This is a genomic window from Bacillus sp. BS3(2021) (assembly GCF_021043345.1).
GTDB lineage: Bacteria > Bacillota > Bacilli > Bacillales > Bacillaceae > Bacillus > Bacillus paralicheniformis.
Genome location: NZ_JAJNDM010000001.1, coordinates 634387 through 865072, shown reverse-complemented (window position 1 = coordinate 865072; position 230686 = coordinate 634387). Strand labels below are relative to the sequence as shown.

Here is a 230686-nt window from a genome sequence, read left to right as displayed (position 1 = left end):
TACGCTTGATCCTTCCGTTTGAGCAGCATTTTTGCTGACTTTCACACGATCTTCTAGATTTCCGTTTTCTATTGCATAAATCGCCGTGGCAATTTTTGTAATGCTGGCCGGGTACATTTTTTTGCGGCTGTTTTTTTCATAGAGAACCTGCCCCGATTTCCCATCGATCAATATGGCGGAAACACTTTTAATTTCCGGTTTGTTTTTTTCTCCTGCTTGAGCCGAGCTATGAAAAAACAGCGTCAGACATAGTACAATAATGAACAGGAGGGATCGTTTAACATTCATCGTGTCACCCTGCCTTCTTTCTCTCTTGCGTTTTTTTATAAAAAATAGGTCTTTTAGCACTTTTTAAATTTTATCAATGATAAACTGCCGCTGACAAGCCTTTTTTTGTCAACAAGCCAAAATTTTGAATGGAGGAAACTCATTGAATAATAAAATCGCCATCGTAACAGGCGCGACGAGCGGATTTGGTTTATTGACCGCTTTAAAACTCGCCGGCACTCATTTCGTCATCGCAACGGCGCGCCATCCCGAAAAAGCGGAAGCTTTACGGAACCGCATAGCGGAGCTTTCGATCGATTCATCGATTGCCGTCACTGAACTAGATGTCACAAACGAACAATCGATTTCAACATTTACCGAAGAGCTGAAACCGTACGGACAGATAGACGTTCTCGTCAATAATGCAGGAACGGCATACGGCGGATTTGCTGAAGAGCTTTCTCTTGACGACTACAGAAAACAGTATGAGACAAATGTTTTCGGCCTGATGGCGGTAACGAAAGCGATCCTTCCTTATATGAAGAAACACAGCGGCGCCAAAATCATTAATCTGAGCAGTATCAGCGGACAGATCGCTTTCCCCGCTTTCTCGGCATATGCTTCATCAAAGCATGCGGTTGAAGGCTTTTCAGAAAGCCTCCGCCTCGAACTCCGCCCATTCGGAATCGATGTGGCCGTCGTCCAGCCGGGATCGTATCAGACGGCGATTTGGGAGACATCATTTGCCGCCCAGGTCACTGCACCTGAAGCCGAATCACGGTACAGTACATATTTTGAGCGAATCTCCGCCTACATTGCGGCGAACCGCCAACATTACGGAAACCCTGATGATGTGGCTGAACTGATTTGCCGCCTCGCTGTAAAAAAGCGGCTGAACAGGCTGCGCTATCCGATCGGCAGGGGCGTCCGCCTCATGATCCTCCTCCACAGCGCCCTGCCATGGAGGATTTGGGAACGCGCGGTCATTAAAAATTTGTTTAAATAAGGTTATTTAAAATAATTATAATTTAGTATTGATTTTAATCTTATATTTGTTATAATATAATTAACAAATGAAAACACGAGGAGGAAATATCACATGATCTCTCAACAATTAAAACAGCAAAATCCTGTACTTGAAAACTCAATGAATACGAATTTGTCCAACTGGTTCATTCTCTACACGAAGCTTCACCGTTTTCACTGGTATGTAAAAGGGCCGCAGTTCTTTACCCTTCATGAAAAATTCGAAGAGCTTTACAACCATGCCGCAGAAACGGCAGATGTGGTCGCGGAACGCTTGCTGGCCATCGGCGGACAGCCGCTTGCCACAATGAAAGAATACCTTGACCACGGCACAATCGAGGAAAACGGATCCGAAAAAACGGCCGAAGAAATGGTTTCCGCACTTGTCAGCGATTACCGTCAAATCCGCGATGAAATTCAGCATACCATAGAACTGGCGGAAGAAAAATCAGACCATTCTACCGCTGACCTTTATATCGCCCTGACAGAGGAAATTGATAAGCAAATTTGGATGCTTAGTTCATTTTTGGACAAGTAATATGAAAAAGCCATGGCAGACGCCATGGCTTCAGATTGTTGACAAAATCCCAAAACGGCTTTTAGTTTTGGGATTTTGTCATCCTTTCAGCGTGACCCTCAACCCTTGCAGTCTAGGAAAGCCGAGCATCGGAAGCTGACTTTCACAGGATGTGATGACGGCGGCGTTTAGGCAGGACGCCTGGGCGGTTAGCCGCCGATCCTTCCTCTATTCGTGAGCACCGACGCGCAGGCTTGACAACGAATGCGAGGGTTTGGCGACACGCTGAAAGCCATGGCAGACGCCATGGCTTTTATTTATGATTTGCTTTTCGCAAGCTTTGCTTTCATTGTTGTTTGCTTTCCGTTTCTCAGCACCTCAAATGTGACGGTATCTCCTGCTTTTGCTTCAGTATAAAGAATTTTTCTGAGATCTGAAGTGGTTTCGACGTTTTTGCCGTTCATTTTGGTAATGACGTCGCCGGCTTTCATGCCAGCATCAGCCGCAGGCGATTTCGGCGATACTTTATCGACGTACACGCCTTTATTGAGCTGGTCTCCGAAAAGGCCAAGCGTATTTTGCTGATACTGTTCCGGCACCTGCTGCATATCGATCATTTGCACACCCAGGAAAGGCCGCTCCACTTTTCCTTTTTGCAAAAGCTCGTCAACGATCGGCTGAACATCATTGCTCGGAATCGCGAAACCAAGTGATTCAACACCGCTTTGGCTGATCTTCAGGCTGTTGATGCCGATGACCTGCCCGCTGCTGTTAATCAGAGGGCCGCCGCTGTTTCCAGGGTTGATCGCCGCATCTGTCTGAAGGACGTTCATATCCCAATTCCCTTCAGATGTGGAGACTTCAATTGTCCGGTTGACACCGCTGATGATACCTTCTGTAACCGTTCTTGAAAATTGAAGGCCAAGAGGGTTCCCGATCGCGATTACTTTTTCACCGGCGCGAAGTTTTGCGGAATCTCCGAAACTTGCAACCTTATCAACGCCTTTGCTGCTGATCTCTAAAACAGCCAGATCAGTCAAAGCGTCACTGCCGATAATCTTGGCATCCGCTGTCTTACCGTTGTATAAGGAGATGGTTACCTTCGAAGCGCCTTCAACGACATGGTTGTTTGTAATAATGTAGGCCTTGCCGCCGTCTTTCTTAAAGACGACGCCTGATCCCGTGCCGCTTTCCTCCACGTCGTCCTCAGAGAAGCCGAAGCTCGTTTGAATATTTGAAACGCCGACGATTGCAGGCTCCAAATCTTCCACCATATCAGGCACGTTATCTGCGTTTGTGACAGGTTTTGTGTTGAAATTCTGCGACTGCTTTGGCTCTGTCTGTTCGGTTCCGGCGGTTTCGCTCGGATGATCGCCCGGAAGATACGGAGAGATTCCAAGCACTAAACCGCCCCCGATGATGCCGCCCAAAATCGGGCTCAGCCACGAAGCCTTACGCCGCTTTTCTTTTGCCGCTCTCGTTTCCTTGGCATCTTCCAGGGCTGCAGCGGTTTCTTTATTCGTAAGATCTGACTGATCATCTGTATCTTTCTTTAAAATCAGCTCGGGCTCCTTTGCCGGCTGTTCTGACTGCTGCTCCTCAGAACCTGCCGTTTGCGGCGTCTGCGCTTCTTCGCGAAGCTGCTCTTCATTTGCATGTTTTTGTTCGTCATCGCGTCTAAAATCCATAAGCGTACACTTCCTTTATTTTTCTTGTCTTCAACTATCGCAAATGGCATAAAAGCTTTAACATCCACAAAAAAAGAGACCCGGCCGTCGTTCACTCTGTTTTCATTCCCTTTCTTCCCTGATGAGTATGTTACGAAAACATTGTGGGATAAAAATGAAAAGAATATGTGAAATTATGAAAATTGACCAGACTTATGTTAAAACTAGTATAATGACGTAGAAAGGATGTGAACCGCCCTTGTCATACTCCATTTATCTAGTTGAAGATGAAGAGAATTTAAATGAATTGCTGACAAAATACTTAGAGAGTGAAGGCTGGCACGTCACTTCTTTTCTAAACGGTGAAAGTGCCAGGCAAAAAATAGGCCAGTCACCTCATTTATGGATTCTCGATATCATGTTACCAGATATCGACGGGTATACGCTAATAAAAGAAATAAAAAATCATGATCCGGAAGTCCCCGTCATTTTTATTTCTGCACGCGATGCCGATATTGACAGAGTGCTGGGGCTTGAGCTGGGCAGCAGTGACTATATATCTAAGCCGTTTCTCCCCAGGGAACTGATCATCCGCGTACAAAAGCTGCTCAAGCTGATATATAAAGAAGAACCGGGAGAAATGAAAAAAGGAACGCCGGTTTCCTGCTATGAAGTCTATGAAGACTTGAGAGAAGTCTATGAAAATGGCAGCATGATCAATTTGACGTCAAAGGAATTTGATCTTCTGCTTCTATTTATAAACAACAAAGGCCGCGCCTTTTCAAGGGAGGATATCCTCACCAGCGTCTGGGGAGACGATTACTTCGGAACCGACCGCGTCGTTGACGATCTTGTCAGAAGGCTGCGCAAGAAAATGCCCGAACTGAAAGTGGAAACCATCTACGGGTTCGGCTACAGGATGTTGAAATCATGAAGAACAGGTCGCTCGCCTTTCAAATTTGGAGTGTCATTTGCGGCATCCTGTTAACGGTCTCGATTTTGCTGACGTTTTTATTCTCGACAACACTGCAGAACTTTTTTACTGACGAAATTTATACGAACATTGAAAATGAGCAGCATGTTCTGACAGAATACGGATTTTCCGATTCACCGGAAAGAGGCTTCGGCGGAAGCAGCGGCTCACGAAGCACAAACCGCCACGTTCAGCACGTCCTGCTGCCTGAGAGAGGAACCGTCTACCAAAGCCCGCAGATTCTCCCTGATTCATTTATCGAGAAGGTTCAGAAGCTCGGCAAAAGACAGGACGAGTCCTCAAAAAGGTATTCGGAGAATGTCAACGGAGAGCACATTTTCTTTGTGCTCAAAAAAATCCAGACCCAGGACCAGACGTTTCTGCTATTGTCCTATGCGCTTGATTCATACAGGGACGATTTGTCCCATACGCTGTTTAAGCAGCTGCTGTTTATTTTGATTGTCGTCATTTTGCTGAGCTGGATTCCTTCCATCTGGCTGGCGAAATATTTATCAAGACCGCTCGTCACGCTTGAAAAACACGTCAAACAAATCTCTAAACAGGACTGGGATGATCCCGTGATTGTCGACAGGGAAGACGAAATCGGCAAGCTCGGACACACCATTGAGGACATGCGGCAAAAGCTCATCCAGAAAGATGAGACAGAACGCACCCTCCTGCAAAACATCTCCCACGATCTGAAAACGCCGGTCATGGTCATCCGCGGGTATACCCAATCGATCAAAGACGGCATCTACCCTAAAGGAGATTTGGAAAACACGATTGAAGTCATTGAAGGCGAAGCTGAAAAACTTGAAAAGAAAATCAAGGATCTTCTTTATCTGACAAAGCTTGATTATTTGCTGAGACAAGAAAGACAGTACGGAACTTTTGATATACAAGAGGTCATTAAAGAAGTTGTTGAACGCTTGAAATGGTCCAAAAAAGAATTGAACTGGAAGATTGATCTTGAAGAGGAAACAATGTTGACGGGCGATCAAGAACAATGGAGCAAGCTGTTGGAAAACGTTCTTGAAAACCAGATCCGCTATGCGGAGACATGCATTGAAATCAGCGTCAGGTCGACGAAAAAACATACGTTGATCACCATTAAAAATGACGGACCACACATTGAAGAAGAGATGCTTTCCAGCCTGTATGAGCCTTTTAATAAAGGGAAGAAAGGCGAATTCGGCATTGGACTCAGCATCGTTAAACGAATCTTGACGCTCCACCATGCTGACATGACCATTCGGAATGATCAAACCGGTGTGTGCTACTCAATATCCGTTCCGCGAAATTAGACTGTAGACGCTGCAGTCTTTTTTCATATAAACGAATAGCCGTTGAAATCCCGATAGCTGGGCTTCATCGTGCTTTTCGGCTTTTTCATCCATTTCTTTTCGCACAGGACATGCTTTGGATATTTGACTTTGTCCACCTTAATTCCCCTGCTGCGCAGACGCCTGATCATATCATCGATTTCTTTCATCAACCTTCACCCTTTCTCCACAAATTTTGACCACTCGGTCACCTTACTTTATAATATAAATAATATCAAACAAAAAAACAAGTTACAATCTAGTTAAAAATATAACGGAGCAGAAAAAGTGACCCGCCAGTCACCACGGTCCGCCGAAAGCCGCTTTCGGGTTCGATCTTTCAGGAAGGTGAAAGCAATGAAACAAAAAGAGAAAGTCATTATTGAAACAGCCATCAAACTTTTCGCAAAAAAAGGATACAGCTCTACTTCAGTTCAGGAGATTGCAAAAGAGTGCCAAATGTCAAAAGGCGCTTTCTACATTTATTTTAAATCAAAGGAAGCGCTCCTCCTTTCAGTCCTTCACTACTACTATGAAAGAATCTTTACCCGAATTCAGAAAATCAAAACGGAGCATGACCATCCGCGCGATGTGTACCGGATGCAGCTCGTCGTTTTTTTCGAAAACATTTTGGAGCACAAAGAGTTTATCACGATGCAGTTTAATGAGCGGTCAATGCCGATCAATGACGAAATTGAAGCGTTCGCGAAAAAAATGCGGAGAACCACGCTCAGGCTGCACATCGAAAACATCCAGAACATTTACGGCAAAGACATTGAACCGTACAGCGCCGAACTGTGCTTTATGATCAACGGAATGAGCGATGTCTATCTTGAGCTGATGATTTTGCTGCACCATTCGTTCGACCTGCAGTCTCTCGCCGACCACATGCTGAACCGCCTCGACGATTTGGCAAAGGGGATGATCAAGCGCAATGATCAGCCGCTGATTTCATTCGAAAAAGCAGACGAGTGGTTCGGTCCCTTTTACACATTTGATCCGCTGAAGGACGCCCTCCTCAATGAAATGCGGATCAAAGCGAACAAGCAGTACAACGGGGCTCCTCCTGCCGACCTTGCCGAAAGCCTGGATATTCTGGAAAAAGAGCTTAGAAAAGAAAAGCGCAAAAACGCCATCATCAAAGGCATGATATCCAACTTGAAGGAATATGATGCGATTCGAAAAGAAACGGACAAACTCGCTGAATTGATCAAAAAAGACATGCACCATCCGCACGGATGATTCGCAAAACAAAACCGGCTGCAATACATGCAGCCGGTTTGTTGATTATGCTTTCGGTTTCACCATTTCTTCAGGTTTTACAACTTCGTCGAACTGCTCCTCTGTTAAAAGGTTCAGTTTGAGCGCCGCTTCTTTCAGCGTCAGCCCTTCTTTATGGGCCAGCTTCGCGATTTTCGCCGCATTTTCGTATCCGATATGCGGGTTTAAAGCCGTAACCAGCATGAGAGAATTGGTCAGGTTCTTTTCAATTGTTTCCCGATTAGGCTCGATTCCCACGGCACACTTGTCATGGAATGAATTCATGCCGTCGGCAAGAAGCTGAACGGATTGCAGGAAGTTGTATATAATCACCGGTTTAAAGACGTTCAGCTCAAAGTTCCCCTGGCTCGCGGCAAAGCCGATCGTTGCGTCATTCCCCATGATTTGGGATGCGACCATTGTCAGCGCTTCGCTTTGCGTAGGGTTTACTTTTCCAGGCATGATCGAGCTTCCCGGCTCATTTTCCGGAATAATCAATTCGCCGATTCCGCAGCGCGGTCCGCTTGCAAGCCATCTGACATCATTGGCGATTTTCATGAGATCTGCTGCAAGCGCTTTAAGTGCGCCATGAACGTGTGTCAGTTCATCATGGCTTGTCAGCGCATGAAACTTATTAGGCGAGCTTTTGAATGTCTGTCCGGTCAAGGCGCTGATCTCTCCGGCAACAGTGCTTCCGAATTCAGGGTGAGCATTAATGCCTGTTCCCACGGCAGTTCCGCCGATGGCAAGATCGCGGATTTTGTCAGCCGATTCAAGGATCATCTCTTTAGAACGGTCCAGCATGTATACCCAGCCGCTGATTTCCTGTCCCAATGTCAGCGGTGTCGCGTCCTGCAAATGAGTGCGGCCGATTTTGACAATGTCTTTGAACGCTTCAGCTTTTTCATGCAGCGTGCCTCTCAAGCGGTCAATCGCCGGGATCAGTTTATCGTGAATCGCGAGGACAGCAGCCACGTGCATCGCTGTCGGGAATGTATCGTTAGAGCTTTGGCTGCGGTTGACATCATCATTCGGATGAATCTTCAGGCTTGAGCCTTTTTCCTGCAAATAAGCCGTTCCCCTGTTTGCCACGACTTCATTCATATTCATGTTGCTCTGTGTTCCGCTCCCGGTCTGCCAGACGACCAGCGGAAAATGGCTGTCATACTTTCCTTCTAAAATATCATCGCATACGGAAACAATCGCTTCCTTTTTTTCCGCTTCAAGATTGCCAAGCTTTTCATTGGCAATCGCGGCGCTTCTTTTTAGGATTGCAAACGCATACACAATTTCCTGCGGCATTTTCTCAGAACCGATTTTAAAGTTCTCCTTGCTTCTTTGGGTTTGAGCTCCCCAAAACTTATCGGCGGGAACCTTGACTTCACCCATCGTATCTTTTTCAATTCTGTAATCCACTTTCGAATCCCTTCCTTCTCTCAATCTGCAATAATCTATATTTCGATAAAAATCGATAAAACCCTTCCATTTAAATTTTATCTTTATTTTAATTTTAGCTCAATATAAACTCGGGAATCTTTTGCATATTTATATTTCGGGTTTGTCTTGCCGTATTCTTTCGATACATATGAAACCTCATAATGCTTAGAAAAAGATTGGATAATGCGTTCAATCTCTTCCGGTTTCCCCGTAAGCCTGATCTGCGCCAACTTTTCTCACTCCGTCTCTGTTCAATGAAAATTTCACCAAACACTACTGTAACACAGTATATTGTTTTTTTAACAGGAAAAGATAACCTATATCAAATTCCAGAAACACCAGGCAGGTGACGATCATGACTCAGTCGGAATTCAAGGAACACATCCATGAGAATCTCGCAATTCTTCTTCCCCATCTTGAGCACAACGATGATCTGATTCAAAACAAAAAAATGCTGAAAAACGGAATCATTTTTTACTTTTTGTACTTTAAAGATTTGAATGATGATAAGAAAATCCAAAAAGCGGCGAAATTGCTGGTCTCGGATGACAGCTCTTATTCACTGGAGGATGTCCGTCTCCGTTTAAATAAGCTGAATGCGGAACCCGTTACAAAAGAAAAAGACGCCATCAACGCGATATTCAAAGGAAAGTGCCTGCTCTTGATCAATGGCATGAATGTTATTTTTGCGCTGCCAACATCTGAGAAAAAGAAAAGAAGTCTTGGAGTCGTAGATACGGAAAACGTCGTCAGAGGCCCGAAAATCGGCTTTATCGAGGATGTCGATACAAATGTGGCCCTGGTCAGGCAGCGTGTCCCGGATCAAGAACTGACCGTGGAAAAAATACCGATCGGCAAGAACAAGTTTAAAGACGCGACCATTATCTATATCCAGGGCAAAGCGGACGATTCGGTCATTAAAGATCTAAAAAAACGCCTCAAGAAGGTTCGGCTGGATGACATTCAGGATACCGGGGTTCTTGAAGAATTAATCGAGGATAATAAGTACTCGCCGTTCCCGCAGATTCAGAACACCGAAAGGCCTGACAAGGTTTCTTCAGCGCTGTTTAATGGACGGATCGCCATCTTTGTCGATTACTCGCCATTTGCCCTGATCGTTCCCGCTTCTTTCGGAATGGTGATGCAGTCCCCGGACGATTTTTATGAAAGGTGGATCGCCGCGACCTTAATTAGATTTCTCCGGTTCAGCTCGATTTTCATCACCTTGTTCCTGTCGGCGTTTTATATTTCGCTTGTGTCTTTTCATCAAGGGATGCTGCCGACAGCACTCGCTGTTACGATTGCAAGCACGCGCGAAAATGTGCCGTTTCCGCCGCTCCTTGAAGCGATGATTATGGAAGTAACGATCGAACTCTTAAGGGAAGCAGGACTGCGGCTTCCCAATCCGCTCGGCCAGACAATCGGCCTCGTGGGAGGAGTCGTCATCGGCCAGGCGGCGGTCGAAGCCAATATCGTCAGCTCCGTGATGGTAATCATCGTCAGCATTATCGCCCTTGCGTCATTTACTGTGCCGCAGTACGGCATGGGCCTGTCGTTTCGCGTGCTGCGGTTTATTTCCATGATAGCTGCATCCGTGTTCGGACTTTACGGGATCATATTATGCATGCTCGTCATCTTCACTCATTTGGTCAGGCAAAGGAGCTTCGGCATCCCGTATTTTAACCCGAACCATTTTTTCAGCTTAAAACATACCGATGAAGCCATCATTCGTCTGCCAACAAAAGACCGGGAGGTGAACCCTGAAAATGGTTCCAAGAAATCAGCACGATCGGATTAGCACATATGAAGCCGCTTCGATCATTACGAGCACAATGCTCGGGGCAGGCCTGCTAACGCTGCCGAGGGCGCTGACGCAAAAGACGCTGTCGCCAGATGGATGGATCGTATTGATTGTAGAGGGGCTCGTCTTTTTTCTCATTATCTACATCAATGCCAAAATCGTTAAAAAGCACAACGTCCTGTCTTTTTTTGATTACACAAGAGAAGGCTGCGGCTTTATGATCGGGAATATTCTCAACCTTTTAATCGTTTTATACTTCATGGGCGTGGCCAGCTTTGAAGCAAGGGCAATGGCTGAAATGGCAAAGTTTTTCCTTCTTCAGTTCACACCAATGGGCGTGACAATTTTTGCTTTTATCGTTTGTGCAATTTATTTGGTCATCGGCGGTATCAGCGATATGTCCAAGCTATTTCCGTTCTTTCTGTCCATTACGATCGTCGTTCTTCTCATCGTTTACGGACTGAGCATGAATATGTTTCAGCTGAACCATTTGCGTCCGGTTCTCGGCCTTGGATTGGAGCCGGTCAGCAGAGCTTTGACGGTGGTTTCCATTTCATTTTTAGGGGTGGAGCTGATGATGTTTCTGCCGAAATACATTAAAAACAAAGAAAAGCTCTTTAAAGCATCCGCGATCGGATTTGGGATCCCGCTCTTCTTATATATTCTCACCTTCACGGTCGTTGTCGGGGCGCTGACAGCGACTGAGGTTATGACAATGACATGGCCGACGATCTCGTTATTTCAGTCTTTTGAGATAAGAGGGATTTTCATCGAAAGGTTCGAATCTTTTTTGCTCGTCATTTGGACGATCCAGTTTTTCACAACATTTGTCGTCTATACGTACTTTGCCGCCTCAGGACTTGAAAACGTATTCGGATGGCCTGTGAAAAAAAACGTCCTCTTTGTCGGCGCCATTGTTTATCTGGCATCTCTTGTTCCGCGGGACGCCAACCAGGTCAGCGCCTTCAGCGATTACCTCGGGTATATCTTTATCGTTGTCTTCTGTGCGCTACCGCTTCTGATCTTTTTGCTCGTGTCCGTCAAAAGGAGGTTTACGTCTTCGTGAAAAAAAAGGGAATGTTAGCAGTCTTGTCCCTGCTTCTCCTTTTAACAGGCTGCTGGGACAGCAGGCAGATTGAAAAACTCAGCATCGCCATCGGCCTTGCCCTCGATAAAGGTGAGGATGATAAAAAGGTGAAATTGACGTATCAGTTTCTCGTTCCTAAAAAGATCGGACAAGACGGCAGCGCTCAGGATCCGACCAAAGTGGTGTCCACTTCTGGAAATACGGTTCATCAAACCATCCGTTCCACCGCTTTGAAAAATTTCCCGGTATTCTCGCAGCATCTGCAAGTCCTGATTTTCTCGGAGGATCTTGTATCCGATATTTCTCTGGAAGCGTTGATCAATCAGTTTATCCGGGACAACAGCATCAGAAGGAGCAGTGAGGTCTATATGACGCCCGGGGCGGCCGGCAGCATTTTGAAGATTGATGATGCCGGAGATCCCGCGTCTGACGTGATCCACAACATCTCTGAAAACAGAGCATCAACGATCAAGCTGCTCGATCCTGTTACATTGGGCGACATTTCAATCAAATTGCAGTCCGATTTGTCTTTTATCATGCCGAAGGTTGTCGTCGAAAAGGGGCAGCTGCAGCTTGAAGGAGGCGCCGTGATCAAAAACAACAAATATCATGCAAACCTTTCGCCTCCTCAGATCGAAGCGCTGAATTTATTAACGGGCCATGTAAACGGAGGGGTGATCGACTCAAAGCATGATGGCCATTTATTCTCGTATGAAGTGTTTTCGATGACACACCGCGTTCGGGCGATGAGGCAGAACGGAAAGTACAAATTTGTCATCAATGCCAATATTAAAGGAAGGCTGTCAGAAGACTGGTATCTTGGGGAGGATTCTTTTAATGATCAATACATTAAAAATATTGAGAAATCGGTTCAAAGAGACATCGAAAAGCGGGTTGAACGCCTGATCCATGTCCTGCAGCACGAAATCAAAACGGACGTCACCGATCTTTCCGACAATGCCCGAATCACTTTTCCGAAGGAATGGGAAAGAGACAGATCCAATTGGGATAAACACTTCAGCGAAGCCGATATCGACTTTCACATTAAAGCGACAATTCAGGACTTTGGGACAAAAGGTGCGACAAAAAGCAGCTAGCGGCCCGTTTTTCTGATAAAATGTGTGTGAAAGGGTGATGAGCTTGAAGCGGATATTGCACATGACAGGCATTTTTTTGATTGCAGCGGCCGTCATTTTGTCCGGATTCATTATCAGCGATGTCGCTTATGATCCGTTTATGGAGGATTCGCAGTCGATGCTTTTCTTTACGATCGGCACATACCTCACCACTCCGTTTTTTTGCTTCATCGGCGGATTCATTTTGCTAGGCATCGGCAAATTGATCGACTTGCAGGAGAAGCACAATGCCATAGTAACCGAGCGGCTCAACATCATTTGCCAAAACGGCACAGCGGGCGAACATGCACGCGAGGAAAACGAGACCGCCCAACTTACCGCCCGCACGGTTGAAACAGATTCATTCACTCTTCCTGCAGATGAGGACCGAAAATATTGGAACGGCTGAAAAACGGCTTTCTTGAGAAAGCTGTTTTTTGTTTTGTCAGTCGACAAGTTTATTTCGGTGGGCGTAGACTGCGGCTTGTGTCCGGTCGTCGACTTCAAGCTTGGAAAGGATGTTTGTCACATGCGTTTTAACTGTTTTAATGGTGATAAATAATTCTTCGGCAATATCTTTGTTCGTTTTGCCTTCTGCTACAAGCTTGAGAATTTCCAATTCTCTCGCTGTCAGCGATTGATGAAGGGGCTGTTCGCCGGCTGAATGTCTCAGCTTGGACAACACTTTTCCTGCGACTTTGGCTTCAAGCTTTGGTTCTCCAACGCTCGCAGCCCTGATCGCATCGGCGATTTCACTCGCTTTCGACGTTTTCAGCAAATAGCTGAGCGCTCCGGCTTCGATGACCGGATAGACCTTGTCATCATCAACGAAGCTCGTCAGAACGATAATTTTCGGATCGGCAAGCTGCCGGCAAATTTCTTTCGTGGCCTCAATTCCGTCCATCCCTTCCATCACAAGATCCATCAAAATCACGTCGGGTTTGGTTTCAAGCGCCAATTCAACGCCGCGCTTCCCGTCTGATGCTTCTCCAATCACTTCAATATCAGGCTGGGATTCCAGGAAAGCGGCCAGCCCCATTCTCACCATTTCATGATCATCAATTAACAATACTCGAATCACCTTTTAAGCCTCTCCTTTTTGTTGTTCAAAAATCGGAACCTTTACATCAACCTGTGTTCCTTTTCCCGTAAATGAAATGATTTCGGCCACTCCTCCGACTTCACTGGCCCTTTCCTTGATCGAGTTCAGCCCGTATGAAGATGTTTTGACGGCGTCCATCATAAATCCTTCACCGTTGTCAATGACTTTCAACTGGAGCTGCTTGTTCCTGAGCAGCAGTCTGACGGTGACTTTTGTCGCTTTTGAATGCCGGAACACGTTTGAGAGCGCTTCTTGAACGATCCTGAACAGGTGGTCTTCCACACCTTTCGGAAGTTTGCCTGCATCCTCGATCTCCCAATCGATGTCGACCGACTGTTTCGCTTTAAATTCTTTCAAAAGATCTGCAAGCCCTTCTTTTAAACCTTTCCCTTCAAGGGTAACAGGTCGTAAATGCAAAAGCAGCGCCCTCATTTCATTCTGGGCGTCGGCCGCCATTTTTTCGACCATTTTCAGCCTTTGAGCGAGCTTTTCGTCAGCGGCAGCATCGATCCCCTCCAATACCGCCGAAGTCATCATGGAAATCGCAAACAGCTGCTGGCTCACCGCATCATGTAATTCGCGCGCAAGACGCTGCCGCTCTTCAGAGATCACCGATTTTTTCATTTGATCCTGCCATTCCGCTCTCTCGTTGGACAGCTTTTGCAAAGAGGCGACCTGTCTTTCGATCCGTTTGGCCATCTCATTGAGCTGGTCGGCGGCCAGTCCGATCTCATCGTCTCCAAGCGACGGAATCCGGTAGGCAAAGTTGCCGTTTTCGTACTTTAGAATGGATTCGATCAGCTTTTCAAGCCGTTTTTTCAGCTGATTGCCGAACATATAACCTGAGCCGAATCCGACAGCTGCGCTGATCAATGCGAGAAGCGCGATAAACGGAATTCCGAACCACCTGGAAACGATAAGCACCCTCGGATCCAGCTGGTAGTAAAACAGCATAAAGCCCAATACAGCAAGAAAAATCGTAAAGCTGACACCTAGGGATAAGCGGACGGCGCGCCATTGAATGTTTGCAAGCCTGTTCGTTCTCATATGAACCGCACATCCACATCGCCGATAAACAGCGAAATCGAAATTTTGACCCGTCGTGCCGACTGCTCGTAATTCTCTGTCTCGGTATAGATTTGATTGCCGATGCCGCTTTTTCGGCCGCCGATAACGTCAATGTCTCCAATGAACGCAGAGGAGCTGATGGACACTTCAAGGTCGGACGGGATGTAAATATCGACATCTCCGATCAACCCCGTGATGACGATGGTGTTTTCACCCTCTGAAATAATCGCTTTTGACAAATCGATTTTCACGTCACCGATAAACCCGGAGATATTCAAGTCATTTAAGTCAAAAGGTGTTTTCATCAATTTTACATCACCGAAAAAAAAGCTGCGCTGTCCCGGGCTGTTCTTCTCCTGAAGCGGCTTGGAATCCGTCTTTTCCTTCTCCCTGCCTTTCGGCTTATGGCGATCAAATACCGGCTGATTTGTCACCAGCCGGTACCCCGCATAAATTAAGAATGCGGCAAAGAAGAAGCCGAACAGGCTGAATGTAATGCTGAAGATGTCCTTCAGCAGCAGAAAGCCCGCAAAGATATACATGACAGACCCGAGCCAGCGGCGGGAATATTTATGGAGAAAATAACCGGCAAAAAGAAAAGCGAGCGGCCAGAATAACGCGTCTCCAAGCCCGCTGTTTTGCAAAAATATGCTGATTCCGAAGAGTACGATGATCAGTCCGATCAGCTGGTTTTTAGTAAGTCGCATGCTGACTCGAGCCCCCTTTCTTTTTGTTGATTACTCAATTGAGACATTCCCGCTCGTGATGGAGATGTCGATTTTATTTTTTCCATTTCCTTTTTTTCCAGTCAGTGTCCGCTTTTCATTGGCAACTTGATCAAATGAATAGGAATGACTGATGTTTCCGCTTGTCGACTCGGCTTTAAGACTGATGTCGGCATCATCGGGAAGTTTAAGCTTGGTGTTTCCGGATGTTTGTTTGATGCTCAGAGGATCATTGATCTCTGTAAAAGAAGCGCGCAAATTGCCTGAAGTCTGTTTGATGCTCAGTCTGCCGGTGACATTTTCAAGTTTTGTATGACCGGATGTGGAGCGGATGTCGCCTTCTGTGGTTTGAACGTTTTCCAGCCTGACCGACCCCGAGGTCCCTTTTACAGAAAGGTCTACCGCCTGAAGATCATCGGCCTTGAGGCTGCCGCTTCCCGACTTCAAGGCTACATTTCGCAAATGCAGACCGCCGCCGGACAGTTTGACATTTCCGCTTCCCGAAGAAATCGCCAGATCTTCTTTATATTCAGAAGGAATCTTGACAATCAGCTCTTTTTTACTCCAGAAAAACGGCCAAAAGCCCTTCGAATCAGCGGAAAGCCGGAGTGTACGCCCCTGTTCAGACGAATCAAGCCGGACGTTTTTTCCCGAAATCTCAGCTTTTATATCATCGCGGTTTTCAGCTTGAATGTTGACTGTTATGCTCTTTGCATCAATGTCAATTTTATCGATGTCTTTTCCCTGTGCATGATATGTGCGGGCTGACTCGTCATCGAAGCCGAAGAATGAAAAGCCTTCGCGCCCATTCAACATCATCCCGGCAAGGATAAGAATGCCGGCGATAATCAGCAGTTTTCCAACCGTTTTTTTCATTTGGATTACCCTTTCGGCTAGTAAGTGTATGCTCCTTATTATAAGGAAAATGATCTATGAAAGAAATCAAAAATTGCATAAGGGGCCTATGAGAGCCCCTATTCGTTTACGCATTTCCCGCAGGCGTCTGCTTTTCCAAGCCTGTCTTTTTAGCCCTCATTTTTTCCAGCTCTTCTTCTACCTCTTTTGCATATTCAAGGCGGCCGAATGGGCTGCTTGATGAAGCGGATAATTCAGCATAGCTGTTCGCCTTTGTTTCCATCTCTTCAATGCGGTTTTCCATTCTCATAAATTCCCGGTAGGCGCTTTCGCTGTCGATTTTATTAAATGATGCATTCATATGTTCTTTCGCTTTTACCGCGTTTGCCCTGGCGATCAGCGCATGCTTGCGGTCTTTGACATCGCGCAGTTTAATTTCGAGTGTCTCAAGCTGTTCCTTTAATTCGGCAAGCTGCTTTTTCGCGTGCTGGTGAGCGTCCTTATATTCGGCAGCTTTTTCTTCAAAATACTTCATTTCTGAGAGCGCCTTTTTAGCAAGTTCTTCTTCACCCGCATCAAAAGCGAGCTGAGCCTGGTTTCTTCGCTTGACAGAAAGCTTTTCGGCTTCTTCCACTTTTCCTTTAAAACTATGTTCAATTGTCTGCTGCTTGACAATGGTATGCTTCGCCTTAGCGATATCACTTTCCATGTCGCGTACGTATTGATTCAGCATCACCCGGGGGTTCTCAAGTTTATCCAATCCTTCATTTACTGATGCGACAAACATGTCTCTGATTCTTTTTAAAGCCATGATCTCGTCCTCCTAAAATATTATTTATTCTTTTTCAAAAAGTCTTCCCACTCTGCATCAAAGCCTGTGTCATATGAAGCTGCAGAAGGCTCCGTTTTCTCTGAATAAAGGATGTCATTCTGTTTGTCATCCTGCTTCATCATTTTCCATCCGAAATAAACCATCGCTGCAGCAACCGCGATGCCGATCAGAAACGGCAATGACCCTCCCAAAAACATGATGCCGAAGATCGCGGCCAGTACCGCGGCAAACTGGCGCCCTTCCTTCCATTTTTTCACGGAATAGAATAGAAGCAATGCTCCAATAGCACCTGTAACCAATCCGCCGAAATGGCCTCCGCCGAAAAACAGGGAGACGCCAAAAAGGATTAGAAAAAAGCCGATGATGGACTTTCCATTTATATTCATATTTGCTCCTCCTTTCTCGTTCATGTCTTTACTATAGTCAATTTCAGGCTTCGACAAAACGAGTCACAGATTGATTTTGCTGTACGACCCTAGTCGTACGGCACATCGGACCCGCTCGCATAAAAAGACCGCTCATCTCAGCCAGAGAGCGGTCTTTCTGCACATTGCCTTGCTATGATTCAACTTTAGGATTCCAGCCGTCCAATACGTTTTCAATTGTCCATTTCTCAGCCTCATGCTCGGCAAGCTGCCTTCGATCCTCATGTGATATTGCACCAGGACCCGTATTCTCGTATTCATACAATCTGGCATCGGCTGCCGAAAAGCCCGACATATCCGTCCATCCTTCAGGCTTGATGTGTGCGCCTAAATCGCAGCGGTGATATAGTACACTGGCGATGGCGTCGGGGTCTCCTCCCGGATGCCAAGGGCGCCCGAGGTATACCGTTCCATCTGCGGCATCGCTTGTCAGTCTGCAGTTCGTCATCAATAAACCGAGCGGCTTTGCGATATGCGTGCTCGCAGCTGTTACATAACCGTTGTTGGTAGCGGACCCGCGGTCAGCGCTATGGATCTGGCACTCTTCAAACACGGCTCTTGCTCCTCCGAAAATGAAATCGACATCGCCTTCTATATAGCATTGATAAAAATATTGTGTACCGTCATTGACAAACAGTGTATCTTGTCTGCCTATAAACCTGACATGTTTGAACGTCATCCTGTTTCCTTTCGCATAAACCGCCACCGCTTGTGTATCGGTCGTATCGACTTTCGTGCGGTCGAACGAGTTTTCAAACGTCAGATTTTCAGCTTCAACATGATCCGCATAAATAAACACGCTTGAACTTCCGGTCGTGCCGTATTTCCCTCCTCCTTCCTTTTCTTTTCCGGCATAGTTGTCATACGTAATCACAGTCTCGTAACGATCTTCGCCGATCAGCTTCACAAACGGCTTTGTAGCCGGAATATGAACGACTTCTTTGTAAACTCCTTTTTTAATGAATATCACTTTCAGTTCCCGACTGTACTCAGGCAAAGCATCGATCGCCTCTTGAACGGTTTGAAATTCGCCGTCTCCATCCTTCGAAACCGTCAGCCTTATAGCAGCTGCCTCCCGATTAACCACTTGAACACTCCCTCTCTTTGAAAACGCTTACTTAAAGGTTTACGACAAAAAGCCGTTTTCCCCTGCCGGAAAACGGCTTGATTTGATCAATCGGCCCATTTCTGTTCGATAACGATTGGCGGATTTCTCATTCATGAGTTTTTCTTTGTCCGGAATACATCAGCGCTTCGTTCATATTCGACATCCACTTCCCCGAGCCGGTGATTGACAATGCGCGCCGCCGCAAATAAATAATCGGACAGCCGGTTGACGTATGGCAGCGCAAGCGGCGGAATGTCTTCTTCTTTGGCCAAAGCGACAATCTTTCGTTCAGCTCTTCTGATGACCGTTCTCGCCGCATGCAAAAATGATGCCGCTTCTGTTCCGCCCGGAAGAATAAACTTGGTCAGCCGCGGCGCTTCCTCGACATAGGCATCAATTCGTTCTTCAAGCATGGTGATTGATTCAGTCTTGAGCTTGCCTTCTTCCTGAACATTGACATACGCCAAATCAGTGCCGCAGTCGAACAGCTCATGCTGGATGGCGGTCAACTCTGACAGAACATCTTGAAACAGCGCTTCTTCTGCTTTTAAATAAGACTGAGCCAGCCCGATGAAACTGTTTGCTTCATCCAATGTGCCGTACGCTTCCACTCTAAGATGATCTTTATCCGCCTTTCCGCCAATTAAACTCGTTTTTCCCTTATCGCCTGTTTTTGTGTATAGTTTCATTTCATTCTCCCTTCTTTATTACTTGTTTCTATAGTATACCCTGTTTCTATCGGCTGCAGGAATCGTTTCATTATGAAACAAAAAAACAAATAGCAATCATCAAGATAAAGTTTTGTTGAATAAAGAAACACTCAATTTTATAATAGACATGAAAACGGTTTTATTCAAAGACAGGTGGGATGAGGATGGAATTGAATCAGCAAACGGCGATTATTACCGGTGCAAGCCGCGGCATCGGCAAAGCTGTTGCAGAGACGCTTGCGGATAAAGGGGCAAATGTCGTCATCAACGGGACAAACGAAGAATTGCTCAAGTCCCTGTGCACACAATTGAATACTGAGAGAAAGCGCGCTTCTTATGTTGCAGGTGATGCCAGTTTGCCAGAAACAGCCTCGCTTCTCATAGCTGAAGCAAAACAGCAGTTTGGGCGGATCGATATTTTGGTCAACAATGCGGGCATTAATTTGCGGAAAACGACCATTGATACATCGCTTGAAGAGTGGAAAAGAGTGATAGATTTAAATTTAACCGGCACCTTTCTCATGTGTCAGGCTGTCATCCCGGAGATGATCACGCAGGGCGGCGGAAAAATTGTAAACATGAGCTCAACGACGAGCAAAACACCGCATCACAATGCCTCTCCTGCTTACGGTGCATCGAAAGCAGGCATCAACTATTTAACGATGCATTTGGCAAAGGAGCTCGCTGCACACCGCATTTATGTCAACGCCGTCTGCCCGGGACCGATTGAAACGGATATGAGCAAGCAGTGGAGCGAGGAGTATCGCGCAGCTGTCATTGAGCGGATTCCGCTGAAAATGATCGGCTCACCCGAGCATGTCGCAAACGTTGTCGCCTTCCTAGCCTCTGATCAATCTGATTTTATAACGGGCGAAACCATTAATATTAACGGCGGGACCTACATGAACTAAAAAGAAGAGCCTCCTTAACTGGAAGGCTCTTCTTTTATATATATGCCGCTCAAGCGGACCGGACGGACAGCACGATCGCCTGTCTCACTGCTTCTTCTAAACTCGCAGGATCAGCTTTGCCGGTTCACTCATTATCCAAAGGCTGTTCCATGGTCAACACTCGTACGGATCATCGGCAGGCCGACTGTAATGCTCACACCGGCCTTAAGGCCAAGCGGACCGTGTCCTGGATCGTCATACATCGCCACCACTATATCAAAGTCGCCTCTCACTGCTCTGAAGAAAAGCGTGCCAGCGGGCAGCGGACCGAATGCCTGCGGTCAACGCCAGGAACAATTTTCTCTTCTCCTTCTCCATGTCCAAACAAACCATTCTCACTGCCATGGGGGGTCATGCCGCATACGGAGATTTTCGGCTGCGGAATGCCTGCGCGAATGAGCGTGTCATACGCCAATTGAATTGTCGTGTACACCCGTTTCACATCACGAGGGAGTCCCTTCAAACGATTGGGACAGCCTCTCGAACTTAAATCATAAATGATATACCCTTCATTCCATCAAGTGCTGCGCGCTCAAACGGCTTTATTCTTGACCGGCAAAGGCCCATGTTTGCGGAACACGTACATATTTAATCGCCTGACGGTAGTACGTAAAGGCAATATGCAGATCACCGTCTTTCCCCTGCTTGATCGACGGATAGGAAAATTCGCGGTTGAGCTTGTCTTTTGAGTTGTTCGTCATCGCATAACCATCGCCGACTTCGATGTTTCTTTTGACAGGCCATGTGATGCCGCCGTCCTGTGAAAGGGCCAATGTCATCGGCGCCCTCGGAGCTCCCCAAAAGGCAGGCCGCGCTTCTGTGTCAACACCTGTTTTTGTATCATCCTCCTCCTCAATTTCATCGTATAAAGATGCTCTTCTTTCGGTCGTTTCATTCGCATTCATATGATTGTATACGAGAGCAAGCGTCCCATCTTGAAGGGCTGTAAATTGAATGGAGGAGTTGTTGTTCGGCAACTCCGTCGGCTCAGGCTCTGACCAGGTGCGGCCGTTATCAATAGAGCGGCTCGAATAAATCGAGTCTGCAAAACGGCTTCTAAACAGCGCAAGCAATGTGCCGTCGCGCAGTTTTTCAATATTCATATGAACACAGCCGGTACTGCCCGGCACCTTCACTTCCTCCCATGTCTTGCCTTTATCAGACGAAATTTTCACCGCGCTGATGTCACGGTTTCCAGTCCATTTCACGCCCGGCAAGGTGATGCAGTAAAAGACAGGCAGCAGCCAATCGCCGTTATCCAGAACAATGAGCGGCTGGCGGATAAAAGTCCCGGCTTCGGCAAACAACGTGTCAATCTTACTCCATGTCCGGCCTCTATCGTCTGAAGTCCGGTATCTGACAATCGCTGTATCCTGATTGCCGGAAAGCTGTGCCGTATACATAAGCCAAAGCCGGCCGTCAGGCTCTTGAAAAAGCACAGGATTTTGTTCGGAGCGGGAAGGATCATCTGACAGCTTTTCTGCCTGTGTCCACTCATCGCTTCCTCTTTCAAGCCTTGACATGTAAATCGATATATCAGGAATGCCTTCCTGCGTTCCCCCAAACCAGACGCACAACAGATCACCATTATCCAGCTCCAGCAGGTTGGCTGCATGGTTTTGCGGGCAGTCTGTCGGCAAAAACGCATCCTTTCTGGCCGGGTCAGTTTTATTTTCTCTGATGCGCCCATCTATCGGCAGGGAAGTTTCACTTTGTTTCATCACAATTCCTCCTCCACATTTGACTCTTTTTTCGCAGGCGAGCTGATCAGACGGTCTAATACGAGCACAATAAACGGGACAATGATGGCGATGTACATGTTATCGATGCCAAACGGATTGTCCAGTAAATACCATACCGTCGTCGTAATACCTGAAAGCGTCAGACCAATTGTTGCTCCGCGGTTTGAATTGAAATATGGCAAATAAAAGCCCATCGCCGCCACAACGGCAATTGATGTGCGAAGCGCCCTCGTAAAGAAAGAAAGCGTTAACAATTCAGGCGCCAGCGCAACGCCGAGCAGCGGAATAAAACCGATGATAATCGAAACATATCTCGTGATTTTCATGCGCTGTTCCGGTGTCGGGTTTGCTTTCGGCACATAAAAATCATCAATGATCAGCGTCGTTGTCGCCAGCGCAACCGTCGAAACGCCGACGAAAATAGACGCCACAAGGGATGTCGCCACAACCGCGCTCAGCACAGGATTCATGTGCTGCATAAACACCGGGAATGCGTAAATTGGATCAATATCCGGGTACAAATACCGTGCAGCAACGCCGATGACTCCAATGGCAATCGCAAGCGGCAGACAAAGCAGCGCTGCATACAGCGTCGACTTCTTTGCATCTTTCTCACTTTTCGATGATGTAATAGCCTGTATAATAAACTGAGTCGCGAAAATCGCCCCCATGTTGCCGATAAACCAGGCGCCGATTGTCCCCCATCCGATGCTGCCGTCCCAAGTGAAGAAATGCTCCGGCAACTGCTGCGTCATCGGCTCCCAGCCTTTTGTCAAATAGAGGGCAACCCCTAAAGTGATCAGAACCCCAGCATATTTAACAAGAGAATGCAAAATCGTCACCCAGGCAACGCCCTTCATTCCGCCAAACGTAAAATAAAAGGTGCTGACAATCGCTGTAATGATCGCACACGTCATCAGCGGCAAACCTAAAATAGACGAAATTGCCGCCGATCCGCTTAAATAGTTTCCAAGATTCACAAGTAAAAGGGCTACAATCATAATGATAGAAACGACTAGCTTGGTCGAACGGCCAAACTTTTCACTAATAATGCCGGAGATCGTATATTGGCCTGTTTTATAAAATTTCCCGGCTAAGAAGTAGGAAAAAATAAAAAATGCAATCGAGACCGTTACAATCGACCATGAAGCCGCTAAACCATGTGTATAAGCTGATTCAGCGGTCCCAATTGTCGATTTGGTGCCGATGAATTCACTCATCAGCAGAATGCCGACAACAATCGCCGGCAGCGTTTTGGCAGCATTGTTGAATTCCGAACTTGATTTACTGCGAAACCGCATCGTCAGCCACGTCGTAAAAAGAATGTAAACCACAATCACTGCCAAAATAAACGTTATGATCGAACCGCTTAAGACATCCACCCAAACTCCCCCTTTGTTTGTGAGCCATTTACAGGCTCATGGTGAAAACCATGTACAGATCCCGGTACCTACATATCCAGCAATTTCAAATAGACGGCTTCAATCTCCGCAATGGACATCGGCTTTGGATTGTTATCCATGAGCCGTTTGACGTCGGCTGCCGCCTCTGCAAGCGACGGAACATCCTCTTTTGATACCCCGAATGTCTTTAAATTTTGCGGAATGTTCAAATCAGCGGTCCACTCTTCAATTTTCCGTATGACCCGCTCTGCTTGACTTGCCTTCGAACCCTTTGGTTCAATTCCAATCACGCCAGCCACATCCGAAAGACGGTCAATCACATGATCCGCATTGAAGGCCGTTACATGCGGAAGCAGCATTGAATTGGCCACCCCGTGCGAAATTTTGTATTTTCCCCCGAGCGGGTAAGCCATCGCATGAACCGCCGCTGTTCCTGCGCTTGTCAAGGCCATTCCGCCATACATGGCGCCAATGAGCATTTTTTCTCTCGCTTCCAGATTATCTCCATGATGGTAGGCCTCCTGAATACTGGAGGAAATCAGTCTCATAGATTCAAGCGCAAACATGTCGCTGAATGGGTTTGCTTTGTTGGAAATATAGGATTCGAGTGCGTGTGTAAATGCATCCATTCCGGTTGCAGCTGTGATCGCTTTTGGAAGACCGGTCGTCAAAACCGGATCTAAAATCACAACCGACGGCAGCAGATAGGGACTGACCATACCAATCTTTAATTCTTTCTCCGGGAACGTCACAATCGCATTCGGCGTCACCTCTGACCCTGTTCCGGATGTTGTCGGAATCAGCACAAGCGGAACGCCGGGCTTTTCAACAAGATTCGTGCCAATCAAAGCAGAAATCGGTTTTTCATTTGTTTTCAGAACAGAGAGGATTTTAGCCGCATCTAGCACACTGCCTCCGCCAATTCCTAGAATCGCGTCATGGCCTCCTTCAGAAAAAAGCTGAAAAACCTCTTCGATATTTTGTTCCGTCGGCTCCGGCTGTATATCGGTGTTAATTTCACTTGAGATGCCTTTTTCGGCCAGCACCTCTTTCATTTGGTCTGCATAGCCGAGAGAAACGATCGACGGCTGAGTTAAAATAAACACCGAACGAATCTGATTCAAGCCGGTCTGATCTAAGTGATCGCCAAGCAAATTGAGTGAATGTGCACCAGCCTCAATTCGGGCGGCCGTTTGAAAATGATAAAGCGTCTTCATAACCTCACTGCTCCTTTGCCATTTTTACTTCAATTCCGTAGCCTTCGAGCATCTTTTTCACTTTTAGCAGCGGCTCTCCCGACAGCTCTGCAATCGGACTTTTAGGCGGCCCGACGGCAATGCCGGCAAGCTCTGCTGCTTTTTTTAGCGGTGCCGGCAGTGAACCGAGTGAAAACGTATCACGAATTGGTTGCAGCTGCTGTTGATAGCGCTCGCTCTCTTCAATGTTTCCTTGTTTAAAAGATTCATAGATTGAAACAACGGTTTGCGGAAGCACATTGGCTGTGGCAGCTACAGCACCTGTTCCACCCGCCTTCAATGTGTCTAAAATCAATGAATCAGTTCCTGCCAGGACGGAAAAGGACTGTTCTTTTGTACGCTCAAGATACGCCTTAATATTGGCGAAGCTGCCGCTGCTGTCCTTAATGCCGATAATGTTCGGCAATGCCGCAAGCCTTTCAACCGTTTCGGGCTCCAGTGATACGCCTGTTCTCGACGGAATGTTGTAGAGCAGGACAGGAAGCGTGACATTTTCAGAGACCGTGCGGAAGTGTTGATACAATTCCTCCTGCGAAGGTGCGACAAAGTATGGCGTAATAATCGAAAGAACATCCGCTCCGATATCCGCCATTTGATTGGATAAGGAAATGGTCGCCTCAGTACTGTTTTCTCCTGCCCCGATGAAAACAGGCACTCGTTTATTAACCGCTTTTACAACTGTTTCAGCAATTTGAAGCTTTTCCTCTTGCGAGAATAAATGAAATTCGCCATTTGTCCCTAAAGCAAAAATGCCATGGACGCCTGAATCAATAAGATCATTCACCAGCTTTTCGGCTGCGCCCGCATGAAAAGCCTGTTCTTTTGTAAGCGGTGTCAGTATGGCAGGGATAATCCCCTCTACTTTCAAGTGATCTCGCCTCCTCTGTTGCATTTTTAAACATTTAAATAGTAAAACGCTTTCACAAATTTTATTATAAAGGTGTTATGATTCATTTAACAACACATTTTTTCGAATTCGGGACAAAAGAATGAATCCTCACCTTCAGCTGATGCGTTTTAAAACAATAAAAAAACCTGTCCAAAGACAGGCCCAAATTTAACCTTTTAAAACTTTAACACAAGCCGCTGTTTTATTTTGAATTTCTGTAAAAAAGGCAGTTTGATACGCTGACCGGCCGGATTGAGTGGCCGCTACAAGCACATCGCTGCACGGAATATGGTGCTCGGCTGCGGCATTTGCTGCAGCACTTATCGCCGTTACAAATTGACCATCTTGCAAACAGCCGTCAACTAACACCCATATGATCAAACGCCCCGCCGTATCTTTCATACCGACGATGCAAAGATCACCCTTTTCCGACACAATATGACAGTCAGCCAATTTAGCATCATGTTGGATAAACAGCGTTTCCTGTTCATAGGCTGACAGGTCATGCGGCAATCCAGAGTTGTTTCCGCTTGCGAAGACAAGCTTTCGTCTCCATGCAAAGCCTGTTTCAGAGGACAGAAGACGCAGCGGGCGGTCTGCCGAAAATGCGATGCCATGCGGCAAATATTGTTCAATCCGCTCTTTTAAAAAGAGGGGCTCGGTTTTCTCCGGAATGGTTTTCGCCTTGATCGTAAACTGCGGATTTGCACGCTGAGGATGGTCCAGCGCTGTGATGCCCGTATCATACACTCTTCCGATACCCTCGGCAGAAAGGGCGGCTTCCGGGCGGTCAAGAACTTCCGCCTTTCCATCTTTCAACAACAGCAGGCGGTCACAGTATAAACTCGCAATATTCACATCATGAAACACCCCGACCACTGCAAGTTTGGATGCAGCCGTTTCTTGTTTCATTAAATCAAGCAGACTCTTTTGAAATGACAAATCGAGAAAACTCGTCGGTTCATCAAGCAGCAAATATTCGGGTTCCTGGGCAAGTGCCTGTGCTAAATACACCCGCTGCTGCTCTCCGCCGCTCAGCTCATGAATGGATTTTTGAGCGAAACGAAGCGTGTCTGTCTGCTTCATCACCCTCTTCACGATATCATGGTCTTCCGCTGTCAGCTGCCGAAAAAGGCCTGATTGATACGCGTAGCGGCCAAACTGTACCGTTTCCTCCACCGTAAAGGAAAAGGCCTGCTCCGTTTTTTGAGGAAGGACCGCCATTTTGCGAGCGAGCTCTTTCGTTTGGTACGCCCCGACTGAACGGCATTCAAGCAGCACCTCGCCGCTTCGAGGCGCGATTGTTCCCGACAACATTTTCAGCAAAGTAGTTTTTCCGCTGCCGTTCGGACCAAGAATTCCTAAAAATTCACCCGGCTTTACAGCAAAGCTGATGTCCTGTAAGACATCCGTTTTTCCGTAGCCGCCGGACACACGGATGACATCAATCATGAATTCGCCCTCCCCGGTAGCGCCGAATCAAAATAAACCCGAAAACAGGCGCTCCTATCAGTGCGGTAATAATACCGATCGGCAGCTCGGACGGCTCAATGATGGTTCTCGACAAAAGATCTGACAGCACAAGGAACGAAGCACCGTTCAGCATCGAGAGCGGCAGAAGATGACGGTGATCCGTAATAGAGAAAAGCCGGATAAAATGCGGAATGACGAGACCGACAAAGCCAATGGTTCCAGACACAGCAACCGCACTGCCAGTTAAAATAGCTCCCGCCAACAGAACGACATACTTACTTCGCTTCACATTCACACCGAGGAGCCTCGCTTTTTCCTCGCCATAAGTCATCACATTCAGTTCTCTCCCGCTGATCAAAAGCGCGGCAGCACCAACCGCAAAAAAGGGCAGAAACAGCGCGATATAACCCCAGCCTCTCATCGATACACTGCCGAGCAGCCAGTGGACGATCGGTTTTAAATCATCGCCGGTCAATGCGATCATGAGAGAAATAAGCGCACCCAAAAAAGAACTGAAGATGATTCCTGTCAAAATCAAAGCAGACAGGGTCAATGAAGGGTGTACGAGCCGCGCAAAGAACAAAACCAAAAAAATCACGACAACGGCCGCGGCAACGCTTAAAAACGGCAGTGTAAAACTTCCGATCACCGGCAGCTGAATCCCAAAAAACAGCGTGACCACTGCACCGACGGCCGCGCCTGACGAAATGCCGAGCGTATACGGATCTGCGAGCGGGTTTTTCAAGAGCCCCTGAAACCCGGCTCCCGCAGCAGCAAGCCCCGCGCCGACAAGAGCGGCCAGCACCACCCTCGGCAGTCTGATTTTCATGATGATGTTCGCCTCTGTCGGATCGGGATTTAACCCTTGAATACCAAACCATTCGTTCAAAAAAACCTTGATAATAGAAGGAATGGGAATCTCCAAAGATCCGATAGAGATTCCCATAAGAACAGATGCCGACAGAAACATCAGGCTGAAGGCATATGCCGCGAAGCGGTTATTTTTTAAAAACGTCAGGGTAAATATGTTCAGCAAGCTCTTCGACCCCTTTGATCAATCGCGGCCCCGGACGGGTCACGAGGTCAGGGTCCACGTCGTATACTTCGTTATTTTTGACCGCTTTTACACCGTTCCAGCCGCTTCGTTTTTTAATTTCGCTGACTGCGGATTTACCGTTTGTCGTCACGATCGCATCGGGATTCAGCTTGACGATCGCTTCTTCCGTTATTTTGGTCCAGCCTTTCTGCGCGGAAGCGGCATTTTCCGCATGGATCGCTTCAAGCATTTCATCCATAAAGGTGCCTTTTCCGGTCGTATAAATGTCCGGAGCCGGAGACACTTCGACAAATACTTTCTTTTGATCGTCTTTAGATATGCCGGCAGCTTTTTCTTTTATGTCAGCCAGGTCAGATTTCATGCCCTTGATCAGGCTTGCCGCTTGATCCTCTGCACCGGCAGCTTTTCCGATCATTTCGATGGACTGGTACGCCTCTTTAAAAGAGGCCGCATCATTCACGGTCACCACCGTAATTCCTGCATCCTCCAGCTGCTTTAGCCCTTCTTTGGCACTCTGCATGCTCGATGCGTGGGCCAAGACCAAGTCGGGATTTAACGAAATGATTTTTTCTGTGTTGAATTCCATGCCCCCGATTTTTTCAACGTTTTTCACTTCTTTTGGATATGTATCAAAATCCGTCACGCCGACGACTTTCTTCCCCAGGCCAAGGGCGTATGTAATTTCGGTATTGCTCGGCATCAGAGAGACGATTTTCTTCGGTTCTTTTTCAATTTTGACCTCTTGTCCTGAAGCATCTTTTATGGTGACCGGAAACGCTTCAGCCGCCTTCTCCTGTTTTTGCTGTTCTGCCGGTTTTTGCGCTTGACCGCAGCCGCTAAGAACGCCGGCGGCCAACAGCAGTGACAGCAATAAAAGCCCTAACTTCTTCATTCTGCTTCCTCCTCGGGATAAAATAAAAACATCTCTACTCAGTAAAGATGCAGTAAACCAGGAACGTACAAAAAAAGAGCACATCGCTTATACCGCATCTGTCTTCGCAGATAACGCGGTCATCATCCAGGCGGTTATTCCGGCTTGCGGTTGATCGCTCCCGGCCCGCCGAACTGCTCGCGGGGGGCTCTCTCGCCGGCTCCCCTATTAGCCGCTTCTGGGCAGCGCCTTTCTGACTCATTCGTGTCCTAATTTCGGAATTATTATACTATAATCGACACAGGTCTGTATATGAGATTCTGAAAAGGAGATTTTCAACTGAAAAACGTTGTTTTTGCTAAAGTATTTACGATATATTGCATATAGAGAAAGGGTGGTTTTATGCCGATACCGAAAAACTATACGCCGCAGGTCAGACTTTCAGCAAAGGAAAAAGCGTTTCATCAATTGCAGCGCTGGATTGTCGACGGAACCCTTGAACCCGGCGAAAAAGTCACGGACGTCGATCTGGCCGAAGCGCTCGGCGTCAGCCGCACACCGGTCAGAGAAGCGCTTCAGCTCCTCGAATCTCAAGGTTTTGTGGAAATGAAGCCGGGAAAAGAAACAAAGATCACGCTTATTCATCCCGATGATGCGCTGGCCGTCTATCCCCCGCTCGCACATCTTCAGGCTCTGGCGGCAGAACTGGCAACGCCGCTTTTGACTGAAGAAGAGATCACCGAGCTCAAAAAACTCGCGGCTCAATACGAAGCCGCTTTTAAAGAGGAGCGGAACCACGATGCAGCTGAACTGGACGAACAGTTCCACCATTTGATTACAGAAGCGGCTAAAAACCCGTATGTTCTTCAGTTTTCCGCCGTTCTGCAGCTTCATGTCAGACGGATGAAGTATGTGTTTTTCAATCGGCCGTCTGCTCCGAAACTGCAGTCCGCCGCCGAGCATTGGGAAATCATCGCCGCTTTTGAAAAAAACGATCCGAAATTGGCAGCTGAAGTGATGAAAAAGAATTGGCTCCGTCCGATGGAAGATATTCATAAGATTTTAAAAAACAAGGAACAATAAAACGTCAAGCACGATTTTCGACCGAGGTGTCCAGCTGCGATATACTGTTCATTAGATGTTTTTTCATCTTAACTCTTAAAACAAGGATTGATGGCATATGGATTTACAGCTAAAAGACAAACTCGTCCTCGTGACAGGTTCTACTGCAGGTATTGGAAAAGCAACGGCGGAAGCCTTTTTGGCGGAAGGGGCCGAAGTCATCGTGAACGGACGGACAGAAGAAAAAGTCCAGTCAGTCGTTGAGGAACTTTCCCGGCACGGAAACGTTCACGGCATTGCCGCTGATTTATCCGCTCCTGAAGAAAGCATGGCATTGGTCGAAAAAACCGCTAAAATCGGGGAGCTTGATGTCCTCGTCAATAATATGGGCTTCTTTGAAGTGAAGGATTTCACAGAGGTGACAGACGAAGAGTGGCTCAAATATTTTGAAGTAAACGTTTTAAGCGCAGTCAGGCTTTGCCGCGCGTTTCTGCCGGCCATGCTGAAGCGTAATAAGGGAAGGATTCTCAATTTGGCAAGCGAAGCCGGCATCAAACCGCTTCCGCAGATGATCCCTTATTCAATGACGAAAACCGCTCTGATCAGTTTATCAAGAGGTTTGGCCGAAATGACGAAAGGGACAAATGTGACGGTCAACTCCGTCCTTCCGGGACCTACCTGGACGGAAGGCGTCGCCAATTATATGGAGGGTGCCGCAGCTCAGGAGAAAACCGATTTAGACACTTTTGTCAAAGACTATTTCAAAGTGAATGAGCCGACTTCTTTGATTCAGCGCTATGCAAAACCGGAAGAAGTGGCGAGTACGATCGTCTATCTCGCTTCCGAAAAAGCTGCGGCCATCAACGGTTCCGCTCAAAGAGTGGAAGGCGGAATTATCCGCTCCATTTAACAGAAATCCTCTGCCGATCGGCAGAGGATTTTTTCCTTTTGGGTTAAGATCTCTTCTCCAGACCTCCCGTCAGCCTTTCGCGGTCATCCGGCTCAAAACCGTTAAGCCGCTTTAAACATGATGCCCGCCAATTTGCCGACAGTTCCTCCACCTCGAGAAGTTTTTTGATGCCCTCAATATTGTTCTTTTCATGATGCTTGATGCGATTTGCGTAAGAAATCGTGATGCCTTTAGGGTGGCGTGAGATTCGTTTCAGACCACGATCCTTACAGACGAACCCTTCTTTCAGCACGCGAAAGTAAAAACCCGTAAATCCGGTGTTCTGTACCTTCAGTATCATATCGGGCATACCGTACCTTACGGTTAGTTTATAGCAAGGCTGCCTTGGCTGGCTCACCTGTACAACAGCTTCACCCAGCTGAAAGATATCGCCGATATGAACGTCATCCTCCAGCAGACCCTTGATCGTTAAATTTTCGCCAAATGCTCCGTATTCCAGCTTTCTTTGCAGTTCCTTTTCCCAAAAGAGATAATGTTCATACGGATAGACACACACTGCTTTTTCCGCGCCACCATGATGAACGAGATCCCCCTGTCCGTCCCCCGCAAAATTAGTAGATGACAGGAAGATAGGGCCGCTTGCCGGCTTCTTGTATATTCCGGTAGACACAGCTTTATTTTGAAACTGAATTGCCTCTGGCTTCCCTACATTGATCGAAAGGATATCGGCATATTCCATTCATATCACCTCTTACATTCAAATGTCCTGCAGACGGCAGCGGCCGAACAGCAACGCTGCACATCTCTTTTGAGATTTAAGTATAATCGACCTCTTATCATAAAACCATTCAATCGTTATTATAAAAACAATAGGTTAAACCTATCGTTGAGTTTCGTCTGTTTTTTATAATGGAGAGGAGGAAAAAGCATTGGAGCTAAAGCAATTGGAATATTTCATGGCATTGTGCCGGGAGCTTCATTTTACCCGTGCCGCCGAAAAACTGAATATCGCTCAGCCCTCGCTGAGCCAGCAAATCCGTTTGCTTGAACATGAAATCGGAACGCCTTTGTTTAATCGTTCAGGCAAACGCACCGTAATGACGGAAGCGGGAAAGATTCTGCTTCAGCACTGTTACAATATCTTTCATGAACTGTCACAGGCGCAAGACGCAATCAGCGAGCTCCAAGGTTTAAAGAGGGGAACGCTAAAAATCGGGGCGCTGTTGACCGTGGTTAATTATTTGCTTCCCCGGACCGTGATCGAATTTCACCGCAGCTACCCCAATATTGAATTGTCTGTTTTAGGGCTGAGAACCGGAGATATTTACGACCGGCTGCTGCAAAATGAGCTCGACTTGGGCATTGTAGCCCAGCGGGTGGAACACAGTGATCTGGAAACCGTTCCATTCCTTACCCAGCAGCTCGCCCTCGCAGTGCCTATTGACAATCCGGTTGCAAAACGGCAGTTTGTCACGCTTGACGTGTTAAGGGAGATTCCATCCATTTTGCTGCCTGGGACGTATTTTTTGCGGCAGCTGATCAACGAAAAGTGCCGCACGTTTGGATTCGAACCTCGGCCAGTCATGGAAATGACAACGATGGAATCGATCATGAACATGGTTGGTAAAGGCATTGGCGCCACCATTTTGCCGAAAGGCTATCTCGATGATATTGGAAATAAATCCATTCAGACGATTCCGATTCAAATGCCGGATTTGACGACGGAAATCAGCATCGTTTACCGTAAAAACAAGCATATGTGCGCTGCAAGCCGGGTGTTTATTGAACTGCTGATTTCCTCGGTCAAAAACGAAACCGCTGATGCGCCGCCGCGTTAAAAGAAAGATCCTCTGCATGTCTGCAGAGGATCTCTGTTTAGACTTCGTGTGAATCATAGCGTTTTCCATTAATATACAGATTCGAAAAAACAGGGTCTTTCACATGTTTCAGTTCCATCGGAATATCGACGCCGTCGATCTCGGAATCAGTCACTTTCAGACCGGTGACTGGAGAATGATCGTACGCCAGCACCCTGATCCCGTATTGTCCGCCCATGCTTTCCAGCTGCTCAACATCAATGTTGCGGACGACGGGCTTGAAATCTCCGGCGTTCCCTTCTTCATATTCCATATCGATGGCGATCACTTCGCGCTTCAAGCTTTTGACCGTATTTTTGTGAAAGTAGATGTTTTCAAGAACACCGCCGCGCACCGAATTCGTTTTAATGCGGAGGGCTCTGTCCAAGTTCGGGCTGTCCATGAGGTTTCCCTCGGCGATGACATTCTTCACGCCGCCGGAAATTTCGCTTCCGATCGTGACCCCTCCATGCCCGTCTTTCATTTCGTTATGTTCAATGACAATGTTCTCCGATGGCATGTTGATCCTTCGTCCGTCGGCGTTTCTTCCCGATTTGACGGCGATGCAGTCATCTCCATTATCAAAATGGCAGCCCTTGATCACCACGTTTTTGCACGATTCCGGGTTGACTCCGTCGGTATTCGGACCGTGTCCGATGACCTTGATTCCGTCCACTGTCACATTCTCGCAAAGCACGGGATGAACTTGCCACATCGGCGAATTCAGCACGGTGACACCTTGAATCAAAATATCTTTGCAGCGATACGGCTGAATGAAGTTCGGCCGCAAATAATGCCCTTTTCCAAACTGCCGCTCAGTGACCGGGACACCGCGCTCAGCCATTTCAAACAAAGCATTTCGGTCTTTTTCCTGTGAAGACTGGCCGTTCGTTCCCCTTTTCCACGGCCACCAATGCTCGTCATCACCTTGGCCGTCAAGCGTGCCCTTTCCGGTTATTGCAATATTTTCGGCTTCGTAAGCATAGATGAGCGGTGAATAATTATAGAGCTCGACGCCTTCGAACCTCGTCAGCACAACGGGGAGATAATCTTCCGGGTTCTGACTGAATTTGATCACCGCTCCTTGTGCAAGATGAAGCTCCACATTGCTTTTCAGTCTGAGTGCACCGGAAAGAAACACGCCTTCAGGAACTGCTACTCTTCCACCGCCTGCTTTGTGGGCTTGATCAATCGCCTTCTGTATCGCTCCCGTCGCATCCTTTTTTCCGCTTCCGTCAGCCCCAAACGCTGTAACATCAAATGATCGATCAGGAAATACCGGAACCTTCAGCGTCTTTAGAATCTCGTCTTTTATTTTCTGCATACTCACGTTACCGCCCCCTTTACAATGTAACGCCTGTTTTAAATATCGCAAGCTCCCTGAAATCGTTTATCTCATTGTTCAGCTGCCTGCCGCCCGCGACTTCGATCAAATATGCTGTCAACTCTTTCAAAACGTCATCTTCTGACCGGTTTTCGAGCACCCTTCCCGCATTAAAATCGATCCAGTGGCGCTTCGCCTCATAAATCGCTGTATTTGTCGAAATTTTCATCGTCGGCACAAAGGTGCCAAAAGGCGTGCCCCGCCCTGTCGTAAATAAAACGATTTGACACCCTGCAGCGGCCAGTGCGGATGAAGCAACAAGGTCATTTCCCGGAGCGCTCAGCAGGTTCAACCCGTTCTTTTTCAAAACGTCCCCGTATTCCAGAACATCCGTCACCTTTGAAGTGCCGGCTTTTTGCGTACAGCCGAGCGACTTATCCTCTAATGTCGTAATGCCGCCTGCTTTGTTGCCCGGAGACGGGTTTTCATAGACGGGCTGCCTGTGATCGATAAAGTACTGTTTAAAATCGTTGATTAAGCGGACGATTTTATGAAACACTTCCTCATTTTCAGCCCGCTCCATCAAAAGCGTTTCCGCTCCAAACATTTCAGGCACTTCTGTCAAAACCGCCGTTCCCCCTTGGGCGATCAGAAAATCGGAGAGCCGGCCGAGCAGCGGATTTGCGGTAATGCCGGAAAATCCATCAGATCCGCCGCACTTCAAACCGATCTTCAGTTCAGAAAGCGGAACATCTTCACGCCGGTCACCTTTTGCATGCTCATAAATTTCTTTTAACAGTTTGACGCCTTCCGTGACTTCGTCTGATACTTCTTGAGAAAGCAGGAACTTGACCCGGCTGTGATCATAATCGCCGAGCGCTTCGCGGAATTCATGGATGCTGTTGTTTTCACAGCCAAGTCCCAGTACAAGGACACCGCCTGCATTCGGGTGTTTGACGGCATTCGCCAAAATCGTTCTCGTGTTGATATGATCATCGCCAAGCTGTGAACAGCCGTACTGATGCTTTAATACGTGAACGCTTTCAAAAGGGACGATAGAGCCGACCTCAGCTTTAAATTCTTTGATGATCAGCTCTGCAATGCCATTTACACAGCCGACAGTCGGTACGATCCATAGCTCGTTTCTGATTCCCGTTTTTCCGTCTTTTCGTTTAAAGCCTTTAAATGTGAGCGGTTCTTTTTGATAGCGGTTTTCCGTAAATTTCGGCTTGTAGCTGTATTCTTCGACACCGCCCAAATTCGTTTTCACATTTTTTGTATGCACCCACTCCCCCGTCTGAATCATGTCAGTGGCGTGCCCGATCGGAAAGCCGTATTTGATGACGTCTTCATTTTCAGCGATGTCTTTTAAAGCAAACTTATGGCCTTTCAAAATCGTTTCCTTGATCACGATGGTCCGTTCTCCTGCAGTGACCGTTTCACCGGTTTGCAATTCTCTTAACGCAATGCCGACATTATCTTGAGGATTGATCATCAAGCAGTCTTTCATCACATGTCCCCCAGCTCAGCCATTTGGCTGTTCATCATTTTTTTCAGCGCCTTCCTCATTCCCGTTTGTTTCATGTCCCTTAAATATTCAGCCGTCTTGTCCGTCAACCCGGAAACGTCGTTCAGGTTTTGCCCCCATACTTTTTCAAACCCGAGAACATGGAACGCGATGTTTGAAACGTCTGTCTCTTCTGTCCAGAGCCGTTTGAGAAAAGCCAGCACCTCATCGTCGTCAGACAGCGGAATGGCCTCATCTTCCCGTTTTCCTTGGTAAAAATAAATTAAAGCGCTTAAAGCAAATACGGTTCGAGCCGGAAGTTTGCCAGTTCGTTCCGCATATTCCATTAAGACGGGCAAATTTCTGACTTTGAATTTTGCAAAGGAATTTAAGGAAATATCGATCAGCTTGTGACGGATAAACGGGTTTTTAAAGCGGTCGAGAATCTCTTCCACATAGGCGTCAAGCTCACTGCCGGGCATATCGATCGTCTCGAGCACTTCACGCTGAATCAGCTCTTTCACAAATGATCCGATAAGTTCGTCATCAGCCGCTTCACGAACCGTCTCAAGGCCTGCCAAATAAGCGATCGGCGTCATCGCGGTATGGGCGCCGTTTAAGATTCTCACTTTTCTCACCCGGTACGGCGTCACATCTTTGACAAACTCGACATTCAGACCGGCCTCATGAAGCGGAAGCTCGTCTGGAAGCCATTTCGGCCCTTCAATCACGAACAAATGATACGGCTCCGCCGTCACCATCAGAGAATCGCGATAGCCGGCCGCGTCTTCAAGCCGGTGTGCATTTTCTTGCGGGAATCCCGGTACGATCCTGTCTACAAGCGTATTGCAAAACACATTTGACTCCTCAAGCCAATCGATGAACCCCTGTTCAAGCGCCCATTCGTTCGTATAGCGCAGCACAATCTCTTTCAGTTTTTTCCCGTTATCTTCAAGCAGCTCACACGGGAGGATCACCAGGCCTTTTTCCCTGCTTCCCTGAAAAGTCAGGTAGCGTCTGTATAACAGCGCAGTCAGCTTCCCCGGATAGCTCTTCTGCGGACGGTCGGACAGCCGGTCTTCCTCGATATATATGATGCCGGCCTCTGTCGTATTTGAAAAGACAAAGCGCAAATCCGGCAGATCGGCCAGCTTCATAAATTCATCATAGTGTTCATAGCTGCTGACGACTCTGCTGATTGTTGTAATGACAGCAGAATCGCGAACCTCCCGTCCTTCCCGGAAGCCTTCAAGATAAAGCGTGTAAAGCCCATCCTGTTCTTGAAAGGCCGTTACTGAGCCGCGGCGCGGAGGCACAACAACGGCGCTGCCGTTAAAATCGGTTTCTTCATTCAATCTATGAATCTGCCAGTCAATAAACCCCCTCATAAAGTTACCTTCCCCGATTTGCAAAATCCGTTCGGGACGGCTCGGCTTAGACCTTATCCGTTTGGACAGCCTCTCCATTTCAATTCCCTCCTCACTTTTGCACACGTTCACATTTTACAGCGCATCAAAAATGATGCTATAGATGCTTAACTGAATTGCGAATGATCAGCTCCGTGCCGATGAGCGTCTGCCTGCCTTCTGCCTGCGGATTTTCGATCAGTGACAACAGGCTTTCCGCACCAAGCATGCTGATTTTTTCCGTCGGTTTTTTTACCGTCGTCAATGACGGTGTCGTATACGCCGAAAATCCGCTATCGTCAAAGCCGATGATCGACATATCGTCAGGACAGCGTTTCCCGTTTGCATAAAGGGCGTTCATCGCGCCGATCGCCATATCATCATTGGCGCAAAACAGGGCTGTCGGAGGGTTCTTCAGCTTCAGCAGCGTTTCAGCCGCACGAAAGCCGCTTTGCATCGTATAATCACCTTGAACGAGGTATTCGCCGGGCATGTCAAGATTTGAGTCGCGAAGCGCTCGAAGAAAGCCTCCTTTTCTTTCTTGAGACGATTTAAAACTTTCTTTCCCCTGCACCATGGCGATCCGTCTGTGGCCGTTTTTGATCAAGTATGAAGCAGCGAGGAAAGCGCCCTCGTGTTCATTCGCCAAAATATTGACGACGGAGTGCCCTTCGATTTTTCTGTTCAGCACGACGACCGGAATATTCTGTTTGAGGACATGCTCAATAAAAGCCTGATCCTGTTCACTTTGGCTGATTAAAATCATGCCGTCATAGCGGTTGCGGTGAATGGATGACAAATCATGATAATCGTCAATCCCCCTGACAACCATATTATAGTTTTCATCGATCACCTTGTTGACGCCGCGCAGGATGTCTGCAAAGAAACTTGAAGACGTCCCGTCTGTCAGGCTTGTTAAAAACAGACCGATCGTAAAAGACTTTTGCGTAACAAGGCTTTTCGCATTAAAATTCGGTTTATAATTCATTTCGGCTGCGATGTCGAGTATTTTCTTTTTCGTGTTCTCTTTTATCAGCGGACTATTGTTCAGCGCTCTGGATACTGTGGTGTGCGATACATTCGCCAGCCTGGCGATATCTTTAATCGTTACTGACATTGTTTTTTTACCCGCCTTTTCTTGCTGTTGTTACCATCAGTTTACCATATCAAAAGCGCTTTTTAGAAAATGAAATTCCGCTATGGTCTCGCTTCGATTTCCGCGATCATTTCGGCATGCTTCTGATCTGTCAGACGGTACAGGTAGCCGAGAACGAGAATGGCCGCCGTCAGCGCCGCTGCAGGATACAAAAGGAGTATCGCTTTAATGCCGAGCAGCGTCCCCGCTTTTTGGGTCGCATTCGGCACATAGCCGATAATGCTGAGACCGATCCCCGACAGGAAGCCGGAGAGCGACTGAGCCAGCTTTCTCGAAAAGTTAAACAGCGAGTATACCGTTCCTTCTTTCCGTTCCCCTGTTCTCCACTCGCCATAATCGATCGCGTCTGATACAAATGCCCAGGTGATACCGTTCGGAATGCTGATGCCGATAAAGGCGATGCTGGCGAGAATCGTAAAAACAAAGACATTGCCCGGTACGAAAAAATTGATCAGATCCGCACAGACGGAAACCGCGAGCCCCAAAATAGCGGTATGCTTTTTCCCGAACAGCTTCACGAGCTTCGGCAGCATGATGACGCCGATAAAGGATGAGCCGATGATGATAAAGTTCATGTAGGCCATCAGTTCGGCGTTGCCGAGGTTATACTGCGCGAAATAAATCAGCATCGCAGATTTAAGGTTATAGGCTGAAATCGTAAAAATGGTCATGAATATAAGCGTAAGGAGCGGTTTATTCGTAAAAAACGTCTTTGATATTGCTTTGAATGTCACTTTTTCCTGTTTGTACTTCTCATCTTTTACGACAATCCGTTCCTGGCAGTTTCTATAGCAAATGTAGAAAAACAACACACCGAGAAAAGACATCAGCCCCATGACGACCGGATAGGCAACCGCAGGGTTGTCAAACCTGACGATCATCGGAATGACAACAATGCTCGTCACAAACAGGGCGCCCAGCGAGCCGGCCTGTCGAAAGGAAGCAAGCGAAGTCCGCTCCACCGAATTTTGCGTCATGGCCGCCCCGAGCGAGCCGTAAGGGATGTTGACAAAGGAATAGCCGAGGCCCCAAAGCATGTATGACGCATAAGCGTATATGAGTTTGCCCGTCGGTGACAGATTCGGCGAGATGAAGGTCAATATCGTCAAAATCGCGAGCACAAAGCTTCCATATAGCAAATACGGCCTGAATTTGCCTTTCGGCCCGATATTCTTCCTGTAGTCGATCGATGTTCCCACAATCGGATCGACAAAAGCGGCAAAAAGTTTGCTCACAAGAAAAATGCCTCCGGCCGCTGCCGCCGGAATACCGGCAACATCCGTAAAAAACTTCAAAAGATAGAGCTGTCCAAGGTCAAACATAAATCCGTTCCCAAAATCTCCAAAACCGTAAGAAACCTTTTCTTTTAAACTTAATTTCTCTTGAGTAGCGGCGACTGTTTCGGTTTGTTTGTTCGTCGATATTTCCATGAAAAAGCAGCTCCTCTGCTAGCCATTTTGTGACTCTAAGCTTTCAAACGATCTTTCACTTCAAACTGGAAATAGTGTTTTGCATTTTCGTAGCAGATCCCTTTGACGATCCGTCCCAGAAGCTCGATATCATCCGGCGCTTCTCCTTTTTCACCCCATGTGCCGATGACATCGCAGAGCAGGCGCCTGAAATATTCATGTCTTGTGTAGGAAAGAAAGCTGCGCGAATCAGTCAGCATACCGATAAAACGGCTTAATAGTCCGATGTTGGCGAGCGATTTCATTTGTTCGAGCATGCCGTCTTTCGTATCGTTGAACCACCAGGCGGTGCCATGCTGGATTTTCCCCGGTATCCGGCCGTCCTGGAAGCTTCCGCAAAGGCTTGAAATCACGACGTTGTCTCGCGGATTTAAAGAATACAAGATCGTTTTTGGCAGCGCGTCTTTTCGGTCAAGAGAATCAAGAAAGCTGCACAAAGGCTTTGCGATGTCCTGATCATTAATCGCATCATATCCCGTATCAGGCCCGAGCTTCCGGTACATTTTGCTGCTGTTGTTTCGGAGGGCGTTAATATGAAGCTGCATCGCCCAGCCCTTCTCCGCATAGCATGTTCCCAAATAGTGCAGGGTAAAGGATTTAAATTTGCACTCTTCCTCAGGCGAGGCGGCTTCTCCGTTCATCACCTTTGCAAAAATCGGACGCACTTCGCTTTCATCTGTTTCCGTGTACATCATTTGATTGATGGCATGATCCGATATCCGTCCGCCTAGTTCATGGAAAAAGTCAATTCTGTTTTTAAGCGCTTTCAAAAAATCGTCATAATTTCCTATCTTCATAGCGCTTGCTGCTTCAAGCTTGCTCACCCAGGCGGCAAAGCCTTCTTGATTGATTTCCAGCGCCTTGTCTGGCCTAAATCCGGGTAAAACGCTTACATAAAAGTCTTCATCTTTCAGCTTCATATGATATTCAAGACTGTCTGCCGGATCATCTGTCGTGACAACCGTTTCAACGTTTGATTTTTCAATCAAGTCTCTGGCGCCGAACCCTTCTCCGGTCAACTGTTCGTTCACCCGCTCCCAAATATGCGGCGCGCTCTTTTCATCAAGCCGTTCATCGATGCCGAAAAACCTTCTCAGTTCCAAATGGGTCCAATGATAAAGCGGGTTTCCGATCGTCATCGGAACCGTTCTTGCCCAGGCGCTGAATTTCTCTTCGTCTGACGCATCTCCTGTAATAAACTCTTCGGATATTCCATTGGCCCGCATGGCTCTCCACTTGTAATGATCCCCGTACAGCCACACTTCGGTCAGGTTTTTAAACGTTTTGTTTTCGTAAATTTCCTTTGGGCTCAAGTGGCAGTGGTAGTCGATGATCGGCATCCCTTTAGCATACTGGTGGTACAACACTTTCGACGTTTCATTCGTTAAAAGAAAATCGTCATTCAAAAACGGCTTCATAAAATCCCCACCTTTCTTTATTTAAATGTTAACGTGAACATTTCTTTTTGCAATACAATGTGAACGTTAACATTTAATCTTATTTTATACGAACCTCGCCTTCTTTTCCATTATTTTCTCAACATAAAAGAAGCCTAAAGGCAATAACCTTTGGCTTCTTCTTTTTCATACCGCTTATTTGGCGGCTTTAGGGTTTTTCTTAAATTCCATCGTAATTTCCGTCCCGCGGCCTGTCCGGCTGTCAACGGCGATGCAGCCGTCGTGAAGGTGGACAAGTTCCAAAGAAATCGCAAGGCCGAGACCGCTTCCTTCTGTCGCATCTTTTGTATGCGTTCCTCTATAGTATCGGTTAAATAAATTTGAGACGGTTTCCGAGTCCATGCCTCTTCCGTTGTCTTGAATTTTAAGAATAATATATTGCTTGGTTTCTTCAAGGATCACCTTGATGTCAGTGCCTTTTTTGTTATGCTTGACGGCGTTGGCGAGAAGGTTTTCCAAGACTCTTCTGAACCAGCCTCTGTCTATCGCAAACTCGGTATCTTCTTGCGTATATTCAAAAGAAACGTTGTACCCCTCCGAAAACGAATGGCGCTTAAACTCTTCAACGAAGCTTTTCAAAAACGGCACAAGCCTTACTGTCTGGCGTTTAATCGGCAAGGCGTCGTTTTTCAGCCTGTACGTCAAGTTCAGGTCTTCGATGAGCTGTGACATGTAGTCCGATTTTTCTTTCATTGCCTGGCCGATTTCACGGATTTCTTCTTTTGACCACTCATAGTTTGGAGACTCCAGCATCATGCTGTAGCCGTAAATCGTGCTGAGCGGCGTTTTTAAATCATGGGAGAGCCCCGCGATCCATTCCTCCCGAGTCGTTTGGATTTTCTTGCGGCTTTGTTCGTCTTTTTTCAGCGTTTCCGTCAGCTGCTCCATCGATTCAAACACTTCTGTGAACAACCGGTACGGCTGTTTTCGCTTCCCTTTTTTGTTCCGGCTTTGCGGGCGGCCTTTCCGATTTCTCGGCTCTTCAAATCGCCCTTTTGAAAGGTTGACGATCCATTTAATCGTATGGATGATCGGCATGCCGAATCTAAAAGAATACCAAATCGTCATGGAAGACATCAATACGATCAGAACGCCGATCACGAGCAGAACGATTTTTAAAGCGAGCCCGATCATCGTCCTGTTGAACTCATGATCCGGATTATAAATCGGGTTCGGGGTAGCGGCGATCAGCCATTCTGTCGCGCTTAAACGCCTGTATGAAAACTCGTGCTCGTAGTTCCATGGCTTTGATCCGTATTTTAAAAGTTCCAGCTCAGTGATGCCCTGGCTGTAATCTATGTCCTGATAGAGCGAGTTCAACATTTTCCCTTTTTCGCTGAACAGATAAACCGATCCTTTGTTTTTCTTAATGAAATCAAGCGTGCTTTTTTTATAGGAAGAAAGGTCCGCCATATCCTTCTCTTCCTTTTCCAAATAGGACAGGATCGTATCGCTTTTCGACTCCCATCCGAATAGAATCACGTAGTCTTCACCATTGAAATTGGCAGACCAGAAGTTGACTTGATATTTTTTGATTCTTTTTTTGTCAAAGACTGATACGAGGTCTTCCCTGTGGTACTCCCTCTGAATTTCCGAAGGAAGGCGGTAGGAATAAACGGTTTTCTCCTTACCGTCTAATATTTGAAGCCAGCCTCCCTGTTTGTCGATAGCCGATTTCAAGATATCTTCAATCTGCCAATTGTTATTGTCATCCACACTGACCCAGCTTTCAAACGTGTCTGATGTGGCTTTTGCCAAGCCTGTATCCGCTTCGCTCTCGCTTAACCGGAGAGCGAAAAAGATGAAGGATAACAGCAGAGTGGCGAGGACAAGACCGAGAATCAGGAAAATCTGGCTGACAAAATGGAGAACGAGCTTTCCTCTCAGCTTCATCCTTCGCTCTCTTTTCTTGCAGGATTGGGAACGAACTTATAGCCAAGACCGCGAATCGTGACGATATATTCGGGGCTGCTCGGGTCTTTTTCGATTTTCTCCCTCAGTTTTCTGATATGTACCATAACGGTGTTGCTGTCTCCGTAAGATGGAACGCCCCACACTTTTTCATAAATTTGGTCCTTGGAAAGCACTCTGTTCGGATGATCGCAAAAATATTGCAGAAGCTGGAGAAGCTGTGCGGAGCAGCTGACCGTTTCTCCGTCCACGATCAGCTCCGCAAAATCGGGATGAAATGTAAACCGTTCATATTCGTAGGCTGAAGATACCGAAGCAGCTGCGACTTCTTTATGTATATACGTTCTTTTTAAATGCGCTTTAATCCTGGCAATTAACTCCAGAGGATTAAAAGGTTTTGTAATATAATCATCGGCTCCGTAGGCAAAACCTGACAGTTTATCGAGGTCCGATGTCTTCGCCGTTAAAAAGAAGATCGGGGCGTTGGTGTGCCGTCTGATTTCAGGGGATACATCAAATCCTGTCTGTCCCGGCATCATGACATCGAGAAGTATTAAGTGCACGGTATCCTTTTTCACGATGTCGAGCGCTTCTTCTGCGCTGCTCGCGGTCAGCACTTCTGAAAATCCTTCCTTCGTGAGGACGCGCTTGACCATTTGAACAATGGCGTCTTCGTCATCCACAATCAAAATTGTCGCATTTTCCAAAATCCTTCTTTCCTTTCTGTCTATATCATGTTTTGATATCCTCATCTTACCATCTATTATATCTTTATCGGCACCCGTTTTCTGATTTTAAAGTAAAAATAAACTTTTTTAGAAATGATTTTTTACTTTACGAAATCATGGAATAAAAAAACAGACATCGTCTGATGTCTGTCAGCCGGTTGCCAGCCTCTGATCCTCTTCTTTTTTCAATAGATCATAAGTCAGGCACACCGGTTTTCCTGTGCGCGGGTCTAAAATAATTTCCGCATCAATCTGAAACACTTTTTTCAATACCTCTGATGTCATGACTTCATGTGGAGCGCCCTCTTTGACAATTGCACCGGAGTTCAGCGCCACCATGTGATGGGCAAAGCGGGCGGCATGGTTGAGGTCGTGAATGACCATCAAAATCGTTCGGCCTTCTTCTTTGTTGAGCTTTTCCAGCAGTTGCAGAATTTCAAGCTGGTGCGCCAAGTCCAAATAGGTTGTCGGTTCGTCGAGCAGCAAGAGCTCCGTTTCCTGGGCAAGAGCCATCGCAATCCAGACGCGCTGGCGCTGTCCCCCGGAAAGGGCTTCGATCGGCCGGTCATAAAAAGGCAGCATTCCTGTCACTTCGAGAGACCATTCAACCATGCGGCGGTCATCGGCCGAGAGCCTGCCCATTCCCTTTTGATGAGGAAAACGGCCGTAAGAAACGAGCTCATATACGGTCAGACCGCCTGGCGCCTCAGGGGTCTGCGGAAGAATCGCCATCTGTTTGGCTATATCTTTCGTCGACATTTGGTGGATCGCTTTGCCGTTTAAATAAACGGCGCCCGTTCTAGAACGCTGTATGCGTGCCATCGTTTTTAATATGGTTGACTTGCCGCACCCGTTCGGACCGATCATGGTCGTCACTTTTCCTTTTGGTATGTGGAGGTTTAAGCTTTCGACTATCATCTGTTCTCCGTAGCCGATTCCCAGGTTGTTTGTTGAAAGAGACACCTTGCACCCTTCCCTTCTTTAATTTGTTTTCATGAGCAAATAGATAAAGTACGGCGCGCCTAAAGCGGCAATGACTAACCCTACGGGAATTTCCGAAGGCGCCAGTATCATCCTTCCGATTAAATCCGCCAGCAAAAAGAGCAATGCTCCGGTCAACGCGGAAGCCGGGATTAAAAGCTGATGCTTCGGCCCGACAAGCCTTCTGGCAATATGCGGAGCCACAAGACCGAGAAACGTAATATTCCCTCCAGCCGCTACACACGCGCCGCTCAGCGCGGCTGCCGACAGAAGCAGTATGCGCCGCTCCTTTTCAACTGCCGTTCCAAGCCCTGTTGCGAGCTGATCACCGAGATTCAGCACGTTTAAATAGCGCGCTTTGTAGAGAATAAAAGGAAGCAGCACGACAATCCAGGGCAGCACGGCCGAGACAAAGCTCCAGTTTGAACTCCATATATTTCCTGACAGCCAAACAGCCGCCTGCATAAAGTCATTCGGGTCCATTTTCAGCTGCAGCATTAAGATGGCCGCCGAAAACGCCGCATTCACTCCGATGCCGACCAGAACGAGGCGAATGGGATTCAAGCCTTTTTTCCACGCCAGCAAATAGATGGAAACGACTGCAAAGCAGGCTCCCAAAAATGCAAAAATCGGCAGGGAAAAAACGAATCCTTTTTGCAGATTTCCAACATCCCCCTGAAAATAAAAGATGAACAGCACAACGGCAAAACCTGCTCCCGTATTGATGCCCAATATCCCCGGATCGGCCAGGTCATTCCGCGATATCCCCTGCCAGACGGCTCCGGAGACAGCAACTCCCGCACCGATCAGCATGGCGAGGACCATGCGCGGCAAACGGAATTCAAATAATACAAGTTCATCCTGCGGCGTTCCGAAACCGAACAGTGTTTTCAATGTATCAAGCGGGGCGATGCGGATTTCTCCCATGTTCATGCTTAGTAAAAACACGGCGACCGTCAGCACGGCCATGACGAGCATCACCGCAGCCGCCCGTCTGCTGTTTTTCTTGAGCATTACAGTCCACTCCTTTCCCTGCGGGCCAGATAGAGAAAGAATGGTACGCCGACAAGCGCCGTGACTGCTCCGACAGGTGTTTCGAACGGCGGATTGACCAGCCTTGCCGCAATATCCGCATAGATCAGCAGGACGGCGCCAAGCACCGCTGAGCATGGAATGATCCAGCGGTAATCAACCCCGACCAGAAAGCGGGTAATATGCGGAATGATCAATCCGATAAAACCGATTGCCCCGGCAACGGACACAGCGGCACCCGTCAGCAGAACAACCGACACGATTCCGATCGCTTTCACCGTCTTCGTATATTGCCCGAGCCCTTTCGCCAGCTCCTCTCCCAAACTTAGAACCGTAATGGAACGGGCGATGACAAAAACGACGGCCAAACCGAGCGCTGCCGCCGGAACCAACAACTGAATGCTGAGCCATTTCGTGCCAGCGACACCTCCGGCATACCAAAAACTGACGTCGCGCGCCACATCAAAATGGATCGCAATGCTCGTAGAAAGAGCGCTCAGAAACGTGCCGACAGCCGTACCGGCCAAAGCCAGCTTTACAGGCGTAAGACCGCCTTTTGAAAACATTCCGATCGCAAAAACGAGTCCCGCTCCGAGACCCGCGCCGGCAAACGACCAGATCATCAGCCCGACCGATGAGGTTCCCGGAAAAAAAGCAAACGCGACAGCAATTGCGAAAGCTGACCCGTGCGTGACGCTCATAATTTCCGGCGATGCGAGAGGGTTTCTCGTCATCCCCTGCATCACGGCTCCGGAAACCGCCAAGCAGGCGCCCACAAGAGCCGCACTTACCGTCCTTGGCAGTCTGAGTTCCTGAATAATTTGATGGGCCGTATTTTTCGCATCAAAATGAAAAATGGCGTCCCAAACCGTTCCAAGCTTTATATCAGCCGCACCGAGCGCAATCGATAATGCGGCGCCAAACAGCAGTAGCATGATTCCGCCGGCCAGGACAAAAACAGCTCCGAGCGGACGGCTGATCGGTTTCTGTTCTCCATCAGGGCCATCCGCGCTGTTGATACGATGTATGTTTTTGTAAGAGCTCACTCGATGCCATTCCTTTCGATCTTTTTAACCGATAACGATTATCATTTTCATTTTATAGTATAACAGGCCTAAGCGGAAATTTTAATCAAAAATTTCGGCGGGAATCAAAAAGCCAGCCGATCTTCTGCTAAAAGACCCGGCTGGCAAAGAACTTTATCACACTTGATTATTTTTGAACTTTTTGTAGACGAACGGGTAGATCGCAAGACCGACGAAAAACAGCCCGATTCCCAAGATAAAGGTGGTTAAGTCAGACGTACCTGAAACGATGACCCATAAAGAATACACCAGAGCAGCCAAAGCGATGATGCCGTCCCCTGTTCTTGAACCTTTCAGTTCGCCGTATGTCTCCCCTTTGAGGATGAGCTTCAAGCTGAAAACAGCCGCCACAAGATAAGGCACAAGGTAAGCGAGCGTCGCCGACGTTGTTAAAAACGTAAAGGCCTCGCTGATCGTTCCCGAAACCGTTGAGAAAATAAAGATCTGCGACATCACGTTTGTGACGATCAATGAATTAACCGGGCTTCCCTTTTTGTTCGTTTTCGCAAAGAAAGCAGGAAAATCACCGGCCTTTGCCGCCTGATACGGAACCTCTGCGCCGATTAAAATCCAGCCGAGCATCGATCCGAACAAAGAAACGATTGCCAAGACCGCCATAATTACGCTGCCAAAGCTGCCGATGATCACGTGCAGCACATCAACGAACGGTTTATCCGATGCTTGGAGCTGATCGTGCGGGATGACGCCCATCGTTATTAAAGTAATGACCATATAAATGCCGAGCGCAATTAACAGTCCGGTAATCGTCGCGCGTTTGACATCGCGCTGGGATGATGCGCGCCCTGATAAGATTACCGCAGACTCGATGCCGACAAACGCCCACAGCGTTGAAATCGCCGCATTGTGAACCTGTCCGCCCAGCCCAATACTTTTGCCTTCTGATTCGATTGGAAAATAAAATGATTCGAATAAAGCCGTCTGAAAAACGAACAAACCTGCAACAATAAACAGGACAAACCCAAGCACTTTTGAAAAAGTTGCTAAAAAGTTCAGTTTGCCCGCTCCATTTATGCTGGAGACTAAGATGAAATGCGTCCCCCATAACAAAATTGTACATACGATAAATGTCAAGAGCTGGCCGAGTGTAACGGGGTGGCCGCCGAGTTCAATCAGCTCGCGTCCGTCAGTTAAGATCGGCAGGAAAGTCGTCAAATAGCCTGCAAGGCTTGTAATGATGGCCACGTTGCTGATCCAGCTTGCCACCCAATACCCCCATACCATTGTAAAACCTGCCGCATTCCCTTTTTTAGGGTCTGAGAATAAAGCTCTTGCATAGCTTTGCGGACCTGCTTTAAGATCCGGGCGGCGAATCGATAAATGACCGAATACAAGGGCGATCATCAGCACCCCCGCACCCGTCACCAGCCATGCCGCCGTTACGCCGAACGGGCTTGCCGTCTGGGCGAGTGTGCTGGGGAGCATAAAAATCCCTGAGCCGACCATATTGCCGACAACAAAAGCGGTAAGAAGCCAGAAGCCCCATTTTTTTGTCTGTTCCATAAGATATAACCTCCGAGCATTTTATAAAAAATATGCCGGACCAGACCGTGAGATCATTCAAAATAAAAAAAGCATGAACAAAAGTCCATGCTTTGGTTAAACATACACTCTTGATCTCCGGATAGCCCTCCGCGGGGAAACCCGCGGCAGTCCTGCACTTATTCAATGCAGACCCAGCATAAAGAATGAATGGCTTCCTTATGCTTCGGCGCTGATGCCTTTTGCATATGATCATCGGCCCCATCAGCCTCACACATGCGACTCATCATCCGCGCAACCTCTACCTCACTAAGAGTTAAGAGTGAGGATTTATCACATATTCTGAAAAGAGGTTACCAGAGAAATTTTAATCTGTCAAAGGGAAGTGATGGAAAAACGGACAGCCGCGCCAAAAGGCCGCCTGTTTCGGCAGCCTTCTGCAGAATGGAAGACGGCGCTTCCATCTGTCATTTATCGGTTGTTTTTCTTTTTGTTGACCGCCTCTTGCAAAGGGTCTCCTTTCAGCGCTTGTCCTGCATCTTCAAGCGCCCCCCGAACGGCGTTTTGGTCCTTTTCCTTATTTCCTCTATCTTTATTGAAGAAAATACCCAAATGAATCACCTCTTTAAAAATGTGGTACAATTTTAATTTGGCTTATCACTTTAAAATTATGCAGAACCTTGAATGTGTTTTTTAACTGAAAACACCATATTCTAGATGTAAACATGCTGATTGCCTCAGGAAAATGCGTTTTTTGCCTGACAAGTTGCCACCATCTGTCTTGAAGGCCGCCAGAACTCTTGATATAGTTTTCATTAGGAAATTGTTATAGGTCTTAAAGGAGAAGCGATATGACAGGAAAAACACACATCATGGGAGGGGTCGCTTCTTGCACGGCTGCTGCTTATTTTTACGGATATGATCCAGTGTTCATGACAGCTTCGGGCGTTATCGGAGCATTGATTCCGGATATTTGCCATACAAAGAGCAAGATCGGCAGAAGGCTACCGATTTTATCAGCAGTGGTCAGTTCTGTCTTCGGGCACAGGACGTTTACACACAGCCTGCTCTTTTTGCTCATCACGGCATTTGCGGCACATTTATATTTTACAGATCAGAGCATTTTTGTCGGATTGATGGCCGGAATGGCGAGCCATCTGCTCCTTGATGCCGGGACTGTAAACGGCATCAAACTTTTCTTTCCGTCCGCCATTAAGGTTCGGCTGCCCCTTTATATTAAAACCGGCGGGAAGGCGGAACAAGGCGTTCTGACTGTGCTCACCGTTGTTTCGTGCTATTTTATTGCGAACTTGATCGCCTGACGAAAGGGACGGTTTGACCGATTGCTGTATTATGCTTTGTTCAGTCGTTTTATCTTGGTGTTGTTTACCTGCGGGGATTATATGTGAGGAGCTATTTATATGAAAGAACAATTTTTTAAAAAGCAGTGGTTTTTATGCCTATCCATATTTTTTATGTGGATGAAAACGTACTTCATCTACAAGCTGGGCTTTAATTTACAAATCGACAACGCACTTCAGGAATTGATCCTGTTTATCAACCCGCTTAGCTTTCTCATCCCTGTACTCGGCATCAGCCTCTTTTTTCGCGAAAAAACGCAGCGCCTCTATTTAATCGGGGCTAATGTCGTCCTGACGGGCATCTTGATTGCAAACAGTATTTTCTATGGTTTCTACATCGATTTCATCACTGTTCCCGTCCTGTTCCAGGCAAAAAATCTCGGGGGGCTTGGGAGCAGTTTTCAGGAGCTGTTCAATCCGGTTTTCATCGCGCTTTTTCTGGATTTGGCTCTTTTGGTCTGGCTGGCAAAAACGCGCACAAGAACCGGCAAAAAGCTTTCCGCTAAATCCGTTAAGATCTACTACGCGGCAGCTGCCGGCACGGTACTGTTTAATCTCGCCCTGTCGGAGCTGGATCAGCCGAAGTTTTTAAGCTACTCCTACGACAGGGAAGTGCTTGTAAAAAACATCGGCTTATATCAGTTTCATCTGTTGGACGGCATTTCACAGACTTTTAATTTGACACAAAAAGCGGTCGCTGATGAAAACAGCCTGGCAACGATCGAGAACTACACAAACGCTGACTACAGCAAACCGAACCAAGATATGTTCGGGATTGCCGAAGGACGAAACGTCATCTTTGTAACGCTTGAATCCACTCAGACATTTGTCATTAATGAAAAGGTGAACGGCCAGGAAATCACACCGTTCTTAAACAAATTCATTCAAAAAAGCTATTATTTCGACCATTTTTATCAGCAGACCGAACAGGGAAAAACGTCCGATTCGGAATTCATTGTCGCCAATTCGCTCTATCCGTCTCTGAGCGGTTCGGTGTTTTTTACGAAGAGCGAAAATGCGTACAATTCGATGTATAAAACACTGGCAAACCACGATTACAGAACATCGGTTTTCCACGCCAACCATAAAAAATTCTGGAACAGGGACGTCATGTACAAAGCCCTTGGCATCGACAGCTTTTATGACGTCTCCCATTTTCATGTGACACCTGAAAATTCAACGGGCTGGGGGCTGAAGGATAAGGAGTTTTTAACGCAATCGGCCGACTTGATGAAAGACTTGACGCAGCCCTTTTACAGCAACCTGATCACATTGACGAACCACTTTCCGTTCCAAATTGATGATAAGGATAAGCTGATCGATGAATACGACTCGGACAGTGAGATTTTAAACCGGTATGTCACGACGGTACGCTATGAAGACGAATCATTGAAGCATTTCATTGCAAAATTGAAGAAAAACGGCCTTTACGACAATTCCGTGATCGTCTTCATGGGAGATCACTACGGCATATCAGAAGCGCACAACGATGCGCTGGCTCAATTTTTGGGCAAAGACGAAATCACCCCTTACGATACCGTTCAGCTGCAGCGTGTGCCGCTGATTATCCACATTCCGGGGGTAACGGATCAAGACCCGAAAACGATATCTGAAACAGGCGGCCAAATTGATGTCAAACCGACATTGCTCCATTTGCTCGGAATTGATACAAAAGGCATGATTCAATTCGGTAATGACCTGTTTTCGAACGAAAGAATGCCTTTCGCTGTGTTAAGAAACGGCAGCTTTATAACAGATGATTATATCTACACGAAAAATACGTGCTACAGCAAAAAAACCGGGGACATGATCAACGACAGTGAGGACAAATGCGGTCCGCTCATAGAGAAGGCGAATCAAGAGCTTTCCCTTTCCGATAAGATTATTAACGGTGATTTGCTGAGATTTTATAAAAAATAATCCGTCCCCTTTAAGCCGGATTCCCCCGGCTTAAAGGGGCTGTTTAAATTGAGGGACAGCTGGGTATTATATACCGAATGTTAAAAATGAACTTGCGGTTTTGCAGTTCCTTCGTTACCCTAAATAAAAAGAGAAGTTATTTCGAGTACCGATTATTTCATAAAGTGTTATAAAAAATGATAAATAAGAAGGTTTTAATATGAGTGAAACACAGCATAAGACAAATCAATTGCCGATTGTTGCCGTCTTGATTATGGGGACTTTTATCGCCATTTTGAATCAGACGCTATTGACGACGGCTTTGCCTCCGATCATGAGGGACTTAAACATTACGCCGGGGCTTGCCCAATGGCTGACGACCGTTTTTATGCTCGTGAATGGGATCATGATTCCAGTTACGGCTTTTTTAATTGAAAAATTCACGACGAGAAAGCTGTTCATGGCGGCAATGTCTTTATTTACGGCTGGGACTCTGATCTGCGCCTTGTCATTCAGCTTTCCGGCGCTGATTGCAGGACGCGTCGTCCAGGCGGCCGGCGCGGGCATTATGATGCCATTGATGCAGACGGTGCTTTTATTGATTTTCCCAAAAGAAAAGCGTGGATCAGCGATGGGAATGGTCGGGCTTGTGATTGCCTTCGCTCCCGCTGTCGGACCGACCCTGTCAGGCTGGATCGTCGACCGCTACCCTTGGGAAGTATTGTTTTATCTGTTGCTTCCGTTTGCCGTTATCGACATGATTGCCGCACACTTTATTTTAAAAAATGTCACCGAACAGACGTCACCTAAGATGGATGTTACTTCCATCATCTTGTCTTCACTTGGCTTCGGCGGCATTTTGTACGCCTTCAGCAGCGCCGGTGTTGCGGGCTGGACGGGTGCGGACGTGCTGGCTGGCTTCGCGGTCGGCAGCGTTACGCTGTTTTGGTTCATTTGGAGGCAGCTCCATTTGGAAGAACCGATTTTGGAATTCAGGGTATTTAAATATCCGATGTTTACACTTGCGACGATTATCGGGATGGTAGTCTTTATGTCGATGATCGGAGCGGCGACGATCGTGCCGATGTATATGCAGGATATGCGCCATTTCACGGCGATGGAATCGGGAATGATGCTGTTTCCGGGAGCTGTCGTGATGGGGCTGATGTCTCCGATTACCGGAAGAATTTTTGACAAAATCGGCGCGCGGATCTTGAGCATCACCGGTTTGACGGCGATCTTCGTGACCACATTGCTCTTGACCCATCTGACAAAGACGACGCCTTTTGCGTATTTGTCTGTCGTCTATGCGATTCGGATGGTCGGCATGGGGATGGTGCTCATGCCTGTTACAACAGCCGGCTTGAACCAGCTCCCGCGCCATTTGATTCCTCACGGAACGGCCATGAACAATACGATGAGACAGATGTCCGGATCGATCGGGACGGCTGTTCTCATCACCATCATGACACAGCGTGCACTGGCCGATCCTGCCGGTCCGTCTTCGGATACAGCGATGATTCACGGCGTCAATCTGGCGTTTATGACCGCGGCCGCATTGTCGGGAATCGGATTGGTTCTCTCATTCTTTATTAAGCAGCACCGCCGCGGACGGCTCGACGGCAGCAGAAGGAAACAAGCGAAAGGCCGCTTGGCCATTCATGAAAAATAATAAATCCCGGGTTTTTATGAACCCGGGATTTTCTTATGCTTATTCGAATCCGTGAACCATTGTGTCAGGATCGGGACCGACGCGCTCATCTTTGTTAAGAGCGTTGATTTTTTCGATATCTTCCGCTGTTAATTCAAAGTCAAATATGTCGGCATTTTCAATAATGCGGTGTTCTTTGATTGACTTCGGAATGGTAATGACTTCATTTTGCAAATCCCAGCGCAGGATGACTTGAGCGACGGATTTGTTGTATTTTTTAGCGATGTCAGTCAGCACTTGATCATCGAGGAGTTTTCCCTGCATGAGCGGAGACCATGCTTCCACCTGAATGCCCTGCTTTTTGCAGTAGTCCCTGAGCTCAGCCTGAGTCAGCCGCGGATGGAACTCAACCTGATTGACCATCGGTTTAATTTCCGCATCTTCCAATAAGCTTTCCAAATGGTGCACATTGAAGTTGCTGACGCCGATCGCTTTTACTCTGCCGTCTTTGTACAGCTTTTCAAGCGCGCGCCACGTATCTTTATATTTGTCTTTTCCAGGCCAATGAATCAAATATAAATCAAGGTAGTCAAGACCGAGTTTTCGAAGGGTTTCATCAAAAGCCGCCAATGTTTTTTCATATCCCTGATCGCTGTTCCAAACCTTTGACGTGATGAAAAGCTCTTCGCGGGGAACGCCTGCTTCTTTAATCCCTTTGCCGACGCCTTCTTCGTTTTGATAGATAGCGGCTGTGTCAATGCTCCGGTATCCGTTTTTAATGGCTGCTTTCACAGATTCTACAACTTGGCTGCCTTCTTCCACTTTGAAAACTCCAAGTCCGAACCATGGCATTTTCACACCGTTATGTAATGTCACAGTATCCTTTAAACTGCTTACCATTTTGAACGACCACCTTTCTTTTTTTCATGCTTTTAAACGCACCGCTGTTATTATCTCACACTGGGTGGATTTTACAAAACAACTTGCTCAACCGGCTTCATAAGCCAAAACGAGCGCACCGGTGATTCCCTGATCGTCGCCGAGACCCGGCGGCACGATGTATCCTTCAAGATCAGGCAGGTCAACATATCCGTTCATATATTCGGCAAGCTTTTTGCGAATCAGCGGGAACAGCTGCTGCTGCTTCATGACACCGCCGCCCATGATGATTTTTTCAGGGCACAGGATCAAGATATATTGCATGAGAGCCTGCGCTAAGTAGTCGGCTTCAATCTCCCAAACTTCCTCGTTTTCAGCCAAATCATTGCCCTTTTTCCCCCAGCGCTTTTCAAGCGCCGGACCCGATGCCATTCCTTCAAGGCAGTCCTTGTGATACGGACAGATTCCTTCAAACGTATCGTGCGGATGCCGTCTAATGAGAAGGTGACCCATTTCAGGATGGAGCGTGCTCTGCACGAGCCGGCCGCCGACAATCGCTCCTGCTCCGATTCCTGTACCGACTGTAATATACAAGCAGCTTTCCAAGCCTTGCGCCGCTCCTTTTGTCAGTTCGCCAAGCGCGGCAGCGTTTACATCAGTCGTAAACGAAACCGGTATGCCGAGCCTTTTTTTCAACTCGGGAATAAACGGGTACCCCTTCCAGGCTAATTTCGGCGTATTGGTTATGTATCCGTAATCCTCTTTATCTTTTGCAACGGATATAGGTCCAAAAGAGCCCACTCCCATTGATGTGAGCTGATACTTGCTGAAGAAATCAGTCAGTTTTCCAATAGTCTCTTCAGGAGTCTCCGTCGGGAGCGTAAGCCTGTCAATGATTTCTCCCTTTTCTGTTCCAACTGCACAAACAAACTTTGTGCCTCCTGCTTCTATTGCACCGTAATGTTTCATCCTCTCGGCTCCTTTTCATCTGTTTGAATTGCTTTAATTGAATCATAAATCAGACGATGAAAGAAAGCAATCGCACTGAACAATGATTCACCAGAGCATGGGAGCTTTTGATGCTGACGGAAGAAAGCTTCCCGAAAATGTGACAGTTTTCAAACAGCTGCAGCGGTTGTTCTTTCGCTTAAAGAGGCTTCTGCCCGCTTAATTTCAACTGTGAAAAAGAGGATTTTTTCAGGCCCGCTCGAAGCTTTAATGAGGAGGGATATCATGAAGCATCCATTCCACACTTACCGTTCTTTATTTCCGATATTGTCTGGTCATGTTCACCTTGCCGCATGCTCCGGCAGCGCGTTGGCTCTGCCTGTTGCCAAAGCGGTTGATGAGTATCAGAACGGCCTTTTAACAGCCGGCGCAGACTGGAAAGCGCATCTCGACAAGATGGATGAAGCCAAGGAAAAATTCGCCCGGCTGATCGGTGCCGAAAAAGAAGAGATAGCCGTTTTGCCGTCAGTATCTGACGCAGTGGCGGCTGTCGCTGCTTCATTGCCGCAGCCACCACACCGAAGGCAGATCGCCTTCACGGATATCGATTTTCCTGCCGTCGGCCAAATTTGGCTTGCGCAAGACCGCTTCAAAGATCACCTCATCATCATTCAAAGCGAAGACGGGATGATTGACTTGGAACAATACGAAAAAGACGTTACCGATCAGACGCTCTTGACTTGTGTACCCCATGCCGGCTATCGGAACGGGTTTAAACAAGATGTAAAACAGATTGCCGAGATTGTTCATCAAAAAGGGTCGCTTTTATTTGTCGACGCCTATCAAACCGCCGGACACATTCCGATTCATGTCAAAGACATGGATATCGACATCCTTGCGGCGGGGACGCGCAAGTACATGCTCGGCATTCCCGGAACGGCTTTTTTGTATATGAAACGCGAACTTTGCGGACAATTTGAGCCGAAGACGGCCGGCTGGTTCGGCAGGAACAAACCATTTGCCTTAGATTCATGCTTTGCGGAAGGTGCGAAACGCTTCGAGTCGGGGACACCGTCATTTATCAGCATTTACGCGGCAGACGCGGCACTGAGGCTGCTGCTTGAAGCAGAGCCCGACAGGATCGAGCCCTACCTGCGGGAGCTCGCGGCATTCTCTTTGCAATACGGGGCGGAAAAAGGCCTGAAGATCATAGGCCCCGAGACCGTACATAACAGAACAAGCCTGATCTCGGTGTATGCCGAAGAGGCTGGCCGTATGGAAGCTCTCTTGCGTGAAAAGCATATCATCGTCTCAGCGCGAAACAACGTCATCAGAATAGCCCCGCATTTTTACAATACAAAGGAGGAAATCGGGTTTGTGATGGATGAATTGGCGGCGCTCTTTGGTTAACCCTGCTTCAAAATAGACAGAATACGATTTTTTCCTTAAACTATAAAAAACAATTTTCATCAAGGAATGAGACAAATTGGAGCTTTATATTGACGGAGAAATAGAAGAGCAGAGGAAGTCACCGTGCCGAAGCGTCTTGTTTGCTATTTTGGCTGTTTTGCTTGCGTCAGGCATTACCATCGGATATATCGTGTATACGCATTTTTACTCGATGAATCATCTGCCGAAAGGAAATTGGATTCAGTCTTCCGCTTCGCCGAATCAAGCATACAACCTGAATTTGTATAGCGTGAATAAAGGCGGGGGAACGAACTCCCCTTCCGTCAGAGGGGAATTGACAACGGTTGCCACCGGTGAACGAAAAAACATCTATTGGGGATACGAAGAAGAACATGTCAAAATCGAATGGCAGGACAAATACCATGTGTCCATCAACAACAACGTGCTGGATGTCAGAACTGATATATATGATGGAAGAAGAGAGTGACAGCGTCACTCTCAGCCTTTGAAAAAAGTTTGTATGACCGCTCGTATAAGCCGCTGCATCTCCATGAAATGGACAACAAAACTGTGGTTTATTTACTGAAAAAACGTAATATACGTTCATTTACGTATTGAGGCTTTTCCATTGATAAAACGTGACCTGCCTGTTTTATGATTTCCGCTTTAATACCTGGAACTAATGTTGAGGCGCGATGTAAGGCTGATTGCGGGTCATAGATGACTTCATGTTCACCCAGCAATAATAGAATAGGGACTTTTACTGATTTTAATTCGTCGTCAGTGAAAACATACGGAAATCCGTCAGCGTTAGGCCTTGGCTGTCTAAATCCATCCTGCCACATTACGCCTGCATGAAACTGCTCTGCAAAAACCGGGTGTAACACATTACGATCTGTCATCATCCAATTTAAGAAATTCTCTACTCCATCAGGCTCTGTGAGGCTAAGAGCGTATTGATAAAAATCGTGATGAAACGGCAAAAATGTTTCCGCGGGACTAAGGATCGCTGCGCTCTCTACTCTCTCTGGCGCACGTAAAGCGAAATTCATCGTATGAAGCCCGCCAAGCGAAAGACCAACCATGTGCGACTTCTCTATCCCCAAAGCGTCGAACACTTCGAGAAGCCAATCAGCGTAACCCGCCCTCGTACCGCATAAATCTGCAGGGATGCTTTTGTTCTTATCACCTATGATATCAATTGCGTATGTTCGGTATTTGCTGCTCCAATCCTCGATATTGGGGTACCACATAGTGGAACTGAATAATGCGCCGTGAAGCAATACAAGCGGCGGGGCATCTTCAGGTCCGCTTGCAATAATATGCGTTTGGCCGAAACGGGTAGATACGTAGAAAGTTTTGTAATGAACTGGCCAAAGACCAAGGCTTTCCTTATAAGCCCGAAAATAGCGAATGCCGCTGTCACTTAAATCAGGGGTAATCGGTGAATGGTTTGACATGAAATATTTCCCTCCCAATAAATCCTCTTCAAATGAATATGCCGTTTCGTGCAGGGGAGTTTGTCATTATATATAACAGACTCTATATATAATATATTACAGAGTAAATTAATCATCAAATCCCAATTTTAAAAAGCTTTATATTATGATACAGAAATATAAAATTTAATATAACAGATTTTAATTAACGATTTCGATTTCGTAATCTCCTGCATGTAAAATGAAAATAGAAAATATGTTATATATCCTCAAGAAAAAGAGAAGCGATTTGATGAATGAAAGCTTTTATATTATTTAGCCAGACCACTTTCCTCTATATATGCTGGAAATCATTTCATTTTTGTTTAAGATGACAAACTCTTTAACCTGCCAGAATATGAAGAAGATTGCCACAGACTCAGCCTAGTGTAGAAAAGTTTGTAAATAAAAAAACTTATAGAAACAATGGTTTCTCCAAAAAAGAGAGTGACACCGTCACTCTCTTTTCGTGTACATATCATTTGAAACACCGTTTAAAAAATGCGTTTCCTTTCCAAGGGAAAAGAGATGGAGCTCATGCATCGCCCTCGTGCACGCCGTATAAAACAGAGTCCGCTCTCTCTCTTTTTTGTATTGTTTTTCAGAAGCGTCATAAATGACGACGGCATCAAATTCGATCCCTTTCGCCAAATAGACGGGAATGACGATCACGCCTTTTTGAAACGTTCTCGTTTCTTTATCGATCAGTTTAAGCTCTGTATGCTGCTGAAGATGCCGGAACGCATCCCTGCATTCCCGGACTGTTTTACAGATGACTGCAATCGTCTCAAGTCCTTCTTTTTGAAGGGCGGTTATAAGGGAAGCCATCTGTTTATGGTGTGCATGAAGGTCGGCCGATATTGTCAAAGTCGGTTTTTTGCCGTTCCTGTTAAAGGCTTCGATCTCTTCGCCTCCCTCGATAATGCGCTTTGTCAATTCAACAATTTCTTTCGTCGACCTGTAGCTGCGCTTCAAGGTGATGATCTCCGTTTTTTCGCCTTCAAACACGCCTCCCGACAGGAGCGTCTTATCGTGATAGGCATGGGCAAGAATCGCCTGGTTTAAGTCTCCCAGCATTGTGATGCTGCACGCGGGAAACAGGCTCTTCAAAAAAGCAAGCTGAAAAGGCGTGTAATCCTGGGCTTCATCAATGAATAAATGGCGGATTGCCGTGTTTTTTCTCCCGCCTGTTAGCTGGTTTTTCATATATATAAAAGGGACGGCATCTTCATAAGGCAGCTTCTCAAAACGAAAGCTTTTCCGGGTGAATGTGCAAGTGCTTTGCCAGTCATCAGGACGGGTTTGCGGGGTATAGCGCCCGGAAAAAAGCTGAAGGTACGTTCCTTTAAAATCAATAAAGCCGAACGCTTTTACCGCTTGCTTGAGCGGTTTGAACTCCCTTTCGGCAATGATAGCGGCAAGGAGGTTTTGTTCCCTTTCATAATCGTCAAACGTATTCTCCGTAAATCGCTGTTCTTCCTGAAGACGTTTATAGGCCTTTAAATATTCCTCTTTATCCAGCAGCTCGCTTTCCTCGATGACCCAGTCTTTTTTTCTTTCTTGGCGTTCGTATTTGTTCAGCAGCTGTAACAGCCATTTCCCCGTTTTTTCAATCCGGTTGGACAGCGTATCTGCATGATCAAGGGCCGCGAAAAATTCCCGCACCTGATCGCTTGTAATGATCCTTTTTCCGCGAAAGGCGATATGTTTAAACACCAGATCCAGACGCCCTTTTGCCAAACATTTGACATAATCATCGATAATGCCTTTGAAGGCCAGACCTGATTTCAATTCGATTGATTTCATCCGGATGCGCTGCTCCTCATCGTCTGAAGCCGTTAAACAATATTCGAGCTGATCGAACGGAGTCTCGCACGAAACCTGCTTTCCAAGGCGGCGCGCCACAAATTCCTGGAATGTCGTCTGCTGGATGTTTTCCTCTCCGAGCTCAGGCAGAACATTGGCGACATAGCTGTTAAAAAGCAGGTTTGGAGAGAATAGCAGCATCTGGCTCGACTCGATCTGCCCGCGGCCGCGGTACAGCAAATACGCAGCCCGCTGCAATGCCGCCGACGTTTTTCCGCTGCCAGCCGCTCCCCGAACAATTAAAAAGCGGCTTCTTTCGTTCCGAATAATCTGATTCTGCTCTTTTTGAATTGTGGCGACGATGCTTTTCATCTGAATATCTGCCTGCTGCCCCAGGACTTCCTGAAGAACTTCATCTCCAATCGCCATATCCGTATTAAACATCGCTTTCAGCCGGCCGTTTTTGAAGAGAAATTGCCTTTTCAGCTCAATCGTTCCCCTGACCGTCTCGTCCGGAACTTCGTATTGAGCCGCACCGGGACCATAGTTGTAAAACAGACTGGAAATCGGCGCTCTCCAATCATAAATCAAAAACCGCTCTTCTTTTTCGTCCATTAAAGAGGCGAGTCCGATGTAGACGGATTCAGCGTTTTCTTCGCCGTCCTCCAAAAAATCTACACGGCCGAAATAAGGCGAGTCTTTCACTTTTAACAAGTTTTTCAACTCGTTGTAAAACTGCTTATGACTTCTTTCCCTTTCAGCCAAAAACTCAGCCTGCTGTTTAATGCTAAAAAATGTTTCAACCGCTTCGTTTTCATCGGCCAAGTTTACGGTGACATCGCTCCAGAAATGTTTCCGTAAATCGATGATATCCTCCTTCAATCCGCCGGTCTTTCCCTTTAGAGAATGAAGCTTCTGATCCAATTCCTTTAAAACAAGCCGGATTCGGTTTTCCTCTTCCAGCCATTCCTGACCGTTTTCCTGCACGCTGACCACTCCCTAAAAAGATTTGACATCAAAAAAGATTCATGATAAAATAAAAATGGATAATACTATAATATTTGAAATTTTATGTTGAAATACACTTCATCTTATCATATAACCTTTGGTCAAATCAATATAAAAAGCCGATTTTTCAATCAACGAAAAATCGGCTTTTTTCTATTCAGCTGTGGGACCGCAGCGAACGATTCGGCAACTTCCAGTTAAACATGTACGAACATACGCGGCATGCGACCAGCAAAGCAAACAGGATATACAGCGTGAGCGGCTTCTCCGCCCAGCCCATGCCGATAATGAATCCGCCCAAAGCGGCCCAAACGGCGTAGATCTCGGTTTTCAGCACGAGCGGCTTTCTTCCGGCCAAAAGGTCCCGTATCATTCCGCCGCCGCTTCCTGTTAAGACCGCCGCAACGATCACCGCGCTGACCGGATGGTTCATGTGAACGGCATAAAGCGCTCCTTGTATCGCAAATGCGGCAAGACCGATCGCGTCTGAAAAGCTCCCCCAGATGCTCCAGTGCTTTAACAGGAGCTTCGGAAACAAAAAAACGATCGTGATCGAAACAAGAGCGATTAGAAACAGGCTCCCCTGCTCCCACAAGGCGGACACCGGAACTCCGATGAGCAGGTTTCTGATCGCCCCTCCGCCGAACGCCGTCACAATCCCCAATATATAAACTCCTAAAATATCATACTCTTCTTCCATTGCAACGATCGCTCCGCTGATCGCAAAAGCGACGGTGCCGATGATGCTCAACACTTCCCAAGCCATCTAAGGTGTCCTCCATACTAAACTTCAATCTTTTTGATTTTATAACTTCTCCAACCTTTAAATCAACCCTCTCTGAATCAAAATACCTTATAATATAAAAAGACGTTTTTAAAGGGGTGGAAACATGGAACAGGAGATCATCATCGAAAAAGCGAAAGCCGGGTGGGCTCAGGAATTTGCAGCTGAAAAACAGCGGCTCACGGATGTCCTCGGAAAAAAAGTTCTTGCTATCGAACATATCGGCAGCACCTCTGTTCCCGGTCTTGCGGCAAAACCGGTGCTCGATCTGATGGCCGGCGTCAACAGTCTCAGCGAAGCTTCAGCCTGGATCGAACCGCTTGAGCAGCTCGGTTATGAGCACGTATTTCACGAAGCCTTCCCTGCCAGGCGCTTTTTTCGAAAGGGAATGTGGAGGGCGGGCACACACCATCTGCACGTATATGTTTTTCAAAGCGAAGAATGGAAAAACCAGCTGAGATTCCGAAATTATTTAAGAAAGCACTCCGCCGAGCGGCAAGAATATGAAACATTGAAAAAAACCTTGGCACGGCGCTTTCCATATGACCGCACTTCGTATACAAAAGGAAAAGAATCGTTCATTAAAGACGTGATTGAGAAAGCAAAACATTTGGAAAGGAGCGGCCCGGTATGCTGAAAAAGACAAAACATAAATTGCTTACAATAGCCATCGCCTTCATTATGGCGGTCTTGTTATACTACTATGTCCAAGTCACAAAGTGAAAGCGGGCATTATAAGCGCAAGTCCATTCGGACCGTTTTGAGGATATGCCCTTCAAAGTCTTCATCATATTCGGAGACATCCTCAAAACCCTTCGCCTTGTAAAAGTTTTTTCCGGTGCGGTTTTCTGTTTCAACCTCTACAAAGATCTTTTTTACTCCCTCCAAATGTTTTAGCCCCTCTTCCAATAATGCGGTTCCGATGCCTTTTCCTTGGTATTCCGGGGCTAAATAAATGGCAGCGAGATAGGCCTCTCCTCCTTCTCTTACAAATGAGTAGTTAACAAAGCCGACGATTTTTCCGTCCGCTTCTGAAACGAGCATTAACGAGTGTTCCAAACGCTGCTGCATTATCTCATCATTGTACGCTTTCTCTAAGAATTTCTCTTGAATATCGAAAGGGATTATCCCTTCATAAGTGTGATTCCAGCTTGTTTTGGCAATCTGCTGCACTTGTCGGATGTCTTTCTTTTTCATTTTACGAATCTTAAATTCCATCCTCATCATCCTTATCCATTTAATAATTTCCAAATATTATAGCATTCATTTTGTTGAACATGTAAAAAAAAAGAGCATTGTCAGACAATGCTCTTTTTACTCGTCTTTCCCCTTGAGAAAGCACATAAAAATGATAATCAAAATAAATGCGATAAGGGCGAGAAACGGAATCGTGATGAAACCGAACCAATTGATATACTGCCCTGAGCAAGGCACTCCTGTGACACACGGTTTAATACCGTTGAATCCGGGAATTTTTTGTTCCATGTAATGCATCAGGGAAATGCCTGCGCCGATCACCGCCATCGGCAGCACGTATTTTTTCACGCGGGCATCGCCCTGAAATGTCGCAATTCCAAGGATCAGCACGAGCGGATACATCATAATCCGCTGATACCAGCACAGTTCGCAAGGAATGAATTTACGGATTTCGCTGAAGTACAGGCTGCCTAGTGTCGCCGTTAATGAGACGATCCAGGCGCCGTACAGAAAAAGCAGTTTATTTTTCATCAGACTGGCCTTTCAGCTCTTTGGCGATCGTTTCTTTGATTTTGTCATAATCAAACGGTTTGTCGATTTTTACGTCGTTGACAAAGATCGTCGGCGTCGAGTCTACACTGTATTTGCTGATGAGCGAATTGTCCGTTTTTAATTGCTCAGAGAACGTTTTGTCATTTAAGCTGCTGATGAGCTTATCGCGTTTGATTTTCGTATTCGCTTCCGTGATGTCTGCCAATTTTGCCGGCGTCGCCCACTCGTTTTCCATCGTGTCATTGTCAGGCTGCGCTTTGTACAGTGCTTCATGGAATTTCCAGAATGAAGCCGGATCTTCCTTCCATACTTGCTCGGAAGCGAGGGCGCTCAATTCAGAGCCTCTGCCGTGCTGTTCATTGACGAAGTTAATATATGAAAAATTAACTTGATCTTTATCGATGTAATCCTTTTTCAAATCCGGAAAGACGGTCTCAGTCCACTGTTTGCAGCTTGGACATTTGTAATCTCCGAATTCTGTGATCGTTACAGTCGCATCTTTGTTGCCAAGAAGCGGCTGCCCTTCAGTTGAAGGCTTGTCATCAAAGGTTTGCGAAGCATTTTGGGTTTGATTGTTGAGTACGACAAGTGCGCCAATCAGAAAAACGACCACGACTGTCATAATCACTGCAAATTTCATCGGTGACTGCTGTTTCTTCTTCACTTAGACACCTCATTATTCTTATTTTTTAGTATGCCAGTTTGATAACCTCTTTCATTTTAACAAGACAAGCCGCATTCGTGAAGATGCTAAAAAAGGAATTTCCAGTTCATTAGGTGGTAAAAAAGTTACATTTCTTTCACTTTTAAAACCCTCATCGCATTTAAAACGGCTAAAAGGGTAACACCGACGTCTGAAAAGACGGCTTCCCACATCGTTGCGATGCCGAAAGCACCCAAGATGAGAAAAACACTTTTAACGCCGAGCGCAAAGATAATATTCTGCCAGACAATCGCCCTCGTCCGCTTGGCAATGCTGATGGCTTCCGCAATTTTTGAAGGCTGGTCCGTCATGATCACAATATCAGCCGCTTCGACTGCCGCATCAGAGCCAAGGCCTCCCATGGCAACCCCGATATCCGCTCTCGCCAAGACCGGCGTATCGTTGATGCCGTCTCCTGCGAAAAGCAGCTTTTCTTTTGGAAGCTTTTGCTTGTCAAATGCTTCAATGCGGTCCACCTTGTGCTGTGGAAGAAGCTCCGCATGCACTTCATCAATGGACAGTTCCGCGCCGACCGCCTCGCCGGTTTCTTTCGCGTCACCCGTCAGCATCACCGTTTTTTTAATCCCCGCTTTTTTCAAAGCAGAGATCGCACGCTTGGCATCCTCTTTGATTTCGTCTGCGATAACAATCGAGCCGATAAACATATCGCCGGCGGCTACATAAACAACGGTACCGATTTCGCTTTCCTCTTGATACTGTATGCCTAATTTCTTCATGAGCTTGGCATTGCCGGCCAAAATGACGGCTCCGTCTACAACCGCTCTGACGCCGAAGCCGGCCGTCTCGCTGTAATCTTTGATGCGATCCGCTTGGCCTTCCTTCCCGTATGCTTCACGGATCGACTCGGCGATCGGGTGGCCTGAGAAATGTTCGGCAAGCGCCGCATATTCAAGCAGTTCCTCTTCTTTGACACGGCCTGCCGGCGACAGCTTAACAACGGCAAATTCGCCTTTTGTTAAAGTGCCTGTTTTGTCAAAAACGGCGTATTTGACATCATTGAGCGCTTCTAAATAATTGCCGCCTTTTACGAGTATACCTGCTTTTGACGCCGCTCCAATACCGCCGAAAAAGCCGAGCGGAATGGAAACGACAAGAGCGCACGGACAAGAAATGACTAAAAAGACGAGGGCCCGGTACACCCAATCCGACAGCGCGGCTCCGGAAATGATCAGCGGCGGGACAAAAGCGAGAAGAAGCGCGACTATGACAACAAAAGGCGTGTAGTACTTGGCGAATTTGGTGATAAAGTTCTCTGTTTTCGCTTTTCTGCTGCTGGCATTCTGGACGAGGTCAAGAATCTTTGAAACGGTTGATTCACTGTATTCTTTGTCCACTTTCACTTCAAGCACGCCGTTTTTGTTGACAAATCCGCTCAGCACCTCTTCGCCGGGTGCGGCTTCTCGTGGAACGGATTCCCCGGTTAATGCGGACGTATCGACAAGCGATTTGCCCGCTCGCACTTTGCCGTCAAGCGGGACTTTCTCTCCTGGCTTGACGATGATGATATCGCCCGCTTTAACCTCATCGGGAGATACTTTGACCGTACCGCCTTCCGTGTGAAGATTGGCATAATCGGGACGGATGTCCATCAAATCGCTGATCGATTTCCTGGAGCGGCTGACCGCGGCTCCCTGGAACAGCTCGCCTACTTGATAGAACAGCATAACCGCCACGCCCTCGGGATACTGCTGAATGATAAATGCACCCAGAGTGGCGATCGTCATTAAAAAGTGCTCATCAAAAACCCGGCCGCGAAAGATGTTTTTGACGGCTCTTAATACGACATCACCGCCGATGATGAGGTAAGCAAGGAAAAAGAGAATCCACTCAGCTGCGGTACCGCCGGGAAGCAGAAAGCCTGCTGCGCCGAGAACGGTGCCTGCAGCCAGTCTTGCGATCGTTTTTTTAAACCGGCCATCACCTTCGGATGGAGCCTGTTTTGTCCCTTCCTTCAACATCACGTTGACGTGCGGTTCGATCTCGGTTACTTTTTTCTTTATTTTTGAAGAAATGTCTTCGCCGCTGTTTTGGTCGACTTTGACAGTCAGCGTGCTTGTTGCAAAATTGACTGAACACGCTTCAATCCCTTTCATACCGGCTATCTCATGCTCAATTTTTTGTGCGCAATTGCCGCAGTCGAGACCGTTTAACATGTATTCCTGCTTCACCTTTTCCATCTCTCTCACCTTTCTTTTTCAGCGCCGGGCTTTATTTTATATATGAGCATATACGCATATATTATTTACCCTTATTATATGCTTCATCCGAAAAATGTGTCAATCGATCTTTGTTATCATACGCACCGGACTGTTTCCGCGTTTTACCCTGCTTTCGCGCCTGCGAAACTCTGCTGGCATATTAGAAGCGATGCCCAAATATACTTAGTTTAGTTATTAAACTAACAAGCTTTTTTTCATAAGGAGTGAGCCTTTTTGAAAAAATCGTGTCTGATGATCATCTGCCTCTCCCTTCTTCTCGTTTTTTCCGCAGGCTGCAAAAGCGGCACCAACGCCGGCGCAAAGCATGCGGAAGAAATCAAAGTCTGGGATTATTTCACCGGCAGACAGCAGGAACTTTATCATGAACTTGTCGACCAGTACAATCGGTCTCAGGATCGGTACAAAGTCGTAACAGAGTACATTCCTTTTAATGAAGTGAAAAAGCAGCTGTCTGTCGGAGCAGCCGGCAATGCAATGCCTGACGCCGTTTTCCTTGACAATGTCGACAATGCCTCATTCGCCGCCATGGGCGTGCTCGAAGATTTGACAGAGAAAGTCGAGCAATGGGGGCAGGCTGACCGGTATTATGAGGGGCCGCTCTCATCAGCCGTATATGAAGAGAAGTACTATGGCATCCCTTTCGCAAGCAATGCGCTTGCTTTGTTTTACAACAAAGACCTCTTGAAGGATGCAGGGATTTCCAAGCCGCCTGAAACGTGGAGCGAGCTGAAAAAAGCAGCGAAAAAAACGAGCAAAGGCCAAACGAAAGGATTTGCCCTATCAGCCGTCAAATCAGAGGAAAGCGCTTTTCAATTTTATCCGTTCCTTTTGTCTTCCGGAGCAGATTTAAAACAGCTGCATTCAAAAGAAGCAGCCTCTTCCCTGCAGTTTTTAACGGATCTGGTCAAAGAAGGCGCAATGAGCAAGGAAGTGTTAAACGCCACCCAGGATGATCTGGCCAGACAGTTTGCAGCAGGTCAGCTCGCTATGATGATCAACGGCTCCTGGAATATTGAACGGCTGAAAGAAGCCGGTCACTTACATTACGGGATTACCTTCATCCCGAAGGATCAAACATTCGCTTCCGCCCTTGGCGGGGAAAATATGGCAGTCGTTAAAGGAAAAAACACCGACGGCGCCTGGGATTTCATCACTTGGCTGATCGATCCGGAGCGGCTCGAAACACTGACAGCGGAAACAGGTGTATTCCCGCCGCGTAAGGATTTGCTCGAATCATCAAGTCATTGGAAAACAGATGACAATTTAAAAGCCTTTATTCCAATCATGGAGATTGCATCAGCCCGCGGCCCTTCGAAAAACTGGCCGAAAATTTCGGAAGCTTTACAGACGGCCCTGCAGGAAGCATTGAGCGAAAGCAAAACGCCGAAAGAAGCGCTGGATGAGGCCGCACAAAAAATCAACGCCTTAAACTAGCTTTAAGCGCACGAAGGAGTTTTGACATGATCAAAGCCATCATTCGTAAATGGGAAGGGTGCTTCTATTTGTTCCCGGCCGTTCTTTTTATGCTTGCCCTTATCGGTTATCCTCTCATCTACAACATAATTCTCAGCTTTCAAAACGTGTCGCTTACAAATATAGCATCAAAGGATATCAGCTTTATAGGAATCGACAATTATCAGCGGCTTGCCCAGGATAAAGTATTTTGGGCATCTTTAAAAAACACGCTGCTCTACACGGCTGGAAGCGTCGTTTTTCAGTTTGCAATCGGCTTTTTGCTCGCTTTGTTTTTCAGCATGAAATTTCGGCTTGCCCCGTTTCTCAGGGGATTGATGATGGTGAGCTGGCTCATTCCGCTGACGGTTACGGCGCTTTTATTCAAGTTTATGATGGCTTCAAATGAAGGCGTGTTCAATCAGCTGCTCCTATCATGGGGAATGATCGACAATCCAATCCCCTGGCTGTCAGATCCGAAGATTGCCATCTGGTCCGTTATTATCGCCAACATCTGGGTCGGCATTCCCTTTAATATGCTGCTCATATCCGCCGGTCTCAGCTCCCTTCCGGAAGACGTCTATGAAAGCGCAAGCCTTGACGGCGCCAATGCTTTTCAGAAATTCATTCATCTGACCCTACCCTTATTGCGGCCGGTGATCACCGTCGTCATGATGCTCGGCTTCATTTATACGTTCAAAGTGTTCGACCTTGTGTTTGTGATGACTGGAGGCGGCCCCGTGCACGCCACTGAAGTCCTGTCAACCGTCAGCTACCGCTACTCCTTTGACGAATTTCAATTCAGCATGGGCGCAGCAAGCGCCAATGTCCTGTTTTTCATCCTTCTTTTGGTCAGTCTTGTCTATTTGCGGCTGATCAAAAAAGATGAGGTGATGTCATGAAAACGAAGCAAAAGGAATGGCTCTTTAACATTATTGGCGTCCTCGTTACGGCCGGCTTTTTATTCCCCGTTTACTGGATGATCGCCACAGCTTTCAAAAGCGAGGCAGAATTGTTTAAAACACCGCCTTTATTGTGGCCCGAGACATTCCGGACGGCCGGCTTCGAAGCTGTGTTCACTTCAGGCATCGCCGGATACTTTTTGAACAGCCTGCTGATTTCCGGGGCGGCTGCCGCCATCGTTCTCATATTGGCCGTTCCTTCCGCCTACGGCTTGGCGCGCTTTCGGATCAAGGGCAAAAAAATGTTCATTTTACTGTTTCTCATCACGCAAATGCTGCCTGCCACCGTTGTTTTGACTCCGCTGTTTATCGCCTTTAATCAGCTGAACATATTAAACACGTATATCGGACCGATTTTGACGGGAGCAACGCTCGGCGTTCCTTTTTCGGTATTAATGCTCAGAACTTTTTTTCTCGGGATTCCCAAGGACCTTGAGGATGCGGCCAAAATCGACGGCTGCAGCCGTTTTACCGCATTCATCCGCATTATTTTGCCTATCAGCGTACCCGGGATTGCCGTCAGCGGAGCGGTTTCCTTCTTTTTCGCATGGGGAGATTTGATTTACAGCATGACATTCAACCGAAATCAGGAGCTGTGGCCGCTGACGGCCGGCATTTACAATGTGATCAGCCAATACGGAATCCAGTGGAATGATCTGATGGCATTTGCCGTTTTATCGGTTTTGCCTGTCATCATCATTTTTATACTGCTTCAAAAGCAGCTTGTTAAAGGTCTGATCAGCGGTTCCATCAAGTAAAAAGAAAGGGTGTTTTCGATCATGAAATTTTCAGACGGCTACTGGCTGACGCGCGAAGGATATCACATCAACACGCCAAAAGAAGCCTACGACCGAATGATTGATCAGCAATCATTGACTGTATACGGGCCTGTCAAAGCGGTTCAAAAGCGCGGGGACACGCTGGACACCCGCATGCTCACCGTCAGATTTTCGAGTCCTCTTGAAGACGTGATCCGTGTGCAAGTGTCCCATTTTCAAGGGGAAACGCCTCGCAAGCCCGAGTTTCAGCTGGATATGACAGACGTTGAGCCGGTTATCTCCGAACAAGATGATGCGCTGACCTTCCAAAGCGGCAGCCTGTACGTTGAGGTGAGCAAAAGCGGTTGGCGCTACCAATTTTCACGTGATGGACAGAGCCTGACCGCAAGCGAATCGAATAGCCTCGCCTATATCACGAGCAATGACGGGCGCACCTTTATGAGGGAACAGCTCAACATCGGCGTCGGCGAATTGATCTACGGTCTCGGCGAGCGTTTTACGGCATTCGTGAAAAACGGCCAAACCGTAGACATCTGGAATCAGGACGGCGGCACAAGCACGGAGCAGGCGTATAAAAATGTGCCGTTCTATTTGTCAAACAAAGGGTACGGTGTTTTTGTCAATCATCCCGAGCTCGTTTCGTATGAAATCGGTTCTGAAGTCGTATCCAAAGCGCAGTTTTCGGTCGAAGGGGAAACGCTTGACTATTTTATCATCAGCGGTGCCGAACCGAAGGATGTTTTGAAACGCTATGCGTCGTTAACGGGAAAACCGGCGCTTCCCCCGGCCTGGTCTTTCGGCCTCTGGCTGTCCACATCGTTTACAACCGACTATTCTGAGGAAACCGTGACACGTTTCATCGACGGGATGACCGAACGCGGCATCCCGCTCAGCGTGTTTCATTTTGACTGCTTCTGGATGAAAGAATTTGAATGGTGCAATTTCGAATGGGATGAACGATATTTTAAGCAGCCTGAAGCTATGCTCAGCCGCCTGAAAGATAAGGGGTTGAAAATATGCGTCTGGATCAACCCTTACATCGCCCAAAAATCGAAGCTTTTTCAGGAAGGAAAAGAACACGGCTACTTTTTAAAAAACAGCCGGGGGGATGTGTGGCAGTGGGACCGGTGGCAGGCCGGCATGGCAATCGTCGACTTCACCAATCGAAAAGCGCGTGACTGGTATTGTTCAAAACTTGAAAGCCTGCTCGACATGGGCGTCGACTGTTTCAAGACCGATTTCGGAGAACGGATTCCGAGAGACGCGGTTTACTTTGACGGATCAGACCCCGACAGAATGCACAATTATTATTCTTTTTTATACAACAAAACCGTATTTGACCTGTTGAAGCAAAAGCGCGGCGAACGGGAAGCGGTCGTGTTTGCAAGGTCGGCGACGGCCGGAGGCCAGCAATTTCCCGTACACTGGGGCGGGGATTGTTTTGCCAGCTATGATTCAATGGCTGAAAGCCTTCGCGGCGGCCTGTCGCTTTCCCTTTCAGGCTTCGGCTTCTGGAGCCACGATATCGGCGGATTTGAAAGCACGGCAACAGCCGATTTGTATAAGCGCTGGACCGCATTCGGCCTCTTGTCGACGCACAGCCGCCTGCACGGGAGCGAATCATATCGCGTTCCGTGGCTGTTTGACGAAGAAGCGGCCGATGTGATGCGGTATTTTGTCAAACTGAAGCACAGGCTGATGCCTTATTTGTACGCCGCCGCGCATGAAGCGCACGCTGAAGGCATTCCGATGATGCGGGCGATGCTCCTCGAATTTCCCGGTGACAACACTTGCCACTGGCTTGACAGACAGTACATGCTCGGCAGAAGACTCCTCGTCGCTCCCGTTTTTCAGGAAGACGGCGTTGTCCGTTATTATTTGCCAAAAGGCACCTGGACACACCTTTTGACGGGAAAAGAGACGGAAGGCGGAGAATGGAAAGAAGAACAGTACGGGTATATGGGGCTTCCCCTGTTCGTCAGGGAAAATACGCTGCTGCCGCTCGGGCAGGAATCCGGGCGACCTGATTATGATTATCTCGACGGTGTGACGTTCTGCCTTTACCAATTAAAAGACGGCTGCACAGCCGAACAGACGATTTACAATGAAAAGTGCGAAGCAATGACAGTCAGAGCTTCACGGCATGAAAATACGATTACCGTGAAAACAACAGGCGTCCAAAAGAAATGGAAGCTGCTCATCCGCGATCTGTCTGTCACTTCTGTCATAAACGGCGCAGCGGAAGCGCTTCAGGAGGGAACAGCAATTCAGCCAAAAGAAAAGGACCGGGATGTCTTCATTTTTTTCTAAAAGGAGTGATCAGGATGCTGAAAACGGTCCGCACCATCATGTTGGCGGCAATGTGCACGATCCTTTCCGCCGCCGCTGTCAATCCGCCGCCCGCGGCCGCTAAAACCCAGGCTGATGAATATGAATATCCCTTTCAAGATCCAAGTCTCCCTGTTCAAAAAAGGGTCAGCGACTTGCTTTCTCGACTGACCCTTGAGGAAAAAGTGTCGCTGATGCATCAATATCAGCCTGCCATTCCCCGGCTGGGCATTCCCGCTTTTAAAACAGGCACAGAAGCGCTTCACGGCGTTGCCTGGCTCGGGGAAGCGACCGTTTTCCCGCAGGCTGTCGGGCTCGCACACACATGGGACCGCTCTTTAATCAAACAAATCGGCTCAGCGGTCGGCGATGAAGTCCGCGGCTTCCACCACCTTGATCCCGCGGCAAACGGAGTCAATGTCTGGGCGCCGGTCGTTGATCTGCTGCGGGATCCAAGGTGGGGTAGAAATGAAGAAGGCTATTCCGAAGACCCTTTTTTAACAGGGGAAATAGCAACCGCCTATGCCTCCGGTTTAAGGGGCGAGCACCCCTTCTATTTGAAAACAGTTCCTACCTTAAAACATTTTCTTGCCTATAACAACGAAACAGACCGGGGATTCAGCTCCTCAAGCATTGATCCCAGGAACATGAACGAGTATTATTTGAAGCCCTTCAAAACGGCAATTTCCGCAAAAGCCGCGTACAGCCTGATGCCAGCCTACAATTCTGTCAACGATAAACCGGCCATTTTGAGCCCGCTGCTCAACAGCACAGTCAAAGGAAAATGGGCCGGAGACGATTTCTTCATCGTCAGCGACGCCTTTGATCCTTCAGGAATCGTCACTGACCACAAGTATTATGACAGCCACGAAAAAGCGCATGCCCACGCCGTAAAAGCCGGCATTGACAACTTTACAGATCAGGGAGAAAATCCCGGGCTGACGAAAACCGCCTTAACCGGCGCCTTAAAGAATGGCCTTATGTCTGAGAAAGACCTCGATCAAGCCTTGGCCAACACATTCAGCATCCGTTTTCGAACAGGCGAATTCGATCCGGACGAACTCAATCCGTACAGCCGCCTGACAGATGGCGTCATCAACAGTCCAAAGCACCGGCAGCTTGCGAAAAAAGCGGCTGAAAAAGCCATTGTTTTACTGAGAAATGACCGGAATCTGCTGCCCTTCAATACCCGGAAAAATGAAAACATCGCAGTTATCGGACCGTTCGGAAATGCGCTTTACGAAGATTGGTACAGCGGAACGATGCCGTATCGGAAAACCCCGCTTGACGGAATCGCGGACAAAATCGGCAAAGACCGCGTCTCCTTTGCCGAAGGGCTGGAACAAAGCGGGTTCAAATCCGCCCTGACAGGAAAGTTTGTAACCGCAGGCCGGGACGGCAAACAACCGCTCACAGCATCGGCTGACAAGCTTGAGAAAAGCGCGGCATTCGATGCGGCGGATTGGGGAGAAAGCATTTTCACCCTCCGCGCCCAAGCGAACGGTCTCTATGTCTCGCTTCAGGATGACGGCAAACTGATCGCTGATCAGAAACAGCCGAACGGCTGGACCGTCAAAGAAACTTTCCAGTTTGAACAGCAGCCTGACGGGACATTTGCCATCAAAAATACGGCAAACGGCAAATATCTCACCGCTGGAAAAGACGGGACATTAACAGCCGCTGCCGAAAAGCCGGCGACAGCAGCGGAAAAGTTTTCAAAGGCGATCATCAAGAGCAGTACGGAGGAAGCGGTTCGACTGGCAAAAACCGCGGACAAAGCCGTCGTGTTTGTCGGCAACAATCCTTACATCAACGGCCGGGAAACCGAAGACCGGAAAGACATTACACTACCTCCGGCCCAGGAAAATCTGCTGAAAGCTGTTTCTAAAGCCAATCCCAATACGGTGCTTGTCGTAACGAGCAGCTATCCGTTCGCTCTCAACTGGGCTAAAGCGCACATTCCTGCGATCATATACTCCGCACACGGAGGCCAGGAGGCGGGAAGCGCATTGGCGGACATTCTCTTTGGAGATGAAAATCCGGGCGGACGGCTGACGCAAACTTGGCACACGTCAGTCAAAGAACTGCCGGATATGATGAATTACGATATCATCAAAGGGAAAAGAACCTATAAATATTTCGAAGGCAAGCCGCTGTATCCGTTCGGCCACGGGTTATCCTATACAGCGTTCCACTACAGCGGTTTAAGCGTTTCCTCTGACAGCATCAAAAAAGACGGCTCCGTCACGATCCGCGTCAACGTCACCAACACAGGCGGAAGAAAAGGAGATGAGGTCGTTCAGCTCTATACTTCTCCCCTGTTTAACACGCGGGTTAAACAGCCCAATCTGGACTTGAAAAACTTTCAGCGCGTTGAGCTGGCACCGAAAGAAACGAAAACCGTGACATTCAAGCTGAAACAGGCAGACCTTGCCTTCTGGGATGTAACGAGCGAAACGTTTGCCGTTGAAAGAGGCGCATACAAAATATCGGTCGGGAGCTCGGCGGCGGACATCCGCAAGACAAAGCGGATTTTCGTCCAAGGTGAAACGATTCGAGAACGGAACTTGCGGCGGCAGACAAACGCTGAAAACTACGACGACTACAAAGGCGTGCTCATCACCGAAGAATCCAAATACGGCGGCGATGCGGTAAAAAGCAGTACAGCAAACGCGTGGATCGCCTTCCATGATGTCCGCTTCAAAGGCGAAAAAAGGATAAAAGCAAAGGTTGCAAGCAGAGGCGGCGGCGAAATCGGCATCTTCCTCGATCATCCTCAAAAAGGAAAGCAAATCGGCTCGTTAAAAGTGCCTGACACATCCGGATTGCATAACTGGAAAACGATAAAAGCTTCCGTCCGAAAATCGGCAGGCACCCATCGCATCTACTTTGTCTTCAAAGGGAAAGTCGCAATCGATACGTTTCAATTTGAACGATAAACCGGCACAGAAGAAATTTTTTTAAAGCCATGCAGCTTGATCTGCATGGCTTTTACCGTTTTTCAGCAATTTTAGTGCTTTACAACTTAGGAATGATATATTAGAATTCAATCAAAAGTTGCATTAGGTAAAAAAAATGTCATAAGGCAATAAAATATTACCGCAACAAAAATATTGTATTCAGGTTAACTTTCATATAGACATAGAAAGGGGTTAATGAACCTATGAAACCCGCGATTACTGTAAAAGATTTATATGTTTCTTATCACGGCGCAGAAGCGCTTCGCAATATCAATTTCTCGCTTGATCAAGGAATGATGGCGGGCGTTATCGGACCGAACGGCGCAGGAAAATCAACACTGTTAAAAGCCATGCTCCAATTGATTCCAAAAGATAAAGGCGACGTCCGTCTGCTCGGAAAACCGCTCAAACATGTACGCAAGCAAATCGCCTATGTTCCGCAGCGGAATGATATGGATTGGACGTTCCCGATCAATGTGCTCGACACCGTCATCCTCGGCACGTATCCTGAACTCGGCCTTTTCAGACGTCCGAAAAAACGCGATAAAGAATGGGCATATCACTGTCTTGAAAAAGTCGGGATGGAAGCATACCCCAAGCGCCAGATCGGTGAACTGTCAGGCGGGCAGCAGCAGCGCGTTTTTCTCGCCCGGGCGCTCGCCCAAAAAGCAGAGCTGTTCTGTCTTGACGAACCGTTCGTCGGAATTGATGTGACGAGTGAAGAAATGATCGTCAGCATCTTAAAGGAACTTCGTGATGAAGGAAAAACCGTTCTTGTCGTCCATCACGATTTGAGCAAAGCGGACAGCTATTTCAATGAATTAATTTTGCTGAACAAAGAGCTGATTCAAAAAGGCCCGGTCTCCGACATCCTCAATCCCGACGTGATGATGAAAGCCTACGAATCTCAGCTTCCGTTCCTGCAATCGAAAAGGGGTGCGATGTGATGGAATTTATCCAGGGTTTGATGGAATATTCGTTTCTGCAAAAATCGCTGTTCACATCGATTATGGTGGGTATCATTTGCGGCGTCATCGGCTGCTTTATCATTCTCAGGGGAATGGCGCTGATGGGAGATGCGATTTCACACGCGGTCCTTCCCGGCGTCGCCATCTCTTATATGCTCGGCGTCAATTTTTTCTTCGGCGCCGTCTTTACGGGTATCCTGACGGCTCTCGGAATCGGCTATGTCAGCCAAAACAGCCGAATTAAAAACGATTCGGCCATCGGTATCGTCTTCACAGCCTTTTTCGCCGTCGGGATCATTTTGATCACGCTTGTCAAAAGCTCAAGCGATCTGTACCACATCTTATTCGGAAATGTGCTGGCCGTTCGTTCATCCGACATGTGGATCACGCTCGTCATCGGAGTCATGATTCTTACCGCCGTCTTTTTGTTTTACAAAGAGCTGCTCATCACCTCTTTCGACCCGACGATGGCGGCCGTCTACGGCTTGCCGAACCGGCTGATTCACTACTTTTTAATGACGCTTTTAACGATGGTCACGGTCGCATCGCTTCAGACCGTCGGCATTATCCTCGTCGTCGCGATGCTGATCACGCCTGCCGCAACCGCTTATTTATTAACGGACCGGCTGTGGGTGATGATCTATTTGTCCGCTTTCCTCGGCGCTTTGTCAGCGGTCGTCGGTCTTGGATTAAGCTATACGTACAACCTCTCCTCAGGAGCGGCGATCGTGCTCGTGGCTACGATTTTGTTCGGACTTTCCTTTACATTTTCACCGAAACAAGGCGTGCTTTGGAGAGCTTTGAAATCAAGAAGAAAGCGGGCAGCACTTCAATAATCCACAATATAAAGGGGGAACACAAAACATGAAATGGAAGCAAACATTAGCCATTGCGGCGGCATTAATTCTTGTTCTCGCCGCTGGCTGCTCATCGAAAAGCAGCAATGAAGAAAACGGAAAGCTGAAGGTCGTCACCACCTACTCCATTCTCTATGACATCGTCAAACAAGTCGGAGGAGATCACATCGATTTATACAGCATTGTACCTGTTGGAACAGACCCGCACGAATACGACCCGCTGCCAAAAGACGTGCAAAAAACGACGGACGCCGATGTCATCTTTTACAACGGCCTGAATTTGGAGACAGGAAACGGCTGGTTTAACAAGCTGCTGGAAACAGCTGAAAAAGACGGCGATGACGCCCCTGTCTACAAGCTGAGCAAAGGGGTCAAGCCAAAGCATCTCACTGCCAAAGGTAAAGAAACGGAAGAAGATCCCCATGCATGGCTCGATATAGAAAACGGGATTCAATATGCCAAAAACGCGAGAGATGCGCTGATCAAAAACGATCCCGACCATAAAGAAGATTACGAGAAAAACGCTGAAGCCTATATCGGCAAGCTGCAAAAGCTTCATAATGAAGCGGTGAACCGCTTTAAAGATATACCGAAAGAGCGCCGCGTCCTTGTGACGAGCGAAGGAGCTTTTAAATATTTCGCTTCGGCCTACGGCGTCGACGCGCAGTATATTTGGGAAATCAATACCGAAAATGAAGGAACTCCCGGTCAGATGAAAAAAATCGTCGACACGGTGAAGAAAAAGGAAGTTCCGGCCTTATTCGTGGAGACAAGCGTTGACCCGCGGAGCATGGAAAGCCTGTCAGCGGAAACGGGCGTGCCGATTAAAGCAAAAGTCTTCACCGATTCGATCGGAAAGCCTGGTGAAGCGGGAGATTCCTATTATAAGATGATGAAAGAAAACCTTGACCGGATCCATCAAGGTCTCGCCGAATAACCAAAAACTGCTGTACAGGATGTACAGCAGTTTTTTTCGCATGTTTTCCCGATTTTAAAGCAGGGTACAACGAAGGGAAAACGCAGAAAAAAGGAGTGTATTTCGTGAAATCTGTATACGAGGAATGCATCAAAGCCTGCCGGGAATGCCTTGAAGCATGCAATCACTGCTTTGACAAATGTCTGATGGAAGAAGACGCGGGGATGATGGCCGAATGCATCCGACTTGACCGGGAATGCGCGGAGATGTGCGGATTCGCACTTCAAGCCATGACGCGCAACAGCCCGTATGCCGAAGACATTTGCCAGCTTTGCGCAAAGGTTTGCGAAGCTTGCGGCAATGAATGCAGCCTGCACAAGCATGACCACTGCCAGCTTTGCGCTGAAAGCTGCTTTGCATGTGCGGAAGCATGCAGAAAAATCGCTTCTTAACTTGAAATATCCGGCTCTCGGGCCGGATATTTTTATGTCGGAAACGTTTATTTTTTCTCCTCCCCCCTTACTAAACTGATACAATATGACTATAAAAGGGGGTTTTAATATGAAAGACAGCGTGTTTCAAATGACTTCTGACACATATCAGTCGCTCAGCGATTCAGAACGGCATTTGCTCGAGTACATTTATCAGCACTTAGATGTCATCGCCACTTTATCGATTGTAAAATTAAGCGAGGATGCAAATGTTTCAACAGCCACGATTGTCAGGTTAATGAAAAAGCTCGGTTATGACGGCTACACTTCTTTTAAGTACGCATTAAAAGAAAAACACCACCTCGGCCACGCTCCGCTGATGGATGATATCGACAGCCAAATTAAACAGGCCGTGCTCAAGAATGAAAGAGAAGTTCTGGATACGATTAAAATGCTTGATATCGGGTTGATCGAAGATGCCATTCAAAAAATCAGCAATGCCGAAAAAGTTTACATTTTCGCAAGGGGATTGTCTGAAATGATTGGGACTGAGATGACGATCAAGCTTCAGCTACTCGGCAAAAACTGCGAGATGCACAGCGACCCGAATATTATCAGAGGCAAGTCAAAAACACTGGCAAAAAAAGACCTCGGCCTTTTTGTTTCCCTGAACGGCGAGACAGAGGAGCTTGTTGAAGCCGCGCAAAATTTCAAATTGCAAGCCATTTCCACCATTACATTAACAACAAGGATCGATTCGCGTCTTGCGAAATTATCAGAGATCGTACTAGTCGGGTTTAAAGGTGAACAATCATTTTTTCCCGATTATGAAGTCCGCTCGCGCCTCCCTCTGCAAGTCCTCTCCCGCATCATGCTGGACTCATACGTCATCCGCACCGCTCATAGCTGAAAACCTTTACACAACCTGTAAACATCCCCCCTTTTATCTGTGACATAATGTCTGTGAAGCCACAGATAAAGGGGGGATACAGCATGATCTATACATGCACGATGAATACCGCGGTCGACTTATTCGTTGAAACCGACGAGCTGCTTCCCGATGTCGTCAACCGCACTAAAGATGAAGATTATCAGCCAAACGGAAAAGGTGTCAATATTTCTTTTATGCTCAAGCGCCTCGGCCTTAACAATACCGCGCTTGGATTTACAGGCGGATTTACCGGGCGTTTTATTGAAAATGAACTGCTGAATGAAAAAATCGTCACAGACTTTGTCGAAGTCGAAGGCATCTCACGGATTAATATTTTTATTAATGCCACCCGGGAATTCAAAATCGTAAACAAAGGTCCGCTCATATCTGAAGGCCGAAAACAGGAGCTGATCAACAAAATCCGTCAAATTCCGTCCGGCCGCTTTTTATTTGTTTCAGGCAGTCTTCCGAGAGGAGTCCCAGATGACATGTACCTTTCGCTTTCCGAGATTGCCGCCGAAAACAAACTGAAGTTGATCTTGGATATCAGCTCTCCCGTCCTATTAGATTGTCTTTCATACCATCCTTACCTGATTAAACCGAATGAACAGGAGCTTGCCGCTTTTTTCAGCCGGAAGAAAGCGCTGTCTGAAGAAGAAATCATCCACTACGGAAAGGAGCTCCTCAATCGCGGCGCTCAAAGGGTTCTCATCTCACGCGGTAAAGACGGCGCCCTTTATTTGGACCGCCAAAGAACCTTAAAAGCGACAGCCGCCAAAGGCAAAGTTGTCAATACCGCGTGTGCCGGCGATGCCATGCTTGCCGTGTTCGTCGGAAAACAGGAGCTGGGCTGTTCTGTTCCTGAAGCACTCAGACACGCCTCTGCCGCCGGATCCTTGACGGCTTTCTCGAAAGGCCTCGGAGATGTGTCCAAACTCGATCAAACAGCTTCACAAATTCAAATCACTCATTTATAAAGGGGGTTTTCTTATGAAAAAGTTCAAAATCATCGCGGCAACCGGCTGTCCAACAGGCATTGCCCATACATTTATGGCTGAAGAGGCCTTAAAACAGGCCGCCGCCAAACTGGGTGTAGAAATCAAAGTCGAAACACACGGACAAATCGGAGTTCAAAACGAACTATCGCCAGAGGACATTAAACAAGCCGACGGAGTCATTGTCGCGGCTGACAAAGATGTAGGCGCCGAGCGTTTTGCAGGCAAACGCGTCCTTGACGTCCCGGTTGCGCGGGGCATCCGAGATGCGGAATCTTTAATTCGGGCGCTGCTGAACGGCGAAGCGCCGATTTACCGCGAACAAACAGCGGCAAAAACAGAGGATGAACTCCAAACAGGCGAAGCCGCTTCCATCGGCCGTAAAATATATAAACATTTGATGAACGGGGTTTCCCACATGCTCCCATTTGTCGTCGGCGGAGGGGTTTTAATTGCACTTTCCTTTTTATTCGGCATCCATTCAGCAGATCCTGAACATCCTAGCTACAACGCTTTTGCCGAATTGCTGAATAAAACGGGCGCATTCGGCTTCCAGCTGATGGTTCCGATTTTATCCGCTTATATCGCCGCTTCAATGGCCAAACGTCCCGGCCTGATTGTCGGGTTTATCGGCGGCATGATCGCCAGCACGGGGGGAGCGGGTTTTCTGGGCGGCATCGTATCCGGTTTTTTGGCGGGACTGATCATTTACGGTCTCTCGTATGCACTTAAAAAAATGCCTCAATCCCTTGAAGGGCTAAAAGCAATTTTTCTTTATCCGGTTATCGGCATTTTTCTGATCGGTGCGGTCATGTTTTTCCTCGTGGAGCCGATGACGGCCATCAATGAAGGGATGAAGGACTTTTTAGCCGATTTTCAAGGAGCGAATCCCGTCATTCTCGGCTTGATTATCGGCTGTATGAGCGCATTTGACATGGGCGGTCCGGTCAATAAAGCCGCTTATGTCACCGGCACTGCTCTTCTCGCTGAAGGGAACCAATATTTCATGGCAGGCGTTTCCGCCGCGTGCATCACACCGCCGCTCGTCATTGCGTTTGCCACTTTGCTTTTCCGCAAATATTTCAGCCAGCAGGACCGAAATGCAGGGCTTGTCAATTTTATTCTCGGCGCCACTCATATTACCGAAGGTGCTATCCCGTTCGCCGCAAAAAAACCGATCCCTGTCATTCCGATTTTGATGATCGGCTCTTCGATATCGGCGATATTAACATACTCATTCGCAGTTCAAGTACCTGCCCCGCACGGCGGATTCCTTGTACTTCCCGTTGTCACAGGAGCCTTTCAATGGGTGTTGTCGATTATCATCGGATCGCTTATCGGCGCCTTCTTATACGGTTTTTATCAAAAACGGACATATGAAAAACAGAAAGGCTGATCAAACATGGGCACAACAGCTTTAATCAAAAAAGAGCACATCTATCTTCAAGAAACGTTATCTTCCCAAGCGGAAGCATTTGACCGGGTGGCTCAGGTCGCATATGAATCGGGAGCCGCCCAAACAAAACAAGCGGTCATACACGGATTGGCACAAAGAGAGGCTGAAAGTACGACCGGCTTCATTGAAGGCTTTGCCATTCCCCATGCAAAACTGAAGGACATCACAGAAGCATCTGTCATCATCATTCAAAACCAGATGGGCATCGAATGGAACGCGCTTGATCAAAACCCTGTCACATTTATCATTGCTTTATTGATACCAGATGCCGAGGCAGGCAGCACACATCTCAATCTATTATCATCGGTGTCTCGCATGCTTGTTCACGAAGATGCGAGGCAGCAGCTGCTTAAAGCCTCGAGTCCTGACGACATTCTGAACACCTTTTCGAGCTATATATCCTAATTTTGATCAGAAAGAAGGAATCGATATGCTGACAAATACGAAGAAAATGCTGTTGGACGCACAGACAAACGGCTATGCGGTACCGGCCTTTAACATTCACAACCTGGAAACCGTGCAAGCCGTGACAGAAGCGGCTGAAGCCCTAAGGTCCCCCGTGATTCTTGCGGCTACTCCCGGAACCTTCAGCTATGCAGGCCGCGACTATATTCAAGCGATTGCAGAAACGGCCGCAGCGCGCTGTTCAATCCCGGTCGCCCTCCATCTCGATCATCATGAAGAGATTGATGATATTCGCGAGTCTTTATCATTAGGGACAAAATCGGTGATGATTGATGCTTCGCACCATCCATTTGCCGAAAATACCGCAATTGTAGCGAACGTCGTACAATATGCCCGGCAAAAAGATGCCACTGTAGAAGCCGAGCTCGGAAGGCTCGGCGGACAGGAAGATGATTTAATCGTGGATGAAGCCGACGCTTATTACACCGATCCGGATGCAGCAAAAGAGTTCGTCGAGAAAACCGGAATCGATTCGCTTGCGGTGGCAATCGGTACAGCCCACGGGCTTTACTCAAAAGAACCCAATATCGATTTTGACCGGCTGGCCGCGATTCAAAAACGGGTTTCAGTTCCGCTTGTCCTGCACGGCGCCTCAGGAATTCCGCAAGAAGATGTAAGAAAGTGCATCAAGCTCGGCTGTGCAAAAGTAAATATCGCGACTGAATTAAAAATTCCTTTTTCAGATAAACTGCGCCGTTATCTGCATGAACACACTGATGCAAGCGATCCAAGAAAATATATGACCCCCGCCAAAGAAGCCATGAAAGAAATCGTTCAGGAAAAGATTTTGATGTGTATGAGCAATAACAGATACTAATGCAAAAAGCCGGATGTTCTTTAACATCCGGCTTTTTCAAATCATTTGGCATGCTCTTCTAAAGCATGACCGTCATGAGGCTTTTCATCGGGTATCGGTTCCTGAGCGGCCAATATGCTGTATACGAGCATGACAATTCCTACATAAACAACCGCCGAAACCGTCCAAACGAGCACTGTTTTATCCTTCAAGACGGATTCCTCCAATCAAGCTTCACCTTTTGCAGCCTGAGTGCATTCAGAACGACCGAGACCGAACTGAACGCCATCGCGGCACCTGCGATCCACGGGGCCAAAAGCCCGACGGCCGCGAACGGAATGCCGATGCTGTTGTAGGCAAACGCCCAGAAAAGGTTTTGTTTAATGTTTTTGATCGTCAGCCTGCTCATGAGGATCGCATCGGCGATGCTGTTTAAATCGCCGCGGATCAAGGTGATATCGGCGGCTTCCATGGCGACGTCAGTCCCCGTTCCGATCGCCATTCCGGTATCGGCTGCCGCCAGTGCCGGCGCATCATTGATGCCGTCGCCGACCATCGCGACTTTTTTGCCTTTTGCCTGGATTTTCTTCACTTCATCTGCTTTTCCTTCAGGCAGGACTTCTGCAATGACATGCTGAATGCCGGCTTCAGCAGCAATCGCTTCTGCCGTCCGCCGGTTGTCTCCGGTGATCATGACGACTTCAAGCCCCATATCATGCAGCCTTTTCACCGCTCTCTTCGACGTGTCTTTTATCGTATCGGCGACGGCGATCAGCCCGGCAAACCGACCGTCGATGGCGGCAAGCATCGCCGTCTTTCCTTGTGTTTCAAACTTCTCCATTTCGCTGTGCGCCTCTTGAATGTCAATATCACGGCTTTCCATCAGCCGTCTTGTGCCGATCAAAATCCGTTTTTCATTGACTGCGGCTTCGATACCATAACCGGGTATCGCTTCAAAGCTGTCTGCGGAGGCCGGTTCTATCTCTCTCTTTTTAACGCCTTCGACAATGGCTTCAGCAAGCGGATGTTCAGAGTTTTTTTCCGCAGCACCGATAAGCTTGAGAAACGATGTTTCATCGATCCATGGTTCAGTGCGCACATCTGTGAGCTGAGGCTTTCCATTTGTGACCGTCCCCGTCTTGTCAAGCACGATCGTCTCCAAGCGGTGAGCCGTCTCCAAATGTTCGCCGCCTTTGAATAAAATTCCGAATTCAGCCGCACGGCCCGATCCGGCCATGATCGAAGTCGGTGTTGCCAAACCGAGCGCACACGGACATGCGATCACAAGCACCGCAATCAGCTTTTCCAGCGCCGTGCCGAATTCACCGGGGCTAACCGCCAAATACCAGACGAAAAATGTGATGACTGCGATCGCCACGACAATCGGCACAAAAACCCCGGAAATCCGGTCTGCGAGCCGTTGAATCGGAGCTTTTGAACCTTGCGCCTCTTCCACGACTTTTATAATCTGCGCCAGCGCAGTATCTTTGCCTACTTTTTCTGCTCTTACTTTTAAAAATCCATTTTTATTGATTGTAGCACCGATAACCGGATCTCCAACCGTCTTGTCAACAGGGATGCTTTCACCGGTGATCATTGATTCATCCAGCGCAGAACGTCCTTCGACAATCTCTCCGTCTGCCGGTACTTTTTCACCGGGCTTCACGTACATGATGTCGCCTGCCAATACGTTTTCAATCGGCACGGTCATCTCTTCGCCGTTTCTGACGACGGTCGCCGTTTGTGCCTGCAGCCCCATCAGCTTTTTGATCGCTTCGGATGAGCGCCCTTTCGCTTTCGCTTCAAACAGCTTTCCTAAAATGATCAAGGTTAAGAGGATGGCGCTTGTTTCATAATAAAGTCCGTCCGGATGCCGGTTCGTGCCGAGGCTTTCAATGCTTAAATACAAGCTGTAGAAATACGCGGCAGACGTGCCGAGAGCGACCAGCACATCCATGTTCGCGCTTTTGTTCCGAAGCGCTTTATAAGCCCCTGTGTAAAACTGTTTCCCGACGATAAACTGAACCGGTGTCGCCAACGCGAACTGAACCCAGGGATCCATGAACATCCCCGGCAGCCATATAAATGACGTGAATTTGAAATGGCTGACCATTGCCCAGAGCAGCGGAAAAGATAAAATGGCCGAAAAAATAAACTTGCCGGTTTGACGCTGAATGCCTTTTTCTCTTTGTTCCGCCGCTCCATCCGCAGTTTGGTCTTTTTTCAGCTCGAGCTTGTAGCCGAGCTTTTCAATGGCTTCGATCATTTCCTCCGGCGAAACCGCACCGGTATGATAGTCGACTGCCGCAGTCTCTATGGCAAAGTTGACGGCGGCGTTTTTGACGCCCGGCAGCTTGTTGAGGCGCTTTTCAACCCGGTTGGCGCAAGCCGCACACGTCATGCCGGAAATTGCGAATTCGGCTTTTTCCGCTGGAACTTGATAGCCGAGCGATTCGACTTTTTCAGCCAGCTGTCCGACTTCGATTTGCCCCGGATCATAAACGATTTTTGATTTTTCCAGCGCCAAGTTCACATTTGCGTCCTGAACGCCGTCAAGCCTTTTCAACCCTTTCTCGATCCGCGCCGCACAGGCGGCGCAGGTCATGCCAGAGATTTGGAGGGTGGCTTCTTTTTGTCCGTCCATATCCTTCACTCCTTATATACCCCTTATAGGTATACATTAGCCTGCGACATCATACCCCTGATCTTCGATCGTATCGATGATTTCTTTCAGCGATACTTTGCCTGAATCAAACGAAACTTCGACCTTGCCCTCGCTTAAATTCACTTTAACGGACTCTACTCCGCCAAGCTTTCCGACGTTTCCTTCTACTGCCTGAACACAGTGGTTGCAAGACATGCCTTCGACTTTCAGTGTTTTTGGTTCCATATTGAAAACCTCCTATGGTTTGATGATATTGATCGGTTTTATATTACCATACCCCTGTAGGGTATTTCAAGAAAACGATTTTCCCTTTTTTCGTTCACGACTTTGAAAAACGCTTAAACACATCAAGCAGCTCCTCGATGGCCTCTTCGCCTTCACCGCTTTTAATCGCGTTTGCGACACAATGGTGGGTATGATCTTCAAGCAGGCTGAAAGCCACCTTTTGCATCGCGGCTTGCACAGCTGAGATTTGAACGAGAATATCGACGCAGTAGCGGTCATTTTCAATCATGTTTTGAATGCCTCTGACCTGCCCTTCAATCCGCTTTAAGCGGTTTGTGATTTGTTCTTTTCCTTTAGAACTTTTGGGATTTAATGTGTGTTCATGATGATCTGCTGACATCGGAGCACCTCTCTTTCCATTGTATTTTGTCCAAGTTACCCGTTTGTACCATTATAAAATGCGAAGCGAAACATGTCTAAAAAAAAGAGACAACCCCAATTTTCTGCGGGGTCGTCCCTGCATATTATTTGTTTAACGCTTTAAAAAATTCTCTCATAAACTCCGGCAGATTGGACCAGTCATGGCCTGAGACCAGATTGGCGTCGACATGAAGCTTCTCCTCTACATAAGTCGCGCCCGCGGCTTCGACTTCCGGTTTGCAGGCGATGTAAGCCGTCAGCTCCCGACCTTTCAGATGTTCTCTCAGGCTTGTGAAAATCAGGCTCGCGTGACAAATCGCGCCGACCGGTTTATTTTCCTCAAAGAAATGAGCAACAATTTTCAGCAGGGAATCGTACATCCGGATAAATTCCGGCGCGCGTCCGCCCGGAATGATGATGCCGTCGTATTCGGACGGATCAATCTCATCAAATGAAGCATGCGCGTCAATTAAATAGCCCGGCTTTTCGGTGTATGTATCCCAATCCAGAAAGTCATGAACAACCGTATGAATCTTTTTCTTTTTCGGTGCGGCGATCGTCGTTTCATAGCCCTCTTCAAGACAGCGGTAATAAGGATAATACACTTCCAGCGCTTCAACTGCGTCGCCCGTTACGATCAAAATCTTTTTCGCCATCAAAAACATCTCCTTTCCTTTTTTACTCTTCTATTTTATCCCATTTGCGCCTGATTTTAAAATCAAGTGCTTGAGGAGCTTGATTTCAGCCGACGATCGTGATGGTCTCTGTAATGTCTTTCAAGAGGGCAAGGTTTGCTTTGTCAATTCCTGAATCTGTGATGATCCTGTATCCGTTATGAAGGCGGTCGATTTGCGAGAAAGCACGGGTCCCGAATTTGCTGCTGTCCGCCATCAAGATCGTTTCGTCCGCAATCTCGATCATCCGTTTTTTCAACAGCGCCTGCATTTCGTTTGAATCGCTCAAACCGCTCGCAGGGTCGACGCCTTTGCAAGACAGAAATGTTTTGTTGACGTGATACATATCAAGGGAGCGCTCAGCCAAAGGACCGACATATGACATCGATTGCGGCAGCAGCATCCCGCCGGTTGAAATGACCGTCACCTTTTCTTTTTTGCTGAGTTCAATCGCGACTCTGACTGAATTGGTGATGACGGTCAGCGGGATGTTTTCAAGCGCTTTTGCCATGTACCATGCCGTCGTGCTGGCGTCAAGAATTATTCGTTCCCCGCTTTTCACGTGCTTAACGGCTTCAAATGCAATCATCTTTTTTTCGTTTACGTTTGTAATTTCGCGCTCGCGAAAATGCACCTCCGCTTCTTCGGTCTGTACGCTGACAGCGCCGCCATGACTTCTTTTCAGCTTATTTTCCTTCTCAAGCTTTTCCAAATCGCGCCTGATCGTTTCTTCCGTGACGGAAAAAAGCTCGCTCAGTTCTGTGACGCGTACGCTCGAGCGCAGATTGACAAGCTCGACGATTTTTTGGTGTCTTTCAGCTACAAGCATCCGTTTACTTCCTTCCTTTTTTGGTAAAAGTCACTGTTACTTTCATGATAGCGCATCAGCGCCGATACAGGAAATGTTTTCAGCGGGAAGCGGCGACGAGAATCTGACTTGTATAGCGGCGGTATGCCGCCTCCCACGCTTCTGTATCTTCCGGTACATACGTTTTTTGAGGGAAGGAAGTCCTGATCGCTTTTCGGGCGCTTTGAATATCCCAAAACATGTCGAGTGCGATGGCCTGTACGGCAATGTTGCCGATGGTGCTCGCCTCTGACGGTCCGGCCCATACATTTCTGGCCAGTACATTCGCCGTGTATTGGCACAGCAGTTCATTTCGAATCCCTCCGCCCGCCATGTGAAGTCCGTCATATTCTTTTCCTGTCAATGTTTCAATCCGTTCAAGCGTAAACCGGTATTTAAACGCAAGGCTTTCCAGCACGCAGCGGATCATCTGTCCGGGCGTTTCCGGCACGTGCTGCCCAGTTGCACGGCAATACTCCCTGATCGCCTCAGGCATATGCACGGGATTAAGAAACATCGGGTCATCCGGGTCAACCGCCGACCTGAATGCTTCCGACTGTCCGGCAAGTTTGACAAGCTCGGCGCTCGAATAGCTGATCCCGTCTTTTTCCCAATCTGCCTGACAGCGCTGGAACAGCCACAATCCCATAATGTTTTTTAAAAAGCGGAATGTACCGCCGGCACCGCCCTCATTTGTAAAATTCCAATCGAGCGCCTGTTTTGACATCAGCGGAGTGTCAAGTTCAGTTCCAATCAGCGACCAGGTGCCGCAAATCAAATATGCAAAGTCTTCCGTTTCAGCGGGAACGCCGACAACTGCAGAAGCCGTGTCATGTTCGCCGACGGCAATGACCGGTACGGCAGGCACCGACAATTCGCTGCACACTGATTGTGACAGCCTCCCCGCTTCGCTTCCTGGTTTTGCTATATCCTTCGGAAAAATATTGGCCGGGAGTCCCATAAGGCTGATGAGCTCCCAATCCCAATCTGACGTTTTCGGGTTGAACAGCTGAGTTGTCGTCGCATTTGTAAACTCGCTTTTTTTCTCGCCCGTTAAAAAATAGCGCAGCAAATCAGGAATCATTAAAAGCGTTTCCGCTCGCTCCAACAGCGGAGAATTCGCTTTTTTCAGCGCCCGGAGCTGAAAGATGGTGTTGAACGGCAAAAGTTGAATACCGGTTCTTGAAAACAGCTCTTCTTTTCCGATTTCATTCAGCACCTCCATCATCATTCCGTCCGTGTAAGGGTCTCGGTAATGATAAGGGTTCCCCAACAACTCTCCGTTACGATCGAGAAAGCCGACATCAACCGCCCAAGAATCGATTCCGATACAGCTGATTCGTCCGCAGCCGTTTTTCGCCTTTAAAATGCCTTTTTTGATTTCATGATAAAGCCTGAGAATGTCCCAATAAAGGTGTTTTCCCGCCTGAACGGGCTGATTTGGAAAACGGTGAATTTCCTCCGCTTTGATCAGACCGCCGTCCACATGACCTGCATAAGCTCTGCCGCTCGACGCACCAAGATCAAAAGCGAGAATCGTCACCAGCTTGCACCGCCTTTGCCGCGTGCCAGTATTTTCTCCGCATACCCGCTTTCCGCATAAGCTTTGAGCGGATCAGGCGGGACGTTCATTTCCTCCCGCACGGCGTAAAGGAGCGGTTTGACGTCAATTTCAAATGCTTCGCGGATCGCAGCCTCTGCGGCAAGAACGTCATGATTTTCCTGCGCTTTCTTCACTTCATCGAAGTTGATCAAAAGCGCTTTTGCAAATTGAGTCTGCACATTCATGACCGAGCGCAGTACAGCCGGGATTTTAGGTTCGAGATTATGGCATTGATCAAGCATATACGAAATATGTTCGGCCGTCTTCCGGACACTCGGGTCGGAATCGCGGCAGGCGTCCAAAATTTGATAAAAAATGAGAAACAGTTCGTACGGGTTGTGCGCGCCTGCGATCAAATCGTCATCAGCGTATTTGCGGCTGTTGAAATGAAAGCCTCCGAGACGTTTTTCGTCAAGCAAATAAGCGACAATGTGCTCGATGTTCGTCCCTTGGGGATGGTGGCCGGTGTCGACGAGCACCTCAGCCTTCGGCCCGAGCTTTTGCGCCAAATTGTAAGCCATCCCCCAATCCGCCAGGTCTGTATGATAAAATGCCGGCTCAAAAAACTTGTATTCAATCAAGAGCCGCATATCATCGTCAAGCGCTTCGTATACTTCAGCCAGACACTCATACATCCAATTTTTCCGTTTTCTGATGTCGCCCTGACCGGGATAGTTGGTTCCGTCGGCAAGCCAGAGGCTGATTTCCTTGGATCCTGTTTGTTTTGCAATATCGACGCATTCGAGCAATTGCTCAGTCGCTTTTTGGCGAATGTCCGCTTTAACGTTTGTGACGCTTCCGAATTTGTAGTCATCGTCCTGGAACAAGTTCGGATTCACGGCGCCGACGGCAAGGCCAAGCTGCTCGGCGTGCGCTTTCAGCTTTCCGTAATCATCAACTTGATCCCACGGAATATGGATGGCGACGGAAGGACAAGTTCCGGTTAATTTGTGAACGACTGATGCATCTTCCATTTTTTCAAATGGATCCCTCGGTACGCCCTCTTGCTGAAACACTTTGAAGCGCGTGCCCGAGTCCCCGTATCCCCATGAAGGCGTCTCGATTTTAAGCGCTTTCAATTTTTTCTTTACTTCAGAAAGGCTGATGCCTCTGTCTTTCTGCTGTTCTTCAAATAAAGCGTAAGCCCGGTCATTCATCATGTACACCCTTCCCCCTTGTTTTTAACGGATATGCCATGGTTGACATTAACGCAAGTTCCGGCTGGGTTGTGTCCAGCCGGCTGTACTGGACGATCACAGGTACATCGCTTGCGATCTCGATCGCATAAGGAACATTTTCAGGAATGCGTTCTCCTGCTCGGTGCAAAGAACTTGTGCGAATATGCTTCGTTCTCTTGCCCTGAACCGTCTCGGGAATGCCTTCGAGCGGCGGACGGTCTTCAAAGTATACTGTGATCGCAAGGTTTGCGTCTTCTTCATGGCAATTTAAAACACAGATGGCTTCATGGCTCGTCAAGCTTCCGGAACTTTCCGGAGGAATAAAACCGTCCGGTATGATCCAGTGGGTCTCGCCCTTCATCTCCCTTTTCCCCCTTTGTTTTCTGAAAGGACGGCCGAAGCCGTTCCTTTCCAATTACCTTGAAAATGCGGCCGGCACTCCCCCGTCAACCGTCAGCATGCATCCCGTCGTTTTTGCCGTTTTTTCTGAAGCGAAATAAGCGATCGCTTCGGCGATGTCGGCGGGATAAATGTTGACGGAAAGAGTCGTACGTTTGCGGTAATGCTCTTCAAGCCGATCGGGTTCAATCCCGTAGGCGGCGGCTCTTTCTTCGCGCCACTTGGAGTCCCAGATGGCCGACCCTTGAAGCACCGCATCCGGAAGCACTGAATTCACGCGGATTCCATACGGTCCGCCTTCAGCGGCGATGCATCTCGCCAAATGAACCTCAAGCGCTTTTGCAGAGCTGTATGCCGAAGCGTTTTTGCCTGCATAAACGGAATTTTTCGAGCCGATAAACACCATGCTGCCGCCTGAACCCTGTCTTTTCATTTGCTTAAAAGCTTCTCTGGCGACGAGAAAATATCCTGTTCCAAGTACATTCATATTCAAATTCCATTCTTCGAGAGTCGTTTCATCAAGCGGGCTGGATGTCGCAAGCCCCGCGTTGTTGACGAGAATGTCGATCCCGCCGTAATTAAGGACGATTTCCTCGAATGCCGCCTGAACGTCCTCTTCTTTCGTCACATCCATGCGGACGGCGGATGCTCGTTCCGCACCGTATTGTTCATTAATCTCTGCGGCTGTTTTTTCTGCGCCTTCTATATTAATGTCAGCAACAGCAACATGCGCACCTTCTGAAGCAAGGCGGCGGCAGGTCTCGCTGCCGATTCCGCCCGCTCCTCCCGTCACAAATGCGATCTTGCGGGAAAATTCGGCTTCCGGCGGAGCAAGCGTTAATTTATAAAGCTCAAGCGGCCAATATTCGACATTGTAGGATTCTTCCTCATTTAGAGATACAAAGTTTCCAAGGACTTCTGTTCCCTTCATGACAGCAATCGCCCGCCGATATAAATCTCGGCTGACCTTTGCCATCGCCAGGCTTTTACCTGCTGCCACCATGCCGATTCCCGGGATTAGCATCACGCGCGGCGCCGGTTCAAACATCTCGTCTCCTTCATGCCGGTTTCTTTGAAAATAGGCGGCATACGATTCTTTAAACCTAGCAATCTCGGTTTTGATCCGTTCGACCAGCTTCTCTGTGTCCTGTTCAGCGGGATTCCACGGAATATAGGCAGGCGTCCGCTTTGTATGCACAAGGTGATCCGGACATGCGGCGCCGACCTGTGAAAGCGATGGAGCGCGCCTGCTGTTCGTGAATTCGAGTACATCATCAGCATCGCACCATGTGAGCAGCATGCGTTTCTCTCCGCTGACAGCGCCGCGGATAATTGGCAAGATATCGGCTAAAATCCGTTTCCGGTCCTCCGGTGCAAGCGGCTCGACCATCTGTCCGCCAAACGGCTGATGATCTTCTGAACGGCTTTTAATGTATGCTTCCGCTTCGCGAATCACAGCAATCGTCTGATCATAGCTTTCTTTCGCCGTTTCCCCCCAGGTGACGAGCCCATGCTTCTCCATTAAAACAAGCTCTGCATTCGGGTTGTTTTTCACACCTTCTGCTATCAGCTTCGATAAAGCGAAGCCCGGTCTGACATAAGGCACCCATACAAAGCGGCTGCCGAATATCTCCTCTGCGATCTCTTTTCCATTATCAGCGCAGCAGATGCTGATGATCGCATCGGGGTGGGTGTGATCGACATGCGGAAACGGCAAAAAAGCATGAAGAAGCGTTTCGATCGACGGCCGCGGGTGCTTTCCGTCCATCATGCAATGGGACAAATATGCTGTCATTTCTTCATCGGTCATGCTGCTCCGTTCCATCAGCGGACGAATATCATCGAGCCTCAGCCCGGTAAATTGGCCCGCTGACATCGTCGCCAAGTCCGAGCCGCTGCCTTTCACCCACATCACCTCGATGTCCCTGCCCCTGAAATCCTTTTCCGTCGTTTTCATCGATGTGTTTCCCCCGCCCCAGTTGCAGACCGATCGGTCAGAGCCGATCAGGTTGGAACGGTAGACGAGTTCGTCAAGACCCGGACGCAGCGATGCAGCCTCAGTTTCTGACCATAAATATTCCACCATACGTATCACTCCGTTTTTGTTTGTTTATTTTTGAATATGTTTGTTTAAAGAGTAACATATTTTGTTTTGTTTTGTAAGCGCTTTTTTCAGAAGCCATTTTATGATAGAGCTGTTTCAATCGGTCTATAAATAAAAAACCCTCAACAGCAGGCAGCCGTAGGGGGGCAGGAATGTGGAATGTTTTAACCTTTGAAAATAAAATGTCAGATTTTAAGAAAGCGCTGGCATCATGATGATGACGCTTTTTGTCCCGCCGGCTAACCGTTTTGGGAACATATTGATCCACAACAAACGGTTGAAAATCGGCTTTTAATCTTTTAATATATAAACTCATGTTTTTTAAAAGGAGGGGTCAGGATGAATAAAACACTGCACGCACCAGTCAAACTGATCATCGCAATTTTTATGATTTGCACATTTTCTATCGGCTTTACAGAGTACGTCGTTATGGGTATATTGACTTCCATTTCAAAGGATCTCTCTGTTCCGATTTCATCTACTGGCTTATTGGTAACGGCATATGCGGGAAGCGTTTGTCTGACGGGGCCGATCGTCACCATATTGTCGGTCAAAATGCCGCGGAAACCGATATTGATCGGCTTGATGAGTGTGTTTGTACTGTCGAATGCGCTCAGTTTCCTGGCGCCGAACTTCACCGTTTTGTTGATCTCAAGAATCCTATCCGCTTCCATTCATGGCGCATTTTTTGCAACGACGATGGTGTTCGTCAGCGAAATGGTACCGCCCGAAAAGCGGGCCGCCGCTGCCGCTTCAATGAACGGCGGCTTGACCATCGCCCTGATGCTCGGCGTTCCGTTCGGTTCTTATTTAGGCGACCTTTTCAACTGGCGGATCGTTTTTCTGATGATCGCATTCCTCGGATTGATCGGCCTCGCCGGCATTTGGCTGACGGTGCCGCACAGAAAACCGAAAGTCGTCCCTAAATTGATCCATGAATGGGATGTGTTTAAAAATAAACAAGTTCTTTTCTCTTTTGCTATCACAATTTTCGGCTATTCAGGTGTATTCATCGCCTACACGTTTATTGAACCGATGCTGCGGCATTCTGCCGGTTTTGGCAGCCTCGGCATTACAGCCGCCCTTTTCGCCTACGGATTTGGCGGAGTCGTCGGCAATTTCTACGCCGGAAAGGTGCCGTTTCACCTGTTAACCCGCTCCATGATCGGCGTGATGATCGCGCTCATGGCGATCCTTGCGGCCTTCCCTTTTGTCAGCGGACACCCTGCCGGCGCCATCATCGTGACGTTTTTATTCGGAGCCGGCGCTTTCGGAACGGTGCCCCTTTTGCAAACAAAGGTCGTGGCTGCGTCTGAACACGGAACAACGATCGCCACCTCTGTCAGCATCGCTGCATTTAACTTGGCCAACGCGCTCGGCGCATGGATCGGCGGACTCATTCTTCATGCATCAGAGTCCTACACATACCTTGCCACAGGCGGTGCGCTTATGACCATGTGCGGACTGACGCTGACGATGTTCGCCTTTGTGTCTGAGAAAAGACAAGTGAAAGAAGAAATGTGGAGAACGGATCTGTAATTAAAAAAGCTGCCCGGCTTTAAGACCTGGCAGCTTTTTTGTTTGGTTCTTGCAGCGTCTTTGTCTGAGCTGCTTTCCGCATGATCGCGATCATCAAAAGGGCGGCCGCGGCATAGACGATGCCGAAACAGCCGAAAACGAAAACAGAAGATGACATTCCTAATAACACGCCTGATAGAACAGGACCGCAGGCCATTCCCGTATACCTGATAAAATTAAACATGCCCATCGCACTGCCGCGGTTCTCATCAAATTCATTTGCCATCATCGTAGAGAACAGCGGCGGGATCAGCCCCATTGTGACGCCGAAAAGAACGAGGGCCGCCGACAACGCGAAAAGTGAAAACGAGTGGGTAAAGCCAAAACAGACGACGCTGGCCGCGGCGGTCAGATTGCCGATCAGAAACAGGCGTCCGAGCGACAACCTCTTTTGTATCCACTTAAACAGCACGCTGCCGGCAACCGTACTGACCGCTATCGGCAAATACAGCAAGCCGACGATCTGCAGATCAAGGTGATAATGATCAGTCAGCAAAATCGGCAAATATACGATCACTGAAAAATAAATAAAGAAAAGAAGATAGCTTAATATCAAAACGGCATTTCCCGTCCTGTTTTTGAAAATATCCTTATAATGCGACAACAGGCTGCCGGCGCTGAGATTGGTCTTTTTCTCCGCATGGCTCTGCGGAAAGCAAAACGCATTTCCGAAAAGCAAAAGAACAGACAAGACTGTCAAAAACCAAAAAATTCCTGGATAATTATAGCGCTCCCCGATAAAACCGCCGAGAATAGGCGCCGCTGCCGGTGCAAGGGAAAGCAGCATTTGATAAGTCCCCATCGCACTGCCCCGCTTCGTTCCCTGGAACAGAGATCCGATTGTGGTTGCCGCAATTAATGGAAGCGCTGCCGTCCCTAAAGCCTGCAGCACCCTAAAAAAAAGAAACAGTCCAAAATCCCTTGCGACGGCGCAGCCGATTGTAGCAATGACCGTTACGATCATGCTCGCCATCATCACAAACCTCGATCCTTTAAAGTCGACAATTGAGCCGACAATGATCTGCATCACAGCTGTAATGAAGATGAACAGCGAGACGGACAGGTTGACCATCGATACGGAAACGTGAAACGAATCTCTGATTAACGGAATGATGGGTGAATAGATATTTTGATTCAACGATGCGAAAAAGGCGCTGATACACACAAAATACATAATGAAAGAAGCATTTAATTTCATTGGTCTCATGTCAAACCGCCTGCCTTGTTTTTGTTTATTCGTTAACAATTCCTTCAATATCGTTCACCGGTTAACAATATTAATTGTAGATGACTCCTTTATCAATGTCAACGAACATTTCTTACTGCAGCTTTAAAGTTTTTACAAATTTTTTACTTATCGGGTTTCTTCACTCGAAAAACGCCTTAAAAAAAGGTTCCTTCTGATCAAAATTCCTCAGATTCAAAAAAAACGTTACGAATATTTTCATATTTTGAATTTGATTTGTGTTGACAACTGGAAAAGATAGGGATAAAATGACTATTGTTTACTAGTAAACTTTTATGCTGTACCTTGCCTGATTTTGAGCTCAAACTCTTGCCCTGCTTTAACTATTGAACAAATGTGATACCCCTTCATCATGACCCGCACCATCGCTTATTCTTCTCGATTCATACCTAAGTGAGACAAGCCTATTCCCAGCTCGATAAACCGCACGTATCCCATCATTGATTGCAAAAGAAGTCATTCTATGTCCGTTAAGGAGGAAATCAATGACAGAGCTTACAATGGAGAGCAAACACCGGCCATTCAAAACTGAAACTCTTACCCGAAACTGCAATGAAATACTAAAACGCAGACGCCATGTTCTCATTGGCATCAGCCCGTTTAACAGCCGATTTTCCGAAGATTACATTCATCGGCTTATCGGCTGGGCAGTCCGTGAATTTCAACATGTATCCGTGCTTTTAGCCGGAAAGGAAGCAGCCAACCTTCTCGAAGCGCTCGGCACCCCGAATGGGAAGGCCGAACGGAAAGTCAGGAAAGAAGTCTCACGGAACCGGAGATTCGCTGAAAAGGCGTTGGAAGCGCATGGCGGCAACCCCGAGGCCATTCATACATTTTCCGATTTCGCGAACCAGACCGCATACCAGCGTTTGCGGATGGAAGTCGAAGACGCCTTTTTTGACCAGCCGCATTTCCGCAAAGCCTGCCTGGAGATGTCGCATGCGGCGATCCTCGGACGGGCCCGGGGCATTCGGATGGATGTCCAGGAGGTCAGCGCCGCCATGCTGGAGCTGGCTGTTGAATACGTCATCGCTGAACTTCCGTTTTTCATCGCCGCCCCTGATATTTTAGGCGTCGAAGAGACGCTTCTTGCTTATCACCGTCCATGGAAGCTCGGCGAACAGATCTCCCGTCATGAATTTGCCGTCAAAATGCGCCCAAATCAAGGATATCTTATGGTTTCCGAAGCGGACGAAAGTGTGGAATATAAAAGCATGCAGGAGGAACGAGTATGAATCAATCGCTAAAAACATTCAGCGTGTTGTCAGAACAATATCACGAGAATCCTTATCAATATTTCTCATACCTTCGGGAATCTGATCCCGTCCATTATGAAGAATCGCTGGACAGCTATTTTATCAGCCGCTACCAGGATGTGCGCCGCGTGCTCCAGAATCAGGATGTCTTTACAACGAAATCGCTTGCCAAACGAGCCGAGCCCGTCATGCGCGGACCTGTGCTCGCCCAAATGAAAGGCAAAGAGCACACGGCGAAAAGGAGAATCGTTCTGCGCCGTTTTATCGGGGAATCCCTTGATCACCTCACACCGCTCATCAAAGAAAATGCACAAAGGCTTTTGGCCCCTCATCTTGAGAAAGGGCGGATCGACCTTGTCAATGATTTCGGCAAAACGTTCGCCGTTTGTGTGACGATGGACATTTTAGGTTTGGACAAGAACGACCACCAAACGGTGAGAAACTGGCACAGCGGCGTCGCCGATTTCATTACCAGTTTGAATCAGGCACCTGAAGACCGGGAACATTCCCTCAAATGCAGTGAACAGCTCGCTGAATATTTGAATCCGATTATCGAGGAAAGGCGCAAAAATCCCGGACATGATTTAATATCCATCCTTTGCACTTCCGAATACGAGGGAGTAGCGATGTCTGACCGCGACATCCGCGCGCTGATTCTCAATATATTGCTTGCCGCCACAGAACCGGCGGACAAGACGCTCGCATTAATGATTTATCATTTGCTTCATCATCCCGATCAAATGAATGACGTGCTGGAAGACCGCACGCTCCTGCCTCAGGCCATCGCAGAGACGCTGCGCTACAAGCCGCCGGTGCAGCTTATCCCGCGCCAGCTTTCACAGGACGCGGTGATCGCCGGAGTCGAGCTCAAAGAAGGGACGACTGTATTTTGCATGATAGGCGCGGCAAATCGCGATCCTGAAGCGTTTGAGGAGCCAGACGAGTTCAACATCCATCGCACCGACCTGGAAGTCAAAAGCGCATTCAGCGGTGCTGCCAGGCATCTCGCATTCGGTTCAGGCGTCCACAACTGTGTAGGAGCGGGGTTTGCGAAGACGGAAATCGAGCTTGTCGCAAATATCGTCCTGGATCAGCTGAAGAATATCCAGCTGGAGGAAGACTTCGTTTACCGTGAGACAGGCCTTTACACACGCGGCCCCGTCTCGCTCAACATCAGATTTGATACGAAACATTAATCTTGTGAAAAAGCCTTCTCCTCCCGAGAGGAGGCTTTTTCAATTGCCGCTTCACTGATCTTCGCCAGCTCTTCAAAATCCTCCTTCCCTTCGATCGCATGTGAAAGTTCGTGGCATTGAACGATTTTAAAACCATTCATTTTAAACATCGCGATGATTTCAATTCTCCCCCGGTCTCCGTTTGTTTTGACAACATTGACCGTATACCTGACCGCTGCGCTTTGCAGTCGCTCGTCAAACAAAAACTCATGAAAGGGCGACACCGTTATGGTGCGGGCAACCTTTTTCAGCGTCCTCATGTGATCTTTAAACTGCACAAGGTCAATTTGACTGCCGTCGGTAACTTGAACATAATTCTCGCTGAAATAATCGGGAATTTTTTCAGTATTCATTTCACTCAAGATGTCCTGATACATGCTGATTAAAAACTGTTGGGCTTCACTTTTATTCATTCGCTGCTCCTCTTGATTAAATGTGTTTTGACCATTCGTTTAAAAAGCGGATGATGGTTTCCAGCTCGGATTCGGAAAACCGCTCAAACAGCTCGATATAGCGCTGCTTTGCAATTTCGTGCATCCTGTCATGAATGTCGGCCAGTTTCTTCCCCTCGTCTGTTAATCTGTAATACAATTCTTTGTTGTTGTTCGGTTTTTTGTGCGATTCGATCATCCCGTGCTTTGTAAGCACATTGACCGCTTTTGTCACTGCCGCTTTTGATATTTGAAGTTTTGCTGCCAGGAAAGCGTTGTTGACGTCTGCCTCGTTTTCGCTGATAAGCGAGATAATGTGAAGCTGGGTCAGTGTCCAATGCTTCCGGATGCTGCCGTCTTCTTGAAAAGCTTCCTTTGCGAGCGCCCGCTGTTCATGCTGAGCCCGCTTTTCTCTTTTGAGAATAAAATCCTGAACGGCTTGAAATGCTTGCTCATACGTCTTGTTTTCCACGATCATCATATCCTTTCCATCATCGTTAACCGGTTAACTGTTTAATAGTTTACCAGTTAACAATAATTGAAGCAAGCAAAAAGCATATGATGCAGAAAAGATCCGCAGCATATGCTTCCCTCATACTTGAAGAGATAACACGTGCTTTTCAGTCCAAGCCAGAAGCTTCAGGTCCTGTTTGCGGCCGGCGATGAATGAAAGCCCCAAAGGCTCGCCGTTTTTTGCCGGTAACGGAACGGTGATCTGCGGAAGCCCGCCAAGCCCGGCAATACACGTCAGTTTCATCGTGCGCGCCCTTCTCTCATGTAATTCGTTTTCCGGCAGCCCGCGGAGCGGCGGCGTGCCGGGAGCAGTTGGAATGACGAGCAAGCCGTCTTCCGCGAGCCATTCCGACAGTCTCCTTTTCACCGCTTCTCTTTTCATCAACACATGCTCATGATCGCTTTTCCTAAGACTTGACGTCCATTCAAATCTTTCTGCGATTCCAGAGCCGAACACTGGATTTGTGCGCTCGATCCAAGCTCCATGCTCCTCCCAAATATCCAGACCCTGCAGCAACTTGAACATCTCCGCCCATTCCGCGAGGCCTCCGTCAGCGGCAATGCACCAGTCGAATTCGCCGTCTATCAGGCCTAATGCATGAGCGTATACTTGTGTCCGGTCGCTTTCTTCAAGCAGGCTCCACGCCTCTTTTTCAAAATAAATCCGCTTGAAACAGGCCCCTGCCTCCTCCTGTCCGCTAAGCAGGACGCGGCCTGCCGCATGAAGAATTCCGATATCTTTTGACATCCATCCGACAGTGTCAAAGCTTTTCGCCAGCGGTATGACTCCATTAACCGGCACCTCGCCGTGCGTCGGCCGAAATCCGAAAATTCCGCAGTAGGAAGAAGGGATTCTGACAGACCCTCCGGTGTCTGTTCCAAGGGCAAAATCGGCCATGCCGGAAGCTGCCGCCACGGCCGAACCGCTTGAAGATCCTCCAGGAATGTTGTCCTTGGCACAAGGATTGACTGGCGTACCATAATGGACATTTTCTCCGTCAAGGCTGTACATCAGCTCATCCGTGTGAGCAGCACCTTTAAGCCTTGCCCCTTCACGCAGCAGCAAGTCAACGGCTTCCGCGTTTTTTTCGGCAGGTTCGTGCGTCCTCAGCCAATCAGGATTTCCCGCCGCATTTGTATGGCCTTCTACCGCAAACACATCCTTTACCGCAAACGAAAGGTTTTTCAAGCTTCCTTCAGCTGATGCCGGCTCGACAGCCAAATCCTTGTTCATAAAAGCGCCCCAATCATACTCCATTTTCAAAATCCCCTCTTTTTGTTTTTAACGATAACCGGACACCTCTTCAAATTGAACAAAATTGTGACAAAATCTTCCGTTCTCCGGTTGAAAAAGGTCTTTAGGTTTGTTCCTATAGGCAAACAGGGTAAAATAAAGGTGTGTTAATTACATATTAAAAACGAACATGGGAGAGGAGAATGAATGGTGAACAAGGTTCGCACAGGAATATTAGGATACGGTTTGTCAGGTTCGGTGTTTCATGCGCCTTTATTATCTGTGTTAGAAGATTTTGAGATTCGAAAGGTGATGACTTCAAGAAAAGAACAAGTCAAACAAGACCTCCCCGAAACAGAAGCCGTCAGCTCGATCGAAGACATCACAAATGACCCTGACATTGATCTCGTCGTCGTGACCACGCCGAGCGGCCTTCATTACGAAATGGCGAAAGAGTGCATCCGCGCCGGAAAGCATGTCGTCCTGGAAAAACCGATGACGGCAACAGCGGAAGAAGCTGAAAAGCTCATCAATGCCGCGAAAGAAAAAGGGGTGCTTCTCAGCGTCTACCACAACCGAAGATGGGATAACGACTTTTTGACGATCAAACAGCTCATCAAAGAAGGGCGCCTCGGAGAGGTTAACACATTCCACGCCTCCTACGACCGGTTCCGGCCGAATGTCAGACAGCGCTGGAGAGAGCAGAAAGGACCGGGCTCAGGCGCACTGTACGATTTGGGTTCACACCTGATCGATCAGGCGCTTCATTTATTCGGCATGCCAAACAGTGTCACCGCTCAAGTGACCGCTCAAAGAGCCAATGCGGAAACAGACGATTACTTCCATGTCGTCCTTCACTATGATCAGCGCCAAGTGATTCTCCACTCGGGTTCGATTGTTCCGGCCAACGGTCCCCGCTACCAAATCCACGGTTCAAAAGGAAGCTTTATTAAGTATGGTATCGACGGCCAGGAGGATGCACTCAGAGCGGGTCAAAAACCTGCAGGCGATGAGTGGGGAGCCGATCAACCCAAATATTACGGGGAACTGGCCACAGTCGAAGGTGACGAGGTCATTAAGGAAACAGTGGAAAGCATCCCGGGTTCATACTTAACCTATTACAAGCAGCTTGCTTCAAGTATTCTTGAAGGCGGCAGCCTGCCTGTCACGGCGGAAGAAGGACGCGACGTCATCCGAATTATAGAAGCCGCTCAAAAAAGCAGCGAAACGAATCAAACGGTGTTCTTACACAAATAAAATAAAACCGCGGATCACGTCCGCGGTTTTTTCAAAAGGTCCGGCCCAATTCTTTGGCGCGGGCAATTGCATTTCGTTTAATTTCTTCGGCTTTATCCGGCTCTGCATTATGCCCTTCTATAAATAAACCTTCAAATTCCGGCACTCCGAAAAACTGCATCATGATGCTGATATAGCGGTGCCCCATCTCAAGTTCCGCAGCCGGCCCTTCTGAATAGTAGCCGCCTCTCGCCTGAATGTGCAGGGCTTTTTTATCGGTTAACAGCCCGATCGGTCCCTGTTCGGTATATTTAAACGTCTTTCCCGCTACAGCGACCGCATCAAAGTACGCTTTCATCACCGGCGGAAAAGAGAAATTCCAAAGCGGCGTGACAAACACGTATTTGTCTCCCGCGATAAATTGCTCGCTCAGCTCATTCAAACGGCCGACTTTTGCCTTTTCGTTTTCAGAAAGCTGTTCAAATCCCGATCCCGACTGCAATTTTCCCCAGCCGCTGAAAACATCCGCATCAATCTGCGGAATGTTCTCCTTGTAAAGATCAAGATGTATGACTTCATCATCCGGATGAGCTTCTTTGTAAGATTCGATAAAAGCTTTTCCCGCCGCCATGCTGTATGATGCCCTTTCGTCATGCGGGTGAGCGGTAATGTAAAGGGTTTTTGTCATCTCTTTTGCTACCTGCCTTTTTGTATTGTTATTGGATAGTATGGGACGTTTTCAGGCAAATATTCAGAAAAACTCGGCTTATGCTGGAATCATCCACCGGTCCAAAAACGTATAGCCGGGAATAGCTCGCAGACAGGATGCAAACTTCCCATACGGAAGTTTTACGACGCAGTTTGCACATATTGCTGATCGCCTGTTTCGCATTTTTGCACTAGCGGCTGGATCAAAAGCGTTAATTGATACTTTCGTTCAGCAGTCTGATCGCCTGCAAATACTTTCATTCTGCTTGCAATTCACGAATAAAAAAAGGAACGCCTCGATTTTTCAGGTCAAGGCGTTCCTCCATTCAAAACGAAAGCAGGCTCCCTTGCAGGAGCAATGCCATTTCTTAGATCTTGCGGCATCTTCGTTTTTTAGATGATACTTTTATATACAGCTTTTATGACTGCGCTGTATGCCCCTCTTCTTCCAGCTTTTCGAGTCTCTCTTGCACCTCTTTTTCTGAAAGGCCGTGCTCTTTGATATACAGGTTGCGCGGATGAACCCGGCACTCGTGCGTGCAGCCCCGCAAATAGCGGTGTTCATTTTCTTCAGAGCAGATGATCTGCTTGTTGCATTCAGGGTTGGCGCAGTTGACATAGCGCTCGCAAGGCTCGCCGGTGAAATAATCCTTGCCGACGATGACATGCTCTTTCTGGTTGACCGGAACGCTGATTCTTTCATCGAAAACATAGCACTGCCCGTCCCACAGTTCACCTTGAACTTCAGGGTCTTTTCCATACGTCACAATCCCGCCGTGAAGCTGGGACACGTCTTCAAATCCTTCTTTTTTCAGCCATCCCGAAAATTTTTCGCAGCGGATACCGCCCGTGCAGTAAGTCAATATTTTCTTGCCTTCGAGCTTTTCTTTGTTATCACGGATCCATTCAGGCAATTCGCGGAACGCCTTAATGTCCGGTCTGACCGCGCCGCGGAAATGTCCCAAATCGTACTCATAGTCGTTCCGTGCGTCGACGACAATCGTATCTTCCCGCTGCATCGCCTCATAAAATTCTTTTGGCTCAAGGTATTTTCCCGTTAATTCATTCGGATCGATATCATCTTCCAGACGGAGCGTCACAAGCTCATCGCGATGGCGGACATGCATTTTTTTGAAAGCGTGCCCTTCTGATTCATCGATTTTAAACACCATATCTTCAAAGCGGGGATCGTTTTTCATTTCACTCATATAGCGGTCTGTCTGCTCTACAGTTCCTGACACGGTTCCGTTTATTCCTTCACCCGCCACAAGGATGCGCCCTTTCAGGCCCAAATCTTTGCAGAACTTGAGGTGATCTTCGGCAAATTGCTCGGGGTTGTCGATATGAACATATTTATAATACAACAATACTCGGTATTGATTTTTCATGATATCTTACCACCTATCTGATGCATGTTTTTATAGGAGAAAAAATGGAATATCCATCCATTTATTTTATCAAACCTTTGTTCATATTAAAACAAATCATCACCATGATTTCAATGAAGCTGCTTGAACATTCCCTTAATCAAATGCTAGAAATTTTAACACTTCCGGCCGTTTTATGCAAGCAAAACAACTCAGGTTAAAGGACTTTCAGCAATTCTGTTATAAACTCCCAAAACCCAGGAACTTCTTGACATAAAAGCATCTCCGCTTTTTCGCAAATTTTCATCTTCAGCTCCTGTTCAAGATCCTCCCTCTCTTGATAGGATGTGTTGTTTAATTTGCTTTTGATCATCGGCGTGAAATTTTCCAGCAATTTCTCAATCTCTTTTTCGTCGTGCAGACTCACTGTTATCATTCCCCTCTGCTTTAGAATTCAGCAGCTCTCTTATCTTTTCGAGTGCCCTTTTATGAATTCTTGAAATATTTTGCCTTGATTCTCCCAAAGAGTCAGCCATTTCCTGCATGGATACCCCGTGAATGTAAATTTGCGCAAGCACTTTTTTCTGCTTGTCCGTCAATTGCAAAAACGCTTCATAAAGCATCGGGTCTTGCAGATGTTCACTTAAATCCTCTTCCTGTTCCAAGACATCGTCTAACAGGTCCCCTCGGGGCGGCTCGGGCAAAGTCGGACTGTCGTCGATCATCAATGGAAAACGCTCTCGATTTTTCCGGACTCTTTTATCAAAGTCGACGGAGAAAATCCGGATCATCGAGTTGATGTATTTGATCATGCGGATGTTTTTGTAAAACCGCTTAAATTCGCGATCGAGACACTCTGCCTCTTCAGAATCCGGATGTTCCAAAACGTGGTTGAAAAGCCGCTCATACCGGGGGTTGCTCAAAAAATGCTTCACAAGCGGATGCCCTGTGATTTCCTTGATTTTCGCACGCAGTAACGTTTGATCAATCATAAAAACCGCCTCCTATTTATTTAGATGAAAGAAATGTAAAAAAAGTAAACTCATCTCTTCTTATTAACATGCAAACATAAGTTCCCATTCAGAGAAAATAGTTCTTTGCTTACATTTTTCAGACTTTCTTCACTTCTTAACATAGGAGGTGGTAAGAATGGACAGTGCATTCATTGAGGAAGCAGCGAAACAAATCGGCAATGTCGGCTTTCCAGCTGTATTGGCAATTTACCTGCTGACGCGTTTTGAAAAGAAAATCGATGAACTTATCGAATTGATCAAAGAAAAAAGTGACACCGATGATTGACATCGGCCTCACTTTTTTCACTTAACATGACAGAAGGGGAAAACGAAAGGCCTTTCAGCTCTCCTTTACATTTTGAGAAAGAGGGGATATCACATGGAAAAAAACAAATCAATTCCACAGCCGATCAGAGGAGAAAAAGGAGCGGAAACGAAAATTCCGCATAACGTTGAGCGCGATCGCCAAAATCCGGACATGCTTGCGCCGCCGGAAACCGACCACGGAACGGTGTCAAACATGAAATTTTCATTTTCCGATGTCCATAACCGACTCGAAAAAGGCGGATATGCACGGGAAGTCACCGTTCGCGAGCTGCCGATTTCAGACAAGCTTGCCTCTGTCAACATGAGGCTGAAACCTGGAGCCATCAGGGAACTTCACTGGCATAAGGAAGCCGAATGGGCATATATGCTGTACGGAAAAGCACGGATTACGTCTGTTGACCAAGACGGCAGAAACTTTATTGAAGATGTGAAAGAAGGAGATCTCTGGTACTTCCCGTCAGGTCTGCCGCATTCAATCCAAGCGCTTGAAGACGGCTGCGAATTCCTGCTCGTCTTCGATGACGGCTCTTTCTCTGAAAACAGCACCTTCCAGGTGACAGATTGGCTGGCCCATACGCCTGATGAGGTAATTGCCGCAAACTTCGGCATTTCAAAAGACGTCGTAGCATCTCTTCCAGATAAAGAAAAGTATATTTTCCAAGAAGTGATCCCTGGATGTCTTGAGAAAGACAAAGTCGAAAGCCCGAACGGAACGGTGCCTCAATCTTTCAGCTACAATTTGCTTGAACAGGAACCGATCGTATCTAGCGGCGGTAAAGTATGGATTGCCGATTCCACGAATTTCAAAGCGTCGAAAACAATCGCTTCTGCGCTGGTGGAAGTCGAACCTGGAGGCATCCGGGAGCTGCACTGGCATCCGAATACAGACGAATGGCAGTATTATATTTCCGGACAAGCGAAAATGACCGTTTTCGCGTCCGACGGGCATGCCAGAACATTTAACTACCAGGCCGGAGATGTCGGCTATGTGCCGTTTGCAATGGGACACTACGTCCAAAATACAGGAGACGAACCGCTTCGCTTCCTCGAAATCTTCAAAGACGACCACTATGCTGACGTTTCGTTAAACCAATGGCTCGCGCTCGTTCCGGAAGAGCTTGTCCGCCAGCACCTCGACGTCGGCAGCGAGTTTACAAACATGCTCTCTAAAGAAAAGCATCCGGTCGTGAAATTTGATAAGAAATAACCAGCCAGGCTTGCAGGAGACATATCCTGCAGGCCTTCGGCTGCTGTGTACATATTTAAAAGGAGTTGTATCATGAAACATTTCGTTATTTGCTGCTTATCGGTAATGTTCGTTTTTTTCGCCCACTTTCTCGGCATTTCGATCCTGTTTCATCTGCCGGGCGCATTTTATCAAACAGTCGGGTCCCTGCTTTTGTTTACGCTTTGTTATACCGCACTGACCTTTGTCCTGGAACCGGCTGAAAAGCTGCTCATCCACAGTATGAAGCTGCTGGGCATCAATCGGCGGATCACGTTTTTTGCAGCCGAAATGCTCACGATCGGATGTTTATGGGCCGCGATTTTTACAGCGGACGAATTGCTGGACGACGTTCTGCTGACCTCTTCGGCGGAAATCATGATTGCCGTTTCGTTTTTTACCATTGATAAAATCCTTTATCCACGGCAGAGGTCCGGTTCGCTCTTATATTGAGAATCCACTGTGCAGGAGAATGTTATATAATGGATTTCAAGTAATCAAAAGGAGGTTTTCGTTCTTGTATAAGGTACGTTTTAGACCCGACATGTCGATCAAAGAAATCGGCGAACAGGTGCAAAGCTATGTCGCCGCCAATTGGAAACAAACGCTTGACGATCATCGCGAAGCGCTTTTAAAGGTGTTTCCCGAATTGGAAGACGCGACTTACGGCGTCTACTTGGACCACCTGCTGCCTCCTGTATTTGAAAGTCTCGAACAGTCCGGCTTTACAACGATTCAAGATGCGGGAAAAGGCGATTTTTTCATCGGAAAAGGCTTAAACTTTAGACAGTCCATGGAAAAATGGGGAGCTGACGACTGCCGCTCACGGGTGTTTTGGGCTGTCATCTCCGATCAGCAAGAAAAGCCTGCCGGGACGCTGCTCTTTGACTTTTTTCACTCTCACGCCGGGTTTGACGTGCCTCTTTCTCCGAAGATTTACACATTGGAGGAAACAGAGAGAGACAGAATTGTCGCTCACGTGAAACAGATAAAGGAAAACTAGCTGATAGCGACCCACAACATCATAAGCTGCAACCGCTGGGTAACCCCGCGGTTTTTTTAATGCAGCACAAGGAATATTTTTGCAACCAATCAAACCACACATTCGTTATGTATAAGACCACCAACATCTTACATAAGGGAGAAAATCATGAGAACTTTCGAAATATTATTAACACTCCTGTCTTTTGTCATGCTGTTTCAGCAAAAAATGCCGAGAAAGCTTGCGGCGGCAGCCGGATTTGCGAGTATTGGCGTGTTGGCGGGACAGCTTTTTTTTGAGGGATACAGATGGCAAATGGTTTTGATCTATCTGATCTCCGCCGCCCTCGCCTTTATCGCGATCTTCGGTAAAAGGCTTCAAATCAAGATGTGGAAGCCGCTGAAATATGGCTTGTATGTTCTAACATTCGCCATGCTGGCAATCTCCGTCTTCCTGTCTGTATACCTGCCCGTCTTCGATTTGCCTAAGCCTGACGGCGCTTATTCTGTCGGGACGAAGACGTTTCATTTGACCGACCGCGACAGAGAAGAAACGCTGACAAAAAATCCGCACGATAAAAGAGAACTGATGATCCAAGTATGGTACCCCGCCCAAGGTTTGCATGGACAGAAACGGGCACCTCTCTTTCCCGAAGACGCAAGCACATTTCACGAATATATCGAGAAGTTCGCAGATGGATTCGGTCTTCCCCCGTTTGCTTTGGACTATTGGCGCTACATCAAAACAAACTCATACGAAAACGTTGCGATCTCATCAGCTGAAGCCCGATATCCAGTCGTCGTAATCAGCCACGGCTTCGGAACAAGCCGGCTGCTGCACGCTTCCCAAGCCGAACATCTGGCAAGCCATGGATTTGTCGCAGTGGCGATCGATCATACGTACAGTACGATGGCAACGGCTTTTCCAGACGGACAGATGACAGGCTTAACAACCGAGCGATATATGAACGGAGTTTCCGAAAACAGCAGCAAGCTCGGGGACATTTGGACGCAGGACGCCGACTTTGTCATCAACCAGTTGGATCAGCTGAATCGCGATGCCTTTAAGGGAAAACTCGATATGGACAACATCGGGATGATGGGTCACTCATTCGGCGGCGCCACGGCGTTTAACGCCGCATATTCAAATCCCAAAATTAAAGCCGGAATCAACATGGACGGTTCACTGTACAATGTCAACGGCAAGCAGGCGATTTCAAAGCCGTTTCTATTCATGGAATCGAGCAGCTTTATGAACATTAAAGACAAGGCGCTCAGCGGAAAAATTTCTGATGAAGAAATCAAAAATTCGGGTTTAACGAAAGAAGAATTCAACAAGATGATTGAGGAACGAAAAAAGGAATACAAAATCATTGATCAAGCGTCAATGGTGTATATTGAAGGAACGGAGCATTACAACTTCACCGACTTGCAGCTTTATTCAAAACTTTTGAAGCAGCTCGGCATGACGGGCGACATCGACGGCGAACGAAGCGCGGATATCGTGAACCGGTACGTTTTGGATTTTTTCAACAAGCATTTAAAAGAAACCGGCAGCGGCTTGATCAGCAAGCCGAATCCGTCATATCCGGAGGTGAAGTTTCCGAAGGAATAAACCGAAAACGACAGAAAGGGTGCCGACAGCGGCACCCTCTTTGTCTCATTAACAGATACACCCTGGATTGCGAGAACTAAATATTTTTCGTATGCCTTTTCACTAAATAGCCGCTAAGCTCGGCATATCGGAACTGTGCAGCTTGTAACTCCGCTTCATGCGCGGCGTCGTTAATATTAGCGGAGGTTAGCGACAAATGTTGTCACACTCTGAGCCGGAAGATGCGCCCAAAAATGATTGTCTGTTACATTGAGATTCGTTCCAGGTTGAAGGTTGCTGCTGCTGCTCGTGATCCATCTGGATACTTGAGAAACAGATCCATTCTGCAGAACGAAGTTTTGGTTAACCCCTGAGTTGTTTTTATTAATGGCAACTATAACGACTTTGTTGTCACCTTTATAGGCAGATACGTAAACGTTTGAAGCGGGGCTCTTTGTCGCATCAACCCTGACATAACCGGGACGGACAAACTTCGAGAAATGAGCCATATTGTAACCGCGCTTGCTGATCGTACCGTCTTCTTTCATAGGACCGTATGATCTGCGGATGTACCACCATACATAAGCCTGAAAATCTCCCTCTACCATCGAATTGTGAATATGGTGCGAAACATCCAATGCCTCAGGCCAGCGGTCCGCAGAATTATTGTCACTGTTCGGATAATATACTTCCGTCATCCAAAGATCTTTTCCTGCTCCTTTTTGTTTGAACAGTGGATAAGCGAAATTGTTAAGCTGTGTACCATAAAGATGAGCGCCAAGAATATCCATATTGGCAAGCGCCTTCGGATCATTCAAAATCGGATCCGATATATTTTTTAAGTATTGAAACGACTCAGGCGCGATGACACGGGCATTAATCGAGCCGGCGTTCTCTTTCATAAAGCGAAGTATTTCTTGCGGTGTCCACCACGTCCAGTCGTGTGCGTAATCAGGCTCGTTTTGGACGGAAATCGCATACAGATTCACGCCATTATTTTTCATGAAGGTAACAAAGTCGTTAAGATGCTTCGCGTATGCGGCGTACTTATCGTATCTCAGCCGTTTAGCCGATGTGTCTCCATTCCGATTGAAAGTCTCAACCATATCGCTTGGCGGATTCCAGGGAGAAGCAAAAACGATTGCTCCGTGTTTGATCGCACTCTTTGCCGTCTCCACTTCTCTGTACCAATTGTTTCTATTTTCATCAACATGAATTCTTAAAATTGAAAAGCCTAACTGATTCTGTCCATTGCCAAAAGCGGTTTCTCTTTGAGCTGCTGTAAGATCCCCGATCCAAGCCGGGTGATTCATCCCTCCAAAACCGCGAATCACTTGTTTTTCTGCAGATAGACGAACTGTTGCGTCACTGGCTGCTGAAACTTCAGCAGCGGCAGGCCCGGTTAACATGAGCGACAGCATCGTTACATATGCCAACAATACACAAATTAATTTTTTCACATGCTTTCATCCTCTCATTGTTGTGGTATATGAAAACCCTTCTGAGACCACCTTTTTGCTGTTACCGGTGCTCATTTTGTGTAAACTGCCAGTAATCAAAATTAAACAAGTTGCCTGAACTGTTTCCGGTAAATACAAAATAGACGTTGTGAACACCGGTTGCGCCGCTCACAGTGGTTTCTATTTCTCTCCAAGTCTGCGCTCCGCCTGTGGAAGGTACATTCAGAGTTCCCACAAGCTTACCTGTTACACTGTCGAGACGGACTTCAATTTTACCGCCTGCAGTGGAAGCGACATTGGCTTTAAATGTCCTCGCTCCGCGCGTGCCGAAGTCAGCATTTCCTACAGCAATCCAGTCTCCGTTATGAATGCTTGTGACGTTTTGATTATTTTCCGGTCCGCCGCGTGCTGAGGATTTCTCCGTCAAAATGCGTCCATTCCAGGCAAACGTTTCAGCTTCTACCCGGTTATACGGATTCAAATTGGCAAGCTGAGACACTCCCCTATAATTTGCCGCCACCTCTTGAATGGACCCGTCTGCAAGATGGACCAGCTTATTGATATGGGGAGAACGGTATCCTTTGCCGGCTCCGAACAAAGCGAAACTGACAGTTTGAGCATGGTACACCACATACCACTCGTTTTTAAAATTGAAAACAGCATGATGGTTGTTTCCGCCAGCCCCGAAGAATGCACCCGGATTTTTCAGGAAATGCCCTCTATACGTAAAGGGCCCCATGGGACTTGAGCTGGTCATGTAGCCGATTTCACCCGGTGGTATATTGGCCGGGTGCGCACCGCTGAAATTGATGCAATAGGAATAGTAATATTTTCCGTTATGTTTATGAATTCCCGAGTCTTCAAACATGAAAGGCGCATCAATCACAGACGCGCTTCCAACAACGCTCGTCATATCGGTCCCCAATTTTATGACTCGTGCTGTTTTAGGATTTGCCCATTGCTCCTGCGTTGGATTTGAACCTCCAGGGATGCCTCCGCCGGCATACAGATAACCGGTGCCGTCGTCATCTACGAACACTGCCGGATCAAATAGCCAAACAACGCCTGACATTCCCGGTGTACTTGTTGTAACCAACGCTTTTCCGATCGGATCTGTCCACGGCCCGGTCGGGCTGTCTGCGGTGAGGACCCCGATACCTCCGCCGCCGTTTGCAAAGTAAAGGAAGAATTTATCCTTACCATTTATCTTTTTAACTGCGACTGACGGGGCCCAGGACGCGCCTGCCCATTTCGCAATCCCCCGGCCGCCATTAGCCCCGTTGGCACCTGCCACCGGAATGGCTCCGTGATCTGTCCAGTTCACCATATCCGCTGAAGAGATGACGAACACTTTGTTCAAATTGGCAAATGAATTATCCTTAATCGTTCCGTTGCTGTTATATTCATAATCGTCACTGGACATATAGATGTAGACTCTTCCGTTATAGGTCAGCGCAAAGGGATCCGCTCCTAAATGATGGTCTATAAGCGGGTTAGAATTCCCTACATGTTTTGCAATGGTTGTGCTGGCAGCAAGTACAGATTTCCCAGGTATACAGCTCATGAATAGCACAAGAACCAATAAACATGCACCGCACTTCATTTTCATGACCAACATCCTCCTTTTATCTATAAAATCAAGCGAGTTGCCGATTTTTCCGGCAGAAGCCCCTGTCTTTGGAAAGTGCGATCCGGCTTTGGGGCGATTTCTAATCTTGAAGCAGCTTCTTTCATAGCTCTATTCCTTCGCGAAGCCGGGCCTAGCCCTCTTCCGGAAGAACGCGTTCAGCAACCGCAATAACCTGACCGGTGATTTATCTGCCGGCGCTTTGCTCTTCTTTCTCCGCATCCCCTCCTGTAGTTCATATTTAATAACCGTTTTGCATAAGCGTTGATCATACAAACTTTTACATTTAGCACCTTCAAAAACTTACCATAATTTTTTAAGCATATTAAGTGTCTTTTATCATTTCTTTTTTGCACATCTAAAAATTAATTCTTATGAACTAATTTCATTTCAATTAAAAGAAAAAAGGACAAAGGTTTGTTTTGTAAACTGTTGGCGTAGAGGTGATTCATAATCGCGGAAAGAAAAAGGAGCAGAAGAACATCTGCAGGCGACTAAGCACAGATATTGCAATTATTAAAGGGCGGCGACTTGACAAGCGAGCTGAATCCGGAGGAATGACCGAAAAGCTGAGTGCCGCTGAGGAAAGCGGCAACCTCTTATAATCAGGAGAAAATAAAGAAAAGACTTAAAGCAATCGCAGTCTGAACAAGCGAAATCAAAGCCAAGTGTCCAAACGGAGTCTAGGCTTTTTTAATGTATGTATCATAAATGAAATTAACAATAAAAAAGCAAACGTATCCTATTAGTGATTCAATGATGAGCATAGTAGACCTCCTTTTGGTCAGTTCTTTCGAATGTATATATAACTAAAGTTCGACATCATGCCCTCTGATCCTTTTTTAGCGATTACACGGTGCCTCGGCCATGCCAACTCCAATGAAAAAAAAGCCAATTTCTGCGAATAAATGAGACTTTATGCTAAAATTAAAGGAAAACGTTGAGGTGCAGTAAACTTATGATCCAACACAGTGTCTTTCTTGAGGGAGAATATACATTACAGGATATGAAATCTTTCTTTTTTTATTGGCTTAAAAAATACGCATTCCTTTATTTTATTCTTATTTTTCTATTGTTTGTCTGGGTGTTTTCCGTCGATGGGAAGATGCCGATTACCGTCTATCATAGTGAAACACTCGAATTGCTGTTGAATGGCCTTCTCATTATTGTACTTTCAATAATATTAACCTCACTTTTAATTGGTTTTTTTTATATACGGATGCAAATTGTCTATCGAAAAAATGAACGGTTAAAACGTAAAAGAACTTACACTATCAATCCACAAGGAATTCAGATTCAATTTAAGAATTCCGATACGTTGTTTCAATGGTATGAAGTGACAGCAGTAACAGAATATAAACGTCTCATCCTCATGAAAACGTCAAGCAGCCAGATGATTTTGATACCGAAGCGCTTTTTCATATTTGAAAATGAACTTCATTCTTTCAGAGAGCTTGTGACTACATATGGGCAGGCCAAAAAATTAAAATTGCAATCATAAGAAGAAGGATTTCTCCTTTTTTGTATTTCCATGTTCATTACATAAAAATGAGCAGTGATTGTAACAAAATGTATTAAAGGAGAATGCCATGAAGACTCTGGATGTTCAGGCGTTGCACAATGCAATTGATCAAACGCTGGAACAATTAAAACAACAATCAGACGAATTCGCTAAAGTTAAAAAAAGCTCAAGAGTTGCTTGATAAATACGCTGACACGGGAGATTTCCCAAGAAAGGAAAGTTGTTGACTTTGGCCAAAAAATAGGTAAAGCATATGACATGAAAACCGGAAAATATATTGTAACTACCAGAGGAAATACATTATTCAAAAGACGGTGCTCATATAGTTCCTATAAAAACCATTAGAACCATAAGAAAAGGATTGATACTTATGGAATATAACTCTTTAATAAAAACATTAGATGAATATGGTGGTAGAGAACTGCGATTAGAATGAGAAAATGGATTAAAAATAATCGGTAATCCAGACACACTTTACGAAACAGATAATGGATTAGAGGATAAAGATATCAATTACACAGAATATTATGCAGTTGCCTTTAGAGTGAATCACATTATATCCCACCTTACTAAAAACGAAGGCAGTGTATATGATTGGTTAAGTCAAGGGGAGGAAAGCTCCTTGGTTGAGATCTCTCTTTATGATAATCCACCGAATAAAATTTTAGTGGGTGGTCAGACAGTATGGGAATTGGACAGTAATAAATAACTATAGACAAATTAGAAATTATAAAAACTGAGCCCTCGTGAAAGAGGGCCTTTTTGTATTAATTCAATAGTGATCAAGTTTTACCTTTTTCGGCGGCTCGTAAATGCCGTCAGAAGAAAACCTGTGCATCAGTTGGAACCGTTTGACCGCATTCGTTGTTTTCGGCACGTAAAAGCCATCAATGCCGTCCTTGAATTTTCTCATGGCATGAGCCCGACGTATTCATTAAGCCGTTCACCGCTCTTATACAAACATCAAAAAATCCCAAAAAAACAAAAAAACCACCATCATATGTATGGTGGAGACGGTGGGAGTCGAACCCACGTCCAGAAACGTCGATTGCTTCAGCGTCTACGAGCGTAGCCCTGCATATTTAGTTTCGCTCATCTTCGTGCCTGCGGGCAGGCCCTCGGAGAGCTAGTCTGATAAGTCTCTTCCTGCGCTCTCAGACGGGAGCGCAAGCGTAGCCTACTTCGTTATGGGCTCTTAACCGGCACATAGGCGATGCGGGCAAGAGCTCGCTGCGCTAATTAGGCAGCTAGTGCTAAGTTCTGGTTAGATTTGCCAGTTATATTTAGGTGCGTTTTTACGAGATCGCCTCTCGGCTCGCAACTCAAGCTCGATCCGTCCCTGTCGAATCCGTAACGTCCCCTTGGATGAAAAGGAAGTCGGATAACTGGCTGCATCACTATTATAACAAGATCACGCGTCAATTCCAAATGGTAATGTCTGTGATCACGTTCATATAGGATAACATGGGTTCCGGCTTTAGATCAAGCCTTTTTGCCTGTCGCGGAATGCTCTTTCGATTTCGCGTTTGGCGTCTTTGCGCTTTAAGTCCTCGCGTTTGTCGAATTTCTTCTTCCCTTTTCCGAGTCCGAGCAGCACTTTCGCAAAACCGTTCTTCAAATAAATCTTGAGCGGTACGAGCGAGTATCCCTGCTCTTTCGTCAAACCGATCAATTTGTTGATCTGCTTGCGGTGCATCAAAAGCTTTCTCGTCCGCAACGGATCATGGTTGTAGCGGTTCCCCTGCTCATACGGGCTGATGTGCATATTGTGAAGGAACACTTCCCCGCGCTCAATTTTAGCGAACGCGTCCTTTAAATTCACCCGTCCGGCGCGAATGGACTTGATTTCCGTACCTTGAAGCACGATGCCTGTTTCGTATGTTTCTTCTATAAAATAATCGTGATTTGCTTTTTTATTTTGGGAAACAACCTTCCCTTCTCCCTTTGGCATACGGCAACCTCCTCCCGCCTTCAATCTCACATTCAAAAGGGCGGCGAATACGTATTATTCTATCAAATGAACGTTCGCCTTACAATTTCGCCGCCCTTTTTTTGACGTGTGCCGTCTATTTTTTCTTTTTCTTGCGTTTTTGTTTCGGCGCATTTTGAAAACCGCGTTTTTTCTTTACTTTTTTCTTTTTCGGCTTGGTGAACCATTCCCCTTTGTCAGCCGATGGAGCATCCTTTTTAGGACCCTTTTTCTGTTTTGGCTCCGGTTTCTGCCGGCGGCGGGAGCCTTTCATGCCGACGATTTCAAAATCGATGTTCCGCTCGTCTTTATTGACGTCAACGACGCGGACCGTAATCTCATCGCCGATCCGGTAGACGTTGCCCGTACGCTCGCCGATCATGGCATAGTGCTGTTCATCATAACGGTAAAAATCGTCCGTCATAAAGCTGACGTGGACAAGCCCTTCGATCGTGTTCGGCAGCTCGACAAACATGCCGAAGTTCGTAACGGAACTGATCACACCGTCAAATTCTTCACCGATCTTATCCAGCATAAATTCGGTTTTTTTCAGATCATCCGTTTCCCGCTCGGCATCTACGGCATTGCGTTCCATATTTGACGTATGCTCGGCGATCTCAGGCAGTTTTTCGGCCCATTTCTCCCTTGTCGCTTCGTCTGTCTTGCCCTGAATCAAATACGTCCTGATCAGCCTGTGGACGATCAAGTCAGGGTAGCGGCGAATCGGTGACGTGAAATGGGTGTAGAATTCAGTCGACAAGCCGAAGTGTCCGAGGCTTTGCGGATCGTATTTCGCCTGCTTCATCGATCTGAGCATAACCGTTGAAATTACGGCTTCTTCAGGACGATCCCTGACTTCTTCAAGCACGCTTTGCAGCGCTTTCGGATGGATGCTTCCGGCCGTCCCTTTGACGACATAGCCGAATGTCGTAACGAACTCAAGAAATCTCTGGAGCTTTTCTTGATCCGGATCTTCGTGAATCCGATAAATAAACGGAACATTCATCCAATGAAAGTGCTCGGCGACCGTTTCATTGGCGACAAGCATAAATTCTTCGATCAGCTTTTCTGCTGTCGACCGTTCTCTCAAGACGACGTCCTTCGCTTTTCCTTCTTCGTCGACGAGTACCTTCGCTTCCTTAAAGTCAAAGTCGACGGCACCGCGTTCCATCCGCTTGCCGCGCAGAATCGCAGCCAAGTCTTCCATGTCTTTGAACATCGGGACAAGCGCCTCATATTTCTGCTTCAGCTCTTCATCGTCATCGACTAAAATCTTGTTCACGTCAGAATAAGTCATCCGCTCGGTCGTTTTAATGACACTTTGAAAAATTTCGTGTTCGACGACTTGCCCTTGAGGATTAATGAGCATTTCGCACGACAAAGTCAGCCGGTCAACCTTCGGATTTAAAGAGCAGATTCCATTCGACAGCCTGTGCGGGATCATCGGAATCACCCGGTCGACAAGATAGACGCTCGTGCCGCGTTCATATGCTTCCTGGTCAATCGGAGACCCTTCTGTGACATAATGGCTGACATCGGCAATGTGGACGCCGAGTTTATAATGGCCGTTTTTGAGTTTTGTGACGGTAACGGCATCATCCAAGTCTTTGGCATCTGCGCCGTCGATCGTGACGATCGTTTGATCGCGCAGATCCCGTCTGCCTTCAAGATCTTTTTCATCGATTGTATCAGGCGTATTGCCGGCTTGTTCCATCGCCTCAGCCGGAAAGTCTCCCGGGAGGCCATGTTTATGAATGATGGAAAGGATATCGATGCCGGGGTCGTTTTTGTGGCCGAGAATCTCGATAACTTCCCCTTCCGCACTCATCCGGCCTTCAGGATAGCTTGTCAGGCGGACGACGACTTTGTGCCCCTCGACGGCGCCGTTTTTGGCGTGCTTCGGAATAAAGATGTCATTCGTGATTTTTTTATCGTCGGGAATGACGAAGCCGAAGTTTTTCGTCTCTGTATACGTGCCGACAATCTTCTGAACGTTGCGCTCAATGATGCGGATGATGGCTCCTTCTTTTTTTGTACCTCCGGACTCCGTACTCAGGCGGACAAGCACGGTATCTCCGTTCATTGCCGTATTCAGCTCAGACGGCGGAATGAAGACATCGTCAAGCGAGGAATCTTCGGGGAGAACAAACGCGAAGCCTTTCGCGTGCGCCGACACCTTCCCTTTGATCAAATTCATTTTTTCGGGCAAACCGTAGCGGTTGCTTCTCGTTCTGACGACCAGCCCTTTTTCTTCAAGGGTTACAAGAGCTTTGACAAGCTCTTTGTATTCGTCCGAATCGGTGATTTCCAGCATCTCTTCCAGTTCCTGAACTGTAAGAGGTTTATACGCTTCTTCTTTCATAAAGGAGAGAAGCTTATCCATAAATTCTTCTTTTTCCACTAACCAGACCTCCTTATGTCTGCCAATCCAGCGTTTCTAAAAATTGATACACATCCTTGTGCAGTGCTTCGCGTTCTTTATCCAATGTGATGGCATGACCGGATTCTTCATACCATTTCAGCTGCTTATCATCCGTTTCAACTTCATTGTAGATGATGTTCGCGCTGTCCGTATTAATCATATGATCGTGGCGCGCCTGCACGACAAATGTAGGCGAATAGATCATGTCCACATGCTCTCTGACATCGGCAATCAAATCCTGCAGTGCTTTCAACGTGTTCATCGGCGTTTTTTTGAATTCTTCCATCTCAGCGTCAATCTGTTCCGCTGCCTTGCCTTCAAATTTCTTATAATTGCGTGCATACTCAAGCACACCCTCGTACATCGTCTCTTCGCTTTTGATATACATCGGCGCGCACATTGGAACAATTCCCTTTATGGGTACAGTGTAACCCAATTTCAATGAAAAAACCCCTCCGAGAGACAGACCGCAAGCGGCGATTTGTTCATACCCTTCCGATTTCAAATATTCATACCCGTTCATGACGTCTTTCCACCAGTCTTCCGGCCCTGTAGAAAGAAGTTCTTCCGGAGGCACGCCGTGGCCTTTATATTGGGGCGCATGGCATGTGTAGCCTTTTTCATTCAAATATCTTCCGAGCATTCTCACGTCCGCCGTGTTGCCGGTAAATCCGTGCAGCAGCAGGACTGCTTTTTTTCCGCCTTTAAATGTGAAAGGTTGTGGTTTGACGATTTTCATGATTCACTGTCTCCTTTTCATATGTATTCTTCCACGTTTAGTCTTGAAACAAACTTTATCAATCGGCCGGTCTCTTCATACAAAGACCTGCAAATAGGAAAAAGGCCTGACTTGAACATCAGACCTCATGCTTCATTGTCTTATACAAAGTAAGCAAGCGCAATCGTTAAGAAAAAGAAAAGCACGGTTAAAACGACCGTCATCCGGTGGAGAATCAAATCAAGTCCTCTTGCTTTCTGCTTTCCGAAAAGCTGCTCGGCTCCGCCGGAAATTGCGCCTGATAATCCGGCGCTTTTGCCGGATTGCAGTAAAACGACAACGATCAGTACGATACTTACAATCACTAATAAGACCGTTAAAAATGCGGCCATAACCTACACCTCCAGACAAACTGGCTGACAATAGTTTTATTTTACATGAAAAGCAAGCGCATGTCACGAGCGTTTCGAACAGCTTTTTTTATTTTTTCCCAGCGCCTGAATAAGGTATACAAAAAAAGGAGCGGCTATGCTCCCTATCAGGCGGAATATGTAATCATTTTTCTGACAAGGCCGCCATCATATCTTCCAGCAGCATTTCTGCTCCCCTTGGGCTGAGTACGATTTTGCCGCCCGCATACGTTTTATTTTTGGTGGTGATGTCGCCGGTCATCAAGCATGCCATGTTGGCGGCGTATTTTGTCAAAATGATGTTTTCTCCGTCGGTGTATATTTCGAGCGGGTCCTTTTCATTGATATTCAGCACCCTGCGCATTTCGACCGGGAGAACGACTCTGCCGAGCTCATCGATTCTCCGGACAATTCCTGTATTTTTCACGTTTGAAAAGCCTCCTTTTTTCCTTTGTTTATTGACTTTTGTCAACATCTTTATAATAAAAGAGATCTTCAAATTTTTTGTTGAAATACTGAATCATCTTTCCGATCACAAGCTGTCCGGGCCTCCTTTCGCCATTTAAAACTCTGCTCAGAGTCGCCGGGGATACGCCGATTTCAATGGCAAGCTGATTTAAGGAGAGATTGTGTTCAATCATATACTGGAGAACAAAATCTCTTTTGATATGAATCTTTTTTACCATGATTACTCCCCTTTCTAATCTCTTATGTTTCTTTTTGTCTATATTGAACATAAACGATTTGTTAACTTTTGTCAATACTTTTATCATCCATATGTTTCCTATAGGCAATATTCGTACTAAAATATTTTATAATAAGAGATTGCGAGGTTTTGGCCATGACGAACTTTGGATACCATTTACGACAATTAAGGGAACGGAAAAAACTGACCGTCAATCAGCTGGCAATGTATTCCGGCGTCAGTTCGGCCGGCATTTCGCGAATTGAAAACGGAAAGCGCGGCGTGCCGAAGCCGGCGACGATCAGAAAACTGGCGGACGCTTTGAAAGTCCCGTATGAGGAACTGATGGCATCCGCAGGCTATATCAGCGCATCTACAGTCCAGGAAGCGAGAAGCAGCTACGATTCCATTTACGACATCGTTTCACAGTACGATTTAGAGGATCTTTCTCTGTTTGACAGCGAAAAGTGGAAGGTGCTCTCAAAGAAAGACATAGAAAACCTGGACAAATATTTCGACTTTCTCGTGCAGGAAGCAAGCAGCCGAAACAAAAACTGAATACCTTCTCCGCAGCGCACGCCCCCCTTTTTATCATTTTCGTCTGTTTTCGACCCTGCTGTTATTTTATCCCTTATGTTAACTTTTGTCAATATTTTTCCTGTTTAAGTATTTCCTTTAGTCAACATTTGTATTAAACTGTTTATATCATGAATTTGCGGGGGAGATGGCGATGACAATGTTCGGCGAACAACTCAAAGAGCTGAGGGAACAAAGAAGCCTGTCTGTTAATCAGCTTGCTATGTATGCCGGTGTGAGCGCCGCTGCCATTTCCAGAATCGAAAACGGCCACCGCGGCGTTCCAAAGCCCGCGACGATCAGAAAATTGGCTGATGCTCTGAAAATGCCGTACGAGCAGCTCATGGATATTGCCGGTTATATGAGGGCTGACGAGATTCGCGAACAGCCGCGCGGCTATGTCACGATGCAGGACATCGCGGCCAAGCATGGCGTCGAAGATCTGTGGCTGTTTGAGCCCGGAAAATGGGACTGCTTGTCCCGCGAAGACCTGCTTAACCTCGAACAGTACTTTCATTTTTTGGTCAATGAAGCGAAAAAACGCCAATCATAAAAAGCCGAATTTCTCTTTAGCAGAAATTCGGCTTTTTTCGGCTGCCATTTAAGCGGCATCAGGATTCGGCGTCTTGCCTTTATGATGCTTAACGGGGCTCAGCGCACGTTCAAGCCATCCCATGAACAGATCGGCGATGATCGCCATCAGTGCCGTCGGGATCGCGCCTGCCAGAATGATCGCTGTTCCGTTGGTCGCGTTTGACCCCCTGACAATGATGTCCCCGAGGCCGCCAGCGCCGACAAACGTGCCGATGGCCGTGATGCCGATCGCGATGACGAGCGCGGTTCTGAGCCCTGCCATAATGACCGACAAAGCGAGCGGAAGCTCCACCATCCGGAGCACTTGAAATTTCGTCATGCCCATCGCCTTCCCTGATTCAAGGTAGGCGTGCTCAATGCTGACGATTCCCGTATATGTGTTTCGAATAATCGGCAAAAGCGAATACAAAAACAATGATAGAATCACCGTGTTGGCGCCGAGTCCCATGACTAGCATCAAGACGGCGAGCATCGCAAGCGCCGGAATCGTTTGAATGACATTGGTGATGGAAAAGACCCATTTGCTGATCTTCCGGTATCTGGCGATGAAAATACCAACAGGGATGCCGACGACGGCGGCGAATAATACGCCGTATGCCGACATTAAAAAGTGTCGGTAAAATTCCCCCAGCACATAGCTCCCGTTTTGCGCATAATACGTCCAAAGCTGCTGCAGCACTTCCATTTGTCAGCCCCTCCTTTTACTCAAAATAATTGTGCTTCTTTAAAAATTCGGCCGCGACGACAGAAGGCTCTTTCAGTTTTCCATCAACTTCGTAATTGAGCTCCTGCATCGTTTCGGTATCGATTTTTCCGATCAGTTTATTGATGGTCTCTTTAAGCTCTGGATGTTCCTTCAGCACTTTTTCCGGCACGACCGGCGAACAGTCATACGGCGGGAAAAAGCGTTTATCGTCTTTTAACAGCTTTAAATCATAGGCTTTGATCCTGCCGTCCGTTGAATAGGCAAGAACGATATCCATTTTGCCGTTTTTGACGGCGTCATAAACGAGTCCGATCTGCATTGGAAAGGTCGAGCCGAATGAAAATCCGTATTCCTGTTTAAATCCCGGATATCCGTCGCCTTTTCGTTTCAGCCAGGCATTGTCAACGCCAAGCTTCAGTTTATCCGCGTCTTTTTTCAGATCGGATATGGTTTCATAGTTCCCTTTTTCAGCGAGTTCTTTCGTGACTGTAAAGGCGTACGTATTGTCAAATCCGTAAGAATCAAACCATTTGTAGTTGAATTTCTTTTTAAAGTCCTGCTGTACGATGTGAAGCGCTTTTTCCGGGTCTTTCTCCGCTTCCCTTCCAAGCGTGCTTGTCAGATCTGTTCCCGAATAGCGCGTCGCTGAAATGTCGATGTCTCCGCCGAGCATGGCCTGGTGCTGCACATAGTTTGAGCCGAGGTTTTTGACAAGCACCGTATTGAGATCTGTATCATGCTCGATCAAAAGCGAGATCATATTGGCAAGAATTTCGGATTCGGTCAGGTTTTGCGCCCCGATTTTGATCGTTTTATCGGAAGCCCCGCCAAGACCCGGCAGCGCACAGCCGCTGATCAAAAGCAAGAAGACCAGCATGACGGCGCCGAGCCGTCTCAATTTTTTTGTTTGCATAAGAGCCAACTCCTTATGATACTTCCTTCATCCCTTTTAATCCTTGGGGCGTGACTTTGTCTTCGGTTTTCGACAGCATATAGTCGATCACAATGGCCAGTATCGTAACCGGCACCGCTCCGGCGATAATGTACTCAGGCTGGTACAGGTTGAGCCCGATAAAAATATAGTCGCCGAGTCCGCCGCCGCCGATAAAAGCCGCGAGCGTCGCCCAGCCGATTAAGTAAACGGTGGAAGTCCGGATGCCTGCCATGATCACCGGCACCGACAGCGGCAGTTCGATCAGGCGGATTTGTTCCCATGCAGTCATACCGATTCCCTTTCCTGATTCAAGCAAATTTTGATTCACGCCTTTTACGCCCGTGTAAGTGTTTCTCAGAATCGGTAGGACTGAATAGAAAAACAGCGCGACAATCGCCGGAATCTTTCCCACTCCGAGGAGCGGAATAAAAAACGCCAGAATCGCCAAACTCGGCAGCGTTTGAATGATATTAACAATTCCAATCACGACGCCGGCCCCTTTTTTCATTCTCGTTAAAACGACACCGAGCGGAACCGCGATAATGATGCCGAGCAGCACCGCAAAAATGGATATATATAAGTGCTCCCATGTTTTATAAAGCATTTCCCCGCCGTTGTTCTGGAGAAATTGGACGATCTGATTCATGATTGATGCACCTCCCTACATTTAACGTTGGACAAGGGTTTCTTCATCTCCCCAAATCGAGTCGTACACGATGTCGACAAGGTTTGCCCTTGTGACAATTCCGACAAGGCGCCCTTCTTCATCAAGAACGGGAACATATTTGAATCCTCTTTTCAAAATTTTTCGGACGGTATCTCTGATGAGCGTGCCTTTTTGAACGGAGTAGACATTCTCATTGACAACCTCTCCGACCGTGACGGCTTTTTTCCGGTATTGATCGATGATTTCAACATCGATATATCCTTTTAAGACATTGCGTTCGTCCACAACAAGCAGTGAATCGACGCGGCGCTCCCTCATCACTTGAATCGCTTCAGTCAGGTTTTTTTCACTCGTAATCGTGACCGGATTCGGATTCATCACTTGTTCGACATGCTCGATGTCAGGACGGGACTGAAGAAGCCGTTCTTTTCCGATGAACTCCTCAACGAATTCATCCGCCGGATTCCGCAAAATGTCGTCAGGCGTTCCGACTTGAACAATCTCGCCGGCACGAAGAATCACAATTCTGTCGGCAAGCTTGATCGCTTCATCCATATCGTGGGTCACAAAGACAATCGTTTTGTCCAGCGATTTCTGCAGCTTTTTGAACTCTTCCTGAAGCGAATCACGGGTGATCGGGTCCAGCGCTCCGAACGGTTCATCCATTAAAATGAGGGGCGGCTCTGCCGCAAGCGCCCGCAGCACGCCGATTCTCTGCTGCTGTCCGCCGCTTAGTTCATGAGGATAGCGGTTCAAATATTCCGGCCCCATATCAACGAGCTGAAGCAGTTCCTCCGCCCGCTTCTTCCGCTTTTCTTCCGGCCATTTCAAAAGCCTTGGAACAAGCGTGATATTCTGCTGAATCGTCATATGGGGAAAGAGTCCGATTTGCTGAATGACATAGCCGATTTTCCGGCGCAGCTCCACCGGGTCCTGATCCATTATGTTTTCTCCGTCGATGTAAATGCTTCCTGAAGTCGGTTCAATTAAACGGTTGATCATTTTCATCGTCGTTGTCTTCCCGCAGCCGCTCGGTCCGATAAAGACGATAAATTCACCTTTTGCTATATCAAGATCAATGTTCTTGACCGCTTTTTTTCCGCCTTTATAAACCTTCGATACATTTTCTAGCTTCAGCAAAACGCACACCTCCATCTGTTTTTTAAAAATTTCAACATCTCATTTATTATAAAATACACTTTGTAAAATAAAAAGTTTACAAAGTGTTTAAATTATATATATAAGACATAAAAATATATGTTAACGGCATCAATCTGCTGGTTATTCTTAAAATTACGGCCGATTTCTTTATTTTCCTGCCGTTTTAGTGTTTTCAACCGCTAGCAAAATTATGATATATTGACAATAAAATTGGCTGCCCGAAGGGATGATGTGCTTTGGAGGAAAACGCTTTAAAGGCGATTAAACAAGCGGAAGAACATTTCATAGAAAAAATCGCGGAAAACATGAATACGTACGGTATATCATCAACTGTCGGCCGCGTGCTCGGGATTATCTATATGAACAGAAAGCCGATGACTTTAAATGAACTGTCAGAAGAAACGGGCATGAGCAAAACGAGAATGAGCCAGGTCGTCCGCGAAATGCTCGATTTAAATATAGCCGAAAAAGTTTTTGAAAAAGGCGTCCGCAAAGATTTGTACGATGTCGAACAAGATTATTACCAAACGTTTATTTCATTGTTTACGGCCAACTGGAGCAAAGTCGTCAAAAAGAACAGGATGATCGGGAAGAAAATCAGAAAAGAGCTGTTGGAAGCCCTTGAGGAAGAAGGCCTTTCACCCGAAACCGAAGCTAAAATCAATGAGCTGCTGGCAGAAACAAAACAATGGATCGATTACTGCGAGTGGCTTGACAATCTGATCGCGTTTTTAGAAAGCGAAGAAATCTTCAAGCATGTGCCGAAACCTTCATAAATCGAAAAAAAGCTGCAAAGAATAAAGCAGCTTTTTTTGCTTTTTCTCCAATCATCCCGACAAAACCGGAAACATCCCTTTTAAGCCCGTGCCGATCATGCCGACCGCCACGACCGCCAAAATCAAGCCCATCAGCCGGGTGATCACATTCATTTCCGTCTGCCCCAATTTGTTGCTGATCAGCGTCGAATAATGAAAAGCCGCAAACGTCAGCAGGAGGACGGCGGCGATGCCGATGATCATACCGCCAAAATGAACCAGGCTGCGACTGCCGGCCGAAAGGCTCATCACCGTTGCAATCGTTCCGGGCCCCGAAATGATCGGAATGCTGAGCGGCGTCACCGAGATATCCTCTTTTTCCTTGCTCTCGCGGTGTTCATCATGATGGAGCGACTGAACATGAGACTGCTTCGCATTCAACAGATTGTAGGCAATTCCGAAAATAAAAATACCCCCGGCAACTCGCAACGCATGGATGTTGATGTCAAAAAGCCTGAAGATGAACTCTCCGAATATGAGAAACGCGATCAGAATCAGAAACGATAAAATTGCAGCCTTTCTCGCCAATGCGGTGCGTTCTTTTGCTTCATAGCCTTCTGTGAGCGCCAAAAAGATCGGCACATTGCCTATCGGATTTGTGACGGCGAACAATGATACAAAAACATGGATGATAAAAGCAAACACGGTTTACCACTCCTTTCTTCGTAAAAAAATATGGGTAATCGATTTTTACCTCCGACGTTGGCCGCTTAAACTTTCAAAAAACAATGTCATCTTGCGGCACTTTCCTTTATAATAATTTTTTATAGGATAAAATAACTATTTCAAAGGAGATTTTATTTTTATGACATGTTCAAAGTGCGGCCATCAAACAGATGGCGGAAAATTTTGTGAGCAGTGCGGGGCAAGCTTGGCAGGCGGCAGTGCTGACAGCAAGGCTCCCGCTGAAACGCCGCAGGCAGCGAGGTACACGGAGGCGGCGAAACAAGCGTCTTCCATGTATTTTTCCTTTTGTTTAAAGGTATTGAAACGACCGTATACCGAAATGAAAAACGCGGGGGAACAGCACGTCCTCAACAGCATCATCACAATGGTGATCTTTGCGCTTACAGTGCCGCTGATGTTTTACTTCGGCCTCAAAGGCTTTTTTGACTCTCTGGGGGACTATTCCGGATTATTCGGCCGATCCTACGCAATGCCGACATTTTTTGATATCGTCGTCAAGCCCGCTTTTACCTTTGCTATTTATATTTTCTTATTATTTGTTTTTACATACGCAGGTGTGCGCATTCGAGGTGTGCAAGCGACATTTAAGGAAGTGCTCGGACGGTTTGGAACGGTGCTTGTTCCTTTCGTCGCACTTCTGCTCGCCGCATTGCTCTTATCATTCATGCAAACGGGTTTGTTTGTATACATTCTTTTCTTTGCCCTTTGCGGTATCGCCTTTTTAATTCCGCCGGCTATCATCTTGAGCTACCACGAAAAAGCGGCAGGCGCTGTTGATACGATTTACGCGACGCTGATCGTCTATTTGCTGACATTTATGTCTGTGCGGATCATGGGAGATTTGTTTCTTGAATATTTCGGAAGGATCGGAGGCTCTATATTAGGGCGGCTGTTTTAGTGAAGTAAAAAGCCTTTTTCCTCAAAGGAAAAAGGCTTTTTTTTATTCTATTGACGTCAAGAGCAATTGTCCGTTCTCGATGGAGGCATGATATGTCCAATGGTACGTTTTTAACTGTTTTTTTCCGCCTTTAATGATATTGATTTTCTCCGTTGTCTTAATCGTTGCCTCCCGCCCGTTTTGCTTCCAGCTGTTTACGCTGAAATCTGCAACTTCTTCCTGCGTCCCGCTGTTGTACAGTTTAGTGACAAGTTTCTTTTGATCGTTGTACAGCGGACTTCCTTCTTTCAAGCTGTCGCGGACAAGGCCGAAATTGTTTGTGTTGATGGCGCCTTGAAGACCGTATAAATACGTTTCAATGGCGGAAGCAACCTTTTGATCAGTGAGCTCTTCATCTGCTGATGCATTGTTCACAGCTCCTTTTGCCGAAGCCCATGCCGATGTGTATTCCTTCGGATTGTCATTTTTGATTTCTTTTTGATGTTCGATATTGATAACGGCTTCAGGATCGCTTTTTTCGACGAACCACTTTTTCTTGCTTTCTGAATAGACCAGTGTGTACGTATAGCCGTTATCGTTTTCTTCCAGTTCAGGGGCACTGTAGTCGTCATAATAAGCCGATTTATGCTTTTCAATCACCTTGACCTCTGTTTTCCATTGCCCGTCTTCTTTGTACAGCCGAAACGAATCAAGATCAAATACGGTAGATAAGTAGGTGCCTTTATAGTAGGTGCTGCTGCTTTTCAGCCCGTCCGTGACCTCTTTCAGGCTAGTTTGATAAGACGTCGCGGCCAGTGTCATGCCGCTGACATCGCCGCTTGCAAAGGCCTTTGCTGCTTCTTTTGTATGACTGACGACCGTGGTCATCATCTCATCCATAAATTCCTTGTCTGAAGCAAGATTGACTTCGATTTCCCCGCTTTCAATCGGCGTTTTTTCGCTTTTCAGCTTCCCCCACGGAAATTGCGCCTCAACCGCAGCAGTCATTGAACCGTCAGTCAGCACGGGTCCGAATTCAGTTCCTTTGAACGGGTTGATCTTCATCTCCTGATCATTGATCCAGAGCGTTCCTTTCAAGTTTTCATAGCCTTCTCCAAAGACGAGCTTTGCCATGTGCCCGTCAAGGTCCGCATTAACCTTCACATCACCTTGGAGGGCAGTGACCTTTTCCGCTTTTTCAAGGTCGGCGATTCCGCTTTTCAGCTTTGCCTTCACCTCGTAAATACCGGGAACAAACGGGCCGATTTTTTTCTCGAAGTTTTCTTTTTCTGTTGTGATGACCTTCTCACCGTTAACAAACAGGCCGGTATCTTTATAGTTTGTCTTAACCGTTAAATAGACAGGCACCGTGTTCAAGACATAGTGGTCATAGATCCAAAAACGTCTGCCCTTTTTTTCGATCGTCATCAATGGATGGCCGGCACCGCTCTTTAAGGATGAGATCAGCTCTTTTTCTTCATCCGGATGTTCTTTCAAATAATCGAGGAGCGGCTTGACGTTTTTCTCCGTGACAGCCAGATCCACGTCTGATGATTGAAGCAGTTTTGCTGCTTTCTTGGCATCTTTCTGATCGAGGGCAGCTTCAAAATCGGAAATCAGTTTTTCCTTTGAAGTGAGTGCTTCACCGGTTTTATAGCCGGCAAACAATAAAATCAAGCAGGCCGCGATTGCTGCCATGATGATGATTCTTTTTCGTGTCATCGCACGCTGATACCCTGCCGCCGGATCGGAAGCTCGTTCCTCGTCCACCCGCGCGCCGCAATGCTTGCAATACAGCGCATTTTTTGTTCGTTCCCTTCCACATTCCTTGCAAAAATTCATGACTTTCCTCCTATCAAACTTAAACCTCTTTAGTCATTTTATACTATATTTATCGTAAGAAGGGAGTTAATCTTAAGGCAGCATCAAAAAAAGCCAAACGAATGCGCTGATCCGTTTGACTTTTTTTTCATTATTTTAAAAAGTATTTTTCGATATCATCAAGCATCAGATTCGCTGCAAGGACGCCCCCGGCTGTATTCCAGACGGCATCGCTCACTTTATGGACGTTTCCTTTTTTGGAGACGCTTAAATTTTTAAAGAGCGGATCGTTGACATAGTCTTTCTCAATGGCGCTTGCTTTGTCATTGCCTGTCTCATACGTGTAATAAAAAAGCACGTCTCCATCCATATCAGGAATTTGCTCCTTTGTCACTTCCATTTGTCCGAGATCGTTGGCTTCCTGGCCTTTAGGCCTTGCAAAACCGAGCTGATCCAAAATCGTTCCGGCAAACGATCCCTTGTGATAGATGCGGGTATCGGCATCTGTAAAGCGGACGAGAGAGACTTTTTGCTTCACTTTATCGCCGAGCTTTTCATGAATGTCTTCAACACGCTTATCAAAGTCAGCGATGACTTTTTCGCCTTCTGCTTTTTTATTGAGCGCCTCGGCTGTCAGCTTAAAGTTGTCTTTCCATTCCCCTGACAATGTCTCGGCAAATACGGTCGGCGCGATGGCTTTCAGCTTGTCGTATACTTCTTCTTGGCGGATTTTGTTGCCGATGATGAGGTCAGGGTTCAGGCTCGCGATTTTTTCAATATTCGGCGCAGCTTCCGTTCCGACGTTCTCTACGCCTTTCATTTTATCTTTAATATGATCATACCATGGATCTCCCAGCCAGGATTGAACGGCGCCGATAGGTTTAACACCCAGGGCGAGCACTGCTTCTGTCGCTTCATTCGTCAGCACAACGACTTTTTTCGGAGTGCCGTCAATTGTCGCTGTTCCCATTGCGTGCTTTACAGTATAGGAATCTTTGCTGTCGTTCTTCTCCGCAGCTTGTTCTTTCTCTTGATTTCCACAGGCGGCTAATACAAGGAAAAGCGCAGCGAACAGCGCAAACCATTTAAAACGTTTCATGATATGCTGTATCCCCTTTTCTCAAATGATTTTCATTATCAATTAGATTATATAATGAAACAACCCAAAGTCAATATGAAATTCCTATAAATCTGCTTTGGATGATGCTGAAGACCGTTTTTAAGCTGTTTTACAGGTGGGATTATCCAGTGGAATCGGCGAAAAGCCGATAAAGCTTAATCAGAGGTTTAAGGAGGTTCTATTTTGAAAGCATTCGCTTTTGAAAACTTGCCAACTCTTTTGAAAATCATGATCTTGATCCCGCTGCTTGCAACCATTCTGTCGATTATCATATATATCACCTATAGAGAGAACATTAAACGCTGCTATTGAAGCGGCGAGAGCTGGTGAATCAGGAAAAGGGTTCGCCGTCGTGGCTGAGGAAGTCCGCAAGCTTGCCGAGGAAACAAAAAATGCTTCGACTGATATTTCAGCTACCATCCACTCAATACAAGACGGGATAACCCATTCAGTCGAATCGATGAAAGACAGCCAGCAAGCTGCACATACAGGCATCGAAAAAGTCAAACAAACGGGGCAGTCCTTTACAAGCATCCATCAATCTATCCATGATGTGACAGCAAATATTCAGCTTATCAAAGATGATATCCAAGCTGTTGAAGAACATACAAAACAAATGCGCGATATCGTCAAACAAGTGCACGATTATTCAGTGAACACAAGCGAAAACGTAAACAATTCATCCGCTTTAACAGAGGAGCAGTCATCGATTACGGCAGAAATCGCCAAAGCATCAGAAGACCTGGTTGTTATAGCGGAGGACCTTCAAGAAAAGATTTCTCAGTTTAAAATGTAGAGCAATTAAATAACACCCTCGCTTAAAAGACGCAAGGGTGTTATTTTTATTTTGAAGATAAGTAAAAAAATCATAAAGTGATACATAATGTCCAACACTATCATGAATCATTTAAGTCCATTGAATGTAGTATGTATGATTTATTTTTTATGCTTTGTCAAAAAAATAACCAAATAGAATATTTAACAGTACTCTCATCTGGACAGCCAAATAGTTAGAATCCTGTACGTGGCATAGATGTTTAATTAAAAGATCACTCTATTTATTGTTTATCTTTTTGTATCGAATATAAAAAGAAAGATCTATTAACGATCCAAGCATTATTCCTATGGAAAGACCATACGATAAAATATTAAAAACGACTCCAAGGAAAAGCCCTAAACAAAAACCGATTACTAGAAATACCGCGCCATCCCCTTTATATTGTTTCAAATTAAACAGCTCCTTAAATGTATAAGTCAATTATAGCATATTCTCCCAAAAATTCTTTTAATACCATCAAACTCCATTCAACTATTTTTTCTTAATAAAACAATAGTTTTTTAGTTCAAACACTAAGATAATTATTCCGCTTTTACTTCTGAATACTTATAGTGTATATTTTCAAGTGGAGGGATTTAAATGAAAAATTTGGCTTTATCCATTCTCTATCTTTTAGGATTTGTGATGTTAAGCAGCTGGTCGGTTTCATTTGGAGAAATGTTCGGAGTCAATGTTTCAGCTATACCTCAGTTTATTTTAGCGATGCTGTTCACACTTATCATAGGAGGCTATACGGGTCTTCCTTTAATTTATATCAAATTCAAAAGATCTGAAACGTTGTTTTTCACGAATCAAAAGGTCTTCCTCATCACCTTAGGATTGGGTGTGCTGCTTTCCTGCGCGGCTTACAGCCTTCAGCAAACGCTCTCTTCCATTGCGATTGCACTGCTGTCGATCATTGGTTTTTTGATCATTGGCATTAGCGGTTTTCTTCCCGCCTGGCTTCTGAAACCTGTGAAAAGTCTGTGATAACGGGTGGGCTTTTTCTTAGGCTGAAGGGTTGTTGGAGCCCAAGGTTGTAAACAGTGCTAGACAAAATGGGGCAGAAAATACCTTTCCGATTCATAAAAACAACAATTTGCTATCACCATTTACAAATTAATGAAAATTCCTTATGATATAGATGTAATCTCAGAAAGCATGTTGTATATATTAAGAAGACCGAAGTGCTCCAACACTTCGGCTTGTACAAAAAGCCGGCCCTTCGAAGGGGCTTGCTCAGATTGATCTAAAATAGACCACTCCCTATCACTTTCCAGGCTCAAGGGGCGGTCTATTTTTCTTTGTTCTTTGACAACATGGCAATCAGCATGCCAAAAGCAATCATTAAAGAGATTGTTTCATATGCTGTCACTTTTATCACCCCCTTTCAGAAGGGGATGAGCAAGACTTCCCTTGAGTGAGCAAAGCTTTTTATACGAGGTAGATTATACCATACCAAGCAGAGTGTTAAATAAAATAAAAAACCCTTTTCCCTCATGAAATTTGCTTTTCCACCGAAAAAAATGCTCCTCCAGCGTCTAAAGCATCGTTCTCCTCATGGTCTTTGAGCTACTTATTGATCGAGTTCATTAACGTGAAGAAATATTCAGGTTGGCTGGTCTTATTGAGTTGATACCATGAATCCAATGTATCCGGTGCAAACACGTCTAATTTTTTCAGCACTTCCCTCGCGAATTCAAGAGGAGCCGTTCCTGATGCAGTAACCAGATTCTCATCAGATACCGCTGGCTCCATCTCATAAAATGGTTCTCCTTTATAATGGGGACAGACCATTTTCATATATGCCAGGTCATTGCTTGTATGCTTTCTTGAATTCAAGTATCCGTTATTCGCCAGTCCCGCAGTTGCGCCGCAAATTGCGGCAACCATCGCGCCAAGCTCTAAAGCTTCGCCGGCCTTTTTTAAGATCGGCTGATGAATCTCTTCTCCCCAAGTATTCCCTCCGGGTAAAATTAAAAGATCCGTACTCTCAAGCGTCCACTCATCAAGTGAGATATCCGGTTTGATGCGCAGCCCTCCCATCGTCGTCACCATTTCTTTAGTCACTCCTATTGTCATGACTTTTAAAGGTGCTGCATCTTTTTTGAAATATCTTCCCGAGTTCAGTTCGGCCATTAAATATCCATATTCCCAATCCGACATTGTAGGAAATGCATAAAGATAAACTGTTTTCGACTGCATCCATAACACTCCAATCTCAATTGATACAGCCTATTATAGTCAAAAACCCTGACAGCTCTTGTCAGGGTAAAGAAAAAATTAAGCTTTCACACAAAAAAGAGCTTGGCCGCATCAGCAGCCAAGCTCTTTTTTATGCTTACTTATTCAAGTTGTAGAAAGATTGAATACCGTGGTATTGAGCAGTTTCAGCCAACTGATCTTCGATGCGAAGAAGCTGGTTGTATTTCGCAACACGGTCCGTACGGGACGGAGCACCTGTTTTGATTTGTCCTGCGTTTGTTGCCACAGCGATGTCAGCGATTGTGCTGTCTTCAGTTTCACCAGAACGGTGAGAGATAACAGCAGTGTAGCCTGCGCGTTTCGCCATTTCGATCGCATCGAATGTTTCAGTCAATGTACCGATTTGGTTTACTTTGATCAGGATAGAGTTGCCGACGCCGTTTTTGATGCCTTCAGCAAGTTTTTTCGTGTTTGTAACGAAAAGGTCATCACCGACAAGCTGAACTTTTGAGCCAAGACGCTCAGTCAGTAGTTTGTGGCCTTCCCAGTCGTTTTCGTCAAGTCCGTCTTCGATAGAGATGATTGGGTATTTAGAAACCATTTCTTCGTACCAGTCAACCATTTCAGCAGATGTTTTCACAACGCCTTCGCCGGACAGATGGTATTTGCCGTCTTCTTTGTTGTAGAACTCAGAAGATGCAGCATCCATAGCCAATTTCACTTCTTCGCCAGGTTTGAAGCCGGCTTTTTCAATCGCTTCAACGATTGTTTGAAGCGCTTCTTCGTTAGAACCAAGGTTTGGAGCGAATCCGCCTTCATCACCTACAGCAGTGTTCATTCCTTTAGCAGAAAGAACTGATTTCAAGCTGTGGAAAATTTGTGCTCCCATGCGAAGTGCTTCGCGGAAGTTTTCCGCACCGACAGGCATGATCATGAATTCTTGAATGTCAACGTTGTTGTCCGCATGCTCTCCGCCGTTTACGATGTTCATCATCGGTACTGGGAGCGTTTTAGAGTTGAATCCTCCAAGGTATTGGTATAGAGGAATCTGTAAGAAATCTGCAGCTGCGCGGGCAACGGCCATTGATACGCCAAGGATGGCGTTGGCGCCGAGCTTGCCTTTATTTTCAGTTCCGTCAAGTTCGATCAGCAATTTGTCGATTGATACTTGCTCTGTCACATCAAAGCCGATAAGCTCAGGTGCGATGATTTCGTTTACGTTGTTAACGGCTGTTAAAACGCCTTTTCCAAGGTAGCGGTCTTTGTCGCCGTCGCGAAGCTCAACAGCTTCGTATTCACCAGTGGAAGCTCCGCTTGGAACAAGCGCGCGTCCAAAAGCTCCTGATTCAGTGTATACTTCAACTTCAACCGTCGGGTTACCGCGGGAGTCTAATACTTCACGTGCATAAACATCAACAATGTATGGCATGTTTGTTTCTCTCCTTTAAAGCTTATTTTTGAATTAATGACGATCCTGTCATTTCTTTCGGTTTTTCAACACCCAGCAAGTCTAAAAGAGTTGGCGCCAGATCCCCGAGGATTCCGCCTTCTCTTAATGTCACGCCTTCTTTTGTGACGATGACAGGAACCGGATTTGTCGTATGTGCGGTGTGCGGCTTGCCTTCTTCGGTAATCAGCACGTCTGCGTTACCGTGGTCGGCCGTAATAATCGCGTGGCCGCCTTTTGCAAGAATCGCATCAACGACTTCGCCGAGGCACTCGTCAACCGCTTCGATTGCTTTGACCGTCGGCTCGACTTTTCCTGAATGTCCGACCATGTCAGGGTTGGCAAAGTTGAGGATGATCGCGTTATGGTTTTCAGCCTCAATTTCTTTGACAAGCGCATCTTTTACTTCATATGCACTCATTTCAGGTTTCAAGTCGTATGTTGCAACTTTAGGCGAGTCGATTAAGATTCGCTCTTCGCCAGGGAATTTCTCTTCGCGTCCGCCGCTCATAAAGAACGTAACGTGCGGATATTTTTCAGTTTCAGCGATGCGAAGCTGCTTCAACCCGTTTTGGGATAAAACTTCGCCGACTGTGTTGTCGAGATTGACCGGTTTGAATGCCACGTATCCGTCAACCGTTTCACTGAAATGTGTCAAGCAGACGAAATGAAGGTTTTTCGGATGCTTGTCTCCGCGGTCGAAATCGCGGAAGTCATCATTGGTGAACGTGTTGGAAATCTGGATCGCCCGGTCAGGTCTGAAGTTGTAGAAAATGACCGCATCGTTGTCCTTAATTGTCGCAACAGGCTCGCCGTTTTCTTTCGTGATGACGGAAGGAATGACGAATTCATCGTAAATTCCGTTTTCATAAGAATCTTTCACGACATCGAGCGGATTTTCATATTTCGGTCCTTCTCCGTATGCCATGGCTCGGTACGCTTTTTCGACGCGGTCCCAGCGCTTGTCTCGGTCCATTGAATAATAGCGGCCTGACAATGTTGCGATCTCGCCGACGCCGATTTCTTCGATTTGCTCCTGAAGCTCTTTGATGTACTTCTCAGCTGTTTGCGGGCCTACATCGCGGCCGTCAAGGAAGCCGTGAATATAGACGTTTTCAACGCCTTCTTTTTTCGCAAGCTTCAAGAGTGCGTACAAATGTTGAATATGGCTGTGTACTCCGCCGTCAGACAGCAGTCCGAACAAGTGGAGGTTTGTGCCTTTTTCTTTGACGTGTTTCATCGCGTCTAAAAACGTTTCGTTCCGCTCAAATTCGCCTTCACGGATTGCGACGTTGACGCGCGTCAGGCTTTGATAGACGATCCGTCCGGCGCCAATGTTCAAGTGGCCGACTTCAGAGTTTCCCATTTGTCCTTCGGGAAGTCCGACCGCTTCGCCTGAAGCTGTCAGCGTCTGATGCGGATACTTGTTCCAATAGCGGTCAAAGTTCGGTTTCTTCGCTTGGGCTACGGCGTTTCCGACTGTTTCGTCCCTTAGTCCAAACCCATCCAAAATGATGAGTGCGGCCAATTTATTACTCATATTGACCTGCCTCCAGTAATTGCACGAAAGACTGCGGCTCAAGGCTTGCTCCGCCGACAAGAGCGCCGTCGATATCGGATTCGGCCATATATTCTTTAATGTTCGCAGGTTTTACGCTTCCGCCGTACTGAATGCGGACGCTGTCTGCTGCAGCTTGTCCGAATTCTGATGCAACGGTTTTGCGGATGTGCGCGCATACTTCGTTTGCATCTTGTGCAGTTGAAGATTTGCCGGTTCCAATCGCCCAGATCGGCTCATAAGCGATCACGGAAGCAGCTACCTGTTCAGTTGTTAAACCTGCAAGTGCTTTTTTCACTTGGTCTGCAACAAGCTCGTTTGTTTTGTTTGCTTCGCGCTCTTCAAGCGTTTCACCTACGCAGATGATCGGCACGATGCCATATTTGAATGCAGCATGCGCTTTTTTGTTGACCGTTTCATCCGTTTCAGCAAACATTTCGCGGCGCTCGGAGTGGCCGATGACGCAGTATTCAACTCCGAGGTCTTTCAAAGCCGCAGGGCTGATTTCACCCGTGAAAGCACCGCTTTCTTCAAAGTGCATGTTTTGCGCGCCGACTTTCAGATCTGTACCTTTAACAGCTGATGCAAGCTTTTCAAGGAACAGTGCAGGCGCACAGACAACAGCTTCTGCTTTATCTGCTGCGGGAATGGAAGATTTCACTTCTTCAACGAAGCTGACAGCTTCTGAAAGCACTTTATTCATCTTCCAGTTACCGGCTATTATTGGTTTTCTCATGTGCTCCACTCCTTATGCTGTATATTTTGCTTACTTGTCGTTCAATGCTTTGACGCCAGGAAGTTCTTTTCCTTCCATAAACTCAAGGGAAGCTCCGCCGCCTGTTGAAATGTGGCTCATTTTGTCAGCAAGGCCGAACTTTTCTACAGCAGCTGCAGAGTCTCCGCCGCCGATGACAGAGTATGTATCTTTTGCCTCTGCTAAAGCTTCAGCGACAGCTTTTGTTCCTTTAGCGAACGCATCGAGTTCGAATACACCCATCGGTCCGTTCCAAACAACAAGCTTGCTGTTTTTAATGACGTCAGCATATGTTTTTCTTGTTTCCTCCCCGATGTCAAGGGCTTCCCAGTCGCTAGGGATTTCGCTGACCGGCACGACTTTCGTGTTGGCGTCGTTTGAGAAATCGTCAGCAACAAGCACGTCTGTAGGCATGTAGAAGTTCACGCCTTTTTCTTTGGCGCGGTCCATGAAAGATTTAGCCAATTCAATTTTATCTTCTTCAAGCAGGGATTTTCCTACTTCATGGCCCAGCGCTTTAACGAACGTGTAAGCAAGACCGCCGCCGATGATCAGGTTGTCTACTTTCTCAAGAAGACTTTCGATCACGCCGATTTTGTCTTTTACTTTTGCGCCGCCGATGATCGCTGTAAACGGACGTTCAGGGTTAGACAGTGCTTTGCCCAGCACTTCAAGCTCTTTTTCCATGAGGAAGCCTGCAACAGCCGGAAGGTGTTCAGCGATACCTGCTGTTGAAGCATGGGCACGGTGAGCCGCTCCGAATGCGTCATTGACATAAACGTCAGCCAGGTCGGCAAACGCTTTAGACAGCTCAGGATCATTCTTTTCTTCTCCCGGATAGAAGCGGACATTTTCCAATACGAGAATATCTCCGTCTTTCATTTCGGAAATTTGCGCTTTTACGGCGTCGCCGTAAGCTTCATCCGCTTTTTTCACTTCTTTGCCGATCAGTTCGCCGAGGCGTGCGGCTACCGGCGTTAAGCGAAGCTCTTCTGAAACCTGGCCTTTCGGACGGCCCAAGTGGCTTGCAAGAAGAACTTTCGCTCCCTGCTCTGTTAAGTATTGAATCGTCGGAAGTGCGGCGCGGATTCTCGTATCATCCGTCACTTTTCCGTCCTTCATCGGAACGTTAAAGTCAACACGGCAGAAAACAACACGGCCTTTTACATCAATGTCTTTTACTGATTTTTTGTTCATGGCTTTTAGGAGATCCTCCTTTTAATGTTTTACAAGCCTGAAAACGGAAATCCCCGGGCGGCTTAATTGGCGCCGATATGGAAAAAGGGAAAGGGAGTGTGTGTCCCCTTCCCTTGTCCGCTTTCATTATAGCGCTTCTCTCATCAAGAACCAAGTCTGATTCTGGTTTCCGGATTAAAGACCTTGTTTTGCGATGTAAGCGGCAAGGTCAACTACACGGTGAGAATATCCGCTTTCGTTGTCATACCAAGAAATAACTTTAACCATGCTGCCTTCCATAACCATTGTAGAAAGAGCATCGATTGTAGAAGAGTTTGCATTGCCGTTGTAGTCTTTAGAAACAAGCGGCTCTTCGCTGTAGCCAAGAACGCCTTGAAGTTCGCCTTCTGCTGCTTCTTTAAACGCTGCGTTTACTTCTTCTGCTGTTACTTCTTTGTCAAGTTCAGCAACCAGGTCAACAAGTGATACGTTTGGTGTTGGAACACGCATTGCTCCGCCGTTCAGTTTTCCTTTCAATTCAGGAAGTACAAGAGAAACGGCTTTCGCTGCACCAGTTGTTGTAGGAATGATGCTTTCAGCTGCCGCACGCGCACGACGGTAGTCTTTGTGCGGAAGATCCAGGATTTGCTGATCGTTTGTGTAAGAGTGAACAGTTGTCATCATACCGCGTTTGATGCCGAATTTGTCGTTCAGAACTTTTGCAAACGGCGCAAGGCAGTTTGTTGTGCAAGATGCGTTAGAGATCACATCGTGGTTAGCCGCATCGTATTTATCTTCGTTAACACCCATAACGATTGTAATATCTTCTTCACTCGCAGGAGCTGAGATGATAACTTTTTTCGCGCCGGCTTCCAAATGTTTCGCCGCATCTGCGCGTTTTGTGAAGAAACCAGTAGATTCAACTACGATTTCAACGCCTTGTTTGCCCCAGCTAAGTTTAGAAGGATCGCGCTCTGCTGTAACTTGGATTGTTTGACCGTTAACAACTAGGTTGTTTCCGTCAACAGAAACCTCTGCGTCCAATTTTCCGTGTACTGAATCATATTGTAATAGGTGAGCAAGCATGTTAGCGTCTGTCAAATCGTTAACTGCTACAACCTCAACTTCAGGATTATTTAATGCTGCGCGGAATACATTGCGTCCAATACGACCAAAACCATTAATACCGACTTTTACTGCCATGATGATTTCCTCCTTTAAGTAAATAAGAGATATTTAATTTATATTGAGGGAAGAAGCTTCCCTTAATAACTGTTTCGCGGCTCCTTCATCAGTGATCAAAACCGTGTTGCGCGGCTTTTTGAAGTACGCCTCTATCGCGTCCGCTTTTGACGAGCCTCCCGCCACCGCAATGATGTTCGGGATTGAATCAAGATCTTCGAGCTGGATGCCAACGCTGTGCACTTTGTGAATGACTTCTCCGTGGCGGTCGAAATAGTAGCCGAACGCTTCTGCAACTGCCTCATTTTCTTCTATTTTCTTCAAATCTTCCTTCGGTGTATTTCTTCGTTCTGCCATTGTTTTAGCATCCCCGATTCCATGGATCACCATACTGGACGATTGAATTGTCTGAAGCACTTCTTTAATAGAAGGCTCTTCAATGATAGAAGAATATGCTTCTTTGCTCAGCTCACCCGGCACAAATAACAGTCTGTATGTACCGGAAGCTTTTTCAGCCATATGGGCGCAAATCGTATTGGCCTGATTCCTGACGTTTTCGCCGAGCCCGCCTCTTGCCGGAACAAAAAGCAGCTTGCGGTTTTTCGAGTCAGGCGACATCATTTCTGCCACGGCCTCAAGCGTCGTACCTCCGGTTACGGCGACGATATTTTCCCCCGTAAACCTGTTTTTCATGCATGCGACGGCCGCTCTCCCCATCTCTTTTTTGACCCATGGGGACTGGTCGCTGTCTCCCGATACAATGATGACTTCGTCGAGGTTCAACCTCTCTTTTAATGTATTTTCCAAATGGGTTAAACCTAAAACATCCTTCATCGTATCTTCGAGAACTTTCAGCAGGTTGGATCCTTCAAGTGTCAATATCATGCCGGTTGTTTTAATCTCTAGTAGATTTTGTTCTTTTAAAAACTGAACCTCCGCCCTTAAAATCCGCTCGCTGATGCCGAGACTGGCGGCAAGGCTTCTTCTGCCGATCGGTTCAGTCAGCCTTATGTACTGCAAAATTTTGTACCTTTTCTGCATGACATCGAGAAGATCCGGCAATAATTTTTTTTGAGCCTGTATTAGTTGATTCATGCCAAAACGTTCCTTTCATCTCGTCCTGGACAAATAATGTCCCGTAGTGACTGAAAACGTCCCACCTCAGCCAAAAAAAAATTGCTCCTGCTTACATTCCTTATTGTAACAGGGTTAAAATGTTTATTCAACTGTTAAGAATCAATTCATCGACAACATTCGCGCGAATGTTCACACATCTGTATTAATTATTGTCCCTGTTGATTTCTATACTATACATATTTCATGAAAACGTGCCTCAATGAAAAAAAACTATGAATGCCATTGCGTATTACGGACCGGAAATATTCAAAATGAATCTGGCTGTCCAACGTTCTGGGACGTTTGAATGGGGTGTAATACCGGATGGTGGTCGATGCTCGCGTACGGTATGGTACCGTCCCTCATCTTCGTCTATTTTCAAAAATAAATATATTGCTAAAGTACGTACTCAAAAAAAAAGCAACGGGCGGTTTTTCCGTTCCGTTGCTTTGTTGCCGTTTATCCATTTTTCCAGACATCAGCAATGATTTCAAACGAGCGAAGTCTATCAGCATGGTCAAACGTTTCTGAATTGATCATGATCTCGTCCGCCTGAGTCGTACGGATGAATTCTTCAAGCTTTTCTTTCACACTGTCCGGCCCGCCGATGATCGTTGAGCTGAGCTGCTCATTCACCATCGCTTTTTCACGCGGCGTCCAAATCTGATCCATATCATCTACAGGCGGCTTAAGCTGAGTCGGGGCGCCGCGGACAAGATCCAAAAACTTCTGATAGTGCGATGTTGCAAGGCGCTGCGCTTGCGCGTCCGTATCGGCTGCGATCACGGTCACCCCGACCATCGCATAAGGCTCCTCCAAGACGCCCGGCTTAAACGAGCTGCGGTACAGTTCCAAGGCAGGCAGCGTATTGGCCGGCGAAAAATGAGCCGCAAATGCAAACGGCAAACCGAGTTCCCCGGCAAGCCGGGCGCTGAATCCGCTTGAACCGAGAAGCCAAATCGGCACATCAAGCCCTTCGCCCGGTATGGCGCGCACGTGATTTCTTACATTGCCGGACGGCTTAAAATACTGGCGGAGTTCTTCAAGCTGCTCGGGAAAATCCTCCCCGCTGCTTATATTTCTTCTTAATGCGCGGGCGGTTAATTGATCCGTACCCGGAGCGCGCCCCAGTCCTAAATCGATTCTGCCTGGATAAAGGGATTCAAGCGTTCCGAACTGTTCGGCGATAACGAGCGGGGAATGGTTCGGCAGCATAATCCCTCCCGAACCGATGCGCATCTTCTTGGTGCCCCCGGCGATATAACCGATCAAAACAGAGGTAGCCGAGCTCGCAACGCCTTCGATATTATGGTGTTCAGCCAGCCAGAACCTGTGGTATCCCCATCTTTCGGCATGCTGCGCCAAATCCATAGATTGTTTAAAAGATTGTCCCGCATCTCCGCCTTGTACGATAGGAGACAGATTTAATACGGAATACTTCGTATTTTTGAAATGCTGTTTTGACATTGTCTTTCCTTCTTCCTGAAGTGTAGTGGTCATGTAATTAGACGATAACATAATCGTTCAGGTGAATAAAAGAAATTAGTTCGAAAAAAATCGAACTAATGTGTTAAAAGCTTGCCTCCCTGCGGAGGCAAGCTTTTTTTTAAGAAGCGGACGTTTGGCCGGCTGTCTGGTTCCTTCCTTTAAAGAAATAAGCAGCGCTAATGAGCAGATAGATTCCCGCCGTCACCAATGTAATGACAATCGATGTGGTCAGGATGACACCGATCAGTATCGCTGTCAGTGAAATGATTGCCAGCCAAGTCGTATAAGGGAACCATTTGACATAGTAGCCGTTCCCCGCTGTTTGATTCCGTTTCCTCGATTTTAAATGGGCAGCGGCAATCAGCATCCAGATCACAAGGACGGTATAGCCGAGAGACCCCATCAAATATTCAAATGTTTGGCTGCCGGCAAACAGTGAAAACAATACGCCCAAGTATAAGAAAGAAGTACATAATAGAATCGAATAAACCGGCACTTTTCTCATGGAAAGTCTCGAAAAGATTTTCGGCATTCTTCCGTCTGATGCCTGTGTATACATTATTCGGGAGGCGCCGTAAAGCCCTGAGTTCATCGAAGAAATGACCGCCAGTAAAATGACCGCATTCATCAAATGATCGGCTCCGGGAATGCCGATCATCTTAAAGACCATAACAAAAGGACTCTCCGACACACCGTTGACTTGATTCCATGGAATCAAGCTGACGATCACGAAAAACGGCAGAAGATAAAAAGCAATAATGCGCGTCAACGTTCCACGCACAGCTTTAGGCACGACCTTCTCAGGGTTTTTGGTTTCCGCCAGTGTCACCCCGATAATTTCGGTTCCGCCGTAGGAATAGATCACAACTAGCATGGCTGTAATCAGCCCTCCGGCGCCATTCGGGAAGAAGCCGCCATGGTCTGTCAAATGAGTAAAACCAACAGCTGAGTGTTGTCCAAAAGAGAAAAATAACAAGATAAATCCGGATATAATAAAGACGACAATCACTGTGATTTTAATAAGGGCAAGCCAGTATTCCGTCTCGGCAAAGCTTTTGACAGAAAGCAAATTCACGCTCGTAATGACGAGTGAAACGAACAGCGCCAGCACCCAGATCGGCAGCCCCGGCAGCCAGTACTGCAAAAATATCGCGGCGACAACAGCCTCTGCCGCAATATTGAGAACCCACATTTTCCAGTATATCCAGTCTAAAAAATAAGCGGCATACGGCCCTAATATTGATTGAACGAGATCCCTGAATGTTCTGGCTTCACTGTTTCGGACAGCCATCTCGGCAAGCCCCTGCATGATAAACAGCAAAATCACGCCGCCGATCAAGTAGGCGATCATGACCGAAGGCCCCGCCAAATCGATCGCTTTGCTGCTTCCTTTAAATAATCCTGCTCCAATGGCTCCGCCCAATGCCATCATCATAATATGCCGCGATGTCATTGTGCGCTCGAGCTTCTGCATGTCTTTCTCCATCTATGTTCACTTCCTCTAGTAAAATGAAAAAAGCTCACCGTCTCCCTCTTCGATTTGAAGATAAAGAGACGATGAGCTTTGAAGCTTACCGCGGTACCACTCTTTTTGATTCTATGCCAAGAATCCAGCTTTGCGATGCACAGCCATGCTGTGCAAACCTGTTAACGAAGGTTAATCGTAATGTCCTCAGGAATTGATGTCCGTCCTTTAGCCAGTCCACTCCCGGGCGAGTTCAAAGGTTCATTGGTCTGCGTCGCACCTACCCGCAGCTCTCTTTGCCAATGCCGATCTTTTACTGCTCCCGTTCATTGTGTTTTCTTCTGCCTGAAATATATTCATATAATATACGTGCCGATCTTGACTTTGTCAACATCAAATCCACTGCCAAAAAATAAAAATTAAAATTTTTCTCTTTTTTCAAGGAAAATCGCCTTTCCCATTGGAAAATACAAGGGAAGATATGCACAACTTTCATAATGATGGAGCATTCCCCAGAAGAGGGAAATATAAAAATCGGCGAATTTCCCCCGAAAAAAATAGTTAAATTGAAATATTATTCAAACTTTACAAAATATTTTAACGATGATAGAGTGTGAACCGAATCATCACTTCAGCTAAAGGAGGAAGAGAACGTGAAAAAACTTTCGTTTATGGTGATCTTGTCCGTATTGACGCTCGTCTTTGGTTCATCGTCCGTAAGCTTTGCGAAAAACATTCCTGAAGACAGATATACAACACCTACAGATGCTGAATTTAGCCAGATGAAAGAGATTTTAAACGACGCTGATATTGAAACCGGCAATTTGCAGAAGGATTACGGCGTGATTGTCAATGATCCCGCTGAAAAAGTCGGCGTCATATCAGACATCCCCGCCGAAAAAGACGACTGGAGCCATGTCAGCTTCCATTCCTACTATGTCGACCTCAACAGCAACACTCTTATCGCTGATGTTCAATTTGAATTCACACAAAACGATGACGGCACTTCGGAAACCGAGTACAAAAACGTCACAAACGGAGGCAGGTATTTCGTCAAGATGGACCAAGACGGAAATGTCATTGATGAAGAAACGACCGGCGACATGTCGATTTTGGGGAAATACTAGAAACCGAGCGCCCCTTATGGAAAACGCCTTTATTCAAAGGCGTTTTTTTGTTCGGGCATTTAATAGATCTATCCATTGACGCCATTCGCATCTGCAAGACTAAAGGCATGATGCCCGAACAGATCCGGGTTCATTCCTATCAAATTCTTTCTGTCAAGAAACAACGCGTTCCTCAGAGCTGTCCAAAAAGATGTCTTCAAGCGACGGTTCATCGACGTGAATTCTGTAGATTCCCACTTTGCAGTTCGTTAATACTCTGACAATGGCGGGAATTTTTTCTTCTGAATTGACGGTGATCGAAATCTCGTGGTGATTGAATTGAACGTTTTCACCAGCTGACTCAAGAAAACGGTCGATCAGGCCGAAATGCTGATCGGGAATAGTCGAATGGCGAATGTGAACGCTTATGTTCGACATGAAATGCCTCCTTAATTCATCGAGCGTGCCTTCTATTAAAATGCGGCCGTTTTTCATGATGGCGATTCGCGTACAGATTTTCTCTATCTCATGCAGGTTGTGTGATGTCATAAATACCGTCTTACCTTCTTTTTGCAAATCCATAATCAGCTTTTGAATGTGCAGGGCCGATTCGGCATCGACACCTGATGTCGGTTCATCCAAAAAGATGAGCTCGGGGTCGTGGATGATCGCCTGGGCGATGCCGAGCTTTTTTTTCATACCGAATGAATAGGCGCCCGATTTTTTTTCAGCATGCTCAGTGAACCCAACTCTCTCTAAGACTTCTTCGCACCGCTCAGTCGATACGGCTTGTCCGTTCAGCTTTGCAAAATACTTCAAATGCCCGACTGCTGTCATTGAATCATAGAGGGTCAAATAATCAGGTAAAACGCCGATGCGATGCTTGACGTTTTCAATCGAAGCATCATTTAACAGCAGAAAACTGCCGGCTGTCGGCTCGATAATGCCTGTGATCATATTCATGAACGTAGATTTCCCCGCACCGTTACGGCCGAGGAAACCGTAAATCTCTCCTTTTTCGACTTGGAGGTCGACATGATTGACGACGGTTTTAGCCCCGTAGCTTTTCATCAGCCCTTTTGCCTCGATCACCACATCCATTATAAATCTCTCCTTTTAAACAAAACGATCGCACCGCAAAGAACGATGGCCGCGTAGACAAAGTTGATGAAAACAAAAGAACCGCCCAGCACGGAGTAATAGTACGGTGTTAAATATTTAAACCAGGTGATCATGCCGTTCTCTGAATAAACAGTCCATAAGCTGACCGCGGGAAAGACGAGCGCAAACACGATTCCGAAAAACATGGACATGGCGGGCCTTGAAATCACGATTGAAAATAAAAGGTTCAAAGAGATTGCAGCTGTAAGAAACGCCATGCTGTCTGCATAACTCATCCATAAAAACTCTTTTGAGGCGATCATCACCAAGGTGTACGAAACGAGCATGCAGAAAAACCAAAACAGCCAGACGCCAAAAAACTTTCCCAGAATGATCTTGATCCGCGACGTTTTCGTCACAAGAAATCTGACCGTCCGGGCATGGACTTCGCGGTTGATCATGTCATGAGAAAGTCCAGCGATAAACAGGAAACCGAGAGCGAAAACAATAACGGCCGTTCCGATTGCGTTTGCATCGCTTCCTAAATCCAATTCGCGCACGAAGTCCGCAGGCGCCTGTTCGATCAATCCTGCAGTCTTATAGCTCACCCAAAACATAATAATAATGACAATAATCGACTTGATGCTTTTAAAAAGACTGATAAATTCATTCAGACATACCGCCCGCATACGAGTCACTCCTTCACTATTCTCCATTATAGTGAGTGAACATTATCGGGAAATAATCTTATCCTTAACATTACCTTAAATTTTAATAGGCTATTTCTTACAGGGGTGTTTCCGAGAATCATAAATGAGATGCAAGTGGCTTGAACCAGCGGCAGAAATGGGGATACAGAGCCGGAAAACTGATAAAAATACCATTTTAATATAACAAGTTCCGCTATTTTATAACCGGCCAAAAAAGTGGAATGATGCGGAAAATCGGGATATGCCGGAATTGTCATATCGCTAAATAAAAAAAGATTAGCTCTGCATGAGGCTAATCTTTTTGTTATCGTCTAATTACCGGTCAGTCACGACAATATATGCCGCTTTTACCGGGCCGTGGACACCGACTACAAGGTCCATTTCGATGTCGGCTGAATTGCTCGGTCCAGTGACATAGTTGATGCAGGACGGGATGACGTCGCCGTCTGCAACCTTTTGTTTGATCATTGCGCTTGCCTGTGTCATCCGCGGGACGATGGTGCTTTTCGGGACGATCGCGATATATGTCGTCGGCAGCAAGCTGACAGATCGTCCTTTGTCTTTTGAACTGAAGAGGACGACCGTTCCGGATTCAGCAAGCGTGATCTCGCTGAATGTCACGCCGATGTTAGCCTGTTCGGCCCGCTGGATATTTTCATCTCCGGCCGCTGCATTCCATTCCCACACTTTTGTCCCCTCATTCGGCCACTTGTCTGTTAACAGGCCTGACAGTCCGTACTCTTTAAAACGGTCATCTTTCGGAATGATGACAGGCCCGCCTCCAAATCGTGATGCTTGTTCATACAAGGCATCATGCAAGCCGATAATATCCGTTTCAATCAGCTCCGTATGAATCTTCCGGCAGTGGTCCTTTAAGACGCCGACAAGCTCATCCTGTGTATAGCCTTGATATACCCGGTGCTGCGGCTGATACGTATAATCGGGAACGGTGACACCTGCCGAACGCCTGTTGCGGCCGAGCCTTTCCGCAATCCGGTTTAAAAAGCCGTCTTTATTTTGGATTGTTCCGTTTGTCATCTGTCTTCCCCTTTCTCTTTCCGTCTGTCCTCAAACCAGTCGCGGAACCTTGACTTGTTCGGCGCGGGGAAGTCGCGAATCTGGGTCCACTGTTTTAACGGACCCGGTCCCTTCGTTATTTTGCCGTCTTCGTTAAACGGCTTCATGGCTGCCGGCGCCCATTTGGAGCCCATTTTATATAGAGATGGCGCAGAAGTTCCCAAGCCGAACGCTTTCATCGCGAGCTTCTCGGATATCGGTGCGCGCCCTTCTTTTTCAACGATGCGCTGCCGGTGCTTCAGAAGCAGTTCGTGAAGCGGGATTTTTACCGGACATGCTTCAGAGCATGCCGCACATAACGAAGAGGCGTACGGCAGTTCTTTATAATCGTCATATCCGCCGAGCAGCGGCGACAATACGGCTCCGATCGGGCCTGAATAGATCGAACCGTAAGAATGCCCGCCGACATGGCGGTATACGGGACAAACATTGATGCAGGCCGCACAGCGGATGCATTGGAGGACGGATTGAAACTCCGTTCCGAGAATGTTCGAACGCCCGTTGTCAATGATGACGAGGTGAAACTCTTCGGGTCCGTCCGCTTCACCGGGCAGCCGCGGCCCTGTCAGCGCCGTGATATAGCTTGTCAGCCGCTGTCCAACCGCGCTTCTTGTGAGCATGCCGACGAGAACCTCAAACTCGTCGAATGAAGGGACGATCCGCTCCATCCCCATCACGGTAATCTGCGTCTTCGGAACGGTCGTGACGAGACGTCCGTTTCCCTCGTTTGTGACAAGGCTGACAGACCCCGTATCGGCAATCGCAAAATTGCAGCCCGTAATGCCGATGTCAGCCTCGAGAAATTTCTTTCTGAGCACGGCGCGCGCATGCATGACAAGCTCTTCCGGCTTTTCGGTGTTGCGGTAGCCGATCCGCTCTTTGAAGACGTCGCGGATTTGCTCTTTGTTTTTATGCAAAGCAGGTGCGACGATATGTGACGGCGGATCATGATCATCGATTTGGAGGATGTATTCGCCCAAATCGGTTTCGACCACTTCGCAGCCGTCGCGTTCAAGCGCCTCGTTCATGTTGATTTCTTCGGTCACCATTGATTTTGATTTCACGATTTTTTTGCCGTTTTTCTTTTTCACGACATCGCGGATATAGCCTGTCGCTTCTTCAGCCGTCTGTGCAAAGAATACGTGCCCGCCTTTTTTGGCGACATTTTCGGCGAGCTGTTCTAGGTAGTAGTCCAGGTTTTCGAGCACGTGCTGCCTGATTTCCTCGGCCTGAGACCGCCATTCTTCCCAGTTCCCGAGCTCTTCCGCCGCCTCAAGACGGCGCGCTCTCAAGCGCTCCTGCGCACTTGAAACAGCCCCCCTCATAAACTCGTTTTCGAGCCCGTCTGATACGCGCTCTTTAAATTTCTGCGTTCCGATCTTCATTGCCATAACGAATGTCCCCCTCTATCTGTGAAATGACCGGATGTCTGTTTATCTGCTGTTCAGCACTTCTGCGATGTGCATGACTTCAATCGGCTTGTTCTTTCTCCCGATCCGTCCGCCGATATTCATCAAGCAGCCGCAGTCCGCCCCGATTAACACATCTGCGGCGGTTTCTTCGACACACGCCACTTTCTCATCGACCATCTGTTCGGATATTTGCGACATCTTCACCGAAAAAGTCCCCCCGAATCCGCAGCAGTCGTGTTTGCGCGGCAGCGGCGTGAACTCCAGTCCCTTCACATGCCGAAGGAGCTTCATCGGCGCGTCTGTGACGCCCAAAAGCCTTGTCATATGGCATGACGTATGATAAGTCGCCTTTTTCTCAAGTGTCGCCCCAACGTCTTCAACCTTCAAAACGTTGACGATAAAATCGGTCAGCTCATACGTTTTGTCAGCCAGCCGCTGCGCTTTTTCCGCCCAGGCCGGCTCATCCCGGAAAAGGTGCGGATACTCTTTGAACATAAAAGCGCACGATCCTGAAGGGCTGACGACGTATTCGGCTGATTCAAATGTCTCAATCATCCGTCTCATCGTTTTTTTGGAATCTTTGACATAGCCGCTGTTGTACGCAGGCTGGCCGCAGCAGATCTGCCCTTCGGGAAAATCCACTTCACATCCGAGCCGCTCAAGCAGTTCAACCGTCGCTTTTCCGACATTTGACTGAAACATGTCAACCAAACACGTGATAAACAGTGATACTTTCATCTTGATCCCCTCTCCAACCCGATAAATCAGGTCATCTGATGACTTGGTTAGAAAACCCTCTTTCTCCATCTTACACCTTGGTAAAATTTTTTGAAAGGGGTTTCTTTTTCGTTTTCACTCGGGCCGCTGCTTATATGGCCGGCTCGTCGGCCTGTTTCGTTTCTTCAAAATATGAGGCCAGCACATTTTCCACATTCGTCAGATGATTGTGCATCGCCTGTTCTGCTTTTTGGCCGTCTTTTTCCATCACAGCCTGATAGATGGCATCGTGTTCCTCATAAAGGCGCTTAACGGTTGTGTTCTTCGAGAACAGCCAAATTTTGCGCGTCTCCCTCATCGTCTCAATTAAGAGTGATGACACATGATTCATCAAGCCTTTCAGCAGATCGTTTTGCGAGGCGCCGGCAAGCGCAAGATGAAACGCGAGGTCGGCTTTTTCGCCAAGTTCGCCGTTCCCATCCGCCTGCTTCATATCCTCAAGTGCGGCCTGCATGCGCCCGAGATCTTCTTCTGTGCGTTTTTGAGCCGCACTTGAAACAGCTCCGATTTCAAGAATCTTACGGACTTCGAGCAGTTCAGCGACGTCTTTCTTTTTCATCAAAAGCGCAGCCGAAAGGGGGATGGAAATTTGCTCAGGCTCAAACCTTTTCACATACGTTCCTTCCCCCTGCTTCATTTCGACCATCCCCATCGCTTTTAACGCAGACAGCGCTTCCCTGACGGCCGAACGGCTGACCTGAAAGCTTTCGGCGAGCGCCTGAACGGAGTCAAGCTTATCACCTGGCTCAAGCTCTCCGCTTTTAATCGATTCAAGAAGCGCTTCTGCGACTTCTTCGTATATTTTTTTCGTCTTGATTTGTTTGTATTTCAACTTTTTTCACCTCGTAACCAGACTGGGCATGATGCGCTATTTTTTATTATACCGTTCTTTCCGTCCAGAACATATAGACTTCGGCTCCATGCAAAAAAAGATTGTAATTTATGACATTGAGAAATATAATGCTAAATGATCAGTCTTATCATCATGTCATCAGATGACTGAGTGAGACTTTGAACAAAGGGGGAATTGGAGATGGGATGGACGCAAGATTATACTCCGCTGGGGAACAGTTTGCTGCTCTCTTCGCTTGCAGCGCTTATACCGATTTTGTATTTTTTCTGGGCTCTGGCAATCAAAAGAATGAAAGGGCATACAGCGGGTGTGTCGACTTTGCTGATTGCGCTCGCGCTGGCCGTTTTCGTATACGGCATGCCCGCTCATCAGGCTGTGATGTCGGCTTCACAAGGGGCGGTTTACGGGCTGCTTCCGATCGGCTGGATCATTGTGACTTCCGTTTTTTTGTACAAGCTTACAGTCAAAACCGGCCAATTTGAAATCATCAGGAGCTCGGTATTATCGATCACAGATGACCGCCGTTTGCAAGCACTTTTGATAGCGTTTTCATTCGGGGCGTTTTTAGAAGGAGCGGCAGGCTTCGGCGCCCCTGTCGCAATCTCGGCCGCATTGCTTGTCGGCCTCGGCTTCAATCCGTTGTACGCGGCGGGCATATGCCTGATCGCTAACACGGCGCCTGTCGCTTTCGGAGCGATCGGCATTCCGATTATCGCGGTTGAAGGGCCGACGGGGATTCCTGCGATGGACATTTCAAAAATGGTCGGACGCCAGCTCCCGTTTTTATCTGTATTTATTCCGTTTTATTTGATTATCATCATGAGCGGCTTGAAAAGGGCTTGGGAAGTGCTGCCGGCGATTCTCGTGTCGGGTGTCTCTTTTGCCGTTACACAGTATGTAAGCTCAAACTTTCTGGGGCCTGAGCTCCCGGATATTTTGTCAGCCATCGTATCGCTTATCGCGCTCGCTGTATTCTTAAAATTTTGGAAACCGAAAACGATATTCAGATTTTCACATGAAAAGGAAATGGCCGCTGCCGCGGAGGCGCAGCAGCTTGAACATCAAAAGGCCTCATACTCGGCTGGGCAGATTTTCAAGGCGTGGACACCGTTTTTGCTGCTCACGGCAATGGTCTCCATCTGGGGAATTCCAGCTGTCAAACAGGCGCTGACAGGCCATTACGAAGGGTCAAATCCATTGCTGCTGTTCATTAGTGATATCGGCGGCAGGCTGACGTTCGCGCCCGGTGTGCCTTTTTTGCACAATCAAATTCTCGATGGCTCCGGAAAACCGCTTGAAGCTCTTTATAAACTTGATCTCGCCGGATCTGCGGGAACGGCGATCCTGATTGCCGCCGTACTGACAAAGTTTGTCACAGGCATGCCTTGGAAAGAATGGGGCGCCGTGTTTACAGAATCGCTGAAAGAACTCGGCAAGCCGATATTAACGATCGCTTCCGTTGTCGGTTTTGCCTATGTCACCAACTCTTCGGGCATGAGCACAACACTTGGCATGTCCCTTGCGATGACGGGTTCAATGTTCGCATTCTTTTCTCCCGTTCTCGGCTGGCTCGGCGTCTTTATAACCGGTTCAGATACGTCGGCCAATTTGCTGTTCGGCAGTCTGCAAAAAGTGACGGCACAGTCGGTCGGAATGGAGCCGGTGCTGTCTGTGGCGGCCAACTCTTCGGGCGGCGTCACCGGAAAGATGATCTCTCCGCAGTCGATTGCTGTCGCCTGCGCAGCCGTCGGACTGGCAGGAAAGGAATCCGATTTGCTGCGCTTTACACTGAAACACAGCCTGTTTCTTCTGTTCCTGGTTTGCATGATCACGTTCCTGCAGCATCACCTGTTTGCGTGGATGATCCCGTAAAAAAGCCGCCGGCGTTCGTGCCGGACGGCTTCTTTATTGATATCTCTTTCTGACAGACGAAGGCAGTATATTAAGCTGATCGCGGTATTTGGCGACGGTCCGCCTCGATATGACGATGCCGTGCTTTTCGTTTAAAAGGTCGGCCAGCTTCTGATCTGAAAGCGGTTTCATTTTATTTTCTTCATCGATCAGCCGACGAAGATGCGCTTTGACTGTGTGACTTGACGTATGTCCGTCAGCGGCATCCTTTACCTTCGCCGAAAAAAACCGTTTAAGCTCGCACAGCTCAAAAGGCGTCTGCACGATTTTCCCTTTGACTGCACGGCTTACTGTTGATTCGTGAACCCCGAGGGCATCGGCGACTTCTTTTAATGTGAGCGGCTTCAGTTCATCTTTCCCTTTTAAAAAATAATCTTTTTGACGCACCATAATTTCCGCCATCACCCTCCGCATCGTTTCCCGTCTTTGCCTGAGGGCATTGTCGAGCCATTTCCACTGCTTGAACTTATCAGAGATATAAACGGTCGCCTCGTCTTTTGACTGGCGCTGCAAAAACGGCTCGTAAAACGCGTTAAGCTGGATATCGGGAAAAGAACGGCTGCTGAGCTCAAGCACCAATTTTCCATCCTCGGCTGAAATGATGACATCAGGCTCGATATAGACTCCGCCTTCATCCGTGCCATACATCAATCCGGGACGCGGCGACAGCTCTGCAACAAGATCTTGTATGTCCTGAAGCTCTGAGAGCGAAAGGCCCGCTCTCTCAGACAGCTCTTTCCATCCTTTTTTGGCAAACAGGTCAAAGTATAGGGAAATAACTTTTTCCGCTTTTGCCGTCTCCTTTGGCAGACGCTTTAATTGGATCAGGATGCATTCCTGAAGCGACCGCGCTCCGATGCCTGCCGGATCAAGAGTCTGCAGCTTGCCCAAGACTTCTTCCACTTCTTCTCTGGTGACAGCCAGCTCGGAAGCGATAAAGGCGATGTCTTCTGTCACATATCCGTTTCGATCAAGGGATTCGACCAGGTAGCTGAAAATCCGCTTTTCCCGGTTTGACAGCCGGAGATCGAGCGCCTGCTGTTTCAAGACGCTTTTGATATCTTCACGGGAATGCGCCGTCTCAGAGCGGCTCATTCCTTCATTTTGCAAATGACGATTCGTTTTATGGTAAAATGATCGGGGAATATCGGGGTCTTTTCGTTCGATCAGGGGGTTTTCCAATGAGAGTTCGTCAATCCGGCTGTTCAGCTCGGCCGACGAATACTGAAGCATATGAATGGCTTGGGCAAGCCCTTGCGTCAAGTGAAGTTTTGCCGTTTGCTGCTGCTGTACATGCAAGTTCATCATATCTCCCCTCCCACTATTAGTTTACACGATCGGTTCCGTACCGTATAGACTTAAAAAAGGAGTGTTACCATTGACAGAACTTTTCTCTGTGCCCTATTTCATAGAAAATTTTAAAACCCATATTGAAATGCATCCAAATGAGGATAAAATTCACGCAATGAACAGCTACTACCGTTCAGTCGTGTCAACGCTTGTCCAAGACCAGCTGACAAAAAACGCGGTCGTCTTAAAACGGATTCAGCATTTGGATGAAGCCTACAACAAAGTAAAGCGCGAAGAAGCATAGCAGAAAAACCGCCTGTCATACGTGAACAGGCGGTTTTTCTGCTTCTTCCGGATTGTTTTGAATCAGTTTTGTACTCGGGATATCCTTCATCCATGTGTTGTAGTAATTTGCGTTTTTTCCGTAGGAGTTGTCAATCACGACATTTTCTTTTCCGAGCAGACACGATAAGATGTGGCCGTGCAGCCTTGAAGTAACGACGGATTCATAGCGGTTGAAAAAACGGATTGATTTGTCGACGAGGCTGTCCGAATAGCGTTTCCAATAAGAAGCGATCGGCAGCGGGTTGCCGGCTTTTTTGTTGAGGACATTGATCGTCTGCAAGCGTTTGATTCCGCGTTTGTCGCCTTCTGACAAGATAACGTTCCAATCGTACGTATCCGGCTCCTCTGCTTTTTGCAGGCTGCTGTTTGCTTCTTTGTCGGTTCTGATCAACCGCAGAACGGACTCAGAAGGCTTTTCGGCATGTGCCGCGATCGGCCAGAGCTGGTGAGCCATATCGGGCATCATTCTGATGTTTTTCACCCCTTCGAAATGCTTGAGAGCAAATTCGAAGGATGCCTTTTCCCGCGTGAATAAGTGCAGATCCGGGTGAGCCGCCAAAATGCCGCGCGTTTTTTTTGCATTTTCTTCATGTTCATAATAAATCGACTGCGGCAGAATGACGATCCGGTGGTCCGGGTAATGTTCGACAACCCGTTCCCTGAACTGCTGAAAGTGAGGGTACAAATCGCCGAAATTGCCGCCCCCCTGACAAACGATGATGGCGTCCTTTGGAATGCGGCGGCCCGGAATAAAATTCTCTGCATTCCATCTTTCGCGCACCTTGATGCCGTATGCTTCAAAAAAAGCTTCCGTTCCTTTCATGATCAATAAGTCCCCGACGTTTCCATAGAGCGGGTAGTCCAAGTAAACGACTGATGAATGTCTTGGGATGACATCCAAAATTTCTGCCAGCTTATGCTTTAAGCTGTCCATGGAATATGTAATCGCCATGTTTAGCACCTCATTTATATTTAATCCGGTCGGCCACGATTTGAATCACCCGGTCCTGCTCTTTTCGCGTCATACTTGATCCTGACGGCAGGCAGAGCCCGCGCTGAAATAAGTCGCAGCAGACAGAGCCTTGGTCATCGTGCGGATAAAAGGCCGCTCCTTTAAAAAGGGGCTGTCTGTGCAACGGCTTCCATAACGGCCGGGCTTCAATGTTTTCATTTGCGAGCTGTTCAATGATGTCCGCCGGTGTTGTTTGAATCTTTGCTGTATCAAACGTTAATGTCGTGAGCCAGCGGTTTGACATGCCGGCTTCAGGCATGAATTCTATACCTTCGATACCGGCGAGCGCCTCCTGATAGCGCTCGAAGATCGCCCGTCTGGCGTGTACCCTGTCATCCAGGACGGCGAGCTGAGCGATGCCGATTCCGGCCAGGACATTGCTCATCCGGTAATTGTAGCCCGCTTTTTCGTGCTGATAATGAATGGCGGGCTCGCGCGCCTGAGTGGCTAAAAAGCGCGCCTTCTTCAAAGCGTCTTCATCATCGCTGACAAGCATTCCTCCACCTGATGTGGTGATGATTTTGTTGCCGTTGAACGAATAAATGCCGAAGCGTCCGAAGGTTCCGCTTTTTCTGCCCTTATAAACAGAACCTAGCGATTCGGCCGCATCTTCAATAACAGGGACGGCAAATCGATCGCAAATCGCGATAATCTCGTCCATTTTCGCGCTTTGGCCATACAAGTTGACGACGATGACGGCTTTCGGAAGATTCCTGGCCCGCTCCGCTTCGTCGAGCGCCCGTTCAAGCGCCTCGGGCGACATGTTCCATGTATCCCGTTCAGAATCGATGAAAACCGGCTCAGCCTGCTCATATATAATCGGATTGGCGCTCGCTACAAACGTAAAGGAAGAACAGAAGACCGTATCGCCTTTGCCGACGCCGAGCAATTTCAACGCCAGGTGGATTGCGGCTGTTCCTGAGCTGACTGCCGCGGCACCGGACGTCCTCACATAGGCGGCAAGCTTTTCTTCGAATGTATCGACAAGGGGACCGAGCGGCGCGATCCAGTTTGTCCGAAACGCTTCAGCTACATAGCGCTCTTCGTCTCCGCTCATGTGCGGCGGGGATAAATAAATTCGCTTATTCTGACTCATGTTTTTCACCCTTTTTACTGCTGTGATATTTAATTTTTCTTGCAGGGACTCCGACAGCGGTACAATCATCAGGAATGTCGAGAATGACGGAAGATCCCGCTCCCGTCACGCTCCAGCGGCCGATTGTCTTTCCGGGAATGACCGCCGTTCCCGCTCCGAGATGAGCGCCTTCCATAACTGTCACACCGCCGGTTAACACCGTTCCCGGCGAAAGATGAACGTAATCGCCGATCCGGTTGTCATGTTCGACGATCACACCTGTGTTGACAATCGTGTGGATGCCGATGTCGGCATCCGCTTGGATAACGCTCGACGCCATGACAACGGCGCCGTTTTGAATCCGGGCCGAACCGCTGATCACGGCGGACGGATGAATCAAAACCGCATACCGGTCAAGCGGAAGGCCGAGACGTTCATACAGCTGCTGTCTGATGCCGTTTTGACCGACAGCTAAGACGAACTTCACGTCCGGATGCAATCGCGCAAGTTCTTCTGCTGCGCTTGAAGGCCCGCGATACAGACCGTTCTCGACATGAAGCTCCGCATACCGGTCATCGAGAATGCCGGCAAGCGCCGTATCAGGCCGTGCTTTTACAAGATCCAGAACGACTTTCCCATGGCCGCCGGCTCCGATGATCACCACATTTTGCATCAGGCATTCCTTCTCCCCGTAAATTTTTCTGCTGTCACATGGCGGTCCTGGCTGACGCCTTCCGACTTCAAGACTTTTACGACAGTCAACAAAAGGATTTTGAGATCAAGCAAAAAAGAACGATGATCCACATACCAGACATCAAGTTCAAACTTTTCCTCCCATGTCACTTTATTTCTCCCGTTGATCTGCGCCCAGCCCGTGATGCCCGGCTTGACTTCATGCCGTCTCCATTGCCGCTTCGTATAGAGGGGAATATACTCCATCAAAAGCGGCCGCGGCCCGACGAGGCTGAGATCTCCTTTGATGACGTTGATCAGCTGCGGCAATTCGTCAAGGCTCGTTTTTCTGATCAGCCGCCCCGTCTTTGTCAGCCGTTTTTCATCGCTTAGCAGATTGCCTGCTTCATCTCTTTCATCAGTCATTGTTCTGAATTTATATAATGTAAAAGGCTCGCCATTCAGCCCCGGACGGGTTTGGCGAAATAAAACAGGCGAGCCGATTTTCCATCTGATGAGGCAAGCTGTCAGGATCATGGCCGGACTGAGCGCGATCAGCAAAATAACCGACAATGCAAGATCGAAAAACCGTTTCGCAAGCACGAAAAACGCACCCCTTTCTTTTATTTAAAAAATCCCTTTTGAAACGGGAAGGATAAAGAGCATCGAAATGCTTGGAGCCTTGTTGTGACAATATGCCGTTCCGCTTTCGTCAACATGACGAAATAGGCAAACAGGCCGTATGTCCCCGTCGCAGCAAGCGCCGTGACAAACAGGGACAGCAGGCTGTCGATTGCAAATAAGTATTGAAGAGCGTAACAGACAGCCAAGGTAAATGAAGCACCGGCAACCGGCCTGTATATACCTTTATAAAAAACCCTTTTTCTTTCACCCGTAATCTTTGACGCATAAATCGGAGTGAAGACGACATTTTTCAGCATTAAAGCTGCCGCACCGGCCAGCGCAATTCCGTAAAGGCCGAGTCCCGCCGGTCCGCTCAGCACGATGGCAAGCAGCAAATTGACAACGCCGAAGGCAACCGTGGTCAGCGCCGGTGTTCTCAGCTTGTTATAGGCGGTAAAAATATAAAAAAGCGGCGCCGGGCTTAATGAAACAACCAAATAACCCGCATGTATCAGTAAAAGCCATTTCAAATGTTCGAATGAAGGGCCAAGCCACAGCGACAGAAACGGGCCGGCAAGCCCGCCCAGAAGCGCAGCCGGCAAAGCGAGCAGAATGCCGTTAATTCTGACGGCCTGGTTGGCATAGCGGACGAGCCCTTCTTTGTAGCCTTTTGAATAATAGAGTGTAATCGTAGGTGAAAATACGGCCGCAAGCGTTCCCGAAAGCGTCCGCAATAACAGCGGAAACTGAATGATCGCGGCGTACATGCCGGATTCGGAAACCCCCAGCATCACATTCGCCACCATTAAATCGATTTGCAGAAACAGCAGGACGCCGACTTGGCTGACGGAGCTCCATCCTCCCGCCTGAAGCAGTTTTTTGCACTTTGCAAACGACATATCCCTCACACGAAACGTAAACCATGGGATCAATTTCTTAAAGAAAAAGATCGACAGGATGCACGCCGAAGCGGTTGCGATAAGAGCGGCGAGCTGAATGTGCCAGATCTTCGGTGCAAACCACGCGAAAATCAACAATACGCTCAAGACGCGAATCAGCATTTGGACGGCCTGGATCGTGCTTGTAATATAGATTTTATTGGCAAAAAACGGACCGGCGGCAAATCCCGACATCACAAAGGTCAATAAAAACAGCAGGCTCCCGATCAAAAGCGCGATCTGCACATCCCCCAAAAGACCGGCGGGAACGCGAATGATCTGATCGATAAAAAACACCGTGCCGCCAAGCGGAAAAAACAAGATGACCGAAAGCACCAGTGATGAAACGATGTAGGTATTCATATAGCCCCTCGCTTCATCAAGCGCCCCCCTGTGGGCGGAAACAGAAAAAAACCGGACAACGACCGCGCTCAAGGCAACCGTAATAATCGAAAAGTAATTGATCATATTCTGCGTGAGATGGACAAACCCAAACGCCTCAACACCGAGGTTCTTGATAACATAAGGCGTCAGCCACATCGAAAACAGCACCGATAATAAAAAAGACGCCACATTGGCGCCGAGATTCAAAATAAATGTCTTATTCAAAAGGCTCATCCCTTACTGGGCAGATTTCGTTTAAAAAACAATTCGAGCAGGATCGGAATATTCAGCTTGCATAGCAATAAAACGAGCCGTTGGCCGATTAAAAGATTGCGGTTGCGGAGAGACGTTGATTTGACGCACGACTGCACCATCCGGTAAGACAAAATGTCTTTAATGTGCCGCCTCACCTGCTTTGAAGGCTTCGGTTCCGCACAGGCATTGGCTAAAAGCATCGGAATTTGATGTTTGCATGTGTACGTTTCCAGATCGTCCGCACATTCATCCAAAAGCTGAAACGTCTCATAGAATCTCCTTTTCGCCCGGTACTGCCTTTTCAGGCTTTCGTCCATGTACGGTTTAAACGGCACCTCCGTCAGGCTATCCGGATTGCACCTGTACATGTAGTAGCCGTCATCGATCGCTCTTACCCGTTTCGCTGCATAAAAGGCGTACAAATTGAACGGCGAATCCTCTGCAAAACGAATGTCTTCAAAAAAGTACAACTGGTTTTTCTTCAGCAGATCGCGCCTGTACAAATTCCGCCACACATACCAGATGAAGCGGGTTTCGTGCGCCTTTTTGAGCTCGCGTTTAATATCCCAGCTCAACAAGAGACGATCGGTCGGCAGCGGCGGCGGGAAATAGGTGTCTTCCGCATCGGAATGTTTATGATACCCGCACATGACGATATCAAGGTCGTCTTTTTTGGCAGCGGCGTACATGTTTTCAAACATGGCAGACAATACAAAATCATCACCGTCGACAAATCCCACATAATCTCCTGTCGCGGCTTGAAGACCGGCATTTCTCGCCGAGCTCAGCCCGCCGTTTTTTTTATGAATCACTTTCACTCTGGCATCCAGGCTGCAGTACTTTCTCGCTATCTCCCCGGATCTGTCAGGAGAGCCGTCATCGACAAGGATGATTTCAATATTTTTCAGCGTCTGCCTGCGCAGGGAATCGACGCATTCTTCTATATAATCTTCGACATTGTACATCGGAACAATGATACTGACAAATGGCTTCATTGGACATCACCCATAATTTTCTGTCTTAAATCTGTGAAATAATGCTCCCTTGACGGAGTCTCACGATACGAATCACCGGTCTTAATCAGCTCTTCAATTGCGCCGAGAACCTCTGCCGCATCGGGATTTTCCACAAGCTTCATCGAAGGAACGCTTTTCAGCCAGCGAAAGCCTTCAAGCACCTTATGATCAAAAGAGCGGATCACAACGCACGGCGTCCCTGTAATCGCACAAAAAATCATGCCGTGCAGCCTGTCTGTCACAACGACCTCCGCACCTCTCAGCTGATCCCAAAGCCGATTCAGCTCCTTCTCGCGGGACATGCGGCTGACCCTCCTGCCGATCGTCGTTGTAAAAGTTTGCACGCCGCCGTATTCGTCGCCGACAGCCTTCATCAGCTTTTCACGCTCTTCCGGTCTGAGAAAGCTTTCTTTATCCTCTCTTAAACAAACCAGCACACCGTCTCTTTCAGACTGCTGTTCTTTCTTTAAATAAAGCACCATATCAGGCTGCTTCACAATCGTTTGCTTCGAAAAATGCTGTTTCATAAATTGATAGGTTGTATCATCGCGCGCCATCATAAACAGCCGGCGATGGGAGTTGTAGACTTTTTTCGCTCTTTTCAGCTCCTTTTTGCCGCGGGGCGTCTCGGAAAAGTGCGCGGTGGCTGGGAGCTGGACAATTTTATAATGCTTGAATGTTTTGATAATAAAGCGCCTCGTCCATTCCTCATTGCGGTACAAATCCCCCATGTTTCCTCCGCCGATGATGAACACCATATCCTCGGGGTGGCGGATGCGGATGAGGGCTTTTGCATGTTTGTAAATATCGTTGATGCCGATTTCAATTAATTCAAAATCGGGAAACTCGTTTTCTATGAATGTCCGGCTTGCCAGGGCAATCGCGTGATCTCCCAAATTATCATGGGACGGAATTAAAGTCAGAATGATTTTTTTCTTGCCTTTGTATTGATCAAAACGCTTCAAACCCGGCGTTCCCATCACATATTCAGAAGGATATTTCACCTTGAGCAAAAGCCATTCTGCAAGATTGATCTTCAGTTCCTGAAAGGTCATTTCCTCACCGCCTATTTCTTCATTCTGTGCTCGATCATTTTCTGGTAAATGGCCGCAAATCCATACACTGCCGGCATAAACCGCAAGCGAATCAGCATAAGGAGAAGCTTCTTCTTCGAATCGAATGCCGACATGTCCACCGCGGGAATTTTCCCCCTGAATTCCGGACAGGCGCATATGCTGCGGATATTTTTATATTTTTCTATTGAAGGATTTTGGTTTCGGCTCTTGCATTCATTTAAAATACTGATGCAGCCGTGGTTGACGATAAAGACGTGCAGCGCCTCCTTTAAAGCCGGAAGCTCTCCGTGCTTTGTCAGGCAGTCAAGGTTCGCTTCATAAAGAGCGAGCCCGTCTTCAAACAGCCCCGCCTGATACTTTTGGACGATGGACGACAGGTGGACCCTGTAATGATAAAGCGGCTTAGTCACGAACGCCGCCGTATTCGCATATAGAAGGCATCTGAAGCTGAAGTATTGATCTTCGATGTTTTCCAGCTCGTCGCGCAGCGGGAAAACGAGCTTATGCTGCTCAATCAGGCTCCGCCTGTAGAGCTTGTTCCAGGAAAAGCCGCTTACTTGACCCTTTAATAAAGCTTTTATGAATGCCTCTTTCGGCTTTCCTTCATAGTTTTTCCCGATGTCCGGGCAGACCGTTTTTCCGGTATCCTGAATTTCGACGGCATAATCACAGATGACAAGGTCGGCATCCTCATCCTTTGCTTTTTCATACATAGATTGGCAATAGTCCGGCTCAATCCAGTCGTCGGAGTCGATGAATGCCAAGAACTCGCCTGACGCCGCTTCGATCCCTTTATTGCGGACAGCGCCGAGGCCCTGATTCTCCTGCCGAATCGTTTTGATGCGTCCGTCCTTTCGGGCGTAATGATCAATGATCTTCTGGCTTCCGTCTGTTGAACCGTCATTAACGATAATGATTTCGATATTTTTTAAGGTCTGGCTGATCAGCGATTGCAAACAATTCGGCAAAAAAGCTTCTGTATTATAAACAGCGACCAGTAGACTAACTGCTGGATTTTCCAATGTGATGACTCCTTTGTCGAAATTTTCACAAGATATTCCGCTATTCAACGTTCAAAAATCGTTCTGTAAGGCAATACCGACGAGTCGAACGGCATGAGCATAAAGCTGTATAAGAAGTAACAGATCAAAATCAAAACATACAGAAGCGCGTTCGATTTCGGTTCGAAAATCCGTACAAAATAAGGAACGAGAATCAGCTGATAGAGCCCGAAATAAATGTTGAACCTCGCAAAAATGACATCCTTTGTCGCCAAAATTCCGAACAGGAAACCGATCAGACAAAGGTTGACGATATAATCGACTTCGGGCCAGCGTTTTCTGAGCTGCTCCCTGAAGCAGAATGCAAGTACGAGCGGGAGAAGAAGAACGATGATTTTAATGGCGTTCATGCCGTTCGTATTTTTCATCAGCCATTCTTCGTAATGTCCGTATTGACTGTTTTCAAGCACGACAAGGAATACGGACAAAAATTTTTGATACAGAAAAGTTCCCGCCAAAAATAAGAGCATGAGGCACCAGAGGACAGGCGACCACGCTTTTCTTCTGACGATGAAATAGACAGGAATCATGATCAAAGCCGAAGAATGAAAAAGCAAACAGATCAGCACGACGATCATATAGCGCACCAGCTTCCCATCGATCAGATACCGGACCGCCCAAAACAGAATGGCCGCCGCCATGTATTGGCGAATACCGTTAAACGAAGCGTAATAGTGAAACATGCCGATAAAGAGAAACATGCTCAACTCAAACGGCCTTCCATACACATATAGCGTCTTGACGATATAGATATAGGTAATCGCGGCAACGACGGCAAACATGAGCGCCGGATCGGCTGAAATCTGGTTTAATATCCATAAGAGTGCGGTAAATCCGGGATCTGTCGACGACTTATCTGTTCCGAAACCGAAGATCTCCCAAATGTTGTTGTATTTTCCGGCTAATTCGTAAAGCAGCATATAGGTGTGGTAATCCGTTCCGACCTTGTATCTTAAGCCGGCAACGATAATCAAAGACGCGAGCGGAACGACGGTGAGGATCGCATTCGGACGGTAGCCCGTCGGCAGCCTGTGATCTTCCCTGCCGTACATTTTCGCAAACCATGACCAGATGAAAACAATCCCCATATTCAACATGTAAACAGACATACACTCACTGTCCTTCTGCCGCGGAGATTGAATAGATGTCCATCAGTCTCGCCAAATTTGCTTTTGCATCATAGCCTCTCTCTGCCAGGCTTCTCTCAATCTCCGGCCATGCAGGCTTTTTCGCCTGAGCGGCACGGCTGATATCCTCAGCCCACCGTTCAAAGCCGGCATTTAAGCTGAGACGGGTCAGCAGGCCGAGTCCCAAATCGGTTTCCTCTGTAATATGGTCTGATACAATACAAGGAAGCCCTGATGCCTGCGCTTCGACGAGTACGAGAGGGAGCCCTTCAAACAAAGACGGCATGGCAAATACATCAAACGTCTGCATGAGAGCCGGGATATCTTCGACGACGCCGAGAAACAGAATGTCGTCTTTTACACCGAGAGCGGCGGCTTTTTCTTCCATCTGTCTGCGCAGCGGACCATCACCTGCGAACACCGCTTGAAAAGGCGTGCCCGATTTCTTGAAATGAGCGGCAAGCCCGAGCAGAAACGCGTGGTTTTTCTGTTCAAAAAAACGGCCGACATGTCCGATAACCAATGCGTCTTCCTTGATGCCGAAGCTCTTTTTTGCATCCGTCTTTGAAACGCCGTTCGCTTCTTTGAAGCGGTCAAGTTCAATCCCGTTTTGCAAAAGATGGACCGCGTTTTCGCCCATCTTTTTTCCGCCGAATAAAAAACGCCCGGCATCTTTGCCGCAAGCGCACAGAGCCGTAGCACTGGAGAAAATCAAACGGCGGAATGCGAGGAGCTGCCATGTATCCCAAAACCGGGGGTTAGGCTTCCAGGCCGTGTTGTGGGAATGACAGACCCTCACCGGAACGCCGGCGAGCTTGGCCGCCAATGCGGCAAACCCCGTCTGAAAATCCGTATGGGCGTGCACGGCGGCATACGGCCCTTTCTCAACCAAAATCCTTCTGATGTTTTTGATGTAGGCGAGAGGCCCCGACCGCCCGATGCTTGGTACATAAAACACCCGGCCGCCGCGCGTGATGATCTCCGGATCATAATCGCACGTTTCTTCCCGGTGGGAAATAAAATCAAATTGAATATGCCGCCTGTCTGTATGGCGGTATATATTCATAATCATCGTCTCCGCTCCGCCGCGGTTCATTCCGCTTACGATGTGAAGCACCCGTTCTGGTCTCACGCTTCCGTCATTCATGTTTTACGACCCCTCCGCCTTCATTCATCAATCTTCTTTTATGGTATTTGTTCATGATAAAAGGAGGCATGAGCCCCCTGATGATGGGTTTCATCATATAAATGTAGTCTGAGAGCGGCAGCTTCAGCCGTCTGCAGGCGGCAAAGACGATAAACGCATTGTCAATCGAGTAGCTGAACTTTCTCCTTTTAAACGCCGATTCGTCTTCCCTTACTTTGTATAAAGCTTCCTGAAGGTTATAGCCCGTGTAGCCCGCTTCAAAAAAACGGAGCCACAAATCGATATCTTCCATCCTTCTTGTTCTCCGGCCGACCCGATAGCCGTCCAGCGCCTCGTACACTTCCGCTCTCATCATGATCGTCGCATGGCAAAACGGCGTTCCTTTCGCCATGATTCTCGGCCCGGGAGAGGGAGGAAGCATTCTGACGCCTCTGATCCCGTTTTCGTCGAAGGCCATCATTCCGCTGCCGACGACATGATAATGAGATTGTGATTCAAGAAACGCGACCTGTTTTTCAAAACGCCTTGGCAAAGAGATGTCATCTCCGTCCTGGCGCGCGATATATTTCCCGCCGGCGTACCGGAGACAGTGGTTTAGCGAAGCAGCCAGCCGCTGATTCTTCTCGTTTTTAATCAGCTTGATCTTATCTGCGTAATGATCGGCATACCGCCTGGCAACAGCATATGTCCCATCTGTTGATGCATCGTCGCATATAATCAGTTCCCAATTTTTATAGGTTTGATTTAAAATCGACTCGATGCTCTCTGCGATCGTGTCCTCACAATTGTAGACTCCCATAATGACAGAAACTTTCGGCTTTTGACCCCCTGTCATCCTTTCAGCCTCCTTTCAACTGTTTCATGATCCATAAAGGAAGAGTAAATGCCCGCCATTTCTTTGACGGTGCGCTGCTGGGAAAAAGCGGCGGCCGTTCGTCTCCCCGCGTCCCCCATCTTTTTTCGCAAAGAAGGCAGACGGTACAGCTGCAAAATTCGGTCGCTGAACGTTCCGGCGTCTCCCTGCGGAATCAAAAATCCGTTCACGCCCTCTTGAATAACTTCCCGGTGTCCGCGGTTGTCCGCTGCAACGGCGGGCTTTCCTGCCGCCATTCCTTCCAGGAGGTTCATGCCGAGCCCTTCCCTGATGCTTGAAGCGACAGACACATCGGCAAGCTGAATCCATTCGTGGATGTTTTTTTGAAAACCTGCAAACGTGACGGTCGAAGAAACGCCTTTTTGTTCAGCGAGACTTCGGTATTTTTCTTCCATCTGCCCTTTTCCTGCAAACACGAGCTTTAAGTTTGGGGCTCTATCTTTTAAAGCAGCCGCCGTTTCGATGAGCAGCGCCTGGTTTTTATTCGCGTTCAGTTCCGCGGGATATATGAGAATAAAGTCGTCTTCTTTGAAACCGTATGTTTTCCTGAGCAGCATTTTCTCTGTTTCGCTGACAGGATGAAAGCGCTCGGTATCGACGCCGATGCCATGAATTTTTTCTGTTCGCAACGCCTTGCGCAAGCATTTTGCAAGGACGAAATCTTCTTCATTGATCGTGATTAGGCAATCGGTCAAAGCGGACAGCCCTTTTTCAATCGGATAGTATAGCAGCCAATTCTTTAAAGGTGCACCTTGGCAAAAGTGAAAACCGTGAGCGGTATAGATCACTTTCGTTCCCTCTTTTCTCTGTTTCCGGGCCGCAAGCCTTGCCAGCACGCCTCCCATCGGCGTATGGCAATGAATGATGCTGTACCGGTTTTCGTCAATGATGCGCGCCAGCTCCCGATAGGCTGCGATATTGCTTGCATTCAGAGGAGAACGCCTGATGTCGATATCAAATTTTTTGTCTGTATAAGGCAGTGCCATATCTCCTTTTGCGGCGATATGAACGTTCCACCCCTGCTCTTTAAACCATTTTAAATATGGGAGGTGGAAGGCCTTGAAATGGTAATCCACAGTAGCGCAAAACAAAACCGTTCTTGTCATGTTCTTCCCCCTAGTGCGCTGTCACCAGCTTTTTCTCATGCTGGCCGATCGCTTGGAACAAGCGTTCTCTCAGCTCGCGGTCTGACAAATACATAAATTCCTCCATGAATGTCTTCAGCACCGTTAGCTCGACGTCGACCGCCTTGCCGATATGAATCTTCGGAAAAACCTGCTCTGCCAGCACTTCATTTTGATTCAGCAGCTCTTCGTACATTTTTTCTCCCGGGCGGATGCCTGTAAATTCAATTTTGATCTGGTCTGTCGTATAGCCGGAGAGCTGGATGAGATTTTTGGCGAGATCGACGATTTTGACCGGTTCGCCCATATCGAGCACGAAAATCTGTCTTCCTTTGGCAAGCGCCCCCGCCTGAATAACCAGCCTTGAAGCTTCCGGAATCGTCATAAAGTACCTCGTCATGTCCTGGTGTGTGACAGTGACCGGACCGCCTCTAGCGATTTGTTTTTTGAAAATCGGAATGACGCTTCCCCTGCTGCCGAGAACATTTCCGAAGCGGACGGCGACAAATTTGGTTTTGCTCGTTTTGCCGAGATTCATGATCAGCATTTCTGCGAACCGCTTCGTCGCCCCCATGATATTGGCAGGGTTGACCGCTTTGTCTGACGAGATCAGGACAAAAGTTTCCACTCCGGTTTCGTCGGCGGCTTCAGCGACGTTTTTCGTACCGAGAATATTGTTTTTGACAGCTTCTTTCGGGCATTTTTCCATCAGCGGCACATGCTTGTGTGCAGCTGCATGATAAATGACATTCGGTTTGTAGCGTTCCATCAGCAAAAACATTTTCTCTCTGTCCTGTATGTCGGCGATTTCCGGATAATAGGCGACATGCTTTCCGAACTTCTCCTGCAGTTCCAGCAGAATCGAATGAATGCTGTTTTCTCCGTGCCCGACTAAAACAATCGATTTCGGTTTAAATTTGCTGATTTGACGGCAGATTTCCGAGCCGATTGAACCTCCGGCTCCCGTCACAAGAACGACGCGGTCCTTGACCGTATTGGAGATTTCGCTTGTATCAAGCTGGACAGGCTCCCTTCCGAGCAAATCTTCCGCTTTGACATCGCGAAGCTGGCCGACAGGATGTCTGCCGAGCAAAATTTCGTCTATTTTCGGCATGATTTGCGTTTTGATCCCCGTTTGCGCACACGCCTTGTACATGTCCTGCATCTGAGTGACGCTTAAAGATGGAATGGCGATGATGATCCGGTCAATATTCCACTGCCGGACCGCCTGCATGATCTGCTCTTTTCCGCCTAAAACGGGCAAACCCATGATTTCAAGCCGGTATTTCGTTTTGTCATCATCGATAAATGCGACAGGCTTAATGTTCAATTCCGGCTTTTGCACAAGCTGTTTTGCGATCAAACTGCCGGCAGAGCCGGCTCCGATAATCAGCGCTTTTAAGGATCCTTTGCTTTCTTTGTTCACCTGTTCCCTGATGATGCGCCACATCATCCGCGACCCGCCGATCAAGATCAGCTGGAACAGCCAGCTTAAACATAAAAGGCGAACCGGAACGTTTTGAAAGAAAAACAGTTCGAGGACCGCCGTCACAAGATGGGACAAGGTAATCGATTTAAGCAGCACATATAATTCACCGATGCTTGCGTACTCCCACACTTTTTTGTAAAGGTGGAAGCAATGGGCGAATAAATGCTGAGCCCCAAGCAGTATCAGTGAAGTCATCAGCAGCATTTCCGAAGGGTATAAATCATATGATGGCGAAATCAGCTGATATCCGATAAAGATGGACAGCAAAACCAAGTACGAATCGAGTGCGGTAATAATGGAAAGCCTTCTCCGATATGTCAATTTCCTACCTCCTAATGTATCTTTCTAGCTGATAGGATCTTTTAGGGCAAAATCCCATGAGCTAAAAAGATACGGGCGATTTTCAAATTTAAACCGAGCACGTCAATTAAATAAAAATGGGCATTTAACCCGTCCTCACGCTCCGCCATCGACGACTTGCGTCTAAGGCAGACGGGTAGTCTGCCCACGGTAGAGCCGAGTGCCTCCATCGGTAAAGGCAAGGAGACATCACCTAAAGCGGCGCAGCCGCTTCAAAAGATTACATGGTTGCGTAATTATACTGACGCGCCTTCTTCACTTTCCGCCCGTTCAACACGGCGCCGAGCAGTTCGCTTTTTGAAGAATTCAGCGCGTCCCGCGACTTGATCGCGTTATCAAGCTTTGTTTTTCCGCTGAGGATGACAAGGATGCTTCCATCCACTTGGTTCGCCAATATTTGCGCGTCTGCGACCGGCAATAGCGGCGGTGAATCAAGGATGACTAAATCGTACTGGTTGTACGCTTCAGCAAGCAGATCCTCCATCGCCTGCGACGACAACAACTCGGACGGATTCGGAGGAATCGGACCGCTTGTCAGCACATGGAGATTTTCCGCCGGGCTTTGCTGCACGACATTTTCCAGCGTCGTTTTTTTCATCAATACATTTGTGACGCCAGAATGATTATCGAGCTCAAAAATTTTGTGAATCGTCGGCTTTCTTAAATCCGCGTCGATCAGAAGGACCTTTTTTTCCTGTTGCGAAAATACGACCGCCAAGTTTGAAGCCGAGAATGATTTGCCCTCTCCCGGGAGGCCCGATGTGATGAGCAATGATTTAAACGGCTTCTCAAAGGATGAGAACTCAATGTTCGTCCTGATCGTCCGATATTGTTCGACGATCGGCGCATTCGGCTGATGCAATGCGACAAGCGCCGATTGATATTTGCGAGAGCGTTTTTTTCTAATAGCCAAGCGGCTCACTCCTTCCTGCTTTCACACGGATATTCATATCGGGGTCTCCGCGAAACAGACTTTTTGTATGCTTCATTTGCTCAATACTTCCCAAATAAATAAATCCCGCTTCCTTTTCGACTTGAGACGGCCTTGCAACCGTATCATCGATAAAATCCAAAAAGAACGCCAAAGCGATTCCGGTCATTATTGCGGCGCCGAATGCCAGCAAAATATTCATTTTGTAATTCGGTCTGACAGGAGTCGGCGAATCGACGATGTCGGCTTTTGAAAGGACGGTTATCCGATCGGTGTTCATGATTTGCTTAATCTCTTTTTTGAGCACCGCTGTTAGCGTGTTCGCTATATCGGCTGCCCGTTTCTGATTTTCGTCTTGAACTGTAATGTTAATAATCTCTGATTCGCTTTCACTGCTCGTTGCGATTTTTTCACCCAACCGGCCGGCAGAGTAAGGTAAATCAAGCTCTCTCTTGACTTGCTCCAAAATCACCGGGTTCTTCAGAAGCGCTTGGAATGTCCGCGTGTATTGCAGATTGATTTGAATATCGCTGTACGTGGCGCTCCCTTTTTTCTCTCCTACTTGATGCACCAAAATCTGCGTCGATGCCTGATAGACAGGTGTCAGCACATAGAACTGAATGATTCCGGTCGTCAATGTTACACCTATTGTCAAAACGAGAATAAGAACCGTTCTTTTTCGCAAGATTGCAATCAGTTCTCTAAAATCAATATTTTCTTTCATGCTTGACTGCCTCCTCAGGAATGCCGTTTGTTAATGATTGGATTATAAAAGAAAAAATTTGAATTGAAAAATGCTGAATTTAGCTATATAGTTCTTTTTAGAGAACAAATCCGTTCGTTTTCTTTTATTTTCTGTCGATATCTTAAATTTTTGAATTTTATAAAGAACAAATTATTTCTTATAATGAACAGGAAAGCGTTTTTATATGAATGGCAAGGGGAAGAGGAGGAATCAGTATGATCGGAAGAGTCATCCGAATGTACAGAAAAAGAAAAGGCTACTCCATTAACCAGCTTGCTGATATAGCAGGCGTATCAAAATCATATTTAAGCAAAATCGAACGCGGCGTTCACAGAAATCCGTCAGTCGAATTCCTAAAAAAAATCTCCCGTGCGCTGAAAGTGGAATTAAAGGAATTGTTTGATACCGAAGTGATCCTTTATCGCCGGACCGAGCATGAAGACGAGTGGAGAACCCACCTTGTACAGGCCGTGCAGGCGGGGATGAACCAGGAAGAACTGTTTCAATTCACACACCGTCTCAAACAGAAAAAGAAAGAACGGACGCTTTATCGAAACAGGGAGCTGACCCAAGCCAATATCGACGAATGGAGAGCCCTTATGTTGGAGGCCAAAGAAATGGGATTAACCGTCAAAGAAGTAGAAGCGTTTTTGATGAGAACAAAAAACCATTAATTCATCCTGCATTCATATTTAATTTTTAGAAGATAACGGGAGCTTTTGACTTGAACCATTCATCCGGATATAAATCCACATTTCCATTTCAACTTGCCTAAAATTCGGAATAATCGCATTAATAGATATCGCCCGATCATGAAGATCCATGTCTATAGCTCCGTTTTCACCTGTTTGCCTTATTTTTTCATGGCAGTCTTTAAGAGACTTTTTACTTATGTTTATATATAAATGAAGAAACTCGGATTTTGACCTTTCGCATCTTCCTCCAAGGCATGCAAATTCTGTGTCTTGCGGCTTATATCAAGACCTTTGTCACGGCCCGATTCCTTGAATAGGGATGAAGCGTTTTTGTTGAATCCAAGCTGGCTGTTCGTTAAGATGAATAAAATGGAAGAAGGAGATGGAATCATGAAAGTATTGGTACTCGCATTTCATCCGAATATGGAGCAGTCAGTTGTGAACAGAGCATTTGCAGACACATTGAAAGATGCACCCGGCATTACATTCCGCGACCTTTATCAGGAATATCCTGACGAGGCCATTGATGTGGAAAAAGAACAAAAACTTTGTGAAGAACACGATCGGATCGTCTTCCAGTTTCCGCTTTATTGGTACAGCTCGCCGCCACTTTTAAAAAAATGGCTGGACCACGTTTTTCTCTACGGCTGGGCATACGGAACAAACGGCACAGCGCTTCACGGCAAAGAATTCATGGTCGCTGTATCGGCGGGCGCTCCCGAAGAAGCCTATCAGGCCGGCGGGTCAAATCACTATACGATCAGCGAACTGTTACGCCCTTTTCAGGCGACAAGCAACTTCATCGGTACTACATACCTTCCGCCGTACGTCTTCTATCAAGCGGGCACTGCCGGAAAAAGCGAGCTTGCTGAAGGTGCGACACAATACAGGGAGCATGTGCTGAAGTCATTTTAAATGAGAAAAGCCCGGCTTATGAGCCGGGCTTGCAGATTGTTGACAAAATCCCAAAACGACTTTTTGTTTTGGGATTTTGTCATCCTTTCAGCGTGATTGAAAACCCTTGCAGTCTAGGAAGGCCGAGCATCGGAGCGGAGCGAATGTTGGAATTCGTGAGCACCGACGCGCAGGCCTGACAACGAATGCGAGGGTTTGTCGACACGCTGAAAGCCCGGCTTATGGGCCGGGCTTGTTCCTTATACTTGAATCTGTTTCACTTTTCCCAATAGGAATAAATAATTTAAAATGGCAATGACGATCAAGGCAGCTGAAAAAAGGAGCGCCGGCACGAAAGAACCCGTTGCGCCAACGATGAAGCCGGTAATGATGGGCCCGACCACTCCGCCCATATTAGAGACTGTATTTTGAATACCGGCAACCATCGACGTCATATTTTTCGGAGCCACATCCCCCGGAAGCGCCCAGACTTGGGACGCGGCGACAGTCGTTCCCGATTTCGCTACACAAAGAAGGATGACAGCCAGGATAGCAGAATCTGCAAAAGCGGCAAAACCGATGCACGAAGCCATGGCAAGCCCGATAATTAAAAACAGTTTCCGGACGGCTGTCAGCGACAGTTTTCCCTTTGCATATATCCGGTCGGACATCCACCCGGCTCCGACTTCAACGACCATTGCAGTCAAAAGCGGCAGAGACGCCATAATCCCCATCTCGATTAAATCCATGCCCCTTTCTTTGACAAGGTATGTCGGCAGCCATGTGATAAAGAAGTAAGAATTATAATTGATCATGAAAAATCCGACGCACATCGCCCATATGTTTCGATATTTGAATAGCTGATACCACTTCAGCGGCTGGCCGCCGCCCGTTTCTTCCATGTGAGCCTGCCCTTCCCGAATATGAGCCAGTTCCGCCTCATTAACGCGCTTATGATCTGCGGGATTCTCCTTAAAGAAAATCATCCAGACAATTCCCCACACGACACCGACAAGTCCGATCAAAAGAAACGTCAGTTTCCAGTCAAAGACCGCTATCATCCAGGCAATCAAAGGCATGGCAACAGCTCCGCCAAACTTTGACCCGCTGTCAAAAATTCCGGCTACTGTCGCCCTTTCTTTTTTCGGAAACCATTTGGCGGCGATCCCCGCATTGCTCGGATATGCAGCAGCCTCTCCGACTCCCAGTGCGACCCGCAGCCCGAGCAGGGATTTGAAGCCTGTCGCAAGACCCGTCAGCGCCGTAGCAACAGACCACCAGACGACCGCAAAACCGAGCGTTTTTTTCTGGCCATACTTGTCGGCCGCCCAGCCTGAAGGCAGCTGCAGCAAAGCGTACGACCAGAAGAAACCGGACATGATGATTCCCATTTGGCCGGCTGTCAAGTTGAATTCCTCGGTAATATAAGGAGCGGCAGCCGAGAGCACTGTCCGGTCAATATAATTGATGGCAATCGCAGCCCACATCATAAACGCGACAACCCAGCGTACATTTGACTTTTTTTGAATCGGGTGATTCAACATGTTATCCACCTCATCCCATTTGTAGAAAACGCTTTCAAATCATGATGCAGGGCATGAATGAAAACACATTCACAACCCGTTGACGACAAACTCCGGTTTTTGTTTGTCGATCAGTACACTAGCGATGTTTTTGACGCATATCATCCCAAGGTTCTGTACGGCATCTCGGGTGTACCCCGCGATATGCGGCATGGCGATAAAACGGTCCAGCTCAAAGAGAGGGTGCTGCTTCAGCGGTTCGGTTTGATACACGTCAAGCGCAGCCCCTACGATGCTCCCGTTCGCCAAGGCATCATATAACGCACACTCAGACACGATGCCTCCCCTTGAAGCATTGATCAGATAAGCCGTTTCTTTCATAGCGGCTAATTCTTTTTCACCGATCATGTTTTCCGTTTCGGCTGTGAGCGGCATATGAAGGGTGATAAAGTCGCTTTCTTTCAAGAGGTGATCAAGCTCCGTAAATTGGATGTGATGATCGGCTGCGAATGCACGATCGGGAAACACATCATAGGCTAAAACAGTCATATTGAAGCCTTGCGCCCGTTTGGCGACTTCTTTTCCGATCATGCCAAGTCCGACGATGCCGAGTGTTTTGCCGTAAACGTCAGATCCAAAAATCCTCGGCCATTTTCCCAGCTTTGTCTCCCTGTCGGCTGCAGGAATCTGTCTTGCAGCCGATAGCATGAGGCCGAATACAAAATCGGCGACTGCATGCTTGTTGGCGTTGGGAGCATTCGTCACCCAGACATTGCGCTCTTTCGCAGCGTGCAGATCAATATTGTCGACACCGACGCCATGTTTGCAGACAATTTTTAAAGAAGGGAGACGATCCAGGACATACGGCGTAATCTGGTTAAACGCCACGATCGCGGCATCCGCTCCGCCTGCTGCTTCTATGAACTGCTCCTCGGTTATATCTGCAGGAAGGCGTTCCAGCGATATGCCTTTTTTCTTCAAAAACAAGACGGGATTGTCTGAGTATTTCGCAAATGACGGTGATGTACATACGACTTTCATAAGATGCACCAACCTTCTTTCATTTTTCTACGATTTGGGCGCCAGCTCAGCGGCTGACCGCAAAGCAGCGAGCATGCTTCTTTCATCGGCTTTGTTCTGCCCCGCAATGTCAAATGCGGTTCCGTGGTCGACAGAGGTGCGTATGATCCCGCCGTTTAATCCGACCGTAATGTTGACGCCCTCTTCCAACCCGAGGACTTTGACCGGTATATGCCCCTGGTCGTGGTAGCAGGCTACGACCAGGTCAACATCTCCTCTGACAGCTTTGTAAAACAGCGTGTCTGCGGGGTATGGGCCGCCGGCATCAATTCCCTCAGCTGCCGCCTGCTCAATCCCCGGAAGCAATTGCCGTTCTTCCTCGCCGCTTCCAAACAGGCCGTTTTCCCCTGCATGGGGGTTGATTCCGCAAACAGCAATTTTCGGCTGTTCGAATCCGGCTCTTGTCAATGTATCATGTGCGAGACGGATGACTTTATAGGTCCGCTCCGGCGTAATCGACTGAATCGCCTCGATCAGCCCTTGATGCGTTGTCAGGTGAATCACCTTCAGCTTTGGCGAAGCCAGCATCATGCTGTAGTCTGTCGTATTCGTTAAATGAGCGAGAATTTCCGTATGCCCCGGGTATCGGTGTCCGCCTTTATGCAGCGCCTCCTTATTTAAAGGCGCTGTGCAAATCGCTTGAATACAGCCTTTTTTAGCGAGCTCAACCGCTTTTTTCACGAAATGGAAAGCGGCGTTTCCAGCTTCAGCCGATACCTTTCCGACAGGCAGGTTTTCAGGCAGCAGATCGATATCGAGGCAATCGATCTTTCCATGTACAAAACCGCCCTCGTCCGGATGCCCGACCTTGTTAATGACAACCTCTGATCCGATTTGGAAGGCGGCTTTTTTCAGCATTTTCATATCGCCGATGACGAGCGGCCTGCACATGTCATACACTTCGCGGGACTTGAGGGCTTTTACGATAATTTCCGGACCGACGCCTGCCGCGTCGCCCATTGTAATGCCGATAACCGGTTTCTTCATTGTTTATCCTCCTTGTAGCTTGATTGCCGCACTTGCCATCACCGAACGCGAGCCAAAATTTCCGGCCTTTGTCACAATGTACAATTCTTCACCGGCTGCTCCCAGCGGAATGCCGGGCTCTACTTCGTCCAGCAATCGTATCTCATGAATCCGAAGCTGATGCAGCACTTGGTATGCCGTGTCACCTCCGGTTAAAAACAGACGTCTCACATGAAAGGCTTGAATCAGCTCGCCCGCCAATTCGCCTAGTGCACCGGACACCGCATTGCTCGTTTGAACCGGGGTGAGTCCGCGGCTTTCACCAATCTTCTGTGTCTCTGCCGCATTGTCCGAGGTGCAGAGGACGATGTGTTTCGAACGGCGGCGGACGTCCGCCGCCCTCTCCTTCAGCCGTTCGAACTCGTTTCTTTTCTCAGCTCCGCCGCACAGCACGCGCTCTGATCTCATTTCAATTTTTTCAGCCGCACGTCCGGCGAATAGTTCGTGAAGCTGTTCCCTCCCCTTCCGACTCATGCTTCCGACGACAAACATGATCGGCTGGTCGGAAAACGGAACGGTTTGACCGAGCTCCCTTTCTTTCAGATTGAACGCTTTGGGCAGGCAGCTCATCAAGCCTGCCGAACCGGCCAAAATGATAGAATACGGCAAACTCTCCAGAATAAACGCCAGACCCTGCAGATCGGATTCGTGAACCGAATCGGCCGTCACATATGAAATCCCCTCCGCCCGAAAGCGTTCCAGCTTGTTGCGAACATGCCCGTGTCCGCGGCGGATGTCTTCATATGATAAATGCCCGCTCTTATTTCGAGTCTGCTTTTCTATTAATCTTTGAATATTCGACTCGGCTACAGGCGTTTTCGGATCGTTTGCCGCTTCGGTTTCTTCAAGCTTTACGCCGTTCACATAATGGACGCCGCCGATAACCTGACGTCCGTTTTGAGGGTAGCCGGGAGCGATCAGCACAAAATCCGGCTGAAACACTTCGTGCATCGCTTGAAGCTCGGCTCCAATATTTCCCCTCATCGTGCTGTCGATTTTTTTGTAGACGATATCAAACGATTGCCGGGAGATGTGTTCACTGATGTTTTTCACAGTCGCCTTCGCCTCTGCGGCTGACAGCGATCTGCTGTCCGTATTGAAAATAACGACGCCTTCCGTTTCCCGTCTGGTGAATTCGGCGTCGAGTTTGACGGAAACATCCATCCCGTAATGAACAAGCTGACCGCCGCAGTCGTTCGCTCCCGTCAAATCATCCGCGATGATTGCAATTTTCAAATGTCTTCATCCTTTAGTTGATTAGTTTTCGATAGATGTCTTTTATATTTTCCAGACTGAGCGGTTTCGGATTGTTATGAAGCAGGCGCGTCACTTTTGAAGCTGAGTCGGCTAAATCGTCCACGTCGCTCGCGGTTACGCCGAACGCTTTCAAATCCTGAGGAATATTCAGCCGCTTCGTCCACTCTCTTATTTTCTGCACACCAGCCTCAGCCGCTTGTTCGGCGGTCAAATCAGATGCAGCGATTCCCATCGTTTCTGCCGCAAGAGACAGCCGTTTTGTAATGGCATCCATATTAAACTCCATCACATGCGGAAGGAGCATCGAATTGGCGACACCGTGGGGAATTCGGTATTTCCCCCCAAGCGGATAGGCGAGGGCATGAACGGCAGCAGTACCGGCAGCCGTCAGCGCCATTCCGCCATACGTCGAACCGAGCAGCATGTTTTCTCTCGCTTGTATCGATGAACCGTTTTCATACGCTTCCACAATACTTGCCGAAATCAATCTGATGGATTCTAAAGCGAACATATCGCTGATCGGGTTTGCTTTCGTCGAAATGAACGATTCAAGCGAATGGGTGAATGCATCCATTCCGGTAGCCGCCGTAATTGATTTTGGCAATCCAAGGGTGATGATCGGGTCAAGAATGACAAGTTTCGGCAAAAGAAGCGGACTGACGATGCCGACTTTCAATTCCTCTTCGGGAAGCGTAACGATCGCGTTCGGCGTCACCTCTGCGCCTGTCCCCGAGGTACTCGGAATCAGCACGGTCGGGATTCCCGGCTTTTCGACCAAATCTGTCCCGAGCAGCTCCTCGACCCTTTTTGAATTCGTTTGCAGCACGGACAATATTTTCGTTCCGTCCAGCACGCTGCCTCCGCCGATTCCGATGAGAATGTCGTATCGTTTATCACGGATTCCCCTAAATACGTCTTCAATATTTTGTGCGGTCGGTTCCGGCAATATGGCTGTGCAAACATCTGACTGAATGCCAATCTCTGTAAGCTGAGCCTGTACTTCTCCGATCGCGCCAAGTTTGACAATCGACGGCTGGGTAATAATCAGCGCCCTGTCCGCCTTCGGTACAATCGTTCGTACATGATCTTTGAGCCTGCGGATGGAATGTTCGCCCGCAACGATATGATCGGCTGTCCGAAATTGATAATTCGCTGGCATTCTTGAAACCTCCCTATTTTGATTGATAGTAAGCGACCATTTTTTCGACCTCCAAGAGCGCCGAACCGGCCAGCTCTTGGACGGGCGCTTTCGGCGGGCCTACAGGGATTGAATAAAGCCCAACCGCTTTTTTCAGTGCCGACGGGATCGTACCTAAACGAAATGTATCGCGAAGCGGCTGAAGCTCCATCTGGGCAGCCTCCGCCTTTTCAGTCTCACCCTCTGACCAATGGTGGTAAATCGACGTTACGATATCAGGGAGCATATTTGCTGTTGCTGCAACTGCTCCCGCTCCTCCCGCTTGAAGCGTTTTCAATATGAGCGAATCGGTGCCTGCAAAAACGGAAAAGTCCTCATTTTTCGTCTGCTCGATATACTGCTGTATGTTTTCAAAGTTTCCGCTGCTGTCCTTAATTCCAACGATATTATCCACTTTCGCAAGCTCTGCCACTGTTTCTGGATCTAAATGGAAACCTGTTTTTGAAGGGATATTGTACAAAAGGACCGGAAGTGAAACGGATGCCGCGATTGTTTTATAATGCACCGCCGCTTCTTCCTGTGTCGGTGGAATAAAGAATGGCGTGATGACCGACAGTGCATCTGCGCCAAGTCTCTCCATTTCCTTAGAAAGCCAGATCGCTTCTTCTGTGCTGTTTCCTCCACTCCCTACCATGACGGGAACGCGTCCTGCCGTCTCTTGAATGATGATTTCTGCAACTTTCAGCTTGTCTTCGGTGTTGAACATATGAAATTCCCCGTTGGTACCCAACGCAAAAAGCCCGTGTACATGAGCATCGATCAAATGGTTTGTCAGCTGTTTCAACGCCGATTCATCAATGCTTTGATCTTCTGTGAGCGGTGTCAGCATAGCGGGATAAATCCCCTTTGGTACGAATCCCATGATTGCCTCCCCTTCCTGTAAAGCGTTTTCAAAAATGATTATATACATAAATGTTTCAATAATCAACGTTATTTATCTAATTATTTTTTATTTATTGTTGCATATTAAAACAAAAAAATAAAACACCGGTTTAGCCGGTGTCTTATCAATGTGACGATTTCAATTTTCTCCAAAGCGTCGTTCTGTTGATGCCGAGCCTTTCCGCTGTTCTTGTTTGATTGTTCTCTTCTTCGGCATAGATTTTTTGAATGATCCTTTTTTCGATCTCTTCGAGCGTTCCGGATAAATCGATGTCTTCTCTTTCTTCCTCGTTCAAGCGGCTCAGGGCCCGTTCGGCGTCAGCCTTCTCGATATAAACGCCCTGCGCTTCAAGGACACAGTTTTGGACTGTTTTTCTCAATTGGCTGAGGTTGCCCGGCCATTTCGCTTCTTCAAGCAGAACACCAGCTTCGCTTCGAAAGCCGACGATTTGTTTGCCGAATGCCTCATTGCTTTCCGCAATAAACAGATAAGCCAGATGCAAAATATCCTCTTTTCTTTCGGAAAGTGGGGGAACGTCCAGTTCCAAATGACAAAGCGCATCATATAAATCGCTTAAAAATTCCCCGGCGCGCCTGCGGGAAGAAGAAACGATCAGCCTCGGCCCGTCATACGGTTCGCTGATCCGCCTGAGTAAAAGCCGTTGCGAGGACGGCGGCATGCGATCGACTTGTTTGATGTATAGCGTTCCTTTCCCTGAAAAGAATTCTTCGCTTTCACACGCCTGTTCCCATTCTGCTTCAGACAGCAAACCGGCATCGATTTTTCGAAACGGCTCATGCTTGTCCTCCCCCTTCATATGGATCAGCCCGGCCAAGCTCTCTTTCCCTGAGCCGGGCGCTCCGTTGATCCATATGGGTTCCCGCCTTGCCGCGAACAACTCCGCTTTTTTCAGCACCTGCTGCATCGTTTCGTTCCTCGATGTTTCCATATAACTCATCCGCAAAGGAGAAAGAATCGCTGCTCCGGGCAAAGAAGAAACGTGAACATCTTTTGCATTTTCCGCGGTAAATACGGTCAATGCCTCGTCTGATGCGAAAAACCTGCGTCCCGTGATATTCCATGTCCGCCCATGCTTTCGGAATCTAAAATGGATGACTCCCTTCTTTTCCGCTTCCCCGATCAGCTCTTCCAGATGATCCAGCAAGCCGATTTGTTCGGCAAATACGCCGTTTTGAAAAACCGGCCGCAATGTCTTGTTGTATACTGCATAACCGGTCTCGGCCTTTTGTAAAATGTGATACGGCACAGCGTACTTCTGCTTGATGCTCTCTAAAAAGGAATACAGTTTTTTAGCGTTTGCAAAAGCTTTGGCAATGCTTTCTTTTCCGGATGTCAAAAGCAGTCCGTTTAAACCGAGCTGCTCTGCTTTCTCAATTGTGATCACATCGCCGATAATGATCTGATAGCCCTGTTCTTTGAGCTGAAGAAGCACCGGTTCAACATCGCGTTCGTCTGATACGGTGCAGGCGTCGATCCGGATATCCAAAATTTCGCACACTGCTGACGCGCCGTCGGCAATCATCGGAAATCCGACAATTGCCGCTTTGCCGGGATAGCCCTTGGCAAGCGTAAGCACACGCAGCATATCGTATCCCGACACTTCGATATCCACAACCGGAATCGAAACTTCTTGCTGGATCAGCTCAGCGGTTCCACCTCTACTGATAATCAAATCAGTCCCGTTTGCTTCCGCTTGTTTCGCCAGTTCCACGCCCTTCTCTAAATCTCCGGAAGCCGCCTCGAATTCAAAATCCTCGCCGCCTGCCACTTGAATCATCAGCTCTTTTAATCCTTCATATGGAGCAATTGCCATCACTTTCATATTCGATCACCTTTTGTTGCAAATTTAAACATATTATCACTATACCAAAAGGCAGAAATATTTGGAACCGCAAAACGAAGGCAAAATAAAAAGGCTCCATTACGGAAGCCATTTTTCCCCCCACGCGGCCATCTCTTTAAAAATGCCGTGGAACTCTTTACCTTTTTCTGTTAATTCATATTCTACAGTAACAGGAACCGTCGGGAACACCTTCCGGGAAATCATACCGCTTTCTTCAAGATGTCTTAATGTGTCAGTTAATCCTTTAGTGTTGACGTTTCCCAAGTTCCTTCTGAGCTCGTTGAATCGCCGCTTGCCCTGAATGAGCTCGGCGAGAACCAAAAATGACCATTTACCGGAGAAAATTTTCAATACACCCTGTATTAAAGAAGAGCATTCTTTATGATCGACAGCTGAATTCATAGCAATTCCTCCATTGCCTCATTCGCCAATTTTGACTTGATCCTACCATATGGACACCAGAGCATTCAAGAGAACGATCTTACGGTTTATTTTTATAAAGCATATATAAAAAAATTGCGTTCTTGTGGAGCCTCACGGTGGTTGCTATGGTTATATCAAAAGGAGGAAAAACATGAAAAAACAATACGATTCTTTATTCACACCCTTTACTTTTAAAAACGGCATCCAATTGAAAAATAGAATCATCATGCCGCCAATGGGGCATTCATCCTCTATGCCTGGAGGATTCATTTCTGACGACGAACTCGTCTATTATGCCGCGCGGGCGACAGATGTCGGGATGGTCATCACATCTGCGACAACCGTACAGCCCGGAACCGGATTTCCCGGCATTCCCGGAGCTGAGAACGATGATCAAATCCCGGGACTAACCTGGCTTGCAGCCACTTTAAAGAAACATGGAGCAAAAGCAATCCTGCAGCTCTTCCATCCTGGAGCCAAAGGTATAGAGCAGACGGTCAGTGCCAGCGCCGTCGCTCCGAATCAACCGAATGCACCGGTGCCAAGGGCACTGTCTGAGCAAGACATTCAAGACCTTATCCATTCTTTCGGCCAGGCGGCGCGAAGAGCGATCGAAGCCGGGTTTGACGGAGTCGAAATTCACGGCGCAAACGGGTATCTCATCCATCAGTTCTTCTCCCCTTATTACAACCGGCGAAACGACAGCTGGGGCGGCACTTTAGAGAAACGGATGAGGTTTCCGCTTCAGATCATAGAAGAAATCAGACGTGTAGCGGAAAGCTGTCATAAGCCGTCCTTTATCATCGGCTACAAGTTTTCGCCCGAAGAGCCGGAAACGCCCGGAATCACAATGGCTGAAACGTTGCCTTTCGTCAATGCACTGCGGGAACAAGCATTGGATTACCTGCACGTTTCTCTCATTGATTTCCGGTCCTTGCCGCGCCGTGGTGCAGACAAATCCCGCACGCGGATGGAACTGATCAAAGAAGCGGTCGGGGACCGTCTTCCTCTGATCGGAGCCGGGAAAGTACACACACCGGAAGATGCCGTTCAAGCGCTGAAAACAGGTGCCGATCTCGTCGGAATCGGTCGGGGACTTCTGATGGATCCGGAATGGCTTCAAAAAGTTCAAGCCGGAAAAGAGGACGATATTCAAACAACCCTGTCAAGACATGATCAACGAAAGCTCGCAATTCCAGATGCCTTTTGGGAAAGTATACCGATGTATATTGATTTCAACGATTGACGATTCCTCCTTATACGGACTATAGATTCATTAAAAAAGGTGCCTTTTAGCTTAAAATTGATGTCATTTGCAAAAAAATGTATGAAAAAAGAGGAACTTAGACCAGTTGAGTCCCAGAGATGAGTATATTAGAATGATGGTAATTCAATATTGTCGGGATTGTTACTGTCTAAGCAGGCAAGACCTAAAATGTGTGAAGGGCGAAGTCTATCTTTTGCCTATATGACCTTGCACATTTTAGGTCTTTTTTCTGTTCTTCAGGACAATGCCGCAGTTAGGAGGGATGATTGGAAACGTTCATGTTGTCAGGAGCAATCTGTTACATATTGAAAAAGGGAGGAAATATTGATGAACATCAAAAACATCGCTAAAAAAGCGTCAGCCTTAACCGTCGCAGCAGCTCTGCTTGCGGGAGGCGCGCCGCAAACCTTTGCAAAAGAAACGCAAGATTACAAGAAGAGTTACGGATTTTCTCATATCACAAGACATGACATGCTGAAAATTCCCGAACAGCAAAAGAGCGAACAATTTAAAGTTCCTCAATTCGATCCGAAAACCATCAAAAACATCCCTTCAGCAAAAGGTTATAACAAAAATGGAGAACTGATCGATTTAGACGTATGGGACAGCTGGCCGCTGCAAAATGCCGACGGAACAGTCGCTACATACCACGGCTACAATCTTGTTTTCGCGTTGGCGGGCGACCCGAAAGACGTCGATGACACATCCATCTACTTGTTCTATCAAAAGAAAGGCGAAACTTCCATCGACAGCTGGAAAAACGCCGGCAGAGTGTTTAAAGACAGCGACAAATTCACTCCTGACGATCCGTACCTTAAGTATCAAACACAAGAGTGGTCAGGGTCTGCCACGCTGACAAAAGACGGAAAAGTCCGACTGTTTTACACAGCTTTCTCCGGCACGCAATACGGCAAACAGACGCTGACAACGGCTCAGGTCAACTTCACGCAGCCGGATTCGGACACACTGAAAATTGATGGTGTAGAAGATCATAAATCGGTCTTTGACGGCTCCGACGGCTCAGTGTACCAAAACGTTCAGCAATTCATTGACGAAGGAAACTACAGCTCCGGCGACAACCATACGCTGAGAGACCCGCATTATGTGGAAGATCACGGCCGCAAATATCTCGTATTTGAAGCCAATACGGGAACAAAAACCGGCTATCAGGGAGAAGACTCTCTATTCAACAGAGCTTACTACGGAGGCAGCAAGCAGTTCTTTAGAGGAGAAAGCAGCAAGCTGCTTCAAGGAGCGAACAAAAAGAACGCTTCATTAGCTAACGGCGCACTCGGAATCATCGAATTAAATAAAGATTATACGCTGAAAAAAGTCATGAAGCCTTTGATCGCCTCCAATACGGTGACTGATGAAATCGAACGGGCCAACCTCTTCAAAATGAACGGAAAATGGTATCTGTTCACAGATTCAAGAGGATCAAAAATGACAATTGACGGCATTGGTGCAAAAGACATTTATATGCTCGGCTATGTATCAGATTCACTAACCGGGCCATTCAAGCCTTTAAACAAATCCGGACTTGTTTTGCACATGGACCTTGATTACAATGACATCACATTTACTTATTCACACTTTGCCGTACCGCAGAAAAAAGGCGACAAAGTCGTCATCACGAGCTACATCACAAACAGAGGAATTTCAAACGAGCATCACGCCACATTTGCACCAAGCTTTTTGCTGAAAGTCAAAGGATCAAAAACATCCGTTGTCAAAAACAGCATTCTTGAACAGGGACAATTAACGGTAAACTAATAAAACGAACGAAAGAAAATGCCGGTGAACATCGGCATTTTCTTTCGTGTGTCATCTTAGAATAAAGCGGGGAATTTTCTTGAAGAAGACAGTATATAAGCGGATTAGCATTTTAACTGTTTGTCTTGGAATCTTCATCATGATATTGGTTTCAGACCGGGAAACAGAAAAAAAGGGAGAATCCCCGGAAACACCGGAATATCGCGCGGCTTTCCATTTGACAACCCCTGACAAGTGGAAAAACGACCCTCAAAAGCCCGTCTATTTCAATGGAAAATATCATTACTACTATCTCTATAACCGGGACTATCCGGACGGCAATGGGACAGAGTGGCGCCACGCGGTGTCAGATGATCTCGTCCACTGGCAGGATCAAGGGGTTGCCATTCCGAAATATACGAATAAAAACGGCGATCCTTGGTCCGGTTCTGTCGTTGTCGACTCACAAAACACAGCCGGCTTCGGCAAAGGGGCGATCGTGGCGATTATGACGCAGCCTTCGGCCAATGACGGGAAGGAAGAACAATTTTTATGGTACAGCCAAAATGGTGGAAAAACATTTAAACCTTACGGTGAAGAGCCGGTATTGCCTAATCCGGACACCGTCGATTTCAGAGATCCGAAAGTGATCTGGGATGAAGAGGATGATAAATGGGTGATGGCGCTGGCTGAAGGAACGAAAATCGGCTTTTACGAATCACAAAATCTGAAGGAATGGCGTTATACAAGTAGTTTTCAAACAGAAAATATCGGCATCATCGAATGTCCGGATCTATTCAAGATGCGGGCGGATGACGGAACATATAAATGGGTTCTCGGAGCAAGCGCAAATGGAAAAGGTGCCGGCAAGCCGAATACTTATGCATACTGGACAGGCAGCTTCAACGGCAACGAATTTACCGCGGACGAAGCGGAACCTCAGTGGCTTGATCACGGCTTTGACTGGTATGCGGGCGTGACATTTGAGGACGGCGAAACAGACGATTCGTACGAGAAACGCTATGCTTTGGCGTGGATGAATAACTGGGATTATGCAAACCGGACGCCGACATGGAAAGACGGCTTTAACGGAACCGATTCGATCGTCCGGCAAATTCAGCTTAAACATAAAGGCGGAAATCAATACAGCCTTGCCTCTCATCCAATCGATCAATTGGATGAATTAACCGAATCGACAGATGAGTTTGAGCGCATTGAAGTAAACGGATCAAAAACGCTTCAGATTAAGGCAAATACCTATCAGCTTGAGGCGGATATCTCGTGGGCCGATCTTAAAAACGCGGGATTCAGGCTAAGAGAATCCGCGGATCGAAAACGCCATATCGATGTAGGAATTTCGGCTGAAGGCGGTTATTCTTTTGTGAACAGAGGATTTACGGGACAGCCTGACAGCACCCGCACCTATTTGGAAAGCAAAGCACCGTTTGATCCGGAAAAAAAGCGGGTGCATTTCACAATCATCGTAGATCAAAACACTGTCGAAGCGTTTATTGATGACGGCGAAACGACGCACTCAAACCTTGCATTTCCCGACCTGAATGATACGGGTATCACGCTCTTTACCGAAAATGGAACGGCCGTCTTTGAAAATCTAAAGATCAAACATATGCGTTCAATCCACGATTAAACAACAACGGGCGGGCAAGCGGCCGCCCTTTTTTGTAAAAGCGCAAAAAAGCGAGCCTTCCAGCTCACTTTCCGTTTCGTTTCGGCACAACAGCAGACAACAAAATCCCCGCCCCGAGGCCGATCAAAAGCCCCGGTGCCGGATGGTCGAATAATATCCCGATGCCTAATCCAATCAACAGTCCTGACGGTATAAAATAATTGTGTTTTTTGTCCATTTAACCCCGCCCCTTCGTCTAGTCATCACGAGTAACCCCAATTGATATATGCTTCCGGGGAGTCAAATACGACTAAAAGTGCACAAAAAAAACAAGGGCGGCTAATGCCAAACCCTTGTCTTGAAAACGCGCTCGGAGGGATTCGAACCCCCGGCAGACGTGGTACCGGAAACCACCGCTCTATCCAGCTGAGCTACGAGCGCACAATATAATTTTTTAACGTCAGCAATTTATATTATAAGGCCTGTTCTTTAAAAAGTCAATCACAATCTCTTGCTCGAAACAATGCAGGTTTAGATTATACTCGATTTCTTTATTTAATTCGTCCGTTGTTTTCACAAGGCAGATCATACCGTCAATAAAAGACCAAATCTAATCCAGTTGAGAAGCAGCATGGCTACAGCGTAGCCTGTTCTCTCGTCGAGATAAAATCTGTGAGCGGCAACAACGCCGAGAAACCCGATCAGCTTTGGTTTCTTCTTATTTGGAGCTCTGAGCGCTCTTGTCTGCGTTCACATATATAACCGGCTTCCTTTTTTCCTATAAATTAAATTGAAGATCAATGGACTTAGACCCCATTTTTCTATACTTTCCTCTGTAAAGTTGATCTTTTGTTTGAATGTCCTTTAAAATGGGAAAAATAAACCCCAGTATGTCTTTTTAATGAAGGCGGCTTTTTGTTTGACCTTTATTGACCAAAAATGTATGATTAAACTACATACTTACCTTTTAAGGTGAAGGAGGAGCATTATGAATTTAATACCTACAGTCATTGAACAGACGAACCGCGGGGAAAGAGCGTATGACATTTACTCACGCTTGTTGAAAGACCGTATCATTATGCTGGGATCAGCAATCGATGACAATGTTGCGAACTCCATCGTATCTCAGCTTCTATTCCTTGAAGCCGAAGATCCAGAAAAAGATATCAGCATCTATATTAACAGCCCTGGCGGCTCTATCACAGCCGGCATGGCGATTTATGACACCATGCAGTTCATTAAACCTCAAGTCTCTACGATTTGTACGGGAATGGCGGCATCTATGGGTGCGTTCCTTCTCGCAGCCGGCGAGAAAGGGAAGCGCTACGCTCTTCCAAACAGTGAAGTCATGATCCACCAGCCGCTTGGCGGAGCGCAAGGTCAGGCAACAGAAATCGAAATTGCCGCGAAGCGCATTCTTTCATTGCGTGACAAACTGAACAAAATTCTTGCAGAGCGCACTGGACAACCGCTTGAAGTGATCGAGCGCGATACTGACCGTGACAACTTCAAAACGGCTGAAGAAGCAAAAGAATACGGCCTGATTGATAAAGTGCTCACACGCAATATCGACGCACAGAAGTAAACAGCAAAAAAAGCTGCCGGAATATTGAACTGCACCCCAATTGTTAGATGGTGTCTAACAATTGGAGGTGCAGTTTTCTTATGGCTGAATTTTCGGCTGAGGAACAAATACAAGCAGTCAAAAGGCTCTTGCGGGGACTGAAGGATAAAACGATCGCCAGAGAGATTGGCGTTTCGCATAGTATTTTTCATGTATCGATTCGCAAACATCTACATTATGGAGAAGTTGCGTTGCAAAAATCCTATACAACCTATTCCGCGGAAGATAAGCTCATGATTCATTCAGATCAGTGATGGACTACCAATTGAAGCCGTACCGTCAGCCTTGAAAAAACGAAACATCACAAAGCATGTCCCGCATAAGCAACTGTTATGACAATACGGTGATGGAAAGCTTCTCTAGCGTTTTAAAATCAGAATTTCTTTATCTTAAAGAATTTGAGAGCGTCGAACATTTCAAAAAAACTCGCAGCGTATATTGATTACTACAATCACAAACGAATCCAGATCAAATTAAAAGGCATGAGCCCGGTACAATACCGGAATCATGCCAGTCAAACTTTTTCATGACATTTTACTGTCTAACTTTTTGGGGTCACTTCAATATCCGGCAGCTTTTTTTCATGCGCCAAACGGGCTGTCATATTCCATCCGCTTTGCCGTTTGCAATGCTGTTTCTTCTCCGAGGAGCCGCTTGACGATGTGAAAAGACATATTAATGCCCGCCGAAATTCCCCCTGAAGTGACGATATGTCCTTCATCAACAAATTTCACCTCACGAATGACGCGTACTTCAGGATATTCTTGTTCCAGCCTGTTATAACTCGCCCAATGTGTCGTTGCGCTTTTTCCGTTTAGCAGTCCGGCTTCCGCCAACAGGAGGGATCCCGTACAAACGGAAAGCAAAAGCTCTGCAGAGGCGGACGCTTCCTTGATCCAGCTGATCACCCGCTGATTATGAATCTCATGATTTCTCGCGCCGGGTCCGCCCGGAATGATTAAAATATCAAAACGCGGCGCATTTTCGATCGAAAAATCGGGGATGACCTTAAGCCCGTTCCGAGCCTTCACCTCACTGCCGGACTCAGAAACCGTCTTTACATCAAACGGGCGCTCTCCCCCTCCACCAGTCCCGGCAGTGACAGAAAACACTTCAAACGGACCGGCGAAATCAAGCACTTCCACCTCATCAAACAGCAGCAAACCGACACTCCATTTCTTCTTCATTCGCCCCGCCTCCATTTCTTTATGTAGTCAGCCTTTATAAATCCTTCCACTTTTTCTCTAACACCGGATAATGATAATCATTCATCTTCTCGACCAATTCACCCGGACTTTCGGAAGCATAGATCAGCTGAAGGTGCGATTCATTCGAAAAGCCCTCTTGAACGCTGTATTCGAGCATTTTAAGAAGTGGGTCAAAATAGCCGTTCACATTGTAAAGTCCGATCGGCTTTTGATGAATGCCGATCTGGGCCCAGCAAAGCACTTCAAACAGCTCTTCAAACGTACCGAAGCCTCCGGGCATCGCGATAAAGCCGTCAGCTAATTCACTCATTTTCGCTTTGCGCTCATGCATGCCGCTCACTTCGATCAGCTCTGTCAGCTGCTGATGAACGATTTCCCCTGTAAAAAGTCCTTTCGGCATAACGCCGACAACTTCCCCGCCGTTTTTCAATACGGTATCCGCAATCACGCCCATCAATCCCATTCTCGATCCTCCATAAACAAGGCGAAGCCCCTTCTCGGCAATATAAACACCAAGCTCTGCAGCTTTCTTCTTGTACGCCGGGTCCGTCCCCATATTTGATCCTGAATATACGCATACCGTTTTCACTTTCGCTCACTCCAACTCCATATATTGATAAAAGCAATTAACATTGTACTATATATTGTTTGTTCCGTGTGCGATAATATAATTGAATTTCTAAATGGGAGTGTAGACTTATGACAATCACAGACGCGGAGCAATGGACAAAGACATTTTATCGGAAAAGGGGATGGAGCGAATACGGACCTTTCATCCGGATGGGATTTTTAATGGAAGAGGCCGGTGAACTGGCGAGAGCGGTCAGGGCATACGAAATCGGAAGAGACCGTCCTGATGAAGCCAAACGGCCGGCTGCTGAACTGAAAAAGGAACTGATCGAAGAAATGGGCGATGTGATGGGGAATTTGATTATGCTTGCTGGCATATACGATGTTTCATTGGAAGACATGATGGATGCCCACCGCCGCAAACTGACGAAAAGATTTGCAGGAGAGCATCATGAAGATCAATGACCGCCTTTACGGCGAGGCAGATTTGGAGCCTGTGCTGACAGACCTCATTCATTCAAAAGCCGTTCAGCGTCTAAATGGGATTCACCAAGGCGGAGCATGCTTTCTCGTCAATCCCGCATGGAACATCAGCCGCTGCGAACACAGCATCGGGGTTATGCTTTTGATCCGCAGGCTTGGCGGAAGCCTTGAAGAACAAATTGCAGGTTTGCTTCACGATGTTTCCCATACGGCATTTTCCCATGTGGCTGATGATGTATTTAACATGGAAAACGAAGATTACCATGAACAGATGTTTCGGCAATGGGTCAAGCAATCTGATATCCCCTGGATTCTGGATACATACGGATTCAAAGATGAAGATATCTTATACGATGAAAAAAAATGGACGCTGCTGGAGCAGCCGGCTCCTTCATTATGTGCGGATCGCATCGATTACACGCTTCGCGACTCTTTAGCCTACGGGTTTGGCGACCAAGAAGAGATTGGACGATTTTTAGAAACCGGACTGACCGTTGTCGAAGGCGAAATCTGCTGCACTTCGACAGAGCACGCCGAATGGTTCACCCGCCTTTACTATCAAGAGGTGATTGACTTCTTTATGAATCCCCTCAATGTATATGCGCTCTGTACACTCAGCCAAATGCTGAAAAAGGCGCTTGACATGCGTATCATCACGGGACGCGATTTTTTCAAAACCGACACGGAACTGCTTGCGATGCTAAAGCAAAAAGCGTGCTTCCGGGAAACGCTTGAAAGGCTCAGTACAGCGAGCCAGAGCGTTAAGCAAGGAGACGAAGACGATTTTACTTTTCATCAAACTTTAAAGGTAAGATGGATCGATCCAAAAGTCGCCGTTAACGGAAGAAAAGTCCCCGCCTCCACACTTTCAAAAGACGTCCTTTGGATGAAAGAAACGGCAATAGCCGCAATGAAAAAAGGCACATATGTAAAAGCCGCCGAATAAAAGCAACCGCCTGCTTCGGTCAGCCCGGAACAGGCGGTTTTCTTCAGTTATGTCACGTCAAATATTTGTTCAGGCCTGTCGACAAAATGCTTTTTGCCGATTTTATGAAACAGCCCTGTTTTATGAAGAAGCTCACGCGGCTGCTGCTGCAGCCCGACAATCATCACTTTGCCGTTTTGCTGGTGGACACGGTTGACGATCGTCATCAAGCTGCCTTCTGCGGAAGAATCCATATAGTCTACTTTGTTCATAAGCAGGATGAGGAGTTTTGGCGGGTGGCCTTTGTCCAAAATTGAATCCTCCAATGAATTCGATGAGCCGAAAAACAGCGGGCCTTCAACAGAATAGATGCTGACAGAGCGGTGGAATTTCTTTTCTTCCGCTGCAGCAGCCGACTGGACGATCGATTCAGACACATCCTTTTTAATGCGGAACGATTTGCTCATTCTGACGATAAAGGTGATGATCGCCAGCAGGATCCCGGCCGCCACCCCAAATACAAGGTCCTGCCAAACCGTTAAAAGAAATGTGACGACAAGCACGGCAGAGTCGGAATTCTTAATTTTCAAAATGTTTACAAACTCTTTCCGCTCACTCATATTCCAAGCGACCACCATTAAAATCGGCGACATGCTTGCAAGCGGGATAAGGGAAGCGTATGGCGCAAACAAAAGCAGGACCAATAAAACAAACACGCCGTGCACGATCCCTGAAATCGGAGAAGCAGCACCCGTTTTAATATTGGTTGCCGTACGGGCAATCGCGCCTGTCGCCGGAATTCCGCCGAACAGCGGTGCGGCAATGTTCGCAACCCCCTGGCCGACAAGCTCTTTATTGCTGTCATGCCTTGTTCCCTTCATATTGTCTGCCACCATCGCGGAAAGCAGCGATTCGATTCCGCCGAGCATCGCAATCGCAAGAGCGGGAGGCAGCAGGTAAATGATTTTTTCCAATGACAATTCAGGAAATTGAAAGCTCGGCAAGCTGCGCGGAATTTCGCCGTAAGCTGAGCCGATCGTTACCACCTGTTCAGGAAACATCATCGTGGCCATGACCGTCGATACAAGCAAGCCTGCAAGCGCTCCCGGCACTTTCGGCAGAATCTTTGGCGTAAACAGCACAAAGAAGAGCGATACGACAGCCGTCAAAATGCTGTAGAAGCTGAGCGTGTTCAGGTTGATGACAACCTCTCGCATATTCATATAAAAACTCTCATGCTTCTCAACATTCCTCAAACCTAAAAACTTGGCGATTTCTCCGGTGAAAATAATCACTGCGATGCCGGCCGTAAACCCGATGATCACCGGCCGCGGAATAAACTTGATAATCTTGCCGAGTTTTAGCAGCCCTAATATGACGAGAATCACTCCGGCCATAAAACCGGCAATCAGCAGATTCTCAAATCCGTATTGGAGCACAATAGCGAACAGGATCGGAACAAAAGCGCCTGTCGGTCCGCCAATCTGGTATTTCGACCCGCCGAGAAGCGAAATCAAAATACCGGCGACAATCACTGTGTAAAGACCGTGTTCCGGTTTCACCCCCGAAGCTATGGCAAAAGCCATGCCAAGCGGAATTGCGACGACTCCAACGACCATTCCTGCTACAATATCTTTTTGAAACCGTTTAAGGCTGTATCCTTCAAATCTGCCTGAAAAACGTAACATTCAATCTATCCTCCCCATTTCCGAAAGCAAAACGTCTTCACGTGAATAACCATCTTCCACAACATCCAAACGGCCGGTCTTTGGATCAATCACCAATCCGTGCACCGGAACGTCTGAAGGCATCAGCGGATGATTCCGAACCATGTTCACGCTGTGGCTGACGCTGTCTTCAACGCTGTCAAAGCCCGTCATCCATGTGTCCAAGTCGATGCCTGAATGCTGCAGGAGTTCGAGACAGCCATCATCAATCCCCCGCTGTTTGGCCTTTTGAAGGATAGATGAAGCGTTCAGGCTTGCCATACCGCACTCATGGTGGCCGATCACGCAGACTTCTTCAGCCTGCAGCTCATAGACAGCCACAAGAATGCTGCGCATGACGCTTCCAAAAGGGTGAGAAACAACGGCCCCTGCATTCTTAATGATTTTTGCGTCTCCATTTCTTAACCCCATTGCATGATGGAGCAGTTCTAATAAACGCGTGTCCATACATGTCAAAATCACAAGTTTCTTCTCCGGAAATTTTGTCGTTTCATAAAACTCGTACCCCTTTTCCTCTACAAAAGACTGATTTTGCTTCAAAATGGAAGTTAAAATCGCCATTTCTCTCTCACTCCTTTTCATAGTCATATGACCTTGATATTGTTACAGCCGAATTATAGCACATGGTTTTTCGATTTGGATTCGAATCAAAAAATTCACTATAAATGTACTGAATATTTTAAAAAGTCTAATTTTATATCTTTCTAAAATAATAAAATCTACACTGTTCTTCACCTATAAAAATAGAACTGGAAGCAAAATAAAACATCTAATATTTGGATTTATAGTTATAAAAATGCATTAAAATAAATTAAAAAACTGAAATAAGTTTCTATGATTTTCTAAACAACAATAATTGAGCTGATAGTCCTGCGTTTATTCGGAACAGACTTTGATTTTTATAGAAGCCGTTTTTCCTCTATAATAGAAGCAGATGATACGCGGAAGGAGAATGCAGATGAAACCGTTTGTATATGTCACAAAACCGGTCCCAAAAGAAATCGAAGAGATGCTCGCCGAACACTGCACATATGAAATTTGGACTTCGCGCGAGCGCATTCCCAGATCGACCCTGCTCGAAAAAATCAAGGAAGCAGACGGTCTTTTAACCTCAGGGACAAAAATCAACCGTGAATTATTATGCAATGCGCCGAAGTTAAAAATCGTCAGCAACAACTCCGTCGGCTATGACAACTTTGACATTGAAGCAATGAAAGAAAAATCGGTTATCGGCACTCACACACCATACATTCTTGACGGCACAGTCGCAGACCTCGCTTTCGGTCTGATCCTTTCCTCAGCGCGGCGAATCGCCGAGCTCGACCGCTACATCCGCGATGGAAAATGGACCAAATCAGAGGATGATGAAAGCTTGTTCGGATGCGATGTCCATCACCGGACGCTCGGCATCATCGGAATGGGACGAATCGGAGAACAAGTCGCCAAACGGGCGGCCTTGGGTTTTGATATGGAAGTGCTCTATTACAGCCGCAGCCGCAAACCCGACACAGAGAAAAAAACCGGCGCGGTTTATACGGGCTTTCATGAATTGTTGGAACGCTCGGATTTCATTGTTCTGATCACACCGCTCACAGATGAGACATACCGCCTTATCGGCGAAGCTGAATTCAAAAAAATGAAACCGTCATCCATTTTCATCAACATCTCCCGCGGCAAAACCGTTGACGAACAAGCGTTGATTCAAGCGCTGAAAGAAGGATGGATTAAAGGAGCCGGACTTGATGTATTTGAAAAGGAGCCGATTGAAAAAGACAATCCGCTCCTAAGCCTTTCCAATGTGACCCTCGTTCCCCACATTGGATCATCCACTCTTGTCACACACGTCAACATGCTGAAAAGCGCCGTCCAAAACCTGATTGACGGTCTTCAGGGCAGACAGCCAAAAGATATAGTCAAAGAACTGAGATGACGCACATTCTTACATTCAGGCCCGGAATGTTTTGCCGAGCTCGCGTCCTAAACCAAAATAGTGTCTAAAAAGATAAATTAAAGGCCCCCATTTTTGAGGATCGATGTGGTGTTCCCCTTTTATAATCGCTTCATGTGCGTGCACATGAAGCACTTTTGTTTCAATGACGGCAAAATACGGTGAATGTTCCGGAATGCGGATATTGACGGCTTCCGCTTCAATTTGAAGCGGACAATCGGCGACTCTGTCAGGTTTCACCGCCAGGGAATCTGCTGCCGTAAATCCGCCGGCTGCAAACTTTTCTTTAAGGTATGTAAAGCCGAGCCGCTTTTTTTCTTCCGGAACGCATCGTTTGCCGGTATAGGAAGCGAGCCGTTCTACATTGCTCCATAAAGATGAATCCGGCACATTGATGACACATCCGGCTTGTCTCTCTAAATTCTCCAATGCTTTGCCGCCGGTGCCGACGCCGAGTACGATCGAATCCCCAAGCGCCCAAGAAGAGGAAAGCGGGCTGAGATTCGTGGAACCGTCTTCGTTCAGCGTGCTGAGCAAAATGACGGGTGTTCCGTAGTATAAAATGCTTGGCTGAATAATTTTGCTGTTTAGATGCATATCGGTCTCCTCCTTTTATGCTTTTATTGTAATTCTCCAATATTTCAATTAACATCGAAGTATCGATTACATTTTAGGAGGAAGTGTCATGACCGTGAATCCGAATATCGCCGAGGTCGCCAAGCTTGTCACCGATCCGTCGCGGGCCGCGATTTTAACCGCATTGCTTGATGACCGGTTTTATACAGCTACCGAGCTGGCCGGATATGCGGGAATCAAACAGCAGACAGCAAGCTTTCACCTTTCCAAACTGCTTGACGCCGAAATGCTGACATGCCGGAAGCAAGGACGGCACCGCTATTACCGGCTCAAAGATGGCAAGGTTGCACAATCGCTGGAAACTCTGCTCAACATAGCCCCCCCTGCTGAAATTCGCTCTTTCCGGCAGTCAGCCGAAGATCGGGCGGTCAGAAAAGCGCGGACATGCTATGATCACTTGGCTGGATCGCTCGGCGTCACACTTGCGGAGCGGCTCGTGGAGATGGGCGTGTTGAAAGAAGAAGAGACGGCTTTTACCGTGACTGAAGCAGGAGAATTATTTTTGAAGGAACTTGGCATCGATGTTGGGGAAGTCAAAAAGAAACGGCGCTCTTTTTGCCATAAATGCCTGGATTGGAGTGAAAGGCGGCATCACATTGCCGGTGCCCTGGGATCCGCACTGCTCGACGCTTTTATCCGCATGGGCTGGATCGAGCGGCGCCCGCGCACACGGGCCGTTGCAGTCACGCCCGCGGGCGCAAAGGAACTTTACCGCCTATTTCACATTTCCATTGAAAAGAACTGATGAAAAGCAGTTGGTTTTTTCTTCAAATCTTGACTGACATTCCGGGAGTCAAATAGGAAACCGCGGCGATCCGTTCCCGTCCTCGGGTTTCATGGAAAATTTACAATACTATAATGATTTCTGAGCATGTTTTGAGGTACAATTCAATATGATTACAGACGGAATAGAAATGAGGAAATGCAGCTGTTCAATCCCATGAAGGCACATTCTTCATGTTTATGCTATAAAGTCTAAAGATGGGGAGGACTTTATCCGTGAAAAAAATATTATCCACACTTGCGCTTGGGATTGTTCTCGCGCTCGGCTTTCTGGCGGGGAACCTTTTTACAAGCTCAGCTGAAGGGCCGCATGCAGAAAAAGGCAGCACCGTTCAGTCAAATGAGGTCATTAATACGTTTGAAGGTGTTGCAGACTATATCGTGAAATACGGCAGGCTGCCTGACAACTTCATCACAAAAGCCGAAGCGGCAAAATTAGGGTGGGACCCGCAAAAAGGCAATCTCGCAGAAGTAGCGCCTGGAAAAAGCATCGGCGGCGATATCTTTCAAAACAGAGAAAAGCTGCTTCCAGATGCGGCCGGACGCGTATGGAGAGAAGCCGACATCAACTATACATCGGGATTCCGGGGGTCAGACCGGATCGTCTATTCCAGCGACAGACTGGTTTATAAAACAACTGACCACTATAAAACGTTTACGAGAATGAGATGATCATATGAAACAAGTCACTTTAAACGGAGACAAGATCACGAGTGTATCAGACCTTCACCAAACATTAAAAGAACAGCTGGAGCTTCCGGACTACTATGGCGAGAACCTTGACGCGCTGTGGGATTGTCTGACCGGCTGGGTCGGCATGCCTTTGCTGATCGAGTGGAAGAATATCGAAAAAAGCCGGATTTACTTGGGCGATCAAGCCGAAGCATATTTGCAGCTTTTTCGCGAAGCCGAAGAAACTCTGGACGGCTTTCAGCTGAAAACAGAAGGATAAAACAGAAAACGAGCGGGCGCTGCAGACAGGCGTCCGCTTATTTAATTGATGCGCGCAGCGGTGCTTCAGTCAAAAAATGCTTGAACGAAAATGGTCTGGAAATCTCCGGCGTTCACATCTTCTTTCGTCAAACCGCTTCCGGTTTGCTTTGTGAAGTGATCCTTCGACAAAATTAACTTTCCGTCCTTTGTCAGCTTGGAAGCGAGCGGGTTTTTATTAAAGGGAGACGCTTCCTCATCGAAAATCGCATCCCGCACGCACGCAAGCGCCGCTTCATCGATTGGCGTCAGCGAAAATGCGTAGCCGGTCTGCCACCCCTCTCCCTTATCCATTTCAAGAAGGTAATCTCCTTTATCTGTCTTTGTTTTCCTGATACGGTAAGCTCCTGTTTTTGAGGTGATGGGTTCACCTGAGAACGGAACGGGGGCAAGCGGCAGGTTGATGCCGAATCCAGTATCAAGCAAATAGGTTTCATCGCTTTCCCGCAGAATAACGGCGACATGCGTTCCCGTCAGCGCCCACGCCTGTTCTTTTGGATTAAAAACCGTCCCGCGAACCATGTGTACGGAAAAGCCGAGCTCTGTCAGCACATGGTAAAGAAAAGCGTTCAAATCATAGCATAAACCGCCTCTTTTATTGTTCAGCAAGGCTTCCGTCAGCCCTGTTTTCGTCATCGAAATCCGTTCGTTTCTTAAAACCGCGCTATTTTCAAAAGGAAACTGTAAAGCCAGCAGCGATAAAAATTCGGGCAAGTCAGCAAATGTCACCTGCTGACCGGGCTTGTATCCAATCCTTTTAAACAGCGAATCAAGCATCGTCGTCATCGGTTATTCTCCTTCCGCTTTGAATCGATGAGAAAAAGCCAAACCTCATAAAGGTTTAGCTTTTTTCTCTTGAACATATGCAGTCAATGCAGCAAGAGCATCTTGTTCATCGGATCCGTCGGCGATCAGCGTGACTTCCGATCCGGAGCTGACAGCTAGGCTCATCAGCCCCATGATGCTTTTGGCATTCACTTTTTTATCTCCCTTTTCCAGAAAAATATCTGATTGAAAACGGTTTGCTTCTTGAACAAACAATGCCGCCGGGCGTGCTTGAAGCCCCGTTTTCAAAAGAATTTCCACTTTTTGTTGAACCATACGATCTCCCCCATTCCCTATTTTAAAGAGACAGATTGTCCTGAACGCAGCTGCTCAGCTATTTCATCCAGTTTCCTAAGCCGGTGATTGATGCCCGATTTGCTGATTTTTCCGCTCGACACCATTTCCCCGAGTTCCTTTAAGGTTACTTCCTGATAATCAATGCGGAGCTGGGCGATTTCCCTCAGCTTTTCCGGTAGCGCATCAAGCCCGATTCTTTCGTCGATCAGCTTAATGTTTTCCACCTGCCGCAGAGAAGCGCCGATCGTTTTGTTTAGATTGGCTGTCTCGCAATTGACGAGCCGGTTGACCGAGTTTCTCATATCTCGCACGATCCGGACGTCTTCAAAGCGGAGCAGCGAATTATGCGCGCCGATCACATTCAAAAACTCGGTAATTTTTTCAGCTTCCTTCAGATACGTGATGTATCCTTTTTTCCGCTCAAGCGTTTTGCTGTTTAAATGAAACTGATTCATGAGCCTGCACAATGAATCATTATGCTCTTTATACAGCGAAAAAATTTCGAGGTGGTAAGAAGATGTCTCGGGATTATTGACAGAACCCCCGGCTAAAAAAGCCCCTCTCATATAAGAACGTTTGCAGCAACGTTTTTTGACTAAGTCTTCCGAGATGTTTCTGGCAATGACAAAGTTGTCTCCGAGTATTTTCAGGTCCTCAAGAATCAGCTTGGCATTTTCGATCAGGCGTACGATGTAGACATTGTTTTTTTTCAGTCTCATTTTCTTTCGAACGAGCAGTTCAACGGAAACATCGTATTGTTTCTTCAGCAATGTGTAAATTCTTCTGGCGATGGCCGCGTTCTCGGTCTGGACGTCGAGAACCACTTTTCGGTTTGAGAAAGACAATGAACCGTTCATCCGAATGAGGGCAGAGAGCTCTGCTTTCGCGCAGCAATCTTTTACTTCAAGGTTTGTAAGTTCTTTTTTCGTTTCCGATGCAAATGACATATTATGGACACCCCCATTCCAAGGCCTGCTATTCTTTTAACAAATCAACAAGTAGCGAAGCGACTTTATGTGTATCATGACGGATCACGCCATTCTCATATGTCACAATCTGATCTTTGATGACCTCAAGCCCCATCGCAGACAGATCATCAATGTTAAACTGGACGGGCTGTGCCTGCTCCTTCGCATAGCGTTCCCGGATATCGTCCGGGATTTCCTCATTGTTGACGAGGATCGTATCGATAAACGGACCGCCCATATGCTGGTTAAGCGCTTTTACATGATCAGCTGCACTGTAGTACAGGGTTTCTCCCGGCTGGGTCATCACATTGCAAATATAAACTATTTTTGCCGGGGCGTTTAATATTTCTTCCCTTATCTTCGGAACGAGAAGATTCGGCAAGATGCTCGTATACAGGCTTCCCGGGCCGAGAATAATCAGATCGGCGCCGCGGATTACATCAATCGTTTCCGGAACGGGTTCGATTTTTTCAGGGGTTAAAAACACCCGTTTAATCCGCTTCCCGTAAGACGGTATCGTCGATTCCCCTGATATGATCTGTCCGTCATCCATTTCCGCATGAAGGACAACACTGGTATTGGCCGCGGGCAGAACCCTTCCCCTCACATTTAAAACTTTGCTCATTTCAGTGACGGCGTGAAAGAAATCACCGGTTATATTCGTCATCGCCGCCAAAATCAAATTTCCCAATGAATGGCCGATTAAATCGCCGCCTTTAGAGAAGCGGTGCTGGAACAGATCTTCAACAAGCGGTTCAACATCAGACAGTGCAGCGAGCACATTTCTGATGTCCCCCGGAGGGGGAATTTTAAGCTCATCGCGCAGCCTCCCCGAGCTTCCGCCGTCATCTGCGACCGTCACAATCGCCGTAATGTCAACCGGATGTTGCTTCAAACCTCTGAGCAATACCGAAAGGCCTGTTCCTCCGCCAAAGATTGCGATTTTTTTCTGATCTGCCATGCTATTTTCTGCTTTTCTTCTCGATGTCCCGGTGAGTAACATGAGTATAGTAGTCCTTTTTATAATAATCGGCAAGGTATTCAGCAAGCGTCACCGAGCGATGCTGTCCGCCTGTGCAGCCAATCGCGATGACTAGCTGGCTTTTACCTTCGCGCTTATATGACGGAAGCATAAAGCTCAGCAGCTCGGTCAGTTTTTCAAGAAACTTTTGCGTTTCGTTCCATTTCATCACATACGAAGATACTTCCTGATCTTTTCCCGTCAGCGGCCTCATGCTGTCGATATAGTACGGATTCGGAAGAAACCTTACGTCGAACACTAGATCCGCATCGATCGGTAATCCGTATTTAAACCCGAATGACATCACATTCACTGTAAAGGTATGTCCATGATCTGCCGCAAAATGCTGGACAATTTTTTCGCGCAGGTCCCTCGGTTTCATATCAGATGTATCATAAATGATTTGAGAGCGGCCTTTCAGCTCTTCGAGAAGCTCCCGTTCCGTTCGGATACCCTCAAGCGGCAGGCCAGTTGTCGCAAGGGGGTGGGACCTTCTTGTCTCTTTATATCTTGAAACGAGAACCAAATCCTTGGCATCTAAAAATAAAATTCGCGGGGTAATCCAAGATGTTTCCCCAATCTCGTCAAGCGCTTCAATCAAGCTGTCAAAAAACTCGCGGCCGCGCAAATCCATAACAAGGGCAACTTTGCTCATTTTTGAACTTGATTCCTTCATCAGCTCCAAAAATTTCGGCAGCAAAGATGGCGGCAGATTATCGACACAGAAAAAACCGAGATCCTCAAAGCTTTGAATCGCCACTGTTTTTCCTGCCCCTGACATTCCGGTTATGATTACAAGCTGTATATCATGGCCTCCATTCGCATTCATGCTTCTCTCCCCCTCTTATGTTTATTCGCCTTGCGGGTCGAGGCGATAGGACAGCAATTCAAAGTCAGGCGTATACGTAAAGGTGCCGTGAAGCAGTCCTTTGCCTTTCAGCATAAAATCCAGAATATGGACGTCTCCCGGCGCCATCGGCAGGCTCCCGACGTCTGCCGCCTGATGCCACTCGATGATGCCTTCTTCCGATTCTTCTACATGTTTGCCTGTATAATGATCGGCGACGAATGTGAACATCATCCATTCAGATACGACCTGATCATTTTCTTTTATGATAAAGGTGAATATCCCTTTCAGCTGCGGGTTCAGCACATACAAGCCCGTCTCTTCGCGGTATTCCCTGATGACGGCGTCCCTGACGGTTTCCCCGCTTTCCATTTTGCCGCCGGGGGCTACCCACCAGCCTCGTCTGGGCTTTTGCAGCAACAGGACTTTATCACCTGAAGTCAGCACACAATTCGTCACTCTTTGCAAAGTCTGTCACCCATCCTTTTATTCCTTCAATTCTTTTCTCTATTATACCGCTTCCTGTCCCCGCTCACAATGAACATGCAGTTCCGCCGCGAAAATCGCTTTTTTCCGGACTGCTTTAAAGCTTTTCCCGGGTAAACCTTAAAGAAACGGCTTTTTCAGCGAATGGAAGCGCTTGCGAAAACCGTTCTTTCATTCTATTTTACAGCAAAAATAGACGTTTCAATATTGAAATTTGAACAACTTGTGAAATTTGTAAAAATTTCTCTTTACGGAAAAATAAAACAAAAAAAGGACACGGATATGATCATCCGTGCCAATAAAATTCATTATAAAAGGGGGTCAATTACTATACCCATCATAACGAATAATTGTTTCACTGGTGTTACAGGGCGGTTAAATCATGATGACGATAAAAATACGTTATTTTACAGCCTTTTCTTTCTCTTTCAGCTCTTCGATATAGTGCTGAACGCTCTGTGCGGCAATGCTTCCGTCGCCTGTTGCTGTTACGATTTGGCGAAGGGTTTTCTCGCGGATATCGCCCGCTGCAAAAATACCTTCAACTTTTGTTTCCATCTGTTCATTTGTCACGATGTAGCCCTCTTCATTTGTAATGCCGAGGTTTTTGAACGGCTCTGAAAGCGGCAGCATGCCGATGTAGATAAAGACGCCGTCAGTCCGGAACTCTTCTTCTTCGCCTGTGACCGTATCGACCAGCGTTACTTTACCGACCTTTCCGTCTTTTTCATGAATTTCCTTGACCGTCTTGTTCCAGAGAAAGTCGACTTTTTCGTTGTCAAACGCGCGCGCCTGTAGGATGCTTTGCGCTCTCAGCTTATCGCGGCGGTGGACGATCGTGACTTTCGAAGCGAAACGGGTTAAGTACACGCCTTCTTCAACAGCGGAGTCCCCTCCTCCGACAACGACGAGCTCTTTGTTTTTAAAGAATGCGCCGTCACAAACCGCACAATAAGATACACCGCGGCCGCCAAGCTCTTTTTCGCCAGGTACGCCGAGCTTCTTATATTCGGCGCCTGCTGTGATGATGACCGCACGCGCTTTAAATTCTTTTGATCCCGCTTTGACGATCTTGTAGTCTCCTTCATCGACGACTTCTTTAATATCGCCATACGCATACTCAGCGCCGAACTTTTTCGCATGTTCAAACATTTTATTTGAAAGCTCTGGTCCCAGAATGCTTTCAAATCCCGGATAGTTTTCGACATCCTCCGTATTGGCCATCTGTCCGCCCGGAACGCCTCTTTCAACCATCAAAGTCGACAGGTTCGCCCTTGACGTATAAACGGCTGCCGTCATTCCCGCAGGACCTGCTCCGATAATAATGACGTCATACATCTTTTCTTCTGACACAATGTTCACTCCTTCATGAATCTTATGCTGTCAAGCAGTCCATTTCTGTTAAATAAGATTCCCTTCTTATATCTTCCTTACCCATATCCTATAAAATATCATGAATAATCGCTATTTTTTTGCTCACATAATAAAACAGGCTGAACAGTGAAGTCCACACCTGTTTCTAAAGATGTTCTTTTAATGTACGTTCATACTTAGAAAGCGTTCCGGGCGAGATATGGAAGATTTTTGCGGTTTCAGCTTTTGTCAGCCGCTCCTGATGCTCGGTCTTCCAAATGTAATAGATCGCCGCGGCAAGCCCGCCGGCATTTTTCAGCTGAAGGCCGTAAGCCCTGATCTGCTGAATGACATGAAAAATCCAAAAGCACATGGCCTCCTGTTCCATCGCTGACTGATCCGCTTGTTCAATCGCTTTCGCAGTTCTGTAAGCAAGAAGCGCGTCTTTTGAATCAACGGCTGCACTGCTTTCCCCGTAAAGCACAAGCCTGACAAACTGATCTTCAAACGGCGTTTTTGCCATCTGTGAATCAAGCACCGCTTTAAGCTGGGCTTTTTCCCCTTTTCTTCCGCTGATATAGTACGCGGCAAGGCGCTCCTCAAGCGGCCGCTGGACAGGTTTCTTTTCCTTCCGTTCTTTCCACGGCTCCATGCGGGCGTCATCCGGATACTCTTCCTGCATCTTTTTCCATACAGACCGGGCAAATTGAGTGCGGCCGGTGTAGTAAGCCGAGCAGGCGAGCCAGTAATAAAAGGTCTCATCCCCTTCAAATCCCATGCGGTAGAGTGATTTCAGCCATTTATAGCCGAGATCGTATCTGCCGACGAGGGATAGCGTGGCGCCGAGCTTATACCTTTGCTCAAACAGCATCGGATAAACATTGGAAAGCTGTTCGGAAAGCGCCTCGACCTTATCGTCCCGTCGTTCATAGTGATAAAAAATGAGAAGATTGCAAAGCGCATGCAGGTTTCCATGGCTTTTTTCCAAGACCGTAAAAATCGTCGTTTTGGCTTTCTGAATGTCTCCGGCATAAAAATATGCCAGTGCAAGGTTGTTGTAAGCTGACCAAAACTCGGGGTAATCGGAAGTGATTTCTTCAAGCATCACGATCGATTCTTGAAGCTGTCCATTTTCCAGCAGTGATTTCGCCCGATCCTGTTTCAGAATCAAGTCGTCCTGATCGAACTGCGAATAGCCCTCATCTTCCTCTCCCATATCCAATAAATCAAGGAGCTCCGCATTTTCCTCGCTGAACTCGCCGTCCGGGTCTTCTTTTAAATAAGTCTCCGCTGCTTTATAGGCTTCGTGAAAAAGGCCGAGGTGCGCATAGTTGTTCGCTTTAAAATAATAACATTCAGTCATTTTTTCGTTGATGTTCGTCAGGATAAAGTCCAAAAGTTCATTTGATTGCTGGTAAAATCCCATTTCAGTGTATATAACCGCAAGTTGGGACAGCATTCCCGTGTTTTCCGGTTCAAGAAAAATCGCTCTCTGAATGAGCTTGCTTGCGCGGGATAAATTGCGTTCTCTATATGCTTTGAGTCCTTTATGATAAAAATATTGCCCATCTTGGAACAGTTGGACAATTCTCGAATCTTTATGGTGTTCAGAAGTGTACTTTCCCACAGATACCCTCCATTTCAAACTATATACCGTGAGTAGTATAACATAGTTTCCAGCAGGCTTAATAGGCCAAAAACAAGTTTCGAGAAAATTCTCTTCATTTTCCACATATGGTTTTTTCACCATTTTATTCCTGACGTTTGGAGCATCGGAGCGCATAGGGCCTTCAGAAGGCTCAAGGTAGGTTTTATATCGGAAGTACGCTTTTTATTTTAACCAGGGCAAAATCTTTTTTTAGCACTAGATGGTGACGAATATATGTTCCCATTGTATGATCATAGAAAGGGGGTTCATCATGTGAAAAAAAGCGGATCAATACAATTGAAGCATTTCTCGGAAGAACATTCAGCTGCACTTCTCGAATTCGAGCTTCCTGAAGAACAGCATCGATTTACCGCGTTGCCGAAAGAGGTTTTAAAACGGACGGACGGTCAGTTTCCAATCGTAATTTTAAGCGAAGGCGAACCTGTCGGATTTTTTATCCTGCATGCGACCGATAGGGTAAAAGACTATTCGGACAACCTGGACGCCATGCTGTTAACGGCGCTATCCATCGACAGAAAGCACCAGGGAAAAGGTTATGCAAAAGAAGGAGTGCTCAAGCTTCCTGCGTTTGTCGCCAAGGAGTTCACCCATTGTCATGAAATTGTGCTGGTTGTGAACGTGAAAAACACCGCGGCCCAGCACCTGTATGTGAAAGCCGGATTTGCAGACACAGGGGAAAGAAAAATGGGACCGATCGGAGAGCAAATCGTGATGAAATTAAACACGGGAAAACACCCAAAAGGCAGTTAGCTTTTTGGGTGTAAGCAATGCGCTTATGATTCAGAGCCTTCATGGCGCTCTTTCAGGACGCCAAGCACATCATCAAGCGGCAGGGACTGCTCCCTCAACAAAACGAGGAGATGGTAAAGAAGGTCAGCCGCTTCCCATTTCAGCTCTTCAGAATCCCGGTTTTTTGCAGCAATAATGACTTCCGCCGCTTCTTCGCCAACCTTCTTCAAAATCTTGTCAACGCCTTCACGGAACAAATATGTCGTATATGCGCCTTCAGGCATTTCAGCCTGCCGTTTGGCAATCACCGTTTCAAGTTCATTGATGATGTCAAAGCGGCCGCCATCAGTCTGTCTGATATGTTCGCCGGGCGAAAAACAGCTATAGCTTCCTGTATGACAGGCCGGTCCCGCCGGTTCGACCAGCACGATGAGCGCATCCTGATCACAGTCAAGCCTGATGTCTATCACACGCTGAATGTTTCCTGACGTCGCTCCCTTATGCCAGAGCTCTCCTCGCGATCTACTGAAAAACCATATCTCCTTCGTTTCCAGCGTTTTTTCAAACGATTCTTTGTTCATATAAGCAAGTGTCAGCACTTCCTTGCTCGCTGCATCCTGGACTATCGCCGGGATCAAGCCGGCTTCATTAAATGTCAACTCGTCTGCCTTGATCATCTTACATTCACCCCGCGCTCTTTTAAATAAGCTTTTACTTCTTTTACAGATGTTTCTTTGTAATGAAAGATAGATGCGGCAAGAGCCGCGTCCGCCCGCCCTTCTGCAAATGCATCATACATGTGGCCCGCATGACCTGCGCCTCCGGATGCAATGACCGGGACTGAAACAGCTTCTGACACAAGCTTTGTGAGCCTGCAGTCAAATCCGTTCTTTTCTCCGTCTGCATCCATGCTTGTCAGCAGGATTTCACCGGCTCCCCGCTGAACGGCTTCCTTCGCCCATGAGACGGCCTCAAGGTCCGTCTTTTTACGTCCGCCGTGTGTATAAACATAATACTGATCAGCTTCCGGATCAAATTTTGCATCAATCGCGACGACAATGCATTGAGAACCGAAAAAGTCAGCGCCTTCCGTTATCAGCTCCGGACGGAGAACGGCAGCCGTATTAACGGAAACTTTGTCGGCGCCGGCCCGCAGGATCGTTTTCATATCATCCAAACGATTGATGCCGCCGCCGACGGTAAACGGGATCGCCAGCTTGGCCGCCACTCTTTCAACGACGTCAACCATCGTTTTTCTCCCCTCGTGGGATGCCGAGATATCGAGAAAAACAAGCTCATCGGCGCCTTCACGATCATATACTTCAGCCAGCTCAACGGGATCGCCGGCATCTTTCAATTCAACAAACTGCACACCTTTGACAACGCGGCCGTCTTTTACGTCCAAACACGGGATAATTCGTTTTGTGATCACTTTGCCGCCACCCTTTCAAGCGCTTCAGCCACGGTAAATTGATTGGTATACAGCGCTTTTCCGACAATGGCGCCAGAGACGCCTTCCACAGTCCGGGAAGCGAGCGCCTCAAGATCGGCGAGAGAGCTGACACCGCCGGAGGCAATGACTTGTTTGCCGGTTGCCCTGGCAAGCTCCACTGTACTGCTGATATTCGGTCCTGACAGCATTCCGTCAGTCGCAATGTCGGTAAAGATAAAAACTTCCGCACCTTCATTCGCAAGCTCGCGGCCAAGCTCTTCCGCTCTAACGGAGGAGGTCTCAAGCCATCCTTCAGTCGAAACAAATCCGTCTCTTGCGTCAAGACCGATTGCGATATGCCGGCCGTAAGCTTTCAGCATGTTTTTGACAAACTCGGGATTTGATACGGCCGAGCTGCCTAAGATCACCCTTTCAACACCTTGCGACAAGTAGTCATATACGTCTTTTTCGGTTCTGATGCCGCCGCCGACTTGCACTTTAACGTTGAGTTCATCAGCAATGTTTATGACGTGTCTGTCGTTCACTTTTTTGCCTTCTCTTGCCCCGTCCAAATCGACAAGATGAATCCAGTCTGCCCCCGCTTCAGCAAACCGGGAAGCCATATCCAGAGGGGAATGACCGTAAATCGTTTCTTTTTCGTAATCTCCCTGGATGAGCCTGACGCATTTGCCGTTTCTCATGTCAATGGCAGGGTATACAGTAAACTCGCTCATTTTTTCACCTTCTGTTCTTGTGTAAGCTGCTTGAAACGCTTTAAAATCGACATGCCGACCGCACTGCTTTTTTCCGGATGGAACTGGGCGCCGTATACATTGCCAAAACCGACGACAGCAGGCACACGCACACCGTATTCGGCGCTGGCAAGCAAAGCTTCCTCTTCGATTCCGCAGACATAATACGAATGAACGAAATACGCATACCCTTCTTTCGTCTTTGGTAAAAGCGGAGAGTCGCGGTGGACCGTGAGAAGATTCCAGCCCATGTGAGGCACTTTTAAGCGATCTCCCGCTTGGTCACGGTCTTTCAGTTTAACGATTTTTCCTTTCAAAAGGCCGAGTCCTTTTGACGCCCCGCGTTCTTCGCTTTCTTCAAATAACAGCTGCATACCGAGGCATATGCCGAGAAGAGGTTTTCCTTCACTTACGGCATCTTGAATAAATGTTTTCAGGCCGGTCTGGCTTAAAGTCTCCATCGCATCCCGAAAAGCGCCGACTCCCGGAAGGATATAGCTGTCCGCTTTCTTAAGTTCATCCGGATGCTCGGAGACGAAATAAGGGGCATCGATCCGTTCAAGCGCTTTAGAGACGCTGTACAGGTTTCCCATTCCGTAATCTATGACACCGATCATTTACAGCATTCCTTTCGTTGACGGAATTCCTTTGACCCGCGGATCGATCAATGTCGCTTCATCAAGCGCACGTCCCAGCGCTTTAAAAATCGCCTCGATCATGTGGTGAGTATTCGTACCGTAATGAACGATGACATGAAGATTCATTCGCGCTTCCAGCGCAAACTTCCACAAAAATTCATGGACAAGCTCTGTATCAAAGGTTCCGACTTTCTGGCTCGGGAATTCGGCTCTGAACTCGAGGTGCGGCCTGTTGCTCAGATCAATCGCAACCTGGGCGAGCGCTTCATCCATCGGCACTATGCTCGAACCGTAGCGTTTGATTCCTTGTTTATCTCCGAGCGCTTCCAAAAGCGCCTGTCCGAGACAAATTCCGATATCTTCCGTCGTATGGTGGTCGTCGATTTCAACATCGCCTTTCGCTTCAACTGAAAGGTCAAACTGCCCGTGTTTTGTAAATAAATCGAGCATATGCGTCATAAACGGGACATCCGTTTGAATATCCGCTTTCCCTTCTCCGTCAATATGAAAGGATAATTTAATATCAGTTTCATTGGTTTTTCTTGCCCGTTCGGCTTTTCTCATCAGTCTTCCTCCCGGTTTCTGGATTCAATTGCTCTTGCATGGGCTTCAAGTCCTTCCAATCTTGCAAAGGCCGCAATGCTCTCGGCATTCTCGCGGAATGCATCCCTGCTGTAGGAAATGATGCTGGAGCGCTTTTGGAAGTCGGTCACATTTAGCGGGCTTGAAAATCTGGCTGTGCCGTTAGTCGGCAGAACATGATTAGGGCCCGCAAAATAATCTCCCACCGGCTCTGAACTGTAGCGGCCCAGGAAAATGGCTCCCGCGTGTTTGATCTGTCCGAGCAGGGCGTCAGGCTGAGCTGTTAAAATTTCCAAATGTTCAGGAGCGAGCTCATTGATGACGGAAACAGCTTCATGCATCGTCTTTGTAACATAGATCAAACCGTGGTTGTCAATCGACTGCCGTGTAATCTCTTTTCTTGGAAGATGTTCGAGCTGTTCGTAAACCTCTTTTAAAACAGATTCGGCAAGCGGCTTTGAGTCGGTGACAAGAATGCTCGCTGCCATCGCATCATGCTCAGCCTGTGAAAGTAGATCAGCAGCGATTTCCCGGTGATTTGCCGTACTGTCAGCGAGAATGGCGATTTCACTTGGGCCCGCGATCATATCAATATCAACCTGGCCGAATACTTCCCGTTTAGCCAAGGCGACGTAAATATTTCCAGGTCCTGTGATTTTATCGACGGGGGAAATGGTTTCTGTTCCGTAAGCCAATGCGGCAATCGCCTGAGCACCGCCCATTTTGTAAATCTCTGTGACGCCAAGCTCAGCGGCAGCTGCCAGCACTCCCGCCGACAATTTGCCGTCTTTTCCCGGAGGTGAGGCAAGGACGATGCGATCGACACCGGCAACAAGCGCCGGAATAACATTCATCAGAACGGATGATGGGTAAGCAGCCGTTCCGCCGGGCACGTACACTCCCGCTGAATCAAGGGGCGTGATTTTCTGGCCGAGCATCGTTCCGTCCTTGCGGTGGTAAAACCATGATGATGCGAGCTGCCGCTCATGATATTCTTTAATGTTAAAAATCGCCGCCCGAATAATCTCGAGATCACGTTCATTGAGCGTGATGTATGCTTCCTTGATTTCCTCTTCAGAAACGCGAAAGTCGGCCACATCCGCTCCGTCAAATTGTCTTGTGAATGCGGAAACAGCTGAATTCCCGTACTTTTTCACTTCATCGATAATGCCGCGGACCGCTTTTCTTTGCTCTTCCGTTCCGGCGTCAATAGTGCGCTTTAGGGAAACCGACGTATTTCCGCTGATGGTTTTGATCTTCATTTTACTTTTTCCCCTTCCACAATAAGAGAAAGTTTTGAAGCCATTTCATCGATGACTGCGTCTTTCATTCGGTAGCTGACAGGATTTACGATGAAACGTGACGTGATGTCGCAAATTTTTTCGGTTTCAACCAGCCCGTTTTCCCTTAAAGTCTGTCCTGTTGATACGATATCAACGATTCGGCCGGCAAGTCCGATCAAGGGAGCGAGTTCAATCGAACCGTTGAGCTTGATGATTTCCACTTGTTCTCCCTGCTCCCTGAAGTAGCTTGACGCGACATTTGGATACTTGGTCGCAACCCGGGGCGCAACGTTGTCGGCCGCCGTCTCTGGCAGGCCGGCTACGGCAAGACGGCATTTGCTGATGTTTAAATCAAGAACCTCGTAGACATCGCGTTCTTCTTCCAGCAGCACATCTTTGCCGGCGATTCCGACATCGGCCACCCCGTGCTCGACATATGTTGTGACATCCATCGGCTTGGCGAGGATAAAGCGAAGGTTCTCTTCAGGCACCTGAATGATCAGTTTTCTCGAATCATCGAATTCTTCAGGGAGCTGATAGCCTGCTTTTCGAAGCATATCGGCAGCTTCTTCAAATATCCGCCCTTTCGGCATCGCAATCGTCAATTCCTTACCCATGCTTCTCTTCCTTTCTGGCCCCGATAAAATAGGTCACGTTTTGAAAAGACTTTGTCATTTGGTCAATATCTCCGATTCCCGCTAAGTCCTGTATAACGACTTTTTTGCCCTTTCTTCGCTCTTCTTCGGCAAATTTGATCGCCTCTTTTCTTTGTTCCGTGCTGAAGATGACGACATCGATTTTTTCTTGCTCTTCCGCCGGCTTCAATGCTTCTAGCAGCCTGTCAGTCCTGATGCCGAAACCGGTTGCCGGAGCGGGTGAGTCGAAGCGGCCGAGAAGCTGGTCGTATCTGCCACCGTTTCCGATCGGAAAGCCGACGTTTTCAGCATAGATTTCAAACAAAACACCCGTATAGTAGCTCATATGGCTGACCATGCCTAAATCAAGCTTAATGTCGTCCGTGCAACCATAGTCGCCGAGTGTCTCCCAAAGCGTCTTCAGTTCTGAAACCGCGCGTTTTCCTTTTTCAGAATCGATGATCGATGCCGCCTTGCCGCACGTTTCAATACCGCCTCTCAGCTCCAAAAGCTCGAGCAGCCTGCTTTTATCAATTGAGGATAAATTGAGGGATTTTACATGCTCCCGGTAGCCGACATAGTTCTTTTCGTATAAATAGCGCCGCAGGACATGAGCCCTTTCTTCATTTCCTAAAACCTCCACAAACAGAGCATCTGAAATTCCGACATGGCCGATCGAGATTTTAAATGAAGTCAGGCCGGCATTTTTAAGCGAAAAAATGACGAGTGCAATCACTTCTGCGTCAGCGCTTGTAGATCCATCGCCGATCAGTTCGACGCCGACTTGCTCAAATTCGGCGGCACGCCCGCCTTCACGCTCCTGTGCCCTGAACACATTTGCAGCATAGCCCACTCTAAGCGGGTGATCATCTTTATGAAGCTTTGAGGCCGCCACCCTTGCGATCGGAGCCGTCATATCAGGTCTTAACACGAGCGTCTGCCCCTCCTGATCAAGGAGTTTAAACAACTGCTGATCCAATATGGCCGACTGCACACCGACCGTATCATAAAATTCAAGGGCCGGTGTCTCCATGAACTGATACCCCCACAAAGCCATCACCTCTGTTAATGAAGAGCGCACCTTTTTCTTCGTTTCGTAAAGCACAGGCAGCGTATCCCGCATGCCATGCGGTTTTTCAAACATAAACATCTACACTTGCACCCCCATAACTGTTTGAAGGAAAATTCCGAATCCTTTAGTTCGCTAATATGATAATATGCTAACAGATAAAAGAATCAAAATCAACAGCCGCTCTTAAAATAGACTCCGGACCGTATGGGAAATGATAACTTTTATGTAATGAACATCTTGATGTTATAATATAAACAATTGCAAATCTTTGCCTTAACCAAACCAGCAAAGGGAAGACAGGAGACTCAGAATGAAATTTTTCAAAACTCTTTTTTTTATTTTTTTCGTAGCAGCTCTTATGACCGCCGTTCTTATACTGTTTTCTAAAGATGCGTTAAGCCCGTTAGCAGAAATGCTGCACAGCAGCCATAAGAATGCTGCTGACAATAAAGAAGTACATCAGCCGCTAGACGTCCCGCTAATCAACCAAATGGACTCGCCGAAGCTTTATAACGGCTGTGAAGTCGCCAGCCTGGCGATGATCTTAAACTACAGCGGATATCATGTCACAAAAAATGAGCTTGCCAATGAGGTGAAAAGAGTGCCTCTGCACTATGAAAGCGGCTTAAAGGGAAATCCTAACGACGGCTTTGTGGGAGATATGGAAAACGGACCCGGACTGAGTGTCTACCATGGCCCGATTTACGATTTGGCCTATTCATACGCAGGTACTAAAGCTGTCGATTTGACGGGAAGTGAGCCGGAGAAAATATATGAACAGCTGAATCAAGGAAGACCGGTTTGGGTTATCACCACTGTTCATTTCAGTCCAGTCAACGATATGGAAACATGGAATACGCCGTCAGGTAAAATCGATGTGACGTACAGCGTTCACAGTGTTGCCGTGACAGGCTATGATGAGGATTACGTTTATTTGAATGATCCGTACGGATATAAAAACAGAAAAACAGACAGAGAAAATTTTGAGAAATCATGGACACAAATGGGCAGTCAGGCGATCGTGATCGCCGCTTAAAAAGGCAGATTAACCCCTGCCTTTTTTAGTTCTTTCAACCCCTATTAAAATAAGCCTCTTTACCCTTTCATCACATCCAAAATACAGAAAAAAACCTCATTGCACGTGTTCAATTTACTGTTTTTTCATAATATTCAAATTATTTGTTTACTTTTCAGCAAGCTCGCATATATGATAGTACCGAAATAGGTGTCTCATCTTATTGCAAAAGGTCTAGAAATTGCTTTCATCTAAGGGAGACAAATCTGTTTTGAACAATATTTCATGAGGAGGATGAAAATGATGAAGAGATTAGCAGGTACGGTTATTTTGTCAGGTTTGCTCGTCTGCGGGTTTGGACAGGCTCTGCCCGAAAAAGCCTCGGCCGCCGAGGTCGTTCACAAAACGATCGTAGTCGAAAAAGGACAAACGTATGACGGGAAAGGCAAGCGGCTGATTGCAGGTCCGGAGCTGGGGGACGGAAGCCAGCGCGAAGATCAAAAACCGATTTTCAAAGTGGAGAATGGCGCAACGCTCAAAAACGTCGTGCTTGGCGCTCCTGCTGCTGACGGTGTTCACACTTATGGTAACGCTTCTATAAGCAATGTTGTTTGGGAAGATGTCGGCGAAGATGCCCTGACTGTCAAAAGCGAAGGAAATGTCACGATTAACGGAGGATCAGCCCGGCTTGCCGCGGACAAAATCTTTCAGATTAATAAAGCGAGTACATTTACCGTGAAAAATTTCACTGCGGATCAAGGAGGCAAATTCATTCGCCAGCTCGGAGGCTCGACATTTAAGGCAGTGGTCAATATTGATAACTGCACGATTACAAACATGAAAGAGGCCATCTTCAGAACCGACAGCAGTACAAGTTCCGTTACGATGACAAATACAAGGTACTCAAAAGTCGGAAAGAAGTGGATCGGTGTGAAGCATATTACGGAAAGGAACAATCATGAATTTTAACTTTGATTGCAAATAAAGGCCCCCGTTCTTTATTCAGCGGGGGGCTCCAACCTTTTTTCCATTTCTTCTTTTGTATAGATCAGCCGCATCGGATTGCCGCCGACAAAAGCGCCCGGAGGCACATCTTTATGAACGAGCGTACCGGCGGAAATGACGGCGCCGTCTCCGATTTCGACGCCTGGAAGGATCGTCGTATTGGCTCCGATCATGACTTCATCGCCGATGACAACCTCGCCGAGCCGATATTCTTTTATTAAATACTCGTGCGCCAAAATGGTCGTATTGTAGCCGATCACGGTGTTACGCCCGACGGAGATCTTTTCAGGAAACATGATATCCGGCATGACCATTAAAGCAAATGAGCATTTCTCTCCGATTTTCATCCGCAAAAACGTCCGGTACATCCAATTTTTCATCCCAAGAAACGGCGTATAGCGCGCTGCCTGAATGACGATAAAGTTTTTGACCACTTTAAAAAATGGAACCGTCTGATAGATGTGCCATAAGGAATTGGCGCCGGACACCGGATAGCGCTTCGTTTTTCTCAAGCTTTCTCCACCTCAAGAATGCGAAGGAGATCGCTCATTTGCTGGAGCATAAAATCAGGCTCGTGTTTAGCCAGGCTTTCTTCTCCTTTAATCGTCCACGCAACGCCTGCTGTTTTCGTTCCGGCGTTCTTCCCTGCTAATATATCGTGGTAATTATCACCGATCATGATGGCTTCTTCCGGACGGCTGCCAAGCTTGGAAAGGGCGAGCAAAACAGGCTCGGGATCTGGTTTCGGCTGCTTGACGTCATCCAGCGTCACAACCGTCTCGAAAAAGGCATCAAGCCCCGTCAGTTTAAGCCCCATGATAACGGTGTCCCGCAGCTTTGTCGTGACAATCCCGAGCTTATACCCTTCTTCCGCGAGGCTTTCCAACGTCTCGTAAACCGTCTCATACTCGGTTACCAGTTCATCATGCATCTGATGATTAAATGTCCGGTACATGGTGATCATTTCTTCAGCCTTATCCTTTTGAATGCTTGAGAACGTTTCATAAAGGGAAGGTCCGATGAAAGCAAGGACATCCTCCCGTTTATAGCGTCCCGGTGCATAATGGTCGAGCGTGTGCAAAAATGAGGCGATGATCAGCTCATTTGTATTGATGAGCGTTCCATCCAAATCAAATAAAACCGTATTAACTTTCATACAAAGCTTCCTTTCTGCGAACGGAATAACCCGGCTTTCTCCAGATGCGCGAAATCGCGATCGTCAGCAGAATCGCGGTTACAAGCCTGATCAACAAAAGAGGCCAGACCGGAATGCCGAGTGGGATAAATACCAATGTGTCTTCCACAACCGCGTGACAGGCAACGAGAAAAATAAACGCGAGCGTTACATCTCTTTTGCTGACGCCGTCTTCTTCGACCGCTTTGATCATAACGCCGGCCCCATATGCAAGGCCGATCGTCAGCCCGGCAACCATCGTCATTGAGGTGTTCTCTTTCATGCCGAGCATTCTCGTCAGCGGTGCAAACCACTTTGAAAAAGTATGCAGCCAGCCAAGGTCTCTCATATATTGAATGATGATCATCAGCGGTATCACGATGGCTGCAAGCTGAAGGACACCAAGACCCGCCTTGGTGACGGCTTCAAGCGCAATTTCAAGCCAGCCGGAAGGAGCGGTGCTTTTCGCAGAGATCAAGCCGTATTTAGCCGCATCCTGACCGCCGTGCCAGACAAGGTTAATGATAAAGGCCGAAAAAACGGCGAGGCCGATGCGCACAAGCAAAATAAGCCATATTTTAATTCCGACCCTTGATGCAACGGTCGATTCGATAATCAAATTGTGGCAAAACGACAGCATCACCGCTAAAATAAACACTTCTTTAACTGTCAAATCAAGCGTTAAAATCCCCGCAATTCCGGCATACAAGTTCAGCATGTTGCCGAGCACAAGCGGTATCGCCGCTTCCCCTGACAACCCGAAAATTCCCATCGCCGGCGTGATCAGTTTGATCAACCAGTCCATCACCGGTGTGTGCTGAAGCATGCTGACAATCAGCGTGACAGGAAAAATCACTTTTCCGAGTGTCCACGTCGTTTTCAGTCCCGCCACAGCACCGGCTTTTAAAGTTCCCTTCATTGCTGTCTCCCCTTTGTAAAATCGCTACATCTCCTGATACCGTTTAATCTCTCGCCCTTTGAAACGTCTGTAGGCTATCAGCGCAGCCGCACTGAGGATCAGGACGATTGAAATCACCTGGGCGATGCGAAGGTTCGCCGTCAGCATCAGACTGTCCGTTCTCAGGCCTTCGATATAGTAGCGTCCCATCGAATACCAAATGACATAGATTAAGAACAGCTCGCCTCGCTTTAAATTCGCTTTTCTTAAAAGAAGCAGAACGACGACTCCCGTGAAGCTCCACAGCGATTCATACAAAAAGGTAGGCTGGTAGTACTGCCCGTCGATGTACATTTGATTGATGATAAAATCAGGCAGGTGGAGGTTTTCTAAAAACGCTCTTGACACCGCCTCACCGTGCGCTTCCTGGTTCATAAAGTTTCCCCAGCGGCCGATCGCCTGACCGAGCAGGATGCTTGGAGCAGCAATATCAGCCAGCTTCCAAAACGAAAGCCCTTTGACCTTCGCATAAATGATTCCCGTCAGTACGGCGCCGATCAGTCCGCCGTGGATCGCAAGGCCGCCGTTCCATATTTGAATAATCTGGTCCGGGTGTTCACTGTAATAGCCCCATTGAAAAATGACATAGTATGCCCTTGCACATAAAATCGCAATCGGGATCGCAAAAAGCACCAAATCGACAAAGGTGTCCTTATGCAGCCCCCTCCGTTCGCCTTCCCTGACCGCCAGCCACAAGCCCAGCAAAGCGCCAAGGCCGATGATAATGCCGTACCAATGGACAGCAATCGGCCCCAGGTGAAAAGCAATCGGATTTAAAGGTTCAATCGTTTCATTCATATTGTCAGCTCCTATTCTTCAAGCTCACCATCTTCAATCACATCCGCAAGCTTATGGGTAAATTGCTCAGCGGCATTCAGACCCATTCTCTTTAGTCTGAAGTTCATTGCGGCCACTTCGATGATGACGGCAAGATTTCTTCCCGGACGAACCGGAATTGTCAGCTTCGGAACGTCTGTATCAATAATTTTCATTGTATCTTCTTCAAGCCCTAAGCGGTCATACTGCTTTCCTTGCTCCCAAAGCTCCAGACTCATGACAAGAGTAATCCGCTTAAAGCTTCTGACCGCCCCCGCGCCAAATAACGTCATGACATTGATAATGCCAAGGCCTCTGATTTCCAGGAGATGCTCAATTAATTCAGGCGCGCTTCCGATCAATGTATCCTGGTCTTCCTGTCTGATCTCAACGCAGTCATCCGCCACAAGGCGATGGCCTCTTTTGACAAGCTCCAAAGCCGTTTCGCTTTTTCCAACGCCGCTCTTTCCGATAATGAGCACCCCGACGCCGTAAACATCGACGAGGACGCCGTGAATCGCAGTTGTCGGAGCCAGCTGGCTTTCAAGAAAATTCGTCAGACGGCTTGTCAGGCGCGTCGTCTTTAACGGGGATCGAAGCACAGGCACGCCGTTTTCTTCGGAAGCCTCGATGAGTTCAGGCGGAATCGGCAAATCACGGGAAAGGATGATCGCCGGTGTAATTTCCGTGCATAACGACAGCATCCGCTGCTTTTTTTCTTCCTCTGGAAGCTTTTCAAAAAAGGTAATCTCGGTCTTCCCAAGCAGCTGAACCCTCTCTTTTGGATAGTATGTAAAATAACCAGCCATTTCAAGGCCCGGTCTTGATAAATCGCTCATCGTAATCGGGCGGTTGATCCCTTCTTCTCCGCTGATGAGCTCAAGCTTAAATTTATCCATCACATCTTTTGTTCGAACTTTCGGCACGATTGATGCACCCTCCTCTTCTCAGATGAAGAACTAGACATTCAGCTTTATTCTATCACTTTCAAAATGAACCTAAAACATTTTTTGAAAATGGCCCCCCTTGACACTTCGGTGAAGTCTTCTTTTCCTGGGCTTTCTTTCAAAGCGAAAAATCAGTAGTATGTAAAGAGGAACGCGAAAAGGAAGTGAAGAACCGTTGAAATACAATATCCATGATACCACCGTGCTGAACGAAGACATTTTGACCCCGGAAGAAAAAGAGACATGGGTTCTTTATATGAAAGTACTGACCGCTGCCGGCCTGGGGGATGTCTCCGAATGGATGAAGCTCGATCTCAGCATGCCGCAAATGAAGGTTTTAATGCTTCTGAACAACCACGGCACACTGAAAGTCTCTGAAATCGCTGAAAAAATGGGCGCTTCCCTTTCAAATATGACCGGACTGCTCAGCCGCCTTGAACAAGCGAACTTCATCAAAAGAACACATTCCGAGCAAGATCGGAGAACGATTGTTGTTGAACTAACCGAAGATGCAAAGGGGATTTTTCGAAGCCTTTACAAAAAGGGCCACGAAAAGCTCAAAAAGGCGCTCCAGAAACTGAACGAACAGGAAAAAACCAAAGTGAATGAAGGCCTTACCATTCTTGAAAAAGCGTTAAAAGCTGACGATGAATAGACAAGCTGCCCGGAAAACGGCGCAGCTTTTTTTGTTGAAAAATTTCTTTTGACAAAATGTGTTTTTTTAAGGATGATTAAAATAGTTCACTCAAAGTGTATTATTCATTTTGAATTAATAAAAAAGGAGGATATATGGTGTGAACCAAAAGTGGGCCGTATTATTATTTACGATCGGCGTGTTTATGGCTGCTTTAGACAATGGCATCATTTCAGCCGCGTTGACGACAATCAACGATTCTTTTCAAGTATCCCCCTCATGGGGAGCTTGGGGCATCACACTTTATACGCTCGGTTTGGCAGTCAGCGTCCCGATCGTCGGAAAGCTGTCTGACCGGTATGGACGCAAAAAGCTGTTTATCATCGAAGTCTTGCTGTTTGGCGCCGGTTCGCTGCTGGTTGCATTGAGCCAAAACTTCCCGATGTTTTTATTGGCAAGGCTGATTCAGTCGCTTGGCGGCGGCGGAATCTTTATTATCGGAAGCTCGCATATTCTCACTGCGCTGCCTAAAGAAAAACAGGGAACCGCACTGGGGCTTTTAGGTGCGATGAACGGCATCGCGGCAGTGCTCGGTCCAAATATCGGCAGCTTTATTTTGGATATGACCGGAAGCTGGCACTGGCTGTTTTTGATCAACCTTCCGATTGCCGCAGTCCTGATCATTCTAAGCATTCCATTGAAGAAAGAAACAAAAGGCGGAACACAGAAGCCGCTCGATCTGGCCGGAACTGTGCTGCTGTCTCTTGCGATTTTAGCTGTGATGTACGGAATAACGAATATAAACGGACAGCACATGTCTGCCGTCCTGTCCGATCCAAAGGTTTATTGTTTTCTTCTGATCGGCTGCGCGCTGTTTGCAGGACTCATCTTTTATGAAAAACGCATAGAACTGAAAGGCGGCGACCCGATACTTGCCTACAGCTTATTAAAAAACAAGGTGTTTCAATGGACGCTTTTTATCGGATTTTTATCCGGCGGACTCTTGGCAGCCGTTATTTTCATTCCTGCATATGCGGAACAATATTTGCATGTCGCTCCTGAAAAAGCGGGGTATTGGATGACGCCTCTGGCGCTGGCTTCAGGAATAGGAGCAGGGCTCGGCGGAATGCTCGCCGATCGGAAAGGACCGGTAAAGGCAGCATGGCTCTCGGGAATCATTTCGTTCGCCGGGTTTTTACTCTTATCCGTCTGGGTGACAGAGAAGTGGGAATTTGTTTTGGCAAGCATTATCGCAGGGGTCGGTTTTGGTTTTCTGTTAGGCGCGCCGTTAAATATGCTTGTATCAGAGGCAGCAAAACAGGATTACGGGACAGCGCTCGGCACATTATCACTCGTCAGGCAGATGGGAATGACCTTGGCGCCCGCTTTGTATGCAGGATATATAACGGCCGGCTACGAAAATATCGGCACACATATCAAACAAAAACTGAATGATGCAGGGATGCCGATAAAAGAATTTACAGGCGGTGAGTCGGACGTAGCACGTCTGAACGAATCACTCAGCCAGCTTCCCGACCCAAAAGTCAAGGACATTATAAGCGAAGCGATCCATGAAAGTGTAGGAACGGGGTTTTTTAACCTCTACTTCACAGCCGCCGTCCTTTCCCTTGCCGTCATCGCTTCTGTCAGCATTTTATCGCTTTACAGAAAAAAACAAACCGACACGGCAACCCGTCTGAAAAAAGATGTGACAAACTAAAAAGCATTTGCTCCCCTTAGGAAAACAAATGCTTTTTACGTTCACAAATGAATACCGCAGCCAGCCAAAAGCCGATTACAGCAATTGGGGGATTTTTCATACCTGACGGCTCAAGTTTCGCTTGCTTTAACTTTATGCCGGCCGGCGGGGGGCTCCCCGACAATTGCCACAGAGCTGAGCCCACCCCGGCGGTTTGATCTATCAAAAAGGATTTCATGCCGTCATCTTTTGTCGTCAATTTCCACATCTGAGACCTGCTTTTGCCGCCGTAATGGTCAGAAGCTGCGGCGTACCAGAAATAGGTTGTGTTCGGCTGTAAATCCTTCCATGTCACTGAAGCCGTCTTTCCGCTTTTCACCGTTTTTGCTTTCCCAATTTCCTTGTTCGAAAAGACATTCAGCTCAAAATAATCGGTTTTAACCTTTTTCTTCCGTGGTTTCAGATCCGTTTTGATGTTGAACTCGTCTTTCGGGCCGAATTGGTGCGGATCATAAAAATTATAGTCGTCAAGATATGGCGAATACGTTTTGACATGGATCGTGTCATGCTTCGGATCTACATGAAGAATTCTTAAATAACCTTGGCCTCCTTCAGGACCGCCCTGATAGTCGGCAAGCATTTGATACACCTTGCGATCCGTCTTGCCGTCCCCGTTATCATCAAGCCTGTCGACTTTTAAGTTGGAGCTGTGATAGTGGCCGCTCAACACGGCGATCACATTCGGATTCCGCTTGATGATCTGTTCAAATATTTTCTCCCCGATTGGACTTCTGCTTCCGCTGACAAGCAAAAACTCGTGAAATGACAAAATCGCTTTTCGGTCGGGATGGCGTTTCAGAACATCATCTATCCACTGCAGTTCTTTTTTTCCGATTCCCCACCCCATCGATACCATGATATAGTCGTTTCCCCCGCTGGAGATGAGATCGTAATGCCCTTTGTTATTCTGATAAGACCCGCCGTAATGCGGTTTTTGTTTAAAACGTCTTTCCCCGAAATACCTGCCGAATTTCAAATAAGACCGGTCTTTATGGCTGACATCGTGATTGCCCGCCAGCACGCCGTATGGAACTTGATGGTCGTCGAGAACTTTCATGAACTGGTCGGCGCGCTTCCATTGCAGCGGCTGATCCGCTTCATCCACAAGATCCCCCGTATGAAAGACGTACTGAATGTTCAGCTTGTCCTTTTGTTCGGCGATCCACTTGACCTGACGTTCAAAAATGTGCGGATAGCTTTCCGAATAATATTGCGTATCAGACATCCACACAAATGTATAGTCATTTTGCGAAAGCTGAATTTGATCCTGAATGATGATGCTCGCCTTGGATTGACGGATATAATCTGCAGCTTTTATGCTTCCTTTGAGGGTGAAAGGTTTGTCATCCTTTGCAACATGGAATGTCAGCGTCTCCCACCTCTTGCTCGTCCAATTCCAAGCGAACATGGAGACTTTTCTGCCGGGAAGCGAACTGCCTCGCCACCGCACTTCCACCTTGTCGTTCGGCCCCGTATTTTCATCCACTTTGACATCAAAGCGATGGTACGGAAACTTTGTTGTTGATGACGTTTCAAAACCTTTTCCGTCAGGTGCGGACATGCCGCTGCGCTCTTCTTTTGTCAGCGCCTTTTCCCCTCTGACCGCAAAGCTTTGCGGAGGTTCCGTCCCGCTTTCGTTCGCTGACACGTAAACGTGCTCTTCGTCTTTTACAGTGTACTGAAACCCTTGATGGAATGACACTTTCATCTTATCTTTGGTCGGGTCCTTGACGCGAACGGCCAGCTTAGCTTGTGTGCTGCCGGGGGCATTTTTGACCTGGGCTGGCTTGTCCGGCTTTTCCTCTTTAATATAAAATGCCTTTTTCACGATTGACAGGTTGCCGGCGCTGTCCTCCGCTTTTATTTTCAGTTCGTGCTTTCCCGCATCCAGGCCGGCAGAAGATATAAAATAGGGAAGCGCTATTTTTTTGCCGTCAAGAACGGCTTTTATGCTTTTCACACCGCTCCATTTATCGTGTGCAGCCGCATTGATCTCAAACGATCCTTTATACGTCCTGCCGTCTTTTAATGACGTTTTGATCTCAGGGCCTGTATTATCAACCGTCACCCTGCGGATGAGCCTTTCTTCGCCATTCTCCGCTTCAACGATGTGCGGCCCTTCATCCCAGGCCTGTGTATGCCATTGACTGGCAAGCGATGTAAACTTGGCTTCCGGAATCGAAAAACGGAATTCATACCATTCGCGCGCCCCTGGACCGTCGCCGGCCGGAAGCTCAGCTTTCGAATCGTCGTACTGCTCATCGCGAATGATGGTCCCATCCGCTAAGATAAGACGGGGATTCTTGAGGACAAAATCATCCCTGTTTTCTTCTGCAGATTGTTCAAATGGGGTTGACTTCGTGCCTGAACGAACTTTAATCGCAAACGGCTTTCCTTTTTTAAATTCCTCCGGAGAAACCGGAACCGTAATGGTCGTATACCGGCGGCGCGAATCGTCAAAAACTTTTTGAACCCTTCTGCCGATCGTTACAGCATTTTTAAAATACAGATTTGTTTGATTGACATCGAATGCAAAGTAGGCTTTTTTTTCAAGCGCTGATTCACCTTTTTTTTGTTCAATTCCGTCAATCCGAATTGTCGTTTCAAAAGGCGGCTTTTCTGCTGTGGCTTTCAACAGCATTTTTCCGGAAACGGTTCCGCCTTCGCTTACATTCAGCCTGAGCCCCTTTAAAATCCGCTGTTCAAGCGGTATCGTTTTCTTTTCAGTCGCCGTAACATTTGATCCATCGCCGGCCCGCATATAGTATTCCACTTTTTCTTTGCCAATGAGCTCGGCAAAATAGATATTGTGGCGGTACAAACCGTCATTGCGGCTTTTTTCAACACGGACTTCAGTAAACGGCTCATCATCATTCATACGGTAGAAAAACTGCGCCTGTTTCACTTGCCGATTGTCTTTCATGTCAGCTAAGAGCTGAATCGTTTCACCCGGTTTGACCGCTTGATGATCCGTCATATCATGGATCGCCGGCTTTTCTCTGTCAGGCATGACCGTCACCGTCTGTGAAGGAACCTGCGCCTTCAGGAGCGAACCAGGAGACGGTGTTTCTTCCCCGGCCGATATCATTTTCATATGCTTCGTTCCATCCAGCGGATATCGATAAAGAAGCGCTTTATTTTTAGTGACATCAGTTTTATCCGGCTTGCTTTGATAACGGGCAGATGCGACCTCTTCCCCGCTGTTTGTGCAGATAATCACCTCTCTCGGCGCCGTATTCGCTAGGCCGCTCCCTTTGAGAACAGAAAGCGTTTTGCCTTCACGAAGGTGAACACCGTAATGCTGATTGAAGTCATCTTCCGTCAAATGTCCGTTTGAGCGGTTTTTCACCCAAAACACGTGTGTTTGACCGGAAGGAATCGCCACATCATCGCGTTCAAAAGGCCAGACGGTGTCTGATTCCTTGCCCTTTTCAGGATGCCTGTATTTCATTTTGTAATTGTTCAGATGAACAACTTTATTGGTATTGTTATAAACTTCAATAAATTCATAGCCGTCCTTTGCACCGGTGTTTGACGTGTCGACAGCCATTTCCGTGATCAACAGCTCCGGAAGCTTTTGTGTATCCGTACGTACGCCTTTCAGGGCGACAGTATACACATCCGTCTTCACAGAGGAACGACCGGCCTGAGCCTCAATGTAATACTGGACTTTGTCGGATGCTATGGATTCGCTTTCCAACTTGGCAATATAGCCGTTCTGTTTGCCCGGCTCTACTTCCATCGGAATCCCCCGATACGGCAATTCGGCATGCTGCTTGTAATACAGAATGACCGTGTCAGCGGCCGCCTCCGCGGAAAAATACAAGTCGTCTCCTTTTTTTACTTGTTCAATAGAAGTATGCCTGATGGCCGGTGAACTAAGCTGAATGTGCTCTTTTTCCGCCGCGGACGATATCGGCATCTGTAAGGCAAAAAGTAAAACTGCGGCCAGAAACAAAAGGGTTTGGCGATTTCTGTACTTTTTCATCGTCTACCTCCCTTTCGTATTTTGCCTTTACAGATCATTTTTATGAAAGAGACATCCGTGCAAAAAAAAGAAGCCTGATGAATCATCAGACTTCAACTTATTTTTTGGACATCGGTTCGATAATTGCTTTTTGTATGAGCAAGTGGAAAACCGACAGGACGATCGACGCAAAAATGGCTGTCCCAAAGCCGTCCAGGTCAAAACTGTCCCCCATAATGGATGCGGTCATATAAAGAGTAATCGCATTGATGATAAACAAAAATAAACCTAACGTAATCACCGTGACAGGCAGCGTCAAAATCACCAGCACCGGCTTCACAAACATATTTAAGATCGATAAAATCAAGCTTGCCGTGATGGCTGCCCCGATGCTTCTGACGTGAACCGAATCAAAGTAACCGGCAATAACGATTAATAATAAGGCATTGACAAGAACGTTTATGATCCATTTCATCATCTGTCGACGTCCCCTTCATTTGGCACTAGGAATACCCAGACAATATAAATCAGCAGAACGGGAACTCCGGTCGAAAATATAAATAATAGAACCGTAATGATTCTCAGCAATGACGCATCCATATTTAAATACTCAGCAAGACCCCCGACGACCCCGGCAATCTTTCTGTCTGTTTCGGATCGAAATAGCCTTTTCATTGTATCACTCCTGTGTATGGTTTAAATGGATCGATCCTGTCTTCGATTCCAAAAAAACAGTCATGCTATGATCATGATTTTGATTTGCTTTTAGATACATTTCTTTCTGGATTGTCTCGTTTTTTTCTTTTAAAATTTCCGCATCTGACAGATCATGAGACAAAGAACCGAGATTGCTTTTCAGCTCCGCTGTCACAGCGCAGTCCCGGGGAACATTCAGCTCTACGCTTCCAGTCGTTGTTTTCACGTATGCCGTCCGGCAGTGCGGATTTTTGACTGTTGCAGCAATATTACCGTTAAAGCTCTGCAGGTCAAGTGCATCGCATGAACCTTTAAGATCGATCAATCCATTGATGGTTTCCGCTTCAATCTCTCCGCAAGTATGGTCGGCGAGTTTGATTTGCCCATTTGCAGTTTCCAATGAAGCTTTTCCTGCCGTGAGAGCAGAGAACGACAGCACGCCGTTCGTCGTTTTGGCGGACAGCTCTTTTACGTTTAAATGTTCCCCTCTGACCGGGCCGTTAAACAGCTTAAAGCGGATTTTGCCGTACTCTTTGTCCGGTATATAGACGGTAAGGTTGGTCTTCATTGTTTTTTTCTCCGTGCGGATCGTGAACTTATCGCCTTCCACACCGCAGTCGATATGCTGGAGAAAAGCCTGCCTTGCTTCATCCTGATTTTCGGCGCGGTACACTTTTGCCTGGCATTCGACTCTGATGTCGGAATCGTTCCATGGTACAAGGTTGACGCTGCCGTTGGCAAGCTGAATATCCAGAGTCGAAAAATCGGAGTCTTTGAACTGGAATATATGCTGAACCTCGAACGAGTGCCCGAAATTCAAATCCAGGTCTGCTTCTTTCACTTTTTTTACAGCGGTATCAATCCATTCGAACAGTTTGGAACCGATTGAAGGCTTCGGTTCTTTTTTCTTTTCGCTGTAGAAGTCTTCCGCATCAATGACATTTTCAGACAGAGCTGTCACCTTGCTCTCCGTTTCTCTGTAGTCTTCTTCAAGTTTTTCGATCAGGATCAGCGCCTCTTTCGCAGACAGTTTTCCTTCCTCGACCAATTTTAAAATTCGCTCTTTCTCATGCTTCATGAAAAGCTCCCCCGTTCTCCTTCTTTTAGGCCTGAGTCAGCATTTTAATCCCTTGAACAACGTTCCAGACCACAATAATCAAGCTGATGATCCCGAAAAAAACAAAACCTCCGACCATGAAAATGACCGCCAAATAACCGCCGTCATTAAAGATAAGTGAACCGCTGATCGCGCCTGCTGCCAATATGACTACGCTTATAAACGGAATAATATGCGAAATAAGCGAACGCATCGCATGCTTTTTCGTTTCTTGATCATCTGTTATAAAATACGCAGCGATTGGCAAAATAAGCGGGGCAAAAAAAACGCTAAAATAACAAATTGCAGAAATCAGTGCGTTGTTTCTCGTCATGCAAAACACTCCTTATCGATGTAAAGCGTTCTTGTGAGTCTAATGTACAGTGACCTTATACTCAGTTTACGTGTATCTTGGCCTTTAGGTTTCATTTTCATTCGATCGGCGTGCGTCAAACTTCGCGAATTGATTTTTTTAGATTTTATGAATAGATTCTTTTTTTATAACCCTTTAAAATATGTGGCAAAGCCAAAGAAAAGGAGCGAGCGTTATGAAACAGAAATCGGAAGTACATGCCTCATCCGCCTCCCAGCTTCTTAGTCTGATTCAGGAACAAAAAAGGATGAATCAGGAGATCGTGAACCGATTGGAAGCGATCAACTCCGCTCCTCCGCTTTCCAGCGAAATCCGCTATTTAAAGGTTCTGCTGAACAGCAGCAGCACCCACATTTTAAACAGTATGATTGAAGCGGCCAAACACATCAGCCGGACTGAGCGTTAAACGTTCTCACGAAGTTCGTTTGATATTTCAACCAGATTTCCGTCGGGATCTCTGATATACACCGAAACGATCGGTCCTTCAGCGCCCGTCCGCTCTGCGGGGCCTTCTTCAATCTGAATGGACAGCCCTTCCAGATGACGGATCACATCATCAATGCCTGTATTTGTGATGAAACACAGGTCCAGGGAGCCGGGCACCGGGTGCTGTGCCTTCGGCTCAAATTCTTTTCCGGCCTCGTGGAGGTTTATTTTTTGCCTGCCGAATGTCAGCGCTTTTCTTCCTTCTCTAAAAGTGACCGCATCCATCCCCAACACACGGCTGTAAAATTCGCATGTCGCTTCAATGTCTTTGACCGTCAGGACCAGATGATCAATCCGATCGATCTTCATCACCACATCCCCCTTTATGGTTTGTTTTTTACGTTATAACAGCTATTGAATAAAAGAGCAATGAAAATCTTTTGAACAAAGCTTGCCGCTGATCATTCGGCCATTGAAAAAGCTGCCGACGTGAGATCGGCAGCATGTTATTTACGGTCTGACAGCTTCTTTTTCCTGAAGCCGCTTTTTCATTCTGTTTTTGTCGCGTTCAATGATCGGTTTTAAATAATGGCCGGTATATGACCCTTCAACTTTCATGACTTCTTCGGGCGGTCCGGAGGCCACGATCGTCCCCCCGCCGTCTCCGCCTTCAGGGCCCAAATCGATCAAATAATCAGCTGCTTTTATAATATCGAGATTGTGTTCGATTACAAGCACGGTATCTCCGTTATCGACCAGGCGCTGCAGAACGGCCAAAAGCCTTGCGATATCATCGACATGCAGTCCTGTCGTCGGCTCGTCCAAGATATAGAGTGATCTTCCCGTTGAACGGCGATGAAGTTCAGATGCCAATTTGACCCGCTGCGCTTCTCCCCCGGAAAGCGTTGTAGCCGGCTGTCCGAGCGTAATATAGCCAAGCCCGACATCATAGAGGGTCTGCAGCTTGCGCTTGATTTTCGGGATGTTCTCAAAAAATTGAACGGCATTTTCGACCGTCATCTCAAGCACGTCAGAAATGTTTTTACCTTTGTATGTGACCTGAAGCGTTTCACGGTTGTATCTCTTTCCGTGGCATACCTCACAAGGAACGTATACATCGGGCAGGAAGTGCATCTCGATTTTGATAATTCCGTCGCCTTTGCAGGCTTCACAGCGTCCGCCTTTGACGTTAAAGCTGAAGCGCCCTTTTTTGTATCCTCTGACTTTCGCTTCATTCGTCTGGGCAAACACGTCACGGATGTCATCGAACACGCCGGTATATGTGGCCGGGTTTGACCTCGGCGTCCGGCCGATCGGAGACTGGTCGATGTCGATCACTTTATCGAGGTGTTCGATTCCTTTTATTTCTTTGTACTCTCCCGGTTTTGCCTTCGCCCGATGCAGCTTCTGAGCCAGCGTTTTGTGGAGAATTTCATTGACGAGCGTGCTTTTCCCTGATCCCGATACCCCGGTGACAGCTGTGAACACGCCGAGCGGAAACTTCACGGAAACATTTTTCAAGTTGTTTTCCTTTGCGCCTTTTACCTCGATAAAACGGTTGTCAGGCTTCCTTCTCTCGGCAGGAAGAGGAATGAATTTTTTCCCTGAGAGGTACTGCCCTGTCAGCGATTGATCATCGTTCATCACTTCTTCCGGTGTTCCGGCGGAGATCACTTCTCCCCCGTGTACGCCCGCGCCGGGTCCGATATCAATTAAATAGTCGGCGGCAAGCATCGTATCCTCGTCATGCTCGACGACGATCAAGGTGTTTCCGATATCCCTCATGTTTTTGAGCGTATCAATCAGGCGGTCATTATCGCGCTGATGAAGACCGATTGACGGCTCATCAAGAATGTAGAGGACACCGGTCAGCCTTGAGCCGATTTGCGTTGCAAGCCTGATCCGCTGCGCTTCTCCTCCCGACAGAGTGCCGGCTGCGCGGCTGAGCGTCAAATAGTCAAGCCCGACATTGTTCAAAAACCCAAGGCGCTCTTCAATCTCCCGCAAAATGAGGTTGGCGATCTTCATGTCTTTTTCCGAAAGTTCAAGTTCACAGAAAAATTGAAGGGCGTTAGAAACCGACATTTCGGTTATCTTGCCGATGTGAAGGCCGTTTATCAGCACGGCGAGGGATTCCTTTTTCAGACGGTAGCCTTTGCATGAAGGGCACGGCTGATTGGCCATGTATTTTTCCATCAGTTCCCGAACGTAATCAGAGCTCGTTTCTTTATAGCGCCTTTCGATATTGCGGATGACGCCTTCGAACTCAATGTAGTTTTCCCGGACCTGTCCGAAGTCGTTTTCATATCTGAAATAAATCTGCTCGTCTCCGCTGCCGTAAAGGATTTTTTCAAGCTGGTGCTTCGGCAGCTCCCCGACCGGAACATCCATATCGATTCCATAATGGCTGCATACCGCTTCAAGCAGCTTCGGATAATACTGGGAGCTTTGCGGTTCCCAAGGTGCAATCGCATTCTCCTTTAGCGACAGCTCATCGTTTGGAATGACGAGCTCTACATCGACTTCCAGCTTGGACCCGAGGCCGTCGCAGCTCGGACACGCGCCGAACGGGCTGTTGAAAGAGAACATTCTCGGCTCCAGTTCACCGATTGAAAAACCGCAGTGCGGGCAGGCATGATGTTCGCTGAAAAGCAGCTCTTCCTGTCCGATCACATCGATGATCACGCGGCCTTCACCGAGGCGGAGCGCCGTTTCGAGCGAGTCTGTGAGACGGGCTGCTACCCCTTCTTTTATAACGATACGGTCGACGACAACTTCAATCGAATGCTTTTTATTCTTTTCGAGCTCGATGTCTTCTGAGAGGTCGTTCATTTCGCCGTCGATCCGGACTCTCACATAGCCTTGTTTTCTGATTTGGTCGAGCACCTTCACGTGCGAACCTTTTCTTCCCGAGACGATCGGCGCGAGCACCTGGATCTTCGTGCGCTCGGGATATTCCAAAATTCTGTCCGTCATCTGTTCGATCGTTTGCGAGGTAATTTCAATCCCGTGAACCGGACAGACCGGCTTTCCGATTCTGGCAAACAGCAGCCGGAGATAATCATAGATTTCCGTCACCGTTCCGACTGTCGACCGGGGGTTCCGGCTCGTCGTTTTCTGATCGATGCTGATCGCCGGCGACAGGCCTTCGATCGCATCGACGTCGGGTTTGTCCATCTGTCCTAAAAACTGGCGGGCATACGCGGAGAGAGACTCGACATAGCGCCGTTGCCCCTCTGCATATATCGTATCGAACGCAAGGGATGATTTCCCTGATCCCGAAAGACCTGTCAGCACGACAAGCTGGTCCCTCGGAATAGAGACATCGATATTTTTCAGGTTGTGGGCCCTTGCACCTTTCACCTCAATTCGTTTCGTTGCCATTCTCCATTCATCCTTCCGATTTTAACTCTAGGAGCAAGTCGCGAAGCTCAGCGGCACGTTCAAAGTCAAGCGCTTTTGCGGCTTCCTTCATGTCGTTTTCCATTTGAGCGATCACTTTTTCCCGCTCTTTCTTCGTCATCTTCGAAAGCTTCGGCTCCTCTTTTGCTTGATATTCTTCCTGCTCTTCAGCAGCATGAGTTGCCCGGATGACGTCCCTGATCTTTTTGTTGATCGTTTTCGGCGTAATGCCGTGTTTATCATTATAGGCCTCCTGCTGTTCGCGGCGGCGCTTCGTTTCATTGATTGCGATTTCCATTGAGTTGGTGATTTTGTCGGCATACATGATCACGCGGCCTTCGGCATTTCTGGCGGCGCGGCCGATTGTTTGGATGAGCGAACGCTCAGACCGCAAAAAGCCTTCTTTGTCTGCATCAAGGATGGCGACAAGTGAAACCTCCGGAATATCGAGTCCTTCCCTCAGCAGGTTGATGCCGATGAGAACGTCATGCTTGCCGAGGCGAAGGTCGCGGATGATCTCGATCCGCTCCAGCGTTTTAATCTCGGAATGCAGGTACGTGACCTTGATTCCGATTTCTTTCAGATAATCCGTCAAATCCTCGGACATTTTTTTCGTCAGCGTAGTGACGAGGACGCGTTCATTCCGCTCGATTCTCTGCTGGATTTCGCCGATCAGATCATCGATCTGCCCTTCAATCGGCCTTACCTCAATGATCGGATCAAGCAGCCCCGTCGGCCGGATGATCTGCTCTACCATTTCAGGCGTATGCTCAAGTTCATAAGGGCCCGGCGTAGCCGACACATACACGATGTTGTGAATGTGCTTTTCAAACTCTTCAAACCTGAGCGGACGGTTATCCAAAGCGGAAGGGAGCCTGAATCCGTGATCGACGAGAACCTGTTTCCTCGCCTGGTCTCCGTTGTACATTCCTCTGATCTGCGGCATGGTGACATGCGACTCGTCTATGACCATCAGGAAATCGTCCGGAAAGTAATCGAGCAGCGTATATGGAGTCGAACCTGCCGGACGAAGCGTCAAATGCCTTGAATAGTTTTCGATGCCCGAGCAAAAGCCCATTTCGCGCATCATTTCCAAATCGTATCTCGTCCGCTGTTCCAGACGCTGGGCTTCAAGGAGCTTGCCTTCTTCACGAAGCGCTTTAAGGCGCTCTTCCAGCTCCTCTTCAATGTTTATGATCGCTTTCTTCATCTTTTCTTCCCGCGTAACGAAGTGGGAAGCCGGGAAGATCGCGACGTGTTCCCTCTCCCCTAAAATTTCGCCTGTCAGGGCATCCACTTCCCTGATTCGTTCGATTTCGTCCCCGAAAAATTCAACCCGGATGCAGTGCTCATCCCTTGAAGCCGGGAAAATCTCGACGACATCGCCGCGCACCCTGAATGTTCCGCGCTGAAAGTCGATATCATTCCGCGCATATTGGATGTCAACGAGCTTTCTGAGCAGCTCATTTCGCTCGATTTCCATTTCCGCTCTGAGCGAGAGCACCAGTTCCCTGTATTCCTCCGGGGAACCCAAGCCGTAAATACAAGAAACACTCGCCACAATGATGACATCTTTGCGTTCAAAAAGAGCAGACGTGGCAGAGTGCCTTAATTTATCAATCTCATCGTTAATGCTGGCATCTTTTTCGATAAATGTATCAGTCTGAGGCACGTAAGCTTCAGGCTGGTAATAGTCATAATAGCTGACAAAATATTCGACTGCGTTGTTTGGGAAAAATTCCTTAAACTCGCTGTACAGCTGTCCGGCGAGCGTTTTGTTGTGGGCGATGACGAGAGTCGGTTTGTTGACTTCTTTAATCACGTTTGACATCGTAAACGTCTTTCCTGTACCGGTCGCCCCCAAAAGCGTCTGATGCTTTCTGCCTTCATTGATTCCTTTGACAAGCTGATCAATCGCTCTCGGCTGATCCCCCTGGGGCTGATAATTCGAGACTAATTCAAAGCGGTCTTTCACAAAAAAGCCTCCGTTTCTTTACGAAATCTTCCTGCTTATTATTTTAACACACCCGAAGTAAAAATACGAACTAAAGTTCGGTTTCTGTGTTTTCCCACAAAAGCCGGCCCTTCCTGATCTATCAAAAAACCCCTCCTTTTTGTCATCAAAAGCAGGGCTTTACGGCAATCATTCTTACGATTTCTATGAGTCTTCCTTCTTTTCGCCCGCCTTTTTCGCCGCATAGAGTGACCCGGCCACGAGCGAGACGATATCAAGTCCTACAATAAAAAAGGTTTCCGTATAACCTTTTAAATATGAAGCGAACAACAGCGCTGCGGTCAGCGCAATCCCGACGTAATGGTTATAGGTCACCCTTGTAAAAAACAAGACAAGCAAGAAAGGAAATATCAGTGCAAAAACGGCTT

Annotated in this window: 224 protein-coding genes, 1 tRNA gene, 1 other RNA gene, 7 pseudogenes, 1 riboswitch and 1 other annotated feature (2 of these 235 running past the window's edge); of the genes and pseudogenes, 76 read left to right on the top strand and 157 right to left on the bottom strand. The window is 47.3% G+C overall.

Annotated features, from left to right (window positions below; all coding sequences use genetic code 11):
- Positions 1-288 carry the beginning of a D-alanyl-D-alanine carboxypeptidase family protein gene (locus LQ247_RS04225; RefSeq protein WP_026580086.1) on the bottom strand. Its footprint begins 867 nt before the window's first position, so only the first 288 of its 1155 coding nucleotides appear in the window; the start codon lies at positions 286-288; the stop codon falls past the left edge of the window.
- Between the two features lie 142 nt (positions 289-430).
- Between LQ247_RS04225 and LQ247_RS04220 the strand changes: the two genes are divergently transcribed.
- Complete coding sequence (locus LQ247_RS04220; protein ID WP_231005603.1) at positions 431-1273, top strand: oxidoreductase; 843 nt, start codon at positions 431-433, stop codon at positions 1271-1273.
- Positions 1274-1366: 93 nt separating this feature from the next.
- Positions 1367-1831 (top strand): Dps family protein, encoded by a 465-nt coding sequence (locus tag LQ247_RS04215; RefSeq protein WP_020452896.1) that lies wholly within the window; start codon positions 1367-1369, stop codon positions 1829-1831.
- A gap of 296 nt (positions 1832-2127) precedes the next feature.
- Here the strand turns inward: LQ247_RS04215 and LQ247_RS04210 are convergent, their stop codons facing one another.
- The gene (locus LQ247_RS04210; RefSeq protein WP_095292314.1) at positions 2128-3498 is read right to left on the bottom strand and encodes a S1C family serine protease; all 1371 of its coding nucleotides are present in this window, start codon (positions 3496-3498) and stop codon (positions 2128-2130) included.
- A gap of 238 nt (positions 3499-3736) precedes the next feature.
- On the opposite strand from LQ247_RS04210, the gene LQ247_RS04205 reads away from it, so the two are divergent.
- Together LQ247_RS04205 and LQ247_RS04200 are read left to right on the top strand one after the other, a co-directional pair.
- Entirely contained in the window at positions 3737-4411 is a 675-nt protein-coding gene (locus LQ247_RS04205) for a response regulator transcription factor (protein WP_023856226.1), read from the top strand.
- Positions 4408-5754, top strand: coding sequence for a sensor histidine kinase (locus tag LQ247_RS04200; RefSeq protein ID WP_026580088.1), 1347 nt, complete (start codon positions 4408-4410; stop codon positions 5752-5754). The genes LQ247_RS04205 and LQ247_RS04200 overlap by 4 nt, the downstream gene beginning before the upstream one ends.
- 23 nt (positions 5755-5777) lie before the next feature.
- Here LQ247_RS04200 and spxO read toward each other — a convergent pair whose 3' ends face one another.
- Positions 5778-5942: an anti-adapter protein SpxO gene (gene spxO, locus LQ247_RS04195; protein ID WP_095323667.1), complete on the bottom strand. Its 165-nt coding sequence runs from the start codon at positions 5940-5942 to the stop codon at positions 5778-5780.
- A gap of 187 nt (positions 5943-6129) precedes the next feature.
- Here spxO and LQ247_RS04190 point away from each other — a divergent pair, with 187 nt between their 5' ends.
- On the top strand, positions 6130-7014 hold the full coding sequence (locus tag LQ247_RS04190; RefSeq protein ID WP_101561491.1) for a TetR/AcrR family transcriptional regulator: 885 nt from the start codon (positions 6130-6132) through the stop codon (positions 7012-7014).
- 45 nt (positions 7015-7059) lie between these two features.
- Here the strand turns inward: LQ247_RS04190 and fumC are convergent, their stop codons facing one another.
- Both fumC and LQ247_RS04180 read right to left on the bottom strand, forming a co-directional pair.
- Positions 7060-8448, bottom strand: a complete 1389-nt coding sequence (gene fumC, locus LQ247_RS04185) for a class II fumarate hydratase (RefSeq protein ID WP_095292311.1) — start codon at positions 8446-8448, stop codon at positions 7060-7062.
- 83 nt (positions 8449-8531) lie between these two features.
- The gene (locus LQ247_RS04180) at positions 8532-8699 is read right to left on the bottom strand and encodes a YvzF family protein (RefSeq protein ID WP_020452898.1); all 168 of its coding nucleotides are present in this window, start codon (positions 8697-8699) and stop codon (positions 8532-8534) included.
- 125 nt (positions 8700-8824) lie between these two features.
- On the opposite strand from LQ247_RS04180, the gene LQ247_RS04175 reads away from it, so the two are divergent.
- From LQ247_RS04175 to LQ247_RS04160, 4 genes are read left to right on the top strand one after another with little or no spacing between them, the layout of a single operon-like run.
- Positions 8825-10267, top strand: coding sequence for a spore germination protein (locus LQ247_RS04175; protein WP_095292308.1), 1443 nt, complete (start codon positions 8825-8827; stop codon positions 10265-10267).
- Entirely contained in the window at positions 10236-11336 is a 1101-nt protein-coding gene (locus tag LQ247_RS04170; protein ID WP_026580091.1) for an endospore germination permease, read from the top strand. The genes LQ247_RS04175 and LQ247_RS04170 overlap by 32 nt, the downstream gene beginning before the upstream one ends.
- A complete protein-coding gene (locus tag LQ247_RS04165; protein WP_026580092.1) occupies positions 11333-12454 on the top strand; it encodes a Ger(x)C family spore germination protein in 1122 nt (373 codons plus the stop codon). The genes LQ247_RS04170 and LQ247_RS04165 overlap by 4 nt, the downstream gene beginning before the upstream one ends.
- 43 nt (positions 12455-12497) lie before the next feature.
- The gene (locus tag LQ247_RS04160; protein WP_095292305.1) at positions 12498-12881 is read left to right on the top strand and encodes a hypothetical protein; all 384 of its coding nucleotides are present in this window, start codon (positions 12498-12500) and stop codon (positions 12879-12881) included.
- A gap of 36 nt (positions 12882-12917) precedes the next feature.
- Here the strand turns inward: LQ247_RS04160 and LQ247_RS04155 are convergent, their stop codons facing one another.
- From LQ247_RS04155 to LQ247_RS04120, 8 genes are all read right to left on the bottom strand, one after another.
- On the bottom strand, positions 12918-13553 hold the full coding sequence (locus LQ247_RS04155) for a response regulator (protein ID WP_023856231.1): 636 nt from the start codon (positions 13551-13553) through the stop codon (positions 12918-12920).
- 3 nt (positions 13554-13556) lie between these two features.
- Complete coding sequence (gene liaS, locus LQ247_RS04150) at positions 13557-14621, bottom strand: two-component system sensor histidine kinase LiaS (protein ID WP_023856232.1); 1065 nt, start codon at positions 14619-14621, stop codon at positions 13557-13559.
- A complete protein-coding gene (liaF, locus tag LQ247_RS04145) occupies positions 14618-15349 on the bottom strand; it encodes a cell wall-active antibiotics response protein LiaF (RefSeq protein ID WP_130569246.1) in 732 nt (243 codons plus the stop codon). Before liaF ends, liaS begins: the two co-directional genes overlap by 4 nt.
- A 30-nt stretch (positions 15350-15379) precedes the next feature.
- Positions 15380-16243, bottom strand: coding sequence for a LiaG family protein (gene liaG, locus LQ247_RS04140; protein WP_101561490.1), 864 nt, complete (start codon positions 16241-16243; stop codon positions 15380-15382).
- Between the two features lie 106 nt (positions 16244-16349).
- Positions 16350-17033, bottom strand: coding sequence for a stress responsive protein LiaH (gene liaH / locus LQ247_RS04135; protein WP_231005602.1), 684 nt, complete (start codon positions 17031-17033; stop codon positions 16350-16352).
- Between the two features lie 20 nt (positions 17034-17053).
- The gene (locus tag LQ247_RS04130; protein ID WP_023856236.1) at positions 17054-17440 is read right to left on the bottom strand and encodes a protein liaI; all 387 of its coding nucleotides are present in this window, start codon (positions 17438-17440) and stop codon (positions 17054-17056) included.
- Positions 17441-17612: 172 nt separating this feature from the next.
- On the bottom strand, positions 17613-18566 hold the full coding sequence (locus tag LQ247_RS04125) for a pectinesterase family protein (RefSeq protein WP_144498904.1): 954 nt from the start codon (positions 18564-18566) through the stop codon (positions 17613-17615).
- A gap of 131 nt (positions 18567-18697) precedes the next feature.
- On the bottom strand, positions 18698-19276 hold the full coding sequence (locus LQ247_RS04120; RefSeq protein ID WP_101561488.1) for a cob(I)yrinic acid a,c-diamide adenosyltransferase: 579 nt from the start codon (positions 19274-19276) through the stop codon (positions 18698-18700).
- 185 nt (positions 19277-19461) lie between these two features.
- On the opposite strand from LQ247_RS04120, the gene LQ247_RS04115 reads away from it, so the two are divergent.
- A complete protein-coding gene (locus LQ247_RS04115) occupies positions 19462-20208 on the top strand; it encodes an SDR family NAD(P)-dependent oxidoreductase (RefSeq protein ID WP_101561487.1) in 747 nt (248 codons plus the stop codon).
- 49 nt (positions 20209-20257) lie between these two features.
- Here LQ247_RS04115 and LQ247_RS04110 read toward each other — a convergent pair.
- The 8 genes and pseudogenes from LQ247_RS04110 to LQ247_RS04075 form a co-directional block, all read right to left on the bottom strand.
- Positions 20258-20686 (bottom strand): annotated as a pseudogene (locus LQ247_RS04110) (4-hydroxythreonine-4-phosphate dehydrogenase PdxA); the annotation flags it as partial.
- A gap of 103 nt (positions 20687-20789) precedes the next feature.
- On the bottom strand, positions 20790-21968 hold the full coding sequence (locus LQ247_RS04105; RefSeq protein WP_101561486.1) for a sialidase family protein: 1179 nt from the start codon (positions 21966-21968) through the stop codon (positions 20790-20792).
- Positions 21968-23371: a sodium:solute symporter family protein gene (locus LQ247_RS04100; RefSeq protein ID WP_025809865.1), complete on the bottom strand. Its 1404-nt coding sequence runs from the start codon at positions 23369-23371 to the stop codon at positions 21968-21970. Before LQ247_RS04100 ends, LQ247_RS04105 begins: the two co-directional genes overlap by 1 nt.
- Before the next feature lie 68 nt (positions 23372-23439).
- Complete coding sequence (locus LQ247_RS04095) at positions 23440-24609, bottom strand: iron-containing alcohol dehydrogenase (RefSeq protein WP_023856244.1); 1170 nt, start codon at positions 24607-24609, stop codon at positions 23440-23442.
- A 4-nt stretch (positions 24610-24613) separates the two neighbouring features.
- Positions 24614-25516: a 4-hydroxy-tetrahydrodipicolinate synthase gene (gene dapA / locus LQ247_RS04090; protein WP_101561485.1), complete on the bottom strand. Its 903-nt coding sequence runs from the start codon at positions 25514-25516 to the stop codon at positions 24614-24616.
- Between the two features lie 189 nt (positions 25517-25705).
- Positions 25706-26989: an ABC transporter ATP-binding protein gene (locus LQ247_RS04085; protein WP_231005601.1), complete on the bottom strand. Its 1284-nt coding sequence runs from the start codon at positions 26987-26989 to the stop codon at positions 25706-25708.
- Positions 26982-28046, bottom strand: coding sequence for a FecCD family ABC transporter permease (locus tag LQ247_RS04080; protein ID WP_026580097.1), 1065 nt, complete (start codon positions 28044-28046; stop codon positions 26982-26984). Before LQ247_RS04080 ends, LQ247_RS04085 begins: the two co-directional genes overlap by 8 nt.
- On the bottom strand, positions 28009-28959 hold the full coding sequence (locus LQ247_RS04075; protein ID WP_023856248.1) for an ABC transporter substrate-binding protein: 951 nt from the start codon (positions 28957-28959) through the stop codon (positions 28009-28011). The genes LQ247_RS04080 and LQ247_RS04075 overlap by 38 nt, the downstream gene beginning before the upstream one ends.
- Positions 28960-29340: 381 nt before the next feature.
- Here LQ247_RS04075 and LQ247_RS04070 point away from each other — a divergent pair, with 381 nt between their 5' ends.
- Together LQ247_RS04070 and LQ247_RS04065 are read left to right on the top strand one after the other, a co-directional pair.
- Complete coding sequence (locus LQ247_RS04070) at positions 29341-30021, top strand: GntR family transcriptional regulator (protein WP_105979821.1); 681 nt, start codon at positions 29341-29343, stop codon at positions 30019-30021.
- 97 nt (positions 30022-30118) lie between these two features.
- Positions 30119-30910, top strand: a complete 792-nt coding sequence (locus LQ247_RS04065) for an SDR family NAD(P)-dependent oxidoreductase (protein ID WP_020452913.1) — start codon at positions 30119-30121, stop codon at positions 30908-30910.
- Between the two features lie 43 nt (positions 30911-30953).
- Here LQ247_RS04065 and LQ247_RS04060 read toward each other — a convergent pair whose 3' ends face one another.
- Positions 30954-31649, bottom strand: a complete 696-nt coding sequence (locus tag LQ247_RS04060; protein WP_020452914.1) for an MOSC domain-containing protein — start codon at positions 31647-31649, stop codon at positions 30954-30956.
- A 190-nt stretch (positions 31650-31839) separates the two neighbouring features.
- Here LQ247_RS04060 and LQ247_RS04055 point away from each other — a divergent pair, with 190 nt between their 5' ends.
- Positions 31840-32748, top strand: coding sequence for a LysR family transcriptional regulator (locus tag LQ247_RS04055; RefSeq protein WP_023856252.1), 909 nt, complete (start codon positions 31840-31842; stop codon positions 32746-32748).
- 37 nt (positions 32749-32785) lie between these two features.
- Here the strand turns inward: LQ247_RS04055 and LQ247_RS04050 are convergent, their stop codons facing one another.
- From LQ247_RS04050 to sspJ, 13 genes are all read right to left on the bottom strand, one after another.
- The gene (locus tag LQ247_RS04050) at positions 32786-34096 is read right to left on the bottom strand and encodes a glycoside hydrolase family 28 protein (RefSeq protein ID WP_331000498.1); all 1311 of its coding nucleotides are present in this window, start codon (positions 34094-34096) and stop codon (positions 32786-32788) included.
- Between the two features lie 13 nt (positions 34097-34109).
- Positions 34110-35600, bottom strand: coding sequence for a UxaA family hydrolase (locus LQ247_RS04045; RefSeq protein ID WP_095292250.1), 1491 nt, complete (start codon positions 35598-35600; stop codon positions 34110-34112).
- Positions 35600-37063: a tagaturonate reductase gene (locus LQ247_RS04040; RefSeq protein WP_231005600.1), complete on the bottom strand. Its 1464-nt coding sequence runs from the start codon at positions 37061-37063 to the stop codon at positions 35600-35602. The genes LQ247_RS04045 and LQ247_RS04040 overlap by 1 nt, the downstream gene beginning before the upstream one ends.
- Before the next feature lie 58 nt (positions 37064-37121).
- Entirely contained in the window at positions 37122-38120 is a 999-nt protein-coding gene (locus LQ247_RS04035; protein ID WP_020452919.1) for a LacI family DNA-binding transcriptional regulator, read from the bottom strand.
- Between the two features lie 80 nt (positions 38121-38200).
- Positions 38201-39589, bottom strand: coding sequence for a glycoside-pentoside-hexuronide (GPH):cation symporter (locus tag LQ247_RS04030; RefSeq protein WP_079289215.1), 1389 nt, complete (start codon positions 39587-39589; stop codon positions 38201-38203).
- A 35-nt stretch (positions 39590-39624) separates the two neighbouring features.
- Positions 39625-41046 carry a glucuronate isomerase gene (gene uxaC, locus LQ247_RS04025; RefSeq protein ID WP_231005599.1) on the bottom strand — a complete coding sequence of 474 codons (1422 nt, stop codon included), beginning with the start codon at positions 41044-41046 and terminating at the stop codon, positions 39625-39627.
- A gap of 174 nt (positions 41047-41220) precedes the next feature.
- Positions 41221-42978, bottom strand: coding sequence for a sensor histidine kinase (locus tag LQ247_RS04020; protein WP_216919539.1), 1758 nt, complete (start codon positions 42976-42978; stop codon positions 41221-41223).
- Positions 42975-43703 carry a response regulator transcription factor gene (locus LQ247_RS04015; protein WP_020452923.1) on the bottom strand — a complete coding sequence of 243 codons (729 nt, stop codon included), beginning with the start codon at positions 43701-43703 and terminating at the stop codon, positions 42975-42977. Before LQ247_RS04015 ends, LQ247_RS04020 begins: the two co-directional genes overlap by 4 nt.
- A 171-nt stretch (positions 43704-43874) precedes the next feature.
- A complete protein-coding gene (locus LQ247_RS04010; protein ID WP_043054605.1) occupies positions 43875-44642 on the bottom strand; it encodes an ABC transporter ATP-binding protein in 768 nt (255 codons plus the stop codon).
- 63 nt (positions 44643-44705) lie between these two features.
- Positions 44706-45719: a FecCD family ABC transporter permease gene (locus tag LQ247_RS04005; RefSeq protein ID WP_026580101.1), complete on the bottom strand. Its 1014-nt coding sequence runs from the start codon at positions 45717-45719 to the stop codon at positions 44706-44708.
- Entirely contained in the window at positions 45719-46783 is a 1065-nt protein-coding gene (locus LQ247_RS04000; RefSeq protein ID WP_161517374.1) for a FecCD family ABC transporter permease, read from the bottom strand. Before LQ247_RS04000 ends, LQ247_RS04005 begins: the two co-directional genes overlap by 1 nt.
- A gap of 156 nt (positions 46784-46939) precedes the next feature.
- Positions 46940-48343, bottom strand: a complete 1404-nt coding sequence (locus LQ247_RS03995) for an amino acid permease (RefSeq protein ID WP_020452927.1) — start codon at positions 48341-48343, stop codon at positions 46940-46942.
- A 114-nt stretch (positions 48344-48457) separates the two neighbouring features.
- A riboswitch (Lysine riboswitch) is annotated at positions 48458-48634 on the bottom strand.
- A 159-nt stretch (positions 48635-48793) separates the two neighbouring features.
- Positions 48794-48934 (bottom strand): small acid-soluble spore protein SspJ, encoded by a 141-nt coding sequence (gene sspJ / locus LQ247_RS03990; protein WP_003185183.1) that lies wholly within the window; start codon positions 48932-48934, stop codon positions 48794-48796.
- 239 nt (positions 48935-49173) lie between these two features.
- On the opposite strand from sspJ, the gene LQ247_RS03985 reads away from it, so the two are divergent.
- The 3 genes from LQ247_RS03985 (at position 49174) to LQ247_RS03975 (ending at position 53254) form a co-directional block, all read left to right on the top strand.
- Positions 49174-49644 (top strand): metal-dependent hydrolase, encoded by a 471-nt coding sequence (locus LQ247_RS03985; protein ID WP_023856262.1) that lies wholly within the window; start codon positions 49174-49176, stop codon positions 49642-49644.
- 99 nt (positions 49645-49743) lie between these two features.
- Positions 49744-51603 carry an LTA synthase family protein gene (locus tag LQ247_RS03980; RefSeq protein WP_101561478.1) on the top strand — a complete coding sequence of 620 codons (1860 nt, stop codon included), beginning with the start codon at positions 49744-49746 and terminating at the stop codon, positions 51601-51603.
- A 199-nt stretch (positions 51604-51802) separates the two neighbouring features.
- Complete coding sequence (locus LQ247_RS03975) at positions 51803-53254, top strand: MDR family MFS transporter (protein ID WP_023856264.1); 1452 nt, start codon at positions 51803-51805, stop codon at positions 53252-53254.
- 39 nt (positions 53255-53293) lie between these two features.
- Here the strand turns inward: LQ247_RS03975 and LQ247_RS03970 are convergent, their stop codons facing one another.
- Together LQ247_RS03970 and LQ247_RS03965 are read right to left on the bottom strand one after the other, a co-directional pair.
- Positions 53294-54133, bottom strand: a complete 840-nt coding sequence (locus LQ247_RS03970; RefSeq protein WP_020452931.1) for an aldo/keto reductase — start codon at positions 54131-54133, stop codon at positions 53294-53296.
- Between the two features lie 87 nt (positions 54134-54220).
- A complete protein-coding gene (locus LQ247_RS03965) occupies positions 54221-55081 on the bottom strand; it encodes an ROK family protein (RefSeq protein ID WP_144498916.1) in 861 nt (286 codons plus the stop codon).
- Positions 55082-55345: 264 nt separating this feature from the next.
- Here LQ247_RS03965 and LQ247_RS03960 point away from each other — a divergent pair, with 264 nt between their 5' ends.
- Positions 55346-56470: an aminotransferase class V-fold PLP-dependent enzyme gene (locus tag LQ247_RS03960; protein ID WP_035337684.1), complete on the top strand. Its 1125-nt coding sequence runs from the start codon at positions 55346-55348 to the stop codon at positions 56468-56470.
- A 76-nt stretch (positions 56471-56546) separates the two neighbouring features.
- On the top strand, positions 56547-56957 hold the full coding sequence (locus LQ247_RS03955; RefSeq protein ID WP_095292243.1) for a DUF5412 domain-containing protein: 411 nt from the start codon (positions 56547-56549) through the stop codon (positions 56955-56957).
- An 88-nt stretch (positions 56958-57045) separates the two neighbouring features.
- On the opposite strand, the gene LQ247_RS03950 is transcribed toward LQ247_RS03955, so the two are convergent.
- From LQ247_RS03950 to LQ247_RS03940, 3 genes are all read right to left on the bottom strand, one after another.
- Positions 57046-57930 (bottom strand): alpha/beta fold hydrolase, encoded by an 885-nt coding sequence (locus LQ247_RS03950; RefSeq protein ID WP_231005598.1) that lies wholly within the window; start codon positions 57928-57930, stop codon positions 57046-57048.
- A gap of 474 nt (positions 57931-58404) precedes the next feature.
- The gene (gene helD / locus LQ247_RS03945) at positions 58405-60741 is read right to left on the bottom strand and encodes an RNA polymerase recycling motor HelD (RefSeq protein WP_231005597.1); all 2337 of its coding nucleotides are present in this window, start codon (positions 60739-60741) and stop codon (positions 58405-58407) included.
- Between the two features lie 178 nt (positions 60742-60919).
- Complete coding sequence (locus tag LQ247_RS03940) at positions 60920-61528, bottom strand: trimeric intracellular cation channel family protein (protein ID WP_003185205.1); 609 nt, start codon at positions 61526-61528, stop codon at positions 60920-60922.
- A 124-nt stretch (positions 61529-61652) separates the two neighbouring features.
- Between LQ247_RS03940 and LQ247_RS03935 the strand changes: the two genes are divergently transcribed.
- Complete coding sequence (locus tag LQ247_RS03935) at positions 61653-62183, top strand: GrpB family protein (protein WP_025809899.1); 531 nt, start codon at positions 61653-61655, stop codon at positions 62181-62183.
- 95 nt (positions 62184-62278) lie between these two features.
- Here the strand turns inward: LQ247_RS03935 and LQ247_RS03930 are convergent, their stop codons facing one another.
- The 4 genes from LQ247_RS03930 to LQ247_RS03915 form a co-directional block, all read right to left on the bottom strand.
- Positions 62279-62764, bottom strand: a complete 486-nt coding sequence (locus LQ247_RS03930; protein ID WP_231005596.1) for a GNAT family N-acetyltransferase — start codon at positions 62762-62764, stop codon at positions 62279-62281.
- A 96-nt stretch (positions 62765-62860) separates the two neighbouring features.
- Entirely contained in the window at positions 62861-63274 is a 414-nt protein-coding gene (locus LQ247_RS03925) for a disulfide oxidoreductase (protein ID WP_003185211.1), read from the bottom strand.
- A complete protein-coding gene (locus LQ247_RS03920) occupies positions 63264-63959 on the bottom strand; it encodes a thioredoxin domain-containing protein (RefSeq protein ID WP_020452939.1) in 696 nt (231 codons plus the stop codon). The genes LQ247_RS03925 and LQ247_RS03920 overlap by 11 nt, the downstream gene beginning before the upstream one ends.
- A gap of 125 nt (positions 63960-64084) precedes the next feature.
- On the bottom strand, positions 64085-66196 hold the full coding sequence (locus LQ247_RS03915; protein WP_269145959.1) for a heavy metal translocating P-type ATPase: 2112 nt from the start codon (positions 66194-66196) through the stop codon (positions 64085-64087).
- A gap of 255 nt (positions 66197-66451) precedes the next feature.
- Between LQ247_RS03915 and LQ247_RS03910 the strand changes: the two genes are divergently transcribed.
- The 14 genes from LQ247_RS03910 to LQ247_RS03845 all read left to right on the top strand — a co-directional run bounded on the left by LQ247_RS03910 (position 66452) and on the right by LQ247_RS03845 (position 82555).
- Positions 66452-67672 (top strand): ABC transporter substrate-binding protein, encoded by a 1221-nt coding sequence (locus tag LQ247_RS03910; RefSeq protein WP_050820783.1) that lies wholly within the window; start codon positions 66452-66454, stop codon positions 67670-67672.
- Between the two features lie 26 nt (positions 67673-67698).
- The gene (locus LQ247_RS03905) at positions 67699-68592 is read left to right on the top strand and encodes a carbohydrate ABC transporter permease (RefSeq protein ID WP_231005595.1); all 894 of its coding nucleotides are present in this window, start codon (positions 67699-67701) and stop codon (positions 68590-68592) included.
- Positions 68589-69410, top strand: coding sequence for a carbohydrate ABC transporter permease (locus LQ247_RS03900; protein ID WP_023856275.1), 822 nt, complete (start codon positions 68589-68591; stop codon positions 69408-69410). The genes LQ247_RS03905 and LQ247_RS03900 overlap by 4 nt, the downstream gene beginning before the upstream one ends.
- 21 nt (positions 69411-69431) lie before the next feature.
- A complete protein-coding gene (gene yicI / locus LQ247_RS03895; RefSeq protein WP_231005594.1) occupies positions 69432-71741 on the top strand; it encodes an alpha-xylosidase in 2310 nt (769 codons plus the stop codon).
- A gap of 14 nt (positions 71742-71755) precedes the next feature.
- Entirely contained in the window at positions 71756-74698 is a 2943-nt protein-coding gene (locus LQ247_RS03890) for a glycoside hydrolase family 3 C-terminal domain-containing protein (RefSeq protein WP_023856277.1), read from the top strand.
- 224 nt (positions 74699-74922) lie between these two features.
- The gene (locus LQ247_RS03885) at positions 74923-75666 is read left to right on the top strand and encodes a metal ABC transporter ATP-binding protein (RefSeq protein ID WP_026580107.1); all 744 of its coding nucleotides are present in this window, start codon (positions 74923-74925) and stop codon (positions 75664-75666) included.
- Positions 75666-76523: a metal ABC transporter permease gene (locus tag LQ247_RS03880; protein WP_216919509.1), complete on the top strand. Its 858-nt coding sequence runs from the start codon at positions 75666-75668 to the stop codon at positions 76521-76523. Before LQ247_RS03885 ends, LQ247_RS03880 begins: the two co-directional genes overlap by 1 nt.
- Before the next feature lie 28 nt (positions 76524-76551).
- Positions 76552-77481, top strand: a complete 930-nt coding sequence (locus tag LQ247_RS03875; protein ID WP_023856279.1) for a metal ABC transporter substrate-binding protein — start codon at positions 76552-76554, stop codon at positions 77479-77481.
- A gap of 104 nt (positions 77482-77585) precedes the next feature.
- A complete protein-coding gene (locus tag LQ247_RS03870) occupies positions 77586-77912 on the top strand; it encodes a four-helix bundle copper-binding protein (protein WP_020452949.1) in 327 nt (108 codons plus the stop codon).
- Positions 77913-78021: 109 nt separating this feature from the next.
- Positions 78022-78801: a MurR/RpiR family transcriptional regulator gene (locus LQ247_RS03865; protein WP_003185233.1), complete on the top strand. Its 780-nt coding sequence runs from the start codon at positions 78022-78024 to the stop codon at positions 78799-78801.
- 83 nt (positions 78802-78884) lie between these two features.
- A complete protein-coding gene (gene pfkB / locus LQ247_RS03860; RefSeq protein WP_023856281.1) occupies positions 78885-79799 on the top strand; it encodes a 1-phosphofructokinase in 915 nt (304 codons plus the stop codon).
- 13 nt (positions 79800-79812) lie between these two features.
- Positions 79813-81213: a PTS fructose transporter subunit IIC gene (locus LQ247_RS03855; protein WP_026580109.1), complete on the top strand. Its 1401-nt coding sequence runs from the start codon at positions 79813-79815 to the stop codon at positions 81211-81213.
- A 6-nt stretch (positions 81214-81219) separates the two neighbouring features.
- The gene (locus tag LQ247_RS03850) at positions 81220-81678 is read left to right on the top strand and encodes a PTS sugar transporter subunit IIA (RefSeq protein ID WP_026580110.1); all 459 of its coding nucleotides are present in this window, start codon (positions 81220-81222) and stop codon (positions 81676-81678) included.
- Positions 81679-81703: 25 nt separating this feature from the next.
- The gene (locus LQ247_RS03845; protein ID WP_231005593.1) at positions 81704-82555 is read left to right on the top strand and encodes a tagatose bisphosphate family class II aldolase; all 852 of its coding nucleotides are present in this window, start codon (positions 81704-81706) and stop codon (positions 82553-82555) included.
- A gap of 41 nt (positions 82556-82596) precedes the next feature.
- On the opposite strand, the gene LQ247_RS03840 is transcribed toward LQ247_RS03845, so the two are convergent.
- From LQ247_RS03840 to LQ247_RS03795, 10 genes are all read right to left on the bottom strand, one after another.
- On the bottom strand, positions 82597-82746 hold the full coding sequence (locus LQ247_RS03840; RefSeq protein ID WP_023856286.1) for a hypothetical protein: 150 nt from the start codon (positions 82744-82746) through the stop codon (positions 82597-82599).
- Positions 82743-85178 carry a heavy metal translocating P-type ATPase gene (locus tag LQ247_RS03835; protein WP_231005592.1) on the bottom strand — a complete coding sequence of 812 codons (2436 nt, stop codon included), beginning with the start codon at positions 85176-85178 and terminating at the stop codon, positions 82743-82745. Before LQ247_RS03835 ends, LQ247_RS03840 begins: the two co-directional genes overlap by 4 nt.
- 36 nt (positions 85179-85214) lie before the next feature.
- Entirely contained in the window at positions 85215-85424 is a 210-nt protein-coding gene (gene copZ / locus LQ247_RS03830; protein WP_231005591.1) for a copper chaperone CopZ, read from the bottom strand.
- Between the two features lie 94 nt (positions 85425-85518).
- The gene (gene csoR / locus LQ247_RS03825; RefSeq protein WP_020452956.1) at positions 85519-85824 is read right to left on the bottom strand and encodes a copper-sensing transcriptional repressor CsoR; all 306 of its coding nucleotides are present in this window, start codon (positions 85822-85824) and stop codon (positions 85519-85521) included.
- 124 nt (positions 85825-85948) lie between these two features.
- Positions 85949-86500 (bottom strand): DJ-1/PfpI family protein, encoded by a 552-nt coding sequence (locus LQ247_RS03820; protein ID WP_003185255.1) that lies wholly within the window; start codon positions 86498-86500, stop codon positions 85949-85951.
- An 85-nt stretch (positions 86501-86585) separates the two neighbouring features.
- A complete protein-coding gene (locus LQ247_RS03815; RefSeq protein WP_020452957.1) occupies positions 86586-87347 on the bottom strand; it encodes a DeoR/GlpR family DNA-binding transcription regulator in 762 nt (253 codons plus the stop codon).
- A 79-nt stretch (positions 87348-87426) separates the two neighbouring features.
- Positions 87427-88908, bottom strand: a complete 1482-nt coding sequence (locus LQ247_RS03810) for a rhamnulokinase (RefSeq protein WP_231005588.1) — start codon at positions 88906-88908, stop codon at positions 87427-87429.
- A complete protein-coding gene (rhaI, locus tag LQ247_RS03805; RefSeq protein ID WP_231005668.1) occupies positions 88905-90125 on the bottom strand; it encodes an L-rhamnose isomerase in 1221 nt (406 codons plus the stop codon). The genes LQ247_RS03810 and rhaI overlap by 4 nt, the downstream gene beginning before the upstream one ends.
- Positions 90118-90507: a sensory rhodopsin transducer gene (locus tag LQ247_RS03800; RefSeq protein ID WP_023856290.1), complete on the bottom strand. Its 390-nt coding sequence runs from the start codon at positions 90505-90507 to the stop codon at positions 90118-90120. The genes rhaI and LQ247_RS03800 overlap by 8 nt, the downstream gene beginning before the upstream one ends.
- Positions 90508-90561: 54 nt before the next feature.
- Positions 90562-92631 (bottom strand): bifunctional rhamnulose-1-phosphate aldolase/short-chain dehydrogenase, encoded by a 2070-nt coding sequence (locus LQ247_RS03795; protein WP_020452961.1) that lies wholly within the window; start codon positions 92629-92631, stop codon positions 90562-90564.
- Between the two features lie 357 nt (positions 92632-92988).
- On the opposite strand from LQ247_RS03795, the gene LQ247_RS03790 reads away from it, so the two are divergent.
- Positions 92989-94188 carry an MFS transporter gene (locus LQ247_RS03790; protein ID WP_231005586.1) on the top strand — a complete coding sequence of 400 codons (1200 nt, stop codon included), beginning with the start codon at positions 92989-92991 and terminating at the stop codon, positions 94186-94188.
- Between the two features lie 19 nt (positions 94189-94207).
- Here the strand turns inward: LQ247_RS03790 and LQ247_RS03785 are convergent, their stop codons facing one another.
- A complete protein-coding gene (locus tag LQ247_RS03785) occupies positions 94208-95434 on the bottom strand; it encodes an MFS transporter (RefSeq protein ID WP_023856294.1) in 1227 nt (408 codons plus the stop codon).
- A 524-nt stretch (positions 95435-95958) separates the two neighbouring features.
- On the opposite strand from LQ247_RS03785, the gene LQ247_RS03780 reads away from it, so the two are divergent.
- Together LQ247_RS03780 and LQ247_RS03775 are read left to right on the top strand one after the other, a co-directional pair.
- Positions 95959-96708, top strand: a complete 750-nt coding sequence (locus LQ247_RS03780) for a tRNA-dependent cyclodipeptide synthase (protein ID WP_101561464.1) — start codon at positions 95959-95961, stop codon at positions 96706-96708.
- Entirely contained in the window at positions 96705-97925 is a 1221-nt protein-coding gene (locus LQ247_RS03775) for a cytochrome P450, cyclodipeptide synthase-associated (protein ID WP_231005584.1), read from the top strand. The genes LQ247_RS03780 and LQ247_RS03775 overlap by 4 nt, the downstream gene beginning before the upstream one ends.
- Here the strand turns inward: LQ247_RS03775 and LQ247_RS03770 are convergent.
- The 3 genes from LQ247_RS03770 to LQ247_RS03760 form a co-directional block, all read right to left on the bottom strand.
- Positions 97922-98377, bottom strand: coding sequence for a nuclear transport factor 2 family protein (locus LQ247_RS03770; protein WP_144497800.1), 456 nt, complete (start codon positions 98375-98377; stop codon positions 97922-97924). The genes LQ247_RS03775 and LQ247_RS03770 overlap by 4 nt on opposite strands.
- Positions 98378-98393: 16 nt before the next feature.
- Positions 98394-98873 carry a MarR family transcriptional regulator gene (locus LQ247_RS03765; protein WP_231005665.1) on the bottom strand — a complete coding sequence of 160 codons (480 nt, stop codon included), beginning with the start codon at positions 98871-98873 and terminating at the stop codon, positions 98394-98396.
- Between the two features lie 114 nt (positions 98874-98987).
- Positions 98988-100166, bottom strand: a complete 1179-nt coding sequence (locus tag LQ247_RS03760) for an amidase (protein ID WP_048350125.1) — start codon at positions 100164-100166, stop codon at positions 98988-98990.
- A gap of 183 nt (positions 100167-100349) precedes the next feature.
- On the opposite strand from LQ247_RS03760, the gene LQ247_RS03755 reads away from it, so the two are divergent.
- Positions 100350-101399: an oxidoreductase gene (locus LQ247_RS03755; RefSeq protein WP_144497801.1), complete on the top strand. Its 1050-nt coding sequence runs from the start codon at positions 100350-100352 to the stop codon at positions 101397-101399.
- A gap of 31 nt (positions 101400-101430) precedes the next feature.
- On the opposite strand, the gene LQ247_RS03750 is transcribed toward LQ247_RS03755, so the two are convergent.
- The 4 genes from LQ247_RS03750 to LQ247_RS03735 form a co-directional block, all read right to left on the bottom strand.
- On the bottom strand, positions 101431-102066 hold the full coding sequence (locus LQ247_RS03750; RefSeq protein ID WP_144497802.1) for an FMN-dependent NADH-azoreductase: 636 nt from the start codon (positions 102064-102066) through the stop codon (positions 101431-101433).
- 439 nt (positions 102067-102505) lie between these two features.
- Positions 102506-103474, bottom strand: coding sequence for an oxygen-dependent tRNA uridine(34) hydroxylase TrhO (gene trhO, locus LQ247_RS03745; RefSeq protein WP_144497803.1), 969 nt, complete (start codon positions 103472-103474; stop codon positions 102506-102508).
- A gap of 196 nt (positions 103475-103670) precedes the next feature.
- Positions 103671-103889, bottom strand: a complete 219-nt coding sequence (rsoA, locus tag LQ247_RS03740) for a sigma-O factor regulator RsoA (RefSeq protein WP_031305046.1) — start codon at positions 103887-103889, stop codon at positions 103671-103673.
- Positions 103852-104445 (bottom strand): sigma-70 family RNA polymerase sigma factor, encoded by a 594-nt coding sequence (locus tag LQ247_RS03735; RefSeq protein WP_020452972.1) that lies wholly within the window; start codon positions 104443-104445, stop codon positions 103852-103854. The genes rsoA and LQ247_RS03735 overlap by 38 nt, the downstream gene beginning before the upstream one ends.
- A 157-nt stretch (positions 104446-104602) precedes the next feature.
- Here LQ247_RS03735 and LQ247_RS03730 point away from each other — a divergent pair, with 157 nt between their 5' ends.
- The 5 genes from LQ247_RS03730 to LQ247_RS03710 all read left to right on the top strand — a co-directional run bounded on the left by LQ247_RS03730 (position 104603) and on the right by LQ247_RS03710 (position 108614).
- Positions 104603-104752 (top strand): YvrJ family protein, encoded by a 150-nt coding sequence (locus tag LQ247_RS03730; protein WP_020452973.1) that lies wholly within the window; start codon positions 104603-104605, stop codon positions 104750-104752.
- 93 nt (positions 104753-104845) lie between these two features.
- A complete protein-coding gene (locus LQ247_RS03725) occupies positions 104846-106000 on the top strand; it encodes an oxalate decarboxylase family bicupin (protein ID WP_020452974.1) in 1155 nt (384 codons plus the stop codon).
- Between the two features lie 72 nt (positions 106001-106072).
- Positions 106073-106471 (top strand): YrvL family regulatory protein, encoded by a 399-nt coding sequence (locus LQ247_RS03720; protein WP_025810753.1) that lies wholly within the window; start codon positions 106073-106075, stop codon positions 106469-106471.
- A 64-nt stretch (positions 106472-106535) separates the two neighbouring features.
- Positions 106536-107021, top strand: a complete 486-nt coding sequence (locus LQ247_RS03715) for a DUF6022 family protein (RefSeq protein ID WP_023856306.1) — start codon at positions 106536-106538, stop codon at positions 107019-107021.
- Between the two features lie 147 nt (positions 107022-107168).
- Complete coding sequence (locus tag LQ247_RS03710; protein ID WP_231005582.1) at positions 107169-108614, top strand: alpha/beta fold hydrolase; 1446 nt, start codon at positions 107169-107171, stop codon at positions 108612-108614.
- A gap of 176 nt (positions 108615-108790) precedes the next feature.
- Here LQ247_RS03710 and LQ247_RS03705 read toward each other — a convergent pair whose 3' ends face one another.
- Positions 108791-110014, bottom strand: coding sequence for a glucuronoxylanase (locus LQ247_RS03705; RefSeq protein WP_025810751.1), 1224 nt, complete (start codon positions 110012-110014; stop codon positions 108791-108793).
- 100 nt (positions 110015-110114) lie between these two features.
- A complete protein-coding gene (locus LQ247_RS03700) occupies positions 110115-111662 on the bottom strand; it encodes a glycoside hydrolase family 43 protein (RefSeq protein ID WP_231005580.1) in 1548 nt (515 codons plus the stop codon).
- A 976-nt stretch (positions 111663-112638) separates the two neighbouring features.
- Here LQ247_RS03700 and LQ247_RS22160 point away from each other — a divergent pair.
- The 3 genes and pseudogenes from LQ247_RS22160 to LQ247_RS03680 all read left to right on the top strand — a co-directional run bounded on the left by LQ247_RS22160 (position 112639) and on the right by LQ247_RS03680 (position 113911).
- Positions 112639-113181 carry a YcxB family protein gene (locus tag LQ247_RS22160; protein ID WP_144497804.1) on the top strand — a complete coding sequence of 181 codons (543 nt, stop codon included), beginning with the start codon at positions 112639-112641 and terminating at the stop codon, positions 113179-113181.
- Positions 113182-113269: 88 nt separating this feature from the next.
- Positions 113270-113368 (top strand): annotated as a pseudogene (locus LQ247_RS03690) (T7SS effector LXG polymorphic toxin); the annotation flags it as partial.
- A 204-nt stretch (positions 113369-113572) separates the two neighbouring features.
- A pseudogene (locus tag LQ247_RS03680) lies at positions 113573-113911 on the top strand (hypothetical protein).
- Between the two features lie 63 nt (positions 113912-113974).
- On the opposite strand, the pseudogene LQ247_RS03675 reads toward LQ247_RS03680, so the two are convergent.
- The 8 genes and pseudogenes from LQ247_RS03675 to LQ247_RS03640 form a co-directional block, all read right to left on the bottom strand.
- Positions 113975-114100: pseudogene (locus LQ247_RS03675) on the bottom strand (peptidoglycan-binding domain-containing protein); the annotation flags it as partial.
- Between the two features lie 107 nt (positions 114101-114207).
- Positions 114208-114563: a transfer-messenger RNA gene (gene ssrA, locus LQ247_RS03670) on the bottom strand.
- Positions 114564-114679: 116 nt separating this feature from the next.
- Positions 114680-115153, bottom strand: coding sequence for an SsrA-binding protein SmpB (smpB, locus tag LQ247_RS03665; protein ID WP_009329604.1), 474 nt, complete (start codon positions 115151-115153; stop codon positions 114680-114682).
- Between the two features lie 115 nt (positions 115154-115268).
- Positions 115269-117572 carry a ribonuclease R gene (rnr, locus tag LQ247_RS03660; protein WP_144497806.1) on the bottom strand — a complete coding sequence of 768 codons (2304 nt, stop codon included), beginning with the start codon at positions 117570-117572 and terminating at the stop codon, positions 115269-115271.
- A gap of 13 nt (positions 117573-117585) precedes the next feature.
- The gene (locus tag LQ247_RS03655) at positions 117586-118332 is read right to left on the bottom strand and encodes an alpha/beta hydrolase (RefSeq protein WP_020452984.1); all 747 of its coding nucleotides are present in this window, start codon (positions 118330-118332) and stop codon (positions 117586-117588) included.
- 140 nt (positions 118333-118472) lie between these two features.
- Positions 118473-118703, bottom strand: coding sequence for a preprotein translocase subunit SecG (gene secG / locus LQ247_RS03650; protein ID WP_003185418.1), 231 nt, complete (start codon positions 118701-118703; stop codon positions 118473-118475).
- A gap of 163 nt (positions 118704-118866) precedes the next feature.
- Positions 118867-119148: an AbrB/MazE/SpoVT family DNA-binding domain-containing protein gene (locus LQ247_RS03645; protein ID WP_020452985.1), complete on the bottom strand. Its 282-nt coding sequence runs from the start codon at positions 119146-119148 to the stop codon at positions 118867-118869.
- A 28-nt stretch (positions 119149-119176) separates the two neighbouring features.
- Positions 119177-119410 carry a helix-turn-helix domain-containing protein gene (locus tag LQ247_RS03640; protein ID WP_085959538.1) on the bottom strand — a complete coding sequence of 78 codons (234 nt, stop codon included), beginning with the start codon at positions 119408-119410 and terminating at the stop codon, positions 119177-119179.
- 152 nt (positions 119411-119562) lie between these two features.
- Between LQ247_RS03640 and LQ247_RS03635 the strand changes: the two genes are divergently transcribed.
- Entirely contained in the window at positions 119563-119964 is a 402-nt protein-coding gene (locus LQ247_RS03635) for a transcriptional regulator (RefSeq protein ID WP_020452987.1), read from the top strand.
- 172 nt (positions 119965-120136) lie between these two features.
- Complete coding sequence (locus LQ247_RS03630; RefSeq protein ID WP_224066730.1) at positions 120137-120535, top strand: helix-turn-helix domain-containing protein; 399 nt, start codon at positions 120137-120139, stop codon at positions 120533-120535.
- A gap of 48 nt (positions 120536-120583) precedes the next feature.
- On the opposite strand, the gene LQ247_RS03625 is transcribed toward LQ247_RS03630, so the two are convergent.
- From LQ247_RS03625 to LQ247_RS03610, 4 genes are read right to left on the bottom strand one after another with little or no spacing between them, the layout of a single operon-like run.
- Entirely contained in the window at positions 120584-121261 is a 678-nt protein-coding gene (locus LQ247_RS03625; RefSeq protein ID WP_020452989.1) for an ABC transporter permease, read from the bottom strand.
- A gap of 16 nt (positions 121262-121277) precedes the next feature.
- A complete protein-coding gene (opuCC, locus tag LQ247_RS03620; protein WP_103750129.1) occupies positions 121278-122195 on the bottom strand; it encodes an osmoprotectant ABC transporter substrate-binding lipoprotein OpuCC in 918 nt (305 codons plus the stop codon).
- A gap of 13 nt (positions 122196-122208) precedes the next feature.
- Entirely contained in the window at positions 122209-122862 is a 654-nt protein-coding gene (locus tag LQ247_RS03615) for an ABC transporter permease (RefSeq protein ID WP_020452991.1), read from the bottom strand.
- Between the two features lie 21 nt (positions 122863-122883).
- A complete protein-coding gene (locus LQ247_RS03610; RefSeq protein ID WP_020452992.1) occupies positions 122884-124023 on the bottom strand; it encodes a betaine/proline/choline family ABC transporter ATP-binding protein in 1140 nt (379 codons plus the stop codon).
- A gap of 257 nt (positions 124024-124280) precedes the next feature.
- On the opposite strand from LQ247_RS03610, the gene LQ247_RS03605 reads away from it, so the two are divergent.
- A complete protein-coding gene (locus LQ247_RS03605) occupies positions 124281-124820 on the top strand; it encodes a GbsR/MarR family transcriptional regulator (protein WP_020452993.1) in 540 nt (179 codons plus the stop codon).
- Positions 124821-124871: 51 nt separating this feature from the next.
- Here LQ247_RS03605 and LQ247_RS03600 read toward each other — a convergent pair whose 3' ends face one another.
- The gene (locus tag LQ247_RS03600) at positions 124872-125504 is read right to left on the bottom strand and encodes an NAAT family transporter (protein ID WP_020452994.1); all 633 of its coding nucleotides are present in this window, start codon (positions 125502-125504) and stop codon (positions 124872-124874) included.
- A 160-nt stretch (positions 125505-125664) separates the two neighbouring features.
- On the opposite strand from LQ247_RS03600, the gene LQ247_RS03595 reads away from it, so the two are divergent.
- Positions 125665-126444 (top strand): zinc ribbon domain-containing protein, encoded by a 780-nt coding sequence (locus tag LQ247_RS03595; RefSeq protein ID WP_231005578.1) that lies wholly within the window; start codon positions 125665-125667, stop codon positions 126442-126444.
- A 42-nt stretch (positions 126445-126486) separates the two neighbouring features.
- Here LQ247_RS03595 and LQ247_RS03590 read toward each other — a convergent pair whose 3' ends face one another.
- Both LQ247_RS03590 and LQ247_RS03585 read right to left on the bottom strand, forming a co-directional pair.
- Positions 126487-128265, bottom strand: coding sequence for a zinc ribbon domain-containing protein (locus LQ247_RS03590; RefSeq protein ID WP_231005577.1), 1779 nt, complete (start codon positions 128263-128265; stop codon positions 126487-126489).
- 130 nt (positions 128266-128395) lie between these two features.
- Positions 128396-129343, bottom strand: a complete 948-nt coding sequence (locus LQ247_RS03585) for an ABC transporter substrate-binding protein (protein ID WP_101561452.1) — start codon at positions 129341-129343, stop codon at positions 128396-128398.
- A gap of 204 nt (positions 129344-129547) precedes the next feature.
- Between LQ247_RS03585 and LQ247_RS22010 the strand changes: the two genes are divergently transcribed.
- From LQ247_RS22010 to LQ247_RS03575, 3 genes and pseudogenes are all read left to right on the top strand, one after another.
- Complete coding sequence (locus LQ247_RS22010) at positions 129548-129676, top strand: hypothetical protein (protein WP_257878897.1); 129 nt, start codon at positions 129548-129550, stop codon at positions 129674-129676.
- Positions 129660-130160 (top strand): annotated as a pseudogene (locus LQ247_RS03580) (methyl-accepting chemotaxis protein); the annotation flags it as partial. The gene LQ247_RS22010 and the pseudogene LQ247_RS03580, both read left to right, overlap by 17 nt.
- Before the next feature lie 621 nt (positions 130161-130781).
- Positions 130782-131171: a hypothetical protein gene (locus LQ247_RS03575; protein WP_101561450.1), complete on the top strand. Its 390-nt coding sequence runs from the start codon at positions 130782-130784 to the stop codon at positions 131169-131171.
- Between the two features lie 304 nt (positions 131172-131475).
- Here the strand turns inward: LQ247_RS03575 and LQ247_RS22255 are convergent, their stop codons facing one another.
- The 8 genes from LQ247_RS22255 to LQ247_RS03540 form a co-directional block, all read right to left on the bottom strand.
- A complete protein-coding gene (locus tag LQ247_RS22255; RefSeq protein WP_095292191.1) occupies positions 131476-131556 on the bottom strand; it encodes a putative holin-like toxin in 81 nt (26 codons plus the stop codon).
- A gap of 197 nt (positions 131557-131753) precedes the next feature.
- Entirely contained in the window at positions 131754-132386 is a 633-nt protein-coding gene (locus LQ247_RS03570) for a type 1 glutamine amidotransferase family protein (protein ID WP_101561449.1), read from the bottom strand.
- 136 nt (positions 132387-132522) lie between these two features.
- Entirely contained in the window at positions 132523-133815 is a 1293-nt protein-coding gene (gene eno / locus LQ247_RS03565; RefSeq protein WP_020453001.1) for a phosphopyruvate hydratase, read from the bottom strand.
- A 22-nt stretch (positions 133816-133837) separates the two neighbouring features.
- Positions 133838-135373, bottom strand: a complete 1536-nt coding sequence (gene gpmI / locus LQ247_RS03560; RefSeq protein WP_020453002.1) for a 2,3-bisphosphoglycerate-independent phosphoglycerate mutase — start codon at positions 135371-135373, stop codon at positions 133838-133840.
- Positions 135366-136127 (bottom strand): triose-phosphate isomerase, encoded by a 762-nt coding sequence (gene tpiA / locus LQ247_RS03555; RefSeq protein WP_020453003.1) that lies wholly within the window; start codon positions 136125-136127, stop codon positions 135366-135368. Before tpiA ends, gpmI begins: the two co-directional genes overlap by 8 nt.
- 30 nt (positions 136128-136157) lie before the next feature.
- Positions 136158-137342, bottom strand: a complete 1185-nt coding sequence (locus tag LQ247_RS03550; RefSeq protein WP_020453004.1) for a phosphoglycerate kinase — start codon at positions 137340-137342, stop codon at positions 136158-136160.
- 174 nt (positions 137343-137516) lie between these two features.
- Entirely contained in the window at positions 137517-138524 is a 1008-nt protein-coding gene (gene gap / locus LQ247_RS03545) for a type I glyceraldehyde-3-phosphate dehydrogenase (protein WP_020453005.1), read from the bottom strand.
- A gap of 33 nt (positions 138525-138557) precedes the next feature.
- Positions 138558-139598: a sugar-binding transcriptional regulator gene (locus tag LQ247_RS03540; RefSeq protein WP_105979735.1), complete on the bottom strand. Its 1041-nt coding sequence runs from the start codon at positions 139596-139598 to the stop codon at positions 138558-138560.
- Between the two features lie 293 nt (positions 139599-139891).
- On the opposite strand from LQ247_RS03540, the pseudogene LQ247_RS03535 reads away from it, so the two are divergent.
- Positions 139892-139989, top strand: a pseudogene (locus LQ247_RS03535) (hypothetical protein); the annotation flags it as partial.
- Positions 139990-140078: 89 nt separating this feature from the next.
- Here LQ247_RS03535 and LQ247_RS03530 read toward each other — a convergent pair.
- Positions 140079-141086, bottom strand: a complete 1008-nt coding sequence (locus tag LQ247_RS03530; RefSeq protein WP_020453007.1) for an LLM class flavin-dependent oxidoreductase — start codon at positions 141084-141086, stop codon at positions 140079-140081.
- A gap of 139 nt (positions 141087-141225) precedes the next feature.
- Entirely contained in the window at positions 141226-142593 is a 1368-nt protein-coding gene (locus LQ247_RS03525; protein WP_023856323.1) for an amino acid permease, read from the bottom strand.
- Positions 142594-142654: 61 nt separating this feature from the next.
- Positions 142655-142911 (bottom strand) — a binding site (T-box leader).
- Between the two features lie 314 nt (positions 142912-143225).
- Between LQ247_RS03525 and LQ247_RS03520 the strand changes: the two genes are divergently transcribed.
- Positions 143226-143699, top strand: a complete 474-nt coding sequence (locus LQ247_RS03520; RefSeq protein WP_025810743.1) for a hypothetical protein — start codon at positions 143226-143228, stop codon at positions 143697-143699.
- Between the two features lie 153 nt (positions 143700-143852).
- Here the strand turns inward: LQ247_RS03520 and LQ247_RS03515 are convergent, their stop codons facing one another.
- The 6 genes from LQ247_RS03515 to LQ247_RS03490 all read right to left on the bottom strand — a co-directional run bounded on the left by LQ247_RS03515 (position 143853) and on the right by LQ247_RS03490 (position 149587).
- The gene (locus tag LQ247_RS03515; RefSeq protein WP_023856326.1) at positions 143853-144779 is read right to left on the bottom strand and encodes an ABC transporter ATP-binding protein; all 927 of its coding nucleotides are present in this window, start codon (positions 144777-144779) and stop codon (positions 143853-143855) included.
- Entirely contained in the window at positions 144779-145468 is a 690-nt protein-coding gene (locus tag LQ247_RS03510; RefSeq protein ID WP_020453011.1) for an ABC transporter permease subunit, read from the bottom strand. Before LQ247_RS03510 ends, LQ247_RS03515 begins: the two co-directional genes overlap by 1 nt.
- A 336-nt stretch (positions 145469-145804) precedes the next feature.
- On the bottom strand, positions 145805-146527 hold the full coding sequence (locus LQ247_RS03505; protein WP_025810742.1) for a LutC/YkgG family protein: 723 nt from the start codon (positions 146525-146527) through the stop codon (positions 145805-145807).
- Entirely contained in the window at positions 146524-147957 is a 1434-nt protein-coding gene (locus LQ247_RS03500; protein ID WP_025810741.1) for a LutB/LldF family L-lactate oxidation iron-sulfur protein, read from the bottom strand. Before LQ247_RS03500 ends, LQ247_RS03505 begins: the two co-directional genes overlap by 4 nt.
- Before the next feature lie 42 nt (positions 147958-147999).
- Positions 148000-148716, bottom strand: a complete 717-nt coding sequence (locus LQ247_RS03495; RefSeq protein ID WP_231005575.1) for a (Fe-S)-binding protein — start codon at positions 148714-148716, stop codon at positions 148000-148002.
- A gap of 130 nt (positions 148717-148846) precedes the next feature.
- Positions 148847-149587: a FadR/GntR family transcriptional regulator gene (locus LQ247_RS03490; RefSeq protein ID WP_020453015.1), complete on the bottom strand. Its 741-nt coding sequence runs from the start codon at positions 149585-149587 to the stop codon at positions 148847-148849.
- 201 nt (positions 149588-149788) lie between these two features.
- Here LQ247_RS03490 and lutP point away from each other — a divergent pair, with 201 nt between their 5' ends.
- On the top strand, positions 149789-151480 hold the full coding sequence (gene lutP / locus LQ247_RS03485; RefSeq protein WP_020453016.1) for an L-lactate permease LutP: 1692 nt from the start codon (positions 149789-149791) through the stop codon (positions 151478-151480).
- Positions 151481-151513: 33 nt separating this feature from the next.
- On the opposite strand, the gene rpoN is transcribed toward lutP, so the two are convergent.
- Positions 151514-152824, bottom strand: a complete 1311-nt coding sequence (gene rpoN / locus LQ247_RS03480; protein ID WP_026580131.1) for an RNA polymerase factor sigma-54 — start codon at positions 152822-152824, stop codon at positions 151514-151516.
- Between the two features lie 73 nt (positions 152825-152897).
- On the opposite strand from rpoN, the gene yvfG reads away from it, so the two are divergent.
- A complete protein-coding gene (yvfG, locus tag LQ247_RS03475) occupies positions 152898-153113 on the top strand; it encodes a protein YvfG (RefSeq protein ID WP_003185491.1) in 216 nt (71 codons plus the stop codon).
- Between the two features lie 15 nt (positions 153114-153128).
- On the opposite strand, the gene LQ247_RS03470 is transcribed toward yvfG, so the two are convergent.
- From LQ247_RS03470 to LQ247_RS03400, 15 genes are all read right to left on the bottom strand, one after another.
- Positions 153129-154106 carry a polysaccharide pyruvyl transferase family protein gene (locus LQ247_RS03470; RefSeq protein WP_035337735.1) on the bottom strand — a complete coding sequence of 326 codons (978 nt, stop codon included), beginning with the start codon at positions 154104-154106 and terminating at the stop codon, positions 153129-153131.
- A gap of 10 nt (positions 154107-154116) precedes the next feature.
- Positions 154117-155262, bottom strand: a complete 1146-nt coding sequence (locus LQ247_RS03465) for a DegT/DnrJ/EryC1/StrS family aminotransferase (protein WP_095292176.1) — start codon at positions 155260-155262, stop codon at positions 154117-154119.
- The gene (locus tag LQ247_RS03460) at positions 155249-155914 is read right to left on the bottom strand and encodes an acetyltransferase (protein WP_231005574.1); all 666 of its coding nucleotides are present in this window, start codon (positions 155912-155914) and stop codon (positions 155249-155251) included. The genes LQ247_RS03465 and LQ247_RS03460 overlap by 14 nt, the downstream gene beginning before the upstream one ends.
- A complete protein-coding gene (locus tag LQ247_RS03455; RefSeq protein WP_025810736.1) occupies positions 155914-156516 on the bottom strand; it encodes a sugar transferase in 603 nt (200 codons plus the stop codon). The genes LQ247_RS03460 and LQ247_RS03455 overlap by 1 nt, the downstream gene beginning before the upstream one ends.
- A gap of 20 nt (positions 156517-156536) precedes the next feature.
- Positions 156537-158093, bottom strand: coding sequence for an MATE family efflux transporter (locus LQ247_RS03450; RefSeq protein ID WP_231005573.1), 1557 nt, complete (start codon positions 158091-158093; stop codon positions 156537-156539).
- Complete coding sequence (locus LQ247_RS03445; protein ID WP_020453023.1) at positions 158090-159109, bottom strand: glycosyltransferase; 1020 nt, start codon at positions 159107-159109, stop codon at positions 158090-158092. The genes LQ247_RS03450 and LQ247_RS03445 overlap by 4 nt, the downstream gene beginning before the upstream one ends.
- Positions 159106-160185 (bottom strand): polysaccharide pyruvyl transferase family protein, encoded by a 1080-nt coding sequence (locus tag LQ247_RS03440; RefSeq protein WP_025810734.1) that lies wholly within the window; start codon positions 160183-160185, stop codon positions 159106-159108. The genes LQ247_RS03445 and LQ247_RS03440 overlap by 4 nt, the downstream gene beginning before the upstream one ends.
- An 11-nt stretch (positions 160186-160196) precedes the next feature.
- Positions 160197-161228: a glycosyltransferase family 2 protein gene (locus LQ247_RS03435; RefSeq protein ID WP_020453025.1), complete on the bottom strand. Its 1032-nt coding sequence runs from the start codon at positions 161226-161228 to the stop codon at positions 160197-160199.
- 44 nt (positions 161229-161272) lie between these two features.
- Positions 161273-162376: an EpsG family protein gene (locus tag LQ247_RS03430; RefSeq protein WP_231005572.1), complete on the bottom strand. Its 1104-nt coding sequence runs from the start codon at positions 162374-162376 to the stop codon at positions 161273-161275.
- A gap of 4 nt (positions 162377-162380) precedes the next feature.
- Positions 162381-163541 (bottom strand): glycosyltransferase family 1 protein, encoded by a 1161-nt coding sequence (locus LQ247_RS03425; protein ID WP_101561443.1) that lies wholly within the window; start codon positions 163539-163541, stop codon positions 162381-162383.
- Positions 163534-164376, bottom strand: a complete 843-nt coding sequence (locus tag LQ247_RS03420) for a glycosyltransferase family 2 protein (RefSeq protein ID WP_020453028.1) — start codon at positions 164374-164376, stop codon at positions 163534-163536. Before LQ247_RS03420 ends, LQ247_RS03425 begins: the two co-directional genes overlap by 8 nt.
- Complete coding sequence (locus LQ247_RS03415; RefSeq protein WP_039073034.1) at positions 164373-165521, bottom strand: glycosyltransferase family 4 protein; 1149 nt, start codon at positions 165519-165521, stop codon at positions 164373-164375. Before LQ247_RS03415 ends, LQ247_RS03420 begins: the two co-directional genes overlap by 4 nt.
- Before the next feature lie 10 nt (positions 165522-165531).
- A complete protein-coding gene (locus LQ247_RS03410) occupies positions 165532-167349 on the bottom strand; it encodes a polysaccharide biosynthesis protein (protein WP_025810731.1) in 1818 nt (605 codons plus the stop codon).
- A gap of 259 nt (positions 167350-167608) precedes the next feature.
- Entirely contained in the window at positions 167609-168301 is a 693-nt protein-coding gene (locus LQ247_RS03405) for a CpsD/CapB family tyrosine-protein kinase (RefSeq protein WP_020453031.1), read from the bottom strand.
- Positions 168291-169043, bottom strand: a complete 753-nt coding sequence (locus tag LQ247_RS03400; RefSeq protein WP_025810730.1) for a YveK family protein — start codon at positions 169041-169043, stop codon at positions 168291-168293. The genes LQ247_RS03405 and LQ247_RS03400 overlap by 11 nt, the downstream gene beginning before the upstream one ends.
- Before the next feature lie 236 nt (positions 169044-169279).
- Between LQ247_RS03400 and slrR the strand changes: the two genes are divergently transcribed.
- Positions 169280-169738 (top strand): HTH-type transcriptional regulator SlrR, encoded by a 459-nt coding sequence (gene slrR, locus LQ247_RS03395; RefSeq protein ID WP_023856335.1) that lies wholly within the window; start codon positions 169280-169282, stop codon positions 169736-169738.
- A 411-nt stretch (positions 169739-170149) separates the two neighbouring features.
- Positions 170150-170674, top strand: coding sequence for an NAD(P)H-dependent oxidoreductase (locus LQ247_RS03390; protein WP_023856337.1), 525 nt, complete (start codon positions 170150-170152; stop codon positions 170672-170674).
- Between the two features lie 239 nt (positions 170675-170913).
- Here the strand turns inward: LQ247_RS03390 and LQ247_RS03385 are convergent, their stop codons facing one another.
- The 8 genes from LQ247_RS03385 to LQ247_RS03350 form a co-directional block, all read right to left on the bottom strand.
- The gene (locus tag LQ247_RS03385) at positions 170914-172197 is read right to left on the bottom strand and encodes an MFS transporter (RefSeq protein ID WP_144497813.1); all 1284 of its coding nucleotides are present in this window, start codon (positions 172195-172197) and stop codon (positions 170914-170916) included.
- A 69-nt stretch (positions 172198-172266) separates the two neighbouring features.
- Positions 172267-173217: a phosphoglycerate dehydrogenase gene (locus LQ247_RS03380; RefSeq protein WP_231005571.1), complete on the bottom strand. Its 951-nt coding sequence runs from the start codon at positions 173215-173217 to the stop codon at positions 172267-172269.
- 27 nt (positions 173218-173244) lie between these two features.
- Entirely contained in the window at positions 173245-174243 is a 999-nt protein-coding gene (gene pdxA, locus LQ247_RS03375; protein WP_144497814.1) for a 4-hydroxythreonine-4-phosphate dehydrogenase PdxA, read from the bottom strand.
- A gap of 3 nt (positions 174244-174246) precedes the next feature.
- Positions 174247-175518 (bottom strand): four-carbon acid sugar kinase family protein, encoded by a 1272-nt coding sequence (locus LQ247_RS03370; protein ID WP_144497815.1) that lies wholly within the window; start codon positions 175516-175518, stop codon positions 174247-174249.
- A 13-nt stretch (positions 175519-175531) separates the two neighbouring features.
- Entirely contained in the window at positions 175532-176698 is a 1167-nt protein-coding gene (locus tag LQ247_RS03365; RefSeq protein WP_231005569.1) for an iron-containing alcohol dehydrogenase, read from the bottom strand.
- A 13-nt stretch (positions 176699-176711) separates the two neighbouring features.
- Positions 176712-177599 carry a 4-hydroxy-tetrahydrodipicolinate synthase gene (gene dapA / locus LQ247_RS03360; RefSeq protein WP_050820801.1) on the bottom strand — a complete coding sequence of 296 codons (888 nt, stop codon included), beginning with the start codon at positions 177597-177599 and terminating at the stop codon, positions 176712-176714.
- Between the two features lie 145 nt (positions 177600-177744).
- Positions 177745-179463 carry a PrpR N-terminal domain-containing protein gene (locus tag LQ247_RS03355; RefSeq protein ID WP_231005567.1) on the bottom strand — a complete coding sequence of 573 codons (1719 nt, stop codon included), beginning with the start codon at positions 179461-179463 and terminating at the stop codon, positions 177745-177747.
- Between the two features lie 99 nt (positions 179464-179562).
- Positions 179563-179886 (bottom strand): winged helix-turn-helix transcriptional regulator, encoded by a 324-nt coding sequence (locus LQ247_RS03350; protein WP_020453042.1) that lies wholly within the window; start codon positions 179884-179886, stop codon positions 179563-179565.
- Positions 179887-180058: 172 nt separating this feature from the next.
- On the opposite strand from LQ247_RS03350, the gene LQ247_RS03345 reads away from it, so the two are divergent.
- The 3 genes from LQ247_RS03345 (at position 180059) to LQ247_RS03335 (ending at position 184574) form a co-directional block, all read left to right on the top strand.
- Positions 180059-181153 carry an NADH-dependent flavin oxidoreductase gene (locus tag LQ247_RS03345; protein ID WP_231005565.1) on the top strand — a complete coding sequence of 365 codons (1095 nt, stop codon included), beginning with the start codon at positions 180059-180061 and terminating at the stop codon, positions 181151-181153.
- Between the two features lie 348 nt (positions 181154-181501).
- On the top strand, positions 181502-182947 hold the full coding sequence (locus tag LQ247_RS03340; RefSeq protein WP_231005564.1) for a glycoside hydrolase family 68 protein: 1446 nt from the start codon (positions 181502-181504) through the stop codon (positions 182945-182947).
- A 79-nt stretch (positions 182948-183026) separates the two neighbouring features.
- On the top strand, positions 183027-184574 hold the full coding sequence (locus LQ247_RS03335; RefSeq protein WP_039073036.1) for a glycoside hydrolase family 32 protein: 1548 nt from the start codon (positions 183027-183029) through the stop codon (positions 184572-184574).
- Positions 184575-184638: 64 nt separating this feature from the next.
- Here the strand turns inward: LQ247_RS03335 and LQ247_RS03330 are convergent, their stop codons facing one another.
- The 3 genes from LQ247_RS03330 to LQ247_RS03320 all read right to left on the bottom strand — a co-directional run bounded on the left by LQ247_RS03330 (position 184639) and on the right by LQ247_RS03320 (position 185255).
- Positions 184639-184791, bottom strand: coding sequence for a hypothetical protein (locus tag LQ247_RS03330; RefSeq protein WP_023856347.1), 153 nt, complete (start codon positions 184789-184791; stop codon positions 184639-184641).
- Positions 184792-184918: 127 nt separating this feature from the next.
- Positions 184919-184994: transfer RNA gene (locus LQ247_RS03325), tRNA-Arg, on the bottom strand.
- Between the two features lie 144 nt (positions 184995-185138).
- On the bottom strand, positions 185139-185255 hold the full coding sequence (locus tag LQ247_RS03320; RefSeq protein ID WP_224067385.1) for an NINE protein: 117 nt from the start codon (positions 185253-185255) through the stop codon (positions 185139-185141).
- A 286-nt stretch (positions 185256-185541) separates the two neighbouring features.
- Here LQ247_RS03320 and clpP point away from each other — a divergent pair, with 286 nt between their 5' ends.
- The 3 genes and pseudogenes from clpP to LQ247_RS03305 form a co-directional block, all read left to right on the top strand.
- Positions 185542-186138 (top strand): ATP-dependent Clp endopeptidase proteolytic subunit ClpP, encoded by a 597-nt coding sequence (clpP, locus tag LQ247_RS03315; protein WP_003185550.1) that lies wholly within the window; start codon positions 185542-185544, stop codon positions 186136-186138.
- An 80-nt stretch (positions 186139-186218) separates the two neighbouring features.
- Positions 186219-186431, top strand: coding sequence for a hypothetical protein (locus LQ247_RS03310; protein WP_059260905.1), 213 nt, complete (start codon positions 186219-186221; stop codon positions 186429-186431).
- 50 nt (positions 186432-186481) lie between these two features.
- A pseudogene (locus tag LQ247_RS03305) lies at positions 186482-186707 on the top strand (IS3 family transposase); the annotation flags it as partial.
- 51 nt (positions 186708-186758) lie between these two features.
- Here the strand turns inward: LQ247_RS03305 and LQ247_RS03300 are convergent.
- The gene (locus tag LQ247_RS03300; RefSeq protein ID WP_105979705.1) at positions 186759-187364 is read right to left on the bottom strand and encodes a DJ-1/PfpI family protein; all 606 of its coding nucleotides are present in this window, start codon (positions 187362-187364) and stop codon (positions 186759-186761) included.
- Positions 187365-187398: 34 nt separating this feature from the next.
- Positions 187399-187974 carry a TIGR00730 family Rossman fold protein gene (locus LQ247_RS03295; RefSeq protein ID WP_059260902.1) on the bottom strand — a complete coding sequence of 192 codons (576 nt, stop codon included), beginning with the start codon at positions 187972-187974 and terminating at the stop codon, positions 187399-187401.
- Positions 187975-188084: 110 nt separating this feature from the next.
- Here LQ247_RS03295 and LQ247_RS03290 point away from each other — a divergent pair, with 110 nt between their 5' ends.
- Together LQ247_RS03290 and LQ247_RS03285 are read left to right on the top strand one after the other, a co-directional pair.
- Entirely contained in the window at positions 188085-188420 is a 336-nt protein-coding gene (locus LQ247_RS03290; protein WP_020453047.1) for a MazG nucleotide pyrophosphohydrolase domain-containing protein, read from the top strand.
- Positions 188407-189384: an HD domain-containing protein gene (locus LQ247_RS03285; protein WP_105979701.1), complete on the top strand. Its 978-nt coding sequence runs from the start codon at positions 188407-188409 to the stop codon at positions 189382-189384. The genes LQ247_RS03290 and LQ247_RS03285 overlap by 14 nt, the downstream gene beginning before the upstream one ends.
- A 47-nt stretch (positions 189385-189431) precedes the next feature.
- Here LQ247_RS03285 and LQ247_RS03280 read toward each other — a convergent pair whose 3' ends face one another.
- On the bottom strand, positions 189432-191051 hold the full coding sequence (locus LQ247_RS03280; RefSeq protein WP_065644289.1) for a SulP family inorganic anion transporter: 1620 nt from the start codon (positions 191049-191051) through the stop codon (positions 189432-189434).
- Positions 191052-191651, bottom strand: a complete 600-nt coding sequence (locus LQ247_RS03275; RefSeq protein ID WP_195258301.1) for a beta-class carbonic anhydrase — start codon at positions 191649-191651, stop codon at positions 191052-191054. It lies immediately after the preceding gene.
- A gap of 397 nt (positions 191652-192048) precedes the next feature.
- On the opposite strand from LQ247_RS03275, the gene LQ247_RS03270 reads away from it, so the two are divergent.
- Positions 192049-193020, top strand: coding sequence for a 2-hydroxyacid dehydrogenase (locus LQ247_RS03270; protein ID WP_020453051.1), 972 nt, complete (start codon positions 192049-192051; stop codon positions 193018-193020).
- A gap of 15 nt (positions 193021-193035) precedes the next feature.
- Here LQ247_RS03270 and LQ247_RS03265 read toward each other — a convergent pair whose 3' ends face one another.
- On the bottom strand, positions 193036-193635 hold the full coding sequence (locus LQ247_RS03265) for a flavin reductase family protein (protein ID WP_231005562.1): 600 nt from the start codon (positions 193633-193635) through the stop codon (positions 193036-193038).
- 88 nt (positions 193636-193723) lie between these two features.
- Between LQ247_RS03265 and LQ247_RS03260 the strand changes: the two genes are divergently transcribed.
- From LQ247_RS03260 to LQ247_RS03250, 3 genes are all read left to right on the top strand, one after another.
- Positions 193724-194419 (top strand): ArsR/SmtB family transcription factor, encoded by a 696-nt coding sequence (locus LQ247_RS03260; protein WP_048350579.1) that lies wholly within the window; start codon positions 193724-193726, stop codon positions 194417-194419.
- Between the two features lie 254 nt (positions 194420-194673).
- Complete coding sequence (locus LQ247_RS03255; protein WP_048350580.1) at positions 194674-195129, top strand: ribonuclease; 456 nt, start codon at positions 194674-194676, stop codon at positions 195127-195129.
- Positions 195130-195133: 4 nt separating this feature from the next.
- Positions 195134-195409, top strand: coding sequence for a barstar family protein (locus LQ247_RS03250; protein ID WP_020453055.1), 276 nt, complete (start codon positions 195134-195136; stop codon positions 195407-195409).
- 65 nt (positions 195410-195474) lie between these two features.
- Here LQ247_RS03250 and LQ247_RS03245 read toward each other — a convergent pair whose 3' ends face one another.
- The 8 genes from LQ247_RS03245 to LQ247_RS03210 form a co-directional block, all read right to left on the bottom strand.
- Positions 195475-196233, bottom strand: coding sequence for an arylamine N-acetyltransferase (locus LQ247_RS03245; protein ID WP_035337756.1), 759 nt, complete (start codon positions 196231-196233; stop codon positions 195475-195477).
- 45 nt (positions 196234-196278) lie between these two features.
- On the bottom strand, positions 196279-196548 hold the full coding sequence (locus tag LQ247_RS03240) for an HPr family phosphocarrier protein (RefSeq protein WP_020453057.1): 270 nt from the start codon (positions 196546-196548) through the stop codon (positions 196279-196281).
- Positions 196549-196565: 17 nt separating this feature from the next.
- Entirely contained in the window at positions 196566-197516 is a 951-nt protein-coding gene (gene whiA, locus LQ247_RS03235; protein WP_020453058.1) for a DNA-binding protein WhiA, read from the bottom strand.
- A gap of 28 nt (positions 197517-197544) precedes the next feature.
- Positions 197545-198498, bottom strand: coding sequence for a gluconeogenesis factor YvcK family protein (locus tag LQ247_RS03230; protein ID WP_212110810.1), 954 nt, complete (start codon positions 198496-198498; stop codon positions 197545-197547).
- Position 198499: 1 nt separating this feature from the next.
- Positions 198500-199387, bottom strand: a complete 888-nt coding sequence (gene rapZ / locus LQ247_RS03225; protein ID WP_020453060.1) for an RNase adapter RapZ — start codon at positions 199385-199387, stop codon at positions 198500-198502.
- 21 nt (positions 199388-199408) lie between these two features.
- Complete coding sequence (locus LQ247_RS03220) at positions 199409-199873, bottom strand: 8-oxo-dGTP diphosphatase (protein ID WP_026580154.1); 465 nt, start codon at positions 199871-199873, stop codon at positions 199409-199411.
- Between the two features lie 420 nt (positions 199874-200293).
- Positions 200294-201244, bottom strand: coding sequence for a thioredoxin-disulfide reductase (gene trxB / locus LQ247_RS03215; protein WP_020453061.1), 951 nt, complete (start codon positions 201242-201244; stop codon positions 200294-200296).
- Between the two features lie 166 nt (positions 201245-201410).
- Positions 201411-202871 carry a tetratricopeptide repeat protein gene (locus LQ247_RS03210; RefSeq protein ID WP_023856353.1) on the bottom strand — a complete coding sequence of 487 codons (1461 nt, stop codon included), beginning with the start codon at positions 202869-202871 and terminating at the stop codon, positions 201411-201413.
- A 294-nt stretch (positions 202872-203165) separates the two neighbouring features.
- Here LQ247_RS03210 and LQ247_RS03205 point away from each other — a divergent pair, with 294 nt between their 5' ends.
- Positions 203166-203663 (top strand): GNAT family N-acetyltransferase, encoded by a 498-nt coding sequence (locus LQ247_RS03205; protein WP_231005561.1) that lies wholly within the window; start codon positions 203166-203168, stop codon positions 203661-203663.
- A 23-nt stretch (positions 203664-203686) separates the two neighbouring features.
- Here LQ247_RS03205 and hisIE read toward each other — a convergent pair whose 3' ends face one another.
- The 8 genes from hisIE to LQ247_RS03165 are packed head-to-tail and all read right to left on the bottom strand — an operon-like array spanning position 203687 to position 210114.
- Positions 203687-204319 carry a bifunctional phosphoribosyl-AMP cyclohydrolase/phosphoribosyl-ATP diphosphatase HisIE gene (gene hisIE / locus LQ247_RS03200; RefSeq protein WP_231005560.1) on the bottom strand — a complete coding sequence of 211 codons (633 nt, stop codon included), beginning with the start codon at positions 204317-204319 and terminating at the stop codon, positions 203687-203689.
- Positions 204316-205074: an imidazole glycerol phosphate synthase subunit HisF gene (hisF, locus tag LQ247_RS03195; protein WP_023856356.1), complete on the bottom strand. Its 759-nt coding sequence runs from the start codon at positions 205072-205074 to the stop codon at positions 204316-204318. Before hisF ends, hisIE begins: the two co-directional genes overlap by 4 nt.
- Positions 205071-205808 carry a 1-(5-phosphoribosyl)-5-[(5-phosphoribosylamino)methylideneamino]imidazole-4-carboxamide isomerase gene (gene hisA, locus LQ247_RS03190; protein ID WP_101561430.1) on the bottom strand — a complete coding sequence of 246 codons (738 nt, stop codon included), beginning with the start codon at positions 205806-205808 and terminating at the stop codon, positions 205071-205073. Before hisA ends, hisF begins: the two co-directional genes overlap by 4 nt.
- Positions 205805-206443: an imidazole glycerol phosphate synthase subunit HisH gene (gene hisH, locus LQ247_RS03185; RefSeq protein WP_039073040.1), complete on the bottom strand. Its 639-nt coding sequence runs from the start codon at positions 206441-206443 to the stop codon at positions 205805-205807. Before hisH ends, hisA begins: the two co-directional genes overlap by 4 nt.
- Positions 206444-207028, bottom strand: a complete 585-nt coding sequence (hisB, locus tag LQ247_RS03180) for an imidazoleglycerol-phosphate dehydratase HisB (protein WP_231005559.1) — start codon at positions 207026-207028, stop codon at positions 206444-206446. It lies immediately after the preceding gene.
- The gene (gene hisD / locus LQ247_RS03175) at positions 207028-208308 is read right to left on the bottom strand and encodes a histidinol dehydrogenase (RefSeq protein ID WP_145654566.1); all 1281 of its coding nucleotides are present in this window, start codon (positions 208306-208308) and stop codon (positions 207028-207030) included. Before hisD ends, hisB begins: the two co-directional genes overlap by 1 nt.
- Entirely contained in the window at positions 208305-208946 is a 642-nt protein-coding gene (hisG, locus tag LQ247_RS03170) for an ATP phosphoribosyltransferase (RefSeq protein ID WP_023856361.1), read from the bottom strand. Before hisG ends, hisD begins: the two co-directional genes overlap by 4 nt.
- Positions 208939-210114, bottom strand: coding sequence for an ATP phosphoribosyltransferase regulatory subunit (locus LQ247_RS03165; RefSeq protein WP_023856362.1), 1176 nt, complete (start codon positions 210112-210114; stop codon positions 208939-208941). The genes hisG and LQ247_RS03165 overlap by 8 nt, the downstream gene beginning before the upstream one ends.
- Before the next feature lie 232 nt (positions 210115-210346).
- Here LQ247_RS03165 and LQ247_RS03160 point away from each other — a divergent pair, with 232 nt between their 5' ends.
- Together LQ247_RS03160 and LQ247_RS03155 are read left to right on the top strand one after the other, a co-directional pair.
- Positions 210347-211072, top strand: a complete 726-nt coding sequence (locus LQ247_RS03160; protein ID WP_023856363.1) for a C39 family peptidase — start codon at positions 210347-210349, stop codon at positions 211070-211072.
- Positions 211073-211351: 279 nt separating this feature from the next.
- A complete protein-coding gene (locus tag LQ247_RS03155; protein WP_020453073.1) occupies positions 211352-212020 on the top strand; it encodes a pectate lyase in 669 nt (222 codons plus the stop codon).
- Between the two features lie 29 nt (positions 212021-212049).
- On the opposite strand, the gene LQ247_RS03150 is transcribed toward LQ247_RS03155, so the two are convergent.
- From LQ247_RS03150 to hprK, 5 genes are read right to left on the bottom strand one after another with little or no spacing between them, the layout of a single operon-like run.
- The gene (locus tag LQ247_RS03150) at positions 212050-212568 is read right to left on the bottom strand and encodes an acyltransferase (RefSeq protein ID WP_105979683.1); all 519 of its coding nucleotides are present in this window, start codon (positions 212566-212568) and stop codon (positions 212050-212052) included.
- Positions 212565-213212 (bottom strand): pyrophosphatase PpaX, encoded by a 648-nt coding sequence (gene ppaX, locus LQ247_RS03145; RefSeq protein ID WP_105979681.1) that lies wholly within the window; start codon positions 213210-213212, stop codon positions 212565-212567. The genes LQ247_RS03150 and ppaX overlap by 4 nt, the downstream gene beginning before the upstream one ends.
- Positions 213202-214149 carry a nucleoside recognition domain-containing protein gene (locus LQ247_RS03140; RefSeq protein ID WP_231005558.1) on the bottom strand — a complete coding sequence of 316 codons (948 nt, stop codon included), beginning with the start codon at positions 214147-214149 and terminating at the stop codon, positions 213202-213204. The genes ppaX and LQ247_RS03140 overlap by 11 nt, the downstream gene beginning before the upstream one ends.
- 24 nt (positions 214150-214173) lie before the next feature.
- Positions 214174-214986, bottom strand: coding sequence for a prolipoprotein diacylglyceryl transferase (gene lgt / locus LQ247_RS03135; protein ID WP_020453077.1), 813 nt, complete (start codon positions 214984-214986; stop codon positions 214174-214176).
- Between the two features lie 11 nt (positions 214987-214997).
- Positions 214998-215930 carry an HPr(Ser) kinase/phosphatase gene (gene hprK, locus LQ247_RS03130; protein WP_020453078.1) on the bottom strand — a complete coding sequence of 311 codons (933 nt, stop codon included), beginning with the start codon at positions 215928-215930 and terminating at the stop codon, positions 214998-215000.
- Between the two features lie 196 nt (positions 215931-216126).
- Here hprK and LQ247_RS03125 point away from each other — a divergent pair, with 196 nt between their 5' ends.
- On the top strand, positions 216127-216606 hold the full coding sequence (locus LQ247_RS03125; RefSeq protein ID WP_020453079.1) for a MarR family transcriptional regulator: 480 nt from the start codon (positions 216127-216129) through the stop codon (positions 216604-216606).
- A 139-nt stretch (positions 216607-216745) separates the two neighbouring features.
- Positions 216746-218305: an MFS transporter gene (locus LQ247_RS03120; RefSeq protein ID WP_331000497.1), complete on the top strand. Its 1560-nt coding sequence runs from the start codon at positions 216746-216748 to the stop codon at positions 218303-218305.
- A gap of 16 nt (positions 218306-218321) precedes the next feature.
- On the opposite strand, the gene LQ247_RS03115 is transcribed toward LQ247_RS03120, so the two are convergent.
- The 5 genes from LQ247_RS03115 to LQ247_RS03095 all read right to left on the bottom strand — a co-directional run bounded on the left by LQ247_RS03115 (position 218322) and on the right by LQ247_RS03095 (position 224437).
- The gene (locus LQ247_RS03115) at positions 218322-222332 is read right to left on the bottom strand and encodes a metallophosphoesterase (RefSeq protein WP_231005557.1); all 4011 of its coding nucleotides are present in this window, start codon (positions 222330-222332) and stop codon (positions 218322-218324) included.
- 97 nt (positions 222333-222429) lie between these two features.
- Complete coding sequence (locus LQ247_RS03110; protein WP_023856370.1) at positions 222430-222789, bottom strand: phage holin family protein; 360 nt, start codon at positions 222787-222789, stop codon at positions 222430-222432.
- A complete protein-coding gene (locus LQ247_RS03105) occupies positions 222786-222986 on the bottom strand; it encodes a PspC domain-containing protein (protein WP_020453083.1) in 201 nt (66 codons plus the stop codon). Before LQ247_RS03105 ends, LQ247_RS03110 begins: the two co-directional genes overlap by 4 nt.
- Positions 222987-222990: 4 nt before the next feature.
- A complete protein-coding gene (locus LQ247_RS03100; RefSeq protein WP_020453084.1) occupies positions 222991-224085 on the bottom strand; it encodes a DUF4097 family beta strand repeat-containing protein in 1095 nt (364 codons plus the stop codon).
- Positions 224086-224110: 25 nt separating this feature from the next.
- Positions 224111-224437, bottom strand: a complete 327-nt coding sequence (locus LQ247_RS03095; RefSeq protein WP_020453085.1) for a DUF4870 domain-containing protein — start codon at positions 224435-224437, stop codon at positions 224111-224113.
- Positions 224438-224651: 214 nt separating this feature from the next.
- On the opposite strand from LQ247_RS03095, the gene LQ247_RS03090 reads away from it, so the two are divergent.
- Positions 224652-224882, top strand: coding sequence for a hypothetical protein (locus LQ247_RS03090; RefSeq protein ID WP_026580162.1), 231 nt, complete (start codon positions 224652-224654; stop codon positions 224880-224882).
- On the opposite strand, the gene LQ247_RS03085 is transcribed toward LQ247_RS03090, so the two are convergent.
- The 4 genes from LQ247_RS03085 to LQ247_RS03070 all read right to left on the bottom strand — a co-directional run.
- Positions 224879-225271, bottom strand: a complete 393-nt coding sequence (locus tag LQ247_RS03085) for a VOC family protein (RefSeq protein WP_197197170.1) — start codon at positions 225269-225271, stop codon at positions 224879-224881. The genes LQ247_RS03090 and LQ247_RS03085 overlap by 4 nt on opposite strands.
- A 141-nt stretch (positions 225272-225412) precedes the next feature.
- Positions 225413-228286, bottom strand: coding sequence for an excinuclease ABC subunit UvrA (gene uvrA / locus LQ247_RS03080; protein WP_101561420.1), 2874 nt, complete (start codon positions 228284-228286; stop codon positions 225413-225415).
- 7 nt (positions 228287-228293) lie between these two features.
- Positions 228294-230279 carry an excinuclease ABC subunit UvrB gene (gene uvrB, locus LQ247_RS03075; protein WP_025810713.1) on the bottom strand — a complete coding sequence of 662 codons (1986 nt, stop codon included), beginning with the start codon at positions 230277-230279 and terminating at the stop codon, positions 228294-228296.
- A gap of 183 nt (positions 230280-230462) precedes the next feature.
- A protein-coding gene (locus LQ247_RS03070) for a CsbA family protein (protein WP_020453089.1) crosses the window boundary here: on the bottom strand, positions 230463-230686 show its 3' portion. 10 nt of this gene lie beyond the right edge of the window; the window shows 224 of its 234 coding nt (coding positions 11-234); its start codon lies beyond the right edge, outside the window; its stop codon occupies positions 230463-230465.

Excerpts from the sequence above, each read along its gene's own strand:
- LQ247_RS04215 (WP_020452896.1), top strand. The coding sequence starts at position 1,367 with ATGATCTCTCAACAATTAAAACAGCAAAATCCTGTACTTGAAAACTCA.
- LQ247_RS04210 (WP_095292314.1), bottom strand. The coding sequence starts at position 3,498 with ATGGATTTTAGACGCGATGACGAACAAAAACATGCAAATGAAGAGCAG.
- LQ247_RS04200 (WP_026580088.1), top strand. The coding sequence starts at position 4,408 with ATGAAGAACAGGTCGCTCGCCTTTCAAATTTGGAGTGTCATTTGCGGC.
- spxO (WP_095323667.1), bottom strand. The coding sequence starts at position 5,942 with ATGAAAGAAATCGATGATATGATCAGGCGTCTGCGCAGCAGGGGAATT.
- LQ247_RS04190 (WP_101561491.1), top strand. The coding sequence starts at position 6,130 with ATGAAACAAAAAGAGAAAGTCATTATTGAAACAGCCATCAAACTTTTC.
- LQ247_RS04175 (WP_095292308.1), top strand. The coding sequence starts at position 8,825 with ATGACTCAGTCGGAATTCAAGGAACACATCCATGAGAATCTCGCAATT.
- LQ247_RS04170 (WP_026580091.1), top strand. The coding sequence starts at position 10,236 with ATGGTTCCAAGAAATCAGCACGATCGGATTAGCACATATGAAGCCGCT.
- liaS (WP_023856232.1), bottom strand. The coding sequence starts at position 14,621 with ATGAGAACGAACAGGCTTGCAAACATTCAATGGCGCGCCGTCCGCTTA.
- liaF (WP_130569246.1), bottom strand. The coding sequence starts at position 15,349 with ATGCGACTTACTAAAAACCAGCTGATCGGACTGATCATCGTACTCTTC.
- liaG (WP_101561490.1), bottom strand. The coding sequence starts at position 16,243 with ATGAAAAAAACGGTTGGAAAACTGCTGATTATCGCCGGCATTCTTATC.
- liaH (WP_231005602.1), bottom strand. The coding sequence starts at position 17,033 with ATGGCTTTAAAAAGAATCAGAGACATGTTTGTCGCATCAGTAAATGAA.
- LQ247_RS04130 (WP_023856236.1), bottom strand. The coding sequence starts at position 17,440 with ATGAATATAAATGGAAAGTCCATCATCGGCTTTTTTCTAATCCTTTTT.
- LQ247_RS04120 (WP_101561488.1), bottom strand. The coding sequence starts at position 19,276 with ATGAAACTATACACAAAAACAGGCGATAAGGGAAAAACGAGTTTAATT.
- LQ247_RS04115 (WP_101561487.1), top strand. The coding sequence starts at position 19,462 with ATGGAATTGAATCAGCAAACGGCGATTATTACCGGTGCAAGCCGCGGC.
- LQ247_RS04105 (WP_101561486.1), bottom strand. The coding sequence starts at position 21,968 with ATGAAACAAAGTGAAACTTCCCTGCCGATAGATGGGCGCATCAGAGAA.
- LQ247_RS04095 (WP_023856244.1), bottom strand. The coding sequence starts at position 24,609 with ATGAAGACGCTTTATCATTTTCAAACGGCCGCCCGAATTGAGGCTGGT.
- LQ247_RS04085 (WP_231005601.1), bottom strand. The coding sequence starts at position 26,989 with ATGATTGATGTCATCCGTGTGTCCGGCGGCTACGGAAAAACGGATGTC.
- LQ247_RS04075 (WP_023856248.1), bottom strand. The coding sequence starts at position 28,959 with ATGAAGAAGTTAGGGCTTTTATTGCTGTCACTGCTGTTGGCCGCCGGC.
- LQ247_RS04070 (WP_105979821.1), top strand. The coding sequence starts at position 29,341 with ATGCCGATACCGAAAAACTATACGCCGCAGGTCAGACTTTCAGCAAAG.
- LQ247_RS04065 (WP_020452913.1), top strand. The coding sequence starts at position 30,119 with ATGGATTTACAGCTAAAAGACAAACTCGTCCTCGTGACAGGTTCTACT.
- LQ247_RS04060 (WP_020452914.1), bottom strand. The coding sequence starts at position 31,649 with ATGGAATATGCCGATATCCTTTCGATCAATGTAGGGAAGCCAGAGGCA.
- LQ247_RS04045 (WP_095292250.1), bottom strand. The coding sequence starts at position 35,600 with ATGAAAGACTGCTTGATGATCAATCCTCAAGATAATGTCGGCATTGCG.
- LQ247_RS04040 (WP_231005600.1), bottom strand. The coding sequence starts at position 37,063 with ATGGAGAGGCTGTCCAAACGGATAAGGTCTAAGCCGAGCCGTCCCGAA.
- LQ247_RS04035 (WP_020452919.1), bottom strand. The coding sequence starts at position 38,120 with ATGTCAGTAACGATTAAAGATATCGCCAGGCTGGCGAATGTATCGCAC.
- LQ247_RS04030 (WP_079289215.1), bottom strand. The coding sequence starts at position 39,589 with ATGGAAATATCGACGAACAAACAAACCGAAACAGTCGCCGCTACTCAA.
- uxaC (WP_231005599.1), bottom strand. The coding sequence starts at position 41,046 with ATGAAGCCGTTTTTGAATGACGATTTTCTTTTAACGAATGAAACGTCG.
- LQ247_RS04020 (WP_216919539.1), bottom strand. The coding sequence starts at position 42,978 with ATGAAGCTGAGAGGAAAGCTCGTTCTCCATTTTGTCAGCCAGATTTTC.
- LQ247_RS04010 (WP_043054605.1), bottom strand. The coding sequence starts at position 44,642 with ATGATAGTCGAAAGCTTAAACCTCCACATACCAAAAGGAAAAGTGACG.
- LQ247_RS04005 (WP_026580101.1), bottom strand. The coding sequence starts at position 45,719 with ATGCTCAAGAAAAACAGCAGACGGGCGGCTGCGGTGATGCTCGTCATG.
- LQ247_RS03995 (WP_020452927.1), bottom strand. The coding sequence starts at position 48,343 with ATGGAACAGACAAAAAAATGGGGCTTCTGGCTTCTTACCGCTTTTGTT.
- LQ247_RS03985 (WP_023856262.1), top strand. The coding sequence starts at position 49,174 with ATGACAGGAAAAACACACATCATGGGAGGGGTCGCTTCTTGCACGGCT.
- LQ247_RS03980 (WP_101561478.1), top strand. The coding sequence starts at position 49,744 with ATGAAAGAACAATTTTTTAAAAAGCAGTGGTTTTTATGCCTATCCATA.
- LQ247_RS03975 (WP_023856264.1), top strand. The coding sequence starts at position 51,803 with ATGAGTGAAACACAGCATAAGACAAATCAATTGCCGATTGTTGCCGTC.
- LQ247_RS03970 (WP_020452931.1), bottom strand. The coding sequence starts at position 54,133 with ATGGTAAGCAGTTTAAAGGATACTGTGACATTACATAACGGTGTGAAA.
- LQ247_RS03965 (WP_144498916.1), bottom strand. The coding sequence starts at position 55,081 with ATGAAACATTACGGTGCAATAGAAGCAGGAGGCACAAAGTTTGTTTGT.
- LQ247_RS03960 (WP_035337684.1), top strand. The coding sequence starts at position 55,346 with ATGAAGCATCCATTCCACACTTACCGTTCTTTATTTCCGATATTGTCT.
- LQ247_RS03950 (WP_231005598.1), bottom strand. The coding sequence starts at position 57,930 with ATGTCAAACCATTCACCGATTACCCCTGATTTAAGTGACAGCGGCATT.
- LQ247_RS03940 (WP_003185205.1), bottom strand. The coding sequence starts at position 61,528 with ATGGCTTGGGAAGTGTTGAGCATCATCGGCACCGTCGCTTTTGCGATC.
- LQ247_RS03935 (WP_025809899.1), top strand. The coding sequence starts at position 61,653 with ATGGAACAGGAGATCATCATCGAAAAAGCGAAAGCCGGGTGGGCTCAG.
- LQ247_RS03930 (WP_231005596.1), bottom strand. The coding sequence starts at position 62,764 with ATGGAATTTAAGATTCGTAAAATGAAAAAGAAAGACATCCGACAAGTG.
- LQ247_RS03925 (WP_003185211.1), bottom strand. The coding sequence starts at position 63,274 with ATGAAAAATAAACTGCTTTTTCTGTACGGCGCCTGGATCGTCTCATTA.
- LQ247_RS03915 (WP_269145959.1), bottom strand. The coding sequence starts at position 66,196 with ATGGAAAAGGTGAAGCAGGAATACATGTTAAACGGTCTCGACTGCGGC.
- LQ247_RS03905 (WP_231005595.1), top strand. The coding sequence starts at position 67,699 with ATGATCAAAGCCATCATTCGTAAATGGGAAGGGTGCTTCTATTTGTTC.
- LQ247_RS03900 (WP_023856275.1), top strand. The coding sequence starts at position 68,589 with ATGAAAACGAAGCAAAAGGAATGGCTCTTTAACATTATTGGCGTCCTC.
- yicI (WP_231005594.1), top strand. The coding sequence starts at position 69,432 with ATGAAATTTTCAGACGGCTACTGGCTGACGCGCGAAGGATATCACATC.
- LQ247_RS03890 (WP_023856277.1), top strand. The coding sequence starts at position 71,756 with ATGCTGAAAACGGTCCGCACCATCATGTTGGCGGCAATGTGCACGATC.
- LQ247_RS03885 (WP_026580107.1), top strand. The coding sequence starts at position 74,923 with ATGAAACCCGCGATTACTGTAAAAGATTTATATGTTTCTTATCACGGC.
- LQ247_RS03880 (WP_216919509.1), top strand. The coding sequence starts at position 75,666 with ATGGAATTTATCCAGGGTTTGATGGAATATTCGTTTCTGCAAAAATCG.
- LQ247_RS03875 (WP_023856279.1), top strand. The coding sequence starts at position 76,552 with ATGAAATGGAAGCAAACATTAGCCATTGCGGCGGCATTAATTCTTGTT.
- LQ247_RS03865 (WP_003185233.1), top strand. The coding sequence starts at position 78,022 with ATGAAAGACAGCGTGTTTCAAATGACTTCTGACACATATCAGTCGCTC.
- pfkB (WP_023856281.1), top strand. The coding sequence starts at position 78,885 with ATGATCTATACATGCACGATGAATACCGCGGTCGACTTATTCGTTGAA.
- LQ247_RS03855 (WP_026580109.1), top strand. The coding sequence starts at position 79,813 with ATGAAAAAGTTCAAAATCATCGCGGCAACCGGCTGTCCAACAGGCATT.
- LQ247_RS03850 (WP_026580110.1), top strand. The coding sequence starts at position 81,220 with ATGGGCACAACAGCTTTAATCAAAAAAGAGCACATCTATCTTCAAGAA.
- LQ247_RS03845 (WP_231005593.1), top strand. The coding sequence starts at position 81,704 with ATGCTGACAAATACGAAGAAAATGCTGTTGGACGCACAGACAAACGGC.
- LQ247_RS03835 (WP_231005592.1), bottom strand. The coding sequence starts at position 85,178 with ATGGACGGACAAAAAGAAGCCACCCTCCAAATCTCTGGCATGACCTGC.
- copZ (WP_231005591.1), bottom strand. The coding sequence starts at position 85,424 with ATGGAACCAAAAACACTGAAAGTCGAAGGCATGTCTTGCAACCACTGT.
- csoR (WP_020452956.1), bottom strand. The coding sequence starts at position 85,824 with ATGTCAGCAGATCATCATGAACACACATTAAATCCCAAAAGTTCTAAA.
- LQ247_RS03820 (WP_003185255.1), bottom strand. The coding sequence starts at position 86,500 with ATGGCGAAAAAGATTTTGATCGTAACGGGCGACGCAGTTGAAGCGCTG.
- LQ247_RS03815 (WP_020452957.1), bottom strand. The coding sequence starts at position 87,347 with ATGCTTGTAGCTGAAAGACACCAAAAAATCGTCGAGCTTGTCAATCTG.
- rhaI (WP_231005668.1), bottom strand. The coding sequence starts at position 90,125 with ATGAATGACCGGGCTTACGCTTTATTTGAAGAACAGCAGAAAGACAGA.
- LQ247_RS03800 (WP_023856290.1), bottom strand. The coding sequence starts at position 90,507 with ATGAAGGGCGAGACCCACTGGATCATACCGGACGGTTTTATTCCTCCG.
- LQ247_RS03795 (WP_020452961.1), bottom strand. The coding sequence starts at position 92,631 with ATGGTGGAATATTTATGGTCAGAAACTGAGGCTGCATCGCTGCGTCCG.
- LQ247_RS03790 (WP_231005586.1), top strand. The coding sequence starts at position 92,989 with ATGAATAAAACACTGCACGCACCAGTCAAACTGATCATCGCAATTTTT.
- LQ247_RS03785 (WP_023856294.1), bottom strand. The coding sequence starts at position 95,434 with ATGAGACCAATGAAATTAAATGCTTCTTTCATTATGTATTTTGTGTGT.
- LQ247_RS03780 (WP_101561464.1), top strand. The coding sequence starts at position 95,959 with ATGACAGAGCTTACAATGGAGAGCAAACACCGGCCATTCAAAACTGAA.
- LQ247_RS03775 (WP_231005584.1), top strand. The coding sequence starts at position 96,705 with ATGAATCAATCGCTAAAAACATTCAGCGTGTTGTCAGAACAATATCAC.
- LQ247_RS03770 (WP_144497800.1), bottom strand. The coding sequence starts at position 98,377 with ATGAATAAAAGTGAAGCCCAACAGTTTTTAATCAGCATGTATCAGGAC.
- LQ247_RS03765 (WP_231005665.1), bottom strand. The coding sequence starts at position 98,873 with ATGATCGTGGAAAACAAGACGTATGAGCAAGCATTTCAAGCCGTTCAG.
- LQ247_RS03760 (WP_048350125.1), bottom strand. The coding sequence starts at position 100,166 with ATGGAGTATGATTGGGGCGCTTTTATGAACAAGGATTTGGCTGTCGAG.
- LQ247_RS03755 (WP_144497801.1), top strand. The coding sequence starts at position 100,350 with ATGGTGAACAAGGTTCGCACAGGAATATTAGGATACGGTTTGTCAGGT.
- LQ247_RS03750 (WP_144497802.1), bottom strand. The coding sequence starts at position 102,066 with ATGACAAAAACCCTTTACATTACCGCTCACCCGCATGACGAAAGGGCA.
- trhO (WP_144497803.1), bottom strand. The coding sequence starts at position 103,474 with ATGAAAAATCAATACCGAGTATTGTTGTATTATAAATATGTTCATATC.
- rsoA (WP_031305046.1), bottom strand. The coding sequence starts at position 103,889 with ATGATAACAGTGAGTCTGCACGACGAAAAAGAGATTGAGAAATTGCTG.
- LQ247_RS03735 (WP_020452972.1), bottom strand. The coding sequence starts at position 104,445 with ATGATTGATCAAACGTTACTGCGTGCGAAAATCAAGGAAATCACAGGG.
- LQ247_RS03730 (WP_020452973.1), top strand. The coding sequence starts at position 104,603 with ATGGACAGTGCATTCATTGAGGAAGCAGCGAAACAAATCGGCAATGTC.
- LQ247_RS03725 (WP_020452974.1), top strand. The coding sequence starts at position 104,846 with ATGGAAAAAAACAAATCAATTCCACAGCCGATCAGAGGAGAAAAAGGA.
- LQ247_RS03720 (WP_025810753.1), top strand. The coding sequence starts at position 106,073 with ATGAAACATTTCGTTATTTGCTGCTTATCGGTAATGTTCGTTTTTTTC.
- LQ247_RS03710 (WP_231005582.1), top strand. The coding sequence starts at position 107,169 with ATGAGAACTTTCGAAATATTATTAACACTCCTGTCTTTTGTCATGCTG.
- LQ247_RS03705 (WP_025810751.1), bottom strand. The coding sequence starts at position 110,014 with ATGCTGTCGCTCATGTTAACCGGGCCTGCCGCTGCTGAAGTTTCAGCA.
- LQ247_RS03700 (WP_231005580.1), bottom strand. The coding sequence starts at position 111,662 with ATGAAAATGAAGTGCGGTGCATGTTTATTGGTTCTTGTGCTATTCATG.
- LQ247_RS22160 (WP_144497804.1), top strand. The coding sequence starts at position 112,639 with ATGATCCAACACAGTGTCTTTCTTGAGGGAGAATATACATTACAGGAT.
- smpB (WP_009329604.1), bottom strand. The coding sequence starts at position 115,153 with ATGCCAAAGGGAGAAGGGAAGGTTGTTTCCCAAAATAAAAAAGCAAAT.
- LQ247_RS03655 (WP_020452984.1), bottom strand. The coding sequence starts at position 118,332 with ATGAAAATCGTCAAACCACAACCTTTCACATTTAAAGGCGGAAAAAAA.
- secG (WP_003185418.1), bottom strand. The coding sequence starts at position 118,703 with ATGGCCGCATTTTTAACGGTCTTATTAGTGATTGTAAGTATCGTACTG.
- LQ247_RS03635 (WP_020452987.1), top strand. The coding sequence starts at position 119,563 with ATGACGAACTTTGGATACCATTTACGACAATTAAGGGAACGGAAAAAA.
- LQ247_RS03630 (WP_224066730.1), top strand. The coding sequence starts at position 120,137 with ATGACAATGTTCGGCGAACAACTCAAAGAGCTGAGGGAACAAAGAAGC.
- LQ247_RS03625 (WP_020452989.1), bottom strand. The coding sequence starts at position 121,261 with ATGGAAGTGCTGCAGCAGCTTTGGACGTATTATGCGCAAAACGGGAGC.
- opuCC (WP_103750129.1), bottom strand. The coding sequence starts at position 122,195 with ATGCAAACAAAAAAATTGAGACGGCTCGGCGCCGTCATGCTGGTCTTC.
- LQ247_RS03615 (WP_020452991.1), bottom strand. The coding sequence starts at position 122,862 with ATGAATCAGATCGTCCAATTTCTCCAGAACAACGGCGGGGAAATGCTT.
- LQ247_RS03595 (WP_231005578.1), top strand. The coding sequence starts at position 125,665 with ATGACATGTTCAAAGTGCGGCCATCAAACAGATGGCGGAAAATTTTGT.
- LQ247_RS03590 (WP_231005577.1), bottom strand. The coding sequence starts at position 128,265 with ATGAATTTTTGCAAGGAATGTGGAAGGGAACGAACAAAAAATGCGCTG.
- LQ247_RS03585 (WP_101561452.1), bottom strand. The coding sequence starts at position 129,343 with ATGAAACGTTTTAAATGGTTTGCGCTGTTCGCTGCGCTTTTCCTTGTA.
- LQ247_RS03575 (WP_101561450.1), top strand. The coding sequence starts at position 130,782 with ATGAAAAATTTGGCTTTATCCATTCTCTATCTTTTAGGATTTGTGATG.
- LQ247_RS03570 (WP_101561449.1), bottom strand. The coding sequence starts at position 132,386 with ATGCAGTCGAAAACAGTTTATCTTTATGCATTTCCTACAATGTCGGAT.
- eno (WP_020453001.1), bottom strand. The coding sequence starts at position 133,815 with ATGCCATACATTGTTGATGTTTATGCACGTGAAGTATTAGACTCCCGC.
- gpmI (WP_020453002.1), bottom strand. The coding sequence starts at position 135,373 with ATGAGTAATAAATTGGCCGCACTCATCATTTTGGATGGGTTTGGACTA.
- tpiA (WP_020453003.1), bottom strand. The coding sequence starts at position 136,127 with ATGAGAAAACCAATAATAGCCGGTAACTGGAAGATGAATAAAGTGCTT.
- LQ247_RS03550 (WP_020453004.1), bottom strand. The coding sequence starts at position 137,342 with ATGAACAAAAAATCAGTAAAAGACATTGATGTAAAAGGCCGTGTTGTT.
- gap (WP_020453005.1), bottom strand. The coding sequence starts at position 138,524 with ATGGCAGTAAAAGTCGGTATTAATGGTTTTGGTCGTATTGGACGCAAT.
- LQ247_RS03540 (WP_105979735.1), bottom strand. The coding sequence starts at position 139,598 with ATGAATCAACTAATACAGGCTCAAAAAAAATTATTGCCGGATCTTCTC.
- LQ247_RS03530 (WP_020453007.1), bottom strand. The coding sequence starts at position 141,086 with ATGTCAAAACAGCATTTCAAAAATACGAAGTATTCCGTATTAAATCTG.
- LQ247_RS03525 (WP_023856323.1), bottom strand. The coding sequence starts at position 142,593 with ATGGAGAAAGACATGCAGAAGCTCGAGCGCACAATGACATCGCGGCAT.
- LQ247_RS03515 (WP_023856326.1), bottom strand. The coding sequence starts at position 144,779 with ATGGATGTGGTGATCGAGGCAAAAGGGCTGATGAAAAGCTACGGGGCT.
- LQ247_RS03510 (WP_020453011.1), bottom strand. The coding sequence starts at position 145,468 with ATGCGGGCGGTATGTCTGAATGAATTTATCAGTCTTTTTAAAAGCATC.
- LQ247_RS03505 (WP_025810742.1), bottom strand. The coding sequence starts at position 146,527 with ATGACAAACGGAACAATCCAAAATAAAGACGGCTTTTTAAACCGGATT.
- LQ247_RS03500 (WP_025810741.1), bottom strand. The coding sequence starts at position 147,957 with ATGGCAATGAAGATCGGAACGCAGAAATTTAAAGAGCGCGTATCAGAC.
- LQ247_RS03495 (WP_231005575.1), bottom strand. The coding sequence starts at position 148,716 with ATGAAAGTATCACTGTTTATCACGTGTTTGGTTGACATGTTTCAGTCA.
- lutP (WP_020453016.1), top strand. The coding sequence starts at position 149,789 with ATGGGATGGACGCAAGATTATACTCCGCTGGGGAACAGTTTGCTGCTC.
- rpoN (WP_026580131.1), bottom strand. The coding sequence starts at position 152,824 with ATGAACTTGCATGTACAGCAGCAGCAAACGGCAAAACTTCACTTGACG.
- LQ247_RS03470 (WP_035337735.1), bottom strand. The coding sequence starts at position 154,106 with ATGGCGATTACATATTCCATGGACAGCTTAAAGCATAAGCTGGCAGAA.
- LQ247_RS03465 (WP_095292176.1), bottom strand. The coding sequence starts at position 155,262 with ATGAGTCAGAATAAGCGAATTTATTTATCCCCGCCGCACATGAGCGGA.
- LQ247_RS03460 (WP_231005574.1), bottom strand. The coding sequence starts at position 155,914 with ATGCAAAATGTGGTGATCATCGGAGCCGGCGGCCATGGGAAAGTCGTT.
- LQ247_RS03450 (WP_231005573.1), bottom strand. The coding sequence starts at position 158,093 with ATGAGCCTTTTGAATAAGACATTTATTTTGAATCTCGGCGCCAATGTG.
- LQ247_RS03445 (WP_020453023.1), bottom strand. The coding sequence starts at position 159,109 with ATGAAGCCATTTGTCAGTATCATTGTTCCGATGTACAATGTCGAAGAT.
- LQ247_RS03440 (WP_025810734.1), bottom strand. The coding sequence starts at position 160,185 with ATGACCTTTCAGGAACTGAAGATCAATCTTGCAGAATGGCTTTTGCTC.
- LQ247_RS03430 (WP_231005572.1), bottom strand. The coding sequence starts at position 162,376 with ATGTCTGTTTACATGTTGAATATGGGGATTGTTTTCATCTGGTCATGG.
- LQ247_RS03425 (WP_101561443.1), bottom strand. The coding sequence starts at position 163,541 with ATGAATGACGGAAGCGTGAGACCAGAACGGGTGCTTCACATCGTAAGC.
- LQ247_RS03420 (WP_020453028.1), bottom strand. The coding sequence starts at position 164,376 with ATGACAGGGGGTCAAAAGCCGAAAGTTTCTGTCATTATGGGAGTCTAC.
- LQ247_RS03415 (WP_039073034.1), bottom strand. The coding sequence starts at position 165,521 with ATGACAAGAACGGTTTTGTTTTGCGCTACTGTGGATTACCATTTCAAG.
- LQ247_RS03400 (WP_025810730.1), bottom strand. The coding sequence starts at position 169,043 with ATGAAAGAAAATATTGATTTTAGAGAACTGATTGCAATCTTGCGAAAA.
- slrR (WP_023856335.1), top strand. The coding sequence starts at position 169,280 with ATGATCGGAAGAGTCATCCGAATGTACAGAAAAAGAAAAGGCTACTCC.
- LQ247_RS03390 (WP_023856337.1), top strand. The coding sequence starts at position 170,150 with ATGAAAGTATTGGTACTCGCATTTCATCCGAATATGGAGCAGTCAGTT.
- LQ247_RS03385 (WP_144497813.1), bottom strand. The coding sequence starts at position 172,197 with ATGTTGAATCACCCGATTCAAAAAAAGTCAAATGTACGCTGGGTTGTC.
- LQ247_RS03380 (WP_231005571.1), bottom strand. The coding sequence starts at position 173,217 with ATGAAAGTCGTATGTACATCACCGTCATTTGCGAAATACTCAGACAAT.
- pdxA (WP_144497814.1), bottom strand. The coding sequence starts at position 174,243 with ATGAAGAAACCGGTTATCGGCATTACAATGGGCGACGCGGCAGGCGTC.
- LQ247_RS03365 (WP_231005569.1), bottom strand. The coding sequence starts at position 176,698 with ATGCCAGCGAATTATCAATTTCGGACAGCCGATCATATCGTTGCGGGC.
- dapA (WP_050820801.1), bottom strand. The coding sequence starts at position 177,599 with ATGGGATTCGTACCAAAGGGGATTTATCCCGCTATGCTGACACCGCTC.
- LQ247_RS03355 (WP_231005567.1), bottom strand. The coding sequence starts at position 179,463 with ATGAAAGTGATGGCAATTGCTCCATATGAAGGATTAAAAGAGCTGATG.
- LQ247_RS03350 (WP_020453042.1), bottom strand. The coding sequence starts at position 179,886 with ATGAATTCAGCTGTCGATCATAAAGAATGCTCTTCTTTAATACAGGGT.
- LQ247_RS03345 (WP_231005565.1), top strand. The coding sequence starts at position 180,059 with ATGAAAAAACAATACGATTCTTTATTCACACCCTTTACTTTTAAAAAC.
- LQ247_RS03340 (WP_231005564.1), top strand. The coding sequence starts at position 181,502 with ATGAACATCAAAAACATCGCTAAAAAAGCGTCAGCCTTAACCGTCGCA.
- LQ247_RS03330 (WP_023856347.1), bottom strand. The coding sequence starts at position 184,791 with ATGGACAAAAAACACAATTATTTTATACCGTCAGGACTGTTGATTGGA.
- clpP (WP_003185550.1), top strand. The coding sequence starts at position 185,542 with ATGAATTTAATACCTACAGTCATTGAACAGACGAACCGCGGGGAAAGA.
- LQ247_RS03310 (WP_059260905.1), top strand. The coding sequence starts at position 186,219 with ATGGCTGAATTTTCGGCTGAGGAACAAATACAAGCAGTCAAAAGGCTC.
- LQ247_RS03300 (WP_105979705.1), bottom strand. The coding sequence starts at position 187,364 with ATGAAGAAGAAATGGAGTGTCGGTTTGCTGCTGTTTGATGAGGTGGAA.
- LQ247_RS03290 (WP_020453047.1), top strand. The coding sequence starts at position 188,085 with ATGACAATCACAGACGCGGAGCAATGGACAAAGACATTTTATCGGAAA.
- LQ247_RS03285 (WP_105979701.1), top strand. The coding sequence starts at position 188,407 with ATGAAGATCAATGACCGCCTTTACGGCGAGGCAGATTTGGAGCCTGTG.
- LQ247_RS03280 (WP_065644289.1), bottom strand. The coding sequence starts at position 191,051 with ATGTTACGTTTTTCAGGCAGATTTGAAGGATACAGCCTTAAACGGTTT.
- LQ247_RS03275 (WP_195258301.1), bottom strand. The coding sequence starts at position 191,651 with ATGGCGATTTTAACTTCCATTTTGAAGCAAAATCAGTCTTTTGTAGAG.
- LQ247_RS03270 (WP_020453051.1), top strand. The coding sequence starts at position 192,049 with ATGAAACCGTTTGTATATGTCACAAAACCGGTCCCAAAAGAAATCGAA.
- LQ247_RS03265 (WP_231005562.1), bottom strand. The coding sequence starts at position 193,635 with ATGCATCTAAACAGCAAAATTATTCAGCCAAGCATTTTATACTACGGA.
- LQ247_RS03260 (WP_048350579.1), top strand. The coding sequence starts at position 193,724 with ATGACCGTGAATCCGAATATCGCCGAGGTCGCCAAGCTTGTCACCGAT.
- LQ247_RS03250 (WP_020453055.1), top strand. The coding sequence starts at position 195,134 with ATGAAACAAGTCACTTTAAACGGAGACAAGATCACGAGTGTATCAGAC.
- LQ247_RS03245 (WP_035337756.1), bottom strand. The coding sequence starts at position 196,233 with ATGACGACGATGCTTGATTCGCTGTTTAAAAGGATTGGATACAAGCCC.
- LQ247_RS03240 (WP_020453057.1), bottom strand. The coding sequence starts at position 196,548 with ATGGTTCAACAAAAAGTGGAAATTCTTTTGAAAACGGGGCTTCAAGCA.
- whiA (WP_020453058.1), bottom strand. The coding sequence starts at position 197,516 with ATGTCATTTGCATCGGAAACGAAAAAAGAACTTACAAACCTTGAAGTA.
- LQ247_RS03230 (WP_212110810.1), bottom strand. The coding sequence starts at position 198,498 with ATGGCAGATCAGAAAAAAATCGCAATCTTTGGCGGAGGAACAGGCCTT.
- rapZ (WP_020453060.1), bottom strand. The coding sequence starts at position 199,387 with ATGAATGCGAATGGAGGCCATGATATACAGCTTGTAATCATAACCGGA.
- hisIE (WP_231005560.1), bottom strand. The coding sequence starts at position 204,319 with ATGATCAAGGCAGACGAGTTGACATTTAATGAAGCCGGCTTGATCCCG.
- hisA (WP_101561430.1), bottom strand. The coding sequence starts at position 205,808 with ATGAGCGAGTTTACTGTATACCCTGCCATTGACATGAGAAACGGCAAA.
- hisH (WP_039073040.1), bottom strand. The coding sequence starts at position 206,443 with ATGATCGGTGTCATAGATTACGGAATGGGAAACCTGTACAGCGTCTCT.
- hisB (WP_231005559.1), bottom strand. The coding sequence starts at position 207,028 with ATGAGAAAAGCCGAACGGGCAAGAAAAACCAATGAAACTGATATTAAA.
- hisD (WP_145654566.1), bottom strand. The coding sequence starts at position 208,308 with ATGAAGATCAAAACCATCAGCGGAAATACGTCGGTTTCCCTAAAGCGC.
- hisG (WP_023856361.1), bottom strand. The coding sequence starts at position 208,946 with ATGGGTAAGGAATTGACGATTGCGATGCCGAAAGGGCGGATATTTGAA.
- LQ247_RS03165 (WP_023856362.1), bottom strand. The coding sequence starts at position 210,114 with ATGTTTATGTTTGAAAAACCGCATGGCATGCGGGATACGCTGCCTGTG.
- LQ247_RS03160 (WP_023856363.1), top strand. The coding sequence starts at position 210,347 with ATGAAATTTTTCAAAACTCTTTTTTTTATTTTTTTCGTAGCAGCTCTT.
- LQ247_RS03155 (WP_020453073.1), top strand. The coding sequence starts at position 211,352 with ATGATGAAGAGATTAGCAGGTACGGTTATTTTGTCAGGTTTGCTCGTC.
- ppaX (WP_105979681.1), bottom strand. The coding sequence starts at position 213,212 with ATGAAAGTTAATACGGTTTTATTTGATTTGGATGGAACGCTCATCAAT.
- LQ247_RS03140 (WP_231005558.1), bottom strand. The coding sequence starts at position 214,149 with ATGAAGGGAACTTTAAAAGCCGGTGCTGTGGCGGGACTGAAAACGACG.
- lgt (WP_020453077.1), bottom strand. The coding sequence starts at position 214,986 with ATGAATGAAACGATTGAACCTTTAAATCCGATTGCTTTTCACCTGGGG.
- LQ247_RS03115 (WP_231005557.1), bottom strand. The coding sequence starts at position 222,332 with ATGAAAAAGTACAGAAATCGCCAAACCCTTTTGTTTCTGGCCGCAGTT.
- LQ247_RS03110 (WP_023856370.1), bottom strand. The coding sequence starts at position 222,789 with ATGATGAAATGGATCATAAACGTTCTTGTCAATGCCTTATTATTAATC.
- LQ247_RS03105 (WP_020453083.1), bottom strand. The coding sequence starts at position 222,986 with ATGAAAAGGCTATTTCGATCCGAAACAGACAGAAAGATTGCCGGGGTC.
- LQ247_RS03100 (WP_020453084.1), bottom strand. The coding sequence starts at position 224,085 with ATGAAGCATGAGAAAGAGCGAATTTTAAAATTGGTCGAGGAAGGAAAA.
- LQ247_RS03095 (WP_020453085.1), bottom strand. The coding sequence starts at position 224,437 with ATGACGAGAAACAACGCACTGATTTCTGCAATTTGTTATTTTAGCGTT.
- LQ247_RS03090 (WP_026580162.1), top strand. The coding sequence starts at position 224,652 with ATGAAACAGAAATCGGAAGTACATGCCTCATCCGCCTCCCAGCTTCTT.
- LQ247_RS03085 (WP_197197170.1), bottom strand. The coding sequence starts at position 225,271 with ATGAAGATCGATCGGATTGATCATCTGGTCCTGACGGTCAAAGACATT.
- uvrA (WP_101561420.1), bottom strand. The coding sequence starts at position 228,286 with ATGGCAACGAAACGAATTGAGGTGAAAGGTGCAAGGGCCCACAACCTG.